Genomic DNA, 230,686 nt, shown 5'->3' on the forward strand with positions numbered 1-230,686 from the left:
TTTGCTATTTGGCGTTTCTGGCTCGGTGATATGCTTGGAAAATCATCATTGTAACGGCTCGCCCCGTTCACAGGCTTACCCGCAACATGTGCCAACTTCTCGGAATGAACTGCGCCGCGCCGACGGACGTCACGTTCTCGTTCACCGGCTTTGCGGCGCGCGGCGGCGTCACCGATCACCACGCCGACGGCTGGGGCATCGCCTTCTTCGAAGACAAAGCATGTCGCCTGTTCATCGACCATCAATCGTCGGCCACCTCGCCGATCGCCGAAATGGTCAAGCGCTATCCGATCAAGTCGAAGAACACCATCGCGCATATTCGCAAGGCGACGCAAGGGCACATCCTGCTCGAAAACTGCCACCCGTTCATGCGCGAACTGTGGGGGCGCCACTGGATCTTCGCGCACAACGGCGATCTGAAAGACTATTCGCCGGTACTTACGGGCGTCTATCAGCCAGTCGGCACGACCGACAGCGAGCTCGCTTTTTGCGCGTTGCTCGAAGGTTTGCGCAAGGCGTTTCCCGGCGCGCAACAACCGCCGCTCAATGAACTCTTCGCCGCGCTCGAAACACTCACGCGCGAGATTACGCAGTTCGGCGTGTTCAATTTTCTGATGTCGAATGGCCAGGCGCTGTTCGCGCATTGCTCCACGCATCTGCACTACATCGTGCGGCGCTGGCCTTTTTCCACCGCGCATCTCGTCGATGCCGACGTCTCGATCGACTTCGCCAAGTACACCACACCGGAAGACCGTGTCGCGGTGATCGCGACGCAGCCGTTGACCGACAACGAAGTGTGGACCGCGTTCGAACCCGGCGACCTGATGATGTTCCAGCACGGCGACGTAATTGGCCGCGTCAATGTGCCTGTGCCGGCTTCGGTGCTGGAAAAGCTGCGCAATCCGGCTCTGGATGCGTCCGCTTCGGCGAGCACGATCGCGGCCTCGGTGTCCAACACGCCCGCCGCGGCGGCGTTGGAAGTGGATCTCGAAGCGGCAGATGATGCGGCGGCGTTCGAGTCGTGAAAAACGCCGGATAGCACCACACCAGCAATAAAAAAAGCCGCTCTTTCGAGCGGCTTTTCGTTGCAGCACTGGCGGGCAGATCGCGTGCGAAACGCCGCCGCACTCGCAACCTCAGTGCAGAATCTTCGCGAGAAAATCTTTCGCGCGATCGGACTTCGGATTGGCGAAGAAGTCGTCCTTGCGGTCGTCTTCCACGATCAAGCCCTTGTCCATGAAAATCACGCGATGCGCGACCTTCTTCGCAAAGCCCATTTCGTGCGTCACACACATCATGGTCATGCCTTCCTGCGCGAGTTCGACCATCACGTCGAGCACTTCGTTGATCATTTCCGGGTCGAGCGCCGACGTGGGTTCGTCGAACAGCATTGCGATCGGGTCCATCGACAACGCGCGCGCAATCGCCACGCGCTGCTGCTGACCGCCCGACAACTGCCCCGGGAATTTGTCCGCATGTGCGCGCAGACCGACGCGATCGAGCAGCTTCAGCCCCTTCGCCGACGCCTCGTCCTTCGAGCGGCCGAGCACCTTGATTTGCGCGAGCGTGAGGTTTTGCACGATCGACAGATGCGGGAACAGCTCGAAGTGCTGGAACACCATGCCGACCTTCGAACGCAGCTTCGACAGGTTGGTTTTCTTGTCAGTCAGCGATTGGCCGTTGATGACGATCTCGCCCTTCTGAAACGGCTCGAGACCATTGACGGTCTTGATCAGCGTCGACTTGCCCGAACCCGACGGTCCGCACACCACGACCACTTCACCCTTTTTGACTTCCGTCGTGCAGTCCGTCAGCACTTGAAACTGGCCGTACCACTTCGAAACATTCTTGATAGAGATCATCTTGCGACCTTTTTCTGAAGACCTTTGACGAGGGTCGACGCGATCACGCAGATCACGAAATAACACGCGCCCGCGAACAGTACCATTTCGACATTCGTGCCGTCACGATCGCCAATATTCGTGGCGGTGCGGAAGAAGTCGGCGAGGCTGATCACGTAGACGAGCGACGTATCCTGAAACAGCACGATGCCCTGCGTGAGCAGCAGCGGCACCATTGCGCGGAATGCCTGCGGCAGCACCACGAGACGCATGGACTGCGCGTAGTTCATGCCGAGCGCGAACGACGCGTTGACCTGCCCGCGCGGCACGGACTGAATACCGGCGCGGATGATCTCGGAATAGTACGCCGCCTCGAACAGCGAGAAAGCGACCATCGCGGACGCGAGGCGAATGTCGATATCCGGCGACAGGCCGAGCACGTTCTGCAGCACCTGCGGCACGATCAGGAAGAACCACAGCAGGACCATCACCAGCGGGATCGAGCGGAAAATCGTCACGTAGCCCTTCGCGAACCACTCGAAAGGCTTGAACGACGAAAGCCGCAACATGGCGAGAACCGTGCCCCAGACAATGCCGATCACGATCGCGATCAGCGTGATCTTGAACGTGACTATCGCGCCGGTCCACAACGTAGGCAGTGCGCCCGGAATACCGCTCCAGTCGAAATGGTGCATCACTTGCCTCCGATATAGCCAGGCAACCGGGTCTTGGCTTCGACCCAGCGCATCAGTTGCATCACGACCAGATTGATCAGCACGTAGGCCAGCGTGACCGCGATAAACGACTCATACGTCTGCGACGTGTAGTCGACGAGTTGGCGTGCCTGAGCGGACAGATCCAGCAAACCGATGGTCGACGCCACCGCCGAGTTCTTGAAGATATTCAGGAACTCCGACGTAAGCGGCGGCACGATGATCCGATACGCGACAGGCAGCAGCACATAGCGATACGTCTGCCATTGCGTGAAGCCCATTGCGAGACCCGCGGCGCGCTGGCCGCGCGGCAATGCGTTGATGCCCGAGCGTACCTGCTCGCACACGCGCGCGGCGGTAAAGAGCCCGAGACAGATGATCGACGACGAAAAGAACTGCGCGCTAGGCGGCAGTTGCTTGAACCAGGTGCCCATCGAGACCGGCAGCAACTCCGGTATCACCAGATACCAGATGAAGAATTGCACGATCAGCGGAATGTTGCGAAAAATCGCGACGTAGAGCGTGCCGATGCCCGACGCCCATTTGTTCGGCACCGTGCGCAGCACGCCGAACAACGAACCGACGATCAACGCGATCACCCATGCCGACAGCGACACGGTAATCGTCACCCAAAAGCCCGACAGCAGCCAGCCCAGATAGGTGGTCGGCTCGCCGGTGGAGACCGGACTCAGCAGAATGCCCCAGTTCCAGTGATATGACATGACCAAGACTCCAGCAAAAAGAAACGGAAGAAGCGCGTGGCCCCTTCCGTTTCGTTCAGCGTTTCAAAAAAACAGCTAAGGTTTAGTCGATCGCCTTGTCATTCGGGCTCTTGAAGAGCGCCTTGATGTCGTCGCTTTCCGGGAAGTTCAGGTTCAGGCCCTTCGGCGGAATCGGCGTTTCGAACCACTTCTTGTAGATCTGATCGGCTTCGCCCGAAGTTTCGACCTTCGCGATTGCGTCGTCGACAACCTTCTTGAACTCCGGATCGTTCTTGCGCAGCATGCAGCCGTAAGCTTCATGCGACTGCGGCGCGCCGACGATCACGAAATCGGTGGGCGTGTTCGACTTCGCGCGCTCGCCGGCGAGCAGCGCGTCGTCCATCATGAATGCAGCGGCGCGGCCGGTGGACAGCGTCAGGAACGACTCCCCGTGGTCCTTCGCGCTGATGATGTTCATGCCCATGCTCTTGTCCTGGTTCATCTTGCGAAGCAGGCGCTCGGAGGTGGTGCCGGCGGTCGTGACGACCGTCTTGCCCTTCAGGTCGGCCCAGTCTTTAATGCCCGAATCTTTCTTGGTCATCAGACGCGTGCCGATCACAAAGATCGTGTTCGAGAACGCCACCTGTTGCTGGCGCTCTGCATTATTCGTGGTGGAGCCGCATTCCATGTCGACGGTGCCGTTCTGCACCAGCGGAATACGGTTTTGCGACGTGACCGGCGTCAGTTTCACCTTCAGGTTCGGCATGTTCAGCTTCTGCTTGACTGCCTCAACCACCTTCAGCGCGAATTCCTGCGAATAGCCGATGACGTTCTGCTTGTCGTCGTAGTACGAAAACGGAATCGACGATTCGCGATGACCCAGCGAAATGACGCCCGTGTCCTTGATTTTCTTCAGCGTACCGGCGTCTTGCGCGTGCGCGCCAACCGTAAACAGTCCGAGAGTCGCGAGCAGCAGCGCAGCTTTTTTAACCTTCATGTTTGATCTCCTTGGCAAGAACCGGCGCCAGTTTAGCAAAGTAATTATTCTGAAAGTATGGCTATAAACCATTGTTGTTGCGCGCACGCCGCTATTGCCTCGCGGCCGCCTCGCGCAGTCGGCCGAGGTTCCGGCATATGCAAAGGCGGGCGGCATCGTAACGATGCCGCCCGCCGGGTAAAACACGCGCTCTTTTGGAGCGCGTTCAAGCATGCGCATTCACGTGAAATGCGCGACGGATCGGTAAGGTAGCAGACCCGCCGTTTCCTGCAGTGACAAGCAGCGATCAGGGATACAGGCCGCGCATTTCGCGCGCTTGCAAAATCCGCTTACACGCGACGATAAACGCCGCCGTTCTCACCGACACGTTCTGCTCGCTCGACACCTGCCACACCGCGGCGAATGCTTCGCGCATTACGCGTTCGAGCCGCTGGTTGATCTCGTCCTCGGTCCAGAAGAAGCTCGAAAAGTCCTGCACCCACTCGAAGTAAGACACCGTAACGCCACCCGCGTTGGCCACCACGTCCGGAATGACGAGGATGCCGCGATCGTGCAGGATGTCGTCGGCCGCCGTAGTGGTCGGGCCGTTTGCGCCTTCCACGACGATCTTCGTCTTGATCTTGCCGGCGTTCTTTTCGGTAATCTGGTTTTCCAGCGCGGCCGGAATCAGGATGTCGGATTCGACGGTCCAGAATTCTTCGTTCGTCACCGGATCTGCCTCAGGGAAACCACCGACGCCGCCCGTCTTCGCCACGTGATCGAGCAACGCAACCGCGTCGATACCGCTCGACTTGTAGAGCGATCCAGTGTGATCCTGCACCGCGACCACCTTCGCACCTGCTTCCTGGAACAGACGCGCGGCGATCCCGCCGACGTTACCGAAACCTTGCACGGCAATGCGCGCGCCTTCGATGTCGAAGCCGATGCGCCGCGCCGCCTCGCAACCGACCACGAACACGCCGCGGCCCGTCGCTTCGCGGCGGCCGAGCGAGCCGCCGAGCGTAATGGGCTTGCCGGTCACGACGCCCGTTGCCGTTTTGCCCTGGTTCATCGAATACGTGTCCATCATCCACGCCATGATCTGCTCGTTCGTGTTCACGTCCGGCGCGGGAATGTCGGTATTCGGTCCGATGATGATGCCGATTTCGCTGGTATAGCGACGCGTCATGCGCTCGAGTTCGCCACGCGACAAGGTGCGCGGGTCGACACGGATGCCGCCCTTGGCGCCGCCGTAAGGAACGTTCACCGCAGCATTCTTCACCGACATCCACGCGGACAGCGCCATCACTTCCGACAGCGTCACGTCCTGGTGATAACGCACACCGCCCTTGCCCGGACCGCGCGACACGTTGTGCTGCACGCGGTAGCCCTCGAAGTGCGCGACGGTGCCGTTATCGAGTTCGATAGGCACGTCGACGATCAGGATGCGCTTCGGGCGCTTCAGGGTTTCGAGCCAGCGGGACAACGAGCCGAGGTACGGCGCGACGCGGTCGACCTGGCGCAGGTAGTTGCCCCACGGGCCGAGGTCTTCGCTATTCAGGTAGGAGGGGACGGACTGCAACGTTGAGGCGGATTGTGCGACTTGTTGCTGGGAAGACATGAACGCTCCGGCGTTGTTCGAATAGCAGCATTGTCGAAAAACGCCGTTTTGAAATCCAATGCCGTTTCCTTATCCGATTATGTTTTTTTTGCATAACCTGTGGAAAGCAGCAATTTTGCGTCGTTGGCGCGCAGGTTCTTTCAGACGCTGCCCTGCGCCAGCTCTTCCGACACCACGTCCCACAACTGCCGCACGAGGATTTGCCGGGCGTCGTCGCTCTTCGCAGCCAGCTTGTCGCGATACAGGCGAATTTCCATAGTCAGTGTGAGTTGCCCCTCGGGCGTGCCGCGCGTACCGCGGTCGAGCCGGATCAGCTTGCCGTCCGCGACCGCGTCTTCCACCGCGCTGTGCGGCAGGAAGGCGATGCCGTGGCCGGCCAGCGCCATCGCCTTGAGGCCTTCCGCCATGTCGGTTTCGTAGAGCCGGTCGAGATAGAGGCGCTCGTGCGCGTTCGCGAGAATCACCTCGGTCATGCGTCCGAGATACGCATTCGGCGTGTACGACAGGTATGGCGTGGGCGCTTCGGCTGTGCCCGGCAACGTATGACGCGGCCGGCCTGCGCGCCCCGGCGCGGAGAATGGGCTGATCGGCTCGTTGCCGAGCGTCAGCATGTCGTAGCGACCGGGATCGAGCGCGACCGGATGACTGGGATGGTGATAACCCATCATCAGATCGCAGCCGCCCTCAACCAGCGACAGCGCCGCGTCGTGGACGTTGAGCGCGCGCAGCCGCGTATGGATCGGGCCCATCTGCGCCTCGATGCGTTGAAGCCAGCGCGGAAAGTACGTGAGCGACAGCGTGTGCGGCACGGCGAACTCGATGGTTGCTTGCGGCGTCGCCGTGTGGCCGCGCAGGAGCGCCCGGGCTTCGTGGAACTGCGAGAGCATCGCGAGCGCCTGCTCGTTGAAGACCTGGCCCGCCGCCGTGAGCCGCGTCGGATAAACCGAGCGGTCGATCAACTCGGTGCCGAGCCACGCCTCGAGCGCCTGAATGCGCCTCGAGAACGCCGGCTGCGTGACATGACGCAACTCAGCCGAGCGGCTGAAACTGCGCGTTTCCGCGAGCGAAACGAAGTCTTCGAGCCATTTCAGTTCCATGCGAAGCCTGCTGCGGGCGAGAAAGAAGAAGTCAGCATTCTAGTGGGTGTCGCGTCGCGCACCGGCGTTCGGCCGCGACGGCTTTGTCGCAGCTTCGTCAAAAAATCGGATTCCGCCGATAGGCCCGCGAGCCGCGCATCGCTATCTTGCGTCGGCGCGAGACGCGGGCGGTCAACCCTCCTTCCGCTTCGCCGTCACCGCGGCCACGACCGGCACGCATCGATCAACGCTCTGCTAACCTTGCCGCGCAACGCGGCCCGCCCATGCCGCCACTCGTTTCGATCATTACGCCGACTGCCAATCGCGAACACCTGCTGCCGGCCATCACGCGCTGCGTGTTGCGCCAGCGAGTCGATTGGGAATGGCTGATTCTCGATGACAGTGCCGAGCCGAGCGCCTACCTGCTGGCGTTGGCGTCGCAAGACGCACGCATCCGCTATTTTCATTCGCCGGCGCGGATGTCGATCGGCGCAAAGCGTAATTTTTTGATCGGCGAGGCGCGCGGTACGGTGATCGCCCATTTCGACGATGACGACCACTATGCGCCGCATTACCTCGCCCACATGGTCACGACGATGCGTGAGAACCACGCCGATCTGATCAAGCTGTCGGGCTTTTTCATGTACGCCCCGCACACGCAATTCTTCGGCTACATGGACCTCAACGCGAAAGTCGGCCTGCACTACGAACTGAGCGGCCAGTCGGTCAGCCATGTGGAGTTCCACGAAAAGATGCAGATAGGCGCGGACTTCGTGCTGTTCTATGGTTTCTCTTACGTGTATGAAAGAGCGCTGGCCGCCGTGTCCGCCTTCGGCGATATCGATCTGTGCGACGACGAGAGTTTTATCCGGCCCGTGGTCGAGGCCGGCCGCAAAGTCATTGCCGCGGACGATCCGCAGGCGAGTTGTTTGCATATCGTGCATCCGGGCTCGACGTCGCGCTGTTTCTCTCGCCACTCGATGCCTTCGTTCATCCTGCCTACGCTATTTCCTTGCTACGAAGGCTCGCCGGCTTGAGCGTCGCCGTCGCGGCGGGATGAATACGGAAGCCGGCGCAATCCGGCGGCCTGCGTATTCCGGGCGCATGCCGCTCTGGTGGTAAAATTCGCGGTTCCCTCCGTTCCGATCCGCTCACCGCGAGTTCAGTGAGCGCTCAACGCCTAGAGCCAGCCGCCATCATGTCCGACACCCGCCCCGACACCCTGTTCGCGCTGAATGCGCTCTCTCCGCTCGACGGTCGCTATGCGTCGAAAACCGAAGCCCTGCGCGACTGGCTCTCGGAAGCCGCGTTCATGCGCAACCGCGTGACGGTTGAAATCCATTGGCTGATCGCCCTCTCGCGCGCGGGTTTCGCCGAAGTGCCGCGCTTTTCCGAGGCCTCGGAGCAATTCCTGTTGCAACTGGCCGAGCGCTTCACCGCGCACGACGCCGCGCGCATCAAGGAAATCGAGCGCGTGACGAATCACGACGTGAAAGCGGTCGAGTACTGGTTGAAGGAATCGGTCAAGGGTCAGGAAGAACTGGAGCGCGCGAGCGAGTTCATCCACTTCGCGTGCACGTCGGAAGACATCAACAACACGTCGCACGGCCTGATGCTCGCGGGCGCCCGCGAACACGTCATCTTGCCGGCGCTGCGCACGGTGCATCAGAAGCTCGTTGCACTCGCACACGCGCACGCGGAGCAGCCCATGCTGTCGCGCACGCACGGCCAGCCGGCCAGCCCGACCACGCTTGGCAAGGAGATGGCGAACGTAGCCGCGCGCCTCGAACGCGCGATCGACCGTATCGCGAAGGTCGAGCTACTCGGCAAGATGAACGGTGCGGTCGGCAACTTCAACGCGCATTTGTCGGCGTATCCGGAGTTCGACTGGGAAGCGTTCTCGCGTGAAGTGGTTGAACAGCGCCTGAAACTCGCATTCAATCCGTACACGATCCAGATCGAGCCGCACGACTACATGGCCGAGTTGTTCGACGCGGTCGCGCGCGCAAATACGATCCTGATGGATCTCGACCGCGACGTGTGGGGCTACATTTCGGTCGGCTACTTCAAGCAACGCACGAAAGCCGGCGAGATCGGTTCGTCAACGATGCCCCACAAGGTCAATCCGATCGACTTCGAAAATTCCGAAGGCAATCTGGGTCTCGCGAACGCGACGCTGCGACATCTCGCCGACAAACTGCCGGTTTCGCGCTGGCAGCGCGACCTGACCGACTCCACGGTGCTGCGCAATATGGGTGTCGCGTTCGGTTATTCGCTGCTCGCGTACGACTCGCTGATCCGCGGTCTGGACAAGCTCGAAGTGAACGCCCAGCGTCTGAACGAAGACCTCGACAATTGCTGGGAAGTGCTGGCCGAGCCGGTACAAACCGTGATGCGCCGCTACGGCATTGAGAATCCGTATGAGCAGTTGAAGGAATTGACGCGCGGTAAGGGCATCACGCGTGAGGCGTTGCAAACGTTCGTGGGCGGCCTGGCTATTCCGCAAGACGCGAAAGACCGCCTGCTCGCCATGACGCCGGGTTCGTACATCGGCAAGGCGGTCGAACTGGCGAAGCGCATCGGCTAACAGCCTTCGTCGTTCTCCAAGGCAAAAGAAAAGCCGCTCCTAGGAGCGGCTTTTTTGCATCTGAACGGCAAACTCCGCGTCGGAGCTTACCGTTTTTCGACCTGCTTCAACACCTCGTCGACGATCTGCTCCGGCGACAGTTCGATGCTCACCGTCACCGCCTCGTCTGCGCCCGGTTCTTCGAGCGTGTCGAGCTGGCTCTGCAGCAGCGACGGATCGAAGAAGTGACCGGTACGCGTGGTCAGACGTTCTTCCAACACCTCGCGCGAGCCCTTCAGATAGACGAAGCACACGTCCTTGTCGCCGTCGCGCAGAATGTCGCGATACGAGCGTTTCAGCGACGAACACGTGAACACTGCCGTCTCGCCCGCCTTCTGCTTTTCTTCGATCGCGGCGCGGATAGTTTTGAGCCACGGCCACCGGTCTTCGTCGGTGAGCGGAATGCCGTGGTGCATCTTCTCCTTGTTGGCGGCGCTATGAAACGCGTCGCCGTCGGTGAACGCGCAGTGCAGGCGCTCCGCCAGCATCTCGCCAATTCTCGTCTTGCCGGCGCCCGACACGCCCATTGCGATCAGAATCATCAAAAACTCCTTACAGGACCGCCGCTAGCGCGAAGGTCAAGCCCAAACCCATCAGCGAAATGATGGTCTCGAGGAGCGACCATGTCTTGAAGGTCTGCCCCACCGTCATACCGAAGTATTCCTTGATCAGCCAGAAACCGCCGTCGTTCACGTGCGAGAAAATCAGCGAGCCCGAGCCCGTTGCCAGCACGAGCAATTCCGGCTTCACTTGCACGCCGCTTGCCGCGGCGATAGGCGCGACGATGCCGCAGGCAGTGGTCATTGCGACCGTCGCGGAACCCGTGGCAAGACGGATCAGCGCCGCGACCAGCCAGCCGAACAGCAACGGCGACAAGTGCGCTGCGGTGGCCGCGGCAACGATTTCCTTCGAAATGCCGCTATCCATCAGCACGCGCCCAAAACCGCCGCCCGCGCCGACGATCAGCGTGATGCCCGCGATCGGCGCGAGACATTCGCCGCAGAATTTCTGAATCTGGTCGCGATTGAAGCCACGGCTCGCACCGAAGGTCCAGAAGCTGACCAGCACCGCGATCAGCAGAGCGACGTCCGAGTTGCCGACGAAATGCAGCAGATCGTTCGGCAAGGTCTTCGGCGTGAACACCAGGTCGGCCCAACTACCCACCAGCATCAGAATCACCGGCAGCAGAACCGTGAAGAGCGTGATGCCGAAGCTCGGCAGTTCGCGCTTCGGCGCTGTGCTCGTTGCACCGTTTGCTGCACCGTTCTGCGCGACGTCGTCGTGACCGAGGAATTGCGCGGCCAGTGCGTTTTCTTGCGGCAGCTTGACGTAGCGGCTGATCAGCAGCGCAAACAGCGGACCGGCGACGATAGCCGTCGGCACGCCGATAATCAGGCCATAGGCGATCGTCTTGCCGATATCGGCGTGATACTGCTGCACCGCGAGCATTGCGGCCGGATGCGGCGGAATCAGCCCGTGCACGACGGACAGACCTGCGACCATCGGCAGGCCGACCAGCAGCAGCGATTTATTGGTGCGCTTCGCGACGTTGAAGGCAATCGGAATCAGCAGCACGAAGCCGACTTCGAAGAACACCGGCAGACCGACGATGATCGCGACGACCATCATCGCCCAGTGAATATTCTTCTCGCCGAACCAGTTGATGAGCGTCGTGGCGATGCGTTCGGCGCCGCCGGATTCGGCCATCATCTTGCCGAGCATCGTGCCGAGCCCCACCACCACCGCGATGTGACCAAGCGTGTTGCCGTTGCCCGTTTCGAACGATTTGACGATGGTCGCCATCGGCATGCCGGACGCGAGCCCGAGCAGCAGCGACACGATGATCAGAACGAGGAACGGATAGACCTTGTAGCGCGTGATCAACAAGATCAGCAAGGCGATGGCGATTACCCCGAATACCAGCAGCGTGCTGCCGTGAACAGCTTCCATGAAGCTCCTCCTTTTGCGTTATTGATTGTGGGTGCGGAAGACAGCAGCCACTCGTCTCATGGCGACCGGCGCGCATCAGTAGTGTGCGAACCGCGCGGACGCTGAATTTTACTGTTTGTTGTCTTGAAATGCCCGCGAAACTAGCGAGCATATTTGCAACGAAGCCTCGCCGCGACAGCCGGACAGGCTGTATCGACGAGGCTTTTAACTTCTGGCTCGCTGACCGGGCCAAATGCGGCGGATCGGAACTAGTGAGCGGGCGCGGCCAATTGGCTCGCGGCGCGAGCGAGACGCGTGACTTCGTCCCAGTTCTGCGCGGCCAATGCGGATTTCGGCGTGAGCCATGATCCGCCGACGCACACCACGTTCGGCAGCGACAGGAAGTGCGTGGCGGTTTCCGCGGTGATGCCGCCCGTCGGGCAGAATTTCAGCGTCGGGAATGGGCCATGAAAAGCTTGCAGCATGGGGACACCGCCCGCTTGCTGAGCCGGGAAAAATTTCACGATCTCATAACCGAGTTCCAGCGCGGTGATGATGTCGCTCGGCGTCATAACGCCTGGCAGAAGCGGCAGTCCGGCGTCCTGCGCAGCCTTGTGCATGTCCTTCGTGAGGCCCGGCGATACGCCGAACTGCGCGCCCGCTTTCTTCGCCTGAGCGCAGTGCTCGGGACGGGTGATCGTGCCGACGCCGACCACGATGTCATCGGCAAGGTGGCTCGCACGCTCGATCGCTTCCAATCCGGCAGCCGTGCGCAGCGTAATTTCCAGCACCTTAACGCCGCCCGCATGCAACGCGCGCGACACGTGTTCGCCCTGCTCGGCGGAGTCGAACGCAAGCACCGGAATCACCGGACCGAGGCGCACGATTTCGCTTACTGTTTTCGACGTCATTGTCAAACTCCTTGTTTCTGCCAGCTGCCGGTTGGCGTGCTTGGCTGGCTGGATTGGCTGGCTCAGGTGAGTGGCTTGATTGCCAGCTTAGTCGGTTTAGCCAGTCGGGTTGTTCAATCGGCTTAGCCAGTCGTGTTGGTCAGTCGTGTTCGTCAGTTGCCTGGTTAGTCGCGTTAGTCGATTACCCTACTCGGTCCGGTTCGTGCCTGTCTTGCCCATTGGCTCGGCCAGTCGACCCACCCGGCTGAGGCCGCTTACCCCGCCTGCGTGGTGCTCGCAACAGTTACCCCCGGCTCACCGACGTGCCTGGCGGCAGGCGCCGTGTGCTCGCCGTGCGACGCCGCACGCTCGCCAACCATCGGCCCGAACACCGACGCGCCCTGCTCCGCCGGCGCTGCCGCTGCGCGAAATACACCGAACAGCTCGCGGCCAAAACCGACTTCGTTCTCCGCCTGATGCAGCGGCACGGCGTTCGGACGCGCAGCCCACTCGGCCGCGTCGATCTCGATGTCGAGCACACCGGCTTCCGCGTCGATGACCAGCATGTCGCCGGTGCGGACCTTGCCGATCGGGCCTTGCAACAGCGCTTCCGGCGAGAGATGAATCACCGCGGGCACCTTACCCGACGCTCCCGACATGCGCCCGTCCGTGACTAGTGCGACATGGAAACCTTGATCCTGCAACACACCGAGCAGCGGCGTCAAACGATGCAGTTCCGGCATGCCGTTTGCCCGCGCGCCCTGAAAACGCACCACGGCAATGAAATCGCGCTTCAGCTCGCCGTTATCGAACGCTTCCTGCACGGCTTCCTGCGAGTCGAACACGATGGCCGGCGCCTTCACCTTGCGATGCTGCTGCGCGACCGCCGAGATCTTGATCACGCCGCGTCCGAGCTTGCCCTGCATCAGACGCAGGCCGCCATCCGCCTGGAAAGGCTCTTTGATGCCGCGCAACACCGAGGTGTCTTCGCTTGCTTGTACGCCGGGCACCCACTGCAGCTTGCCGTCGAGGAGCTTCGGTTCTTCGGTGTAGTGATTAAGGCCCTTACCGGCCACCGTGTTGACGTCTTCATGCAGCAATCCGCCTTCGAGCAGATTGCGCACGAGGAACGCGACGCCGCCGGCGGCGTGGAAATGATTCACGTCGGCCTTGCCGTTCGGATAGATCTTCGCGAGCAGCGGCACCGCTTGCGATAGCGTGTCGAAGTCGTCCCAGTCGATCACGATGCCCGCCGCGCGCGCGATGGCGACGAGGTGCAGCGTGTGATTGGTCGAGCCGCCCGTCGCGAGCAATGCGACGATACCGTTGACGATCGCCTTTTCGTCGATCACGTGACCAATCGGCATGTAGTTACCGCGCTCGACTGTCAGATCGAGCACGCGGCGCGCGGCCTGCGCGGTCAACGCGTCGCGCAACGGCGTATGCGGATGCACGAAAGCCGAGCCCGGCAAATGCAGGCCCATGATTTCCATCAGCATCTGGTTGCTGTTCGCGGTGCCGTAGAACGTGCACGTGCCGTGGCCGTGATAGGCGGCGGCTTCCGCTTCGAGCAGCGCGTCGCGGCCGCACTGGCCGGTTGCGAACCGCTGGCGCGTCTTGGCTTTGTCGTCGTTCGAAAGACCGCTCGTCATTGGGCCGGCCGGCACGAAGATGGTCGGCAGATGGCCGAACTGCAGCGCGCCGATCAACAGGCCCGGCACGATCTTGTCGCAGATGCCAAGGCACAGCGCGGCGTCGAACATGTTGTGCGTGAGCGCGACCGCCGTGCTCATCGCGATGACTTCGCGCGAGAACAGCGACAGTTCCATGCCCGCGTTGCCCTGCGTGACGCCGTCGCACATGGCCGGCACGCCGCCCGCGAATTGCGCGACGCCGCCGTTTTCGCGAGCGGCCTGCTTGATGATGTCCGGGTAGTTTTTGTACGGCGCGTGAGCCGACAGCATCTCGTTATACGAAGACACAATGCCGATGTTCGGCTCGCGAATCTGCTTGATGACGAGCTTGTCGTTGCCTTCGAGGCCCGCGAAACCGTGAGCCAGATTGGCGCAGGAAAGCGCGCCGCGCGCCGGGAACTTGCCCTGCGCCTCATGAATGCGCGCGAGATACGCCTCGCGAGTCGGCTTGCTGCGTTCGATCACGCGCTGCGTGACCTTTAACAATTGCGAATGCGGGGAAACCATCGGAGCTCCTTCGTCGCTGGCGGCAGGCGCGCGGACATGATTCAGGGTAGGTATCGCGGGGAGTCGAATCAACCAACGACGGCAATGTTAGTAGAAAAACTACACGATCGCAATCTGAATCCCTGTTGCAATGCGGCATCGCCAATGTCGCGCAATGCCTTGCTGGCGGCTTATCCGCGAAGATCCAGCCAAGACCTAGGGATAATACCTACGGCGCACATGTAGTTTTTGTACATACTCACCAATCAGCTATAGTCCACGCATTCTTCAGCATAGTGCGAGTTTTCCGATGATGCTGTCCCAGGTTGAAGAGATGCGCGAGCAGCTGCGCCCGTCCGAGCGCAAGCTGGCCGATTACGTGATCGAGGCCCCGCGCGAGGTGCTCGATCTTTCGATGACCGAAGTCGCCGCGCGTGCGGGCGTCAGCCAGCCGACCATCGCGCGTTTTTGTCATGCGCTCGGCTTTTCGGGATTCCGTGAGTTCAAGATCCGGCTGGCGCAGGGCATTGCGACTGAAGTGCCTGCCGTTTATCGGGACGTGCGTGCGGACGAACCCGCGCCGGGCGTCGCCGCCAAGGTGTTCGACCGGACAATCGGCGCGCTGATCCAGGTGCGCAACAATCTGTCGTCGGATAGCGTGGCGGCGGCGATCGACGTACTCGCGCAAGCCAAGCGGATCGAGTTCTACGGCGCCGGCGGCTCGGGTATCACGGCGCTCGACATGCAGCACAAGTTCTTCCGGCTAGGCATGCCGAGCGTTGCGTATTCCGACCCGCATACGTTCCTGATGTCGGCAGCGATGCTCGGCGAAGGCGACGTCGTGGTCGCGATATCGAACACGGGGCGCACGCGCGATATCGTCGATGCTGCGAGGTCGGCCGTAGCAGGCGGCGCGAAAGTGATCGCGGTGACCCATGGCAATTCACCGCTCGCGCGAATCGCGTCGGTAGGACTTTTCGCCAACATCGACGAAGACACGGATATCTTTTCGCCAATGACCTCGCGCACTTCGCACCTTGCGATCGGCGACATTCTCGCTGTGGGGGTGGCGCTCAAACGCGGGCCGGCGCTTGCGGAGAAGCTGGCCGATGCGAAGGAACTGATTGCGCGCAGAAGGATTGGGACAGACGGATGAAGAGTTGCGCAGGGGAACAATCTGTTTTGGCTGTTTGCGGATATCCCTGAATGCAAAACGGGCTCCCGAAGGAGCCCGTTTTGCTTCGTGTCGCTCGAAGGACACCAAGGTAATCACAACTCTGCGCCGTCGGAGTTCAGCGCCATCAGCAAGCGGCCGCGAATGCGCGCGACCACCTCCGACCAGTCGCCGCCGGGAAGCCTGCGGAACAGGCGCATCGTCGGATACCACGGACTGTCATTGCGCGTGTAGTGCCAGCGCCAGTCGCCGAAGAACGGTAGCATCAACCACACCTGCTTGCCCATTGCAGCCGCCACATGCGCGACCGACGTATCCACGGTCAGCACGACGTCGAGCGCGGCGATCGCGTTGGCGGTCTCGTCCATGGTGCGCAGCGAAGCGCCGACATCGTGGAAGTTCGGCAGGCGCTTCGCGTACTCCGCAGCTTCATCAGCGCCCGCGCCCTTCTGCAGACTGAAGAATTCCGCGTCATCCACCTTGAAAAGATCGTCCAGCACAGAAAGCGACGGCAACGACCGCTGCTTGTCGTTCTCATGGGTCGGCGCCCCTTTGAACACCACGCCCACTTTCAGCTTGCCCTCACTTTCGGTCAACGCCGCGAACTCAGTTGCGCCCGGCGCGTGCAGATATGGCACCGACTTTGGCAACGCTTCGAGGTCCAACGCGACGTGAGCCGGAATCGCATGCGGAAACACCCAGTAGTCGTGCGGCGGCAACTCCGCGGCTTGCGCGACGCTAAACACCGTGTCGGCCTCTCCCGAGCGCTCGAACAACGTGACGAGCGGCGCCTGACATACCACCGACACACGCGCGGCGCCACATCGCTCACGCAGAGTGCGCGCGAATCGCAAGAAGAAGATTTCGTCGCCGAGACCGAACTCGCTCCATATGACGATCGACTTCCCGTCGAGCCGCTCGCCTGACCAGGCAGGAATCGTCGACGGCGGTTGCACTGTCGTGCGGCGCTGCCATCCAAACTTGCTCATCCACGATTCGCGTGTGCGGAAGCCTTCCTGTATCTTGCCTCGCGCGATGGTGTGCAGCGCGTGATAGAGCCGCGGCAGATGCTGGTCCGGCAGACATTCGATGCATTGAGCCCACAATCCGTCGATATCTTCGATGAGATCCCAGCGCAACCAGGCGAGCATCGCACCGTGGTAGACCTCGAAGCGGTAGGGATACGTTTTCACGGCGAGTCGCCAGGCGCGCAGGCTTTCCTGCGCATCACGTGCCTTTGACGCAACGCTCATCATTTCGCGGGCGCTCGGTACTGCGCGCTTGCGCAGCACGATTTCGATCGCACATTCGGCGAGGCCACGCGCTGTCTGATCGACATTCGCACGCCGCTCGTCATAATTGTCACGTACTAAACTTACGCGCTCGCACGACGCAACCGGCGCGAATGCCCGCACCAGATCCAGTACATTCACCGATCCGGGCAGCGTTTTCTCCGGCTTGCAGATCGTGAAGCTGACCTTGTGCTCGCGATTGAACGGGCTCGGCCACTTGCCCTTCTCGTACAGATCTTCGTCGGGAACGGTCAGGACCGCATAGCCGCCGGGCTTCAGCAGTTCGAGCCATCTCGCGAGGCCCTGAAACGGATTGGCCAGGTGTTCGAGGCAATGGCTCGAATGCACGAAGTCGAACGATGCATCCGGCGCGCCTGCCATGCGAAGCGCGTCGCCTTGCGGCTTGTCCCATGACACGATCTCCGTTACGCGTGGAAATGCGTGTGCATGCGCGTTCAGCGGATCGTCGCCGGCGCCGATATCGATGCCTTTGCCCGCGAAGTAGTGCTGCTGGAACGACGGGTCGCGTGCGCGACGCATCGCCGATTTACTGGTTTCGTTCATGTTCGTCTCACTGCGCTTCGTGCAGCTCGTCGAGCCACAACGCTTGCATACGCTCGCCGAGGATTTCCGGGCGGCCGTGGAAAATCAGCTTTTCGATGGCCTTGGGACCCGCCACCGCCGCGCCCAACTCGCGGCGCTCCTGCGCGTTTTCGATCAGGCGCAGCGCAGAGGCTTTGTATTCGTCGTTGGTCTTTGTGATCGTCCACTCGGGGAAACCGAGGCGGCGGAACATGCCCTCATCGATATGTTCATGCACTTCACGGCCTGTCTTGCAGACTCCCACGAGTCCCGCCCACACCGTGTCGACGATTCCGTTCGTGTTGCCGAACGGGAACGGGTTCAGGAACATGTCGCAACCGGCGATCACCTTCATATAACCGGCGTAGCCCTGATGCTTGTGAACGACGGCGTTGTTCCCAAGCAATCGACGGATCAGGTTGCGCACTTGCGGAAACACGAGACCCGTTGCCTGACCCACCAGGAAGTGGAACTCGACCGGCACGCTTGCTTCGCGGGCGATCGCTGCACACGTGTGCAGGAAACCAGGGTTGAGCTTGATCGTCGTGCCGGCCACTGCAATTTTCACGACATTTGACGGCTCCTTCTCGGCCGGCGGTTCCAATTCCAGCATGGCGGCCGGCGCGCGATACGGCATGCCGTCCGAGGGCAGCTTCAACAGCTTTTCGCTGAAGCAGGCTTCGTCGCCCACATAGTCTTCTTCCACCACGACGTAATCCATCGCGTGGCCGTGGGTCGTGGCCGGATGACCCAAAGCCATCAATTGCAAAGGCGCGACGCGCAGGCACGCGAGAACCATCGTGATCGGGAACATGCCGACGCTCGGCATGTACATCTGCTGCGCGTTGCGCGCTTCGCTCGTGTCACGCACCTGACGCGCGGCTTCCCACACGTTCGCGCCCTGCAGGGGAATGAACTCGTGAAACACCGCCTTGCCGGCGTCGTCGACACGGCCGTCGTAGCCCATGCCGACCAGGTGGAACTTGTCGCGCATCGCGACCAGCGTCTGCGAGTGCGTGCGGTAGATGGAGTGGTTCTTCGAGAACCATTCGAGCACGACCAGCAGCACCGGCTTCTCACCTTCGACACGAGCCGCCGGGCGCGTGACGTCTGTAATTCCAAGCGACCCGAGCTTGCGGCGAATCAGTGCGTTGATCGGCTTCTTGATGTCGTGCTTCGCGGCTATGTCCGCGTAGCTGCAATGCATGTAGACGTCGTGAAGAACGCCCATCGGCAGGGAATCGATGCTGTCGATCTGTTCGAGTCGCTCAGGCAACCAGCGCAGCAGCAACTCGCGCTTTTGATGCGCAGACGGGGTGCCGAGAAAGCGCGAGGACATGATGGTCATTGCAAGCGATGCCGCCATCGTTTTGTCGAGCTTCCACAGCGCGTCCCAGTCGAGACGGACTTCCGATTCCGGCAGATAGAACAGCTGGAACTTGCGGACATCGCTGTTGCGCAGCTCGATGGCGTTGCGCGCGTGCTCGTCGACGCCAAGCGAACGAAGAATATGATCGGCGTTGCGGAAGGGGCTGGCGGCAAACATCGCTGCAAGCCAACGCTGGAACAACACCGTGCGAACGATACCCGTGTCGGAGAAAGTGAACTTCGGATCGGTCACAAGACTCGTGATCGCGGAAGTGAGGCGCGCGAGCAGGTGATCGTCCATGATGTCCTGCGCTTCGTTCGACTGCGCCCATACGTCGACGTCCATCAGCACGCCGTAGTGCTGGTCGATCTTGCTGAGAAGTTGCAGCAGTTCACGGCTCGCCTTTTCGTGTTCGCGGCGATAGCAAAGATATTCGAATTTGTTGATGCTGAATTTCATGACACTCTCCGGGGAGTAATAACGTATTGCTTGCGATGAGGTGATCGGTGCGACAGGCGCCATCGACCGTTAGTGTTTCCAGGTAACAGACAGCCAGTACTGCAGAGGCTTCTTGCCGGGCTCGACCCAGGAAGCCGATGAAAAACCATAGGGTTTGGATACGGAAGCCGAGACGGTTGCGCCAATCGGTGTCAACCAGTCGACGCTCGCGCCGTAGCCGGCCAGGGTGCGGGTGTTGGTGACACCCGGCACGCCGACATAGCTCTTTTCCCAGTTAGCCCAAGGCGAGTGATTCACGCGACCGACAGCGAAGTCGGAAAAGATGCCGAACTGAAGCTGATGCCCCGTGGCCACCGGGAAGCGCTGATACAGACCCGCGTTGATGACCACGCCGTCATCGAACGAAACTTCGTCTGTCCGATAAGCGCGGACTGCATCTGGACCGCCGGCCGTGAGCTTTTCGCTCGAGTCCAGGTTGCGGCTCGCGAACTGCGAATTGACCCGACCCGTCAGAAAAAGATTGCCGCTGCGCGTCAGTGCGTAGGTGCCGAAACCGGAACCGGTGAGCTTCGCGTAGTTGCCTGCGCGTTGCGGACCGGCGTCGAGCGCGGGCTCGTCGTTGCGCTGATGACCGAGCGTCAAGGCTGCCTGTCCGCTCAGAATGTTCGTGCGCAGTTGTTGCGGACGATCGCCGTTGTCGGCTTGCACCGAGAGACGTACAGAATCGAGCGTGCTGTGCGAGGCGAACCCGTAGTCCTTGTAGGTGGTCTCGGCCAGGCTGTGCAGAACGGACGCAGCGCCCCAGACGTTCGCGTCGAGACCACGCATGAACGGATACAGCACGCCCGCCTGAGCAGTGGTGGCGACGCCTGCGACCGGCGTTCCCGCGTTGATCGAGTACTGCTGGCGCGTGATGCCGCCCGTCAGACGAAGACCGTCGTCGAAGATCGGCACGCTGCCAGTCAGCGAGCCTGTCCACATCTTCTTGTCGGTGGCCATCAGCGTGAAGGCGTAGCTCTCGCCAGCGCCGAAATAGTTGTTGCCCGATGCGGTGACGCCAAAGCGATAGCTGCCGGTGGACTCGATACCCTGGTTGTCCATGATGAGGTCGGCCTGCATCGGCTTACCTTTTTGCGCGATGCTGAAGACGACGTCTATGTCGCCTACGCCCGAGCCCGGAGCAATCTGCGGAGCTTTTTCGATCGCGACGCCTGGCACGTCCTGCAACAGTTGTGTGGAGCGTTCAAGGTGCGGCGTGCTCAGCACGCAGATGCCGTTGACCGAATCGCCGTTGCACAATGCGCGTGAAATGAGTCGCTGCAAACGCACATCGTCGACGCGGGATTTGTTTTGAACCACGATTTTCCGGATTCGTCCGGGATACACGGTGAACGTCGGCTGGGCGCCTCGTTGGGCGGCGCGCCAGTCGTCGTCGGTCATCAACACCTGCGCGACGGGAAAGCCGCCTTGGCGCAGCGCATCCGTAAGACGGTCCGACCAGAGATTCACATCGCCCAGGTTCGCGGGAGTAGAGCCGAGCATTGCCGCCTTTTCGCGCAACACCTTTGTCATTGCTGCCTCCTCGCGGCTGCCCGCGGGAATCACCTTGAAAGCGACCGCTGCCTGAACGGCTGGCAGACTTGCACTGACAGTGGAAACAGGCTCTGCATGAACGACGCCTGCCGTCAACAACGGCAGAACCCACATTGCCCGTGTGATCTGCCGATTTACTTTGCTTTTGCGCGACAACATCGAATTAACCTTGCACTCAGATTAAATACCATGGCGTCACAATTTGCGGATTTTCAGCCGAAACAGCGTCGCCCCATGAATAAGAGATTAAGAGTCGAGCACTTCGAAGCGAATAGGACTATTCCAAAAAAACTCTGAGCATCGCAAAAATGTTTTTCGGATTTGGGCGAGGGTGTTGCATAGACTCTTTGTTGGATATGGAAAATTCTGAAGAACCAACAACAACGTAAATAGGAATATTCTTAATTACCGGCTTCGCCAATGACATTTTTATAGGCCACCGGGTCGATATTCGGCCAACCGCGTTAGTTATTAGTGAACGCCGATTTCTGGAAAGTGAAATAGAAAAGGGCGGTGCGCATGGCACCGCCCTTTGATTTAGCAAGTAGACACTTTATGGTTAATCGTCCCGTAAGGGACGACCGGCAATCGGTGTTCTCTTCGCACCTCACGCCCGTCATGCAGCAGGCGCAAGGTGCGGTTCAAAGCGTCAGGCTGCGCTTTTGACCGTGGCGCGTGCCGGGCTGCCCGTGGGCGCGAGGCCCATCTTCAGCCAGCCGTGCGACTTGACCACGTAGGCCTTGCCGTCCTTCACGCCGCTTTCTGTGTAGAAGTACTCATGCGTCTGCATGTTCACGGACAGGTCCGCCTTCGTCTTCTGCTGCGGATCTTCGTATGTGAAGTGCTTCACGCCTTCTGCGCCGTCGCGATACGCCAGACGACGGTCGAGTTCGCCAGCGTGCGTGAACAGCTGCACATCGGCGGAGTTCGTCGTCATGTCGACAGTGACGTGCTCCAGTTCGGCATCCGCCCAGAACACCGGGTCGCCGGATTCGAGCGTCAACGCCTGCTCTGTTTCCAGGTACCAGTGCGCAGACAGCATGTCGCTCATGAAGTAGGCCGCTGCGCCGCCAATTCCGATTGCACCGATTGCACCTGCAGCGATACCACCACTTCCGCCGCTCGATCCGCTGACTGACGGCGTACCACCGTTGTCAACAGGAGGCGTGTTGCCGCCGTTGCCGCTACCGCCGTTGCTGCTACCGCCGTTGCTGCCGCCGTTGTCACCGCCGTTATCACCGCCGTTGCTGCCGCCGTTGTCACCCGGCGTCAACACCGTGCCGTTGTCGATGATCACGATCGTGCCGTTGTCGGTCACGTTCACATCGCCGTCGATGATGGTGCCGTTGCCGTTCGTCGAGTTGCCGGAGATCTCGCCGGAGCCGTTGCCCGAGATATTGATCGAACCGTTCGGATCCACGATCACGCCCGTGCCATCAGTCGAGTTGCCGCTGATGTTGATCGTGCCGTTGTCCGTCGTGTTCACCGAACCGTTGATGTCCGTACCCGTACCGTTGGTCGAATCACCCGAGATGTTCGTCGCGCCGTTACCCGAGGTGTTGATCGAACCGTTCGGATCGACGATCACGCCCGTGCCATCAGTCGAGTTGCCGCTGATGTTGATCGTGCCGTTATCCGTCGTGTTCACCGAACCGTTGATGTCCGTACCCGTACCGTTGGTCGAATCACCCGAGATGTTCGTCGAGCCGTTGCCCGAGGTGTTGATCGAACCGTTCGGATCCACGACTACACCCGTGCCATCAGTCGAGTTGCCGCTGATGTTGATCGTGCCGTTATCCGTCGTGTTCACCGAACCGTTGATGTCCGTGCCCGTACCGTTGGTCGAATCACCCGAGATGTTCGTCGAGCCGTTGCCCGAGGTGTTGATCGAACCGTTCGGATCCACGACTACACCCGTGCCATCAGTCGAGTTGCCGCTGATGTTGATCGTGCCGTTATCCGTCGTGTTGATCGAACCGTTGATGTCCGTGCCCGTACCGTTGGTCGAATCACCCGAGATGTTCGTCGAGCCGTTACCCGAGGTGTTGATCGAGCCGTTCGGATCGACAATCACGCCCGTGCCATCAGTCGAGTTGCCGCTGATGTTGATCGTGCCGTTGTCCGTCGTGTTGATCGAACCGTTGATGTCCGTGCCCGTACCGTTGGTCGAATCACCCGAGATGTTCGTCGAGCCGTTACCCGAGGTGTTGATCGAACCGTTCGGATCGACGATCACACCCGTGCCGTTCGATGCATCACCGCTGATGTTGATCGTGCCGTTGTCCGTCGTGTTCACCGAACCGTTGATGTCCACGCCCGCATCCGTGCCGTTGCCCGAGATGCTGGTCGCGCCATTGCCCGAGGTGTTGATCGAACCGTTCGGATCCACGACTACACCCGTGCCATCAGTCGAGTTGCCGCTGATGTTGATCGTGCCGTTGTCCGTCGTGTTGATCGAACCATTGATGTCCGTGCCCGTACCGTTGGTCGAATCACCCGAGATGTTCGTCGAGCCGTTGCCCGAGGTGTTGATCGAACCGTTCGGATCCACGACTACACCCGTGCCATCAGTCGAGTTGCCGCTGATGTTGATCGTGCCGTTATCCGTCGTGTTGATCGAACCGTTGATGTCCGTGCCCGTACCGTTGGTCGAATCACCCGAGATGTTCGTCGAGCCGTTACCCGAGGTGTTGATCGAGCCGTTCGGATCGACAATCACGCCCGTGCCATCAGTCGAGTTGCCGCTGATGTTGATCGTGCCGTTGTCCGTCGTGTTGATCGAACCGTTGATGTCCGTGCCCGTACCGTTGGTCGAATCACCCGAGATGTTCGTCGAGCCGTTACCCGAGGTGTTGATCGAACCGTTCGGATCGACGATCACACCCGTGCCGTTCGATGCATCACCGCTGATGTTGATCGTGCCGTTGTCCGTCGTGTTCACCGAACCGTTGATGTCCACGCCCGCATCCGTGCCGTTGCCCGAGATGCTGGTCGCGCCATTGCCCGAGGTGTTGATCGAACCGTTCGGATCGACGATCACGCCCGTGCCATCAGTCGAGTTGCCGCTGATGTTGATCGTGCCGTTATCCGTCGTGTTGATCGAACCGTTGATGTCCGTGCCCGTACCGTTGGTCGAATCACCCGAGATGTTCGTCGAGCCGTTACCCGAGGTGTTGATCGAACCGTTCGGATCGACGATCACGCCCGTGCCATCAGTCGAGTTGCCGCTGATGTTGATCGTGCCGTTGTCCGTCGTGTTGATCGAACCGTTGATGTCCGTGCCCGTACCGTTGGTCGAATCACCCGAGATGTTCGTCGAGCCGTTACCCGAGGTGTTGATCGAACCGTTCGGATCGACGATCACGCCCGTGCCATCAGTCGAGTTGCCGCTGATGTTGATCGTGCCGTTATCCGTCGTGTTGATCGAACCGTTGATGTCCGTGCCCGTACCGTTGGTCGAATCACCCGAGATGTTCGTCGAGCCGTTGCCCGAGGTGTTGATCGAACCGTTCGGATCGACGATCACGCCCGTGCCATCAGTCGAGTTGCCGCTGATGTTGATCGTGCCGTTATCCGTCGTGTTCACCGAACCGTTGATGTCCGTGCCCGTACCGTTGGTCGAATCACCCGAGATGTTCGTCGAGCCGTTGCCCGAGGTGTTGATCGAACCGTTCGGATCGACGATCACGCCCGTGCCATCAGTCGAGTTGCCGCTGATGTTGATCGTGCCGTTATCCGTCGTGTTCACCGAACCGTTGATGTCCGTGCCCGTACCGTTGGTCGAATCACCCGAGATGTTCGTCGAGCCGTTACCCGAGGTGTTGATCGAACCGTTCGGATCCACGACTACACCCGTGCCATCAGTCGAGTTGCCGCTGATGTTGATCGTGCCGTTATCCGTCGTGTTCACCGAACCGTTGATGTCCGTGCCCGTACCGCTGGTCGAATCACCCGAGATGTTCGTCGAGCCGTTGCCCGAGGTGTTGATTGAACCGTTCGGATCGACGATCACGCCCGTGCCATCAGTCGAGTTGCCGCTGATGTTGATCGTGCCGTTGTCCGTCGTGTTGATCGAACCGTTGATGTCCGTGCCCGTACCGTTGGTCGAATCACCCGAGATGTTCGTCGAGCCGTTACCCGAGGTGTTGATTGAACCGTTCGGATCCACGACTACACCCGTGCCATCAGTCGAGTTGCCGCTGATGTTGATCGTGCCGTTGTCCGTCGTGTTGATCGAACCGTTGATGTCGACGCCCGCATCCGTGCCGTTGCCGGAGATGCTGGTCGCGCCATTGCCCGAGGTGTTGATGGAACCATTCGGATCGACGATCACACCCGTGCCGTTCGATGCATCACCGCTGATGTTGATCGTGCCGTTGTCCGTCGTGTTGATCGAACCGTTGATGTCCGTGCCCGTACCGTTGGTCGAATCACCCGAGATGTTCGTCGAGCCGTTACCCGAGGTGTTGATCGAACCATTCGGATCGACGATCACACCCGTGCCGTTCGATGCATCACCGCTGATGTTGATCGTGCCGTTGTCCGTCGTGTTCACCGAACCGTTGATGTCCACGCCCGCATCCGTGCCGTTGCCCGAGATGCTGGTCGCGCCATTGCCCGAGGTGTTGATCGAACCGTTCGGATCGACGATCACGCCCGTGCCGTTCGTCGCATCACCGCTGATGTTGATCGTGCCGTTGTCCGTCGTGTTCACCGAACCGTTGATGTCCGTGCCCGTACCGTTGGTCGAATCACCCGAGATGTTCGTCGAGCCGTTACCCGAGGTGTTGATCGAACCGTTCGGATCGACGATCACGCCCGTGCCATCAGTCGAGTTGCCGCTGATGTTGATCGTGCCGTTATCCGTCGTGTTGATCGAACCGTTGATGTCCGTGCCCGTACCGTTGGTCGAATCACCCGAGATGTTCGTCGAGCCGTTACCCGAGGTGTTGATCGAACCGTTCGGATCGACGATCACGCCCGTGCCATCAGTCGAGTTGCCGCTGATGGTGGTCGAACCGTTACCCGAGGTGTCAACCGAACCGTTGATGTCGACGCCCGCATCCGTGCCGTTGCCGGAGATGTTGATCGTGCCGTTGTCGGTCGTGTTGATCGAGCCGTTCGGATCGACGATCACACCCGTGCCGTTCGATGCATCACCGCTGATGTTGGTCGAACCGTTACCCGACGTATCAACCGAACCGTTGATGTCCACGCCAGCATCCGTGCCGTTGCCGGAGATGTTGGTCGAGCCGTTGCCCGACGTGTCGATCGAACCGTTCGGATCAACGATCACGCCCGTACCGTTCGACGCGTTGCCGCTGATGTTCGTCGTGCCGTTGTCCGTCGTGTTCACCGAACCGTTGATGACCACACCTGCGTCCGCGCCGTTGCCCGAGATATCGGCCGCGCCGTTACCCGAGATGTTGATCGAGCCATTCGGATCGACCACCACGCCCGAACCATTCGTCGAGTCACCCGACACATTCAGCGTGCCGTTGTCCGTCACGTTCAGGCTGCCGTCGATGACCGCACCGCTGCCGTTCGTCGAGTTGCCGCTGATGTCAGCCGCGCCGTTGCCGGAGATGTTGATCGAGCCATTCGGATCGACCACCACGCCCGAACCATTCGTCGAGTCACCCGACACATTCAGCGTGCCGTTGTCAGTCACGTTCACGCTGCCGTCGATGACCGCGCCGTTGCCGTTCGTCGAATTGCCGCTAATGTCAGCCGCGCCGTTGCCCGAGATGTTGATCGAACCATTCGGATCGATCACCACGCCCGAACCATTCGTCGAGTCACCCGACACATTCAGCGTGCCGTTGTCCGTCACGTTCAGGCTGCCGTCGATGACCGCACCGCTGCCGTTCGTCGAGTTGCCGCTGATGTCAGCCGCGCCGTTGCCGGAGATGTTGATCGAGCCATTCGGATCGACCACCACGCCCGAACCATTCGTCGAGTCACCCGACACATTCAGCGTGCCGTTGTCAGTCACGTTCACGCTGCCGTCGATGACCGCGCCGTTGCCGTTCGTCGAATTGCCGCTAATGTCAGCTGCGCCGTTGCCCGAGATGTTGATCGAACCATTCGGATCGACAATAACGCCCGAACCGTTGGTCGAGCCACCCGACACGTTGAGCGTGCCGTTTTCCGTCACGTTCACGTTGCCGTCGATGACCGCACCGTTGCCGTTCGTCGAATTGCCCGAGATGTCAGCTGCGCCGTTGCCCGAGATGTTGATCGAACCATTCGGATCGACAATAAAGCCCGAACCGTTGGTCGAGCCACCCGACACATTCAGCGTGCCGTTGTCCGTCACGCTCACATTGCCGCCGATGACCGCACCGTTGCCGTTCGTCGAGTTGCCGCTGATGTCAGCCGCGCCGTTACCAGTGATGTTGATCGAGCCATTCGGATTGACGATCACACCCGAACCGTTCGCCGACTGCCCCGAGATGTTGACAGTGCCGTTCTCCGCGACGTTCACGCTACCGTTGATAACGGTAGCATCGCCGCTGTTCGAGTTACCGGAGATGATCGCCGCGCCGTTGCCCGACACGTTCAGACTGGACAAATCCGAGACCCCGGCGCCCGTGTTGGAGTCGCCGCTGATCGTCAGCGTGCCACCGCCCGAGACTGCGTTGGGCGCAGTAATGTTCACTCCGGGGCCGCTGTCCGAGGTGCCCATGACGTTGACCGCTGAATTGCCCGAGACGTTCGCGCCGTAGCGTTCCCATACGCCGTCCTGCGTCCCGGTTCCGACCACGTTGATCGTGCCGTTGTCCGTCGTCGTGGTGTTCGGCATGATCACGCCGTGGCCCGCAGTGCCCGTACCGGTCATATTGATGGTGCCATTGCCCGATGCCGTTGCCGCCCCCTGGTACCAGAGACCAGACGTTCCCTCCCCGTTCATATTGATGTGGGCGGTGTCCGTGGCCGTCGACTGCCAGTAACCTTGCGCTCCCCAGCTCTTATTGGATCTGGTGTTGAGGTTGATCGTCGAATTTTGCGACGCGAGAAGCGCACCGTCCCAGTCGACGAAACCAGCGCCAGTGTTCGAAGACGCCTGGATGTTGATGGTGGCGTTGTCCGAAGACTTGACCTTGGCACCGAAGTTATAGCCGCTTAAGATTGCGGTGGAATCGACGCCAACCCCAGGCCCTGTTTGGGAAGTACCGGAGATGTTGAGCGTCGACGACTTGTCGGCGACCGCACTGCCAGACACGTACACGCCGAGGCCCGTGTTGCTCACGCCGGTGATTTCCAGCGTACCGTTATCCGTAACGGATACATTGGAGTTTGTGGAAACTCCGGGCGCCCCAATCGAGACGCCGTAACCACCAGTCGAGGAGCCCGTAATGCTCATCAAACCGCTGCCCGTCTTCGTGAGGGTCGCACCAGGCTTCATGCTTACGCCCGTGCCCGTGTTAGACGTGCCGGTCACTGTCAGCTTGTCGCTGCCAGTCGCGGTGAAGCTTTTCGCGAACGTCACGCCGTCACCGGTGTTTGCGGAGCCAGTGATTGAACCGCCGCCGACATTAGTCACATTGCCGGCCAGATAGACCGCGGCCGCACCCGCAAGACCATTGCCGTTCACCGCGTTGCCGGAGATCGAGAGCGTGCCGCCGCCCAGATCTGTATTCGCGCCCTGCACCGTAACCGAACCATTGTGATTGCCGCTCCTGTCGGCGGCCAGGTTCAGGTTCAACTTGTTGCTGGTGGTCGTAACGTTGCCGTTAAGCTGGATGCTGCCGTTGGCCAGCAGCGTGAGGTTGGCGTCCCCACCCGCGCTCTTGACAATATCCGCACCCGACTGCTGCACGATTTTGCCCACCGCCGTGCCCGCGCTCGCCGTCGTGATGGTCACATCCGTGCCTGCGTTCAGCGCGTTGCTGATCGTCGTGTTCTTCACCGTCGCGGTGCTGTTCGAGCCGCCGCTGAAGCCGCTCGTCACGCTGCCGCTGTAGTTGCTGTCCGCGCCCGTGCTGATGGTCACGTCGGTCGGATCGATCAGCCATTCACCCGCCTTGCCTTCCGGCGCCGCTGCGCTCACCTGACCCTGCACGTCGAGGCTATGACCCTACGTTTCGACGAAGCCGCCGTTACCATGCGCCGAACCGGCGTTGACCGTTGCACCTGCATCGACCTGCGTGAAGTTCGCGAACTGCACGCCGTCCTGCAGCATGCCTTGCGCTTGTGTACCGTCCAGCTTGTGCAAGCTGTCGCCGCCGATGATGACCTTGCCGCCCTGCGTCGCGCCGCTTGCATCGATCGATGCATTGCCGAACACGCCCACGCGGTCGCCCGACAGCACCACCGTGCCGCCCGCGCCCGTTGCGTTCGATGCATCGATCTTGCCCGTCACCGCCACGTCGCCCGTATCGCCTGCATCGGCCACGACCGTGCCCGCGCGCACCACGCCCGAGAGGTTCACCACGGTGTTCAGCAGCGTGTTGCTGCCGCGCGCCGTCAGCAGCACCGAGCCGTTTTCTGCCTTGATGTTGCCGCTGTTTTCCACCAACGCATTCGCCGACGCGTTTGTCAGCGTCAGCTGGATGCCCTGGCCGTTCGGCAGCGCGACCATCGCGCTGTCGCCCGCCGCGAGCGCCACCTGGCCGCCCTGCGCCGTCGTGATCGTGCCGCTGTTGCGCACCTGGTCGCCCATCATGACCACGTAGCCCTGCGCGTTGATCGCGCCGTCGTTGACGACGCTTGCGTTCGTGCCCGTCGATTTCAGCGACAGCGGACCGCCCGCCATGAATGCGTTCGAATCGACCGACTTCGTGGTCGCGAGCAGCGAGCCGACGTTCACCACCGAGCCCTTGCTGAACAGCACGCCGTTCGCGTTCTGAATCAGCACCTGACCATTGGCGAGCAGCGAGCCCTGAATGTTCGACGGCACGCCGCCAACCACGCGGTTCAGCGCCTGCGCCTGTGCGTTCGGCTGATTGAACTGGACCGTGTTGCCCGAGCCGACGTTGAACGAGTTCCAGTCGATCACGGCACGTTGCGTGCCCTGATTGATGGTCATCGTGTTCGGGTTGGTTTGCGAGATGCTTGCCTGACCGGCCATCACCTGGCCGTTGGTCGGCAGCGACTGCGCGCGGCCCACCGACGGCTGCAATGCAACGAGCGCCACTGCCACGGCGGTCATCGCGGAAACGACGCCCAGTTCGCGGCCCGAAGGACCTACGCCGGCGCTCTCGCCAGCCTGCTTTCCTTGACTCGCCACATTCTCCGCAACAGCGACGAGCATGCCGAGACGTTTGCTAAATACCCGGCGAAACCGATTCCTGTTCATGAAAGACTCATAATTAAGTTGGATACACGACAACCGCCCACTGCGGCTCGCACATTGAGCGAAGCGGGGCTACGGCCGTCGTGCTTTGCTAATGTTCGAGATTGAGAATATGAGATGCGTCCAACGGACAGAATCAGACAAGGACTAAAAACGCCTTAGGAATAAGGCGCTTCTGCGGACGAACTCGGAGGCGATACGGCGCGCCGAAGGCTGGCAAATGGGCTCGCCGTATGAGTTGCCCCACAGTCGAAGAAAAGGAAAACGCCGTGACGTGCTTGCGCGATGCGTGCAGCGCAGTAAAGAAGGTGCTGAGCGAGTCCGCCGATGTCAGCGGCGAGAACTGCCGCGCACGGACAAGCGCGGCCAATTTGCCGCATGAAAATTCAGAATAGTCTTAGTCGACAAAGCACCGGCGCGCGTCGCCTCGAATCGGCGTGACACGGAAGCGACTGGAAATTTGAGAGCTCTGCAAAGTCAGCGAATGCACTGGAAGCGTTCAAGCTCCGTGGCACTCACACTTGCATCTGCGCGGCGGGGAATGCCGCGTCTTTGAAAGTGAAGCAACTACGTGGTCGTCACACGAAACGCGGCGCCGCGTCACGTTGCAAAGCGCCCGAATGATTAGTCATCCGAACGCTTCACGTGTATCAAAACATCAAAACGGCTTGATCACCACCAACGCCACGGCAGCCAGCATCCCGAGCACGGGAAGTTCGTTGAACATCCGATACCACTTGTGCGTGCGGCGGTTTTCTCCGCGCTCGAACGTTCGCAGCAGCACGCCACAGTAAGCGTGATAAATTACCAGCAGCACGACGACGCCGACCTTCGCGTGAATCCACCCCTGCCCTTGCCCGATTCCCACGACGAGCCAAAGCCACAGCCCGCAAATCAGCGCCGGCACCGCGATGAACGACATGAAGCGGAACAGCTTGCGCGCCATGAGCAGGAGACGCTTGACTGCGGCCGGCTCGGTTTCCATCGCCAGGTTGACGAAGATGCGCGGCAAATAGAACAGGCCGGCAAACCAGGAAGCGACCAGAACGATATGAAACGTCTTGATCCAGAGCATCGGAAAGTCCTTGCGGTGCGGGTTGATTGTTATAAAGCGCGTCTTGTAAAACGCGTATTGTGACGAGCGGCGGCAATCATGGCGATCATGCACCGCGACGCAAAGTGACCGGTCGCCGCAGCAACAAAAGACGCGAAGAAACAGGAAGGCCAACACAGGCAGTCGTACGCGGCCGCGTTGCACGGCCACGTATTCCATCGGATTCGCGCTTATTGGCGCCCTTCGCCATGGCCGAGCACGACGTATTTCAGCGACGTCAACCCTTCCAGTCCAACCGGGCCGCGCGCATGAAGCTTGTCGTTGGATATGCCGATTTCTGCGCCGAGACCGAACTCGAAGCCATCGGCGAAACGGGTTGACGCATTCACCATCACGCTTGCCGAATCCACCTCGCGCAAAAAGCGCATGGCGCGGTCATGATCTTCCGTGACGATCGCGTCAGTATGTTGCGAGCTGTACGTGTTGATGTGCTCGATCGCCGCGTCGAGATCGTCGACCACCTTGATCGCGAGCACCGGCGCGAGGTATTCGGTGCGCCAGTCTTCTTCCGTTGCATCGACGAGCGGTCCCACACCCGCGTCGGCCAGCACCGCACGCGCCGCCGCGTCCACGCGCAATTCGACTTCCTTTTCGCGATACAGCTTGCCAAGCGGCGGCAACACTTCCGCTGCAATGCCGCGCGCGACCAGCAGCGTCTCCATCGTGTTGCATGTGCCGTAGCGGTGCGTTTTGGCGTTATCGCACACGGTCAGCGCCTTCGTCAGATCCGCGCGATCGTCCACGTACACGTGGCAGATGCCGTCGAGGTGCTTGATCATCGGCACGCGCGCTTCGTTCATCAGCCGCTCGATCAAGCTCTTGCCGCCGCGCGGCACGATAACGTCGACATATTCGGTCATGGTGATCAGTTTGCCGACAGCTGCGCGGTCCGAGGTCGCGACAACCTGCACGGCGTCCTGCGGCAAACCGGCGGCTTCGAGGCCTTCACCGATCAGCTTCGCGAGCGCCGTGTTGCATTCCAGCGCTTCGGAACCGCCGCGCAGGATCGTGGCGTTGCCCGACTTCAGGCAGAGCGCGGCGGCGTCGATCGTCACGTTGGGACGCGATTCGTAGATGATGCCGATCACGCCAAGCGGCACGCGCATCTGCCCGACCTGAATGCCGCTTGGCCGGTACTTCAGGTTGCTGATCTCGCCGATCGGGTCGGCAAGCGCCGCGACCTGGCGCAAGCCTTCGACCATCGTTTTGAGCGCTTTATCCGACAAGGTCAGCCGGTCGATGAAAGCCGCGTCGTGACCTTTCTCGCGAGCGCGCGCGAGGTCGCGCGCATTGGCTTCCTTGAGCAACGCGGCGTCGCGCTCGATGCCTTCGGCCACCGCCGCGAGCGCGGCGTTCTTCGCGGCCGTCGATGCCCGCGCCATCGCGCGTGAGGCCTGGCGGGCACGGCGGCCGAGGTCGGTCATGTACTTGTCGATATCCATGGTGATTCTCGTGATGCCGCGCACGTCGGCGTGCGGCGGACAGGCTGATTAGCGAAAGATTCAAAGATTGTAAGTCGGGCCCCGGCGCTCTGCTTGCCACCGCGGAGAGCGCTATATATCGCGCCGATCCGGCCGATGCTTGACCCGCTCAGCCAGGCAGGCTTTCAGGCGAACTCGCGATCAGCGCGGCTTGCTGATTCACCTGAGCGCTGGCGCCTATGGTTCCGCGTTGGCCCCATGCCTACCAGACCGTCAGCCAGGCTGGCTTACCGGATCACGCTGGCCTTCGCGCCCCGGCAGCCGCTCCGGCCCGAGGTCGTGGCGCAGGAGCCGCCGGCGTTTTCGGTGAAGCCACCGACATCGCCAGTTCGAACAGCCCATCCCACGGGTCAGGCGGCGGATCGTTGCGGTGATTGCCCGGCGTGCCGCCCGACAGCCCCTTTACCTGTCTGTCGAGCCGCGCCGCGAGCGCCAGGGACTTCTCCAGCGCCGCCTCGGTGACACGCGACAACGCCGGCCCGATCAACCGCTCGCGTGGCCCCCACACACGGTTCTCGCGCACGAGCACGGCGAGCGGCTTGCCGGCCGCGACGCCGCGCTTGATACGCAACAGCGTACGCAATTCTTCGACGACCGCCCACAACACGAGCACCGTGGCCTCGCCTTCGCCGCGCAACCCGTCGAGCATGCGCGACAGACGGCCTACATCGCCCGCGAGCATCGCCTCGTTCAGCTTGAACACGTCGTAACGCGCGACGTTGAGCACCGCGTCGTGAATCTGCTCGAAGCTCAACGAGCCGGCCGGATACAGCAAGCCCAGCTTCTGGATTTCCTGATGCGCCGCGAGCAGGTTGCCCTCGACACGCTCGGCAATGAATGCGAGCGCGCGCCGCCCTTCTTCTCCGGCCGCAACCCGTTGACCTTGCGCCGCGAGCCGCTGGCCCACCCAGTTCGGCAACTGCGCGCGCTCGACCGGATCGATTTTCAGCGCGACGCCCGCGTCGGCGAGCGCTGTGAACCACGCGGATTTTTGCGTGGCCGCGTCGAGCCGCGGCAGCGTGATCATGGTGAGCACGTCGCCGCTGACGGAAGCGGCAAGCGTCTTGAGCGCGTCCGCGCCTTCCTTGCCTGGCTTGCCCGACGGAATGCGCAATTCGACCAGTTGACGGTCGCCGAACAGCGACATCGACTGACTCGCGCCCAGCAGCGAACTCCAGTCGAAACCGCGCTCAACGGTGAACACCGAGCGATCCGTGAAGCCCGCCGCGCGGGCCGCCCCGCGAATCCGGTCGCACGCTTCCTGCGCGAGCAGGTGCTCGTCGCCGTACACGACGTACAGTCCGGCGAGTCCCTTGGCGAGATGCGCTTCGAGCGCGTCAAGTCGCAGTTGCATGGCTATGTCTACCTCAAATCCCGTCGAAGCCGACGCTCACAGCGGGGGCGGCGGCAAAGGCGCGCGCGGCGCGACGGCCGGCACTTGCTCGCCCGGCGCGGGATGCAGCGAACGCACGCTCGAAAGACGGCGCGTGAGCTGGTCGATTGCGTCGTTTTCCATATCGGCGAAGAGGATGTCCGACTCGGCGGCTTTCGCTTGCGAGTACTTGTCGCTATAGGTCATCGCGCGGTTCAGCGCGATCACGCTCGGCGGAATCAGTACCGTGCCGTCCTTGCCGATCAGCGAGTAGTTCATGGAGAGATTCAATTGATACTCTTCGACGACGCCCAGTGAGTTCAGCGTCAGCGTGCTGTAGCCGCGGCCTTCGGTAATCTGCAAGGTAGCGTCCGCGCTGGTCACCGAGTTCACCACCACCGTGTCGCTGCCACCTTGCACCATGCGTGCGAGCCGCGCGTTCGCCGATTGCGATCCGCCGGCGACGAACAGGCGCTTGAATGCATAGTCCTGCTGGCCGCGCAACTGGAAGCCGCACGCGGACAACATCAATACGCTGCAAGCGAGCGTCAAAAAAAACGATCTGCGAGTCACATTGGCTCCTGGTTCGCAGTGGGTTCCCGGCGAGAGGCACGCGCCGCCGCACGCGACGGCGCCATGCCCGTTGACAGATGCTGCTGGATCGTCAAACGACCACGTTCACGAGGCGGCCCGGCACCACGACAATCTTCCTGGGCGCCTTGCCTTCGCTGAACTTCGCGACCATTTCGTGCGCGGCCGCCAACTGCTCGATCGATTCGCGCGACGCGTCTTTCGCCACCGTCAGCGCGCCGCGCACCTTGCCATTTACCTGCAGCACGAGCTCGATCTCCGATTGCTCGAGCGCCTTCTCGTCGACCTTCGGCCACGGCGCGTCGAGCAGCGAACCGAACTCGTCGGCGTAACCGAGTTCCTGCCACAACTGGAACGTGAGGTGCGGCACGACCGGGTACAGTACGCGCAGCATCACGCCATAAGTTTCGCGCAGCACGGCCGGCTGCGCGCCCTTTGCGCTGTCGAGCGCGTTGAGCATTTTCATCGCGGCCGACACGACCGTGTTGTACTGCAAACGCTGGTAGTCGAAGTCGGCCTGCTTGAGCACGCTGTAGATTTCGCGGCGCAGCAGTTTGTCGGCGTCGGCGAGTTGCGCGGCGTCGAACTGGCCGCCCGCGCGCAGCGCGGCTTCGTTCGCGTGACCGAAGCTCCACACGCGACGCAGGAAGCGGCTCGCGCCTTCCACGCCCGAGCCCGACCACTCCAGTTGCTGCTCGGGCGGAGCGGCGAACATGACGAACAGACGCGCGGTGTCCGCGCCGTGCTGGTCGATCAGCGATTGCGGATCGACGCCGTTGTTCTTCGACTTGGACATCTTCTCGACGCCGCCCAGCACGACCGGCTGGCCGTCCGAGTTCAGCACGGCACCGACCGGACGGCCCTTGTCGTCGAACGAAACCGTGACGTCGGCCGGGTTGTACCAGGTCTTCTTGCCCGTAGCGTCTTCGCGATAGTAGGTTTCATTGAGCACCATGCCCTGCGTGAGCAGGTTTTTCGCCGGCTCACCGAACTTGACGAGACCGAGGTCGCGCATCACTTTCGCCCAGAAGCGCGAGTACAACAGGTGCAGAATCGCGTGCTCGATGCCGCCGATGTACTGGTCCATCGGCGCCCAGTAGTCGGTGCGCTCGTCGACCATGGTCTTTGCGCCCGGGGATGCGTAGCGGTAGAAGTACCACGACGAATCGACGAACGTGTCCATCGTGTCCGTCTCGCGTTTGGCCGCGCTGCCACAGGTCGGGCAGGTACAGTTCACGAACGCTTCGGACTTCGCGAGCGGGTTGCCCGTGCCGTCCGGCACGAGGTCCTCGGGCAGCACGACAGGCAGGTCTTTTTCCGGCACCGGCACGTCCCCGCACTTCGGGCAGTGGATGATCGGAATCGGCGTCCCCCAGTAACGCTGGCGCGACACGCCCCAGTCACGCAGACGCCACGTGATCTGCTTGTCGCCCAAGCCCAGCGCCTTCAGGTCGGCGGCGATCGCGTCAACTGCCTGTTCGTAGTTCAGGCCGTCGTACTTGCCGCTGTTGACGAGCGTGCCGCTCTTCTCGCCGTACCAATCTGCCCAGGCCTGCGTGGAAAATTCCTTGCCTTCGACCGCCACGACCTGCTTGATCGGCAGACCGTATTTCTTTGCGAACGCGAAATCGCGCTCGTCGTGCGCCGGCACACCCATCACCGCGCCTTCGCCATAAGTCATCAGCACGTAGTTGCCGATCCACACTTCGACCTGTTCCTGCGTGAGCGGATGCTTGACGAAAAAGCCGGTGGCCATGCCCTTCTTTTCCATCGTCGCGACGTCGGCTTCGGCCACACCGCCGCGCTTGCATTCGTCGATGAAAGCCTGCAGTTCCGGCTTGTCTCGCGCGAGACGCGTGGCGAGCGGATGCTCGGCCGCGACCGCGCAGAAGGTCACGCCCATGATCGTGTCGGCGCGCGTGGTGAACACACGCAACAGCTTCTGTTCGCCGTCGATTTCATACGGGAAACCGAAGTTCACACCGAAGCTCTTGCCGATCCAGTTCTGCTGCATGATCTTCACGCGCTCGGGCCAGCCGAGGCCTTCCAGATCGTTCAGCAACTCGTCTGCGTACTGCGTGATGCGCATGTAGTACATCGGGATTTCGCGCTTTTCGACGAGCGCGCCCGAGCGCCAGCCGCGCCCGTCGATCACCTGCTCGTTCGCGAGCACCGTTTGATCGACCGGGTCCCAGTTGACGGTGCCGGTTTTCTTGTACGCGATGCCCTTTTCCAGCATCTTCAGGAAGAGCCACTGGTTCCACTTGTAGTAGTCCGGGCTGCAGGTGGCGACTTCGCGCGACCAGTCGATTGCGAGGCCCATCGACTGCATCTGCTTCTTCATGTAAGCGATGTTGTCGTAGGTCCACTTTGCCGGCGGCACGTTGTTGGCCATCGCGGCGTTTTCCGCCGGCATGCCGAACGCGTCCCAACCCATCGGCATCAGCGCGTTGTAGCCGTTCATCCGCAGATAGCGGTACATCACGTCGTTGATCGTGTAGTTGCGCACGTGCCCCATGTGCAGCTTGCCCGACGGATACGGCAGCATCGAGACGCAGTAGAACTTGGGCTTGTCGGTGGTTTCCGATGTCTTGTACGCGTCGATGGCGCGCCATTGCCCTTGCGCGGCGGATTCGACGTCGGAGGGAACGTATTTTTCGTGCATGGTGTGATGGGATCGCTGGGTTCGGTGCTTCCGCACCGGCCGCTTGGTGCTTTTGCTGGATGAAATGGCGTCGTTTCCCTTACTGCGGGGAAAGGGCTGATTATACCGTTCGCGGACGGCTGCGCCGCGTGGCGAGCGCCTGCTCGCCTACTGCTGCGCGCCCGGTGGCGGCGGCTCGGTCACAAAGCCGATTCGCTCGAGACCGGCCTGCTGCGCGGCGCCCATGACCTGCGCGATCACCTCGTAGCGCGTATTGCGCTCGGCGTGCAGAAGGATTTCCGGCTGGTCGGCCTGCTTGCCGGCTTGCGCAAAGCGCCCGCGCATCTGCTCCAGCGTGATGACGCTGCCGTCCCAGTAGAGCTTGCCTGCGGCATCGATTGAAAGAGAAATGGTTTGCGGCGTTTCGCGCGCCGGCGCAGACGCGACCTTCGGCAGGTCGAGACGAATCGCGTGCGTGAATAAAGGCGCGGTAATGATAAAAATCACCAGCAGCACGAGCATCACGTCGATCAGCGGCGTCATGTTGATATCGGCCATCGGCGCGGCCGTCTGCTTTTTTTCGAGTCCGCCGAATGCCATGTCGCCTCCTTACGTCGTGACGCGCGCTTAGTGCCCCTAGTGCGCTTATTGCCCGTAGTGCCCTTGTTGCCCTTAGTGAGTCGTGGCCTGCGGACCGCGCACCGACGCTTGCGGCTGGCCCACGGGCGCGCACACGTATGCATGCAGGTCGTGCGCGAAACCGTCGAGTTCCTCCGACAGCTGCCGCACGAGGCGCCCCAGCACGTTGTAGGCGAGCACTGCGGGAATCGCGACCACGAGACCGAAGGCCGTCATGATGAGCGCCTCGCCGACCGGGCCTGCGACGTTCTCGATTTGCGCCTGACCGCTCGCCGCAATGCTGCCGAGCGCGTGATAAATGCCCCAAACGGTGCCGAGCAGGCCAACGAAAGGCGCCGTGCTGCCCACCGAAGCCAGCAGCACCTGGCCGAATTCGAGCCGCCGCTGCGACGCATTGAGGGCCTGACGCAGCGCCCGGACCACACGCTCGCCGCGCTCGACGCGCGCAAGCAGTGCGCCGGGAATGTCGACTTCGGCTGCATGGAGCGCCGCTTCTGCCAGCGGCGCGAAAACGCGCTCGCGGTCGGCGCGCTTCAATGCGGCGACGCCTTCGGCCAGTGTCGGCGCCTGCCAGAAGCGCGCGACAGCGCGAGTCGCCTGACGTTTGGCCCGCACCAGCACCCAGGTCTTGACGATCAGAAAGCACCAGCTCGCAATCGACATCGCCAGCAGCACATAGGCGACGCCATGCGTGATCGCGTCGCTCGTTTGCAGGTAATGGATGATGCCGCTGCCGCCTGCCATCTGATTTCGCCGGGGAAAAGTGAGTTCGCGCGGGTAACTAAGCCTTGCGCGTCGCGTTTAGCGCAGGCCGAGCACGTCTTGCATGTCGAAGAAGCCGGTCTGATGGCCTTCGAGGAAACGCACGGCACGCAGCGCGCCCTGTGCGTACGACAGGCGGCTCGCCGATTTGTGCGTGATTTCGATGCGCTCGCCGATGCCCGCGAACAGCACTGTATGGTCGCCGACGATATCGCCGCCGCGAATCGCCGAAAAGCCGATCGTGGACGGATCGCGTTCGCCGGTCACGCCTTCGCGGCTGTAGACCGCGCAGTCGTCGAGATTGCGCCCCAGAGCATTGGCGATCACTTCGCCCATCGTAAGCGCGGTGCCCGACGGCGCATCGACCTTGTGACGGTGATGCGCCTCGATGATCTCGATGTCGTAGCCGGTCGCGAAATGCTTCGCGGCGTACTCGAGCAGCTTGAGCGTGACGTTCACGCCCACGCTCATATTCGACGCGAACATGATCGCGATGTTGTCGGCCGCGGCGCGCAGTTGCGCCTTCTGCTCGTTGTCGAAGCCGGTCGTCCCGATCACCATTTTCACGTTGTGACGCTGCGCGGCTTCCAGGTGCACCAGTGTGCCTTCAGGGCGCGTGAAGTCGATCAGGTAGTCCGATTCGGCGAACACACGTTCGATGTCGTCGGTCAGCATCACGCCGGTCTGTTTGCCGAGAAAGGCGCCGGCGTCCTGACCGAGTTGCGGCGAACCCGCACGGTCGAGCGCGCCCGACAGCGTGGCGTCGGAATCGTTAAGAACGGTTTCGATGAGCATGCGGCCCATACGGCCCGATGCGCCAGCAATCGCAATTTTCATGGCTACGAGGATTCGAAAGACACAGCCCTGCAGAGGCGGGCAAAAGCGGCGGCGGGCAGCACGCCCTCGCACCGCGCGCGACTGGAACAGCAGAGAATCGGACGGCACCGCGCGAAGCCCGAAGCGACTTTGCAGTGGCACTTCACGGCGGGCGATTCCGCAGCGGCCGTCTTAAAACAAGGACAGCGTTATTACTGGCTCGTTCCCGAAGTGGACGACGCGCCAAGCGGCGCGTTCGGCGTCGGGCCGCCGCTTTGCGAGCCCGTCGGCCCGACCGGATTGTCTTGCGACGACGGCGATTGCGGCGGCGGCGGACGGTGGAACTGGAACTGCGGCTGACCACCGGACGTCGGGCCTTGCGGCGGTATGCCGCCGGCGTTCGCGGTCGGAGCCGTTGAGCGCACCGACGACGGCGTATTGCGCGACGGCGCTTGCACCGCATTCGTCGCACGATTCGCGGCTTGGGCGGCTTCAGCGTTCGCGTCGGTGGACGGCGCGGCCGCTGCGGCTGCGCCTTCGACGGACGGCGAACGCGCGGTGTCGACCGTGACCGGCGCCGTGGCTACCGGCGCGCTTGCCGCGCCCGTGCTGCTCGCTACGTTCGCCGCGGCGGCCTTCTTACCGCGCTTGTCACCGTCGATCTCGGCGAGCAATTCGAGGTTGGACGGCAGGTCTTCACCGCCGCTCCAGCTGGCGACGCGATCGCCCGCGAAGTTGACCACGAAGTCGCGCTGCTGCACGACGTTAGTCGAGCCGCGCTTGAAATAGAACACGTAGTCCCAGCGATCTGCGTGGAACATGTCGGCGAGGAGCGGCGTGCCCAGCAACTGACGCACCTGTGCGCGCGACAGACCGACCTGCATTTGCGCGGCGGCTTCTTTCGAAACAAAGTTGCCTTGCACAACGGTAATCCGGTACGGCGTGATGCTTTGAGCAACTCGCTGCGTGAGGCTGTCGTACGTGGAACATCCTGCAAGAATCGCGACAGCCGCAACAGCGGTCAAGGTACCCCGCATGCGGCTCCCCCGGTAGATCAGTTGAGATTTTGAAATCATTTCACTCACCGTGCGGGCCCGCTGACGAGCCGCGCGAGTTTCATTCCATTGAAGATGACCAGAACGGCAAAAACACATTACTATGAGAGCCCAGCATTGTACTCTAGGGATCCCTTGTCATGACCAATCCAACCGATCTCAAGAACATCGGGCTCAAGGCGACCCTTCCGCGCCTCAAAATCCTCGAGATTTTTCAGCACAGCCCGGTGCGTCACCTGACGGCCGAAGATGTGTACCGTAACCTCCTGCACGAGGAACTCGATATCGGTCTTGCCACCGTCTATCGTGTCCTGACGCAATTCGAGCAGGCCGGCCTGCTGTCGCGCAGCAATTTCGAATCGGGCAAGGCGGTATTCGAACTGAACGAAGGCTCGCATCACGACCACCTGGTATGCCTCGATTGCGGGCTCGTCGAAGAATTCTTCGACTCGGAAATCGAGAGTCGTCAGCAGTCCATCGCGAAGGAACGCGGCTTCAAGCTGCAGGAACACGCACTGGCGCTGTACGGTGCCTGCACCAAGGAAAACTGCCCGCATCGCAAGCATTGACGCGGTGCCGGCCGTGTCGGGGGGCGCGGTCGAACGGTTAGCAATGAGCAGAAAAAATGGCCCGGCCCGATTAAATCGGCCGGGCCGTTTTTTCGTCGGGCGCATTTGGGGGAAACGCCCTCATGCAACGCGTGCTGCCTTCACGGCGCGAGTTCCTGCTGTCCGCGTACGCCGAGCATCGCGAGACTTTGCTGCGGCTGACAGAGGCGGCAGAACCTCTATCTGAGACGCCGCGGCGCGTCGGCGTCTATTTCGCCGCTCCGCAGGCGTAAAAAAGCCGCTCCGAGGAGCGGCTTGCTTGCCGAACCGCACCGAACCAAACCGAACCGCCGGCGTTGCAACGACGGCGGCGGCGGCCGGAAAAGCGTGTAGCGGCTTACTTCGCGTTGGCGAGCGCCACGGCCGTGTCCAGCATGCGGTTCGAGAAGCCCCACTCGTTGTCATACCAGCTCGACACCTTCACGAGGCGGCCCGACACCTTCGTCAGCGTTGCGTCGAACGTCGACGATGCCGGGTTGTGGTTGAAGTCGATCGAGACGAGCGGCGCGTCGTTGTAGCCGAGGATGCCCTTCAGCGCGCCTTGCGACGCTTCCTTCATGATCGCGTTGACTTCCTCGACCGTCGTGTCGCGTGCGGCGATGAACGACAGATCGACCACCGACACGTTGATGGTCGGGACGCGAATCGCATAGCCGTCCAGCTTGCCGTTCAGTTCCGGCAGCACCAGGCCGACAGCCGACGCAGCGCCCGTCTTGGTCGGGATCTGGCTGTGCGTGGCCGAGCGCGCGCGGCGCAGGTCTTCGTGATACACGTCCGTCAGAACCTGGTCGTTCGTGTACGCGTGAATCGTCGTCATCAGGCCGTTCACGAGGCCGATCTTGTCGTTCAGCGGCTTGACGAGCGGCGCGAGGCAGTTCGTCGTGCACGATGCGTTCGAGATCACCGTGTCCGATGCCTTCAGCACGTTGTGGTTCACGCCGTAGACGATCGTTGCGTCGACGTCCTTACCGCCCGGCGCCGAAATGATGACCTTCTTCGCGCCGCCCTTGATGTGCGCGCTTGCCTTTTCCTTGGTCGTGAAAAAGCCCGTGCATTCCATCACGACGTCGACGTTCAGCTCGCCCCACGGCAGTTCAGCCGGGTTGCGGTTGGCCAGCACGCGGATCTTGTCGCCGTTGACAACCAGGTAGTCGCCGTCCACCGACACTTCGCCCGGGAACTTGCCGTGCGCGGTGTCGTATTGCGTGAGGTGAGCATTGGTCTTCGCATCGCCGAGATCGTTGATGGCGACGATTTCGATATCGTGCTTCTTGCCGTTTTCATAGAAGGCGCGCAGCGTGTTGCGGCCGATCCGGCCGTAGCCGTTGATTGCAACGCGAATCGTCATGATCTATCTCCTGATGACTAAAAAAATACGTCGATGTTCGTCTGACCGGCTGCGTTGCCGCGCGTTCATGCTCGTGCGTCACACGTGCGGCAACGCTTTGCTTCAGATCAGCCGAGTGCGGCTTTTGCCGTCTCTACCACGTGCTCGACGGTGAAGCCGAAATGCTTGAACAGCACGCCAGCCGGGGCCGATTCGCCGAACGTGTCGATGCCGACCACGCCGCCTTCCAGACCTACGTACTTGCGCCAGAAATCCGTCACACCCGCTTCGATCGCGACACGGCGCACGCCTTGCGGCAGCACGCGTTCACGGTACTCGGCATCCTGCTTGTCGAACACCGTGGTGGACGGCATGGAGACGACGCGCGCCGCGATGCCCTCACGCGCCAGCGGCTCGACCGCCTTCAGCGCCAGTTCGACTTCCGAACCGGTGGCCATGAGGATGATTTTGCGCGCAACGATCTCATCGTTCCAGTCGCGCAGCACGTAACCGCCCTTCTCGATGTTGGCGATCTGCGCGTCCGTGCGCTCCGAGAACTGCAGGTTCTGACGGCTGAAAATCAGGCACGACGGGCCATGATGTTCGACCGCGTGAGTCCACGCCACCGCCGTTTCGACGGTATCCGCGGGACGCCACACTTGCAGATGCGGAATCAGCCGCAAGCTTGCTACGTGTTCGACCGACTGGTGAGTCGGGCCGTCTTCGCCGAGACCGATCGAGTCGTGCGTGAACACGAAAATGGACGGCGCCTTCATCAGCGCGGCAACGCGCAGCGCGTTGCGACTGTAGTCGGAGAACGTCAGGAACGTGCCGCCGAAAGCCTTGAAGCCGCCGTGCAGCGCAACGCCGTTGATCGCGGCGCTCATGCCGAATTCGCGCACGCCGTAGTTCACGTAGTTGCCCGCCGCGCGGCCTTCGCCGTTCACGCGGACCGGCTTCGCGGCCTTCCAGTTGGTCAGGTTCGAACCGGTCAGGTCGGCCGAGCCGCCGAGCAGTTCCGGCAGCACTGCCGACAATGCCTCGATGGCCTGCTGCGATGCCTTGCGCGTCGCAACCGTTTCGGCACGCTCGTTCGCGCCGGCGATGATCGCCTTCGCCTTTTCCTTCCAGTCGGCCGGCAGTTGCTTGCCCGAACGACGCTTGAATTCAGCCGCTTCTTGCGGATATTTCGCCGCGTAAGCCGCAAACGCCTTGTCCCAGTCGGATTCGGAACGCGCGCCCGCTTCCTTCGCGTCCCACGCTGCGTACACTTCCTGCGGAATCACAAACGGCTCCCACTTCCAGCCGATGGCCTCACGCGTGGCCGCAATTTCCTTGTCGCCGAGCGGGGCGCCGTGCGAGTCGTGGCTGCCCGCCTTGGTCGGCGCGCCTTCACCAATCACGGTCTTGCAGCAGATCAGCGTGGGCTTGTCCGATTGCCTGGCCTTTTTGATCGCGGCGTCGACTGCGTCGACATCGTGGCCGACCACGTTCGGAATCACGTTCCAGCCGTACGCTTCAAAGCGCTTCGGCGTGTCGTCGTGGAACCAGTGCACCACTTCGCCGTCGATGGAGATGCCGTTGTCGTCGTAGAACGCGATCAGCTTGTTCAGCTTCAGCACGCCCGCGAGCGAGCAGGCTTCATGCGAAATGCCTTCCATCAGGCAGCCGTCGCCGACGAATACATACGTGTGGTGGTCGACGATCTTCGCGTCGGGCTTATTGAATTCGGTGGCGAGCAGCGACTCCGCGAGCGCCATGCCGACCGCGTTCGCCAGACCCTGGCCAAGCGGGCCGGTGGTCGTTTCGACGCCCGGCGTAATGCCGTATTCCGGGTGGCCCGGCGTCCTGGAATGCATCTGGCGGAAGTTCTTCAGTTCGCTGATCGGCAGGTCGTAGCCGGTCAGGTGCAGCAGCGAGTACAGCAGCATCGAACCGTGACCGTTCGACAGAACGAAACGGTCGCGGTCCGCCCATTGCGGGTTCTTCGGATTGTGGCGCAGATGGCGCGACCACAAGGCCACGCCGATTTCGGCCATGCCCATTGGCATGCCGGGGTGCCCGGAATTCGCTTGTTGAACGGCGTCCATGGACAGCGCGCGAATTGCGTTGGCCATCAAGGAAGTGGGTGCGGGAGACGGGGTCGTCATGTCGAGTCCGGAGACAGAGTCAAAAAGCGGTGCGCGCTTGAGGCCCGGAAGCTCGGCGGCCAGTCCGCTTCGGCGCACGGTGCGGCGCCGGAAGACGCGAAACGGGCAGAGCAAACGGACAAGGCTGAAAGCGTGCCATTCTAACAGAACGTTGCCTCGCTCCCTGTGCGCAAAGCCGCACGGCGGCCGCGGCCCGGTGCCCCCAGAGAGCCGCGGATTCGTCCCGCACAGCCGGGGCCGCGCGAGATCGTGCCGCGCGCCGCCCTTTACAATCTGGCAGCGGAAACCAACCCATTCACACTGGGCAAACCATCTTGAGCGCTACTTTGCTGTTCCACCCGAGTCCCGACGCTGTCTACGGATTTCCGAACGCGTCGCTGATCGCACGCGTCGATTCGCCGTATCAGCGCATCGAAGTGTGGGACACACGCCAGCTCGGCCGGATCTTCACGCTGGACGGCCGTCCGATGACGTCCACCGGCGACGAGTTCATCTATCACGAGTGCATGGTGCATCCGGCGGCGCTGGCGCATCCGGCACCGAAAGCGGCTCTGGTGCTAGGTGGAGGCGACGGCGGCGCCGCCCGGCAACTGCTCGCGCATCCGGGCATCGAAAGGATCGTGGTCGCCGAGCTCGACGAACAGGTGATTCGCCTGACACGCGAGCACATGCCCGAAGTACACGGCGGCGCATTCGACGATCCGCGCGTCGAACTCGTGATCGGCGATGCCGCGCATTACGTGGCCGCGGCCGCCCAGGCACGGTCCGCGCAGTTCGATCTGATCGTATTCGATTTGACGCCCCCCGACTCGCCGGCGGCCGGCCTGTACACGACCACCTTCTACCGTCAGCTCAAGCGGGTGATGAGCGCGAACGCCGTGTTGTCCGTCCATCTTGGGTCGCCCTACTTCCACGCCGAGAGCATTGCCGGCCTGCTTGGCGATCTGCGCGGCGTGTTCGCGGTCGTGCGCACCATGAACACGTTCGTCCCGCTATACGGCTCGTTGTGGATGATGGCGACCGCCAGCGACACGCTCGATCCTGCCGCCCTAACGGCTGATATTGTGGCGGAGCGCCTCCTCGCGCGTCGGATCGACGCACGAAAGCACTACAGCCCTGCCGTGCATGCCGGACTCTTGACGGCATCACCGTCGGTGCAAGATAAACTAGGTCAATTCTTAAAGCCGTCAAGCTGACGCACGGGCAAAATGCACGCCTTCGCCGGAGCGCGCTATCTCCTCGCCGATACGCAACCCGTTGCGGGCGCCCGGCATGCGCCCAATAACCCTAGATCTGGAGAACCCCATGACCGCCTCCCGCCCAGCCGGTGTGCCCTGGTTGACCCCGTATCTGACGGTACGGGACGCGCGAGCCGCTACAGCCTTCTACACCGCTGCGTTCGGTTTCGAATTGCGGGACAGCGTGCAGGACGACGGCGTCGTCATGCATGTCGAGATGACCTATCAAGGTCAGTTGATCGTGATGTTCGCGCCCGAAGGCGCGTTCGGCTCCGCCGCGAAAACACCCCGAAGCGCGGGCGCGATCGCGCCGCAATCGTTTTACGTCTACGTCGACGATGTCGACACGGTTTACGCCCGGGCGCTTGCCGCCGGCGCCAAATCGTTGAGCGAGCCGCAGGACCAGTTCTGGGGCGACCGCTTCGCCCAGGTCGAGGATCTGGACGGCTACCGTTGGGCGCTCGCACGTCACCTTTCGTGAACTAATGAGTATTTTTCTGATGCCTCGCTTCTTCGTCGGTACGCCTCTTTCGCCCGACGACATCATGCAACTTCCCGATGACGTCGTACGGCACGTCCTCGTGCTGCGCTTGCAGACCGGTGACTCCATTGTGCTTTTCAACGGCGAGGGCGGTGAATACAGCGCCGAACTCGTCGCGATCGAACGCCGCACGGTCACCGTGAAGGTCGGCGAATTCCGCGACATCGAAGTCGAGCCGCCGTATCGGCTCACTCTCGCGCAGGGCATCGCAAGCGGCGACAAGATGGACTGGCTGATCGAAAAAGCCGTCGAACTCGGCGCGTCGAGCTTCGTGCCATTGACCACCACGCGCAGCGTCGTGCGTCTGAACGGTGATCGCGCGCTTCGGCGGCATGCGCACTGGGAGGGCATCGTGCGGGCGTCGTGTGAGCAGTGCGGACGCAATCGTCTGCCGACAGTCACGCCGGTACGTGAAATCGCCACCTGGCTCGCCGCAATGCCGCGCATTCCCGCCGAAGACGAACTGCGCATCCTGTTGTCACCACGCGCGAGCATCCATTTTTCGGCGCTGCCGGCGACACCGCCGAAGGGCCCCGTCACCGTGCTGGTCGGCCCCGAAGGCGGCTTTTCCGCCGCGGAAGAAGCCGCCGCGACGGACCACGGATTTCAGGCGGTCGGGCTCGGACCGCGCGTGCTGCGCACGGAAACCGCCGGCATGGCTGTTCTGTCCGCACTCGCGGCTGGGTGGGGCGGCTGGTAAGGGACTGATTGGGCGTGTGCCTGCCGCGGCAGCGGTGGCGGTGGCGGTGGCGGTGGCGGTGGCGGTGGCACGAGCGCTAGGAACGGCACTGGCAGCACTGGCAGCAGGCCCAATCCAGATCCGCCAAAACAAAGGCCCGCCAGTTGGCGGGCCTTTTCGATTCCGACTTTAGCCGAGCCAGGAAGCCCTGCTCAAAGCATTCAGGCGAACGAATAAAAGACGCGGAACGCAACCTTGCGCTCGGCCCAGAATTCGGCCGCTTCGCGGAACACGTCGAGCAGCGTCTCTCGCCCTTCCTTGTCGAATTTCTGCGCGACGGGCAATTGCTCGAGCACGATCACGAAGCCAGGCTGGGCGCCGGCCTTGTGGACCAGGTCGGTCAGGCAATCGTAGAGCGCGTCATAATTCTTGCCGAAATGCTTCGGAAACAGGAACGATGTTGCGATGGTTTCCAGAACCTCCTGCTTGGACTGCGCATTCGCGCAGTACGCGTAGAGAAAGTGCTGTCCGAGTCGATTCGCCTCGTCGGCGAGATCCTGAACGCGGAACGCGCGGATCGACTGTACGATGTTCGGTCGTACGGTCTTGAAAAGACTCATGGGCTCCTCGTTCGATGAAACCACACTGTCAGCTTCGCTCCGGTTCTCACGGCCCTGCTCGCCGGCGCGCATCTTCATGACGCGCTGGAACAGATTGCCGTCGCCGGCCGCGAAAAGATCCGTCGCGACTCCGGTGTCGTGCGCGTAGACGTTGTCGCTCATGCCGTTCATCCCGATGTCATTCAACAATACGATTAAAACTGGTGCAGTGGTCGTCCGAGTAGTAACAATTGTCGGTTCGCTTCAGCGGACCTCCGCAGACGATGCGACGCGCCCCGCGATTACGTGAACGAGGCGTGGGAACGGTGTATTCGTGGTAAAAGCCGCGCCGGTTGGGCAGCAGCAACCGTTCGCGGTTGCCGAACACGACGCCGTCCTTTTCATACGGGTAAGGCCCGCCCGCGGCAATCAAGTTCAATGTATTGACCGCCTCACGGGGCAACTGCGCCGCCGCAATGGTGCCTTGGCCCTGTGCATTCGTGCCGGTGGGTGCCGTGTAATTGCGCGCGAAGGCGTGAGGCACGGGGCCGCAGAAAACGCACAGCGCAACAGCACCGGTCAGCACGCCCTTGATGCGCTGCCATCTGCGTGCCATTTACCAAGTTTCCCGGCTGTTAGATCACGAGTTTAACGACCATGAAAGTCGTAAGGGTATCGCTAATGGTCCCCGGAATCAACGTTCGCCGGAGCCGCAAAACGGCCCGATTCGGCGCGAAAGCCCCACCAGCAGCGCTTTGACGACTTTTGACACAAAATTTATCCAGGGCACGCTAACATTAGCTCAACCAAGCAAAAGACGCAGTGACGCCGGTTTTTCCGCGCGGAATGCCGGGCGCTGAGTTCTTGCAACGGAAGTCTGTTGTTTGCCGTTTTGGGGCGGCTATCCCCAGTTCGCCCTAAGGCGTGCCCGTTGCGGGCACGCCTCTTTTTTCGTTGGACGAGGCCGGCAGGAGCCGCCGGCACGTTTTTCCGCGAACTGCGCCGGCGGGAGCCGGCGCCGGTCAGCGCGGATGAGCGGTCAGCGGGCCGCGATCACATCCGCTACCAGCAGCGCTGTCATGTTGACGATGCGTCGAACCGTCGCGGAAGCCGTCAGTACGTGCACGGGCTGCGCCGCGCCCAGCAGCATCGGGCCGATGGCGATGTTGTTGCCCGCCGCCGTCTTCAGCAGGTTGTACGAGATGTTGGCAGCGTCGATGTTCGGCAGCACCAGCAGGTTTGCATCGCCTTCCAGCGTCGAGTCGGGCAGCACTTCGCGGCGCAGATTGGCGTCGAGCGCGACGTCGCCGTGCATCTCGCCGTCAACCTGCAACTCCGGCGCGCGTTCGCGCAGGATGGCAAGCGTATCGCGCATTTTCTGCGCGGTCGGCGCATTGCTCGAACCGAAGTTCGAGTGCGACACCAGCGCGACCTTCGGCTCGATACCGAAACGGCGCACTTCCTCGGCGGCCATGATCGTGATCTCGGCCAGCTGCTCCGGCGTCGGGTCCACGTTCACGTGCGTATCGACCAGGAAAATCTGGCGATTCGGCAGTACCAGCGCGTTCATCGCGGCATAGACGGCGCAACCTTCGCGCTTGCCGATGACCTGATCGATGAAGTGCAGGTGACGGTGCGTCGTGCTGATCGTGCCGCAGATCATGCCGTCCGCCTCGCCCTTCTTGACCAGCATCGCGCCGATCAGCGTGGTGCGGCGGCGCATTTCGAGCTTGGCCATCTGCTGCGTGATGCCCTTGCGGGACATCATCTTGTAATATTCCTGCCAGAAGTCGCGATAGCGCTCGTCGTGGTCCGTATTGACGACCGTGTAGTCCTGACCCGCGACGAGACGCAGACCGTAGCGCGCAATGCGCTGCTCGATCACCGCCGGACGGCCAATCAGGATCGGCTTGGCCAGCTTTTCGTCGACGATGATCTGCATGGCGCGCAACACGCGCTCTTCTTCGCCTTCCGCGAACACAATGCGCTTTTTCTCCGGCTCGACGCCGCGCGCCAGCTGGAAGATGGGCTTCATCGTCGTGCCGCTGTGATACACGAACTGCTGCAGATGCTGTTCGTACGCGTCCATGTCCTCGATCGGACGCTCGGCGACGCCCGAATCCATCGCGGCCTTCGCCACTGCGGGCGCGACCTTGACGATCAGACGCGGGTCGAACGGTTTGGGAATCAGATATTCCGGACCGAACGAGAGGTCCTGAATGCCGTAAGCCGTCGCGACGATATCGCTCTGCTCCTGGCGCGCCAGTTCAGCAAGCGCATTGACCGCCGCTATTTCCATTTCCCGTGTGACCGTGGTCGCCCCGGCGTCCAGCGCGCCGCGGAACAGGAACGGGAACACCAGCACGTTGTTCACCTGGTTCGGGTAGTCGGTGCGGCCCGTGCACAGCACGGCGTCCGGACGCACTTCCAGCGCCAGTTCCGGCAGGATTTCCGGCGTCGGGTTAGCGAGCGCCAGAATCAGCGGCCGTTCCGCCATCTGCTTGACCATCTCCTGCTTGAGCACACCGCCCGCCGACAGACCCAGGAAAACGTCCGCGCCGCCAATCGCCTCCGCGAGCGTGCGGGCCTCGGTTTCACGCGCGAAGCGTTCCTTGTCCGGGTCCATCAGTTCGACGCGGCCCTTGTAGACCACGCCGGCCAGATCGGTGACGGTGATGTTTTCGAGCGGCAGCCCGATATCGACGAGCAGATCCAGACAGGCCAGCGCCGCCGCGCCCGCGCCGGAGGAAACCAGCTTGACGTCCTTGATGTCCTTGCCGACAACCTTCAAACCGTTCGTGATCGCCGCCGCGACGACGATCGCCGTGCCGTGCTGGTCGTCATGGAAGACCGGAATCTTCATGCGCTTGCGACATTCGCGCTCGACGATGAAGCAGTCCGGCGCCTTGATGTCTTCGAGATTGATGCCGCCGAAAGTCGGCTCGAGCGCCGCGATCACGTCGACGAGCTTGTGCGGGTCCGACTCGTTCAACTCGATATCGAACACGTCGATGCCGGCGAACTTCTTGAACAGCACCGCCTTGCCTTCCATGACCGGCTTGGATGCGAGCGGGCCGATATTGCCGAGGCCGAGCACCGCCGTGCCGTTCGTCACGACGCCGACCAGGTTGCTGCGCGCCGTGAAGCGCGCGGCATTCAGCGGGTTCTCGACGATCTCTTCACACGCGAACGCGACACCCGGCGAGTACGCCAGCGCGAGGTCGCGCTGGTTGATCATCTGCTTGGTGGGGGCGATCGCGATCTTCCCGGGGGTCGGGAATTCGTGGTAATCGAGAGCGGCTTCGCGGAGTTTGCTATTGACGGGAGTCGACATAAGGCGGGCTTGGAAGTGCGGATTAGAATAGATGTTCGACGGCATTGTAGCCCCAATTGCCGGCCCGATTCCTTCAATACGGGTACAACTGCCGAGACTGAAACGTAGCGAAAGGCGGTCGTCCCTTCACTTTTCCTCACAATGCTCTCTGAGTTTTCGCTGATCGAACGTTTCTTTGCGCGCCGCGCGGCGGGCCAGGCGTCGGCGGCCCCGAGCGGTTCGCTCGGCATCGGCGACGACTGCGCGCTGCTCGCGCCGCGCGCGGGCGAAATGCTGGCGATTTCCACAGACATGCTGGTGGAAGGCCGCCACTTCTTCGCGGATGTCGATCCCGAGGCGCTCGGTCACAAGGCCCTCGCCGTCAATCTGTCGGATCTCGCCGCGATGGGCGCGCAACCGCAGGCGTTCACGCTCGCGTTCTCCTTGCCCAAGGCCGATGAAACGTGGCTCACCGCATTTAGCGAAGGGCTTTTCGCGCTCGCCGAACGGCATGGCTGCGCGCTGATCGGCGGCGATACGACCGGCGGTCCGCTGAACCTGTGCATCACCGTGTTCGGCAGCGTGCCGCCGCAAGCCGCGCTGCGCCGCGACGCCGCACGCGCGGGGGACGACATCTGGGTGTCGGGCACGCTCGGCGACGCGCGCGCAAGCCTCGGCATCCAGCGCGGCGAGTGGACTGCTGATGCCGGCGACGCCACGGAGTTTCGCCGCGCGCTCGAACGCCCGGAGCCGCGCGTCGCGCTCGGATTGGCGCTGCGCGGCGTCGCCCATGCGGCGCTGGATATATCGGATGGGCTCGCCGGCGACCTGAAGCACATTCTCGATCGCTCGAATATGCGGGCCACCGTCGACGCCGACGCGGTGCCGCGTTCGGCCGCACTGCGCAATCTGCCGCTCGATACGCAGCGGCGCTGCACGCTCGCGGGCGGCGACGACTACGAGTTGTGCTTCACCGCGCCGCCGGCCGCGCGCGACGCCGTTCAAGCCGCCGGCCACGAGGCGGGCGTGCCCGTCACGCGCATCGGTACAATAAGCGCTCTCCAAACGGCGGCCGACCGCCCGGCGATCGACTGGCGCGATGCCGCCGGCGCGCCGCTCACTCTGACGTTGCAAGGCTTCGACCACTTTCATGCAGACTGATCGCCCGCTCAGGCCCGCCGACAATCTCGTCGGCAGCCAGCCGCCCAAGCCGCAGCGCCCTCAGCCGCGCCGCGCGACCGCGCGCTTCATGCTGTCGCACCCGCTGCACATTCTGTCGCTCGGTTTCGGCAGCGGCTTGTCGCCGATCGCGCCCGGCACGATCGGCACGCTGTTCGCGTGGGCCTCATTCGCCGTTTTCAGCCGCTATCTGACCGTGATCGAGTGGGGTGTGCTGATCGGCGTCGGCTTTGTGGGCGGCATCGCGATTTGCGGCTTTACCGCGAAGAAGCTCGGCACCGACGATCCATCGCCCGTCGTGTGGGACGAAATCGTCGCCTTCTGGCTCGTGCTGCTGATGGTCACGCCGGTCACGCTCACGGGCCAGTTCTGGGCGTTCATCGTGTTCCGCTTTTTCGACATGGTGAAGCCGCCGCCCATCAGCTATTTCGATCGCCGGCTGAAAGGCGGTTTTGGCATCATGTTCGACGACCTCGTTGCCGCGTTTTTCACCTTGCTCGTGATTGCGCTCTGGCGCATGTCCGTTTAACCGCCGCGCCCCGTTCCGGATTGACGCCATGCCTACCGATTCCGTCGTTCACCAGCTCGCGATCCGCGTGAGCAACCGCCTGCGCGACGAGCGCCTGATGCTCGTCACCGCCGAATCGTGCACGGGCGGCATGGTCGCGACCGCGATCACCGACATCTCCGGCAGCAGCGGCTGGTTCGAGCGGGGCTTCGTCACCTATTCGAACCAGGCGAAGAGCGAAATGATCGGCGTGCCCGCGGACATGATCGAAAAGCACGGCGCGGTCAGCGAGCAGGTGGCACGCGCTATGGCGGAAGGCGCGCTGCGCAACAGCCGCGCGCAAGTTTCGCTGTCGATCACGGGCGTCGCGGGCCCTGGCGGCGGCACGGAGACCAAACCGGTCGGCATGGTGTCGTTCGGCTGGAGCAACCGGCTGCATACATCGGTTGAAACGAAGATTTTCAAGGGCGACCGCGAACAGATCCGCGTGCAGGCCGCAGCGCACGCGCTGCGCGGCGTGCTCGCGCTGCTCGACGAGCGCGAACACTGACTTTCGTTGGAGGCGGGAACCCGATGCCTGATTCGCACGCAGCCAAAGACGAGTTGATCCGCCGCTTCGACTTGAAGCCGCATCCGGAAGGTGGATTTTTTAGCGAGACTTACCGGTCGGCGGAGCGCGTGAGCCGCGCGGGCGGCTCAGCCGAAACGCGTTCGGCATCCACGGCGATCTACTACCTGTTGTGCGACGGCGCGCATTCGGCGTGGCACCGCATCAAGTCCGACGAGCTCTGGCATTTCTATGCAGGCGAACCGCTGAATGTTCATGTACTAGAGGAGTCCGGCGCGCTTGTTACGCATCGGCTCGGCAACGCGTTGACTCATTCCGGTACGGTGTTCCAGGCCGTGGTGCCGGCCGGTTCGTGGTTCGCCGCCGAATGTGCGGATCCGGCGACGTTCGCGCTCGCGGGCTGCACGGTCGCGCCCGGTTTCGAGTTCAGTGAATTCGAGCTTGCGGATGTGGACGCGCTGAAAGCGCAATACCCGCGACATGCCGCGCACATCGAGCGGCTCGGGCCAGCCACCGACTGAGCCGGCCCCTCCACCAACTCAATACGCGATTCAACGGAATGCGTTGATCCGGTCGCGCGTTTCCATTGCGGCCTTCGCTGCAGCCTGAGCGAAATCCTCGCCCTTGCCTGCATAGATGATCGCGCGCGACGAGTTGATAAGCATGCCCGTGCCGTTCGCGGTGCGGCCTGCGCTGACGGTCGCCTGCACGTCGCCGCCCTGCGCGCCGATGCCCGGAATCAGCAGCGGCATATCGCCGACAATCCCGCGCACCACTTCGATTTCCTTCGGGAAAGTCGCGCCGACCACCAGAGCCAACTGGCCGCTCGCATTCCACTTTTCCGCCGCCAGTTGCGCGACGACCTGATACAGCGGACGGCCTCCCGTTTCCAGGAATTGCAGGTCGGAGCCGCCCGCATTCGATGTGCGGCACAGAACGATCACGCCTTTGCCTTCGTGCTGCAAATACGGCTCGATCGAATCGAAGCCCATGTACGGATTCACGGTCACGGCGTCCGCCTGGTAGCGCTCGAACGCCTCGCGCGCGTATTGCTCCGCAGTGCTGCCGATGTCGCCGCGCTTTGCGTCGAGAATGACCGGCAAGCCAGGATGATGTGCATGAATGTGCGCGATCAGCTGCTCGAGCTGGTCTTCCGCGCGATGCGCCGCGAAGTAGGCGATTTGCGGCTTGAACGACGACGCGTACGGTGCAGTCGCGTCGACGATCTCGCGGCAGAAGTCGAAGATCGCGTCGGCGCGGCCGGCGAGCGCGCCCGGAAACTTGCTGGGCTCCGGATCGAGGCCGACGCACAGCAGCGAGTTGGTGCGCTGCCAGGCGTCGTTGAGTGTCTGGATGAAGTTGGACATGGTGGGTCTCGCGGCGAGCCGGTAATCGGAAGAGGCGCGTATTTTACCTGTCCGGCGTGAACGGACGGCGCGGGTCGCTCTGGATCAGCCGGACCAGCGCAAGTCCTTCGACGCGCCGCGAGTCACCGTGGGTGACCCTGCCCCCCAAGCCACTGAGGACCGCGCACTATTGCCGACGCCGCGATCCTCGCGCGCCCGGCATCGAACGCAAACCGGTACGTTCAACGGTGAAGCGGAACGTCCGCACGAGTTGCTCTCCACGCCCAAGCAGCGTCATGCCGTTTTCGCATGCGCCGCCGGCGAGATTCATCGCGTTGATCGGATGATCGACGGGCTCGAAGCAAAAGAAATCCTTGCCAGGAGGCGTGTATAGCACGTAGTAGTCGGTGTCGGCGGCGATGTTCAGCGACAGCCGGCGCTTGGGCCACACCACGGCCGCCTGCCCGCTCCAGCCAGTGAATGCATGATTGACGATCGTTTCCGGCAACGGATATGCGACGCCGAACTGCCACGCGGGCGGCGCCTGCACGTGACGGACAGGCAGCCAGTCATCGCCGGCGAGCCATAGACCGCCTGCCGCAGCCGACAGCTCCGTGTCGGCGTCGCGTACGAAAAACGGATGCACGCCGAGTCCAAAAGGCAAAGCCTCGCGGCCCGCGTTCTCGATTTCGAGCGTGATGACGAGCGACGGGCCGTCCAGCTTGTAGGTCTGCGCCGCGCGAAACGCGTAGGGCTTGCCGTCACGGCGATCGAGCGTCAGCCGCACATTCTCCCGGTCTGAATCGACGACGTGCCACGCCGACTGCCAGCCGTCGCCGTGAATCGGAAACGGCTCGTCGGCGCGATTGCATGCCACGTCGACGCGCCGCCCAGCGAAATTGAAATGCCCGCCGCCGATACGGTTCGAATACGGCAGCAGCGGATAACAGGCGAGTTCGTTCGGTTGCGTGTCGGCGGCGACATGGCGGCAGCGACGGAAAATCGGCGTGAGCGCGCCGTCGTCGCGCCAGTCGAAGCGCGTGATTCCGCCACCCAGCGTGGGCGCGACGTCGAGACGCAAATGCGCATTGGCGAGCGTGATGCACGCGACGTCGCCGGCCGAGGTCTCGCCGACTGCTACCGCCGAGGTGCTAGGCCCCGGCAACACCGGATTGGCCGCCGCCGCGAGTCGCGAGCGCCGGCTCTGAGCGCCTCGGGAAGTTTGGGACGAGGCGGAAACAGGATTCGCAACAGTCATATCTGCTCCTTCGAGAGGCTGGGACGTTGCCGTCGTGGCTGACGGGTGTTGTCGGGCGATTTTCTTGAACAGGTCGCCTCTGGTCCGAACTGCTTGCTGCCGATTTGTGCGGATTGCTGGGGTGCTGCCGGGGTGTTGCTGGGGTGTTGCTGGTTTCTGTCAAGCGCGGCTCGTCACCCGCCGCCCCGCTCTTCCTTCCGGTTACTGCATCGACCGCGAAGCAGCGTCATTCTGCGCTACGCTGGCGCGCCCTGGAATACCGGCTCAGGCAAACCGCGCCGCGCAGGCGTCGCGATGAACACGCCGCCCGCCCGCGAATCGCCGGCAAGCGCCGCTGCGTCGAGACCGACGCGCGCACTCGTGATGTACAGCGTGCCCAGTTGCGCGCCGCCGAGCGCGACGCAACTTGGCTGCGCCGTGGGCACTTCCACGCGCTCCGTTTCGACACCGTCGGCGCCATAACGCACGACGCGTCTGCCACCCCATTGCGCGTTCCACAAGCCGCCGTCGTCATCGACGGTCGAGCCGTCAGGCTCGCCGGTAGCGTCGGTAAGGCGCACGAACAGCCGGTCGTTGGCAATGCCGCCGTCCGCACGATAGTCGCACGCGCGAATCTCCCGTGTGGGCGAGTCGCAGTAATACATCGTCGCGCCGTCGGGACTGAACGCGATGCTGTTGGAAATGGCCGGCGCGGGCAGCGGCAGGCGCTCCAGCGACAGATCATGATTGAGCCGGTAGAACCCGCCGATCGCCTGCAACGGCGAGCCTTCGTCTTTCGTGCCGAACACGAAACGCCCCTGACGGTCGCAGCGGCCGTCGTTCACGCGAGTATTCATACCCGCTTCCACATCGACGATGCGCCGCGTCTCTCCCGTCGCAATGTCGAAGAAGGCCAGGTGGGAGGCAAGGCCAAGCAACAGGTAATGCGGATCGGCACACAGCGCGAACGTTGCTAGACGCTCGGGCATCGGCCAGAAAGTGCTGCGGCCGTCGCTCGGGTCGTAGCGCCACAAACGCGCGCCTTCGATATCCGTCCAGTAGAAGCGGCCGGTTCTCGCGCACCATGTCGCGCCTTCGCCCAACGTGCACTTGGTGTCGAGCAGCAGCGCCGCGGTTTTCACAGGCTGCGCACCGGCGTGTGGGCGCGCGCTCGCCGTCATGCCCAGCCTCCGTCCACGACGATGTCCTGCGCGGTGATCATTCTGCTGTCGTCGGCGGCGAGGAAAAGCGCCATGCGCGCGAGGTCGGCCGGCATGAGTTCCGCGTCGATGCACTGCCCTTCCTTGATCGCACGGCGGCCCGCGTCGTCGAGCCACAGACGCTTCTGCTTTTCCGTCATCACCCAGCCCGGCACCAGCGTGTTCACGCGAATGTTGAAGTGCCCCAGGTCGCGTGCGAGACCGCGCGTCAAACCCTGCACCGCCGATTTCGACATCACGTACACCGGATAACCGCCGTTTTTCAACATCCAGCTAATCGAGCCGAGATTGATGATCGAGCCGCTATTCGCGGCTTTCATGTCTTCCATCACCGCCTGTGCGGCAAAGAACTGATGACGGATGTTCACCGCGATGCCCGCGTCGAAAGACTCGCGCGTGACTTCGCCGATCGTGTGACGCTTGTCGTTCGCTGCATTGTTCACGAGCGCCTGGATTGGCCCGAGCGCGCCTTTCACATCGGCGATCGCTTTTTGCAGCGCGTCGACGTCGGTCAGATCGCAGGGCAGGAACAGCGGCTTGTGCTTCGAGTCGCCGAGTTCGTCCGCGAGCGCTTCGCCCGCGGTTGCGTCGATATCGAAGAACGCAACGCGCGCGCCCTGCGCCGCGAAATGCTCGACAAACGATGCGCCGATACCGGTCGCGCCTCCCGTAATCAGCACCGTGCGGTCGACAAGACTCGGGTAGCGCGCGAATGCGTTGTTCGCGAGGCGCTCGTTTGCATTGGCCGGAGAGGACATCGTTCGATTCCTTTTAGAGCGAGATGATTAAGCCGGGATTAGTCGCGCGAACCGCGGTTCTTCAACTGGTCGAGCAGCACGGCCGCGAGCAGGATCGCGCCACGCACGAGGTACTGATAGAACGCGTCGATGTTCATCAGGTTCATCACGTTCTCGACGGTGCCCATGATCAGCACGCCAATCACGACGCCGGAGATCGTCGCACGGCCGCCGAGAAGCGACACGCCGCCGAGCACGCACGCCGAGATCACGTTCAGTTCGAAGCCTTGCGCGGCATTCGGCTGCCCCGACGTAATCCGCGACGCCAGGATCACACCTGCGAGCGCGGTGACGGCGCCCTGAATCAGGAAGATGTACACGCGCGTGCGTTCGACGTTGATACCCGCGAGACGCGACGCTTCCGGATTGCCGCCGATGGCGAGCGTATTGCGGCCGTACACGGTCTGATTGAGCATCACGCCGAACACGATGAAGCACAGCAGCGTAACCCAGATCGGCAGCGACACGCCGAAGAAGCTCAAGCCGCCGAGCGCAATGAACGTATCCGACGACACACCCACCGCCTGACCGTGCGACACGATAAAGCCGAGGCCGCGCACGATTTCCATCGTTGCGAGCGTGGTGATCAGTGCGTTGATGCGCAAATACGCGATCACCGCGCCGTTGACGAAGCCGATCACCGCACCTGCCGCCACTGCGGCAACGATCGCGATAAACGTATTGTCGGTCGCGTTGAGCACCATCGCGCACAACACGCCGGCAAACGCGACGGTCGATCCAATCGACAAGTCGAAATCGCGCGACGCGAGACAGAACATCATCGTGCACGCGACCATGCCGATCTGCGAAATGGACAGCGCGAGGCCGAGCATGTTCTCGATCGAGAAGAAGTGGTCGACGGTCAGCGACATCGTCACGAACATCACCACGAAGATCAGGATCAGGCTGTACTCGGTGATCTGCTGCCACCACTTCGCCTTGTCGCTCGTCTGCGGAATCAGCGCTTCGGCAGCGCTCTTGGCGGCCTGTTGCGCGAGGTTTTCTCTAGCTTGCATGATGAAGACTCCTCCCGTTCCCCACGGGTTGCCGGACTTTCGTCCAATGATGTTCAGGCCGCCTGTTGAGCGGCAGTTCCGGTTGCGGGCAGTGCGGTCGAGCTTTGCGGCAACGCGAGGCTCAACACCGCTTGTTCCGTTGCATCCTTGCGCGACAGTTCGCCGGCAATGCGGCCCTGGCGCATCACGACGATGCGGTCGGACACACCCAGCACTTCGGGCAGTTCCGACGAGATCATCACGATTGCGCAGCCGCGTTCGGCAAGCTGGTAAATCACGTTATAGATTTCGTGCTTCGCGCCCACGTCGATGCCGCGAGTCGGTTCGTCGAGAATCACGACTTTCAGATCGGGTTCGGCGAGCCAGCGCGACAGAATCGCCTTCTGCTGATTGCCGCCCGACAGAAAGCGGATCTTCTGGCGGCGGCTCGGCGTCTTGATCTTCAGCAGCTTGATGAAGCGGTCCGCGGTTTCCGCTTCCTTCTTGCGATCGAGGAAAATGCCCGCACGCAGATAGTGACGGCGGCAACTGATGTTGATGTTCTCCGACACCGTCGCCATCGCGACAATGCCTTCTTCCTTGCGGTCTTCCGGGCATAGCACGATGCCGTGGCGAATCGCTTCGCCGGCGCTTTTCACTCTGATCGCCTTGCCGTCGAGCACCAGTTCGCCGCCCTTCTTATGCTCCGTGCCGTACACCAGATGCATCAGTTCGCTGCGGCCCGCGCCCACGAGGCCGAAGAAGCCGACAATTTCGCCGCGCCGCACTTCGAAGCTGGCCGGCTGCGAGAGCGCATGGCCTTCGATCGCCTTCGCCGCGAAGCGCACTTCGCCGAGGGGCCGCTCCGAATAGTTGTAGATGTCTGAGATCTCACGCCCGACCATTTCGCTGACGATGGTGTCGCGCGACACGCCTTCGAGCGTCGGATGCGAAGCGATCTTGCGACCGTCACGGAAAATCGTGCACGCGTCGCAGAGTTCGTAAATTTCGTCCATCCGATGCGAGATGTAGATCATCGCGCGGTTGTCGGCGCGCAGATCGCGTACCAGCTTGAACAGGACTTCCGTTTCGCGATGCGACAGCGAACTGGTCGGTTCATCGAGCGCGATCACACGGGCGTTGCGCAGCAATGCCTTGCAGATTTCCACCATCTGCCGTTGCGCGATGGAGAGCTTGCGCAGCTTCGCGTTCGGATCGAGCGCGACGCCCATTGCTTCGAGACGCTCGCGCACGAAGCGCTTTGCATCGCCTTTGTTGACCCAACCGAACGAATTCGGCAACTGGCCGAGCAGCAGATTCTCCGCGACGGTCAGATCGGGCACGTATTGCAGTTCCTGGTGAATCACCGCGATACCTGCCGCAATCGACGAAGCCGCGCTCGTGAAGCGCACTTCTTTTCCGTCGATCATCACGCGGCCCGAGTCGGGCTGATATTCACCGCCGAGTATCTTCAGCAGGGTCGATTTCCCTGCGCCGTTTTCGCCCATCAGGCCGTGCACCTGGCCGACGTTGACGTCGAAGGACACACCGTCGAGCGCGCGCACGCCTGGAAAGACTTTGCCGATATTGTCAAAACGTAGCGTCGCTGACACTTCGCCTCCTCGCTGTTTCATCTCGACCGCGCCTCGCCTGGCGTCGTAGTTCGACACCGGAAATGCATGGCCTATGTGCTACTGCTCATGTTCTATTTCGGTTGCCGGCGCGCCGTTTGCGACGCGCCGGCAATTCCTTCATTGCACCGCGCGTTACTTCGAAGCAAGCCCCATCTTCTCGCGCACTTCGCCGACGTTCTCACGCGTGGCCAGCATGCCGGTCGTCAACGTGAGCGGGGGCGGCGCCTTGCCTTGCGTGATCCAGTCGTACATCAGCGTCGCGGTTTCCTCGCCGTGACGCTTCGGGCTGATGATGACCGTGCCGAAGAAGCCCGTCGGGTTCGGCTTCTTGAACTCGTTCAACGCCGAATCCGAACCGCCGATGCCGATGCCGATCATGTTGTCGGCCTTGAAGCCGCGGCCTTCCGCTGCGCGCACTGCGCCAAGCACGCCTTCGTCGTTCAGCGCGTACGCGACCCAGTGCTTGAACTGCGGGTTCTTCGTCAGCGCGATGTTGGCGGCGTTGAACGCGTTTTCCGTGTCGGTCTTCGCTTGCGGCGCGGCAATCACGTTCGCTTTCGGGAAGCCGGCGGCGATCAGCGCGTCGGTTGCGCCGCTCGTGCGGTCATGCGCGGTCGGCAGTTGTTCGTAGGTCACGTCGATCGCGCCCACGTCCTTCATGTCCCAGCCGCGCTTCTTGATTTCGGCGGCCAGACCGTCGCCGACCTGTTTGCCGATGTTGTACGCCGAGATGCCCATGTGCGGCACCGACCCGATCGGCTTGCCCGCGCCGTCGACCAGACGGTCGTCCACCGTCATCATCTTCAGGCCGTCGGCTTTCGCCTTGGCGACGATGCCCGGTCCGAGCTTGACGTCAGGCGTGCAGATCACGAAGCCTTGCGCCTTTTGCGCCGACAGGTTGTCGATCGCGCTCATCACTTTTTCGCCCGACGGCGCGCCGATCTTCACCAGCGTGAAGCCCTTTTCCTTGGCGGCAATTTCGGCGAACTTCCACTCGTCCTGGAACCACGGTTCCTCCGGCTGCTTGACGAGGAAACCGATCTTGACCGGATCGGCGGCTTGCGCGACCGGTGCGTTGAAGACCACACCCGCCGCCGCTGCTGCCAGCGTGAGGAAAATTCTACGTTTCATGTTGCGTGTCTCCTGACTAATTGATAACGAGAAGGTATCGGCCGCGTCTTCTTGTACCGGTTGTGACACACGCGGCCAGCGCGTCGTCCGGTGAAACGGTGCTACGTTTTTCTGGTTCGCTTTGTACCGCACTTCTTTTCTGCTTTTCTGGCCGGTTGCTGCCCCGGTCGCCGGCTCAGTCGTGATAGAGCACGGAGCGGCCGCCGTCGACGGTGATACACGTGGCGTTGATAAACGGCGCTTCATCCGATGCGAGAAACACCGCCGTCATCGCCACTTCTTCCGGGCGGCCGATGCGTTTCATCGGCTGCAAATCGATCGTCGCCTGCCGTGCGGCGGCGGGGTCCGGCTGTTCGTTCCACCAGTCATGCGTCAACTGAGTTTCGATGTAGCCCGGCGCGATTGCGTTGACGCGCACGTTGCGCGGCGCGTACTCGATGCCGAGCGCGCGGGTGAGGCCAATCACGCCGTGCTTCGCGACCGGGTACGGAAAGCAGCCCGGAATGATCTTGAACGCATGCGTCGATGCGATGTTCAGGATGCTGCCCGCGCCGCGTTCGACCATCCCCGGCAGCACCGCGCGGCAGCCGTTCCAGACGCCGTCGAGATCAACCGCGAAGCAGCGGCGCCAGTCGTCGTCGGTCATGGTCAGCGGGTCGCAAAACACGTTGATGCCCGCGTTGTTCACCAGCACGTCGAGCGATCCGAGCGCTTTTTCCGCTTCGCTCACCGCGTGCTGGACCGAAGCCGATTGTGTGACGTCGGTATGCACCGCCAACACGCGCGCACCGGTCTCCGAGCTGATCTGCTGCGCCGTCTGCCGCGCCGTATCGATGTCGAGTTCGGCGAGCGCAACCGCTGCGCCTTCGCGCGCAAACGCAAGGGCGATCGCCGCGCCGATGCCGCGCCCCCCGCCGGTGACTAATGCGACTTTGCCAGCCAACCGTGTCATTTCTTTACACCCGCGCGCGCAACCCGCAATCCGTTGATAAAGGCCTTCGCGTGCGAAGCGGTCACCGCCGCGCTCTGGCCCGGCTTATAAAGCGCGGAGCCGAGACCGAAGCCGTTCGCGCCGGCGCTCAGAAACGGTCCCATATTGTCAGGTGCGATGCCGCCGACCGGCACGAGCGGCACCTGCGCCGCGATCACCGCGCGCCAAGCCTTCACCACCTGGCAGCCGAGTTGTTCGGCCGGGAACATCTTCAAAACGTCGGCGCCGTTTTTCAGCGCGATGAACGCTTCGGTCGGCGTCGCGACGCCGGGCGCGCAGGCCATGCCTTGCGCTTTGGCGGCGACGACCACGTCCGGATCGCTGTGCGGCATCACGATCAGTTCACCGCCGGCCGACTTCACGTCCTTGACGAAATTCGGATGCAACACCGTGCCCGCACCGACGATCGCATCGGCGGGCAGCGCCTTGCGGATTGCCGCAATGCTGTCGAACGGCTGCGGCGAATTCAGCGGCACTTCGACAATGCGAAAGCCGGCTTCGTACAGCGCCTGGCCGTGCTCGGCCGCATCGGCGGGCGTCACGCCGCGCATGATCGCGATCAGCGGACATGCCTCGAACGCCGCGATCAAACCCGCGTGCGGCATGTACGGAGCGGGCAGATTGATGTGAGGTTGCATGTCGGTTCCTTGTTTCGTGGATGGCGGCACGCGCGGCTAACCGGCCTGCGCCGCGTGGGCGGCCGGGTTGACGAGCCCTGCCTGCGAAGCGACGCGCCACAAGCCGCGCTCGGTCGCATGCTTGACGAGCTCGGCCTGCGTGCAGCCGAACTGTGCGAGCGCGACCCGATAGCGCTCGCACAACGCTTCGTTGCCGATCAGGCGCAGGCTCTGTCCCGCGAGCGAGCTTTGCTGCTGCTTCAGCACGGTTTCGAGGCCTGCCAGTTCATGTCCGATCAGCAGACCCGATAGATAGTCCGGCTGCTGCTCGCGCGAAAGCTGTCCCGTGAGACCGAGCGTGCGCGAACTGAAGACCGTCGCGAGCACACCTGCCTGTCCCTTGTCGCGCGCGATGTTCACGCCGCGCAGAAACGCCTCGGAATCCGGACGGTCGGGCGTGACCATCGTGCGGCCGAGAATCGTGTGTTCGCGCAATGCGCCGAATACTTCGCCGGTCATGAACGTATGAAAACGTTCGATACGTCCGGCCTGCACCACCGCCCACTTCGCGTGCGTGCCGGGAAGGCCGATCAGCGCGCGCTTGCTGCTGTCCGCGTCGCTGGAATCCTCGCTTAGTGCGCCGAAGATCTGCGTTTCTTCGCCGCGCATCACGTTGGGCAGCTCACCGCGTTGCAGCACGCCGGGGATGATATGCAGCGTCGCGCCGCAAGCCGCCGTCACGCGGACGATGCCCGCTGCGAGCGCATCCGCATTCGCGGGCGCATCGACATAGGGCGCTTCTAGCCAGCCTTGCGCGCTGCCCACCATACCCGCAGCGATGACGGGTGTGCCGGGCGCGGCGTCGAGCCACGCGCCGCAGGCGTCCTCGAACGCGGCGTCGAAGCCGCCCTGCTCGGCGCTGCGCGGCAGGTTCATGATGCCGGCCGTCGATGCCCGCGTCGCCAGCACCTTGCCGGACGCGTCGTACAGATACGCGCGCAGCGACGTGGTGCCCCAGTCGAGCGCGATCAGCACCGCCTGGCTGTTGGCCTCGGCGTTCGCTTGCGCACTGGCTTTGGCGGCGCCGACCGCGACTTTCGCGTCCGACGGTGTGGGAGAACCCGCGTGTTTCATCGCTTGATCCTGCGGGTTGTGGGTTGCGGGGCACGCCAGCCGAGTTCTTCGGAAATCGCGCGCGCTTCGCGCTGCACGACCGGGATCAGTTCGTCCATGCGTTCGAGCGACATATACGGAATCGTGCTCGCCACCGACAGCGCCGCGACAATCGCGCCCGACGCATCGCGCACCGGGGCCGCGACGCAGCGAATCGACGCTTCGTTTTCCTCGAGGTCGAACGTGTAACCGCCGGCGGCGTAGTTCGTCATGCGCTGCATGAAGGTCTGCGCGTCCGGACGGTTGTCCGGCTTGAAGCTGACGCTGGCGAGCGCGCGCCGCGATGCGTCGAAAAGCGACTGCCAGAGCTCCGGCGTGAGGTCGAGCATCATGGCCTTGCCGATACCGGTCGACGCAAGCGGCATCCGGTGACCGACGCGTGAGCGCATTTCGAGTCCGCGCGTGCCGGGAATCTTGTCGATGTAGAGGACGTCGTCGCCATCGCGCACGCCGAGGTGAATCGTGTCGAGCGTCTGTTCCGCGAGCGATTCGAGATGCGGACGAGCGACCGCGGTGAGCGGCATCTGTTCGAGCGCGATGGTGCCCAGTTCGATCAGCTTGGGGCCGAGCAGATAACCGCCTTGCACCTGGCGCAGGTAGCGCGCCTGCACGAGGCTGCTCACCAGCCGATGCGTGGTGCTGCGCGTCGTGCCGAGCGCGGCGCCGAAGGTGCGCAGATCGCGCACGCCGGCGGCGGCCGCTTCGAGAATCGCGAGACCGCGCAGAAGTGTCTGCGTGCCGGCTTGTTGCGGCGTGATGTCGAGCAGCGTGCTGGGCAACGCGATTCCATTGACCACGGCAGGCTGAGGCGTGGCGCGCGGCGCTTTGGCGGCGGGCGCTGTGCGCGGCGTGGCGCTAGACGCATCATGGTCGGCACGTGGCGCCAGTTCGGCTTCGGCTGCGCTTTCGGGGTGATTCGGCATCGCTTTGTTCATGGCGATTCGCTTTTCGGTGGTTTCTGCGCTTACAGCGCGGGGCCGGAGAGCGGGCCTTGGAGGTACGCGGCGTCGGGGGCGCGGGGGTGCTGCCTGAGGGCTGTCGTAGGCATGGTCTGGCTTGTCTCCGGTTCTTTTCGCTGTCGCAGTTTTTTTGGGGTTCTGCTGTTGGAGTGGATTGTAGGGGGGTTTTTGAGAAAGCTCCAATATGTGATTTGTGTGGTCAGATAATGGGATTTGGGTTGCCGTGGGCTTTGGTTTGGGCTTTGGTTTGGGCTTTGGTTTGGGCTTTGGTTTGGGCATGGGGACCTTTGGCCTTTCCTTGATTTCACGGTGGTCTATTGGCGTTGCCCCTGTGCGGGGCGGCACTCACTTTCTTTGCGGCCGCAAAGAAAGTAAGCAAAGAAAGCGGCTCACACCGCTAGCGCATAAGTCGGTCCCCTGGCTTGGAAGGGGCAGTGGTGCATCTGGAATCTGTGCTCCCGCACACTCCGCGCCGGTGACAAGGCAGTCATACCTGCCGCCTCGCACTTCGTGCTCGCCGGAAAGGTCTGCTTCCAACGCGGCTCGCGATTCGCGCGGCGGGGGCCGTCGGCTTCGCCTCGGCGATGCTGCTTTGTGTTTGTCGTGATAGTTGGCGCTGGAATTTGGGCGCAGCTCCGCCTCGCTTAGATCGCGCTTTGCACTGAGACGGCGAATGGCGGGGGACCCACGGTACCGCGATAACGCCGCGCACCTACGAAGCACGTCAGCACCACCGGAAGACGAAGCCATTCGTCTGTGGCTCATATGATGCAAGGCAAAAGTTCGAGACATGCCGCGCCCTCGCCGAGCGCAGGCAGCGTCATACGGAAACATAAGACAGACCGATAGATCAGGAACGCGGAAAGGAAGAGCGAACGGCGAGCGGTTTAAAGAACGACCGCCACGGCGCGCGAAGCGTCGCCGGAAGAATGACTGCCTTGTCACGAACGTGGAGTGTGCGGGAGCGCAGATTCCAGATGCACCACTGCCCCTTCCAAGCCAGGGGACCCACTTATGAGCTAGCGGTGTGAAGCCGCTTTCTTTGCTTACTTTCTTTGCGGCATGCAAAGAAAGTAAGTGCCGCCCCGCACAGGGGCAACGCTTATAGACCACCGCGAATTCAAGGAAAGGCCAAGGGGGTCAAAAAACCAAAGACAAACAAACCGAAGACAAACCAACCTACTCGGGCAATTCAGCCGCCCCCATCCTCCGGGCAATCACCCGCGACCTCTGCGCGAGATACGCCGACCCACGATGCTCGTCGTAATACTTCGGCTGCTGCAGCATGACCGCGAGCCGCGCCGATTGCGCAGCGGTCAGCCCGCTCGCCGGCGTCTTGTAGTAGTAACGCGCCGCCGCCTCGGCGCCATAAACGCCATTGGCCCACTCAACTGAGTTCAGATAGATCTCGAAGATGCGCTCCTTGTCCATCAAGGTCTCCAGCATCCACGTGATGATCAGCTCCTGCCCCTTGCGGATATAACTCTTTTCACGCGACAGGAAGAGATTGCGCGCAAGTTGCTGCGTGATCGTCGAGCCCCCGCGAACGATTTTGCCCTTCGCCTTGTTGCGCTCCCACGCCTGCAGGATCGCGTCGGTTTCGTAGCCGTTGTTGTTGACGAAGTTCGCATCTTCCGACGCAATGATCGCCCGCTTCAGGTTGCGCGAAATCTGGTCGTACGGCACCCACGTGTGCTGCATCGAAAGGCCGGGTTTCTCCTTCGACAAGCGCCACGCGTCGGATCGCATGTAAGCCGTCGAGCGCGGATTGACATAGTTCCACACTGCAATCTGCGCAAAGTAAAAGACCTGCGTCGTGAGCCACGCAAAGACGAGCACGGCGACAAGATAAACGATCCATCGCGCCGGACCTGGCCGGCTCGTGCGTCGCGTGGCTGTCATCGTGGTGTCGGTCCTCGGGTTCGCGGGGCGTCTGATGAACGCCGGTTCAAGCGTGCGACGGCGCCGTCAGCAACGCGCGCAATTCGGCCAGCACAGGCGCGCCGTCGGGCCGCACTCCGCGCCACACGTAAAAGGATTCAGCCGCCTGCTCGACCAGCATGCCGAGGCCGTCGGCGCCGCGTGCTCCGAGCTTCTGCGCGTGCTCCATGAACACCGTCGGATGCGCGCCGTACATCATGTCGTAAGCAAGCGTGCCGCTGCCGAACGCGCCGTCGTCGCACTCCGGCAATGACGCCTCCAGACTGCCTGCGGTTGCATTCACGATCACGTCGTATGCGCCCTGCTCTATCGCTCGCGCGTTGCCGCCGCTCAGACGGCATGCAACGCCGCTCGCGGCTTGCGCAAACTGATCGACCAGCGCCTCGGCCTTCGCGGCCGTCCGGTTGACGATGGTGAGCGTATGCGGCGCGCGCTCCAGCATGGGCAGCACCACGCCGCGCGCGGCGCCGCCCGCGCCGAGCAACAGAATTCGCGCCCCGTTCAACGACACGCCGAGATTCACCTCGATGTCGCGCACGAGCCCGAAGCCGTCGGTATTGTCGCCATAGACGCCATTGGGATCGACGCGCAAGGTATTCACCGCGCCAGCAGCAGCCGCGCGCGGCGACAGGCTGTCGGCGAATGCGTGCGCGTCGAGCTTGAACGGCACGGTCACGTTCAGCCCGCGCCCGCCCGCTTCGACAAAGGCGCGCACGTGCGGCACGAAAGCGTCCACCGGCGCGAGCAACGCGCCGTACTCGACCGGCTCGCCCGTTTGCGCAGCAAAGCGGCTGTGAATAAACGGCGATTTGCTATGGCCGACCGGATTTCCGATCACCGCATAACGGTCTTTCATTTCCGCTCCGCTCATCGCCCCGGTTCCGTGATGCGCTGCTCAGCGGCGGCATCGCTTGCGCCATTGTCGTTATCCGCGCTGTCCGTCGAGGTTGCGCCGCCTGCCGCGCCGTCGACATCGGCTTCCGCTTGCGCCTCGGCTTCGCTTTCGGCGCTTTCATCGGACGCTTCGACGATTTCCTCTTCGCCCTCTTCCGCTTCGTCTGCCTCATCGGCCTCGTCAGCTTCGGCGCCGCTCGTGACGGTCGGCGCGTCGAGCACATGCAGAAGACGCACGGACGCCTCGACGGTCAGTTCGTCGATCGACATCACCTCCATCTGAAGACGCGTGCCGCGCGCATGCACGCCGAGCCCCGGCACGTGCAGCAACAACGGAATCTCTTCCAGCCGCACGAGATCGCCCTTCACGACGGACGCCACCACCTGCTTGCGGTTCTCCTGCTTCAGCCAGCGCAGACACCAGAAATATTCCATGCGACGCTGATGATCGGCGTACGCGCTGTACGTGTCGTCGAAACCTTGCACGACGGCGAATAGATCGGCATCTTTAGGCTTGAACGGGGCGGCCAGTTTCGCTGTCACGCCGTGCTGTACGCAGGCCAGCAACTGCCACTGATTCACCAGGTCGACGTAACGGCGCAGCGGCGATGTGCTCCACGCATATTGCGTGACACCGAGCCCTTCGTGCGGCGCGGCGTTCGTCTGCATGCGCGTGCGCTTCGGGCCGGTGGGTGCGCCGAACGCCCGCTGCGTGCGATAGATGCCCGGCACGCCGTGGTCGTGCAGAAACGCGCCCCATGACGAATTGGCCAGGATCGCCAGTTCGGCGACGATCGTGTCGAGAGGCGAACCGCGCCGGCGCGGCGTGATCGTGATGTGCTCGCCCTCGACGTAAAAGTTGAAGTCGGTATTGCGTTGCACCTCGCGGCGCAGACCGTAACCCGCGCGCGCAGCCTGACGCTTTTCGAACAGCGCCTGCGCGAACGGCCACAAAACGGCGATATCTTCCTTGTGCGGATAGTCGCCCGTCCCCGCGGCGAGCGCCTCTTCGGTGACCAGTTCGTCGAGTGTGTTGTGCCGCAGATTGTTCTTCACGAACACGCGCTCCGCGCGCGTTTCGCTCGCGACGATCTCCTGCGTCTCTCGATTGACGATCACATACAGTGAAAGCGCCGGACGCAAGCCGCCTTCGGCGAGCGTGAACGCGTCGACGACGCTATCGGGCAGCATCGTGATCTTGTCGCCCGGCATGTAGACGGTCGACAAACGCGTGCGCGCGATGGCGTCAACCTCGTCGCCACGTTGAATGCCGAGCGCCGGCGCCGCGATGTGCACGCCGATCCGCACGCGGCCGTCCGCAAGATATTCGACGGAAAACGCGTCGTCGATCTCAGTGGTCGTAATGTCGTCGATGGAGAACGCTTGCACGTTGGCTTCGGGCAGATCCTCGGGCACGCTGCCGGGCGTGACAGGCGGAAAGCCGGTGCCGTGCGGGAAAAATTCCGAGAGGAACCTGGCCTCGTGCAAAGCGCGCGCCGACGGAATGGCGCCGCATTCGAGCATGAGACGCGCTTGCGAAATGCCTCGCGCAGCCGCGGCGGCTTCGAGCGCCTTGTATTCGATCGTGTTCTTGTCGGGCTTGGTGAGCAGCGCGAGTGCCGTCTTGCCGGTGAACGCTTCAGGCAAGCGGCCGGCCTTCAGTTCCTCTTCGTAGCCTTGCTGCACGAGCGCCTGCTGACGCTTGCGCTCCAGGCCCGCGAGCGCCATTTTCAGCTGCTCCTGCGGCGCGCGTTGATACATGCCGCGGCCCTTACGGCGGAAATACACCGGCGCACCATGCATGCGCAGCACCAGCGCCGCGCGCTCGACCGGGCCGAAGCGCTCGCCGAAATATTCCGCGCCGAGGGTGGCGAACGGAAACTCGTCGTCGGGCGCGCATTCCCACAGGAAGTCCAGGTCGATCTCCTGCGCAACGGCGTCGGCCTGCTGCATCAGTTCGGCCGCGCCCGGCTTTTCGAATTCGATCAGCACGTCCTTCGCGCGCACCTTCGCGCGCCGGCCGCCCGGCAACTCGACCTGAAACGCATCGCCCTGGCGCGACAGCACGCTGCCTGCCTTGAAACTGCCCGATTCCTCGAAGAAAACGTTCACTCAATACTCTCGTCTGACTTGCATCCGCCGGCGTGCACGGCACGGCAACGTGTTCGTGATAATGGATCCGCTGCGCGCGAGACGCGCGCTAGCGGCATGAATCAGATAGTCGGCTGCGCTCTTGCTGCCCAGGCGGTGCCATTTCGTGGCCGGCTTTCAGGTCCGGTCCGGTCCTTCCCGGTTCTTCCCGGTCCAAGGCGGGTTGGAAGCCCGCTTCTCCCGGTTTCCCGGCGCGCTTTCCAAGCCCGCTCACAAGCCGCCCTCAGGGCCCAGTTTCAAGCCCCGCCTCCCACGCCCGACCGCCCGTCAAGCAGCCTCGCGTGGCGCCGGGGGCTCGACGTCTTCTGCATCGCAAAACGCCAGTACATCGTCGACATAGTCGGCGAACTCGCTGATCGCGTGGTCGCTTCCTTCGATCAGCGTAGTGCGCGCGCCGGGATAGTGCGCGAGCATTTCACGGTAGTCGAGCACTTCGTCGCCCGTCGCCGCCAGCAAATAATAACGTTCGGGGCGCGTGGTGGACGTCACACTTAGCGCGCGCAGTTCGTCAAGATGATGCGGTTCGACGACGATGCTGCCGCCGCCGTGCCACAACGGCTGCTCGCCGAGATATGCGCTCAGGTCGCGCTGCGGCACGACCGCCGGATTTAACAGCACAGCCGGCCAGCCGTGCTTTTCCGCCAGATAAGTGGCGAAGTAGCCGCCAAGCGAACTGCCTATCACCGTCACGCGCTTCGTGCCGGCCGCGGCCACGAGCGCCTCGGCGAGCGCGACCGTCTCGAACGGCGAGACGGGCAGCATCGGGCAGCACCATTCGTCGCTGCGGCCGAGCTCCACGAGCCGCGTCGCGAGCACGCGCGCCTTGAACGAATTTGGCGAAGAACGAAAACCGTGCAGATAAAGAATCACGAAGCGCCTCTCGCGGACAGGGCGTCGAGCAACTTCTGATGCACGCCGCCGAAGCCGCCGTTGCTCATCACCAGGATCTGATCGCCCGGGCGCGCCGCGTGAACTACGGCTTTGACGAGCGCGTCGAGATTGTCGAAGGCTTGCGCCTTGCCGCCGAGCGGCGCCAGCGCTTCGCCAAGGTTCCAGCCTAGCGCGTCACGGCCGCTCGGTGCGCCGTAGCCGAACACGAGATCGGCGTCTGCGAGGCTTGCCGGAAGTTGCGCCTTCATCACGCCGAGCTTCATCGTGTTCGAGCGCGGCTCCAGCACGGCGAGAATCCGGGTATTGTCGCGGCCGACACGCGCCCGCAGGCCCGCCACCGTGGTGTCGATCGCGGTCGGGTGATGAGCGAAGTCGTCGTACACCGTCACGCCGTCTACGCTGCCGCGCACTTCCATGCGCCGCTTCACGTTGCGAAAGCTCGACAGCGACTTTGCGGCCTGCGCCGGCGGCACGCCGACATGGCGCGCAGCGGCAATCGCGGCGAGCGCGTTCATGCGGTTGTGCTCACCCTGCACCTGCCACTCGACCACGCCGACGCGCTCGGCGTTGTGATACACCGCAAAGCGTTCGTCGACGGGCACGCCGTCTTCGGCGGGCAGGGTTTCCCAGCCACCTTGCACACCAAAGCGCTCGACTTCGCTCCAGCAGCCGCGCGTCAGCACGCGTTCGAGCGGGTCTTCGCGGCCGTTCGTCACGACACGGCCAATGCGCGGCACCGTGCGGATCAGATGATGGAACTGCGTCTCGATAGCCGCCAGATCGGGGAAGATGTCCGCGTGATCGAATTCAAGGTTGTTCAGAACCGCGGTCTTGGGCCGGTAATGAACGAACTTGGAACGCTTGTCGAAGAAGGCCGTGTCGTACTCGTCCGCTTCGATCACGAAGAAGCTGGAATCGGTGAGCCGCGCGGACACGCCGAAATTCAGCGGCACACCGCCGATCAGAAAACCCGGATTGAGACCCGCATCTTCGAGCAGCCATGTAAGCATGGAACTGGTGGTCGTCTTGCCGTGCGTGCCGGCCACTGCGAGCACCCATTTGCCGTTCAGCACGTGTTCGCCGAGCCACTGCGGGCCGGACACATACGGCAGGCCACGGTCGAGAATCGCTTCCATCAGCGGGTTACCGCGCGAAACCACGTTGCCGATCACGAACAGATCCGCGTTCAGACCATTCAACTGGTCCGCGTCGTAGCCCTCGATCAGCCCGATGCCCTGCGCCTCGAGCTGCGTGCTCATTGGCGGATAGACGCCGGCGTCGCAGCCCGTCACCGTGTGGCCCGCGCCGCGCGCGAGGACCGCGAGACCGCCCATGAACGTGCCGCAGATACCGAGGATGTGGATATGCATAAGCCTGTCGTGCCGCGCGGGCGTTTTTTCCTGGAAAGACCCTTACCTGGCGCTTCGTGCCAGGCCCCCGAAGGGGCAAGAAAACTTGTGGGGCGGCCCGGCGTTTTCCTGAGAGGGATGAAAGAGCGGCGAACGGCCAAAAGAGCCGTCCGCAAAGGACGCCATTGTAACCGACGCCTCCCGAACGCCTAAGCGCACTCGCCCGCTTCCTCTGCGGCCGGCAGCCGGCCCGAGCCGCCGGAAAGGGCTGTCATGAATCTCTAGTATGATTGACGGATGGTTCGAAAATCACATTTTGATCCGCAGCGCGTGCGCGAGGAAATCGCCATTGCGGCTGCGCGCCTGATCGCCGAAGACGGTCTCGACTATGCGACGGCCAAGCGCAAAGCGGCCCGGCAAGTCATTGGGGAAAGCCGGGTTGCCGGCGAATGGCTGCCTGATAACGATCAGATCGAAGAAGAAATCCGCGAGTATCAGTCGCTCTTCCAGGGCGACAGCCAGCCGGCGCTTTTGCGGCGCCTGCGCGGCATCGCCGTCGAATGGATGGAACGGCTCGCACCTTTTAACCCGTATCTGACGGGCGCAGTGCTCGGCGGCACGGCCGGCGAGCATTCGGATATTCATCTTCAGGTGTTCTGCGACAACCCGAAGGAAGTCGCCATCGACTTCCTCAACGCGAACATCCAATACGACGTCTCGGAAACGCGCCACTTCGCGGGCCGCGGTTACGTGGAGACGCTGAGCTTCCTGTGGCGGCCGGCGAGCGAAGGGCGCGACTCGGACCCGGTGGGCGTTCACGTCGCACTGTACGAGGCGGACGACCTGCGCGGCGCGGTCAAAGCCGACGCCCGGGGGCGCACGGCGCGCGCGAACCTCCAGACCGTCCAGTCGCTGCTCGCCGCAAGCGGCGTAGCGCCCTCAACCAACTAGACACGCATGATGAACACCAGAAGGATTCTGCTGGGGGCGCTCGTCGCCGGCGTCGCGGCCGGAAGCGGCGTGCTCGCCAACCACTGGCTGAATGGCGACGACGGTTTGACTGCGACCGCCCACGCCGCCGGTTCGGCATCGAAGGAAAGCGCTGTTGCCCAACTTTGGGCGGCGCCGGTCACTACCGCAGATGGCAAGCCGGGCTCCCTATCTGTGCTGAAAGGACGCCCAATTGTCGTCAATTTTTGGGCTTCATGGTGCGGGCCGTGTGTCGAGGAAATGCCGGCGCTGTCGCAGCTGCAACGCGACTACGCGAAGAAAGGCATCCAGTTCGTAGGACTTGGCGTCGATTCGGAGAAAAACGTGCAGGCCTTCCTGCAAAAAGTGAAGGTCGCCTACCCCATCTACGTGACGGGCTTCGGCGGCGCTGACCTCGCGCGCTCATTTGGGAATACGGCGGGCGGCCTGCCGTTCACCGTGGTGATTGACGCCAAAGGCAATATCCGCTCGACAAAATTAGGACAGATCGATCCCATCGCCCTGAAACAAACCCTCGACGCGCTGTAAATTTCGCAATCTTTTGACGGTGGTTTTGCGACGAAAGGCGCAAAATTGGACGCAAATCGGACGCAATTGCGAGAAATTGAGCGACCGGCGCCTAGCCACAAAGCGCTCTCGAACGCCTCGTCCGTGCAGGAAACTAGACAAGTTTCTCTAATCAGCGCTAAAGTGCGCCCAATTCCACGGAAAAAGAAGCGACCATGACGCGACTGCTGGTACTGCACGGCCCCAACCTCAACCTTCTCGGCACGCGGGAACCCGAGGTTTATGGCCGAGTGACCCTGCCGCAGATTGACCAGGCGCTAGCCGACCGCGCCGCCGACGCCGGCGTAGAACTCGCGTCGTTCCAGAGCAACCATGAAGGCGCTCTGGTTGATCGCATCCAATCCGCCCGGACAGAAAAAACCGATTTCATCCTGATCAATCCGGCCGCGTACACGCACACGAGTGTCGCTATCCGGGACGCTCTCGCGGGCGTCGGCATTCCGTTCGTCGAGATTCATCTCTCGAACGTGCATCGTCGTGAACCGTTCCGGCATCACTCGTATTTTTCCGACCAGGCTGAGGGCGTGATCTGCGGCCTCGGCTGGAAGGGTTATCTGTACGCGCTCGAATTCGCGCTCGACCGGCTGGCCGCCGGTTCGTCGCGAGGCTGAAATTCCAAACACGTCTAATTTGCGCCGGCCGCGCGCGCGCCGGCACTCCACGCATTGAAAAGGGGCTTCCTGATGGATCTACGCAAACTGAAAACTCTGATCGACCTCGTGTCGGAGTCCGGCATCTCGGAACTCGAAGTGACCGAGGGCGAGGGCAAGGTTCGCATCGTCAAGAATGCGCCGCCGGTTTACGTGCAACCCTCCGCTTCGTACGCGCCGCAGTACTCGCAGCCGGCCCCGATGGCAGGCGGCGAAGTGCCCGCCGTGACGGCAGCAGGTGCGCCGGCCACGCCGCCAGCCGCCGCGCCGCAAGGCCATGTCGTGACCTCGCCGATGGTCGGCACGTTCTACCGCGCGCCTTCGCCGGGCGCCGATCCGTTCGTTCAGGTCGGTGACACGGTCAAGGAAGGGCAGACGATCTGCATCATCGAAGCGATGAAGCTGCTCAACGAAATCGAGTCGGACAAGTCCGGCGTCGTGAAAGAAATTCTCGTCGAAAACGGCCAGGCGGTCGAATACGGCCAACCGCTGTTCGTGGTCGGCTAACGCGGCGCGCATTGCGCCTCGCTGTGCGCATGCCGCCCGCGCGCCCGTCGCACACGGCGCGCGCCCGATCCTCTGAGGCAGCCGGTGTTCTCAGCAACCCGGCGCCCATTGATGAGTCGAAAAACCCGCTATGTTTGAAAAAATCCTCATTGCCAATCGTGGCGAGATCGCGCTTCGCATCCAGCGCGCCTGCCGCGAACTGGGCGTCAAGACGGTCGTCGTCTATTCCGAAGCCGACAAGGAAGCCAAGTACGTCAAGCTTGCCGACGAAGCCGTCTGCATCGGCCCGGCGCCTTCCAATCTGAGCTACCTGAATATGCCGGCGCTGATCAGCGCCGCGGAAGTGACGGACGCCGAGGCGATCCACCCCGGTTACGGCTTCCTCTCGGAAAACGCCGACTTCGCCGAACGTGTCGAGCAATCCGGCTTCACCTTCATCGGTCCGCGTCCGGAAACCATCCGGATGATGGGCGACAAGGTGACTGCCAAGCAGACCATGATCAAGACCGGCGTGCCTTGCGTGCCGGGTTCTGAAGGCGCATTGCCGGAAGATCCGAAAGAGATCGTGAAAATTGCGCGGCAAGTCGGCTATCCGGTCATCATCAAGGCCGCCGGCGGCGGCGGTGGCCGCGGCATGCGCGTCGTCCACACCGAAGCGGCGCTCGTCAACGCGGTCAACATGACGCGCGAAGAAGCCGGCCGTGCGTTCGGCAACCCGCAGGTCTACATGGAGAAATTCCTGGAGAACCCGCGGCACATCGAAATTCAGGTGCTGTCCGATTCGTTCAAGAACGCGGTCTGGCTCGGCGAGCGCGATTGCTCGATGCAGCGCCGTCACCAGAAAGTGATCGAGGAAGCGCCGGCGCCCGGCATTGCGCGCCGTCTGATCGACCGCATTGGCGACCGTTGCGCGGATGCGTGCAAGAAGATGGGCTATCTTGGCGCCGGTACGTTCGAGTTCCTGTACGAAAACGGTGAGTTCTACTTCATTGAAATGAACACGCGCGTGCAGGTCGAGCACCCGGTGACCGAACTGATCACGGGCGTCGACATCGTGCAGGAACAGATCCGCATTGCGGCCGGCGAAAAGCTCGCGTTCCGTCAGCGCGACATCGTGTTCAAGGGCCATGCGATCGAATGCCGGATCAATGCTGAAGATCCGTTCAAGTTCATTCCGTCGCCGGGACGCCTCACGTCGTGGCACATGCCGGGCGGTCCTGGCATCCGCGTCGATTCGCATGCCTACAATGGCTATTTCGTGCCGCCGAACTATGATTCGATGATCGGTAAGCTGATCGCTTACGGCGCTACGCGCGAGCAGGCAATCAAGCGGATGCGCATCGCTCTGTCGGAAATGGTCGTTGAAGGAATCCAGACGAACATCCCGTTGCATCGCGAGCTGATGCTGGACGCAAAGTTCGTCGAAGGCGGCACGAGCATTCACTACCTCGAAAACCGGTTGGCCGCGAAACTGCAGGCCGCGCCGGAAGAAGCGTAAGTCATGAGTTACCGGGAACTGGTCGCCGAATTGGCACGCGAGCACGCGGAGGAGTTTTCCGACGCGCTGCTCGAGTTGGGCGCGCTGTCCGTATCGGTCGAAGATGCGGACGCCGATACGCCCGACGAGCAGCCGCTTTTCGGCGAGCCCGGTCTCACGCCCGACCGCACGGCTTGGCAGCGTTCACGCGTGATCGCGCTGCTCGCAGCGGAACACGAACCGGCGGTGCTGCTCGCCGCCGCGGCGAACGAGGTCGGCCTCGCTGTGACGCCGTCGTTCACCGTGCGTGAAGTCGAAGAACAGGACTGGGTGCGGCTCACGCAATCGCAGTTCGATCCGATTCCGATCGGCGAGCGCATCTGGGTCGTGCCTTCGTGGCACGACGCGCCAGACCCCAATGCGCTGGTGCTCGAACTGGATCCGGGCCTCGCCTTCGGCACCGGCAGCCATCCCACCACGCGTCTGTGCATGGAGTGGCTCGAGCAATCGGTGAGGCCTGGGCAATCCGTGCTCGACTACGGTTGCGGCTCCGGCATTCTCGCGATTCTCGCAAAAAAATGCGGCGCCGATCCTGTGTACGGCATCGACATCGATCCGCAAGCGGTCGAGTCGGCGCGTCACAATAGCGAGCGCAACCGCGCCGAAGTCACCTACGGTCTACCCAACGAATGCCCCACCGGCGAATTCGAGCTCGTCGTTGCCAATATCCTGTCCAATCCACTCAAGCTGATGGCCTCGATGCTCTCGTCGAAGGTCAAGCCGGGCGGCCGCATCGCACTGTCGGGCATTCTGGCGCGCCAGGCTGACGAAGTCGCGCAGGTGTACGCGCGATGGATCGACATCGGCGTATGGCGCGAACACGAAGGCTGGGTATGTCTAACGGGAACACGCCGCGAAAGCCATTAGAATAAGGCGTATTGTCCAACCAACGGCCACTCGGCTAACCGGCTCAATATGCTTCTGGCGACGCGCTGTCCCTTCTGTGAAACCGTCTTCCGCCTGCAACCGACGCAGTTGGCGCTGCGCCGCGGCCTCGTGCGTTGCGGGCAATGCCACGAAGTGTTCGACGCATCCAGCAGCCTCTTCGACATAAGCGAGGGCGGCGACTTCTCCACCGCCAGACAGGTCTCCGCAGCCGCGGCTATAGAGGCACTGTCCGGCGTGCGCCCGAGCGGCGCAGACTTCAGCCCCGCCGCGTGGGATCCCTGGGCGCCGCGGCCCACGCCGCTCTTCGAGGAACGCTTCCGCCACAACGCACAGAGCGTCTCGGCTCAGCCCGGCTACACCGGCGCAAGCACCTCTAGCGCACCCGGCCATGCCGCGACGGAGCCCACGTCGCCTCCCGGCGCACCCAGCGCACCCAGCGCGGCGACTCCGGCCGACCACGAGCCGCTGCTCGCGGACGCGCCGCTCGAACCCTTCGCCTATGAAGCCGAGCCGCCCGCCGAAGAAGCGCCGCACGTGTGGCACAAGACAGAACGCCCCTCCGACTTTCCGATCGACGAACCGGTGCTCAACGAGTCGGCTTCGTTCCATGGATTCTCGGACAACGAACCGCATTTCGGAACGACCGGCGTAGGCGCGGCCGGCCTCGGCGCAACTCACCCGCATCCATATTCCGCCGATCCGGGCGATCCGGCCGATCCCGATCTGCGCGGGCCGACTCGCGCGGCTGCCACGCCGAGCGGTGAGCCGTTCTCGGTGCAGCCGCCGATCGGCGACGACATGGACCCGTTTCCGGTAGTGCGAGAACCGCGTGCCGCCGAACCGCGGCGCCTTGCATGGATCGTCGGCGGATCGGTGGCGGCGGTCTTGCTCGTCATCGCATTGCTTGCGCAACTCGCGTGGTGGCAGCGCGAAACCGTACTCGTCTATCTGCCGGGCACCCAGACGCTGTACGCGAAGGTGTGCGCGCACCTCGGCTGTCAGCTCACGGCGCCGCACGATATCGACGGCTTGCAGGTGGAGCCGTCTGATTTGCGGCAAATCGACGGGCCGCACAAGCTCGAACTGCGAATGCCGCTGCGCAACCGCTTCAACGTCGCGCTAGCCTATCCGGCGATCGAACTCACACTTCTGGACGATCAGAACAACGTGGCGTTGCGCCGCGTGCTGTTTCCGCAAGACTACGTTGCTCCAGGTACGCCGATCGCAGCGGGTCTGCCGCCGCACATGACGCAAACCATGATCGTGCACCTCGATACCGGCAACGCGGTCGCCTCCAATTTCCGCGTACAGATCTTCTATCCGTAACGCATCCCTGCGCGCCTCGCGTCGAGCGGGCGCGTTCACCGTCATCACAGACGAACTTTCGGAGCACAACAACATGAGTCAAGTCACGCTGGGTGGTAACCCGATCGATGTAGCCGGCACCTTCCCGTCGGTGGGCCAGAGCGCTCCCGCTTTCTCGCTGGTCGGCAAGGATCTGAAGCCGCTGTCGCTCGCCGATTTCGCCGGCAAGCGCAAGGTGTTGAACATTGTCCCGAGCCTCGACACGCCGACGTGCGCCACCTCGACCCGCAAGTTCAACGAAGCCGCTGCGAAGCTGAGCAACACGGCTGTGATCGTCGTGTCGGGCGACCTGCCGTTCGCCGCGTCGCGCTTTTGCACGACGGAAGGCATCGAGAACGTCGTGACGGCCTCGACCTTCCGCGGCCATGAATTTGCGCAGGCGTACGGCGTCGACGTGACGAGCGGTCCGCTCGCGGGTCTCACGGCGCGCGCGGTTGTCGTGATCGACGAGAACGACAAGGTGGTTCATGCGGAACTGGTCGACGAAATCAAGAACGAACCGAACTACGACGCAGCACTTGCCGCGCTGAAGTAAAACCTCAGCGCACGAAGACTCCGGCGCCGCGCTTCACGCGCGGCGCTGTCACATCGTCACTACCTATTTCTTCATTCTTTTTTACAGGACGCTCGCCTTGGCTACGCTGATTTGCGGCTCGCTCGCCTACGACAACATCATGACCTTCGAAGGCCGCTTCCGGGAGCACATCCTGCCGGAGCAGGTCCACATCCTGAACGTGAGTTTTCTCGTGCCGACGATGCGCCGCGAGTTCGGCGGCTGCGCGGGCAACATCGCGTATTCGCTGAACCTGCTTGGCGGCGACGCGCGCATCATGGGCACGCTCGGCGCGGTCGACGCTCAGCTGTACATGGACCGGTTCGCTCAACTCGGGCTGTCGACGGAAAATGTGCTGGTCGTGCCGGGCACCTATTCGGCGCAGGCCATGATCACCACCGATCTGGAGAACAATCAGATCACCGCGTTCCATCCGGGCGCGATGATGCAGTCGCACCTGAACCGCGCGGACGAAGCGAGAGGCATCACACTCGGCATCGTCGCGCCCGACGGCTACGACGGCATGGTCCAGCATTCGGAACACCTGGCAGCGGCGGGCGTGCCGTTCATCTTCGATCCAGGTCAAGGTTTGCCGCTCTTCGAGGGTGCTGCACTGCGGCGCATGATTGAACTTGCGACTTACGTAGCTGTCAACGATTACGAAGCCAAACTCGTGAGCAACAAGACAGGCTGGTCGCTCGAAGAGATCGCCGGCAAGGTGGAAGCGCTCATCGTCACGCTCGGCGAACACGGTGCGCAGATTCATCACGCGGGCGGGGTCGAAGAGATTCCGGCCGTCAAGGCACAGCAGGTGCTCGACCCGACAGGATGCGGCGACGCGTTTCGCGGCGGCTTGCTGTACGGCATCGAGAACAAGCTCGGCTGGGCGACCACCGGCCGTCTCGCGAGCCTGATGGGCGCGCTGAAGATCGAGCATCAGGGTCCGCAAAACTATGCGCCCACCCGGGCGCAGATCAACGAACGGTTCAAGCAGGCGTTCGGGTACGACCTGCCGTAATACCGAAGCTATTGGAGTTAGGGAATGAGAATAACGAGTCGCCTGATAGTGGCCACCTTGATCGCCGGTTCGCTGGGCATGTCGGGGTGCGCATACAACAGCAGCTCTGCCGACGTTTACACGGCGTCGCAGGCACAGCGCGAAGAAACGGTCCGCATGGGCACGGTCGACAGTGTGCGCGCAGTCAAGATCAGTTCGAACAACGGTCAGCCGAGCGGCATTGGCGCAATCGGCGGCGGCGCTCTCGGTGCAGTGGCGGGCAGCAGGATCGGCGGCGGCACCGGCTCGATCATCACCGGAATTATTGGCGGTCTGGCGGGTGCGGTGGCCGGCAACACGGTCGAGAACAGCGTGGCCGTGCGCGACGGTCTGGAGGTTACCGTGCGGCTCGACAACGGCGACATCCGCGCAATTACGCAAAGCTCAACCGGCGAGATCTTCCGCGCCGGCGACCGTGTTCGGCTTCTTTCCAGCGGCGGCGTTACGCGCGTCACGCACTAAGGTTCCCCTCTCGAACGGCCAGGCATGACGCGGCCGCGTCGACCTCACACGCATGCCCTCCCCTGTGCATGCGTTTTTTTTCGCCTGCGCGCAGCTCGTGCGTGCGTGACTGCATCCGCGCGTCGACGCTCACGTTTTGCGCGGACGAAAAAAATCCCGTCGCCGAAAACCGGCAACGGGACCCTGACCGAGTAGCGCTCGCGAAGCTACGTTAAGCGCCACTCGATCATTGGACGCATCGAGCGATGCGTCGAAGCACTTCTGCTGCTTACTGACCTGCTTACGGACGGCTGCCCGTCGGGAACGGCCATGCCGCTGCCGGGTTCAGCGCGGTCTTCACCGTCGCCGCCGGTGCGCTCGAAACAGAAGTCGCAGCGGGTGCAGGCGCAGCCTTCTTGGCGACAGCCTTCTTCGCAGGCGCAGCCTTCTTCGCAGGAGCAGCGGCCTTCTTCGCAGGAGCAGCCTTCTTGGCAGGCGCAGCCTTTTTAGCAGCAGCCTTTTTCGCAGGCGCAGCCTTCTTGGCCGCAGCCTTTTTAGCAGGCGCGGCTTTCTTCGCAGCAGCCTTCTTCGCAGGCGCGGCCTTCTTGGCTGCGGCCTTCTTAGCCGGTGCAGCCTTCTTCGCAGCAGCCTTCTTGGCCGGTGCTGCCTTCTTCGCTGCGGCCTTCTTCGCCGGCGCTGCCTTCTTCGCTGCTACCTTCTTGGCCGGTGCGGCTTTCTTGGCTGCAACCTTCTTAGCCGGTGCAGCTTTCTTCGCTGCTACCTTCTTAGCCGGTGCTGCTTTCTTTGCCGCGACCTTCTTGGCCGGCGCTGCCTTCTTCGCTGCTACTTTCTTTGCCGGTGCTGCCTTCTTCGCCGGAGCTGCCTTCTTTGCTGCGACCTTCTTTGCTGCAGGCTTCTTAGCGGCGGCTTTCTTTGCAGTTGCCATCATTTTCTCCTTCAGGTTTTCAGATGAGAGTCAGTTCAAACTACACCCTTCGTCAAAACCCGCTTCCCGCGGACGCTTCTCAGGGCGCGCGCTACGAAGCGGGCTATTCATCGGCGTACGCAGATGCCGCGCGCTTACGCTAATGAATGCGGTAAGGCGCGCCGTGCCCGAAGGCACCGCGCGCCAAATGTCATCGGTGTTGGGTTTCAACACCGGCAATTGCTTGATCGAGCCACCGGCGATAACGCCGGCGACTTTTTCCGGGGGGAAGTTTGCCCATCCCACTGAAGGGTTCGCAAAGTGCCTGTCATGTTTGTGGGCCGCGAAGGCACGCGGCGCACCGGGCACGCTTTGCATCAGGCGGTTCAGCTCCTAAACATAATTGCCGCGGCCGAGGCTCACGGCATCCCCATCGATGAATGCATCTACGGCACGACCCGGATCACTCCCAGGTCAGCGCGCCGCCAGTCTGATATTCGATCACACGCGTCTCGAAGAAGTTGCGCTCCTTCTTCAGGTCGATCATCTCGCTCATCCACGGGAACGGGTTTTCCTCGTTCGGGTACAGCGGATCGAGACCGATCTGCTGGCAACGGCGGTTGCAGATGAAGCGCAGATAGCTCTTGAACATCGACGCATTGAGGCCGAGCACCCCGCGCGGCATCGTGTCTTCTGCGTAACGATATTCAAGTTCGACCGCTTGCTGGAAGATCTCGCGGATTTCCGCGCGGAACTCAGCCGTCCAGAGTTGCGGGTTTTCAAGTTTGATCTGGTTGATGAGGTCGATGCCGAAGTTGCAGTGCATCGACTCGTCGCGCAGGATGTACTGGTACTGTTCCGCGGCGCCGGTCATCTTGTTCTGACGGCCGAGCGCCAGGATTTGCGTGAAGCCGACGTAGAAGAACAAGCCTTCCATCACGCAGGCGAACACGATCAGGGAGCGCAGCAGCGTCTGGTCAGTCTCGAGCGTGCCGGTCTGGAAACCCGGATCGGTCAGCACGTTGATGTACGGAATGAGGAATTCGTCTTTCGCGCGGATCGAGGAGACCTCGTGATACGCGTTGAAGATTTCGCCCTCGTCGAGGCCCAGCGATTCGACGATGTACTGGTAGGCGTGTGTGTGGATCGCTTCTTCGAACGCCTGGCGCAGCAGGAACTGGCGGCATTCGGGAGCCGTGATGTGGCGGTAGGTGCCCAGCACGATGTTGTTGGCGGCGAGGGAGTCGGCCGTGACGAAGAACCCCAGGTTGCGCTTGACGATGCGGCGCTCGTCTTCGGTCAGCCCGTTCGGGTCTTTCCAAAGGGCGATGTCGCGCGACATGTTCACTTCTTGCGGCATCCAGTGGTTGGCGCAACCAGCCAGATACTTTTCCCAAGCCCACTTGTACTTGAACGGCACCAACTGATTCACGTCAGTCTGGCCGTTGATGATGCGCTTGTCGGCGACATTCACTCGCGCTTCCGAAACGGCAGCGGTTCCAGCAGCATGAGCAACGGTAGCAGCGGGAGCGACAGCGATGTCGTTCGCGAAGATGTCTTGAGCCGAGGGAGCATGAGGAGCGGAACGCGTTCCGACTTGCGAACCGACAGCCGGTCCCGCAGCGTTGCGCAACACGTTCTGTTGCGTAGCGCTCGAGGGAGTTACGGCAGTGATCTCGTCATCCCAGTTGAGCATAAATGTCACCATCAATTTAGAACGGTTTGTACCATCTTTTCACGAGCGATAAAAGAGTCCGCTCGCGAAAAATCCTGTTTTCGATTCGCGTTGCTACGTTCATACAACACTTTGTTCAACAGACTGTGTACGTTGCCTCGTATGAAGCGAGTTGAATGTGTGTCGTCGAGGTGCTTCGCGAGCTCGAAGAGCAACGTGTTGAAGCGTCGTTTCGCTGCTCTATCTATCTGTATTGCGGAGTGCGTTTGCTGTGTCTTGCACTTCTCTGCGCGTTGCCGGTTCGTCCGCGCTAGCGAGATGAAGTTCAATGCAATGTCGAGCGATGCATGTGGCCGACTGCGTTGTTCGCTCCATCGGTCGAAGCGTTGATGAAGCGCCGGGTCTTGCACTCGGGGGTTGTCTCGCGCGCTTCGTGAAGTGCCGACTCGTTGCTTCGTTGCTTGGTTGCTTCGTTGATTCGTTGATTCGTTGCGTCGTTGCTTCGTGGCTTCGTCGGGCTTGTCGCTTCGGTGCTTCGCTTCGTTGCTGTCGATGAGCGGTGCGGCCTTGCTTACTTCGTCTATCCTGCTTGCCGCGCCGCTCGTCGGTTTATATGCTTCATCTCTATCAGGTTCGTTGATCGCTGCATGAGGGTCTTTACCTGGAACCCGTCAGCAAGCAACGAACCCGCTTGCTGCTCGACGCTTACTGGCAAGCCTCGCATTCGTCGAAGCCAGGGTCGCCCGGACGCATCATGCATACGGGACCGTCCGCTTCGGGCGCGGCTTCCACTGCGACCGCCGGCGCTGCCGCTGCTGCCTGAAGGCCGCCTGCATTGCCGAGTGCACCGCCGCTCGCGCCGAAGCCGCCCGCCGCGCCGCCGCCGACACCACCCGTGCCTTCACCGCCGCCCGAGCTCACTGCATTGAGCGCGCCGTGAGCGACCGTCGACTTCTCGACGTGCGTTGCCGCCATCGTGCGGAGGTAGTACGTGGTCTTCAGACCGCGCACCCATGCGAGCTTGTAGATCTCGTCGAGCTTCTTACCTGATGCGCCGCCCATGTAGATGTTCAGCGACTGCGCCTGGTCGATCCACTTCTGACGGCGCGACGCCGCTTCGACGAGCCACTTCGGATCGACTTCGAACGCGGTCGCGTAGATCGCGCGCAGGTCTGCCGGAATACGGTCGATGCGCGAGAGCGTGCCGTCGAAGTACTTCAGGTCGGCGACCATCACCTCGTCCCACAGGCCGCGCGCCTTCAGGTCGCGCACCAGGTAGTCGTTGACCACCGTGAACTCGCCCGACAGGTTCGACTTCACATACAGGTTCTGGAACGTCGGCTCGATGCAAGCCGACACGCCGATGATGTTCGAGATCGTCGCCGTCGGCGCGATCGCGATGCAGTTCGAGTTGCGCATGCCGTAAGTGGCGATGCGCTCACGCAGTTCCGTCCAGTCCATCGACTCGCTCGAATCGACTTCGACATAGCCGCCGCGCGCGTCGGCCAGCAGCTTGACAGAGTCTTGCGGAAGGATGCCGCGATCCCACAGCGAGCCGCGGTAGCTGGAGTAACGGCCGCGTTCTTGCGCCAGTTCGGTCGACGCGTAGTAAGCGTAATAGCAAACCGCTTCCATCGACGTGTCGGCGAACTTGACCGCTTCTTCCGACGCGTACGGCGTGCGCAGCAGATGCAGGCAGTCCTGGAAGCCCATGATGCCCATGCCGACCGGACGGTGCTTCAGGTTCGAGTTGCGCGCCTTGGCGACTGCGTAATAGTTGATGTCGATCACGTTGTCGAGCATGCGCATTGCGACGCTGACCGTGCGCTTGAGCTTGTCGTGGTCGAGCACGAGCGTGCCGTCGGCCTGTTCCTTCAGATGCGCGACAAGGTTCACGGAGCCCAGGTTGCAGACCGCGATCTCGGAGTCGCTCGTGTTCAGCGTGATTTCCGTGCACAGGTTCGACGAGTGGACGACGCCGACGTGCTGTTGCGGCGAACGCACATTGCACGGATCCTTGAACGTGATCCACGGGTGGCCGGTTTCGAACAGCATGCCGAGCATCTTGCGCCACAGTTGCGCCGCGGGCACCTTCTTGAACAGCTTGATCTCGCCGCGCGCGACCTTGTCTTCGTAAGCCGTGTAAGCCGCTTCGAACTCGGCGCCGAACTTGTCGTGCAGGTCCGGGCAGGTCGACGGCGAGAACAGCGTCCAGTCGCCGCCTTCCATCACGCGCTTCATGAACAGGTCGGGAATCCAGTTCGCCGTGTTCATGTCGTGCGTGCGACGACGGTCGTCGCCGGTGTTCTTGCGCAGCTCGAGGAATTCTTCAATGTCGAGGTGCCACGTTTCCAGGTACGCGCACACTGCGCCCTTGCGCTTGCCGCCCTGGTTCACGGCGACCGCCGTGTCGTTGACGACCTTCAGGAACGGCACCACGCCTTGCGACTTGCCATTGGTGCCCTTGATGTGCGAGCCGAGCGCACGCACACGCGTCCAGTCGTTGCCGAGACCGCCGGCAAACTTCGAGAGCAGCGCGTTTTCCTTCAGTGCTTCGTAGATGCCGTCCAGGTCGTCGTCGACCGTGGTGAGATAGCACGACGACAGTTGCGAGCGGCGCGTGCCCGAGTTGAACAGCGTGGGCGTGGACGACATGAAGTCGAAGCTCGACAGCACGTTGTAAAACTCGATCGCGCGCGCTTCGCGGTCGATCTCGTTCAGCGACAGGCCCATTGCGACACGCATAAAGAATGCCTGGGGCATTTCGATACGCACGCCGTCGTGGTGCAGGAAGTAACGGTCATACAGCGTCTGCAGACCGAGGTAGCCGAATTGCAGGTCGCGGTTGTTGTCGAGCGCGGCACCCAGGCGCTTCAGGTCGAACTGCAGCAGCTTGTCGTCGAGCAGTTCGGCTTGCACGCCGCGCTTGATGAACTGCGGAAAGTACTCGGCATAACGCTCGCCCATTTCGGCTTGCGTGACTTCTTCTTCGAGAATCTCGCGGCGGATGGTGTGCAGCAGGATGCGAGCGGTGACCTGACTGTAGGCCGGGTCTTTTTCGATCATCGTACGGGCAGCCAGAATCGCCGAGTCGTAGACCTGGCTCATCGGCACGCCGTCGTACAGATTCTTCACCGTTTCCGCGACGATCGGCTCCGCGCTCACCGCGTCACCCAGGTTCGCGCAAGCGGACTCGATAATGCCGCGCAGTGCAGCGAGGTCGAGCGGACGCGTGACGCCGTTGTCCGTGACCGTGAGGCCCGGCGTGCCGGCGGCAGCGTGATCGTCATGAGCGCGCGCCTGCGTGCGCTTCTCGCGATACAGCACGTAGGCACGTGCGACGTTGTGCTCGCCGCCGCGCATCAGCGCGAGTTCGACCTGATCCTGAATGTCTTCGATATGGAACGTGCCGCCGTTCGGACGGCTGCGCAGCAGCGCGCGCACCACGTTCTGCGTCAGTTGCTCGACCAGTTCACGCACACGCGCCGACGCCGCGCCTTGACCACCGTTGACGGCGAGGAATGCCTTCGTCACGGCGATGGCGATCTTCGACGGCTCGAACGACACCACGCTGCCATTACGACGGATCACCTTGTAGTCGGCGTACGTCGCTTGCGGCGCGAGCGCTTGAGTGCCTTGTGCCTGGCCGAAGGCCTGGCCAGTCGGTGATCCCTCATACCGGGTCGTCACGTTGTCGGTGGTTTGCATGTGCAAAGCTCCTGGTCCTGGAAATGTTGCGGCGAGTGCCGCGGATTAAAACGAACGCTGCGCCGCCGCGTGCGCAAGCGAGGAGGTGCAGGAAAAAGACCGGCCTGGGCGGCTGGCGGGATGCGACTGCGATGAAGCCTGATTCGAATTGAAAACGGTCTTCGTCGTATATGTCGCGATCACTCTCAGCCCCTTTCCTGATGCTTATGGTTGCCGCCGGCTGGTCAGGTCCGGCTGCGCTGCAGGAATTATTTTTCGCTGCCTGGAATGCTTGCGGCGCCGTGCTCGGAGAGCGGGGCGCCGCGACTTGTGCACTCAGTTATACACTCGGTTATTCACACAGTTATACACAGGACACACAATATCTAGTGCGTAACTGAATTTGTGGCACCAAGTATAGTGGAGATTCGAGACAGGTCAAACGCTTTTATTTGCTCTTGAAGGCTTGACTTTTGGACCGCGCGGCGCGAAGCACTCCGCCCGCAGAAGCAGGCAGAGCCTCGCTCAGCGGCGCTCGCGCGACGTCGCGCAAAGTGCCGTTACGGCGTTCTGGAAAACTTGAGATAGGGGAAATACCGATCCGCCAGCAACGTGTCGCGTTGCAGACGCGGCCACTCGAAATGTGGTCCTGGATCTGTCTTGCGGCCGGGCGCTATGTCGGCGTGTCCGGCAAGCGCTTCGATCGGATAGCGAGCCGTCAGCGCGCTTACGAGCGAGCCGAGCGTGCGGTATTGCGCCGCCTCGAAAGCAGTGGTGTCACTGCCTTCCAGTTCGATGCCGATCGAGAAGTCATTGCAGCGCTCACGGCCGAAAAAGTTCGATGGGCCCGCGTGCCATGCGCGCTCATTGCACGACACGAACTGCTCGAGCGCGCCGTCGCGATGAATCACGAAATGCGCGGACACGCGCACGCCGCGCAGATGCGCGTCGTAATAAGGATGAGCGTCGCAATCGAGCGTATTGAGAAACAGTTCGGCAATCGCCGTGCCGCCAAACTGGTTGGGCGGCAGGCTGATGTTGTGGACAACGATCAGAGTCGGCACCGCGCCTTGCGGCCGTGCTTCGAAATTCGGCGATGGCAGCTTGCGCGCTTTTGCAACCCAACCGTCTGCGTCGACGGCGAACCCGACGCTCATCGAGCGTCGCGGCCCGTGGGTCGCGCGCCGTGTCGCTGCGCGTGCGCGGCGCTGCAGAACGGCTGCCCGGCGACGACCACCGAGTCGCTCTTCGGCGCATGCACGCCGCACTCGACGCAACGGATCATGGGCTCGGCGAGTTGAGGCGGCTCTGCAGGACGCGCGGCACCATTGCGATTGCCATTGCTGGCGGCGCCCGATGTGCCTCGCGCGCCGCCGGCGCCGGTACGTTGTGCCGTGTGCGCGTCATGACGGCGCAGCGCCTTCACGAGCCACTGGCCGACGAAGAACAACATGATGAGCAAAAAGATTTGTCGCATGGGGCACGCTCACACTACAGCACGGTGCAACAGCACCTCGAAAACAAAACGGCTGCCGACGTACGCCAGCAGCAACGCGACGAACGACGCCAGCACCCAACGCAATGCAGCACGGCCGCGCCAGCCGGACACCTTGCGCGCCGTCAGAAGCGCGCCGAACATTACCCACGACAGGATCGCGAACACGGTCTTGTGATCGAGCCGCAGCGCGCGGTCGACCAGTTGCTCGCTGAACAGAATGCCCGACACGAGCGTCAGCGTGAGCAGCACGAAACCGGCGCCGATCAGGCGGAACAGCAGCTTCTCGAGTGTGAGCAACGGCGGCAGCGTGTCGAGCCAGCTGGACAGCCAGCCGTTGCCCGCCGCAGCCACATTCCGCTGCGCGATTCCGCCGCGCATTGCATGAAGACGCCGCTCGACGAGCAGCATCAGAATGGCGTGCAGCGCGGCGATCGCGAACAGACCATAGGCGATGTTGGCGATCAGGAAGTGCAGTTTGAACATGGGTGCGGCCGAATACGGCAGCACACGCACGCCGTTGAACGCGAGCGGCAATAACGAGGCGATGCAGGCGAGCGGCAGCACCAGCAGACGCAGTCCGTCGAGCGGAAAGAAAAAGCTTTCTATCCAGTAGATGCCGGCGCCGAGCCAGAACATTGCGGACAGCGCAAACGCGAAGCCGAACACCATCGCGTTCTGCGGGAAGATCGTGGTATGCAGCAGCACGCCGTGCGCGAGCAGCGCGACGAACAGCAACGCGCGGCCCGACGAACTCATGCCCGAAGCTGCCGACCCGGCGAATCCGGACTGTGTCTGTGTGTTCGCGCCAGTGGTTGCGGCGGCCGGCATCGGCGGAACGCTTTCCAGCATGGGGCGCGACCCGGCGTGCCGATGCGAGCGCCAGCCGGCCACGGCGAGTCCGCCGTACAGGAGCGCAGTGAGGGCATACAGTACAATATCCATATTCGAAGTTTACACTAGGCCCCTGCTCCGCGACGTCTTCCACTTCGCGCCCGGCCGGGGCCGCACTGTTCATCGCTCCCCATGCTCGACAATCTGACTCAACGGATGGCGCGCGTCGTCAAGACGCTGCGCGGCGAAGCCCGGCTCACCGAGGCGAACACCCAGGAAATGCTGCGCGAGGTTCGTCTGGCGCTGCTCGAGGCGGACGTGGCGCTGCCCGTCGTGCGCGAGTTCATCGCGAAGGTGAAAGAGAAGGCGCTCGGCGAGGAAGTCATCAGCAGCCTGTCGCCGGGTCAGGCGCTCGTCGGCGTGGTGCAGCGCGAGCTGACCGCGGTGATTGGCGGCGACTACGAAGGCAAGGCCGCCGAGCTGAATCTCGCTGTCACGCCGCCGGCCGTCATTCTGATGGCGGGTCTGCAAGGCGCGGGTAAAACGACCACGGTCGGCAAGCTCGCCAAGCTGCTGCGCGAGAAGTACAAGAAAAAGGTTCTGACTGTTTCGTGCGACGTCTATCGCCCCGCTGCTATCGCGCAGTTGAAGACCGTCACCGAGCAGGTCGGCGCGGACTTCTTCCCGTCGGAACCCGATCAGAAGCCGGTCGACATCGCGCGCGCCGCGGTCGACTGGGCCAAGCGTCACTATCACGACGTGCTGCTGGTCGACACGGCCGGCCGTCTGGGTATCGACGAAGCGATGATGCGGGAAATCACCGCGCTGCACACCACCTTGAAGCCGGCGGAAACGCTCTTCGTCGTCGACGCAATGCTCGGCCAGGACGCGGTCAACACCGCGAAAGCATTTAGCGACGCGCTGCCGCTCACCGGCGTGGTGCTCACCAAGCTGGACGGCGACTCGCGCGGCGGCGCGGCGCTCTCGGTGCGTCACGTCACGGGCAAGCCGATCAAGTTCGTCGGTGTCGCGGAAAAGCTCGACGGCCTCGAAGTCTTCTACCCGGATCGTATGGCGAACCGGATTCTCGGCATGGGCGACATTCTCGCTCTCGTCGAGGAAGCGCAACGCGGCGTGGATGTCCAGGCCGCGCAGAAGCTCGCCGATAAGGTCAAGAAAGGCGGTGACTTCGACCTCAACGATTTCCGCGCGCAACTTACGCAAATGAAGGGCATGGGCGGTCTCTCGTCGCTGATGGACAAGCTGCCCGCGCAATTCCAGCAGGCTGCTGCCGGCGCCGACATGAGCCAGGCCGAAAAGCAGATGCGCCGCATGGAAGGCATCATCAATTCCATGACGCCGCTCGAGCGCGCCAAGCCGGATCTCATCAAGGCCACGCGCAAGCGCCGCATCGCCGCGGGAGCGGGCGTGCAGGTGCAGGAAGTCAACCGCATGCTGAACCAGTACGATCAGATGCGCACCATGATGAAGAAGTTGAAGGGCGGCAATCTGCAAAAGATGATGCGCGGCATGAAGGGCATGATGCCCGGCATGCGCTAAGCTTTAGCAAGACGGCGGCGCGCGGGTTGCTGACCCGACCGGCGGCCACCGTCACCATGGGAACTTCCTTCGGGGCGTTCTCACTCACACTATGTATACAGTTACCGCCCGTCAGACGTCATGAACCGCGAAGAAGCTCTCCACATTTTTAGCCACTCCGAAGAAATCGTTTCGGCCGACGAGGTCAACGCGTCGATCAGCGGCATGGCTACCGCCATCCGCAACGAAATGAGCGAGGACTTTCCGCTCGTGCTGTCGGTGATGGGCGGCGCCGCGGTCTTCACAGGCATGCTGTTGCCGCACCTCGATTTCCCGCTCGAGTTCGACTACATCCACCTCACGCGCTATCGCAACACCACCAAGGGCGGCAACGAGATGCAATGGCGCGTGGCGCCGGCTGAGTCGGTGAAGGATCGCGTGGTGCTGGTGCTCGACGACATTCTCGACGAAGGCGAGACGATGGCCGCGATCCGCAACCGCATTCTCGCGATGGGCGCAAAGCGCTTCCTGAGCGCCGTGCTGTGCGAAAAGATCATCCCGAAAGCCAAGCCGCTGCGCCCCGATTACTGCGGCTTCGAAGTGCCGGACCGCTATGTTTTCGGCTGCGGCATGGACGCCAAAGGCTACTGGCGCAACCTGCCGACTATTCGCGCATTGACTGAAGGCGCTTGACTTGCATGATCGGTCGCCGCGTTGTCTTGCGCGGCGCGAAAATGACGAGATGAAAAAAGCGGCCCGCTGGGCCGCTTTTTGTTGCGTCAAACATTGCTTGCGGGTTTCACTCAGCTGAGTTCGGCTCGGAGATCTGCCCGGCGTCGCTGATTGCCGCTCCGATCGACAGCGCGCGTCACTCAGAGTTGATGCACAAACGCGCGGATACCGCCAAGCATCATCTCCACTGAGATCGCCACCAGCACGAGTCCCATTAGCCGCTCGAATGCCATCATGGTTCGCTCGCCGAGCCACGCCTGGATCCGCTCGGCCAGCATCAGCACGACTGCGCAGACGATCATGGTGACGGTCAGCGCGCCGATCCACTCGAACATCTTGCCAGGCGCCTGCGACGTCAGCAGCATCACGGTTGCCAGCGCCGACGGCCCTGCCAGCGCCGGGATGGCAAGCGGCACGATCAACGGCTCGCCGCCGCGCACGTCGCCGCCGAAAGGGCCGTCCGGATGCGGGAACACCATGCGCAGCGCAATCAGAAACAACACAATGCCGCCGCCGATGCGCAACGACTGGTCGGTGAGGCTCATCATGCGCAAAAATGCGTCGCCGACCACCATGAACACCAGCAGGATCGCAAACGCGATCGCGACCTCTCGCAGAATCACTGCGGTGCGCCGCTTCGGCGACACACCGCGCAGACAACTAATGAAGAGTGGAATGTTGCCGAGCGGGTCAGTGATCAGGATCAGCAGCACGGTCGCGGACAGGAAGGTGTACTCCACCGTCCGCCCCGCTTAGCGCGCCAGCGCCGCGCGAACCTTCGCGATCACCGTTTGCGCGGCTTCATCTACCGGCAGCAAGGTCGCCTCGGCGTCGCGGCGGCCCTGATATTCGAGCTTGCCTTCCTTCAGGCCACGGTCGCCGATCACGAGACGATGCGGCACGCCGATCAGTTCCCAGTCGGCGAACATCACACCGGGGCGCTCGCCACGATCGTCGAGAATCACGTCGATGCCAGCTTCGACCAGCGCTGCGTACAGCTTGTCAGCCTGCTCGCGCACGGCTTCGCTGCGGTCATAGCCCATCGGGCACAGCACGACTTCGAACGGCGCGATCGATTCCGGCCAGATGATGCCCTTGTCGTCGAAATTCTGTTCGATCGCGGCGCCCAGGATACGCGTGACGCCGATGCCGTAGCAGCCCATTTCCATAGGCTGCGGCTTGCCGTTTTCGTCGAGGCAGGTTGCGTTCATCGCTTCGGAATATTTGGTGCCGAGCTGAAACACATGGCCGACTTCGATGCCGCGGCAAATCTCGATCACGCCGTTGCCGTCCGGCGACGGGTCGCCCTTCTTCACGTTGCGAATATCGGCAACAACCGGTTCCGGCAGATCGCGGCCCCAGTTCACGCCCGTGGTGTGGTAGTCCACCTCGTTCGATCCCACAACGAAGTCGCTCATGTTCGCGACGGTGCGGTCCGCGACGACTTTCACCGGCTTCTTCGTGTTGAGCGGACCGAGATAGCCCGGCGGCGTGCCGAAGGTTTCGATGATCTCCGCCTCGGTCGCCATGCGGAAATCGGCGAGGCCCGGCAGCTTGCTTGCCTTGATCTCGTTCAGGTCGTGATCGCCGCGCAGCATCAGCAGCCAGATGGTCGGTTCGGCGCCTTCGTTTTCGGTAGCGAGCACGATCGACTTGATGGTGCGCTCCAGCGGAATGTTCAGCAGTTCGGCGACGGCCTCGCACTTTGCCTTGCCCGGCGTCGGCGTCTTTTTCATCTGCTCGGCGGGAGCCGCGCGCTGTGCGTGGAGCGGCAAAGCTTCGGCCGCTTCGACGTTCGCGGCGAAGTCGGAGGTCGGGCAGTAGGCGATTGCGTCCTCACCCGTTTCGGCGATCACGTGGAATTCATGCGAGCCGCTGCCGCCGATCGAACCGTTGTCCGCCGCGACCGCGCGGAAATCGAGGCCGAGGCGCGTGAAGATGCGCACGTACGCGTCGTACATCTTGCGATACGACTCGCGCAGACCTGCCGCGTCCTTGTCGAACGAGTACGCGTCTTTCATGATGAACTCGCGGCCGCGCATCACGCCGAAACGCGGACGGATTTCGTCGCGGAACTTCGTCTGGATCTGATAGAAGTTGACCGGCAACTGACGGTAGCTCTTGATCTGCCCACGCGCGATGTCAGTCACCACTTCTTCGTGGGTCGGTCCGATCACGAAGTCGGATTGCTTGCGGTCTTTGAAGCGAAGAAGTTCAGGGCCGTATTTTTCCCAGCGGCCCGACTCCTGCCACAGCTCGGCCGGCTGCACGGCCGGCATCAGCAACTCGATCGCGCCTGCCCGGTTCATTTCGTCGCGCACGATCGCTTCTACCTTACGGATCGAGCGCAAGCCGATCGGCAGATAGTTATAGATGCCGCCGGCGACACGGCGGATCATGCCGGCACGCACCATGAGCTTGTGGCTGACGATCTCGGCGTCGGCCGGAGCTTCTTTCAGGGTGCCGATAAAGAAACGGGAAGCTTTCATTCAGATTTTCCAAAAGCGGCGGCTCCGGAGGGACCGCCCGAAAGGGTAAAAACGGGGAAATCGATACGGCTGCGTCGCCGGGCCCGCCCGGTTGCGCCATTCCGGCGCAAGGGCCGCCGCCGGGCGCCAAAGCCGCCGCGCAAAGTCTTTTGCACAAGGGATGAGGCACGGGAAGACGGACAGGCTACCGCAAAGCAGGCCTTTTGCGGCGAATCGTTCCAATCTGGTGCGAATCGGTGCGTCGGGTCCGTTATCTGTTTATAATCAAAGCAATTTTAAAGGATTCGAAGGTGGTTGTATGCTGGATCGTGAAGGCTTTCGCCCGAACGTCGGCATCATCCTCTTGAACGCGCACAACGAGGTGTTTTGGGGCAAACGGCTCCGTGAACATTCCTGGCAGTTTCCGCAGGGGGGCATCAAGTACGGAGAGACCCCCGTGCAAGCGATGTATCGGGAGTTACACGAAGAAACCGGTCTGCTTCCGGAGCACGTCAAGGTGATCGGTCGCACACGCGACTGGTTGCGTTACGAGGTGCCTGACAAGTTCATCAAGCGCGAGGTACGCGGTCATTACCGCGGCCAGAAACAAATCTGGTTCTTGCTCCGAATGGTGGGGCGCGACTGCGACATCTGCTTGCGCGCCACCGACCACCCGGAGTTCGACGCCTGGCGCTGGAACGAGTATTGGGTACCGCTCGACTGTGTGATCGAGTTCAAGCGGGATGTATATCAGTTGGCGCTGACGGAGCTATCCCGTTTCATGCGCCGCACTGCGCCGCGTGCGGAAAAACCTGGCGGGCACCATGGGCCGCGTTATCCCCGGATAGCGTCGTCAATGGAAAGTCCGCCGGATTCCACGGTAATGACGGTGACCACGGTAACGTCCGTCAGAATCGAAACTTCGGTTCACACGACAAGCGTGGCCGATTGCGGCGAAACTGCCGGCTCGGGGAACGAGGCCGGCACCGTATCGGAACTCGACGAAGACTCGGCTCGCGAGGCTGCGGGTTCGATGTTCCGTCATCAAGGCGTGCGCAACTGACCATTCTGCGCGGCCGTCTACGTCGTCTACGTCGTCTACGTCGCCTATGTCGCCTATGTCGCCTATGTCGCCTATGTCGCCTATGTCGCCTATGTCGCCTATGTCGCCTATGTCGCCTATGTCGCCTATGTCGCCTATGTCGCCTATGTCGCCTATGCGGGCGCGGCTTCTCAAGCCGCGCCCGCTTTTTCGAGGAAACCATATTGAAAGCACTTGCTCTCGTCGTGGCGTGCGTCGCCACCGGCGCCCTGCTGGCTGGTTGTTCGAGCGCCGGCAAATCCACCAACAAGGACGACAGCGCCTTTGCCTATCTGCTGGACCGGCCGACAAATTGGGTCGAAAACAAGGTCGAGACCTTGCCGCCGCTGCCGCAGGACTCGAACCTGCTGCCTTTCGAGGTGTCCGGCAATACGCCGCTGCATTTCGCGATCGACCAGAACTCGCTGACTGTCGGCTCAGACGGCGTCGTGCGCTATACCGTGGTCGTGACGAGCCCGAGTGGCGCCCGCAACGTGAACTACGAAGGCATCCGCTGCGACACCTATGAGTGGCGCCTGTATGCCGGTCTGAACGCGGATCACGACGGTTGGGACAAGACAGTCGCGAACGATTTCACGCGTATCGAGAATGGCGCGCTGAACGCGTATCACGCGGTGCTGTATCAGGATTATTTGTGCGCGAACAAGATCCCTACGGGGAGCGCAAAAACGATTGTGGATAACATCCGCTATAAGCGCACGGCGACTTCGTTGGTTCACTGACGCTTCGCCGACGCACCCAGAAAAAAAGCCGTTCCCGCATTCGCTGGAACGGCTTTTTTACATGTTGCGCGTGAGCCGGTCGGCCACTCAAACCAGCACCAGGTTGTCGCGATGAATCAGTTCGGGCTCCAGCATGTAGCCCAGCACCGATTCGATCTCGCCGCTCGGACGCCGCTGGATCAGCTTTGTCTCTGCACTGCTGTAGTTGGTGAGGCCGCGCGCCACTTCCCGGCCGGCAGCATTGAGGCACGCGATCACCTCGCCGCGAGCAAAGGCGCCCTGCACGCCGACAATACCGATGGGCAGCAAGCTCTTGCCGCCTGCCGTCAGCTTTTCCACGGCTCCGTCGTCGATCACGACATGGCCGCGCACCTGCAAGTGATCGGCCATCCATTGCTTGCGCGCCGCCATGCGCGCGGTGCGTGCGATCAACTGCGTGCCGACCGCCTCTCCAGAAGCGAGCCGCGACAGCACGTCCGCTTCGCGCCCGCTCGCGATCACCGTGTTCGCGCCGCTATGAGCGGCGCGCTTGGCAGCGAGAATCTTGGTGAGCATGCCGCCGCGGCCGAGGCTCGAACCGGCGCCGCCGGCCATGGCTTCGAGGTCTGGCGCGCCGGCGTCTGCCTGCTGAACGAGCGTGGCGTTCGGGTTCTTCCGGGGATCGGCGGTAAAAAGCCCTTGCTGATCAGTGAGTATGATGAGCGCGTCGCCCTCGATGAGATTCGCGACCAGTGCGCCCAGCGTGTCGTTATCGCCGAACTTGATTTCGTCGGTGACGACCGTGTCGTTCTCGTTGATGATTGGCACCACGCCGAGCCGCAGCAGCGTCAGCAACGTGGAACGCGCGTTCAGATAGCGCTCGCGGTCGGCCAGGTCTGCGTGAGTCAGCAGGATCTGCGCGGTCTGGATCGAATGCTCGGCAAAGCGGCTTTCGTAGACCTGCGCGAGGCCCATTTGTCCGACGGCCGCGGCCGCCTGCAATTCGTCGATTTCGCGCGGGCGCCTGGTCCAACCAAGCCGCTGCATTCCTTCGGCGATGGCGCCCGAGCTCACCAGCACCACTTCCTTGCCCTGCACGCGCAGTGCGGCAATCTGCGCAGCCCAGCGGCCGATCGCAGCATGATCGAGGCCGCGCCCGTCATTCGTGACGAGGCTCGAGCCGACTTTCACTACCAATCGCCGTGAATCTGCGATGACGGAACGCATTGTGCGCAGCCTCCCAAGATGACGCCTGACGCGCGCCGCCAACCCGCAAAGGCCCGGCGCCCGAGTTGTTTAGTCCTGCGGATCGACGCTGGATTCGCCAGCGGCGGCAGGTGCTTCCGGCTTGTCGCGAAAGCGGACGTCGGCGGCGAGGTCTTCGGCTTCGGCGGCGCGCTGCGCTTCCGAATGGGCCGCGATGTAGTCGAACACCGCATAGCAGAGATTCTCGCAACCTTGACCGGTCAGAGCCGAGATTTCGAAGACCGGTCCGTCCCAGCCAAAGCCCTCGACAAACGCCGAAACGCGCGCTTCACGTTCGTCCTCGGGGACCATGTCGAGCTTGTTGAGCACGAGCCAGCGCGGCTTCTGATACAACAGCTCGTCGTACTTGCGCAGTTCGTTCACGATCGCCTTGGCTTCCGCGACTGGATCGACCGCTTCGTCGAATGGCGCCAGGTCGACGATGTGCAGCAGCAAGCCCGTGCGCTGCAAGTGCCGCAGGAACTGGTGGCCGAGCCCCGCGCCTTCCGCGGCACCCTCGATCAGACCGGGGATGTCGGCGATCACGAAGCTGCGGCTCGGTCCGACACGGACCACGCCGAGATTCGGCGCAAGTGTGGTGAACGGATAGTCTGCGATTTTCGGCTTCGCGTTCGACACGGAAGAGATGAACGTGGACTTGCCCGCGTTCGGCATGCCGAGCAGCCCGACGTCGGCCAGTACCTTCAACTCGAGGCGCACCATGCGGCGCTCGCCCGGCTTGCCGTCGGTTTTCTGGCGAGGCGCGCGGTTGGTGCTGGATTTGAAGTGCAGATTGCCGAGACCGCCCGCACCGCCCTGCGCGATTTGCACGCTCTGGTTGTGCTCGGTCAGATCGGCGATCAGTTCGCCGGTTTCCATGTCGGTAATGGTCGTGCCAACCGGCATGCGCAGCGTGATGTCGTCGCCGCCCTTGCCGTAGCAGTCTGCGCCGCGGCCGTTTTCGCCGTTTCGCGCCATATGTTTTTTCGCGTAGCGGTAGTCGATCAGCGTGTTGATGTTGCGGTCTGCTACCGCAATCACGCTGCCGCCCCGGCCGCCGTCGCCGCCATCCGGGCCGCCGAACGGAACGAACTTCTCGCGGCGCATCGACGCGCTGCCATCCCCTCCGTCGCCGGCGATGACTTCAATCCTCGCTTCGTCAATGAACTTCATGCGTAACTCCGTCCCGTGGTGTACTGCCAGATGGTGCTGCTAAATACTACTGGATGCTGCTATTTTGCCGCGCCCGCCGCGCGATGATCAATCGACCAAACGGCATAGGCGCAGCGCCGCAATTACAGCGCCGACGGCACTTGCCGCAATAAAAAAAGCCCCGCTAACTTCGCGGGGCCTTTTCCGGTCCTGAAGCCCGTGCCTGAGTGAACTCAGACTGCTGCCGGGACGACGTTGACCATGTGCTTCTTCGCTGCGCCTTTCGTCGAGAAATTGACGTGGCCGTCCGTCAGCGCGAACAAGGTGTGATCCTTGCCGATACCAACGTTTTCGCCCGGGTGCATACGCGTGCCGCGTTGGCGAACGATGATGCCGCCAGCGTTGATAGCCTGACCGCCGTAAACCTTCACGCCGAGACGCTTCGATTCAGAGTCGCGGCCGTTGCGGGATGATCCGCCTGCCTTTTTGTGTGCCATTTGATTTGCTCCTTAACCGGTGCGCTTACGCGTTGATAGCGTCGATGCGCAGTTCGGTATAGTTCTGGCGGTGGCCGCCATGCTTCTGGTAGTGCTTCCGGCGACGCATCTTGAAGATAGTCACTTTAGCGTGACGACCTTGCGACACGACGGTAGCCTTGACGGAAGCCCCACTGACCAGCGGCGTACCGAACTTAATCGATTCGCCTTCGCCCACTGCGAGAACCTGGTCGAGCGTGATTTCAGCGTCAATGTCTGCCGGTATCTGTTCTACTTTAAGTTTTTCGCCGACGGCAACTTTATACTGCTTGCCACCGGTTTTTATGACCGCGTACATTGAGAACCTCACTCTGTGTTCATTTTTCCCACGCACCGCGCGCGGAAACCCGTGATTATACATAGAGTTAGCTGCTCGGTCAAAACTCATTGAGAGCGGCCTGGCGTTCCGTCCGGGTGACGCGCAGCCCAGCGCCTGGCGGCGTCCACGAGCGCGCCGCGCGGCGTTCCGCGACCCGGAACAACCGCGATTCGCCTTATAATTCGCGGCACTACCCAATTCAGCCATCATGTCGTCGACTGCCACCACCTCCTCCAACGCCGCCAGCCTGCTCGCTCCGATCGCCGAAGACATGCAGCAGGTGAATCGCGTCATCCGGCACCGTCTTGCGTCCGAGGTGATGCTGATCAACCAGATTTCCGAGTACATCATCAGTGCCGGCGGCAAACGCCTGCGGCCGGCGCTGCTGCTCCTGGTGGCCGGCGCGCTCGGGGAAACCACGGGGCACCGGCATGAACTGGCGGCGGTCGTCGAATTTATCCACACGGCAACGCTGCTGCACGACGACGTGGTCGACGAATCCGATTTGCGGCGCGGTCGCCAGACCGCCAACGCGCTGTTCGGCAATGCGGCGAGCGTGCTGGTCGGCGACTTTCTCTATTCGCGCTCGTTCCAGATGATGGTGGGCGTGGGCAAGATGCGCGTCATGGAAATCCTGTCGGAAGCCACCAACATCATCTCCGAAGGTGAAGTGCTGCAACTGCTGAACATGCACGACGCCGACGTAGACCAAGCCCGCTACATGCAGGTGATCCGCTACAAGACGGCCAAGCTCTTCGAGGCCGCGGCTCAGCTCGGCGCGGTGCTGGCCGGCGCGGATGCCAGAACCGAAGCAGCGGCGGCGGAATTCGGCCGGCGCATCGGTACGGCTTTCCAGATCATGGACGACTGGCTCGATTACACGGGCACGGCGGAGTCGATGGGAAAAAACGCCGGCGACGATTTGCGTGAGGGCAAGCCCACGCTGCCGCTGATCTACTTGATAGAGCGCGGTACGCCCGAGCAGTCGGCTCTCGCTCGCGAGGCCATCGAGCAAGGCGGCACCGACCGTTTCGACACAATCTTTGAGGCGATCACACGTTCCGGCGCGCTGGATCACACGCTCGAATGTGCGAAGCAGGAAGCTCAGGCCGCAGCAGCCGCAATTTGTTCGTTTCCCGATTCCATTTACAAAGAAAGCCTGCTAGAATTATGTTCTTACTCGACGGCGAGACAGTCTTAAATAAGACTCAAACGTCGGTTTCGTCTGAATCGAGTCCGCAGTACACATCGGGGTGTAGCTTAGCCTGGTAGAGCGCTACGTTCGGGACGTAGAGGCCGGAGGTTCGAATCCTCTCACCCCGACCAGATTTTCCTTGTTAGTTCAAGGCTCGAAAAACCGCCCAGCGTGCTCGGCGGTTTTTTGTTTTTGCGGGCCGGATTTTGTTTTGCGGCCGGATTTTGCCGCCGGGCTTGCGGCGCATGCACGCGGCTCGAGCTACAAGCCTCCTGATGGCAACATCCCTGCTGGCGGGTTGCGCCGCCCCCTCTGCTATATTCTCTCCATCCTTTTCCCCTCTTCTATCCTTCACGACGCGTGGAACAACTTCCCTTATGGGCGCAGATTGGCGCCGTCTTTCTGCTGCTAATCTGCTCGAGCTTCTTTTCCATTTCCGAAACGGCGATGATGGCACTCAACCGCCATCGCCTGAAGCACCTTGCCAGCAAGAACGCGCTCGGCGCGAAGACCACTCAGGGTCTGTTGGCGCACACCGATCAACTGCTGAGCGTCGTGCTGATCGGCAACAATCTGTTCAACACCATCATTCCGGTGCTGACCACTTCGATCGCGCTGCACACGTTCGGTCGCAACAACGTTGTGCTGTCCATCGCGACCGGCATCGTCGCGTTCCTGATCATCGTTTTTGCCGAGATCACGCCGAAGATCGTCGGTGCAACGTTCCCCGAGAAGATCGCGCTGCCAGCCAGCCTGCTGATCGCGCCGATGATGCGCGTCGCGAGGCCGCTCGTCTGGTTCGTCAATCTGTTCGCCACCGGCATCTTGCGGGTGCTGCATATCAACACACAAGGCGCGCGCGATCAGCGCCTCTCCACTGAAGAACTGCGCGCCATCGTGCTCGAGTCCGGCAGCTTCATGCCGACCAAGCACCGCAGCATTCTGCTGAACCTGTTCGACCTCGAAAACATTTCCGTCGACGACGTGATGATCCCGCGCCGCCGCATCGAGGCGCTTGACTTCGACGCTCCGTTCGAGCAGATCCTGCATCAGCTCGAAACCTGCTATCACAACAAGCTGATCGTCTATCAAGGCGATATCGACCGGGTGCTCGGCGTGCTGCACGTTCGCAAGACACTCGCCGCCCTGCACAACCAGGAACTGGAGCGCGAGACGCTGCGCGAACTGCTCGCCGAGCCGTACTTCGTGCCGACCGGCACGCCGGTGTTCCAGCAATTGCAGTACTTCCAGGAGAGCCGCCATCGCATCGCGCTCGTCGTCAACGAATACGGCGAGTTGCAAGGGCTCGTCACGCCGGAAGACATCATCGAGGAACTGATCGGCGAATTCACCACGTCGATCCCGCGCGGCGCCAATTCACGCGGCGGCTGGAACGAACTCGGCGAATGCATCGTGGCGGGCAGCATGCCGCTGCGTGAGCTGAACCGCTGGCTGCAACTCGCGCTGCCCACCGACGGCCCAAAAACGCTCAACGGGCTGATCCTCGAAATTCTCGAAGACATTCCCGATGGCGATGTCTGCGTGCAAATCGGCGACGTGAAGCTCGAAGTGATGCGCAGCGACGACCAGGCGATCCGCACCGTCAAGCTGTTCAAGCCGCCGGCGCGCGCGAAGGCTGGCAAGGCGCTGCTGGGTTAGGTTCATGCCGGTTGAGGCCGAGCGCCGCACGCCAGCATCGCATAAGCCCCCGCCGTGCGCCATTAGCCGAATGGCCGAGTGGCGGCACGAGCCGCCTTGCCCGAAGATGAAGCCGTCGTGTTCTACAGGCGGCTCATCGCCGGCTCTTCATGCAAGCTTCTTTTCAACCCGCGGCCTTGCTGCGGCCGCTACCGGCAGGCAGCGAAAGCGCCTCTCGCAATAAGCCAAACGGGCTCACCGGCGACACCGGCGGCGCTGCCGCAATGCCCCACGATTCCGACAACGCCCCCGCCGTGCGTCTTCTGACCGACACGCTGCGGGAAGCGACACGCCGCAACGCATCGGATCTGCACATCGAACCAGCGGAAAACGGCTGGCGGGTGCGCTTGCGCATCGACGGCGTGTTGCATGAAATGGCGACGCCGCCCGCCCATCTGCGGGACGCCTTTATCACGCGCGTGAAGGTTCTGGCGCGCATGGACATCGCCGAGCGGCGTGTCCCGCAGGACGGCCGGCTGCGGATCGCCACGTCGCCAGGACGGCTCGAGGACTACCGCGTCAACTCGCTGCCCACGCTGTTCGGGGAAAAGCTCGTGTTGCGCAGGCTCGACGCGCTGCCGACCGATCTTTCGCTCGCCTCGCTCGGGCTGGATGCTCGGCAACGCGATGCCGTCGATGCCGCAATTCGCGCGCCGCATGGTCTGGTGCTCGTCACGGGGCCAACAGGGAGCGGCAAGACGCTGTCGTTGTACTGCATCCTGAACCTGCTCAATAGCGAGGCGCGCAATCTGTGTTCCGTCGAAGATCCGGCGGAAATCCAGCTGGCCGGCATCAATCAGGTCAGCGTGCGTGAGAAGGCCGGGCTCACTTTCGCTGTCGCGTTGCGCGCCTTTCTGCGCCAGGATCCGGACGTCGTCATGGTCGGCGAAATACGCGACGAGGAAACCGCCGACGTCGCCGTCAAGGCCGCGCAAACCGGCCACCTGGTGCTGTCGACGTTGCACACGAACGACGCGCCAGCCGCTGTCGCGCGTCTCATCGACATCGGCGTGGCGCCGTACAACCTCGCGGCCGCCCTGCGCATGGTGACGGCGCAGCGACTGGTGCGCCGCCTGTGCACAGCCTGCCGGGCGCCCGCGCCGCACTCTGCCGCGGCGCTTCGTTCGGCGGGCTTCGCCGAACAACGGCTCAATGGCTGGCAGCCCTACGCTGCCAAGGGTTGTGTGGCTTGCCACGGCATCGGCTATCGGGGCCGCGTCGGCGTCCACCAGGTCATGCCGGTATCCGATGCCATGCGTGAGCTGATCGTCGGGCGAGCAGGAACGCACGAACTCGCCCGGCAGGCGCGCAGCGAACACGTCGGCACCCTGCGCGACGCCGCGTTGGCTCTCGTGCGCGACGGCACAACGAGCCTCGCCGAAGCACTCGCCGCCACCGAGGTCGCATGAGTACTCCCGCGGCACATCGCCCTGCGTCAACCGACACGCGCTTCAGGTGGCATGGTGTCGATGCCGACGGCAGCCATAGAACGGGCGCGCTCATTGCGCCGGATGCGAGCACCGCTCGCGCTCTGCTCAAACGCGACAACCTGTTCGTGGTCGACCTGAAAGCCCAAGGGCCGGCGCCGCGCCCAAAAGCAAATGCCGCCGACGTCACGCTGTTCACGCGCCAGCTCGCAAGCCTGCTGCGCGCCGGCTTGCCGCTCGCCCCCGCTCTGGACCTACTGGGCCAGGCGCAAAGCTCGCGTCGTCCGGGCATGCCGCGGATCGTCGGCGCATTGGCGCGCGACATCACGGCAGGCCTGCGATTATCGGCTGCCTTGCAGCGGCATCCGTTACAGTTCAACGCCCTGTATTGTCAACTCGTCGAAGTGGGCGAGGCCGCTGGCGCACTGTCCGCGGTTCTCGCGCGAATCGCGGACGACCGGGAGCGCGCCGCCGCGCAACGGGCGAAAGTGCGCGCGGCGTTGACTTATCCTGTCGTAATTCTGCTGCTGGCCCTGGCGATTACCGCCGCTTTGCTCGTCTGGGTGGTGCCGACTTTCAAACAGATCTTCGACGGTTTTGGCGCGCGTTTGCCCGCGCCAACGCAGTTTGTATTAGCGCTGTCGTCGGGCGCCGCGCAATGGAGTGTGCCCGCCATCGCGGTCATCGTCGCGGCGTATTTCGCGGCGACATTTCTGCTGCGACGTTCCGAAACGGCGCGCATCCGCTTCGCGCGTTTATCGCTGAAAATGCCGGTCGCCGGTTCACTGCTGGCCACGCTTTGCGCCGCACGCTGGAGCCGCGCGCTCGGCACGTTGCTGTCGGCCGGCACGCCGCTCGCCGACGCATTCGATTCGCTGACTCACGCCACGGGCAACGCCTTTTTCGACCGCGCAACTGTGGACATCGCGGCGCGGCTGCGGCGCGGTGAACGGCTTGCCGCAGCCATGCGCTCGGCAAGCTGCTTCCCGCAAGAGGTCGTGCAGCCGGTCGCCGTTGCCGAGGAGTCCGGAGCACTCGACACCATGCTTCTCGACGTGGCGTCGCTGGCCGATCGTCAGGTAGACGAAAAGATCGGCACGCTGTCTAGCCTGTGCGAACCGCTCGTCATTGTTGTGCTGGGGGCGCTGGTCGGCGGGCTTGTCATCGCGATGTATCTTCCCATTATTCAACTCGGCAACGTGGTGTAGCATCGCAGCCGAATCCACCGTTTCGTCCATGCAGGCAGCTCATTCACTCGTGCCAGAAACCTCCTCCAACCTGCTTTCGGGCTCGCTTTCGAACCTGTTGCCAGGTCATTTCGCAGCCGGTCTCGGTCAGGCATTCAGCAGCCTGCCGGCCGCCTTGCAGTTCGCTTTTGCGATCGTATTCGGGCTCGTGATCGGCAGCTTCCTGAACGTCGTCGTGCATAGGGTGCCGATCATGCTCGAACGCGCATGGCGCCTGGAAGTGAGCGAGGCCAGTAACGAACCTCTCGAACAGGACGGCCTGCCGGCGCGCTACAACCTGTGGGTGCCACGCAGCGCCTGTCCTCACTGCGGGCATGTTCTGCACGCCTGGGAGAACCTGCCGGTGCTCAGCTATGTGCTGCTGCGCGGTCGCTGTTCCGCATGCGGGGCTCGCGTCAGCCCGCGGTATCCGCTGCTCGAACTCGCCAGCGCGGCCCTCGCAGCCGGCGCTCTCGCGCTGTTCGGTCCGACGCTCGCCGCGCTTGCCGCGTTCGGACTGTGCGCCGCCCTGCTCGCGATGAGCGCCATCGACATCGACACGCATCTGCTGCCGGACTCGATGACGTTGCCCCTGCTTTGGGCAGGCATCATCGTCAACTTTTACGGCGTGTTCGCAAGTCTTCACGATGCCGTGCTTGGCGCTATCTTCGGCTATCTGGTGCTGTGGGCGGTGCATTGGCTGTTCCGGCTCGTGCGAGGTATCGACGGCATGGGTTACGGCGACTTCAAACTGCTCGCCGCGCTCGGCGCGTGGCTTGGCTGGGCGGCGCTCCCTCAGATCGTGCTGGTTGCCGCCGTGGCGGGCGCGGTCGTCGGTCTCGCGGCAACGTGGCGCGGCCGCATGCGGTTCGAAGAGCCGCTGCCGTTCGGGCCGTTTCTTGCAGCGGGCGGCGTTCTCACATTGTTTTTCGGCACACCGCTTTACCTGGCTCTCGGAGGCTGAAGCATGTTCGTTGTGGGACTCACAGGCGGCATTGGCAGCGGCAAATCGACTGTTGCCGATCTGTTCGCGGCGCATGGCGTGCCGCTCGTCGACACGGATCTGATCGCGCATCGCATCACCGCGCCGCACGGCATCGCGATGCCGCAGATCGCCGCCGAGTTCGGCAGTGCGTTCGTCGCCGCGGACGGCTCACTCGACCGCGCACGCATGCGCGCGCTCGTCTTCAGCGACGACGCGGCGCGCAAGCGGCTCGAGAACATCACGCATCCGCTGATTCGCGCAGAAACGGAACGCGAGCAGCGCGAGGCCACAGGGCCTTATGTGATCGTTGTGGTCCCGTTGCTGGTCGAGTCGGGCAGCTGGAAAAACCGCGTGAATCGCGTACTCGTCGTGGATTGCAGCGTGAAGACGCAAATCTCGCGCGTCATGAACCGCAATGGCTTCAGCCGCGAACAGGTGCTCGCGATCATTGCGCGCCAGGCCACGCGCGAAGCGCGGCTCGCTGCCGCAGATGACGTGATCGTGAACGACGACGCGCCGCTTGCTGCGCTCGCCGCGCAGGTCGACGCGCAGCATCGGGCGTACCTGGCTCTTGCGCGTGTGAAGCCCGTGTGACCTATTGGCGTGAAACGTTGAACTTTGGCATTGGCTGTATGCCGAAGCAGCGGAAAATCGCGAGAAACGCGCCGAAAAATGTGCAGAAACCCGCGCGAAAAGCGCGCGATTGCTAGGGTAGTCCCGCGGCATTAGAATGTCCTGCATTCCCGTCACCGACCACGCCCGAGGCGAGCCCGCTTGATCCTTTACGAGTACCCCTTCAACGAGCGAATCCGGACGCTATTGCGCCTCGAAGATCTGTTCGAGCGCTTCACGTTCTTTCTGACGCAAGATGACGCCAGGGAACATCATGTCGCACTGACCACGCTGTTCGAAATCTCAGAGGTAGCGGGTCGCGCGGATCTCAAGTCCGATCTGATGAAGGAACTCGAACGGCAGCGGCAAACGCTCGCGCCGTTTCGCGGCAATCCGGGAATCGAGCAGAGCGCGCTCGAAGCGGTGCTCGGCGAAATCGAGCAGACGTTGGCGGGGCTTTCGCAGATGCAGGGCAAGACGGGCCAGCACCTCGCGGAGAACGAATGGCTCGCCAGCATCCGCAGCCGGGCGATCATCCCGGGCGGCACGTGCAAATTCGACCTGCCGTCGTATTACGCGTGGCAGCAACTGCATCCGGATCAGCGGCGTCAGGACATTGCCAAGTGGGTCACGCCACTGCTGCCTCTGCGCGACGCGGCCACGATCGTGCTAAGGCTCGCACGAGAGTCGGGTCAGGCGTCGAAGGTCATGGCCATGGCGGGCAGTTATCAGCAAATGCTGTCGGGCCGCTCGTATCAATTGATGCAAGTGCGCGTGGCTCCGGAATTGCGCGTGATTCCCGAGGCGAGCGCCAACAAATACATGCTCTGGGTGCGCTTTACAGTGCAGGACGGCGATCTGCGTCCACGTGCCGTCGATGTGGACGTGCCCTTCCAGCTCACGCTTTGCAGCCTGTAAGCAAGCGCCTCGCTTGCGCTGCACGGACTCGAATAAAGCGGTCGGCTCGCTCGCCGCGCCTTTAAAGCGGCGACAAATGCCCCTATATTCGATACTTGTTCCATTTGTACTGACCGCCTGACCGTATGCCAACCGTCGTCAAATGCCCCACTTGCGGAAAGGACGTCCGCTGGACAGCTGAAAACCGCTTCCGCCCGTTCTGCTCGGACCGCTGCAAACAGATCGATCTTGGCGCCTGGGCCGCTGAGAAATACAAAATCGGCGGGACCGATCAGGAAGCGCCGTCAGACGAGTCGCCCGGCGGCGACTACAACCCGCATTGAGCATGCGGGGACGTGGGCCGTGCGTTCCCACAAAGGCCGCACGCGCCCGTCGCTGCAAAACTGCTCATCGATCAAGCAACGCCAGCATTGCGTGCTTCTACCTGTCAGCGTTTCTCTGCCGCGAGCCATTCCAGCACGGGAATAGTCGCCGGCAGAAGCGGCGCAACGTCGGCCGGCAGCGCTTGCCACACGAACGCCTGGCCTTCGCGGCCGTGCGGCTCGCCCTTCCACTGCGTCACCTTGCAGAAAAAGAGCCGCACATAAGCATGCGGATAATCGTGTTCGAGCGTATGCCAAAGGTGGCACGCTTCAACTTCGATGCCCAGCTCTTCGTGTAGCTCGCGAGCAAGCGCCGCCTCGACCGATTCGCCCCTTTCCAGCTTGCCGCCCGGAAACTCCCAGTAGCCCTCGTACGGCTTGCCCGCCGGACGCTGCGCGAGCAGATAGCGCCCGTCCGGTTGAACGAGCACGCCGACCGCGACTTCCGTCACCGGACGACCGGCCGAGTTCGTTTGCGCGTCGCTCATGCCTCGGATTTCCGGCCGGACCAGTCGCGCGCAAACTGCCACGCGACACGCCCCGAGCGCGAACCACGCTCGAGCGCCCACACCAATGCGTCGCCGCGTGCGGCTTCGACTTCAGCGTCGTTGCAGCCGAAATGCCGCAGCCAGTGGCCGATGATCGACAGGTAGTCGTCCTGCTTGAACGGATAAAAGCTGACCCACAGCCCGAAACGCTCTGACAGCGAGATCTTTTCTTCGACAAGCTCGCCGGGATGAATCTCACCATCTGACGTGTGCTTGTAGGTCTCGTTGTCGCTCATGTACTCCGGTAGCAAATGGCGGCGGTTCGACGTCGCGTAAATGAGCACGTTGTCAGATTGCGCGGCAATCGAGCCGTCGAGCGCAACTTTTAGCGCCTTGTAGCCCGACTCGCCGTCTTCGAACGAGAGGTCGTCGCAAAACACCACGAAGCGCTCCGGCCGCTTCGCGATCAGATCGACGATGTCGCCGAGATCGTGCAGGTCGTCTTTGTCCACTTCGATCAGGCGCAAGCCGTCTTTCGCATACGCGTTCAGGCACGCCTTGATCAGCGACGACTTGCCGGTACCGCGCGCGCCCGTCAACAACACGTTATTGGCCGGCAGCTTGTGGACAAATTGACGCGTGTTCTGCTCGATCAGCGCTTTCTGACGATCGATGTTTTGCAGATCGCCGAGCGTGATGTCGGAGATGGCCGGCACTGGCTGAAGGTAGCCGCGCCCCTGGCGTTTGCGCCAGCGGAAAGCGACCGCCGCCGCCCAGTCGATATCAGGCGCGGCGGGCGGAAGCATCGCTTCCAGGCGCACGAGCACGGCTTCGGCCCGTGTCAGAAACTGTTCGAGTTTGTCCATAACAATGAGTGAGCAGCCAGAGGCCGCATGATGAACCTGATTAGGAGCGGTAGTCGGCGTTGATGCTCACGTAGTCGTGCGACAGATCGCAAGTCCAGATCGTGGCTTGCGCATTGCCGCGGCCGAGCACGACGCGAATGCCGATCTCGCTCTTTTTCATGACGCGCTGGCCGTCTTCTTCACGGTAGGCCGGATTGCGGCCGCCGGCAGTCGCGACCAGCACGTCGTCCAGATACAGATCGATCTTGCCGACGTCGAGATCGTCGATGCCGGCATAGCCGATAGCCGCGAGAATGCGGCCGAGGTTCGGGTCCGATGCATAAAAGGCCGTCTTCACGAGCGGCGAATGGCCGATCGCATACGCGATCTGCCGGCATTCACCGGCGCTCAAACCGCCTTCTACCTGCACCGTCATGAATTTGGTCGCGCCTTCGCCGTCGCGCACGATCAGCTGCGCGAGCGTCTGCGCGACTTCGGTCACCGCGTCGCGCAACGCTGCGTAAGCGGGCGAGTCGGTGGACGTGATCGCAGGCAGGCTCGATTTGCCCGACGCGATCAGGATGAACGAATCGTTCGTCGACGTATCGCCGTCGATCGTGATGCAGTTGAACGAACGGTCTGCAACGTGTTTGACCAGCGCGTCGAGCACCGGCTGAGCGAGCGCCGCGTCGAACGCGAGGAAACCGAGCATGGTCGCCATGTTCGGCTTGATCATGCCGGCGCCCTTGCTGATGCCGGTCAGCGTGACCGTGTGGCCCTCGATCGTGACCTGGCGCGAGGTCGCCTTCGGCAGCGTGTCGGTGGTCATGATCGCCTGCGCGGCGTCGTACCAGTTGGCTTCCTTGCGGTTCGCGAGCGCGGCCGGCAAACCCGCCTTAAGACGATCGACCGGCAACGGTTCCAGAATCACGCCCGTCGAAAACGGCAGCACCTGCTCCGGCGCAATGTCGGCCAGGCGCGCGAGTTCCGCGCAGGTTTCACGCGCTGCCACGAGGCCCGGTTCGCCGGTGCCCGCGTTCGCGTTTCCGGTGTTGATCACGAGCGCACGAATCGGCTTGCCGCCGGCGCGCACTCGCTCCAGATTCTCGCGACACACCGTGACCGGTGCCGCGCAAAAGCGGTTCTGCGTGAAGACGCCGCCTACCGTTGCGCCTTCATCGACGGAAATGACGAGCACGTCCTTGCGGTTCGGCTTGCGAATGTTCGCTTCCGCCCAACCGAGCGTGACGCCGGCGACGGGATGCAGTTGAGCGGGATCGATCGAGGGGAAATTGACAGCCATGGTCGCGACCTGTCGAAGAAAATGCCGGCGAGCGCCGGCATTGAGGGAAACGGAACTGGTAGCTCGGCCAGATGCCGGACCACCGCGAAATCAGCAACACAACACGGTGCAAGAAAGACGGCGCCAAGCGACGCGGCGCGCTCGTAAGCGCGCCGCCCAAGGCATTATGCGATCTTGCCGTGACACTGCTTGTACTTCTTGCCGCTGCCGCACGGGCACGGATCATTGCGGCCGACCTTAGGCACGTTGTCCGCGCCGACATGCGACGCTGTTTGCGGCGAGGAGCCGTGGCTCATCGCGTCGCCGATCATCGCAGCGGTTGCGGCCTCCGCTGCGGCAGGCGCCGCGGCCGAGGCTTCGGCGAATTCGGCGTGACGGAACTCGACGTTCTCGAGGTGGCCGCCCTGCTCTTCCATCTGTTCGGCCGCCTGCTCCAACTGCTCGGGCGACTGGATCTGCACGTTCATCACCACGCGCGTGACTTCGAGCTTCACCGCGTCGAGCATGGCGGCGAACAGTTCGAACGCCTCGCGCTTGTATTCCTGCTTGGGGTTCTTCTGCGCATAGCCACGCAGATGGATGCCCTGACGCAAGTGATCCAGCGCGGCGAGATGTTCGCGCCAGCTGCGGTCCAGCGTTTGCAGCATGATGGAACGTTCGAATGCGCTAAACGACTCGCGGCCGACCAGTTCGACCTTGGCCTCGTACGCTTCGTCTGCGGCGGCTTGCACTGCTTCCAGAATCTCGTCGGACGTGATCGAGTTCGACTCGTTGATCATTTCCTGGATCGCGAGGTCGAGCTGCCATTCGTTGCGCAGCACTTCTTCGAGTTCCGGCACGTCCCACTGTTCTTCAATGCTGCCCGCCGGCACGAACTGATGAACGATCTCGGCGATCACGCCATGACGCATCGCACCGATCGTTTCGGTAATGTCGTTCGCTTCGAGCAGTTCGTTGCGCTGCTGGTAGATCACCTTGCGCTGATCGTTCGAGACGTCGTCGTATTCGAGCAGTTGCTTGCGAATGTCGAAGTTGCGCGCCTCGACCTTGCGCTGCGCCGATTCGATGGAACGCGAGACGATGCCCGCTTCGATCGCCTCGCCTTCCGGCATCTTCAGGCGGTCCATGATCGCGCGCACGCGGTCGCCCGCGAAAATGCGCAGCAGCGGATCTTCCAGCGACAGATAAAAGCGCGACGAACCAGGATCGCCCTGACGGCCCGCACGGCCGCGCAACTGGTTGTCGATTCGCCGCGATTCGTGGCGCTCCGTGCCGATGATGTGCAGACCGCCCGCGGCCTTCACCTGATCGTGCAATGCCTGCCATTCGTCATGCAGCTTCTGGATGCGGCGCTGCTTTTCGTCGTCGGGAATCGTCTCGTCGAGTTCAATGAAGGACGCCTGTTTTTCCGCATTGCCGCCGAGCACGATGTCAGTGCCGCGACCGGCCATGTTCGTGGCGATCGTAATGCGCTTCGGACGACCAGCTTCCGCGACGATCTCCGCTTCACGCGCATGCTGCTTTGCGTTCAGCACTTCGTGCGGCAAACCGGCCTGCTTCAGCAGATGCGAGAGCAGTTCCGAATTTTCAATCGACGTGGTGCCGACCAGCACCGGCTGACTGCGTTCGTAACAATCGCGGATGTCGCGGATCACCGCGTCGTAGCGTTCCTTAGCGGTCTTGTAGATCTGATCCTGCTTGTCGATCCGCTTGGGCGGACGGTTGGTCGGGATCACGACCGTTTCGAGACCGTAGATCTCGTTGAATTCGTACGCTTCGGTGTCGGCCGTGCCGGTCATGCCGGACAGCTTCGCGTACATGCGGAAGTAGTTCTGGAACGTGATCGAAGCGAGCGTCTGGTTCTCGCTCTGAATCTTCACATGCTCTTTCGCCTCGACAGCCTGGTGCAAGCCGTCGGACCAGCGGCGGCCGGCCATCAGACGGCCGGTGAATTCGTCGACAATGATCACCTCGCCGTTCTGCACCACGTAGTGCTGGTCTTTGTAGAACAGCGTGTGTGCGCGCAATGCGGCGTACACGTGGTGCATCAGCGTGATGTTCTGCGGCGCGTACAGGCTTTCGCCCTCGCCGATCAGGCCCCACTCGGCGAGCAGGCGTTCGGCTTTCTCGTGACCCGATTCGGTCAGGAACACCTGACGGCCTTTTTCGTCGAGCGTGTAGTCGCCCGGCTTTTCCACGCCGGTGCCGTCGGCCTTCTCTTCGCCGATCTGACGCTCGAGCAGCGGCGGCAGCGCGTTCATGCGCACATAAAGTTCGGTGTGATCTTCCGCCTGACCGGAGATGATCAGCGGGGTACGCGCTTCGTCGATCAGGATCGAGTCCACCTCGTCGACCACGGCGAAGTTCAGCGCGCGCTGCACGCGCGCTTCGGGCTCGTACACCATGTTGTCGCGCAGGTAGTCGAAGCCGAACTCGTTGTTCGTACCGTACGTGATGTCGGCGGCGTACGCCTGCTGCTTCATCTCGTGGTCCATCTGCGACAGATTGATGCCGACGGACATACCGAGGAAGTTGTAGAGGCGCGCCATCCACTCGGCGTCGCGCTGGGCGAGGTAGTCGTTCACCGTGACGACGTGAACGCCGCGGCCGGACAGCGCGTTCAGATACACCGGCAGCGTGGCGACGAGCGTCTTGCCTTCGCCGGTGCGCATTTCGCCGATCTTGCCGTAGTGCAGGACCATGCCGCCGATCAGCTGCACGTCGAAGTGGCGCATTTTCAGCACCCGCTTGCTCGCCTCGCGGCAGACCGCAAACGCTTCCGGCAGCAGTTTATCCAGCGACTCGCCGCTCGCGACGCGTTGGCGGAACTCGTCCGTTTTCGCGCGCAGTTGATCGTCCGTCAATTGCTCGATCTGCGGCTCGAGCGCATTGATCGCCGCGACGGTCTTTTGATATTGCTTGACTAGCCGCTGGTTGCGGCTGCCAAAAATCTTCTGTAGAAAACCGGTGGTCATCGGATCGGTGTCTGCGTCGCGGCTTCGGCTGGGTCGCGGCGTGCGGTTCAAGCACGCGCTCTCCGGGGTCGGAATGGCCTCGGCGGCTTAGTCCAAGAGTGAATTGTCGGGTAGCCCGACCTTCTTACGAAGATCGGGCCCCCCGAGAACCGTACGTGCGAGTTTCCCCGCATACGGCTCAAATCTACAAACAAAGTTCTGTCTACGACAGAACCGGCTTAGTTACTACAAGTTTACCAACGTGTACCTGCTGGTGACAGTGCGGGTGAAGCAAGACCCGGTTGGACAACTTGTCTGACCCGCCATGCATCCGATATTCCAGATGATGGTCGTGCCAGCCTGTTTCGTCCGTCAAGGCACAGCCGCAGTGCGCACACAACCCGCTCTGCGACATGTACAGCTTTGCCCACTGTTTCCGGTAGCGCATCGAATCCCACAGACGCGTCTGCCGCAGTTGCTCGCCATATTGCTCCCACTTCGGATCAAAGGGATTAAATTCTCCTTGGATCTTCTTGTGTCTCCTGATCGCCGTACCGCTGAGTTGGTACAACTCCATCAGGCCCCAACTGCCATCGTCTCGAACCGTCCGGACCGCAAACACCCACTTGCGAGCGTCGATTGAGTGGAAGTACTTCCGTCGCACCCAACTGCTGCTCTTTTGCGGATGTCGCCGCTTGGACCACCACCAGAGCCTCCGGAACACCAGATGCTCCATGCGGGTGTACGCCTCTTTGGCCGTAACCGGATGGTGATACTGCGCCCATCCGCGCAACATTGGATTTAGCAGTCGGATCATCTCCTCCTGCTTCACCGTCTTGTTGCTGCTGATCGTTTCCGCCACCTTGCTGTAGAACGCTTTCGCGTTCTTCTTGCTCGGTTTGATGAGCATGTTTCCCGAGTACTTCCGGAAATTCCACCCAAGGAAATCGAAGCCGTCGTCAATGTGAGTGATCCGCGTCTTCTCCTCCGATAACTGCAGTCCCCGAACCGCAAGGAATGCTTCTACCCAAGGTCGGACCTCGCACTCCAGCAACTCACGCGAGTCGCCGGTGATTACAAAGTCGTCCGCGTACCGCACCACATTCACTTTGAGTCTTCGAGCTTTCATGATCCCTAGTTTTGCACCGAGGTGCACTTCCAGTTCTCGTTCCAGCCCATTCAGCGTTACGTTCGCCAACGTCGGGGAGATGATGCCTCCCTGCGGCGTACCGGCCTCAGTCGCCTGTAGCTGCCCCTTATAAATCAGGCCAGCCTTCAACCATTTCCGGAGGACTACGCTGTCCATCAGGACATTGTTTTCCAACCAGTCATGACTGATGTGGTCAAAGCATCCCTTGATATCCGCTTCGAGGACCCATTTGGCAGAAGCCTCTTGGGACATACAAACGCGGATTTGGGCCATCGCATCAGCTGTCGAACGATTTAGCCTGAACCCGTAGGAATTCAGGTCACTCGTCGACTCCGATACTGGCTCCAAGGCCAGCAGATGCAGAGCTTGCATCGCCCTGTCCCGCATGGTCGGAATGCCCAGAGGGCGTTCCTTCCCATTGGCCTTGGGGATAAAGACTCTCCGTAATGGCAGAGGCTTGTATCCGCGCCGCTTCAACCTGCCGATGGCTTCCCACCGGCTGTCAGGCGAATCCCATAGCTCGCGATCGACTCCAGCCGTTCGCGCACCCTGGTTTTGCGTAACACGTCGTACCGCATACAGCTTCGCAGACAACGTGCGGGTCAGCATCCGTTGCAGGGCTTTCACCCTTCGCCAATCGCCTTCCCGCGTCGCCTTCGCAATTCGAATCTGCATCCCTCTCACGTTCCGCTCAACCCGTCGCCAATCTATGGCATACCAGTTGTCCGGCGCGTGGGAAAGCGCAGATCCGGTCTTTCGACCAGATACTTTCATGCTGCTCTCCTACCTGGAAAAGTCCCCAGACAGAAGGCGCATCTCCCCCAGCGGGGTAGATACACCCCGCTGGGGAACAACAAAACTCAGTGCAGGCGCATGCACCTGCATCTGACCAAGTTACAGAGGGTAGTCAGCCGTCTTGCGACGGTAGACCAGACGGAAGTCGGCCCGCTTTCGCGTGGGGTAATGTTCCAACCCCTATCCGAACCATTACAGCCCGGCTTTCGCTTTTTCCGTCCTCCCATACCTGCACAATCAACAGCGTCCCTTGCGGTTCGCCTGCCAGCCTTACTGCGCTGGCAACCATACAGGCTTACCACGTTCCCGGCATGTCACACGACTGACTTAGGTTCTGCCTATTCCCCGGCGGTATCACGAACGACGTAACCCGAGATTCGAGCGGGCTATCCAACCGCATACCTTTGGTCAGTGCCTATCAGCAGCTTTGGCACACAATGCTAACGAGGTTTATCAGCAGTTCACTTCCGTTAACCCTATCAGCCAGCCTAGCGCCTCACCCCCTTGCTGCTAGGAGTATCCAGACCGCCTCCTCGCGGAACCAATCTGCCCGAAACGTCCGGGGGCTACATTGTCAGAAGAGCTTCACACCCCACCGTTGCCAGTGACGCATGTCTTCCTAGGCTACTGCTGGTCGTACAGCAGGTTCACTACCCTCGTCTTCCAACAAACGAGGTCGAACAATGACACACCGAGCTTTCGCTCGTATCGTTTAGCGAAACCCTTGCCTGACGGCTCGGGAATTGCAAACATCACCCCGCCCTGTCGGCGGAGGTGAAGCCGCTGACCGGGCGGGACCTGACGGTAATCAGGCCCATGCAACAAGGTTCCCGGCTGATTGCTCCGGTTTCCAATTTCACTACAAGGATGCTTCCCCATAGGGTTGCATCTGCTTCCTAAAGTGCGGCCCACAAGGGGGCCGCCTGCGGAGGGCATGGTGAGTTGCCTCAATAACCCTCTAGTCGATGCTCCGTAACGTGGAGCAGTCGGACACGAGCGTGCGTGTCGCACCGAATCGGGCATTTTAGCACGCGCCCCCGCCCACGCTGATGTCTCCAGCGCGACGCCGGCAAGGCAGCGAAGCCCGCCGCGCCGAGCTTCGACGGCGTACATACGGGCGGGTCTGCGTGCATCCCGCGCGGTACAATCGGGGCGTGTTCGCGCATTGGGTGCGAACGCGCCGCCACTGTCAAACATGAGCCGTTTCCCCTCGTTTTCAAGGCCGCCGCCAAAGCAGTTCAACGTGCGCCGACCCCAGCCGGTAGCCGAAGTGCTCAATCGCACCGACGCGTTTGCCGCTCTGCGGGCGGGCGTCGAGCAGATTGCCGCCTTGGAGAAAGACCTGCGGGAGCTGCTGCCCGATTATCTGGCCACGAGCGTGGAACCGAGCTTTATCAAGGAAGGCGTGCTGGCGCTTTTCGCCGCCCACAACGCGCTGGCCGCGCGGCTGCGGCATCTCGAGCCCCGGCTGCTGTCTGACCTGCAGCAGCGCGGCTGGCCCGTCAATGCGTTGCGCATCCGGGTGCGGCCGCAAGCCGCGAAGGAGCCGCCGCCGGTCAAGCAGGCGCGCATGACGCCTGCCGGTGCCGACGCGCTACACGCGCTGAGCGAATCACTCGCGCCCTCGCCGTTGCAGGAAGCGTTGGCGAAAATGGCGGCGCGGCATCGGAGAAATCGCTGAACAAAAGAAAAAGCGGCTCGTTTGAGCCGCTTTTTTTCGCGCGTTCGCTTCGGAAATTTCACCGAAGACGTGATGTTAATTCTTTACGCAAAAGCCGTCTGCGTCTCATAAGCAAAGCCGCGCGGCGCCTTGCGCGTGTCGTCGAACGTGACGATCTCGTACGAATCTTCATGCGCGAGCAACTCGCGCAGAAGTGCGTTGTTCAGGCCGTGGCCCGACTTGTAAGCGTTGTACGAAGCCAGCAACGGATGGCCGACCACATACAGGTCGCCAATCGCGTCGAGCATCTTGTGTTTGACGAACTCGTCGTCGTAACGCAGACCGTCGTTGTTCAGAATGCGGTACTCGTCGAGCACGATTGCGTTGTCCATGCTGCCGCCGCGTGCGAGTCCCAACTCACGCATCATTTCCACTTCATGCGCGAAACCAAACGTGCGCGCGCGAGCGATTTCGCGCACGTACGACGTATTGGCGAAATCGACTTCGAGCGCCTGGCCGGTTTTATCGACAGCCGGGTGACGGAAATCAATCGTGAATTTGAGCTTGAAACCGAAATACGGATCCAGCCGAGCGAATTTATCGCCGTCGCGAATCTCGACCGGTTTGGTGACCTTGATGAATTTCTTCGCGGCGTTCTGCTCTTCGATTCCCGCCGATTGAATCAGAAACACGAACGAGCCGGCGCTACCGTCCATGATCGGAATCTCTTCAGCGGTAACGTCGACATAGAGGTTGTCGATGCCGAGACCGGCGCAAGCGGACATCAAATGCTCGATGGTCGAGACGCGCGCGCCGTCCTTCTGCAACACGGAAGCGAGACGTGTATCGCCAATCGCCATTGCCGACGCGGGAATGTCGACCGGCGTGGGCAAATCCACGCGCGAAAACACAATGCCCGTGTCCGGCGCTGCCGGGCGAAGCGTCAGGTCGACTTTACGGCCGGAGTGCAAACCGATGCCGACCGTCTTGACGATTGATTTGATGGTGCGCTGCTTCAACATGGTGATCTTTTATTCGATTGAAAATCCCAATCGGGACTTTTTGTTCCATAGCACGAATTATACTCCATAACCCTAAGGAGCGTCTTCGCACGGAACGTATCAATCTGTTTCGCTGCGTTACCCGAATTATCCATTGGGCGCCCGTGAGGGAAAGCGTGACGGGCCGACGTCCGGAACGGAGGCGTTTCCGGTTGTCGGCCCGCGTAACGGCCTGTCACAAAGCGTCGCGTACACTGTTGCCGCGGTACAACGCGGTTCGCCGCGTGCCGCGCCAACGGTGATGACGCCGCCATAACTAGCTCAACGTAACGAGGATACTCCTTGCATCGCTCACTTCGAATTTGCCGGCAGCCTCGACGTTCAACGTCTTGACCACGCCGTCGTCGACAACCATCGCGTAGCGCTGGGAACGGATCCCCATGCCGCGCGCCGACAAATCCTGCTCGAGACCGAGCGCTCGTGTGAAAGCCGCACTGCCATCCGCCATCATGCGCACCTTGCCCGAGGCGTGCAGATCGCGTCCCCACGCGCCCATCACGAACGCGTCGTTCACGGACACACACCAGATTTCGTCGACGCCCTGCGCGCGCAACTGCTCGGCGTGTTCGACATAACCCGGTACATGTTTGGCAGAACAGGTCGGCGTGAACGCGCCAGGCAATCCGAAGATCACCACGCGCTTGCCCGCCGTCTGCTCGCGCACGTCGAAGCTATTAGGCCCGATCGTGCAGCCCGCGCGCTCGTCTTCGACATACTCGAAGAGCGTTGCGTCGGGCAGCTTGTCACCAGCTTGAATCATGCTCAGTCCTTTGCATCGATGCGAAGCGTCTCCCGCACGTCATCGTGTCGCAGTGAATCGGCGACAGTTTCCCAAACCGCTTCGTTTTCCGAAGAGGGCACTTGTCCTTGCCGCGAATCCGACGATACGCGGCTTGTTTGCCGTTCACCCGCCACGCTCGTGCATTCGTCCGCCAACGCCTATCAAAAGGCGAGGCAGCGAAAGCCTGCCCGTGCGCTCAGTCCGCCTGCTTACGCAGGAACGCCGGAATGTCGTACGTGTCGACGCCCTTTTCCTGCAGCGCCTGCACGTGCGAAGCCGCGGTGTCGCGCGACGTGCGCCACACAGCCGGCGTGTCCAGCGCGCCGTAGTCGGCGGTGCTCGCGTGCGACGGCGTTGCGTAGGCAGCGTGTTGCGTGCTGATCGGCTGATTGTCGGTGCCGGTGCGCAGCAGCGTCATGGGTGCCGATTGCTGCTTCTTCGCCGCACGGCCGAGACCCGTTGCCACGACCGTCACGCGGAGCGCGTCGCCCATTGCATCGTCGTACACTGCGCCGAAGATCACGGTAGCGTCTTCTGCAGCATAGCTCTTGATGGTGTTCATCACTTCGCGCGTTTCCGACAGACGCAGCGAACGGCTCGACGTGATGTTCACCAGCACGCCGCGCGCGCCCGACAGATCCACGCCTTCCAGCAGCGGGCTCGCAACGGCCTGCTCGGCTGCGAGACGCGCGCGATCGACGCCGGCAACCGTCGCCGTGCCCATCATTGCCTTGCCCTGCTCGCCCATCACCGTCTTCACGTCTTCGAAGTCGACGTTCACCAGACCGTCGACGTTGATGATTTCCGCGATGCCGGCAACTGCGTTGTTCAGAACGTCGTCTGCGCACTGGAAGCACTTGTCCATCTCGGCGTCATCGCCCATCACCTCGAACAGCTTGTCGTTCAGGACGACGATCAGCGAGTCGACGTGATCCTCTAGTTGCTGCGAACCGGCTTCTGCCACACGCATGCGCTTGCCGCCTTCGAATTCGAACGGCTTGCTGACCACGCCAACAGTCAAGATCCCCATTTCCTTCGCGATCTGCGCGACCACGGGTGCTGCGCCCGTGCCCGTGCCGCCGCCCATGCCGGCCGTGATGAAGACCATGTGCGCGCCGCGCAATGCGTCGGCGATGCGCTCACGTGCTTCCTGCGCTGCGGCGTGGCCCATTTCCGGCTTCGCGCCGGCGCCCAAACCCGTGTTGCCCAACTGGATCACCGCGGTGGCGCGCGAACGCGACAAAGCCTGTGCGTCCGTGTTCATCACGATGAAGTCGACGCCTTGCACGCCCTTGTTGATCATGTGCTGAACGGCATTGCCGCCAGCGCCACCTACTCCGACCACCTTGATGATGGTGCCGTTCGTTTCGGTTTCCAGCATCTGGAATTCCATGTTGCCTCCGTCAAGATAAAAAATTCAGCCACTCGGCCGTTATTCGGCAAGAGATCGGGCAACCTCCTGTCGCGCGCCGGCCGCCGGCACCAGCGCGTATTTCTCAAGCTGTCGAAAACCCGTTGAAACTTGCTCGGTAAAACAGATTCGTTAAAAGTTGCCGAGGAACCAGTCCTTCATGCGCGTGAACACCTGTCCCATGGAACCGGACTGCACCGCGACCTTGCGGCCGCGCATGCGTTGCGAACGTCCTTCGACGAGCAGGCCCATCGCCGTCGAATAGCGCGGATTGCGCACCACGTCGGCGAGACCGCCCGCGTATTCCGGCACGCCGATACGCACCGGCTTCAGGAAGATGTCCTCGCCCAGTTCGACCATGCCGAGCATCATCGACGCGCCGCCGGTCAGCACCACGCCGGAGCTCAGCAGTTCCTCGTAACCCGACTCGCGCACCACCTGCTGCACGAGCGAAAACAGTTCTTCGACACGCGGCTCGACGACCGCCGCCAGCGCCTGGCGGGACAGCGTGCGCGGGCCGCGCTCGCCGAGACCCGGCACTTCGATCATTTCGTCCGGATCGGCCAGCGCCTGTTTGGCGATGCCGTAGTCCACCTTGATGTCTTCCGCGTCGGGCGTCGGCGTGCGCAAGGCCATGGCGATGTCGCTCGTGATCTGGTCGCCCGCGATTGGAATCACCGCCGTATGACGGATCGCGCCTTCGCTGAAAATCGCAATGTCCGTCGTGCCGCCGCCGATGTCGACCAGCACCACGCCCAGTTCCTTTTCGTCTTCCGTCAGCACCGCGAGCGACGACGCGAGCGGCTGCAGAATCAGATCGTTCACTTCGAGCCCGCAGCGGCGCACGCACTTCACGATGTTCTGCGCCGCGCTCACCGCGCCGGTGACGATATGCACCTTCACTTCGAGGCGAATGCCGCTCATGCCGATCGGCTCGCGCACATCTTCCTGACCGTCGATGATGAATTCCTGCGTGAGGATATGCAGCACCTGCTGATCGGTCGGAATGTTGATCGCCTTCGCCGTTTCGATCACGCGCGCCACATCGGCCTGCGTGACTTCCTTCTCCTTGATCGCCACCATGCCGCTCGAATTGAAGCTGCGGATATGGCTGCCGGCAATTCCGGTGAAGACGTTCGTGATCTTGCAGTCGGCCATCAGCTCGGCTTCTTCAAGCGCGCGCTGAATGGACTGCACGGTGGCTTCGATATTCACCACCACGCCTTTTTTGAGCCCCTTCGATTCGCTCTGGCCGAGGCCGATCACCTCGTAGTGACCTTCGCCCTTTAGCTCGGCGACGATGGCCACCACCTTCGACGTCCCGATGTCGAGGGCGACCAGCAGATCTTTATAGTCTTTACTCATAGCGTGCTCATTGCGTGTGATGTCCGTTTACTTCTTGCCCTTGTCGGGTTCGCTGATAAAGCGCATGCCAGCGGCACGAATCGCGAAACCGTTCGGATAGCGCAAGTCCGCATACTCGATATCCTTTCCCCAACGTTGCGTCACCGCGTTCCAGGCCGCGGTTAGGCGCTTGCTCCGATCGAGCAGCGTGTCCTGATTGCGCTCGCGCCCCAACTCCACCTGCATGCCGTTCGATAGCTTGACTGCCCACGCGTAACGCGGCGACAGCGTCACTTCTTCGGGCGTGGCGCCAAGCGGCGCAAACCACTTCTGAAAGTCGTGATAACGCGCGACCACTTCTTTCGCCGTACCGTCCGGGCCGTCGAACGCAGGCAGGTCCTGCTCCAGCTCGCCCTGGTTCGCGGTGAACAGATCGCCGTCGACGCTCACCAGTTGATCGCTGCCCCACGTGCCAAGCGGTTTGTACTCTTCGAGCGTGACAGCGAGCGCATTCGGCCAGACTCGCCGCACGCTCGCGTGACGCACCCACGGCATCTGCTCGAACGCCTGGCGCGCGACGTCGAGATCGACCGTGAAGAAGTTGCCCTTCAGCCGCCCAACCACACCTGCGCGCACCGTCGGCGAATTGATGTGCTCGGTATCGCCGTCGATCTGTATTTCGCGCAGCGCAAAATTCGGGCGCTGGATCAGCCAGTAACCGCCCGCCGCCAGCAGCACGAGCACCAGCAACGCATGCAATGCGTTGGCGGCGAAATTGAGCTGGCGAACGTTGTTCCACATGGTGTTGCTTTCGGGTTGCCCCGGTTAGTGCTTCGGTTAGTGCTGCGCGTTAATCCTTGAGCGTCAGCGCCAATACGCCGACAACCAGTTCCTGATAGCTGATGCCCACCGCGCGCGCCGCTTTCGGCGGCAGCGAGTGGTCGGTCATGCCCGGCGCCGTGTTCACTTCCAGGAAATACGGATTGCCGTCGGCGTCCAGCATGAAGTCGGCGCGGCCCCAATCGGTGCAGCCGAGAACGTCGAACGCACGGCGCGCCAGCACTTTCAAACGCGCTTCTTCGTCGGGCGTCAGACCGCACGGAATCAGATACTGCGTGTCGTTCGCGATGTACTTCGCGTGATAGTCGTAGAACTCACCGGCCGGCACGATGCGGATCACCGGCAAATCCAGGTCGCCCGCGATGCACGCGGTGTATTCGCCGCCGCCTTCGATGCTCTTCTCGACCACCACAATCCTGTCGTACTTCACCGCTTCGACGAGCGCCGCCGGCAGTGCGTCGGCGCTCTTCACCTTGATGACCGCGACGCTCGACCCTTCGCTTGCCGGCTTCACGAAAAGCGGCAAACCGAGCTTCGCGACGATATCTTTTGCGCGCGCTTCGTAGTCGTCGCCGCGCAGCACGGCTTCGAACGGCGGCGTCGGAATACCGAGTTGCTGCCACACGAGCTTGGTGCGGAATTTATCGAGCCCGAGCGCCGAACCCAGCACGCCGCTGCCCGTGTACTTGATGCCGTAAAAATCGAGCGCGCCCTGAATCTGGCCGTTTTCGCCATAACCGCCGTGCAGCGCATTGAACGCGCGCACGAAACCTTCTTCCTTCAACGCGGCAAGCGGACGCTCGGCCGGATCGAACGCATGGGCGTCGACGCCGGCGTCGCGCAGACCTTGCAGCACGAGGCGCCCGGAATTGAGCGACACCTCGCGCTCAGCGGAATTTCCACCGAGCAGCACGGCCACTTTGCCGAATCGTTTAGCGAGTTGATCTGACTGGATACTGCTCATCTCACACCTTCGTTTCGAGAGCGAGGCGACCCGGCACACTGCCGATCGAACCCGCGCCCATCGTGATCACTACATCGCCGTCGCGCACCAGTGCTGCGAGCGCGTCCGGCACTTCGTCCACCGTATCGACGAACACGGGCTCCACCTTGCCCGCCACGCGCAACGCGCGAGCGAGCGCACGGCCATCCGCCGCGACGATAGGCGCTTCGCCCGCCGAATAGACTTCGGTCAGCACGAGCGCGTCCACCGTCGACAGCACCTTTACGAAATCCTCGAAACAGTCGCGAGTGCGCGTGAAGCGGTGCGGCTGGAACGCGAGCACCAGACGCCGCCCGGGGAACGCACCGCGCGCCGCCGCGACCGTTGCCGCCATTTCGACCGGATGATGACCGTAGTCGTCGACCAGCGTGTAAGCGCCCGACGCGTTGCCTTCCCCGACGACGGGGACTTCGCCGTAGCGCTGAAAACGCCGGCCCACGCCGTTGAAATCCGCCAGCGCCCGCTGAATGTCGGCATCTTTCACTTCGAGCTCAGTCGCAATGGCGATGGCGGCCAACGCGTTCTGCACGTTGTGCTCGCCCGGCAGGTTCAACACGATGTCCATCGGCGGCGCGTCTTCGCGCATCGCCGTGAAATGCATCTTGCCGTCGCGCGCTTGCACGTTGACCGCGCGCACCTGCGCATCGGGCGCGAAGCCGTAGCGGATGATCGGCTTCGACACGAACGGCAGAATCTCCTTCACGTTCGGATCGTCGACGCACAGCACCGCGATGCCGTAAAACGGCAAACGGTGCGTGAATTCGATGAACGCCTGCTTGAGCCGCGCGAAGTCGTGCCCGTAGGTGTCCATGTGATCGGCGTCGATGTTCGTAATGACTTCGATCACTGGAAACAGATTCAGGAACGACGCGTCCGACTCGTCCGCTTCGGCGACGATGAAGTCGCCCGTGCCGAGCCGCGCATTCGCGCCCGCGCTGATCAGCCTGCCGCCAATCACGAAGGTCGGATCGAGCCCGCCCGCGGCGAGCACGCTTGCCACCAGCGACGTGGTCGTGGTCTTGCCGTGCGTGCCGGCAATCGCAATACCCTGTTTCAGGCGCATCAGTTCTGCGAGCATCACCGCGCGCGGCACGATCGGAATACGGCGATGACGCGCCGCCAGCACTTCGGGGTTGTCGCTGCGTACCGCGGTCGAGACGACCACAGCGTTAGCACCTTCTATGTTCTCCGCAGCATGACCGATCGCAATGCGCGCGCCGAGCGCGGCGAGCCGATCGGTAACGGCATTGCTCGACAGATCCGAGCCGCTTACCTGATAGCCGAGGTTGACCAGCACCTCCGCGATGCCGCTCATGCCGACACCGCCGATGCCGACAAAGTGAATATGTTTGACGATGTGTTTCATTGCTTTCCTTCTGGGCTCGCGCCCGAAATCGAACCCGCCACAGTCGCGCAAATCTGCGCGACCTGTTCCGTGGCGTCGGGTTTCGCGAGCGAGCGCGAACGCTCCGCCATCACCGCGAGACTTTCCCGCGTCTGGCTGCGCAACCAGTCGGCGAGTTTTTCCGCCGACAGATCGCGTTGCTGCACGACCAGCGCCGCGCCGTTATCGGCGAGAAACGCTGCATTAGTGGTTTGATGATCGTCCACCGCATACGGGAACGGCACGAACAACGCGGCCACGCCTACTGCTGAAATCTCGGACACCGTCATTGCGCCCGAGCGGCAAATCACGAGATCGGCTTTCGCATAGGCGCTCGTCATGTCGTCGATGAACGGCACGAGTTGCACGTCCGCGCCCGTTTGCAAGCCGGCTGCCGCGTAGTTCTCGCGCAGCGCGTCGATATGCTTGGCGCCAGCCTGATGCACGATGCGCGGCCGTTCGTTCGCACCAAGCAGCGCGACCGCGCGCGGCACAACTTCGTTGAGCGCCGCTGCGCCAAGACTGCCACCGACCACCAGCACATTCAGCGGACCGTTGCGTTCTGCATAGCGTGCTTTGGGCGCAATCGCGCGCGCAAGTTCCGCACGAATCGGATTACCGGTCCATTCGCCATGCGGCAACGCATTCGGAAACGCAACCAGCACGCGCCTGGCGAGCTTCGCGAGGACCTTGTTCGCGAGGCCCGCGATCGAATTCTGTTCATGCAGCACGAGAGGGCGGCCGCTCAATGCAGTCATCAATCCCGCCGGAAACGTGATGTAACCGCCCATGCCGAGCACGACATCCGGCTTCACACGACGCAGCACGCCGAGGCTCTGCGTGCATGCGCGCAGCAGGTTCAGCGGCAACATCAGCTTGGTCTTCACGCCCTTGCCGCGCAGTCCGCCAAAGCGCACGTATTCCATCGGAATGCCGTGCTTCGGCACGAGCGTGGCTTCCATGCCGGCAGGGTTGCCAAGCCATACGACCTTCCAGCCCCACGCCTGCATCAGATGCGCGACCGCGAGCCCGGGGAACACGTGTCCCCCGGTGCCGCCGGCCATCACCATCAGCGTGCGTTGCTGCGTGAGGGTCATACCTTCCCCCCACGCATCAACACACGGTTTTCATAGTCGACCCGCATCAACACCGCGACGGCGACGCAGTTCAGCAAGATGCCGGAACCGCCATAGCTGACGAGCGGCAACGTCAGGCCTTTGGTCGGCAGCAAGCCGAGGTTCACGCCCATGTTGATAAACGTCTGCGCGCCGAACCAGATGCCGACGCCCTTCGCGACCAGACCCGCGAACGTGCGGTCGAGCGCGAGCGCCTGACGGCCGATCTCGAACGCGCGGCGCACGATCCAATAGAACATCAGGATCACGACGAGCACGCCGATAAAGCCGAGTTCCTCGCCGATCACCGCGAGGATGAAGTCGGTATGCGCTTCCGGCAGATAGTTGAGCTTTTCGACGCTGCCGCCGAGACCTACGCCGAACCATTCACCGCGGCCGAACGCGATCAGCGAGTGCGTCAATTGATAAGCTTTGCCCTGCGCGTAACGGTCGTCCCACGGATCGAGGTACGCAAAGATCCGCTCGCGCCGCCAAGGCGATGCCCACACCAGCAAACTGAACGTGCCGACCGCCGTTGCGACAAGCCCACCGAACAGCTTGCCGTTCACGCCGCCGAGAAACAGCAGGCCCATCGCAATCGCCGCGATCACCATGAACGCGCCCATGTCCGGCTCGAGCAGCAGCAACGCGCCGACGAAACCAACCGCCATCGCCATCGGCAGAAAGCCTTTGGCGAAGCTGTGCATGTATTCCTGCTTGCGTACGGTGTAGTTCGCCGCGTAGATCGTCACCGCGAGCTTCATGATTTCGGACGGCTGCATGTTCGTGATGCCGAGCGGAATCCAGCGGCGCGCGCCGTTCACGCCCTTGCCGACGTGCGGAATCAGCACGATCACCAGAGCGACGAGCGAAATCAGGAAGAGCTTGGGCGCGTATTTGTCCCACGTCGAAATCGGAACGCGGAACGCCACGACGCCGACGACCGCACCCATGACCACGAAAATGATCTGACGCACGAGGAACGCATAGTCGCGGTACGACGCGTACTTGGGCGAGTCGGGCATCGCGATCGACGCCGAATAGACCATTACCACGCCAAGCCCGAGCAGCGCGACGACCACCCACAGCAGCGAATGATCGTAGTCGAGCATGCGCGAGCGCAACGGCCGCACGCCGTTGACGGCGCTCGCGAGACCGCTGCCGCCCGTGCGGCCGGCAACGCGCGTGGCGCCCGCCGAGTCGCCAGTGGCCGAGGCGCGTGAACCGAATCGTTCCGACCAGCTCATATCATCGTCCCCCGTTCGGCCGCGATCTCTTCTACCGTGCTGCGAAACACCGCCGCACGATGCGCATAGCCCTTGAACATGTCGAAGCTCGCGCAAGCCGGTGACAACAGGATGGCATCGCCCGGTTGCGCAAGCGCGGTCGCCGCACGCGTCGCTTCTTCGAGCGTGGCGTGGTCGGTCATCGAGATGCCGGTTTCCTCGAGCGCCGCGCGAATCCGCGGCGCGTCACGGCCAATCAGCATCACCGCGCGGCACCAGCGCATGACCGGCGCGGCAAGCGGCTCGAAGTCCTGGCCCTTGCCGTCGCCGCCAGCAATCAGCACGACGCGCTGCGCAAGACCGTCGAGTGCGGCAACCGTCGCGCCGACGTTTGTGCCCTTGCTGTCGTCGACGTAATCAATGCCGTCGATCGACGCAATCAGCTCCACGCGATGCGGCTCGCCGTGATACTCGCGCAAGCCATGCAAAAGCCGCGCGCCGGGCAGGCCGATTGCGCGTGCGAGCGCATAGGCGGCAAGCGCGTTGGCCGCGTTGTGCAGGCCGCGAATGCGCAAGGCGTCCGCTGGCATCAGGCGCTTCAGCGCGATGTTCGGCGGCGTGACCGCTTCGTTCTTGCGACGACGCTTCGGCGCGGGTTCGTCGCTCACGTCGAGATCGTGTGCTTCGACGAGCCAGATCATGCCGTTATCGCGCAGCAGACCGTAGTCGCCGTCGCTCTTGGGTTCGGTTACGCCGAAGGTCACGACTGCCGCGTCGCTAGCCTCTGAAGGCGCGAGCGCCATCACGCGCGCGTCATCGCGATTAAGCACGCGCACCGTTTGTGTACCGAAGATCCGGCCCTTCGCGGCGGCGTATGCGTCGAGGCCGCCATGCCAGTCGAGATGATCCTGCGTGATGTTGAGAATCGCCGCGGCGTCCGGCTCGAACGTATGCGCGGTTTCGAGCTGGAAGCTCGACAGTTCGAGCACCCACACGTCGGGCAGCGCTGTGTTGTCGATCGCTTCGCTCAGTTTGTCGAGCAACGCGGGGCTGATGTTGCCCGCCACCGCGACCTTCTTGCCCGCACGTTCGCAAAGCAGGCCCGTGAGGCTGGTAGTCGTCGTCTTGCCGTTGGTGCCGGTGATCGCAATGACTTTCGGCGCGTAGCCGCTCTCGCCGAGCGTTTTCAGCGCTTGCGAGAACAGTTCGAGTTCGCCCCACACGGGGATGCCCTGCTCGCGGGCCGCGGTGATCAGCGGCAGCAGGTCGGCGGCGAGCGGTGACAAACCCGGGCTGATCGCAACGATTTCGACGCCTTCGAGCAACACGGTAGAAAACGGGCCGCCGACAAACGCAGCGTCGACGCCATGCGCTTCCAGTGCGGACAGATTCGGCGGTACTTCGCGCGTATCGGCCACACGCAGCCGACAGCCGTGCCGCGCGCACCAGCGCGCCATCGCGAGACCGGATTCACCCAGTCCCAGCACGAGCACCATCGGCTTTTGCCGATCCCGAAACTTCTCGCCGAACATCGCCTGCTTCCCCTAATACCTGCTTAACGCAACTTGAGCGTGGACAATCCGAACAGACATAACATCAACGTGATGATCCAGAAGCGCACGACCACTTGCGTCTCCTTCCAACCCGACAATTCGAAGTGGTGATGCAGCGGCGCCATCTTGAAGAGACGCCGCCCTTCGCCGAAACGGCGCTTGGTGAATTTGAACCACGCAACCTGCAACATCACGGAGAGCGTTTCCGCGACGAAAATGCCGCCCATGATGAACAGCACGATTTCCTGACGCACGATGACCGCGACGGTGCCGAGCGCGCCGCCGAGCGCGAGCGCGCCGACATCGCCCATGAACATTTGCGCCGGATGTGTGTTGAACCAGAGGAACGCGAGCCCCGCGCCGCCCATTGCCGAACAGAAAATCAGCAATTCGCCCGCGCCGGCGATATGCGGGAACAACAGGTATTTCGAGTAGACCGAGCTGCCCATCACGTAGGCGAACACGCCGAGCGACGCGCCGACCAGCACGACCGGCATGATCACGAGGCCGTCGAGCCCATCAGTGAGATTGACCGCATTGCTCGCGCCGACGATCACCAGATACGTCAGCACGATGAAGCCCCACACGCCGAGCGGATAGCTGATCGACTTGACGAACGGCAGCATCAGGTCGGCACGCGCGGGCAAGCCCATCGACAGGCCGCTGCGCACCCACGCCATGAACAGGTCGAACACACGCACATTGCTCGCCTCCGACACACTGAAGGCGAGGTAGACCGCGGCGAACAGACCGATCACCGACTGCCAGAAATACTTCTCGCGCGACGACATGCCGCGCGGGTCCTTGTAGACGACCTTGCGGTAGTCGTCGACCCAACCGATCACGCCGAAGCCGAACGTCACCAGAATCACGATCCAGATGAAGCGATTGGTCAAATCCGCCCACAACAGCGTGGCCACGGCGATGCCGAGCAGAATCAGCACACCGCCCATGGTCGGCGTGCCGGATTTCACAAGGTGCGTTTGCGGACCGTCTTTACGAACAGCCTGACCGACCTTCATGGCGGTCAGCTTGCGAATCACCGCCGGGCCGCAGACGAGCCCGATCAGCAGCGCGGTGATGGTCGCCATCACCGCGCGGAAAGTGAGATAACTGAACACGCGCAAGAAGCTTGCGTCATTCTGCAGCCATTGCGCCAGCGCCAGTAGCATGCTTCGGTCCTTCTATTTCAGTGTGCGGCGGGCGTACTGCCCGCTGCGTTGGGTTGTGGACTCGTAACGGCGTCCACCACGCGCTCCATCTGCATGAAGCGCGAGCCTTTCACGAGAAGCGTTGCAGCGGCGCCGAAGCCGGCCTGCTGCAATTGCGCGACCAGCGTGCCGACATCGGCAACGTGATGCGCGCTGGCGCCATACGCGGTGCACGCGTCGCGCGAGGCGTCGCCCATTGCGTACAGCGCGTCGATACCGCGTTCCTTCGCGTATGCGCCGATCTCGCGGTGAAACTCGGGACCGTTGTCGCCGACCTCGCCCATGTCGCCCATGACCAGCACGCGCGGCGAAGCGTGCGACGCGAGCACGTCGATCGCGGCGCGCATGGAGTCGGGATTCGCGTTGTACGTGTCGTCGATTACCGTTGCGCCGGCAAGCGTGCCGAGCGCGGCATGCTTGACCTGCAAGCGGCCTTTCACCGCGCCGAACGATTCGAGGCCGCGCTTGATCGCATCGAGCGACACGCCCGCGGCGAGGGCGGCCGATGTCGCGGCCAATGCGTTGTGCGCGTTGTGATTGCCGAGCACTTGCAGCGTGATTTCGACATGGCCTTGCGGTGTGTCGATGCTGAGCAGCTTGCCGTCGAACTTGCCGGTGACGGCGGCTTCGGTCGTGCGTTCCTCGCTGTTCAGCGCGAAGTCGACGATTCGATTGCCGGTGGCGGCCACGCGCCAGATACTTGCGTAAGCGTCGTCCGCGGGGAAGACGGCGACGCCGTCCGGGTTCAGCGCATGGATCACGCTCGCATGTTCGAGCGCCACCGCTTCGACGGTCGCCATGAACTCCTGGTGCTCGCGCTGCGCGTTGTTCACGACCGCAACCGTCGGCTCGGCGATCTTCCCGAGCAGCGACGTTTCGCCAGGATGATTCATGCCGAGTTCGACCACGGCCAACCGATGCGCGGCATTCAGACGAAACAGCGTGAGCGGCAAACCGATATCGTTGTTGAAATTGCCGGCAGTCGCGAGCCGCGCATCGGCCCCAACGGCGGCGGCGAAAATCGACGCGATCATTTCCTTGACCGTGGTCTTGCCATTGCTGCCGGTCACGGCAACGAGCGGCATGCTGAACTTGCGACGCCAGCCGCGAGCCAGTGCGCCCAACCCCACGCGCGTATCGGTCACGCGCAGCGCCGGCACGTTCCAGTCTTGCGGCGTACGCGAAACGAGCGCCGCGCTCACGTTGCGCGCTGCAACGTCGCCGAGAAAGTCGTGCGCGTCAAAACGCTCGCCCTTGATCGCGACGAACAGATCGCCTGGACCCGCACTGCGGCTATCGGTCGACACGCGTTCAAACGTGACGCTGTCGTCGCCGACTACGGTGGCGCCGGGAATCAGCGCGGCGGCTTCACGCAGCGAGAACATCTCATTTCCTTGCCCGCTCATTCGCCACCTCCGCGTGCCTGCGTCGCCCGCGCGGCGAGCGCGAGACGAGCGTGATCCTGATCGGAGAAAGCGCGCTTCTTGCCCATGATTTCCTGTGTCGCTTCGTGCCCCTTTCCGGCCAGGACGATGACGTCTTCACGCGCGGCGCTGCGGATCGCCTGAAGGATCGCGCTCGCGCGGTCTTCGATGCGGCGCGCTTTCGACGCGTCTTTCATTCCCGCTGCGATCTGCTCGATGATCGATTGCGGATCTTCGCTGCGCGGGTTGTCGCTCGTGACCACGACGCCGTCCGCGATCTTCTCGGCGATTGCGCCCATCAGCGGACGCTTGGTCGCGTCGCGGTCGCCGCCGCAGCCGAACATGCAAATCAGTTCGCCGCCGCGTGCGGTCGCCATCGGCCGCAGCGCTTCCAGCGTTTTTTCAAGCGCGTCCGGCGTGTGCGCGTAGTCGATCACGACGAGCGGTTCGTCGTTCTGCAAACGGCCGCCGAGGCGTTCCATGCGGCCATTCACCGATTCGAGCTTCGCGAGTTGGGCGAGCGCCGCGTCGAACGTCACGTCGGCGGCAAGCAATGCGCCGAGCACGCCGAGCAGATTGCTCACGTTGAACGCGCCGAGCGTTTGTACTTCGACGTCGGCCTTGCCCCACTCGGACGTGCACAGATGGAACGCGGTGCCGGTTGCGGTGGCGCGCACGTTCGACGCGAGCAACCACGCGTCGGCTTGCGGCGCGCTTTGCAGTGCAGTTTGCGACGCGTCGTGCGGCGCGGAGTCGAGGCCATAAGCGATGGTGCGCGCGTGACCTCGAGTGCTGGCAAGCAGACGGCGGCCGGCCGCGTCGTCGCGATTGATCACCGCCGCGCGCAATTCAGGCCATGCGAAAAGACGCGCTTTCGCCGCTTCATACGCTTCGAACGTGCGGTGATAGTCCAGATGGTCTTGCGTGAGATTCGTGAACACGGCAATGTCGAACGCCGTGCCGTTCACGCGCCCCTGGTGCAGCGCATGCGACGACACTTCCATTGCCACTGCGCGTGCGCCGGCGTCGCGCAATTGCGCAAGACTGCGCTGCAATTGCGGCGCGTCGGGTGTCGTGAAGCCGGTGTGCACGAGTTGCCCCGGCAACCCGGTGCCAAGCGTGCCGATGATCGCGCAACGTGTGCCGAGCGCGGTGAGCGCCGCCGAAATCCACTGACTGCACGAAGTCTTGCCGTTCGTGCCCGTTACGCCGACCGTCAGCATGTTGTCGCTCGGATCGTTGTACCAGGCACTCGCGATTGAACCTGCGAGGTCGTTCAACGCCGGCACGGCAAGCGTTGTAGATGCATCGATCGCGCCGTTGAACCCTTCGGCCTGAACGAGCACGGCGGCAGCACCGCGTTCAATTGCACTGTCGATGAACGGACGGTTGTCCGCGCCATCCACTGCGTACGCAAAGAACGCGTCGCCGGCTGCGAGCGAACGCGTGTCGGCATGCAGATGCGCGCCTGGCTGCACGCGTGCGCGCAGCCAGTTCAACGCTTCGGCGATCTCCCGATGCGCCGGATGATTGTTGCGCAGCGCGCTCATCGAACGACTCCCGGATGGCTCTTCGCGTTCGCGGAAATCGTCATCTTCTTTGCGCCGGCGCTGGTCGCGATCTTTTTCGCAGCGGACGGCGCGGGCGTTGCAGAAGGCGCGGCAGATGCGGAATCGTCGGACACCACCATCTGCTTGACGGGCATTTGCGGCGGCACGTTCAGCGAGCGCAACGTATCGCCGACGATGCCCGAGAACACCGGCCCGGACACCTGACCACCGAAGTGGCTGCCCGCAGTCGGCTCGTCGACCGACACCGCGACGACGATGCGCGGGTTCGGCATAGGTGCCATGCCAACGAACGACGCGCGATACTTCGAGTGGTCGTAACCATGCGGGCCGTGTTTATACGCCGTACCGCTCTTGCCGCCGACGCGGTAACCAGGCACAGCCGCATCCGGCGACGTGCCGCCCGGCGAGACGACCGTTTCGAGCATCGCGCGCACTTCGCGGGCGGTGGTCGGCGAGAAGATTTGCGGACCCGTTGCCGGCTGATCGCCAGGCGTGCGGAAAATCGACACCGGCATGATCTGACCGTCGTGCGCGATTGCCGAATACGCGCGACCCAACTGGAACAGCGACACCGACAGGCCATAGCCGTACGACATGGTCGCCTGCTCGATGCGGCGCCAGCTTTTCCACGGACGCAGACGTCCCGCCGCCGCGCCGGGGAACCCGACCTTCGGCGCCTGGCCGAGACCGATGCTCGTGTACATATTCCACATCTCTTCGGGCTTGAGCTGCATCGCGATCTTCGTCGCGCCGATGTTGCTCGACTTCTGGATCACGCCGCCGACGGTCAGGACACCGAACGCGCTGTCGTCGGTAATCGGCGCACCGTCAAGCACGAAGCGGCCGCCGCCTGTATCAACCAGTGTAGTCGGCGTGACGCGGTGCAGATCGAGCGCGAGCGACACCGTAAACGGCTTCATGATCGAGCCGGGTTCGAACGTGTCGGTCAGGATGCGGTTGCGCAACTGGTCGCCGGTCATGTGCGAACGGTCGTTCGGGTTGTATGTGGGGTAATTGACGAGCGCGAGCACTTCGCCGGTCCGCACGTCGATCACCATGGCCGCGCCGGCCTTCGCCTTGAACTTCTCGACCGCCGCTTTCAGGTTCGTGTACGCGATGTACTGGATCTTGCTGTCGATCGACAGATCCACGTCCTGGCCGTTGTGCGGCACGACCTGCTCGTCCACGTCCTCGATGATGTGGCCCATGCGGTCCTTGATCACGCGGCGGCTGCCCGACATGCCCGCGAGCAGCTTCTGATCGCCGAGCTCGACGCCTTCCTGGCCTTCGTCCTCGACGTTGGTGAAGCCGATCAGGTGAGCGGTGATCTCGCCTTCCGGATAGAAACGCTTGTACTCGTCGCGCGCGTAAATGCCGGGGATGTCGAGCGCCTTCACCTTCTCGGCGATGTCGACCGGCACCTGACGTTTGACGTACACGAAGTTCTTGTCTTCCGAGAGCTTCCTGCGCAATTCCTTGTCGGTCATGCCGAGCAGTTTGCCGAGCGCGCCCAGCTTCTCGGCGCCGAGATCGTCCGGTACCGATTCCGGGATCGCCCAGATGGCGCGCACCGGCAGGCTCGTGGCCAGCACGAGACCGTTGCGGTCGAGGATCTTGCCGCGCGTGGCGGGAAGTTCGAGCCGACGCTGATAACGGATTTCGCCCTGCTTCTGATAGAACGCGTTGCCCGGGCCCTGAATCCAGAAGGCGCGCGCGGTCAGTGCGACGAACGCCATGAAAAGCAGGAACACGACAAGCTTCGAGCGCCACATAGGCAAGCGCACGGACAGGATCGGGTTCGCCGAGAAGGCGACGCTCTTGCGAGCCGACGATTTTTTCATCGCACGCCTCCGCTGCGGCTCGTTGCCGGCGCGGACGCCGGACCGGAAGTCGGAATCGGCGCGTCTTCAGCCTTCGCCGCGCCTGGATCGAGCGTCAGATATTGCGTGCGGCCGGTCGTGACCGATTGCATTTTTAGCGACGTGGTGGCGATCTGCTCGATGCGCGAGGTTTTCGACAGCGCGCTCTGCTGATATTGAAGCTGCGAATAGTCCTGCTGCAGTTGGCGCTCCTGCGATTGCGCGCGCTGCAACTGGATGAAGATCTGGCGCTGCTGATTGGTTGCGTTGACGACAGACAGGGCACAGCCCATCACGATCATCAGCAGGAAGATGTTGAGACGATTCATGGTGCGATTCGCTCCGCCACGCGCATCACGGCAGAACGGGCGCGCGGGTTCCCGGCGACTTCAGCGTCGCTAGCAAACACACGGCCGATGATTTTGAGCGGGGGACTCGGCAGGTCGACGGCACGAATCGGCAGGCGACGATCGACCGTAGGCGTACTTGCGTGCGCCTGCATGAATCGCTTGACGATCCGGTCCTCGAGCGAATGAAAGCTGATGACCACCAGCCGTCCCCCTTGCTCCAGCAGCGCTAACGCTGCTTCTAAAACGACTTGCAGCTCCGCAAGCTCTTGATTGATGTGAATCCGTATAGCCTGAAAGGTGCGGGTTGCCGGATCCTTGCCCTTCTCACGGGTTTTGACGACGTTAGCCACGATTTGGGCAAGCTCGCCCGTGCTGACGAGAGGCCCAAGACGGTCGGACTCTGCCCGGCGAGCAACAAGCGCCTTTGCAATCTGAAAAGCAAACCGTTCTTCCCCATAATCTCGTATCACCTCCGTCAGTTCCTGCACCGTGGCCCGCGCCAGCCATTCAGCGGCAGACTCGCCGCGCGTCGGGTCCATCCGCATGTCGAGCGGGCCGTCGGCGCGGAAACTGAAACCCCGCTCCGGGTCGTCGACTTGCGGCGACGACACGCCCAGATCCAGCAAAACACCCGACACCCGTTCAATCCCGCGCTCCGCAATCGCGGCGCGCAGTGAAGCAAAACTCTCGTGCACGATGCCAAAGCGCGGATCAGCGATTTGCTGCGCCGTGGCGATCGCGAGCGGGTCTTTGTCGAAAGCGATCAGTTGCCCCGACTCACTCAGCTTCTCCAACACCAGCCGGCTATGACCGCCGCGCCCAAATGTGCCGTCCACATAAACGCCATCCGCGCGGGTGACCAGCGCGTTGACCGCTTCCTCCAGCAGCACCGTGCGATGCTGCAATTCGTTTCTCATCGCAGGTGCCATATATGTAAGCCGCGATCAGAACGTGAAATTCTTTAAGGCTTCGGGCATGCCCTCGGCGATCGCCGCCTGTTCCTTCGCGGCGTAAATCTGTGCGTCCCACAATTCGAAGTGGCGGCCCATGCCGAGCAGCGTCACTTCTTTTTCCAGCGTGCCGGCCGCGCGCAATTCCGGCGACACGAGCACGCGGCCCGCGCCGTCCATGTCCACGTCCATTGCATTGCCGAGAAAAATGCGCTTCCACCAGGCCGCGTTCATGGGCAGCTTGTCCACTTTGTCGCGGAAGATTTCCCATTCCGGACGCGGAAAGAGCAACAGGCAGCCGTCCGGGTGCTTGGTGATCGTCACCCGGCCCTCTGCCTGTGTTTGCAGCGCATCTCGATAGCGGGACGGAATTGACATCCGTCCTTTCGCATCGAGAGTCAGCGCCGACGCCCCTTGGAACACTTGGCTCTCCCTCTTGACCGGCGCTGTGGCGCCGGCTGCCCGATTCGTAAAAATCTACCCGAAACCGCGTGTCAGATCACACAAAAATACACTTTCTCACACTGTCTCCCACTTTAGAGGAACGCTAAACGGGGGTCAAGGGAGAGAGACGGTTTTTCGGCGAAATTTGTTTGTTAGAACAAGGACTTAGCGCGACTCGTTCATGTCAGACATAAAACGGAAAACCGTTATAAATGAATGAGCTACTGCGGCTTGTGAAGGTGATACGTGAAAAGTGCGAGCGAAAGGCTCGGATCTTAAGCGATCACGGCAGGCGGCTGGAAGGCGTTCGGCGGGGAGTCGGGGCTGAACGGGGACAACACCTTGGGCGTCGTCCCACTTACGGCAGTTCGAAGCAATTGCAGCAGACAAACCGACGTCTGCGGTCTCTTATATGTAGTAGGCGGTACGAGTCATCACTTTCGACATCGCGCGCATCAACGCGCGCGCCGGGAATGGCAGTTCGATGCCGCCAGCGTCCATCGCGGCCTTGCCGTGCTCGGCTTCGTCGACCCGCATCTGGTCGACAATGGCGCGCGACTCGCGGTCGGCGGCAGGCAAATGGTCCATGTGGCTATCCAGATGCTGTTCGACCTGGCGCTCCGTCTCCGCCATGAAGCCGAGACTCACGCGGTCACCCAGGCGTCCGGCTGCAAGGCCGATAGCGAGCGCGCCCGCATACCAAAGCGGGTTCAGCAGACTCGGGCGCGAGTCCAGAGCCTCGAGACGCTTGGCCGTCCATGCGAGATGATCTTCTTCTTCGACGGCGGCCCGATCGAACACGGTCCGCAACGATGGCGACCGCGTCGCGAGTTTTTGCGCCTGGTAGAGCGCCTGTGCGCAGACTTCGCCTACGTGATTCACGCGCATAAGACCTGCGGAGTGAGCGCGCTCGGCCGGCGACAGTTCGGGCACCTCAGCGTAGGCAGCCGATTCTTGCGGGACCGGCAAAGGACGGCTCATGCGCGAGACGCCAGTCATTGAGCGTAAACCCCGATCAAATTCAGTAATCAACTCGTCCAGAAACATTCGGCACTCCCTGATTCGACAACTGGCCCCCCGCTTTACGCTGCCCGTGCAGCAAGGCTTTGCGGAGGAAAACGCAGCCTCCGGTGAGCTTCGGTTCAGCCTTCGGAGACATCAAGATTTCGATTTTAGATCATGTTGCGTAAACGAAACAGGAGCCTTCCAGACGCCCTCCTTTTTCTTTGTGCCATGTAGCCGTTTTGTTACATTACGTGCAACTTCTCGCGAAGTTGGACAAGCAAGGCCTCAACGCTACATAAATATTCGCCTTGTACAAAAGATTCGTAATCCTTGGAGATCATTCGATGAAAAAGTCGCTTCTCGCTCTCGCAGCACTGGGCGCATTCGCAGGCGTCGCACATGCTCAGAGCAGCGTGACCCTGTACGGTATCATTGACGAAGGCTTCAATATCAACACCAATGCAGGTGGCAAGCACCTGTACAACCTGTCCAGCGGGGTTATGCAAGGCTCGCGTTTCGGCCTGCGTGGCCCGGAAGATCTGGGCGGCGGTCTGAAGGCGATCTTCGTGTTGGAAAACGGCTTTGACGTGAACAACGGCAGGCTGGGTCAAGGCGGCCTGATGTTCGGTCGTCAAGCTTACGTCGGTCTGTCGAGCCAGTTCGGCACGGTCACGCTGGGTCGTCAGTACGACTCCGTCGTCGACTACGTTGGTCCGCTGGAAGCGGGCGACCAGTGGGGCGGCTACATCGCTGCTCACCCGGGTGACATCGACAACTTCAACAACGCATACCGTACGAACAACACGGTCAAGTACACGAGCGCGGATTACGGCGGCCTGAAGTTCGGCGGCACGTACAGCTTCGGCGGCATTGCTGGCAACGTCACGTCGAACCAGATCTGGTCGTTGGGCGCTGGCTACAACAACGGTCCGCTGGTTCTCGGCGTCGGTTACCTGAACGCACGTACGCCGGCAGCTTCGGGCGGCCTGTTCAACAACGGCGGCACGACGACGACTGCGGCAGCGTTCGCAGCGACCGCGTCGCCGGTCTACGCTGGCTACACGTCGGCTAACACGTACCAGGTTATCGGTGCAGGCGGCGCATACACGTTCGGCGCAGCAACGCTCGGCTTGACGTACTCGAACATCCGCTTTGCGAACCTGGGTGCTTCGTTTGCCTCGCCGTTCAAGGGTCAGTCGGTTACGTTCAACAACGCGGAAATCAACTTCAAGTACCAGTTGACCCCGGCGTTGCTGATCGGCGCGGCATACGACTACACGCGCGGCGCGGACATCGCAGGCGCATCGCGCGCTCAATACCACCAAGGCTCGCTGGGCGTGGACTACTTCCTGTCCAAGCGTACCGACGTCTACGTGATCGGCGTGTATCAGCACGCTTTGGGCGACACGCTGACGGCTACCGGCGGTGTGACTCGCGCAAATGCTGCCATCAACGGCCTGTCGGGCTCGCAGAACCAGAACCAACTCGCGGCTCGCGTCGGCATCCGCCACAAGTTCTAATAAGACGTAAATACGCAGTTTTCCTCAAAGGCGCCTTCGGGCGCCTTTTTTTATGTGTCCGGCGGGTCACGAGGCTCGGCGGCTTTGCGCTTGTGACGGTGCAAATAAAAGGCCCGGCAGACTTTTCGTCGGCCGGGCCTTTTATTTTTGCTAGCCAGAACCCGCTACGAGCCTCGGACGTGCGCGCATTCGACGCGCCTTCCGTTCATGCACGCCCGTCGCGTAGCTCACGACGCAAGATCTTGCCCACATTGCTCTTGGGTAGCTCGGTGCGGAATTCGACGATTTTCGGCCGCTTGTAGCCGGTTAGCTGCTGTTTGCAGTAGGCGAAAATATCCGCGTCGGTGAGCGCGTCATCTTTCCTGACGACAAACAACTTAACCGCCTCACCTGAATGCTGGTCGGGCACGCCGACCGCAGCCACCTCGAATACGCCGGGGAGCCTCGCCACTACGTCCTCGATCTCGTTCGGATAAACATTGAAGCCGGAAACCAGAATCATGTCCTTCTTGCGGTCGACGATCTTCACAAAGCCCTGCTCGTTCATGAAGCCAACATCGCCCGATTTGAAGAAGCCGTCCGACGTCATGACCTTGGCCGTTTCGTCCGGCCGGTTCCAATAGCCGGCCATGACCTGCGGGCCGCGAATGCAAATCTCGCCGGGCTGCCCGAGCGGGACCTCGTTGCCCTCGTCGTCCCGAATCGACACTTCGGTCGACGGCAACGGCAAACCGATAGTGCCGCTATATTCCGTGACCGTAACCGGGTTGCAAGTAACGCACGGCGACGTCTCGGACAAGCCATAGCCTTCGATGATTGGCGTATGCGTGTTCTCGAACCACCGTTTGGCGACAGCTTCCTGAACCGCCATTCCGCCACCGTTGGCCGCGATCAGTTTGGAAAAGTCGAGTTTGTGGAAGTCGGGGCTGTTCAGCAGCGCGTTGTACAGTGTGTTGACCGCGGGAATCGTCGTGATCGCATAGCCTTGCAGAGCTTTGATCATCCCGGGGATATCACGTGGGTTCGGGATCAGAACGCCCAAGCCACCCGTGCGAATTGTCAGCAGCCCACACACTGTCAGCGCGAAGACGTGATAAAGCGGCAGCGCGACAACGGTGATGAACTGCTCGATGTCCGTGCGATTCACGCGAACCGGATCGAGCCAGATTTCCGATTGCAGCACGTTGGCAATCAGATTGCGGTGCAGCAGGGTCGCGCCCTTGGCCACGCCCGTGGTGCCGCCGGTGTACTGCAGGAACGCGACGTCGTCAGGGCCTTGCTCAACCGGTTTGAAAGTCTGGCGTTCGCCGTCCGCGATTGCGGCGTTGAATTTGACGTGGCCGGGCAAACTCCAGGCCGGTACCATCTTCTTCACCTGGCGCACGACGAAGTTCGCAACCGCGCCTTTGACGCCCATCAAATCACCCATTGCCGCGACCACGATATGCTTCACTGCGGTATTGCGCACAACTGCCTGCAACGTCACGGCGAAGTTCTCGAGCAGGATGATTGCTTCCGCTCCGCTGTCCCTCAACTGATGCTCGAGCTCACGCGGCGTGTAGAGCGGGTTGACGTTCACGACCACGTAACCCGCGCGCAAGATCGCTGCGATCGCCACCGGATACTGCAGCACGTTGGGCATCATGATCGCGACGCGAGCGCCGCGCGCAAGACCCTTCGACTGAAACCATGCGGCCAGCTTGCGCGAAAGCGCGTCCAGTTCGCCGTAGCTGATCTCTTTTCCCATGCAGACAAACGCGGGCTTGTCGCGGTGCTCGCGGAACGCCTCTTCGAGTAGTTCGGCAACAGACGAATATCGGGTTGGATCGATCTCTGCGGGAACGCCGGGCGGGTAAGATTTCAGCCAGATTTTATCCATGCAGCGTCTCCTTCTTTATTTTCGAATGGTCGTGCTAAAAACGCATCGTAGCATGGGCACCCCTGCGGTATTGGCGAATGACGGCGTGGTTAGACTGCTGCCTCGAACCTTCTGAGGCCTTCGTGACGAGGCTTGGCGGGGTGCGGATAACTTCCTCAGACGCGCTCGACCTGGACGAGGCAGTCGTAGAAAGTTGCGGACCCACCAAGATCGGTCAGCGCCTGGCTCGTGACCTGGTTTGCGTTGCGGCCGTCGGGCGCCAGTTTCTTCCACCAGATCGACAGGCCGACCACGAGGCCTTGACGCGCCCGGTCGGTGACGCGGGCGCGCGCCTGCATCGAGCCGCGGTCGTTGAAAATGCGCACCTGGTCACCGTCGACGATATTCCGCGATCCGGCGTCTGAAGGATGGATGTCGAGGTGCGGCTCGCCTTCGGTAGACCGTAGGCTTTCAACGTTGACGAACGTGCTATTCAGGAAGTTGCGCGCGGGTGGCGAGATCATCGCAAGCGGGTAGCGAGCGGCGAGTTCGGGCGCGGACTCCGTCGATTCATAGGGCGGCAGGTAATCCGGAAGCGGATCCAGCCCCTGCTGCGCGAGCCGTTCGCTGTAGAACTCGCACTTGCCCGAGGGCGTGCGAAAGCCGCCCTCAGCAAAGGGCGCATCGGGAAGGTTCAGCTTTGCCCAGCCGACCCGTTTGAGCGATTCCCAATCGACGCCTTCCAGCGTCTTGTCTTGCCAACGCAAGGCGCTGCGCGCAACGGTTTCGTCGCTTTCGAACAGCGACGGCTCGTCAAGCCGCATGTGACGTGCGAGGCCGCGAAAGATTTCAGTGTTGGGACGCGCGTCGCCCACCGGAGGAATTGCCGGCAAGTTCACCATGACGTGCGTGTGGCCATACGACTTGTGCACGTCGAGATGCTCCAGTTGCGTTGTGGCCGGCAGGAGCAAATCCGCATAGTCCGCGGTGTCGGTCTGAAAGTGCTCGAGCACGATCGTGAACAGGTCTTCGCGCGCGAACCCTGCTGCGACGCGCTCCGAATCAGGCGCGACGGCAACGGGATTCGAGTTATAGACGACGATCGCCTCGACCTTTGGTCCGAATGCGGCGTCGCCCGGATGCAGCAATGCGTCGCCGATTGCGTTCATATTGATTACGCGGCTCGGCTTGGTCGGCCAGCCGGGCATCAGGTCGGGACGCTGCAGTGCATGCGAATCGACCGGCGCCCACCCGGACGACGACAACAAGGCGCCGCCTGCCCGCTCGCGCCATGCGCCCGTCAGCGACGGCAGGCACGCGATGGCGCGCACGGCATTACCGCCGCCGCGCACTCGCTGCAGACCATAGTTCAGGCGGATCGCTGCCTTCTTCGTACTGCCGTAAAGTCGCGCCAAGTCGACGATAACCTGCTCGTCGATGCCACAAATCTGGGCGACGCGCGACGGCGGATAACTGAGCGCCCGCGCTTTCAGCTCGGCAAAGCCGAGTGTGTGCGCCGCAATGTAAGCGTGATCGAGCAGATCTTCGGAGATCAGCACGTTCATCATGCCGAGCGCGAGCGCGCCGTCGGTACCGGGCCTCAGGGCAATATGTTGATGGCACTTCTCGGCAGTCAGCGACCGATACGGGTCGATCGCGATGAGCCGCGCGCCTTGGCGCTTGGCCTGCTGCGCACGTGTCCAGAAGTGCAGGTTCGACGCAATCGGATTCGAGCCCCAGATCAGGATGACTTCGCTTTCCTCGAAGAACTCCGTGAGCATGCCGATGCCCGCCCCATACGTATATTTCAGGCCTGCGGCACCGGCCGCTGCGCAGATCGTCCGATCCAGTTGCGATGCGCCGAGCTTGTGAAAGAAACGTTGAGCGATGCTGTCGCCTTGGACCAAGCCCATCGTGCCGGCGTAGCTGTATGGCAGGATGGCCTCCGGCGCACGCCGCGCTATTTCCGACAGGTGCTTCGCGCCCAGCTCAAACGCCTCGTTCCAGCTGATCGGTTGGAAACGCCCTTCGCCCTTGCGGCCAACGCGCTTCATTGGCGTTGTCAGACGGTGTGGATGGTGAACTCGCTCTGCATACCGACTGACTTTGGTACACAGCGTGCCTTGTGTTGGCGGATGGTCCGGGTCGCCGACCACTTTGACCGCGCGGCCGGCCTCGACTGTTACACGCATCGCGCAGGTGTCGGGGCAGTCGTGTGGACAGACTGCGCGAGCGAATTCAGTCGGAGCGTTCATTGAGTAACCATTCAGGGGACGGAAAACACAGCGTAACGCCGGATTTTATTACGTCCGTCGGCGCTTGCCTGCATGCTGCCGCCAAAAAGCCTTCGGCGTAGAATCGTTAGCACTGCGTCCGGGCGCAACTCGCCCGAGCGATTCCTTGCAAGTCAAAAGCGAAAGCGCATCGGCACTCTATTATGAAACTGATCCCCGAAATTCAAGCTGCTCACGGAGAAATTCAGAATCTTCGACGTACGATCCACGCTCATCCCGGACTGCGTTACGAAGAAACTGCGACAGCTGATCTCGTCGCCAAAACGCTTGATTCCTGGGGCATAGAAACTCACCGTGGATTGGGCCAGACAGGCGTAGTTGGCGTTCTCAGACGCGGAAACAGTACGCGCTCTGTCGGTCTGCGCGCCGACATGGACGCGCTACCGATCCAGGAACTGAATAGCTTCGAACATAGATCGAAAAACGACGGGAAAATGCACGCATGCGGCCACGACGGCCATACAGCGATGCTTCTCGGCGCGGCGCGACATCTTGCGAAGCACGGCGATTTCGACGGCACCATCGTCTTTATCTTCCAGCCAGCCGAAGAAGGCGGCGCCGGTGCCCAAGCGATGATCGACGACGGGTTATTCGAGAAATTTCCGGTTGATGCGGTGTTCGGCATTCACAACTGGCCGGGTATGCCTGCCGGCAAGTTTGGCGTGACTGAGGGCCCTATTATGGCCTCCAGCAACGAGTTTCGTATTGAGATCAAAGGCGTCGGCTCGCATGCAGCGTTACCGCACAATGGCCGTGACCCGGTCTTTACCGCCGTGCAGATCGCTAACGGATTGCAGAGCATCGTCACGCGAAACAAGAAGCCGCTCGATACAGCCGTACTCTCAATCACACAAATTCACGCCGGCGATGCGGTCAACGTCGTTCCTAACGATGCGTGGCTCGCGGGCACAGTGCGCACCTTTACGACGGAAACGCTCGACCTGATCGAAGCGCGTATGCGCAAAATCGCTGAAAGCACGGCAGAAGCTTACGATTGCTCGGTCGAGGTGCACTTTCACCGGAACTACCCACCCACGATCAACAGCTGTGAAGAAGCCTGGTTCGCGGCGGCGGTTATGAAGGAGATCGTCGGGGCAGAGAACGTCGATGACTCTGTAGAAGCCACGATGGGTGCCGAGGACTTTTCCTTCATGTTGCTGGCGAAGCCAGGGTGTTACGCGTTTCTCGGCAACGGCGACGGCGGCCACCGAGATGCGGGCCACGGTGCGGGCCCGTGCATGCTGCATAACGCAAGTTACGACTTCAACGATGAATTGCTCCCCATCGGTTCAACGTACTGGGTGCGACTTGCGCAGCGCTTTCTGTCGGGGAAAAGTACGACAGAGAAATGAAGTTCAACTGACACCCTGCGCTCACATGGCAGTTCCATCCGCTGATGGACGACCAGGAACTGGACTCGCGGCAGTCTACCGGCGCGGTGTATCGGGAAGGTGCTGCGCGGATGAGCCGCGATGGCGCTGGTCTCGGGCGAGCTTATCTGGAGCTGACGGGGTACGTGAATGCGCTGCGGACCGGCAGGTAGTGACGGGCGATTCGGCCTGGGCCTGGACCCGGGCGGGACCCGGGCTGAACCCAGGCTGTTCCTGTCGCCGGTGTGCCGGGGTTTTGTCGGCGCGTAAACGCAGAAACCCCACCCTGTGTCGGGGTGGGGTTTCTGATGCTGCTGGGGAGCCTGACGATTACCTACTTTCACACGGGCAATCCGCACTATCATCGGCGTGGAGTCGTTTCACGGTCCTGTTCGGGATGGGAAGGGGTGGTACCGACTCGCTATGGTCATCAGGCATGACGGGTTGCCGTACTGCCGGTGGGGCAGTACAGCCAATCGGGGAAGAAGTAGTGTCTGATGAGTCAACCTCAGGTGAGGCGGGTTGTGTTGTTTCAGGCACAACACTGAATCCCAACCGTGTGTGCTGCGACCTCCTGGGGAGGTTCAGCGCATCCCCTTCGGGATCGGACCCGCGTAAGCGCTCAAGGCGCTAACGTGGGTCGAGACACACCTGTTATAGGATCAAGCCTTACGGGCAATTAGTATCAGTTAGCTGAGCACATTACTGCGCTTACACACCTGACCTATCAACGTCCTGGTCTTGAACGACCCTTCAAGGGGCTCGAAGCCCCGGGGATATCTCATCTTAAGGCGAGTTTCCCGCTTAGATGCTTTCAGCGGTTATCTCTTCCGAACATAGCTACCCGGCGATGCCACTGGCGTGACAACCGGTACACCAGAGGTTCGTCCACTCCGGTCCTCTCGTACTAGGAGCAGCCCCCTTCAAATATCCAGCGCCCACGGCAGATAGGGACCAAACTGTCTCACGACGTTTTAAACCCAGCTCACGTACCTCTTTAAATGGCGAACAGCCATACCCTTGGGACCGGCTACAGCCCCAGGATGAGATGAGCCGACATCGAGGTGCCAAACACCGCCGTCGATATGAACTCTTGGGCGGTATCAGCCTGTTATCCCCAGAGTACCTTTTATCCGTTGAGCGATGGCCCTTCCATACAGAACCACCGGATCACTATGACCTGCTTTCGCACCTGCTCGACTTGTCGGTCTCGCAGTTAAGCACGCTTATGCCATTGCACTATCAGCACGATTTCCGACCGTACCTAGCGTACCTTCGTACTCCTCCGTTACACTTTGGGAGGAGACCGCCCCAGTCAAACTGCCTACCATGCACTGTCCCCGATCCGGATTACGGACCAAGGTTAGAACCTCAAACAGATCAGGGTGGTATTTCAAGGATGGCTCCACGCAAACTGGCGTTCACGCTTCACAGCCTCCCACCTATCCTACACAGACCGGTTCAAAGTCCAATGCAAAGCTACAGTAAAGGTTCATGGGGTCTTTCCGTCTAGCCGCGGGGAGATTGCATCATCACAAACACTTCAACTTCGCTGAGTCTCGGGAGGAGACAGTGTGGCCATCGTTACGCCATTCGTGCAGGTCGGAACTTACCCGACAAGGAATTTCGCTACCTTAGGACCGTTATAGTTACGGCCGCCGTTTACCGGGACTTCAATCAGGAGCTTGCACCCCATCATTTAATCTTCCGGCACCGGGCAGGCGTCACACCCTATACGTCCACTTTCGTGTTTGCAGAGTGCTGTGTTTTTATTAAACAGTCGCAGCCACCAGTTTATTGCAACCCCTTCACCCTTCGCCCGCAGGGGCGTCAAGCTACAGGGGCGTACCTTATCCCGAAGTTACGGTACCAATTTGCCGAGTTCCTTCTCCCGAGTTCTCTCAAGCGCCTTAGAATACTCATCTCGCCCACCTGTGTCGGTTTGCGGTACGGTCCTGTTAAACTGAAGCTTAGAGGCTTTTCTTGGAACCACTTCCGATTGCTTCTTCACCGAAGTGAATGGCCTCGCACCCTTGAATTCCGCGCCCGGATTTGCCTGAGCGCCTTCTCCAATGCAAGGACCGGGACTTCCAACACCCGGACAACCTTCCGCGATCCGTCCCCCCATCGCATTTAACAATGGTGCAGGAATATTAACCTGCTTCCCATCAGCTACGCATTTCTGCCTCGCCTTAGGGGCCGACTCACCCTACGCCGATGAACGTTGCGTAGGAAACCTTGGGCTTACGGCGAGGGGGCCTTTCACCCCCTTTATCGCTACTCATGTCAGCATTCGCACTTCCGATACCTCCAGCACACTTTCCAGTGCACCTTCGCAGGCTTACGGAACGCTCTCCTACCATGCACATAAATGTGCATCCGCAGCTTCGGTATATGGCTTAGCCCCGTTACATCTTCCGCGCAGGACGACTCGATCAGTGAGCTATTACGCTTTCTTTAAAGGATGGCTGCTTCTAAGCCAACCTCCTGACTGTTTTAGCCTTCCCACTTCGTTTCCCACTTAGCCATATTTGGGGACCTTAGCTGGCGGTCTGGGTTGTTTCCCTCTTGACACCGGACGTTAGCACCCGATGTCTGTCTCCCGTGATTGCACTCTTCGGTATTCGGAGTTTGCTATGGCGTAGTAATCCGCAATGGACCCCACAACCATGACAGTGCTCTACCCCCGAAGGTGATACACGAGGCACTACCTAAATAGTTTTCGGAGAGAACCAGCTATTTCCAGGTTTGTTTAGCCTTTCACCCCTATCCACAGCTCATCCCCTAACTTTTCAACGTTAGTGGGTTCGGACCTCCAGTACGTGTTACCGCACCTTCATCCTGGCCATGGATAGATCACCTGGTTTCGGGTCTACACCCAGCGACTGAACGCCCTGTTCGGACTCGCTTTCGCTACGCCTGCCCTAATCGGTTAAGCTTGCCACTGAATGTAAGTCGCTGACCCATTATACAAAAGGTACGCCGTCACCCCCTTGCGAAGGCTCCGACTGTTTGTATGCATGCGGTTTCAGGATCTGTTTCACTCCCCTCCCGGGGTTCTTTTCGCCTTTCCCTCACGGTACTGGTTCACTATCGGTCGATCACGAGTATTTAGCCTTGGAGGATGGTCCCCCCATCTTCAGACAGGATTTCACGTGTCCCGCCCTACTTGTCGTACACCTAGTTCTTTCCAGCTGTTTTCGTCTACAGGGCTATCACCTGCTATGGCGGCACTTTCCAGAGCCTTCGACTAACAGCAAGAATAAAGAGTACAGGCTGGTCCCATTTCGCTCGCCACTACTCTGGGAATCTCGGTTGATTTCTTTTCCTGCGGTTACTTAGATGTTTCAGTTCACCGCGTTCGCTTCACGTAGCCTATGTATTCAGCTACGGATACCTCAAAAGAGGTGGGTTTCCCCATTCGGACATCTTCGGATCAAAGCTCGTTTGCCAGCTCCCCGAAGCTTTTCGCAGGCTACCGCGTCCTTCATCGCCTGTGATCGCCAAGGCATCCACCACATGCACTTGTTCGCTTGACCCTATAACGGGTGTGTCTCTCCCGATGCGAGTTGGCGCTTTAGCGCCTACTCCCATCCGATCCCCGCAGGGGATGGAACCTTCACTGGGAAGGCCGGGCAGCTTGCACAACCGTTACAGGTTGAGTATTCGTGTTGCGCCGTATTCCAAAGCAATCTTTCGATCACTTAAAAAATACATTGATACAATCACAACCCTGATTCACCTACTCATGTACCCATCTCCAGGTACACTTTCGTGAATCTCTTTACTACTTCTTCCTGATTGTTAAAGAACGTTCAGCCGATCGCACGGTTGCTATAACCATGCATCTTTCTGACTGGCTCAATCGCCAATGCACAACGCTCTGGGTCTTTCACACAGAACGCTACGCATTGAGGATTGGTGGAGGATGACGGGATCGAACCGACGACCCCCTGCTTGCAAAGCAGGTGCTCTCCCAGCTGAGCTAATCCCCCAGTCATACAGATATCCCAGAGGTTTTTAGACGGTCAGCTCACCAGACAAGACAGTGGTGGGTCTGGATGGATTCGAACCATCGACCCCCGCCTTATCAAGACGGTGCTCTAACCGACTGAGCTACAGACCCCTGAGTCTGTCTGCGTTTCTTCACTACTACAGCCGATAAGCGTGAGCGCTCAACACCTTGACGCGTCTAGCTCGAGAAAGGAGGTGATCCAGCCGCACCTTCCGATACGGCTACCTTGTTACGACTTCACCCCAGTCATGAATCCCACCGTGGTAAGCGCCCTCCTTCGCAGGTTAGGCTACCTACTTCTGGTGAAACCCACTCCCATGGTGTGACGGGCGGTGTGTACAAGACCCGGGAACGTATTCACCGCGGCATGCTGATCCGCGATTACTAGCGATTCCAGCTTCACGCACTCGAGTTGCAGAGTGCGATCCGGACTACGATCGGTTTTCTGGGATTGGCTCCCCCTCGCGGGTTGGCGACCCTCTGTTCCGACCATTGTATGACGTGTGAAGCCCTACCCATAAGGGCCATGAGGACTTGACGTCATCCCCACCTTCCTCCGGTTTGTCACCGGCAGTCTCCCTGGAGTGCTCTTGCGTAGCAACTAGGGACAAGGGTTGCGCTCGTTGCGGGACTTAACCCAACATCTCACGACACGAGCTGACGACAGCCATGCAGCACCTGTGTTATGGCTCCCTTTCGGGCACTCCCACCTCTCAGCAGGATTCCATACATGTCAAGGGTAGGTAAGGTTTTTCGCGTTGCATCGAATTAATCCACATCATCCACCGCTTGTGCGGGTCCCCGTCAATTCCTTTGAGTTTTAATCTTGCGACCGTACTCCCCAGGCGGTCAACTTCACGCGTTAGCTACGTTACCAAGTCAATGAAGACCCGACAACTAGTTGACATCGTTTAGGGCGTGGACTACCAGGGTATCTAATCCTGTTTGCTCCCCACGCTTTCGTGCATGAGCGTCAGTATTGGCCCAGGGGGCTGCCTTCGCCATCGGTATTCCTCCACATCTCTACGCATTTCACTGCTACACGTGGAATTCTACCCCCCTCTGCCATACTCTAGCCCGCCAGTCACAAATGCAGTTCCCAGGTTAAGCCCGGGGATTTCACATCTGTCTTAGCGAACCGCCTGCGCACGCTTTACGCCCAGTAATTCCGATTAACGCTTGCACCCTACGTATTACCGCGGCTGCTGGCACGTAGTTAGCCGGTGCTTATTCTTCCGGTACCGTCATCCTCCCAGGGTATTAACCCAGAAGTTTTCTTTCCGGACAAAAGTGCTTTACAACCCGAAGGCCTTCTTCACACACGCGGCATTGCTGGATCAGGCTTGCGCCCATTGTCCAAAATTCCCCACTGCTGCCTCCCGTAGGAGTCTGGGCCGTGTCTCAGTCCCAGTGTGGCTGGTCGTCCTCTCAGACCAGCTACAGATCGTCGCCTTGGTAGGCCTTTACCCCACCAACTAGCTAATCTGCCATCGGCCGCCCCTGTAGCGCGAGGTCCCGAAGGATCCCCCGCTTTCCTCCGCAGAGCGTATGCGGTATTAATCCGGCTTTCGCCGGGCTATCCCCCACTACAGGACACGTTCCGATGTATTACTCACCCGTTCGCCACTCGCCACCAGGATTGCTCCCGTGCTGCCGTTCGACTTGCATGTGTAAGGCATGCCGCCAGCGTTCAATCTGAGCCAGGATCAAACTCTTCAGTTCAAACCTGTTACTGTTTTCGGGCTCTTTCGAACCCGGTCGCTCACTCAACGTACTGACGAAGTGTTCAACCATCTTTCAACGGCCAAACCTTCCTTTCATTACTGTGTGAGACTTGATACTTTCGCTTTAACGCCCCACCCCACGCAATACTCCGCAAAGGCAGGACTCGCGTCGCGCATCAAGCGCCCACACTTATCGGCTGTTAGTTTTTAAAGATCGGTACGCTTCACGCTGCGCTGCCCTTACCACCACCACCCGGCACCGCTTCGTTCTGCGTCGCTGCATCAGCAGCAGAGAAACGAGATTATGAAGAACTCCGGCTGCGCCGTCAACAGGTTTTTGTTACTGACTGAACCTGCTGCGACCGCTGGAAGCCTTGCCACTGCTGGCTCTCCCGCTTCCCGTGCCCCGGCGTCCGGAGCACGAAAGAGCGAGATTCTAGCGAGCCGACCCGGGCCTTGCAAGCGTTATTTTGACAAGCATATTAACGGTGCTTAAAAGCCGGTTTGCGCTTTTCCACGAACGCCGCCATTCCCTCCTTTTGATCTTCCGTGGCAAAGAGCGAATGGAAGAGGCGACGCTCGAAATGCACGCCTTCTGCAAGCGTCGTTTCGTATGCCCGATTGACCGACTCCTTCACCATCATGACTGCCGGCAGCGGAAACTCCGCGATCGTCGCGGCGGCGGCGATCGATTCGTCTATCAGAGACGCAGCGGGAATAACGCGCGACACCAATCCGGCGCGCTCTGCTTCAGCGGCGTCCATGAAACGCGCCGTCAGGCAGAGGTCCATTGCCTTGGCCTTGGAGACTGCGCGCGGCAGGCGCTGCGTGCCACCGGCACCCGGCATGATGCCGAGCTTGATTTCCGGCTGGCCGAACTTCGCCGTGTCTGCGGCGAAGATCATGTCGCACATCATCGCCAGTTCGCAGCCGCCGCCAAGTGCAAACCCCGCCACCGCTGCAATGATCGGCTTACGAATGGAGCGAACCGTCTCCCAGTTGCGCGTGATGTAGTCGCCTTTGTACACGTCCATATAGGTGTAGGTCGACATCATCCCAATGTCGGCGCCCGCCGCGAACGCCTTTTCGCTGCCCGTCAACACGATCGCGCCGATCGCGTCGTCCGCGTCGAATTCGCGCAGCGCCGCGCCAAGTTCGTCCATCAAAGCATCGTTCAAAGCGTTCAATGCCTTCGGACGATTCAACGTGACGAGGCCAACCCGCCCCCGTGTTTCGACCAGAATGTTCTCGTAAGCCATGCCGCCTCCTAGTGGTTAATCGGACGCGAAAACGCTTCGCGCCGCCATCCTAATAATGCTAACATTCACCAACCAACCGGTCGGTCAATTATTCGACAGGCTTTTCCCCAACGTACAGCCAAGCCCTCTGCCATGACACATCCGTTATTCACCAAGCACGAAGACACGCTGCAAAAGGCGCTCGCCGCGGTCGAGACGCGCGGTTACTGGAGCCCTTTCGTTGAAATGCCCAGTCCGAAAGTGTACGGGGAAACAGCCAACGCGGCCGGTGAAGCGGCGTTCAAAGCGCATCTGAACGCCACCTTCGAGTTAGACCAGCCGTCCACCGGAGAAACCGTTGGCACCGAAGTATCACCGTTCGGATTTCCGCTCGGCATTCGATACCCTAAATCGGATCCCGACGCACTGCTGGCGGCCGCTGCGGATGCGCAACGCGACTGGCGCGCCGCAGGCCCCCAAGCCTGGATCGGCGTATCGCTCGAAATTCTCGCGCGGTTGAATCGAGCCAGTTTCGAGATCGGCTATAGCGTGATGCACACAACCGGCCAGGCCTTCATGATGGCCTTTCAGGCCGGGGGCCCGCACGCGCAGGACCGGGCGCTCGAAGCCGTCGTGTACGCGTGGGACCAATTGCGCCGCATCCCCGCCGACGCCCACTGGGAAAAACCGCAAGGCAAGAACCCGCCGCTCGCCATGCACAAGCGCTACACGATCGTACCGCGAGGCACCGCCCTCGTCCTCGGCTGTTGCACCTTCCCGACGTGGAACGGCTATCCGGGCCTGTTCGCCGACCTCGCAACTGGCAACGCCGTGATCGTCAAACCACATCCCGGCGCGATTCTGCCGCTCGCCGTGACCGTGCGAATTGCGCGGGACGTTCTACGCGAAGCCGGTTTCGATCCAAACGTCGTCACGCTACTAGCCACTGAACCGAATGACGGCGCGATCGTCCAGAGCCTCGCCGTGCGCCCGGAGATCAAACTGATCGATTTCACCGGCAGCACGCAAAACGGCACGTGGCTCGAACGCAATGCGCATCAGGCGCAGGTCTACACCGAGAAAGCCGGCGTGAATCAGATCGTGATCGATTCGGTCGACGACATCAAAGCCGTCGCTCGCAACATCGCCTTCTCACTCGCGCTCTACTCAGGCCAGATGTGTACCGCGCCGCAGAACATCTACGTGCCGCGCGGCGGCATCCGGACTGCGGACGGCACGCTCACGTTCGACGAAGTCGCGCAGGCCATTGCCGGCGCCGTGCAGAAACTCGTTGCCGACCCGGCCCGTGCCGTGGAACTGCTGGGCGCCATTCAGAACGAAGGCGTCGCCCAGCGCATTGACGAAGCCGCCAGGCTCGGCCGCGTACTGGCCGAAAGCCAGGCGCTCGAGCACCCGGCTTTCGCCGGTGCCCGCGTGCGCACTCCGCTCGTGCTGCAGCTCGACGCCGCAACCGACGGTGAGCAGTTCACCAAGGAATGGTTCGGCCCGATATCGTTCGTTATCGCCACCGACTCGACCGCTCACTCTCTCGATCTCGCCGGCACCATCGCAGCCGAGCACGGCGCACTCACCCTGTCCGTTTACAGCACCGACGAAGCCGTGCTCGATCAGGCGCACGAGGCGTCGATCCGCGGCGGCGTCGCGCTATCAATCAATTTGACGGGCGGTGTGTTCGTCAACCAGTCAGCAGCCTTCTCTGACTTTCATGGGACCGGTGCAAATCCGGCTGCGAACGCGGCGCTCGCCGATGCGGCCTTCGTCGCCAATCGCTTCCGTGTAATTCAGAGCCGCCTTCATGTTGAACCGAAAGCCGAGCCGGCGGTAGCTGGCTGAACGTCATAAGACAGAAGCACGGCTCTCGTCCTATGCCGTTTGGCCGAATGGACCACGCCGTGCGCGCCAACTAACATGAGACATCGGATCGGCCCGCCCGCCGGTCCTCCCAGCAGGAACCATATGAACGACGCCTTTATCTGCGACGCGATTCGCACTCCCATCGGCCGCTATGGCGGCGCCCTGAAAGACGTCCGGGCCGACGACCTCGGCGCCGTGCCGATCAAGGCATTGATCGAGCGTAATCCCGGCGTGGACTGGCATACCGTGGACGACGTGATCTACGGCTGCGCCAATCAGGCCGGCGAAGACAATCGCAATGTCGCTCGCATGTCGGCGCTGCTCGCGGGGCTGCCTGCAGACGCGCCCGGCGCGACGATCAACCGGCTGTGCGGCTCTGGTATGGACGCCGTCGGAACAGCCGCGCGCGCCATCAAGGCAGGTGAAGCGCGACTGATGGTCGCCGGCGGTGTCGAAAGCATGACTCGCGCGCCGTTCGTCATGGGCAAGGCGGCGAGCGCTTTCGCGCGGCAAGCGGAAATCTACGATACGACGATTGGCTGGCGTTTCGTCAATCCGCTAATGAAACGCCAGTACGGCGTCGATTCAATGCCTGAGACCGCCGAGAACGTGGCTGCGCAGTTTGGGATCAGCCGGGCCGATCAGGACGCGTTCGCGTTGGCCAGCCAGCAAAAGGCGGCCCGCGCGCAACACGACGGTACGCTGGCGCAGGAGATCGTCGGCGTTGAAATCGCGCAGAAAAAGGGCGATGCGATTCGTGTGACGCTCGACGAACATCCGCGTGAAACTTCGCTCGAAAGCCTCGCCAGGCTCAAGGGCGTCGTCCGTCCGGACGGCAGTGTGACCGCAGGCAATGCGTCGGGAGTGAATGACGGCGCTTGCGCACTCCTCATCGCGAATCAACAAGCTGCCGACCAATATGGCCTGCGCCGCCGCGCACGTGTGGTGGGCATGGCAACGGCGGGCGTGGAACCGCGCATCATGGGCATTGGGCCGGCACCGGCCACGCAAAAGCTGCTCAAGCAACTCGGTATGACGCTCGATCAATTGGACGTGATCGAGCTGAACGAGGCGTTCGCGTCGCAAGGCCTCGCGGTTCTGCGCACGCTCGGTCTGCGCGACGACGACCCGCGCGTCAATCCCAACGGCGGAGCAATTGCGCTCGGCCATCCGCTCGGCGCATCGGGCGCACGCCTTGTCACGACCGCGCTGTACCAGCTGGAACGCAGCAACGGCCGATTTGCGCTTTGCACGATGTGCATCGGCGTCGGCCAAGGCATCGCGATCGTAATCGAACGGCTCTAACCTCTGACATAAGCGCTGCAGTACGGCAAAAAGAGACTTTGAGGAGACACCCAATGTCATATGAAGCGATCGGCCTCGACATCGACGCATCGAGCCGCGTAGCAACCATCACGTTGAACCGCCCGGACAAGCTGAACAGCTTCACGCGCGCGATGCATCAGGAGTTGAACGCGGCGCTCAGCGAGGCTGAAACGTCCGGTGCCCGCGCTCTTGTTCTGACCGGCTCGGGGCGCGGATTCTGCGCAGGACAAGACCTCGCCGACCTGGACTTTGCGCCCGGCGCGATGACCGATCTGGGCGAATTGATCGACTTGCATTTCAACCCGTTGATCCGCCGTCTGCAAGCATTGCCGTTGCCCGTAATAGCGGCAGTCAACGGGACGGCCGCGGGCGCCGGCGCAAACCTCGCGCTCGCTTGTGACATCGTGCTCGCGGCCCGTTCGGCCAGCTTTATCCAGGCTTTCGTGAAGATCGGCCTCGTGCCGGATTCGGGCGGCACGTGGTTCTTGCCGCAGCGGGTCGGCATGGCACGCGCATTAGGACTCGCCATTACCGGCGACAAACTCAGCGCGGAAAAAGCCGAAAGCTGGGGACTCATCTGGCAAGTGGTCGACGATCAGGAACTCGCGGGAACCGCCGCCAAACTGGCGGCGCAACTCGCGAAGCAACCCACGCGCGCCATCGCCGCAATCAAGCAGGCCATGCGCGCGGGCGCAACCCAAACGCTCGATCGGCAACTCGATCTCGAACGCGATCTGCAACGTGAACTAGGATCCTCGCACGACTACGCAGAGGGCGTACAAGCCTTCGTCGAAAAACGCGCACCGCGTTTCGAGGGCCGCTGATATGTCGACGCAACCTTTGTATCCCGCCGAAATGACGCCCGACGAACTCGCCCGTGCAACCGCCGCCGCGATGTACGAAAACGATGCGTGCAGCCGCGCGCTCGGTCTCGAAATCATGGAAGTGCGCGCCGGCTACTCGCGTTTGCGCATGGCCGTACGCGACGACTTCCTGAATGGTCATCAAATCTGCCATGGCGGCCTGATATTTACCCTCGCTGATTCGACCTTTGCGTTTGCCTGCAACTCGTACAACCTGAACACCGTCGCGTCCGGCTGCTCAATCGAGTTTCTGCGCCCCGTGCATGGTGGCGACGTGCTCACCGCAGAGGCGGTCGAGCAGACATTGAACGGGCGCACGGGAATTTACGATATTCGCGTAACCAATCGCGCGGGCGATACAGTCGCGATGTTTCGCGGCAAATCGGCGCAAATCAAAGGTAGTGTGATCCCGCCGATAGCGTCCGGCACGGCGGCGACGTCACGGGAGTAAGGCGCTGGAGCGTCGACACGACAGACAAAGAGACGCACGCCTGGCGCTCCCCGCGAGACTGGCGAGTCCGCGGCACCTTTGAGCGGCGACACCGGTAACCGAGCCGCCGCAGAGGGGCAGCCGGCGAACGCCGCGCCGCCGCACCGAGCTTCGCGCGTGAGCACAACGCATATCAGACCCAAGCATTGAAGCAGCAAGGAGACATTCGATGACCACCGCCCTTCCGCTCGATCCGATCGAGACCGCCAGCCGCGACGAGCTATGCGCGCTTCAACTTGAACGGCTCAAATGGTCGCTGAACCACGCGTACGAAAACTCGCCGGTCTATCGTCACAAGTTCGACGAAGCCGGCATTCACCCGAGCGAACTGACCACGCTTGCGGACCTCGCCCGCTTCCCGTTCACGACGAAAAAAGATTTGCGTGACAGCTATCCGTTCGGAATGTTCGCCGTGCCGCAAGACCGAATCTCGCGCATTCATGCTTCGTCGGGCACGACCGGCAAGCCCACCGTGGTGGGCTACACCGCTCGCGACATCGACACATGGGCAAATCTGGTCGCGCGTTCAATTCGCGCCGCCGGCGCCAAACCCGGCGACAAGGTTCATGTGAGCTACGGTTACGGTCTGTTCACGGGCGGCCTCGGCGCCCACTACGGCGCGGAGCGCGCGGGCCTTACCGTCATCCCGTTCGGCGGCGGGCAGACGGAAAAACAGGTGCAACTGATCCAGGACTTCCGGCCCGACATCATCATGGTGACGCCGAGCTACATGCTCTCGATCGCCGACGAACTCGAACGCCAGGGCGTCGACCCGGCCAATTGTTCGCTGCGCATCGGCATCTTCGGCGCGGAGCCATGGACGAACGACATGCGTCACGCAATCGAAAAACGCATGGGCATCGACGCTGTCGACATCTACGGCTTGTCGGAAGTGATGGGCCCCGGCGTGGCGTCGGAATGCGTCGAGACGAAAGACGGCCCGACCATCTGGGAAGATCATTTCTACCCGGAAATCATCGATCCCGAAACCGGCGAGGTGCTTCCGGACGGCGAACTGGGCGAACTGGTGTTCACGTCGCTGACGAAGGAAGCGTTGCCGATCATCCGTTACCGGACGCGCGACCTCACGCGTCTCTTGCCGGGCAGCGCGCGCACCATGCGTCGCATGGAAAAGATCACCGGCCGCTCAGACGACATGATGATCGTGCGCGGGGTCAACGTGTTTCCCACGCAGATCGAGGAACTGCTGCTGAAGCAACACGCCCTCGCGCCTCACTATCAGATCGTACTAACCCGGGAAGGCCCGCTCGACGTTTTGACACTGAACGTGGAGCCTTGCCCGGAAACGGCGCCGGATACGTCCGTGCTGAACACGGCTAAGCAGGCGCTGGCCTATGACATCAAAGCGCTGATCGGCGTCAGCGCCGTGGTGAATGTGCTTGCGGTGAACGGGATTGAACGGTCGGTGGGCAAGGCGCGCCGAGTAGTCGACAAGCGCAAGTCGGGGCTTTGAGCCGAGGCCGGGGGACACTGCGAAGCTACGCGGCGGTAAAAGCGGCGGTCAGCCGGGCCGCCGCACGACCGCCACCTCCGCCACGCCCCGCGCCCCGTCGCCCAGGTCAAGAATTCGGCAGCAACAACCACATCCGGCCGCCCTGCTTCATCTTGCCAGCGAGATCGCCGGCGTCGTCGCCGAGACCCCAGAAGTAGTCTGCGCGCACTCCGCCCTTGATCGCGGAGCCGGTGTCCTGCGCAAACACGAGACGGTTCATCGGCGAGTTCGTCAGCGGGCGCGTGGTCTGCAAAAACACCGGTGTACCGAGAGGAATCGAAGTCGGATCGACGGCAATCGAGCGCTCCGGCGTCAGCGGCACACCCAACGCGCCGATAGGACCATCGGCGCCGCCTTTCGGCACGTTCTCTCCTGACGGCATCTCGCGGAAAAACACGAAGCGCGGGTTCGTATCGAGCAGCGCATCCACGCGATTCGGGTTCGCGCGCGCCCATGCCTTGATGCCTTGCATGGTGGCCTGCGCGGGTGTGAGTTCGCCGCGATCCAGCAGCCACCGTCCGATGGATTTATACGGCTGGTTGTTGGTGCCGCCAAAGCCGAGGCGCATCACACTGCCGTCTTCCATCACGATGCGCCCGGAGCCCTGCACTTGCAGGAAGAACGCTTCGATCGGGTCGTCCACCCACACGAGTTCGTTGCCGTTGAGCACGCCCATGCGTTCGAGTTGCGCCCGCGGCGGCATCGCCGCGCCAGGGCGATAGCTGGAAGGCCAGCGATACAGCGCCGTTTGATACACGCCGTGGCGCGTGCGCGAGCCGCGCAGCAACGGCTCGTAGTAACCGGTAACGAGTCCGTCGAGTGTGCCGTCGTTATTCGCTAGCTGAAAAGGCGTGAAATACGCTTCAAAGAATGCGCGGGCGCTCGTGGCGTCGAGATCGTCGAGTTGCGCCGCCGCCGCGCATGCCCGCGCCCAGTTCGTTTGACGCGCAAGCCTCACGCAGTTCTGCCGCAAAGCGGCTGTTGCGCCGATCAGCGAATCGTCCTGCCAGCCGGGGACCTGCTGCCAGGCCACCGCCGTGAGCCGGGTCGCGGCGATCTGGCCAGGGATGATCGCCGCGCCCGTGGGCGGCGAAACCACAGGCCGAACCGCGCCGCCGCCACCGCAAGCGGCCAGTATCGCCGCAACTGAAAGCGCGCTGAGCCAGGCTCCGGTCCCGCGGACAAAACGCCTACAATGTTCGTTCTTGATGGAAACCGCCATGTCTGATCTGTTCGACGAATACCCAATGCTCATCTTCGCGCTGGAATCGCTTCTCGCGCTGTTCCTGCTCGTGTTCATCGTCGTGTGGACGTCGTCTGGTAAAAAGAAAGCGGCGCGCGCCGGCAGCAAGGAAACACCGAAGCCGCCACAACCGCACTGAAGCGGCGCCGATTCACGCATTCCACGGCGCGCATAGAACCGTTAAAACCGCGGACCGCGCTCACGGTTCAATGCAATGTGCGCGGCATGCGCAGAATGAACTCCGGCACGGGCGCGTCAAAACGCTCACCGTCCTCGGCCACGCAGAAATATTCCCCGCGCATCGTGCCGACCGGCGTGGCAATGACCGCCCAACTCGTATATTCGAACTGCTCGCCGGGTTTGAGCAACGGCTGGTGCCCAACCACGCCCAGACCCTTCACTTCCTGCACGGTCTTGTCGCTATCCGTGATCACCCAATGCCGCGCGATCAATTGCGCGGGCACCTGACCGGTGTTGCGGATGGTCAGCGTATAGGCGAACGCATACTGGCGACGCTCCGGGTCCGACTCTTCGGGCAGGAATTGCACCTGCGACGCCACGCTGAATTCGTACTGGCTCATCCTGATTCCAATCTGGTGACACGGGGCGACAAAATCGCTGGAAAGCCCGAGAGCCAATGGCTTAAGCGGCCATTGGCGACGCAGCGCCATGGTTTGGCATTCTGCGTCATGCGCGACACGCCCGCAACCGGACATATCCTTTGGCCAAGGACGCTTAAGGCCTTTTGTCATCCTCGCGGCTCAAACCCGAGGCTGCGCTGCGCATCGTTCAGGCACCCGCCGCCGCTTCGCGCGTGCGCAGCACAAAACGGTAAAATGACGATTTCCCGCTTGCATCCGCCCGCCGCCATGACGCAATTCCGAATCGCCCCCAGCATTCTGTCCGCCGACTTCGCCCGCCTCGGCGAAGAAGTGCGCAACGTCGTCGCCGCCGGCGCCGACTGGATTCATTTCGACGTGATGGACAACCACTACGTGCCGAACCTGACCATCGGACCGCTCGTGTGCGAGGCCATCCGTCCGCATGTGGACGTGCCCATCGACGTGCATCTGATGGTACGCCCCGTCGACCGCATCGTGCCGGACTTCGCGAAGGCGGGCGCGAATCTGATCAGCTTCCACCCGGAAGGCTCGGACCACATCGACCGCACGCTGTCGCTGATTCGCGATCACGGCTGCAAGGCAGGCCTCGTGTTCAACCCCGCCACTTCGCTGAATTATCTCGATCACGTGATGGACAAGCTCGACCTCGTGCTGATCATGTCGGTGAACCCGGGATTCGGCGGCCAGTCGTTCATTCCCGAAGCGCTGAACAAGCTGCGCGAAGCGCGCAAGCGTATCAACGCCTACAAGGAGCGCACCGGCCGCGAGATTCATCTCGAAGTAGATGGCGGCGTGAAAGTGGACAACATCGCCGAAATTGCGGCCGCAGGCGCGGATACCTTCGTGGCTGGTTCGGCGATCTTCGGCCAGCCGGATCACAAGGTCGTAATCGACAAGATGCGCGCCGCGCTCGCCAACATTCAGCACTGACACCCGCGCCACATGACTGCTCCGTTCCCCGCCCCGACTTTCAACGGCCCGCGCCTGCAAGCCGCGATCATCGACCTGGACGGCACGATGATCGACACCGCCGACGACTTCACCGCCGGCCTGAACGGCATGCTCGCGCAACTCGACGCAGTCGAAACCTCGCGTGAAGAAGTGGTGGGCTACGTCGGCAAAGGCTCCGAGCATCTGATCCGCAGCGTGCTGGCGCCGCGCTTCGAAGCGGAGCACGCGCAAGACCGTTTCGACGAAGCGCTCGCCATTTATCAGGCCGAGTACGCGAAGATCAACGGCCTGCACACACGCGTTTATCCAGATGTGGAAGCCGGCCTCGTCGCGATGCGCGACGCGGGTCTGAAGCTCGCGTGCGTGACCAACAAGCCGCATCGCTTCGCGCTCGAACTGCTGCAGCAATATGGGCTCGCACAGTATTTCAGCGTTGTACTCGGCGGCGACAGTCTGCCCAAGAAGAAGCCGGACCCACTGCCCATGCTCACGGCCGCGGCGCAACTTGGGGTGGAGCCGCGCGCCACGGTTGCCATCGGCGATTCGGAAAACGACGCGCTGGCGGGCCGCGCGGCAGGCATGGCGACGCTCACCGTGCCCTATGGCTACAACCATGGGCAAGCTATACAAACAATAAAATCCGATGGTATAGTTGCCTCGCTGCTGGACGCCGCCAAGGCGATCGCAGCGCACCAATCCACGACTTGAAAAGTCCTTCATCCTCATGTTTCTGAATAAAAAACGGAGTCTGATTAGCATCGACCGGGGAGCCTGGCCCTGGCGTCGCTGGTCGCGCTAACCTCGCCTGAGGTACGCTGAAGCTCGTCTTCGGCAACCGTTTTTTACTTCACTGCGCTCACGCGTTTTTCCATCGTTTAGTTTCCCTGCATCGGCTGGTTCCGCCTGCGTGTACCCATAAGGTACGTCTGTGGCTGGAACGCCGTGCTCGCGGCGATGGGAAAATCGCGCCGGTCGGTTCATCATCGAAAAAACGCACGAACGCCTGACCGGCCGCGCAATGCCCCGCTTTGTCCGACGCACGCTGCCGCCGGACCTACGTACAGGATCGGAACATGACCGAACTCGAATTTCAGTCCCTCGCCAACGAGGGCTTCAACCGTATTCCGCTGATCGCCGAAGCGCTCGCCGACCTCGAAACGCCGCTCTCGCTTTATCTGAAGCTCGCGCAGCCCGAGCGCAACGGCGCGAACTCGTTCCTGCTGGAGTCGGTAGTGGGTGGCGAGCGCTTTGGCCGCTATTCGTTTATCGGTCTGCCGGCGCGCACGCTGCTGCGCACCCGTAACGGCGTGTCGGAAGTGGTGCGCGACGGCAAGGTTGTCGAAACGCACGAGGGCGATCCGCTAGAGTTCATCCAGCAATTCCAGGGCCGTTTCAGGGTCGCGCAGCGGCCCGGCTTGCCCCGTTTCGCCGGCGGCCTCGCCGGTTATTTCGGCTACGACGCGGTGCGCTACATCGAGAAAAAGCTCGCGCATACCGCGCCGAAAGACGATTTGAATCTGCCGGACATCCAGTTGCTGCTGACCGAAGAAGTCGCGGTGATCGATAACCTCGCGGGCAAGCTGTACCTCGTGATCTACGCCGACCCGACGCAGCCCGAGGCGTACACGAAGGCGAAGCAGCGTCTGCGCGAACTGCGTCAGCGTTTGCGCGCAACGGTCGAGCCGCCGGTCACCTCGGCGAGTGTGCGCACCGAGACGTACCGCGAGTTTGCGAAAGACGACTACCTGGCCGCCGTGCGCAAGGCGAAGGAATACATCGCCGCCGGCGAACTGATGCAGGTGCAGGTCGGCCAACGTCTGACCAAGCCGTATCGCGACAACCCGCTGTCGCTGTATCGCGCGCTGCGTTCGCTAAATCCGTCGCCGTACATGTACTACTACAATTTCGGCGACTTCCATGTGGTGGGTGCGTCGCCGGAAATTCTCGTGCGCCAGGAAAAGCGCGGCGAAGATCGTATCGTCACGATTCGTCCGCTCGCCGGCACGCGTCCGCGCGGCAACACGCCCGAACGCGACGCCGAGCTCGCCACCGAACTGCTGAACGATCCGAAGGAAATCGCCGAGCACGTCATGCTGATCGACCTCGCGCGCAACGACGTAGGCCGCATCGCGCAGATCGGCTCGGTGGTCGTAACCGACAAGATGGTGATCGAAAAGTACTCGCACGTGCAGCACATCGTGAGTTCGGTTGAAGGCAAGCTGAAGCCCGGCACGACCAATTTCGACGTGCTCCGCGCCACCTTCCCGGCCGGCACGCTGTCGGGTGCGCCGAAAGTCCGCGCAATGGAATTGATCGACGAGCTCGAACCCGTGAAGCGCGGCCTCTACGGCGGCGCAGTCGGCTATCTGTCGTTCACCGGCGAAATGGATCTGGCGATCACGATTCGCACCGGCGTGATCGCGAACGGCAATCTGTATGTGCAGGCGGCAGCGGGTGTCGTCGCGGATTCGGTGCCGGAATCCGAATGGCAAGAGACCGAGAACAAGGCGCGCGCCGTGTTGCGCGCGGCCGAGCAGGTTCAAGACGGCCTCGATAGCGACTTCTGACCGGAGACACACCATGCTGCTCATGATCGACAACTACGATTCGTTCACTTACAACCTGGTGCAGTACTTCGGCGAACTCGGCGAAGACGTGCGCACCTATCGGAACGACGAAATCACGCTCGACGAAATCGCGAAGCTCAACCCCGAGCGCATTTGCCTGTCGCCCGGCCCGAGCAATCCGCAACACGCCGGCATTACGCTCGACGTGCTGCGCGAGTTCTCCGGCAAGACGCCGATTCTCGGTGTGTGCCTCGGCCATCAGGCGATCGGCGAAGCGTTCGGCGGCCGCGTCGTGCGCGCGCAAACCATCATGCACGGCAAGGTCAGCACGATCGAGACCGATTGCAAAGGCGTGTTCGCGGATCTGCCGAAGCATTTCGTCGTGACGCGCTACCACTCGCTTGCGATAGAACGTGAATCGCTGCCCGACTGTCTCGAGGTGTCGGCATGGACCGAAGACGGCGAAATCATGGGCGTGCGTCATAAGGAACTGGCCGTCGAAGGCGTGCAGTTCCATCCGGAATCGATTCTTTCCGAACACGGCCACGCGCTCCTCGAAAACTTCGTGAAGCAGTCGAAAGCGAAGCCGGCAAAACGCACCGCCTGATGAAGCGAGACGACATCATGACAATCACGCCGCAAGAAGCGCTGCAACGGACCATCGAGCACCGCGAGATTTTCCACGACGAAATGCTGCATCTGATGCGGCTCATCATGCGCGGCGAACTTTCGCCGGTCATGGCGGCCGCGATCATTACAGGCTTGCGCGTCAAAAAAGAGACCATCGGCGAAATCACCGCCGCCGCCACGGTGATGCGTGAATTTGCCCGGCACGTGGAGGTGCAGGACAACTCGAACTTCGTCGATATCGTCGGCACCGGCGGCGACGGTTCGCATACCTTTAACATCTCCACGGCGACAATGTTCGTGTCTGCCGCAGCCGGCGCGAAAGTCGCGAAGCACGGCAATCGCGGCGTATCGAGCAAGTCGGGCAGCGCGGACGTGCTCGAAGCGCTCGGCGTGAATATCGACCTGCAGCCGGAACAAGTCGCGGCCTCGATTGCCGAAACCAGCATGGGTTTCATGTTCGCGCCGAACCATCATCCGGCGATGAAAAACATAGCGCCGGTGCGCCGTGAACTCGGCGTGCGGACCATCTTCAACATTCTGGGTCCGCTCACGAATCCGGCCGGCGCGCCGAATCAGCTGATGGGCGTGTTCCATGCGGACCTGGTCGGCATTCAGGTCCGCGTGATGCAGCGTCTGGGCGCAAAGCATGTGCTCGTGGTGTACGGTATGGACGGCATGGACGAAGTGTCGCTCGGGGCGGCCACGCAAGTCGGCGAGTTGCGTGACGGCGAAGTGCGCGAGTACGAGATTCATCCCGAAGACTTCGGCATGCAGATGGTGTCGAATCGAACGCTGAAAGTGGCGGACGCCACGGAATCGAAAGCAATGCTGCTCGAAGCGCTCGACAACAAACCGGGCGTCGCGCGCGAGATCGTCACGTTGAACGCGGGCACGGCGCTGTATTCGGCGAACGTGGCGTCGTCGATTGCTAACGGCATCGAGCTTGCACGCGAAGCCATCGCCAGCGGCAAGGCTCGCGCAAAAGTCGACGAACTGATCCGCTTCACGCAGCAATTCAAGCACTAATCAGGTAGCAACCAACGTAGCGAGATTCTTATGAGCGACATCCTCGACCGTATCATCGCGGTCAAACGCGAAGAAGTCCGCGCCGCCGAACAAAGCGCGCCGCTCGAAGAGCTGCGCCTCGAAGCGTCCTCGCGCGATATTCGCGATTTCGTCGGCGCTTTGCGTGCAAAGCATGAGGCCGGACTTGCGGCGGTGATTGCAGAGGTGAAGAAAGCGAGTCCGTCCAAAGGCGTTCTGCGCGAGAATTTCGTCCCCGCGCAAATCGCGCGTTCGTATGAAACGCACGGCGCGGCCTGTCTGTCCGTATTGACCGACGTGCAGTTCTTTCAGGGTAGCGTCGCGTATCTGGAACAGGCGCGCGCCGCGTGCCAGTTGCCGGTGCTGCGCAAAGACTTCATCGTCGATCCGTATCAGATCGTCGAAGCACGCGCGATGGGCGCCGACGCGATTCTGTTGATCGCCGCCGCGCTTGAAACGTCGCAGATGCAGGACCTCGAAGCGCTCGCGCATTCGCTCGGCCTCGCGGTGCTCCTCGAAGTGCATGACAGCGACGAGCTGATGCAGGCGCTCACGCTGAAAACGCCGCTGATCGGCGTCAACAATCGCAATCTGCGCACTTTCGAGACCTCGATCGAAACCACCATCGGCATGCTCGAAGCGATTCCCGACGACCGGATCGTGGTAACGGAATCGGGCATTCTGTCGCGCGCCGATGTCGAAAGGCTGCGCGCGATGGACGTGAACACGTTCCTCGTCGGCGAGGCATTCATGCGCGCGGACGAACCGGGCGTGGAGCTTGCTCGCATGTTCTTTACAGGCGCGGCGTGAAGGCGCCGCAGCGCATCTAGCGCACACACAGCGGAGCACAACATGGCCATGGAACGCGAGATCAAGTTGCTGCTGCCGGCCGCGCAAGTGAAAGCGGCCGGGCAGTGGTTCGTCGCGCGCACCGGCAACGAGGGCCGCGCGATCAAGCTGTCGAATATCTACTTCGACACACCGCAACTCACATTGGCAGCTTCAAAAAGTGCGCTCCGCCTGCGCCATACACCCGACGGCTGGCTGCAAACGTTCAAGACGGTAGGCAGTGCGGCAAACGGTTTGCACAGCCGTCACGAATGGGAAATGCCCGTCGCGGGCGAGGCGCTCGAAATTGACGCGTTGCTGCGCGAATGCGACGAGCCGACCGCCGCGCAAGCATTACGCGAAGCAGCGCCGCAACTAATCGAACTGTTTCGCACGGACTTCACGCGCACGCTGTGGCAAGTGAGCGTCGACGGCTCGGAAGTCGAAGCCGCAATCGACCAGGGCAACGTGCTGGCGGAAGTGAACGGCGAGTTGCGCCGCGCGCCTGTTTCGGAAATCGAACTCGAACTGAAGTCCGGCGACGAAGCCGCGCTGCACGCGCTCTCGAACGAACTCGGCAAGCAGATCGCCGGCCTCGCGCCCGAGAACATCAGCAAGGCACAGCGCGGGTATCAATTGCGGGCGGGCTGAGCGTGGGTCGCGTCATCGCCGCGCGTTCTCACGGCATACGGTGCGCGCCGCCGCGGCTTGAGTCATACCGCGTTTGCTGCGACACTTCTGCGCCATGACTACTGCATCCCGCCCTCGCTCAGCGCCATCGCAGGCATCGTTATTCGGCGACGCCGTGGCCCCGGCCGGTTCTATCTCTGCCGAGACGCAGCCGCAATCCCAGCAAGCACCCGGCACGCCGCTCACGCTCGAAGCGCAGTTCGCCGCGCTGCCGGCCGAATGGCGAGCGCATCTGAATCCCTTCGTTGAAAGCGACGCGTACGCGCCGCTCTGCCGTTTTGTCGACGGTGAGCGTGCGGCCGGCAAAACCGTTTATCCCGCCGACGTGTTCCGCGCGCTGCGGCTTACGAGCCCCGATGAAGTGAAGGTCGTGATTCTCGGCCAGGACCCGTATCACGGCGAAGACCGCGGCACGCCGCAAGCTCACGGGCTCGCATTTTCGGTCGCCCCGAATGTGCGCACGCCGCCGTCGCTGCGCAACATCTTCAAGGAAATCGCGGCAAGTCTCGGCCACGAGCCGCCCCGTCATGGCTGCCTCGACACGTGGGCGAAGCAAGGCGTGCTGCTGCTGAACACGGTGCTGACCGTGGAGCGCGACTCAGCCGCCAGCCACGCGAAGCGCGGCTGGGAAAAATGCACAGACGCGCTGATTCACGAACTCGCGATGCGTCACGACGGTCTGGTGTTCATGCTGTGGGGCGCACATGCGCAGGCGAAGCGCGCGCTACTGGGCGGCAAGTCACATTACGTGCTGGAGGCGCCTCATCCTTCGCCGTTGTCGGCGCATCGCGGCTTTCTCGGCTGCGGACATTTCGCGAAGGCTAACGAGTATCTCGTCGAGCATGGCCGCAAACCGATCGACTGGCGCCTGCCCGACGAAGCGCAAATGCTGGCTTAACGGCATGTCTGTCTGCAAACCGGAGCAGAAACAGCGGGCAACAGCGGCAAAAAACAAAAACGCCACGGAATCTAACTCCGTGGCGTTTCAGTTTTCAACGCTTGCGATGCTTGTCCGCTCGACGGTTACCGCAGCCAGCCTTTGGCGCGGCAATCGGAGCGAATACGCGCCACGGGAAGCGGCGCGATCAGCTTAACGTGCGAACCTGAGCTGCGAGCCCAAGCAGCAAACGTCAACCGCGGATCTCAAGCAGCCGCGATCGCTTCGCGCGCCGCAGCCAGCGCCGCGCCCGCTGCGTCCGGGCCCATATTCAAACCTTCGGCGTAGATAAAGTTGACATCCGTCATGCCGAGGAAACCAAGGAAGCTCTTCAGATACGGCGTCTGGCTGTCGTTCGGCGTGCCCGCATACTTGCCGCCGCGAGCGGATACGACGTAGACCTTCTTGCCCGTCACGAGGCCTTCGGGACCGTTAGCGGTGTAGCTGAACGTGATGCCGGCGCGGGCGATGAAGTCAAAGTAAGTCTTCAGTTGCGACGAGATGCCGAAGTTGTACATCGGCGCGCCGATCACGACGATGTCAGCGGCTTGCAGTTCCGCGATCAGCGCTTCGCTGCGCGCGGCGATCGCGGCTTGCTCGGCGGTACGCTGGTCAGCCGGCGTGAAGAACGCGCCCAGGATGGCGTCGTCCAGGTGCGGCAGCGGTTCGGCTTGCAGGTTACGGACGACGACTTGCGCGCCCGGATTCGACTGTTGCAGCTTTTCGGTCAGCTCGTTGAGGAGCAGCGTCGAGTTCGCGCCTTGCGAGCGGGCTGCCGAGTTGATTTGCAGGATCGTGGTCATGGTTGACTCCAGTGGGGGGCGCGCTGTGTTGCGCGAGTGGAGCCATTGTGTTTTTTTACCGATCCGGGAAAAAGCCATCCGGCAGCGACGGATTGTTGCAATGGTAGAACAATCAGCCGCCCGGCGACGTCAATGACGTCGGTGCAGATTACGATCAGCTTGTCAGCCAGCGCTCGCGCGCCTTGCGTGGGGCGGATCGCTGGTCGCTGACGGTGAGCTTGTAGCGCGACACTTCGGGCCCCTCCAGCTTGAGCTGCGCAGTGCGCAGCTCGTCGCGGCGGAATGCGTGAACTTCCACTTTGGCTCCCGCCTGATAACGCCCTAGTAATGTGTCGAGATTCGAGCCCGTCACGCGCAGGCCGTCGAGCGCGATCAGCACGTCGCCGGCCGAAAGCCCCGCTTTCTGCGCGGCGCTACCTTCATGCACAGCCGCCAGCGTGCACTCGGCGCCGCCGCGCACCCGCGCGCCGAGCGACGGTTTGCCGCTCTTGTCGGCTTCCGTCGCGAGCGTGACGCCGAACGGTTCCAGCAGTGTTTCGAGCGGCAAGTCTCGCGTGCCATGCACCGCTTGCGCAAACAGCTCGCCCAGATGCACGCCGGTCGCTTCGGCAAACAGCGCTTCGACCTCGCTTTCGTCGACGCCCACCGGCTTGCCGCGGTAAAAATCGCGGCCGAAGCGCTGCCACAGCAGACGCATCACGTCGTCGAGCGACTTCCTATTGTTCGTCTGCGCGCGGATCGCCAGATCGAACGCGAGCGCAACGAGCGAGCCCTTCGTGTAATAGCTGACGATTGCATTCGGCGCGTTCTCGTCCTGCCGGTAGTATTTGATCCACGCGTCGAACGAGCTTTCCGCGACGCTCTGCTTCAGACGCCCGCTGCCGCGCTGCACGCCGCCGATCACCTTGCCGAGCATGCCCAGATAATCGTCGACTGAAATCAGGCCGCTGCGCACGAGAATCAGGTCGTCGTAGTAAGAGGTGAAGCCTTCGAACAGCCATAGCAGCGACGTGTAGGTCTCGACGGAAAGGTCATACGGCGCAAAGACGGCGGGCTTGATCCGCTTCACGTTCCACGTGTGAAAGTATTCGTGGCTGCACAGGCCGAGGTACGTCCGATAGCCTTCCGTGAGCGCGTCGCGGCCTTGTACGGGCAGATCGCCGCGATTGCAGATCAGCGCCGTCGACGCGCGGTGTTCGAGCCCGCCATAACCGTCGGTGACGGCTTGCGTCATGAACACGTAGCGATCCACAGGCGCTTTCTTCGACTTCGGCTCGAAGAGCGCGATTTGCGCTTCGCAAATGCGCTTCAGGTCGGCGCTCAGCCGCGCCATGTCCAGCCCGATCACGCGCCCCGCGATCACGACGTCGTGCGGCACACCGTGCGCGTTGAACGTCGCCAATTCGAATTTGCCGAGCGTGACCGGATGATCGATCAGTTCATCGTAGTTCTGCGCGCGATATTCCCCGAAGCCGTAACGCTTCGTGCCGCGCGCTTCCGGCAGCGCCGTCGCGACGCGCCAGTTGCGATACGCCGCGCCCTCCGGTTTCTGGATATCGACCACGCACTGCGCTTCCTCGTGACCGAGCGGTGACAGAAACACGCTGGTGCCGTTGAAAAAACCCGTGGTGTCGTCCAGATGCGCCGCGCGCACCGACAGATCCCAGGCATAGACCTCGTAGCGCAGCGTCAGCGCGCCTTTCACCGGCGCGGCCTGCCACGTGTGCTTGTCGGTTTTCTCGACACGCACCTTACGGCCCGCATCGTTGAAGGCGCGCAGCGTGACGATGTTGCGCCCGAACTCACGCACCATGTAGCTGCCCGGAATCCATACCGGCAGCATGAAACGCTGGCCGGCCGGATCGGGATCGGCGACGGTTACGGTGACTTCGAACAGGTGGGCGGCGGGTTGCTTGGGAACGATGGTGTAGCGGATCGGCTTCATCGGCGGCGATTGGATGGTTTTGGCGGAATGTTGAGGGCTTGATGCGAAAGGAGGCGCCATGTGCGCCTCCTTCTGTTGGTATGTGCCGCGTGTGTCAGTGCACCGCTGCCATTTCCTTGTCGAGCCGGTCGGCCGGCACCGCGCCCGGCAGGCGGCGGCCGTCGGCGAGGAATACGGTAGGCGTGCCTTCCACGTTCATCGCATGCCCGAGCGCGAGATTTTTGTCGATCGCGGCAGTGTCGCAAGTCCCGGCGGCCGTGGGCGCCTGATGGTCTTGCATCCACGACTCCCACGCCTTCGCGCGATCGGTCGAGCACCAGATCGACTTCGACTTGGCGGTCGAATCCGGCGACAGAACCGGGTACAGGAACGTGTAAACCGTCACGTTGTCGATCGACTTCAGCGTGGTTTCGAGCTGCTTGCAGTACGGGCAGTTCGGGTCGGAGAACACCGCGATCTTGCGCGAGCCGTTGCCCTTCACCACCTTCACCGCGTTGGCGAACGGCAGACTCGCGAAGTCGATGCGGTTGGTTTCCGACAGGCGCGCTTCGGTCAGATTCTTGCGCGTCTTCGTGTCGACCATGTCGCCGAGCAGCACGTAGTCGCCGCTGGCGTCGCTGTAGACAATCTGGCTGCCTAGGTTCACTTCATACAGGCCGGCAATCGGCGACTTCGTCACGCTCTTGATCGTCACGTCCGCGAGTCGCGTTTGCAGCGTGGCCTTGAGTTTGTCGGTGGCCTGGTCGGCTTGCGCGGAGCAGCCGATGGTGACGGCGGCAATCGCGAGCATGGCGGCCGCCATGCGGAAGGTTTTTTTCATGCTGAATTCCTGGTTCAATCGCGCGTTGCGCGCGTTGGGCGTTCATGCCGTTGCCCTTCCTTTGCCTGGGGAGGCAGCGGCATCTGTGCGTTCATGATACCTGTCTCACCGACGCGGCATGCCGCGCCGGGTTGAAGCGGGATTGCAGTCCGCCTTTCAGCCGAGCGCGGCCGACACGAGCCAGCGCTTGATGAACGGCTGTGCGCCGACGAAAGCCATGCCGCTATTGCGCACGATCCTGGCCAACGGACCGGGTACGGAAAACAGTTTTTGCAGGCCGTCGGTGGCGATCATCAGTGCACGAATGTCTTCGCGGCGCGCGCGTTCGTAGCGCCGCAGCAGCACCATGTCGCCGAGATCGCGGAACGACTCCTTGGCCGCGACCGTATCGGCAAGCGCGGCGACGTCGCGCAAACCGAGGTTCATGCCCTGCCCCGCGAGCGGGTGGATCAGATGCGCGGCGTCGCCGACCAGCGCGACGCGCGGCGCCACCAGACGGTCCACGGTTTGCAGCGCGAGCGGAAAGCCTTGTGCCGGCGTCACGCAGTCGAGGCCGCCAAGCTGGCGGCCCGTGACGCGCTCCACTCCTGCTGCGAGCTGGGCCGGATCGAGCGCGATCAGTCGCTCGGCGTGCTCCGTGCGCGCCGACCACACGAGCGACACATGACCGTCAGGCATAGGCAGCAGCGCGATGATCTCGCCGTCCTTGAACCATTGATAAGCAGTCTCGCCGTGCGGTTTCTCGGCCTTGAAGTTCGCGACGACGCCGGTCTGCCGGTAGTCGCGCCGGTTCATCTTCGAGCCGATCTGAGCGCGCACCCACGAATGCGCGCCGTCCGCGCCGACCAGCAGATCCGCCGCGAGCACGCTGCCGTTCGCGAGACCGACGCTCGCGCTGTCGGCGGTGAAATCGAGCGCCTGGGCGCGGCTGTCGATCCACGTGAGGTTCGGCTGGAAGCGCAGCGCCGCATCGAGCGCGCGCTCGATCACCGACGACTCGACGATCCACGCCAGTTGCGGCACCGAAGCCTGAAACGCGGAGAAATGCAGCTCGGCGTGGGCGTCGCCAAAGACGCGCATGTCGTAGACGGGACCGAGCCGCGCCAGGTCGAGTGCCTGCCAGACGCGCAAGCGCTCGAGCAACGCCTGCGAACTCGACGACAACGCATACACCCGCGAGTCGAACGAAGCGCCGGCGGGCAGCGGCGCGCAGGGCTGCGCGAGCAGCGCAATGCGCAGTCCGCCTTGCGTGAGCGCAAGCGCCGCGGTCTTGCCGACCAGCCCACCGCCGATCACGGCGGCATCGAAAGTCTGATGGTGTGCGTTCATCCGCGCATTATAGCTGCGGGGTTGCGGGGGACGGACCGGGCGCGCAGCTTTCTGAAGCCACGTCAAGAAGCCGATTGGAACGGGTTACAATTACGTTTTCCGTGACCAAACTCGCCCAGAATCGTCGAGGCAACGCCCGCTCTGGTGTCGCGTCCCGCTCCGCTGCGTTTCCCTTTGCCGCCAAACGCGAAGGCTTCCCGAATCCTGCACACAGCGTCGAGCGCATCACGCAATTTACTGAATCACTGAAGGATTTCCATGAGCCTCAAATGCGGCATCGTCGGCTTGCCTAACGTCGGCAAGTCCACTCTGTTCAACGCGCTGACCAAGGCGGGCATCGCTGCCGAGAACTATCCGTTCTGCACGATCGAGCCGAACGTCGGCATCGTCGAAGTGCCGGACGCGCGCCTGAAGGCGCTCGCCGAAATCGTCAAGCCCGAGCGCATTCTGCCTGCGGTCGTCGAATTCGTGGACATCGCCGGTCTGGTGGCGGGCGCGAGCAAGGGCGAAGGCCTCGGCAACCAGTTTCTCGCGAACATCCGCGAAACCGATGCGATCACGCACGTTGTCCGCTGCTTCGAAGACGAGAACGTGATTCACGTCGCCAACAAGATCGATCCGCTGTCGGATATCGAAGTCATCAACACCGAACTGGCGCTCGCCGACCTCGCAACGGTCGAAAAGGCGCTCGCGCGTTATTCGAAGGCCGCCAAGTCGGGCAACGACAAGGAAGCCATCAAGAACGCCGCCGTGCTGGAAAAGGTGCGTGCTCAACTGGATCAGGCCAAACCGGTCCGCGCGCTCGATCTGTCGGACGAAGAAAAGGCAACGCTCAAGCCGTTCTGCCTGATCACGGCGAAGCCCACCATGTACGTCGCGAATGTGAAGGAAGACGGCTTCACGAATAATCCGCATCTGGACGCGGTTGCGAAGTTCGCGGCGTCGGAAAACGCGCCGGTGGTCGCCGTCTGCGCGGCAATCGAAGCGGAAATCGCCGACCTCGAAGAAGCGGACATGGAAGTGTTCCTCGCCGACATGGGCATGGAAGAGCCGGGCCTGAATCGCGTGATTCGCGCCGGCTTCAAGCTGCTCGGCTTGCAAACCTACTTCACGGCTGGCGTGAAGGAAGTGCGCGCATGGACCATTCATGTCGGCGACACGGCGCCGCAAGCTGCGGGCGCGATCCACACGGACTTCGAGCGCGGCTTCATTCGCGCGCAGACCATTTCTTTCAACGACTACATCGCCTATAAGGGCGAACAAGGCGCGAAAGAAGCCGGCAAAATGCGCGCCGAAGGCAAGGAATATGTCGTGCACGACGGTGACGTGATGAATTTCCTGTTCAACGTGTAAAGTCCGGCGCTCGCCCGCGAGCGTCTGCCAGCCGATAGCTGGCCCTGCCGCCGCGCGTGGCTCCCGCCTGACATGCATGTCACAAAGCCCGCTTCGCGCGGGCTTTGTGCTTTTTGCGGGCCGCGGAAGTGTCTGGCAACGCTCTGCAGTCCGTCCAGAGCGCGCCTGCATTCGCTTGCGGGTCCAGCTGTCGCCTCGGGCTCACCTCAAGCCGTCGAGTGTCGGATTCATCCGCAAGTGTTTCAATTTCATGACATGCGATGTTAAATTGCGGCATCCGGCGCCACAGTGAAAGCGACGCCGGACTGTCATCGAACACAAATAGAATCGCGCGATTCGCAATTGCGCCCCTTCCGTACCATCTTTCACGGGATCGGAGTAAGCGTTGAAGCGCCAACTCCCATCGACCGCTTTGCATGGGATGGGAGTAGGCGCTAAAGCGCCAACTCCCATCGACCGCTTTGCATGGGATGGGAGTAGGCGCTAAAGCGCCAACTCCCATCGACACAGGAGACTAATCGATGAGTTTGAAGCCGCTGTTCCGTTCGCTTTCCGTTGCCGCCGTGCTGAGCGCCGGCATCATGGGCACCAGCCAGACGGCCCAAGCCGCCACGGAAATCCAGTTCTGGCACGCAATGGAAGCCGCACTGGGCGAACGTCTGAACGACATCGCCAACGCATTCAATGCGTCGCAATCGGATTACAAGATCGTGCCGGTGTTCAAGGGCACCTACGACCAGACGCTTGCCGCCGGCATCGCCGCATACCGCAGCGGCAACGCGCCGGCCGTGCTGCAAGTCTACGAAGTCGGCACCGCGACCATGATGCAGGCGAAGAAGGCTGTCATTCCCGTATCGGAAGTGTTCAAGCAAGCCGGCGTGCCGCTAGACGGAAAAGCGTTCGTGCCGACCATCGCCAGCTATTACAGCGACGCCAAAAGCGGCCAGTTGCTCTCGATGCCGTTCAACAGCTCGACGCCGGTTCTCTACTACAACAAGGATGCGTTCAAGAAAGCCGGCCTCGATCCGAACCAGCCGCCGAAGACATGGGCCGAATTGCAGGTCGACGCGCAGAAGCTCAAAGCCTCTGGCATGGCGTGCGGCTATTCGTCGGGGTGGCAAAGCTGGATCCAGTTGGAGAATTACAGCGCGTGGCATGGCGCGCCGTTTGCGTCGAAGAACAATGGTTTTGACGGCGCCGACGCGCAACTCGAATTCAACAAGCCGTTGCAGGTCGAGCACATCCAGTTCCTGCAGAACATGCAAAAGGAAGGCACGTTCACCTACGTTGGCCGCAAGGACGAACCGGTCTCGAAGTTCTACAGCGGCGATTGCGGGATCATCACCAACTCGTCGGGCTCGCTTGCCACGATCAAGAAGTACGCGAAGTTCAACTTCGGCACCGGCATGATGCCTTACGACGCGAACGTGAAGGGCGCGCCGCAGAACGCGATTATCGGCGGTGCGAGCTTGTGGGTGTTGGCGGGCAAAGACCCGGCTGTCTACAAGGGTGTGGCGAAATTCCTGTCGTATCTGTCGTCGCCGCCGGTCGCCGCAAAGTGGCATCAGGACACGGGCTATCTGCCGGTCACGACCGCCGCTTATCAGTTGACGCAGCAACAAGGCTTCTACGAGAAGAACCCAGGCAGCGACACCGCCATCAAGCAGATGCTCAACAAGCCGCCGCTGCCGTACACGAAGGGCTTGCGTCTGGGCAACATGCCGCAGATCCGCACGATCATCGACGAAGAACTCGAACAGGTGTGGGCTGAGAAGAAAACGCCGCAACAGGCGCTCGACTCAGCGGTTTCGCGTGGCGACGAGTTGCTGCGGCGCTTCGAAAAAGCCGGCAGTTAAGCGCAGTAGCGGCCAGCGCAGCCCATGCGGCCCATGCGGCAATAAGGGCGAACAACCGCGACCCGGCGCAAAAAAAGCATAAAGCCAGTCGGCAGGGTTTCGGCGCAGTCGCGTCGAAACCCGCTTGCAGCACACCTTGGGAATCTTCGATGGAAAAGCGCTCCCGCTTCGGCACCAGTCTGCTGCCCTACCTGCTCGTCGCGCCGCAACTGGCGATCACGGCGCTGTTCTTCCTGTGGCCCGCAGGCGAAGCGCTGTGGCAATCCACGCAAAGCCAGGACGCGTTCGGCACGTCGAGCGAATTTGTCGGGCTCGCCAACTTCCGGCAACTTTTCGCCGATCCGCTCTACCTGTCATCGTTCAACACGACGCTGATTTTCTGTGCGCTCGTCACCGTGTCCGGCCTCGTCATCTCACTGCTGCTGGCCGTCTGCGCCGACCGCGTCACGCGCGGCGCGAAGGCTTATCAGACGCTGCTGATCTGGCCGTATGCGGTCGCGCCGGCAATCGCAGCCGTGTTGTGGTCGTTTCTGTTCAACCCAAGTATCGGCCTCGTCACATTTGCACTCGCAAAGTACGGCATCGTCTGGAATCACGCGCTCAATGCGGGACAGGCGATGTCTCTCGTCGTGCTCGCATCGGTCTGGAAGCAGGTCAGCTATAACTTCCTCTTCTTCTATGCAGGCTTGCAGGCGATTCCGCGCTCGTTGATCGAAGCCGCGGCCATCGACGGCGCCGGTCCCGTGCGGCGCTTCTTCGGCATCGCGCTGCCGCTGTTGTCGCCGACCAGCTTCTTCCTGCTGGTCATCAACATCACCTACGCATTCTTCGACACGTTCCCGGTGATCGACGCCGCGACCGGCGGCGGTCCCGCTCAATCGACCCGCACGCTCATCTACAAGATTTTCGCGGAAGGCTTCCAGGGACTCGACATCGGCAGTTCCGGCGCGCAGTCGGTGATCCTGATGGTGATCGTCGTCGCGTTGACGGTCGTGCAATTCCGCTTTATCGAACGCAGGGTTCAATACTCATGATTGAAAACCGCCGCGGTTTCGACCTCTTCTGCCACGCGGTGCTGATACTCGGCGTCGCGTTGGTGGTGTTTCCGGTGTACGTCGCGTTCTGCGCGGCGACCATGAGCGAACACGAAGTGTTCACCGTGCCGCTCTCGCTCGTGCCCAGTTCGCATCTCTTCGGAAACGTCGCGACGGTCTGGGCGCACGGCAGCGGGAACGCGGCGGCGCCGTTCGGCCGCATGCTGTTCAACAGCCTCGTCATGGCGCTTGCCATTGCTATCGGCAAGATCGCCGTGTCGATGATCTCCGCTTTCGCGATCGTGTTTTTCCGCTTTCCGTTTCGCAATCTGTCGTTCTGGCTGATCTTCATCACGTTGATGCTGCCGGTCGAAGTACGCATTTTTCCGACCGTGCAAGTCGTCTCGTCGATGCACCTCAGCAATACGTATAGCGGTTTGACGTTGCCGCTGATCGCCTCGGCCACTGCCACGTTTTTATTCCGCCAGTTCTTCATGACCTTGCCCGATGAGTTGATGGAAGCCGCGCGCATCGACGGCGCGGGCGCCATGCGCTTCTTCTGGGACGTCGTGCTGCCGCTGTCCAAGACCAACATGGCGGCGCTTTTCGTGATCACGTTTATTTATGGCTGGAATCAATATTTGTGGCCGATTCTGATTACGAGCCAGCAGTCGCTGACGACCGCCGTGGTCGGCATCAAGAGCATGATCGCGTCCGGCGACACCGCAACGGAATGGCATCTGGTGATGACGGCGACGCTGCTCGCCATGCTGCCGCCGCTCGCGGTCGTGCTGACCATGCAACGCTGGTTCGTGCGCGGACTCGTGGATGCGGAAAAATGACCGCGCGCGCCGGGCGCATCAACGCATCAACGCATCAACGCACTTGCGCCGAACAGGCAACAGATAAACGACACGCAAACGAAGGGCTAAAACCGCATGGCTGCACTGACACTGCAAGGCGTTAAAAAAACCTACGACGGCAAACAGTTCGTGTTGCACGGCATCGACGTCGACGTGAACGACGGCGAGTTCGTCGTGATGGTCGGGCCATCGGGTTGCGGCAAATCCACATTGCTGCGGATGGTTGCGGGGCTCGAGCGCATTTCCGAAGGAAGCATCTCGATCGCCGGCAAAGTCGTCAACGAGCTGGAGCCGAAAGACCGCAACATCGCGATGGTGTTTCAGAACTACGCGCTCTATCCGCACATGAGCGTGGCGGAGAACATGGGCTACGCGTTGAAGATCGCGGGCGTCGACCGGGCGCAGATCGCGCAGCGCGTGAACGCCGCCGCGCAGATTCTCGAACTCGAACCGCTGCTGCAACGCAAGCCGCGCGAGCTGTCGGGCGGACAGCGTCAGCGTGTGGCTATGGGCCGCGCGATCGTGCGCGAACCCGCCGTGTTTCTGTTCGACGAACCGCTATCCAATCTCGATGCGCGTCTGCGCGTGCAAATGCGGCTCGAAATCCAGCGTCTGCACGCGCGGCTCGCGACCACAAGCCTGTACGTGACGCACGATCAGATCGAAGCAATGACGCTGGCGCAACGTGTGATCGTGATGAACAAGGGTCACGCGGAGCAGATCGGCGCCCCAACCGAAGTCTACGAGCGGCCCGCAACGGTGTTCGTCGCCGGCTTCATCGGTTCGCCCGGCATGAATCTGCTGGAAGGCCGCGTGTCCGACGACGGTTCCACTTTCGACGTGGCGGGCAACGGTCCGCAACTGCCGCTCGCCGGCGCCGCGTCGATTGGCCGCGAAGTCGCCAACGGACGCGAGTGGACGCTCGGCATTCGACCCGAGCACATGAGCCCGGGTCAGGCCGATGCGCCGCATGCAACGCTCACCGTCGATTCATGCGAGTTGCTCGGCGCGGACAATCTCGCGCACGGACGCTGGGGCAAGCACGACGTGACGGTGCGATTGCCGCACGCGCACCGGCCGGCCGCCGGCGAAGCGCTGCAGGTCGCGCTGCCCGCCCCGCATCTGCATTTCTTCGATCCGGCCAGCGGGCGGCGGGTCAACTGACACGCGCGGCCACAACAACAATCCATAAAAATCATGCAACGCATTGGCTTGAAAACCGCTCGCGGCAGCGTCGCTGTTCTGGCCGCGCTGTTGGTCGGCATGCCGCCGGCTTTTGCTTATGTGGCGCCGGGTACGACGCCCAACGAAGCCGATCTCAGCAATCACAACACCTACACCAATCGCGACGGCAACACGGTCCATGCGCCTGCGCGGTCGCTGTCGGGCAAGGCGCCTGAAGGCGCGACGGCGCGCTGCCGCGACGGCAGCTACAGTTTCAGCCGGCATCACAGCGGCACGTGCTCTAGACACGGCGGCGTAGCCAGCTGGCTGTGAATCGCGCGGAGCCCCGCAGGAATTCGCCACCGCGCGAGCCCCGCTGCCGCCGCGCGCTCATGCCGAAGTACAATGCCATCTGCACACGGCCCGCGCGCGGCGTCGGTGAGCAGGACACCGCGCTGGACACCGCGCTCGACACCGCGCCGGCCGGCGGCGGGCACTCCGCCCGGTCATGACATCGCCGTAACACCGCCGTGGCACCGGTTACCTATCCACCCACGACTGCCCGCCCCCTCGCGGCCGGCGTCGCCAACGTCTCGCAAGCAAATGGCCCAATACGTCTTCACCATGAATCGGGTCGGCAAGATCGTGCCGCCCAAGCGTCAAATCCTGAAAGACATCTCGCTGTCCTTTTTTCCCGGCGCGAAGATCGGCCTGCTCGGCCTGAACGGCTCGGGCAAGTCGACGCTGATCCGCATCATGGCCGGTGTGGACAAGGACATCGAAGGCGAAGCCACGCCAATGCCGAACCTGAACATCGGCTATCTGCCGCAGGAACCTCAGCTCGACCCGAACAAGACGGTGCGCGAAACCGTTGAGGAAGGTCTGGGCGACGTGTTCAACGCGCAGAAGAAACTCGACGAAATCTACGCGGCCTACGCGGAGCCCGACGCCGACTTCGACGCGCTCGCCGCCGAGCAGGCAAAGTACGAAGCGATTCTCGCGACAACCGACGGCGGCAGCGCCGAACAGCAGATCGAAATCGCCGCCGACGCGCTGCGCCTGCCGGCGTGGGACGCGAAGATCGAACATCTGTCGGGCGGTGAAAAGCGCCGCGTCGCACTGTGCAAGCTGCTGCTCGAAAAGCCGGACATGCTGCTGCTGGACGAGCCGACCAACCACCTCGACGCCGAATCGGTCGACTGGCTCGAACAGTTCCTCACGCGCTTTCCCGGCACCGTCGTCGCGGTCACACACGATCGCTACTTCCTGGACAACGCGGCCGAGTGGATTCTCGAACTCGACCGCGGCCACGGCATTCCGTGGAAGGGCAACTACAGCAGCTGGCTCGATCAGAAAGAAGAACGCCTGAAGCAGGAAGAGTCGTCGGAATCGGCGCGTCAGAAAGCGATCAAGAAGGAACTGGAGTGGGTGCGCCAGAATCCGAAGGGCCGTCAGGCGAAGTCGAAGGCGCGTATCGCTCGCTTCGAGGAACTGAACAGCCAGGACTACCAGAAGCGTAACGAAACGCAGGAGATCTTCATTCCGGTCGGCGACCGCCTCGGCAATGAAGTGATCGAATTCAAGAACGTCACCAAGTCGTATGGCGACCGTTTGCTGCTCGATAACGTCAGCTTCAAGATTCCGGCGGGCGCGATCGTGGGCATCATCGGTCCGAACGGCGCGGGTAAGTCCACGCTGTTCCGCATGCTGACCGGCCGCGAAGAACCCGATTCGGGCGAGATCGTGAAGGGCCCGACCGTGAATCTCGCTTACGTCGATCAAAGCCGCGACGCGCTGGACCCTTCGAAGACAGTGTTCGAAGAAATCTCCGGCGGTGCGGATGTGCTGACGGTCGGCAAGTATGAAACGCCGTCGCGTGCGTACATCGGCCGCTTCAACTTCAAGGGCGGGGATCAGCAAAAGATCGTCGGCAATCTGTCGGGCGGCGAGCGCGGCCGTTTGCATCTCGCGAAGACGCTGATCGCGGGCGGTAACGTGCTTCTGCTTGACGAACCGTCGAACGACCTCGACGTGGAAACGCTGCGCGCGCTCGAAGACGCATTGCTGGAATTCGCCGGCTCAGTGATGGTGATCTCGCACGATCGCTGGTTCCTCGACCGCATCGCCACGCACATTCTCGCGTTCGAAGGCGATTCGCAAGTCACGTTCTTCGACGGCAATTACCAGGAATACGAAGCGGACAAGCGTGCGCGCCTTGGCGAAGAAGCCGCGCGTCCGAAGCGTCTGCGTTACAAGCCGATTACGCGCTAGGACTCGCCGCGTAAAAAGTAGCTGCGGCCTGCTCGTCGGGAGACGGGTGGGTTGCTTCAGGCGGCCCGCGTCGGCAGTACTCCGATTCGCTTGGCAGCAATTTCGACCCTATAGCGGCCACAAACGCGACACGTCGGCGGCCTGGCGACGGGGCACAGCCATTGCTTCCCGTGGCGTGCTAAGTGTCGTTTCGCGCAACGCGTCACGACGCGCGCATCCGTCACAGCCACGCCGCGCACACGGCGACGAGGAGGCAAGCATGGCAATGTCGAAGGGCCAACGCTGGATCGTTGCCGTGGGCAGCGTGCTCGTCGTGCTCGTCGTCATTGCGCTCGGCGCGCTGCAATACGCGCAGCGTGAAGTGAAAGAGCGCGTGATGGCGGCGCTCGGTCCACTGGGCAGCGCGCAAAGCATCGACGTCGGCCTGACCTCGGTCCATCTCACCAACGTACTGTTGAAGGCGCCGCCGGGCTGGCCGGCCGGCGATCCATTGAGAGCCGACGAAATCATTCTCACGCCGGACATCCGCGACCTGCTTGCGCGGCGCATGCATGTTCGCAGTGTCGTCGTGCGCGGTTTCGATGTGGCGGTGCTGCGCACTCAAACCGGCACGATCCGTCTGCTGCCGAATTTGCGACAGTCGGTCAACAGCGCCAACGACGAGGCGAGCGGTGCCGCCGCGCACTCCACGCCGCGCGAAAAACAGGTCGATCACATCAGCCTGGAGCAGGGCCGCTTCCATTTCTACGACATGACCGTCGGTCCGCCCGCCTACAAGGTGACGGTGAGCAACGCAAATGCGACGGTCGACAACGTTCATCTGCCGGCCCTCACCGAGCCGACCAACGTCAGTGTCCGCGGCTCGATCAAAGGGCCGTCGCACACGGGCACGGTCACATTCGGCGGATGGATCAAGATCGCCAGCAAGGACTCGCAAACGACAAGCACACTGCGCGGCGTCGACGTCGTGATGCTCGATCCTTATCTCGTGAAGAAAGCCGGGGCAGAGGCGCGGGTGACGGGCGGCACAGTGGACCTGAGCATCGAGTCGTCGGTGCGCAACTATCAGTTGCATGCGCCGGGCACGATCACGGTACACCAGCTGCAACTCGCGGACACCGGCAGTCCGCTCGACACGTTCATGTCGATTCCGACGAAAGCCGCCGTCGCCGCACTCAAGGCCCGCAACGGCGACATCACGCTGCACTTCGTGCTGGACGGTAACTTACGCGATCCGAAATTCTCAGTGCAGGAAGGCTTGACGACTCGCATCGCCGCAGGCTTCGCGAAAGCGCTGGGCGTCAGTGTGGAAGGCGTGGCGAAAGGCGCGGGAGAAACCGTGAAGGGATTGGGTAATGCTTTGAAGAATTTGCTCGGGCAGTAGACTTCGCGCAACAAGAAGCGCGTTACTGGTGAGGGCCGAAGCTGAGACTGAGGCCGACGCCCGCGCGACTCGCGGCGGCAAAAAACCGCTAACGCAAATCGCGTACTGCCTTGCGCCAGCGGCACCTGCCTCGTCAGACCGGCAAACCCAGTTCGCGCAGTTTCGCTTCTGTTTGTGGGGCGTTAGTGTGATGCACGCCATGCCAGCCGAGTGCGGTGGCGGCTGCGGCGTTCTTCGGGTTGTCGTCGATAAACACTAATTCGCCCGGCTCGACGCCGGGCAGTTGCGCGTCAATCCGCTCGCGCATTGCCGTAAAAATCGCCGGATCGGGTTTCACCAGCCCCACGCGACCGGAGACGACAATGTCTCGAAAGCGCCGCAGCACCGGGTAGTGCTCCCACGCATACGGAAAGGTCTCAGCCGACCAGTTCGTCAGACCGAAAAGCGGGACCTCCGCGGCTTCGAGCTTTTCCATGATCGCCACGCCGTCTTCCAGCACGCCGGCCACCATCTCGTGCCAGCGCTCATAGAACGCGCGGATCAGCGCTTCATGATCGGGAAACCGGGCGACGAGTTCTTCCGTCGCCTCGACGATCGGCTGGCCGCCGTCCTGACGAATCACCCAATCCATCGAGCAGACGTGTGTCAGGAACCAGCGTCGCTCGGCTTCGTCCGGAATCAGTTGCCGGTAAAGATATTCGGGACTCCAGTCGATCAGCACGCCGCCGAAATCGAACACGACTGCCTTGATGGCCATGCGCTCTCCGTAGCTATGCGGTTGCGGTTGCGGTTGCGGCGCTCACACCGGCTGCGTGCGCAGCTCGAGCCATGCCTTCGCGTCACCGGAAACATGCGGCGACAGACGCGCGCGCACCGTCTCGTGATAGTCGTTCAGCCACGCGCGCTCGTCGTCGCGCAGCAGCGACAGGTCGAGACAACGCGTGTCGATCGGGCAAAGCGTCAGCGTCTCGAACTTGAGGAAGTCGCCGAATTCCGTCTGGCCGGCGGGCACGTTCAGCACCAGGTTCTCGATGCGCACACCCCACTTGCCCGGCCGATAGATGCCCGGTTCGACCGAAGTGATCATGCCTTCTTCCATCGCCGTCCACGATTCGGCAGGCGCGTAGTGCGAGATCACTTGCGGGCCTTCGTGCACGTTCAGGAAATAGCCGACGCCATGACCGGTGCCGTGACCGTAATCGGCGCCTGCTTCCCAGATCGGCGCGCGAGCGATCGCGTCGAGCATCGGCGAACGGATGCCGCGCGGAAACCTGGCGCGCGACAACGCCATGGTGCCTTTGAGCACGATCGTGAAATCGCGCCGCTGTTCGTCGCTGACGGTGCCGATCGGCACGACGCGCGTGATGTCGGTCGTGCCGCTCAGATACTGCGCGCCGGAGTCGATCAGCAACAGGCCGTTGCCTTCGATCACCGCATGTGATTCGTTGGTGGCGCGATAGTGCGGCATCGCACCGTTCGCGTTGAAGCCGGCAATGGTCGCAAAGCTAAGCGACACGAAACCGGGACGACGCGCGCGCGCCGCGGTCAGACGTTCGTCGATAGTGAGCTCGGTGATCGTCTCACGGCCCAGTGCGCCTTCGAACCACGCGAAGAATTCCGCGAGCGCGGCGCCGTCCAGCTCCATGGTCTCGCGTACGTGCCTGGCCTCTGCCTCGGTCTTGCGCGACTTGAAGAACGTGGACGGGTTGACTGCCTCGACTACTTTTACCGTCGACGGCACCGATTGCAGCGAGCCATATGTAATACGGCGCGGGTCGATTAGCAGCGTGCTGCCGCCGGGCAGCGCAGCGAGAGCCTCGGCGGCTTTCGCATACGGCTCGACGCTGACGCCGTCGCGTGCAAGTGCCTCGGCGAGCGCCTGCGGCACCTTGCCGTCGGCAATGAAAAGCGACGCTCGGTTTTCGCCAATCAGCGCGTGCGCCACGAAGACCGGGTTATAGCTGACGTCGGCGCCCCGCAGATTCAGCAGCCACGCGAGGTCGTCGAGCGTGGAAATGAAGTGCCATTGCGCGCCCATCCCCGCCATCGCCCGGCGGACCTGCGCAAGCTTTTCCGAACGCGCGACGCTTGCATGCGGCGCCGCGTGCTCGAACACGGCTGCAGCCGGCAGCGACGGACGCTGCGGCCAGATCGCGTCGAACAGATCGACGTCGGTGCGCAGCTTCACGCCGCGCGCCGTGAGCGCCTGGGTCAGGGCCCGCGCCGCCGCCACGCCTAGCACGGCGCCGTCCACACCGACCGCGCCGCCGGGCGCAACGTTCTGCGCGAGCCATTCGAAATGCGGCGCGGTTTGCTGACCGCCCGTCATTTTCATGAGCTGAACGCCGGTGCCGGCCAGTTGCGCGTTGGCCTGCTCCCAATAGCGGCTGTCCGTCCAGACGCCGGCGAAGTCTGCAGTGACGACGAGCGTGCCCGCCGAGCCGGTGAACCCGGAAAGCCATTCCCGCCCCTGCCAACGCCCAGGCAGATATTCGGACAAATGCGGATCCGCCGACGGCACCAGGTAAGCAGCGACGCCTTCGCGCGCCATCGCGCTGCGCAAGGTGGCGAGCCGTTCGGGGATGGGAGAGGTATGGGGAAGTCGGGCATTCATGGAAGTCACCTGCAAATATTCATCGACGGGAAAGCAATCCGACCGTCACGGCGACGGCGATCATGGCGACGGCCGTGCAAACAGGCCATTCGAGCGTCTCACCATCATGGAAAAGGCCAATCACATTGCCGGCCATGCGCGCGACGCTCGCGCCCACTATCCCGGCAAGTACCGCCACCCACAAGCGGGCGCGGCTCGAGCGGTTCAAGCGGCGCAGCGGATGCAACCACCACCCCGCGAAACCGATTGCTGCTCCCAGCACTACGATTCCGGGCCAGCCCATTAGCGGCCGGTCTCGCGCAGTTTCGGATTTGTCTCATGGGCGCGAGGCTCGACGACAGCTAGCATTTTTGTCTCTTTCTTGAAAAAATCAGCACGGCGCTTTCCGCACAGCGGTTGAGTTTAGGGGTCGGGGTGACGTTAGGCAAGCTGTAGGCCTTACGGAAAAGCCTGGTTCCTGGCCGTCGTCGAGCTCAACGCGCCCATGCGAATTGCCCTTATCGAGCCGGACACGAGTCATGCCAAACTGGTCACACGGCTTGTTTTCGCCGGCGGCCACGTCTGTCAGCACTTCACTACCAGCGCCCCCTTCCTCGAACAGGCCGCAGATCAGTTCTTCGATCTGCTGATCACCGAAAACTGGGCCGGCGATCATTCCGCCGAAGACGTAATCGCGCACGCCCGCGCGATCCTGCCGAGCCTGCCGGTTATCGTGTTGATGACGGAGCCGCGCGAAAGCCAGATCGTCGCCGTGCTCCACGCGGGCGCCGACGACTGCGTGACCAAACCGGTCCGTGGGCCCGAGACGCTCGCGCGAGTAGACGCGCTGCTGCGGCGCGCGGGACTGCGCCGGCCGCCCAATCGCCGGCACGACGTGATTCGCGGCTATGAGTTCGATACCGCGAACTTCGTCGTGACGTTCCGTCACCGCACGGTCACGCTGACGCCGAAGGAATTCCGCTTCGCGCTGCTGCTGTTCTCCAACCTGTCGCGGCCCGTGTCGCGCGCGCACATCCTCGAAACCGTGTGGGCGCGCCGCCGCGACGTAAAGTCGCGCACCGTAGACACGCATGCGTCGCGCGTGCGGTCGAAGCTGGAACTGCGCCCGGAACTCGGCTATTCGCTGACGCCGCTCTACGGCTACGGTTATCAACTGGACGCATTCCCGCCGGAAGCGGTTGTCGCGTCCGGCTGACCGCGCGTCACAATGTAAGAATCGTGAAAACGCTATAATATCGAGCTAAACCATAGCTCCCCAGAATGCAGCTCCTAACGATCGGAATCAATCACCACACTGCGCCTGTCGCCTTGCGCGAACGCGTGGCGTTTCCGCTCGAACAGATCAAGCCTGCATTGGACACTTTCAAAAGCGTCTGGCACGGAGCCACAGCCCGCACTGCGCCTGAAGCGGCAATTCTGTCCACCTGCAATCGCACCGAACTCTATTGCGCGACCGACGATCAGGCCGTGCGCGAAGCCGCGATCCAGTGGCTGTCCCGTTACCACAACCTGCCCATCGAGGAACTTGCGCCGCACGTCTACGCGCTGCCGCAATCCGAAGCCGTGCGCCACGCGTTTCGGGTCGCTTCGGGCCTGGATTCAATGGTGCTGGGTGAGACGCAAATCGTCGGACAAATGAAGGACGCCGTTCGCACGGCATCTGAAGCCGGAGCGCTCGGCACCTATCTGAACCAGTTGTTTCAGCGCACGTTCGCCGTGGCGAAGGAAGTGCGCAGCACGACCGAAATCGGCGCGCAGTCCGTTTCCATGGCCGCGGCCGCGGTCCGGCTGGCGCAGCGCATCTTCGACAAGGTGTCGAACCAGCGCGTGCTGTTTATCGGCGCCGGCGAAATGATCGAGTTGTGTGCCACGCACTTTGCCGCGCAGCAACCGCGCGAACTCGTGGTCGCCAACCGCACGGCTGAGCGCGGCACGCGGCTCGCCGAGCGCTTCAACGGCCGCGCCATTCCGTTGTCCGACCTGCCGACTCGCATGCACGAGTTCGACATCATCGTGTCGTGCACGGCTTCCACGTTGCCGATCATCGGTCTCGGCGCAGTCGAGCGCGCGGTGAAAGCTCGCCGCCATCGGCCCATTTTCATGGTCGATCTGGCGGTTCCGCGCGACATCGAACCGGAAGTCGGCAAGCTGGAAGACGTGTTCCTGTATACCGTCGACGACCTCGGTGCAATTGTCCGCGAAGGCAATGCGTCGCGGCAGGCCGCGGTTGCGCAGGCCGAAGCGATCATCGAAACGCGCGTGCAGAATTTCATGCAGTGGCTCGAGGCGCGCAGCATCGTGCCGGTGATCCGTCATATGCATACGCAAGCCGACGTGCTGCGCCGCGCCGAAGTCGAACGCGCGCAGAAAATGCTCGCGCGTGGTGACGATCCCGCCGCGGTGCTGGAGGCGCTGTCGCAAGCGCTCACCAACAAGCTGATCCACGGTCCGACCCACGCGCTGAACCGCGCGAGCGGCGAAAACCGCGACACGCTCATCGAATTGATGAGCGGATTCTACAAACACTCCGGTTCCACCGAGCGTTAGCGGCGCGCACGCCGCCTGTCCGCGCCGCTCGCAAGTGGCCCGCGACGTGCTTCTGCCCCGGGCATCCGCCCACTTCCTAGTTGTCGTCCCTGCCGGAGCCCGCTCCGATACCCGCCTGATGAAAACGAGCATGCAACGCAAGCTCGACCAGCTGACTACCCGGCTGGCCGAACTTAACGACCTGTTGAGCCGAGAGGACATCACAGCGAACCTCGACCAGTATCGCAAGCTCACGCGCGAACACGCCGAGCTCGGGCCTGTCGTCGAGCAATACGCGCTCTGGCGCCAGGCCATGCACGACGCTGCCACCGCGCAGGAACTGCTGTCGGATGCTTCCATGCGCGAGTTCGCGGAAGAGGAAATTCGCGCGGCCCGCGAGCGGATGGAACAACTCGGCGGCGAATTGCAGAAAATGCTGCTGCCGAAAGACCCGAACGACGACCGCAACATCTTCCTCGAAATTCGCGCGGGGACGGGCGGCGACGAGTCCGCGCTTTTCGCCGGCGATCTTTTGCGTATGTATCTGCGTTATGCCGAGCGTAATCGCTGGCAGGTCGAGATGATGTCGGCAAGCGAATCGGACTTGGGCGGTTATAAAGAAGTGATCGTGCGAATCGCTGGCGAAGCCGCCTATTCGAAGCTCAAGTTCGAGTCCGGCGGCCACCGCGTGCAGCGCGTGCCGGCAACGGAAACGCAGGGCCGCATTCACACGTCCGCGTGTACGGTGGCCGTGATGCCCGAGGCGGACGAAATCGGCGAGGTCGAAATCAATCCGGCGGATCTGCGCATCGACACGTTCCGCGCGTCCGGCGCCGGCGGTCAGCACATCAACAAGACGGATTCGGCCGTGCGCGTTACGCATTTGCCGACGGGAATCGTCGTCGAATGTCAGGACGACCGTTCACAGCACAAGAACAAAGACCGCGCACTGAAAGTGCTGGCGGCCCGCATCAAGGACAAGCAGTCGCACGAGCAGCAGGCAAAAGAAGCCGCCACGCGGAAGAGTCTGATCGGCTCCGGCGATCGCTCCGAGCGGATTCGCACCTACAACTTCCCGCAAGGACGTCTGACAGACCACCGGATCAATCTGACGCTGTATCGCCTCGACGCGATCATGGACGGTGACCTCGACGAACTGATCGGTGCACTCGTCAGCGAGCATCAGGCCGAGCTGCTCGCCTCGCTCGGCGACGCGGACTAAGCACCCATGACGTCGAAAGCGCCAGCCGATCGCGACAGTGCGGCCACGCCCGCCGCGCTGTTGCGCGCCTCGCCGCTTCCGCCGCTGGAAGCGAGGGTTCTGCTCACGCATGTGCTCGGCTGGCGGCAAACGCAATTGATCACGCGCGCCGACGAAGCGCTTGATAGCGCATCTGTTCAGTGCTATCTCGCATTGCAAGCGCGTCGCGTAGCGGGCGAGCCGGTGGCGCAGCTAGTCGGCATCCGCGAATTTTTCGGGCTTGAATTAGAGGTCACGCCGCATGTGCTGATTCCCCGTCCCGAAACCGAATTGCTGGTCGAAACGGCACTCATCGCGATGGAAAACCTCGCACGCCCGCGCGTGCTCGATCTCGGCACCGGCACGGGCGCGATTGCGGTGGCGATCGCGTCGATGCGTCCCGACGCACAAGTCAGCGCGCTCGACCGTTCGGCGGAGGCACTCGCCGTCGCCGCGCGCAACGCCGCTCGCCTGCTCGATCGGAAACGGCCAGGCGGCGCCGTGACGTTCGCACAAAGCGACTGGTACGACTCGCTCGACGCGTCACTTCGGTTTGACGTGATAGTCAGCAATCCGCCGTATATCGCGAGCGGCGACCCGCATCTGTCGCAGGGCGATCTGCGCTATGAACCGCGCGGCGCGCTCACCGACGAAGCCGACGGCCTCGGCGCGATCCGTGCGATCGTCGCTGGCGCGCCTCGTCGTCTCGCCGCGAACGGCGTACTGTGGATGGAGCACGGCTACGATCAGGCTGAAGCTGTGCGCGCGCTTCTGGTCGCGCAAGGTTTCACGCAGGTCCAATCGGAGCGCGATCTTGCAGGCATCGAGCGGATCAGCGGCGGGCGGCTCGCTGACTGACCAAGCCTGGCCTCACCCGCCAGAGCCGTTGCAATAGCCGCGACGAGCGAATGGACAAACTGGCCGTCGGCTGGCGCAAGCGAAATCCGCTATCATTTCAGCCTATTCCCTACACATACCGGAACCGCAAGGTCAGTCATGGATACGCAACAACGCATCAAGCAAATCGTCGACGAAAACAACGTCGTGCTCTTCATGAAGGGCAGCGCCCAGTTCCCGATGTGCGGCTTTTCGGGCCGCGCGATCCAGATTCTGAAGGCATGCAACGTCAACGAATTCAAGACGGTCAACGTGCTCGAAGACGATGAAGTCCGTCAGGGCATCAAGCAATTCTCGAACTGGCCGACCATTCCGCAGCTTTACGTGAAGGGCGAATTCGTCGGCGGCTCGGACATCATGATGGAAATGTACGAATCGGGCGAATTGCAGCAACTGTTTGCCGCAGCCTGAACGTCTACGTCGAAGCTGCTCTGAGAAGGCGCCGCGAGCCATGGAAACACGCGCTGCGGCGCCCCGCCGGCTGATTGTCGCGATCACCGGCGCGACGGGCGCGATTTACGGCGTCCGCCTGCTGCAGACGCTTCGCAAGCTGGGCGGTGTTGAAAGCCATCTGCTGATTTCCAGCGCCGGGTGGCTCAACATTCAGCACGAACTCAAGCTGGGCAAGCAAGACGTCCATCCGCTCGCCGATGTAGTCCACTCGGTGCGCGACGTCGGCGCGAGCATCGCGTCCGGCTCTTTCGCGACGGACGGCATGGTCGTCGCGCCGTGCTCGATGAAAACGCTCGCGAGCGTCGCGCACGGCCTCTCCGACGATCTGATCACCCGTGCCGCCGACGTCACCCTCAAGGAGCGCCGCCGGCTCGTGCTGCTCGTGCGCGAAACGCCGTTCAATCTCGCGCATTTGCGCAATATGACGGCGGTCACCGAAATGGGCGGCGTGATTTTTCCGCCCTTGCCTGCTTTTTACAACCAGCCCGTCACCATCGACGAGATGGTCGATCACACGATCGCCCGCGTGCTCGATCTGTTCGCGCTCGGGCCCGCCTTGTCGCCTGCGTGGGCGGGACTGCGCGGCGCTGACGAGTAAATCCCCGGCGAGCTTCGCGTACGGACAGGCGGCAGGCAGGTTTTCACGGTTCTCAAGACGCGCTTGCCGGAATGACAGCCCGCAGCGCTCGCTGTCGATGATTGCCAATGGCTGGAAGACAATCAAATCCCGTTTGAGCCGTTTATCAAACCGCGGTGCGGCTCTATATTGACAGTAACCGAACTTCCGGGCGCGCCTCGCGGCGCGCCGCTGCCATGAACCGCTTACCGTCGCTTTTCCTTTCCCACGGCGCGCCGACGTTGCGGATCGACCCCTCGCTGCCGTCCGCTGAATTTGGCGTGCTGAGCTCGCAATTGGCGCGTCCTGAGGCCGTGTTGATGTTGTCAGCCCACTGGGGCACGACGCAGCCGGTTGCGAGCACATCGACAGAACCGGAAACCATCCACGACTTTTACGGGTTTCCGCGCCAGCTGTACGAAATTCAGTACCCGGCGCCGGGCGCGCCCGATCTGGCGCGACGTGCGGCCGTTTTGCTCGGCGATAACGGCATTCACGCCGACGCGCAGCCACACGGGCTCGACCACGGCGCATGGGTGCCGATGCTGCTGATGTTCCCCGACGCCGATGTGCCCGTCGCACAGCTGTCAATCCAGCCGCAACTCGACGCCGAACATCATTTTCGCGTCGGCCGCGCGTTGCGATCGCTGAGGGACCAAGGCGTGATGGTGATCGGCTCCGGGCAGATCACGCACAATCTGCGCGCCGCTGATTTCTCCGCGCGCCCCGAAGATGCCGACCCGCGCGTCGCCGAGTTCACCGACTGGTTTGAAGCGAAGCTCGCTGCGCATGACATCGACGCGTTGCTCGACTACCGCCGTCAGGCGCCGCACGCCGTGCTGATGCATCCGACCGACGAGCACCTCCTGCCGGTATTCGCCGCGCTCGGTGCGGCCGACGACGATTATTCGCTGACGGTTCAATCGCTCGGCACGTACCAGCGTTCGCTTGCGATGACGAATTACGTGTTTGGGACGGCCTGAGCGGCGACACGGTCGCCCGCGTCGCAAGACAAGACCGCTGCAAAACGAAAAACCCGCCTGAGCAGAACTCGGGCGGGTTTTTTTGTCACGCCGGACCTTGCACGGTCCGGGCAGCGTCTTAATGCGCGCCTATTCCCTCGAGAACTTCGTCGTGCGTCTGACGCTCTTCCAGGTACTCCGAGCGGTAGCCGCTGTTCACGCCCCAGTAATAGAACACGAGCGAGAACGCAATCACGACCAGCATATCCCAGCCGTACGGCAGGATGCCGTGGCCGCCGAACTCCTTGCTGCCGATCAGCGACAGAATCGCCATCACCGGCAGATACGCGACCAGCCACCATGCCGCCTTCAGATCGCGGCCCCAGCCGGCGAAGCCAGACTTTGCCTGGAAGTAGAAGTACACGGGCAGCGCGACGACCATCAACAGGATGATCTCGCCGGTCAGCGGCCATTTGGCCCAGTACAGAATCAGCGACGCGCACACGAACGCGAACGGTGCGATCACCTGCATGCCCGGAATATGCAACGGGCGCTCGAGGTCGGTCGCCGCGCGGCGCAGCGCCATCAGGCTGATCGGGCCGGTCAGGTACGAAATCACGGTCGCAACGGAAATCACCGCCGCGAGCGAACTCCAGCCGCGGAAGAAAAACAGGAAGATGAACGAGACCAGCAGGTTGAACCACATAGCCGGCCGCGGCACGCCGTAGAACGGATGCACGTTGCCGAAAATCTTCGGCATGGTGTTGTTGCGCTCCATCGCGTAGATCATGCGCGTGGTGGTCGCCATGTAGGTCGTGCCGGTGCCGCTCGGGCTGACGAACGCGTCGACGTACAGCAGAATGGCCAGCCAGTTCAGATTCAGCGCGATCGCCAGTTCCGCGAACGGCGAAGCGAAGTCGAAATGGCTCCAGCCCTTCATTACGTCGCCAGGGCTCACCGCGCCGATATACGCGATCTGCAGCAGCACATAGATCACCAGCGCGAGCAGAATCGAGCCGATCACCGCGAACGGCACGCTCTTCGCCGGATTGCGCGCTTCACCGGCGAGGTTGATCGGGCTCTGGAAACCGTTGAACGCGAACACGATGCCGCTCGTTGCGACCGCGGTCAGCACAGACGACCAGCCGTACGGCGCGAACGTGCTTGCTTCACCAAAGTTTTCCTTATGAAAGCCGGTCAGCATCAGGCCGAGAATCGTCGCGCCGGGAATCAGGAACTTGAAGATCGTGATCGCCGAGTTGGCACGCGCGAAGAGTTTCACGCCCCAGTAGTTCAGCAGGAAGTAGATGATCACGAGGGCCGCCGAGAGCAGCAGCCCGTTCGTAGTTAATGAGCCGTCGACGAATAGCGCGTGCGCCCAGTCGTACGGCCACGTGCTCATGTATTGAATGGATGCCTCGGCTTCAATCGGAATCACCGAAACGATCGCGATCCAGTTGGCCCACGCGCTAATGAAACCGACCAGCGCGCCGTGCGAATACCGCGCGTAACGCACCATGCCGCCGGACTCCGGGAACATGGCGCCGAGTTCGGCGTAGGTCAGTGCGATAGCGAGAATCACGACAGCGCCGATAATCCATGCGCAGATCGACGCCGGGCCCGCGATTTTCGCGGCCTTCCAGGCGCCGAACAGCCAGCCGGAGCCGATGATCGAACCCAGGCCGGTCAGCATGAGTGCGAACGGCCCGATGTTCCGTTGTATAGAACTTTTCACGTCTTCTCCTGTTTCAGAACCATGTCGGCACCCCATGACCGGCGCTCGTGGCGCTGAAAACGGGTGACACGCATGTATGCGCGACGGTTGTCCAACGGGTGCAACCGGCGCGGGCGCGTAGTTTAACGGTTGCACCCGGCGCCTGCAGTGAATCTAAGGGTTCTCCCTAGCAAAAAAGACACCCGTCCAGCAAGCTTTGTAAGCAACTTTTCATCGCGCTATCCCGAATTTTTGTAAAGTTGTCGGCGGAGTGTTGACCTTCTCTCGAAATCGCCGTATAACGTTCGGGCAGGATTTCAAGCGGCGAGTGAATTGGTCTTTCGTAGTTCGCCCATCAACGGTACTCCGGTTGGTCCCATTACCCCCTTCCTTGATTTTCATGCACCCATTGGGCTTCGGCCTTATTTACCATCTTTAGGAACAAGTAATATGGAAACCGGTACCGTCAAGTGGTTCAATGACGCAAAGGGCTTCGGCTTTATCACGCCTGACGGCGGCGGCGAAGATCTGTTCGCGCATTTCTCGGAAATCCGCACGGAAGGCTTCAAGACGCTGCAAGAGAACCAAAAGGTTACGTTTGAAGTGAAGACGGGCCCGAAGGGCAAGCAAGCTGCTAACATCAAGCCGGTGTAAGCGCTACGCTGCTTCCTTCTGGACGCGAAAAACCCCGCCTTGGCGGGGTTTTTTTATATCGGTCGGCTTTGCAAACGGTGATTATCTTCGCAGTATGCGAGCAGTGATTCGCGGTTATGCGAACACGCGTTGCGCGTGAATACCAAGTCCAGTTGCGACACTCGCAAGACGATCGCCGAATACTGCTTCTGCATCCGGAAATGCCTGCGCCAATGCGCCGGATAGAAACGCGAGCCCGGTCGAGCCGCCCGTGAAGTAAATCGCGCTCACGTCGCGAATGGAAACACCGGCGGCCTGCACCGTATCGCGCGCGGCCGCTACGATGCGGCGCGTTTCGTCCTGACCCGCTTCGATAAGCTGCGCCTCGTCGAATGCGAGACGCAGATCGTCTTCCACTTCGTCCAGGTCGATCACGGTTTCGCCGCCCGCCGCGACGCCGATCTTCGCTTCTTCCGCATGGGCCGCGAGCGCGTGCCCAAGGCGCCGCTCCACCACGCGCATCAGACGGTCATGGTGCTTGACCTCGGTGAACAGGTGCCGCATGAGCCCCAGTTCGCTGACGCGCTTCGGCGCATAAACGGTGTTGATCAGATGCCAGGTCGCGAGATCGAAATAGACGCGGTTCGGAATCTCGCGGCCTTCCGGATCGAGCGTCTGGTAGCCGAGTTCGCGCAGAATCGTCGTCAATTCGACGCGGCGGTCGAAGTCCGTGCCCGCGACGTGCACGCCGTGGTGAGCGAGCACATCGTCCTTGCGCTCCACACGCTTCATTCGGTCGGGGCCGACGCGCACAAGCGAAAAGTCCGATGTACCGCCGCCGATGTCGGCCACCAGCACCAGCCCTTCTCGCGTGAGACGCGATTCGTAGTCGAATGCGGCGGCGATCGGCTCAAACTGGAAGTGAATGTCCCGCAAACCGACCGCGCGCGCCGCCGTTTCTAGCTGCTTCTGCGCCATCTGATCCGCGCGCGGATCGTCGTCGACGAAGAAAACCGGGCGGCCCAGCACCGCGCGGTCAATCGGCGCCCCGGCGCTTTTTTCCGCAGAGCGCTTCAGATGGTCGAGGAAAATCGCGATCACATCTGTGTACTTGATGGCGGAGCCGTCGCCGAGATCCGTCGAGTTGTCGGCAAGCGGCGAGCCCAGGATGCTTTTCATGGAGCGCATCAGCCGGCCGTCGAAACCGTCGATGTACGCCGCAAGCGCCGCACGCCCGAATTCGCGGGTGTCTTCGTCGGTATTGAAGAAAACCGACGTGGGCAGCGTCGTATAGGCGCCTTCGACCGGCGCGAGCCTGAGCGCCGTGCCGTCGGGAACGGCTACGGCCGAGTTGGAAGTACCGAAGTCAATCGCGCAATAGTTCATGGCAGGAATCGCCGCTAACGGCTGGCGCGGACAGGAAGGGGGAGCGGCTTTGTATCACGAAAGCCGGATCAGCATCAACTTGCCAATAGAACCGCAAGCCCCAGTTGGCGGAATACGAATTGCTGACTCCTGCTGTCTGGGTGCCGAACTCAGGTGTCGAAGTCAGGCGCCGAACTCAGATGCCAAACTCGGATGCCACACTAAGCTGCTAGCTCACCCCTCAACTTACCGGCAAGTGTAGCCACTAAATATCGCCACTATGGAGACCCTAAGCAATGAGCGCGCCGCCTCTCGCTGATGTCGAGCGCAAATCTGCAGGGACCATCGAAACGGATCTGCCGTCGCGGCTCGACCGGCTGCCTTGGGGGCGCTTTCATACGCTGATCGTCCTCGCGCTAGGCGTGACATGGCTGCTCGACGGACTCGAAGTGACGCTTGCCGGGGCGGTCGCGAGCGCGCTCAAGGCGAGCCCGGCGCTGCGTTTCACCAACGCGGACGTGGGTCTCGCCGGCAGCGCTTACATCGCCGGCGCCGTACTCGGTGCGCTCGGGTTCGGCTGGCTCACGGACCGGCTGGGCCGTCGCAAGCTGTTTTTCATCACGCTCGCGTTGTATCTTGCCGCGACCGCCGCGACTGCGGTTTCGTGGAATCTCGCCAGCTTCCTGCTGTTCCGTTTTTTGACGGGCGCGGGCATTGGCGGCGAATACACCGCGATCAATTCGACGATTCAGGAATTCACGCCGCCTCGCGTGCGCGGCTGGGTCGATCTGGCGATCAACGGCACCTTCTGGATCGGCGCGGGGCTCGGCGCGGCGGGCTCGCTTATTCTGCTCGATCCTCATGTAGTGCCGGGCGACTGGGGCTGGCGTGCGTGCTTTTTCATCGGCGCGGCGCTCGCGCTGATCGTGCTGCCAATGCGTATATGGGTCCCCGAAAGCCCACGCTGGCTGCTCACACACGGCAACGTGCGGGACGCGCACGCGATCGTCGACGGAATCGAAACGCGCTTTCGCAGCGAGGGCCACACGCTCTCCACGCATGGCCTCGCGCGTCTGCGTCTGCGCGCGCGCGGACACACGCCGCTGCGCGAGGTGTTTCACACGTTGTTCAATGTGCACCGGCGGCGAGCGCTGGTCGGCCTGTCGCTGATGACCGCGCAGGCGTTCTTCTACAATGCAATCTTTTTCACCTATGCGCTGGTGCTGACGGACTTTTACGGCGTGCCGGGCGACCACATAGGCTGGTACTTGCTGCCGTTCGCGCTCGGCAATTTTCTCGGACCGTTGCTTCTTGGCCGGCTGTTCGACGTAATCGGCCGGCGCAAGATGATCGCGTCGACCTACGCTATCTCGGCGATTCTGCTGACAGTCAGCGGCTACCTGTTCGAGCAGCACATGCTAACGGTCGTCACGCAGACGATCGCGTGGATGGTGATTTTCTTTTTCGCGTCCGCCGCGGCAAGTTCGGCCTATCTGACGGTCAGCGAATCGTTTCCGCTGGAAATCCGCGCGCTCGCAATCGCCGTGTTCTATGCGTTCGGCACGGCGCTCGGCGGCATTGCCGGGCCGGCGTTCTTCGGACGGCTGATCGACACGCATCAACGCAGCGAAGTGTTCTCGGGCTACCTGGTCGGGTCGGCGCTGATGCTCGCGGCGGCCGTAATCGCGGCGGTGTGGGGCGTGGACGCGGAGCGCAAATCTCTCGAACACGTGGCGGCGCCGCTTTCGAGCGTAACCGACGACGCGCCGTAGACACGCTCACGACAAAACGCGCGGTCTGCGCCGCGCGTTCCTGTAAAACAATTGAAGCTCGGAGCCCCGCTCAGAACGCCTTCTTCCAGCCGCCGCCGTAGGCGATTTCCGCAATCGGCAGACGCTGCCGCACCGACTTTTCGCGTTCGCGCAAAACCGGATCGAGCTTCTCGACATCGCCGAAATGGCCCAGCGAAATGAAGGCGATCGGTTCGACGTCGTTCGGCAGGTCCAAAGCCTTGCGGAACGCGTTCGGGTCGAAGCCGCTCATCTGATGCGCGGCAAGGCCGAGCGCGTGCGCCTGCAATACGAGCGCCATGGCGGCCGCGCCTGCGTCGTATTGAGCACAGCGGTTCACCTCGCCCTTGCTGGTGCGTGTAAGCGTAGTAACGGCGATCAACACGGGTGCGGGCGCGTTCCACGCCTGGTTGAACGGCACGAGGGTGGCGAACGCCTGCTTGAACGCGACTTCATCGACGCTGCGGTCGAACACAAGAAAGCGCCACGGTTGAGCGTTATACGACGAAGGCGCCCAGCGTGCCGCTTCCAGCACAGCGTGCAGGTTCTCGCGGCTCACCGGCTCGCTCGAATAGGCGCGCGGGCTCCAGCGGCCGGCAATCAGCTCGTGAATGGCAACTGCGGAAGGGGCGGGTTTGTGGGTCATGCGCTTCTCTCGGTAGAAATTCATGATCGCGGGCGGCTGCCCGAGGGTCACATAGCATAACCGGGGTTCGGCGCGCGCGCTGCATGAAGCGAGCGGATAGATTTTCCGTAGCGTGGAAAGACGCGGGCGCGCCGCCGCGCGGCCCAGCGTCGTTCCGTGTGGCGCTCTAGACCGCCTGCGGCTGCGGCGCCCTGGCGGGCCGATTGATCCGCAACACGATGAAGGCGGCCACGAGGCACAGACCGCCGGAAATCATCGACGCCACGGTGTAGGTGCCGAGGCTCGCGCGCAGCATGCCCGCGCCGAGTGCCGCGAACGCAGCGCCGAGTTGATGCCCGGCGACCACCCAGCCAAACACCACGGGAGCCGCCTCCTTGCCGTAGACGTCCGTCGCGAGACGCACGGTCGGCGGGACGGTCGCAATCCAGTCGAGTCCGTAGAACACGGCAAAGAGCGGCAAACCGAAAAAGTCGATGCCGAAGGCATGCGGCAGATACATCAGCGACAAGCCGCGCAGCCCGTAGTACCAGAACAGCAGCACGCGGCTGTTGAAGCGGTCGGACAGCCAGCCGGAGAGCGTCGTGCCGAACAGATCGAAGATACCCATCGCGGCGAGCAGCGACGCGCCCTGCACTTCCGACATGCCGTAATCGCCGCACATCGCGATCAGGTGGGTGCCGACATAGCCGTTCGTGCTCGCCCCGCAAATGAAAAAGCTGAAGAAGAGCAGCCAGAAATCGCGTGTTTTGCTCGCCATGGCTAGCGTGCCGAAGGCGATCGCCAGCGGATTCTGTTTTGTCGCCGTCGCGGTCACCGGCGCGTCGTGCGGTTCGCCGTAAGGGCGCAACGCTACATCCGACGGCCGCTCGGGCAGCAGGAACGCAACCAGCGGCAGCACGATCCCCGCAGCCGCTGCGACGACCCAGACCACCTGGCGCCAGCCGTAGTGCTCGACGATGGCCGCAAGCATCGGCAGGAACACGAGTTGGCCAGTCGCGGAACTTGCGGTCAGAATCCCCATGACGAGCCCGCGATGCGTGGTGAACCAGCGCGTCACGACGGTCGCCGACAGCGACAGCGCCGCCACGCCCGTCGAACCGCCAACCATCACGCCCCAGATCAGGATCATCTGCCAAGGGTGCGTCATCAGCGACGACAAGGCGACGCCCGCCGCCATGGTGCCGAGCGCGATGAGCAGCGTGGGGCGCACGCCGAAACGCTGCATCGCCGCCGCCGCAAACGGCCCCATCAGTCCGTATAGGGCGATGTTTACGGAGATTGCCAGCGAAATGGTGCCGCGGCTCCAGCCGAATTGATGCTCGAGCGGCACCATCATCACGCTCGGCGTAGCGCGCGTGCCCGCCGCCGCCAAAAGCACCAGAAACACCACGGCCACGGTCAACCAGCCGTAGTGGAAACGCCTGCCTATCAGTCTCGCTGCCCAGTTCATCGGCTCTCCTATCGGCGTGGTTCAACTCGCCGCGCCGTTCGCATTATTACGGTTTCAGTAAAGGATTTGTGACAGATCAGTCACAATTGGTGTTGCGATATTAGTTACCGGTCGGTAACATGTCAAGGCGTCAATTGAATTCGGGGGCACCATGTCTGAAAGCGAAACCTCCAAGCGAGGCTCTGCGGCGGGGAGTTCGACGTCGGCTAATTCCCCTGCTTCGTCCCCCTCGCGGCGGGCGCGCGGTGGCCACACAAGCGGGCCGGAGGCACAGCAGCATCTGCTGCGCGCGGCGGATGAACTGTTCTACCGTGAGGGCGTGCGGGCGGTCGGCGTGGATGCGGTCGTCGAGCGCGCCGGCGTCAACAAGATGAGCCTGTACCGCCAGTTCTCGTCGAAAGACGATCTGGTCATGGCTTATCTGGAGCGCAAAGATGCTCAGTTCTTCGGCTACGTCGAGAAGAGCTTCGCGAGACACTCCGGAGAGCCGGCAAAGCAGCTTCAGCAATATTTCGACGATCTCGCCGCGCGGGCGTCGTTGGAAGGCTATCGCGGCTGTCCGTTTGTGAACGTCGCGGTGGAGTTCCCCGATACTGCGCATCCTGCTCGGCTATTCGTGTTCCGAAACAAGGAGCGGTTGCTGGCGCGCCTGACGGAGTTGGCGAGCGCCGCGGGCGCCGACGATCCCGAGATGCTCGCCGGCGCGCTGGCTTTGCTGATCGAGGGCGTGTATGCGGCCAGCCAGACCTATCGCGCGGGATCGAGCCCCGTGCTCGCCGCGCCGAAAGCCGCCGCGCAGCTGATCGCCGCGGCGTGTGGGGGAAACGGGGGCGTTAGCCGATAGCGGGTTGGGTTTGGCTTGGGTTTTGGCTTCTTTTGCGGCTTCGTTCTGCCGTTTCGTTCTGCCGTTTCTTTTTGCGGCTTTGCTTGAGGCACTTGCGCACTGTCTGCCGCACGCGCCGTTAAAATGGCTCTTTGCCCATTTCGCAGCCTGCCATGCCGTTGCCCTCCGAATCGCACGACGCTGTCGTTGCCGACACCCGTCACTGGCTGACGGAAGCCGTGATCGGGCTCAATCTGTGTCCCTTCGCCAAGGCCGTCCATGTAAAGGGACAAATCCGCTACACGGTCAGCAATGCGACGGATCTGGAAGGCGTACTAGCCGATCTTGAAACCGAGCTCAACCACCTCGCCACCGCAGATCCCGCCGCCGTGGACACCACGCTATTAATCCTGCCTCAGGCGCTAGAAGATTTTCTGCAGTATAACGACGCACTGTTCTTCGCAGAAAGAATGCTCAAGCAGCTTCGCCTGACGGGCATGATCCAGATTGCCAGCTTCCATCCTTTTTATCAGTTTGAAGGCACTGATCCGGACGATATCGAGAATTACACCAATCGCGCGCCTTATCCGATTTTTCATTTACTCAGAGAAGACAGTATTGAACGCGCGGTTCAGGCATTTCCCGATGCCGAAGCAATTTACGAACGAAATCAGGAAACGCTTCGGCGGATAGGACTCGTCGGCTGGAATCAATTAATGAAAACCTGATTCACGCGGAAACGAAAAATCTCTCCTTCAGTTCCTCGATACCGAGCGTTTGCATGACCTCGTTGAGCCGCTCGGCCGGGCGCCGCCGCGGCAAGTCCTTGAATTGCGCGATGATCAGCTCGTTTTTCATCGAATGTTCCCAGCCCACGAGTTCGGTTACGCTGACCTGATAACCGTGCGCCTCCAACTGGAGGCAGCGCAGCACATTGGTAATCTGGCTGCCGAATTCCCGGGTATGCAATGGATGCCGCCAGATTTCCGTCAACGCACTGGCGAGCGATTTGCTTTTGTTTTGACGTAAAACGCCCGCCACCTCCGCCTGACAGCACGGCACGACCACGATGTACTTTGCGCTCTTTTCGAGAGCGAAGCGAATCGCGTCGTCCGTTGCCGTATTGCAGGCGTGCAGCGCGGTAACGATATCGATCCGGGCCGGCAAGCGCTCGGACGTAATAGATTCCGCTACCGACAAATTCACGAACGACATGCCCTTGAAGCCGAGGCGTGCCGCCAGTTCCTCCGACCTCGTGACGAGCTCCTCGCGCGTTTCGATGCCGTAAATGTGCGACGCCCCACCTGCGGCATCCTGAAACTCCTTGAAGAACAGGTCATACAGGATAAAACCTAGATATGACTTGCCCGCGCCGTGATCGACGAGGGTGACCGCCCCCTGCTGGTCCTTCAGGTCCTTGAGGAGCGGCTCGATGAACTGGAACAGATGGTAGACCTGCTTGAGCTTGCGGCGGCTGTCCTGGTTCATCTTGCCGTCGCGCGTCAGGATGTGAAGCTCCTTGAGCAATTCGATGGACTGGTTCGGGCGAATTTCGTGGGTTTTGCTGGACATCGTGGGGGACCGTCGTCGATTGCAACGCGAACGTGCGTCAGGTGACGGAAAAAGGAAGAAGTTGCTGCCAGTTTACCCAAACCGCGGCCCGCTCACCGAAGAGCCGCGAAAAATTGCAGGAAGTGCCGCAATCCTGGAACAATTCCTGCTCGCTAAGGCACGACGCGGGACGTTTTCTCGTGCGGCGCAGAACCGTTTAGCGTCGAACGAGTCCCAAAAGCGGAAGCCGTGGTACCTATAACAATAAGCTGTCGGTCGTGGTAACGGACACACGACCCGGATGCAAGTGGGGAAGGCGGCTCAGTGATACGAGCCGAACGTTACGTCACCGGCAGCGCGCCGCGATTTCAATTGAACGTGCGCCCGGATAATAGAAGAGGCAGCAATGGATACGGTACCCAACGGAAATGTCGAACAGAAGTTCCAGGAGATGATGGCGAAGCTCACCGCCATGCCCGCCTGGTCCGAAAAGCAGCAACTCGAACTGGAGATGGCCCGCGACATCTCCACCGAAATGCTTCGCCTCGCGGAAGTGATGCGGGACGGGAGTGTCGACATGGAAACGTGTTTGACGCTGCTCAAGTACGCGAAAGTGCTCGACTTCGTGATGACCACGCTGGCTTCACGACGCGATATCAAACCGCAAACGCTGCGGGTCATCTTCAAGCTTGCGGGTCTCAAGGTGGACGAGGCTTATCCGAGCTGAGGTGCGGCGAGGAATCGCGCACATATCGAACCACGCCGCGACTCGCGCGAGCGGCCACCCGCCGCTCGCTTCCTCCGCGAGTCACCGCGGCGGCTCCTTTTCCAAAACGCTCGAATCAGGCGCGCGGCGCTTCCACCGGCGGCGTGCCTTCATGAAAGAGCGTCCTCAATTGCTGGCGCAGTTCAGGCGAATCGTCGTGTTTGTGCACGCTGACGGCATGTTGCACGGCTGCGTTGAGCAGCTCGTCTTCGTTATCGGCCGAGATCGCAACCGTGCAATTCGTTTCGCTCGGGAACTCGCGGCAGTCGATGTATTTGCGGGTCATGGCAATCTCCTTGATCGATATGTGTGAACATCCACGCTGGCACAAGGCGCACACCGAAGCGCACCGATCCCGATGCCACGGCATGCGGCGTCTGGACAGCGCGGTCGCTCGTATTGACGCGGGAATGACGCGAATGCGCCCAATGGAAGGTGTTCAAAAATTATAGTTGGCGATGCTGACTAACGAAGCGATGGAGCGGACAAGCTTGGCAGCTAGCGCGCCTGAATGTAGCGTTCTGACGCCCGGTTAGCGGCGGGCGCGTTTGCTCCGTGCTGGATGCGGTGTGAGAATAGCGGGCTTCGTGGGGTGTGAGGGCTTGGGCAGTTTTTCATGTTGGGCGCTCTTTTCGTGTTGGGCGTTTGGGCGTTTGGGCGTTTGGGCGTTTGGGCACTTGGGCACTTGGGCACTTGGGCACTTGGGCACTTGGGCACTTGGGCACTTGGGCACTTGGGCGTTTGGGTGCATCCGCCGCGTTCTGTCGCACCGGGCACCTTCCTGCGCGCTCCTGCGCCTTCAGCGTGTTCGGCGCTCTGTTGCACCTCCGCGTTCCAGCGTCCTCACAGCGCCGCTGTAGCCGTTTTTCACACCCTTCGCGCCGTCCACGCATCAGTGCTGGCGGCGCGCCGCCTCTTTAGCTCATCTGCAGGCCCGCATGTCATCTTCGTTCGATTCCGCCCGCGTCGCCGTCATCGGCGGCGGACCCGCTGGCCTGATGGCCGCCGAGGTGCTTTCCCTGCAAGGCGTACAGGTCGACGTCCACGACGCGATGCCTTCGGTTGGCCGCAAATTCCTGATGGCCGGCAAAGGCGGCATGAACATCACGCATTCGGAGTCGCTCGAGCCGTTTCTCGATCGCTACGGCGCGCGCCGCGAATGGATTGCACCGCTGCTGGAGACGTTCGGACCGGACGCGTTGCGCGCCTGGTTGCGAGAGCTTGGGGTCGAGACGTTCGTCGGCAGCTCGGGACGCGTTTTTCCCACCGACATGAAAGCAGCGCCGATGCTCCGGGCCTGGCTGCATCGACTGAGGGAAACGGGTGTGCGCTTCCACATGCGGCACAAATGGATGGGCTGGCAGATTGGAGAGGCGACCGCCGCTGACGCGCCCGCGCCGGCCCGCCAGCCGCATACCCTTTTGTTCGCCACGCCGGACGGCGAGCAGGCCGTAACCTACGACGCCGTCGTGTTGGCACTCGGTGGCGCAAGTTGGCCTCGCCTTGGATCGGACGCGGCCTGGGTGCCGTTGATCACGGCCCGCGACGTGCCCGTCCGCCCACTGCGACCCGCGAACTGCGGCTTCGACGTGGACTGGAGTCCTTACCTGCGCGAGCGTTTCGCCGGTCAGCCGGTGAAGTCCATCGCCATTGCACTCACCGATGTAGACCAAAAAGTCCACAATCGACAAGGTGAAATACTTTTGACGGAAACGGGCCTCGAAGGGAGTCTGATCTATGCACTTTCGGCCGCGATTCGCGAGCGAATCCTGGCTGACGGCGAACTCACGATCACGCTGGATCTGGCGCCCGGCTTGCCTTTGGAGCGAGTGATACCGGAAGTCACGAGGCCGCGCGGCTCGCGATCGATATCGAGCCATCTGCAGGGAAGAGTTGGGATTACCGGTGTAAAACTGGCGTTACTGCACGAGATGCTGCCGAAGGACGTTTTCGCCGATGCCACGCGTCTCGCGCACGCCATGAAGGCGCTCCCGGTGAAACTCTTGCGCGCCCGGCCGATTGCAGAAGCGATCAGCAGCGCGGGCGGCATTCCGTTCGAGGCGCTGGACGAGCATTTGATGATCGAGCACTTGCCCGGTGTTTTTTGCGCGGGCGAAATGCTCGATTGGGAAGCGCCGACAGGCGGTTATCTGCTGACTGCGTGCTTTGCGAGCGGTCTTGTCGCCGGGCGCGGCGCCGCAGCGTTTGTGGGGCCGCGCGGCGCGTTCGCGTAAAGCGGGCCCCGCGCCAAGGTTCACACCGGCTTCAAGCGCGCGCCTTCAGCCGCCAGAGCGACGTAGCTTCCGCCACTCGCGCTGCGTGCAACGGATCCGTCTCGTCGGTGGATTTGGGATGCCTCGGACGAATATCCTCGCGCCCGATCACAGTCAACCCGGCCTCGTCGATCGCTGCAAGCAGCCAGTCGCGCGAGCGCAAACCCAGATGCTCCGCGAAGTCCGACAGAATGAGCCAGCCTTCGCCGCCCGGCGACAAATGCGCCGTCAGTCCGTTGAGAAAGCCGAGCAGCATTCGGCTTTCCGGATCGTAGACCGCATATTCGATCGGCGATGCGGGCCGCGCCGGCAACCACGGCGGATTGCAAACCACCAGCGGCGCGCGTCCTTCAGGGAACAGGTCCGCTTGCACGACCTCGACCTGTTGTTCGTACCCGAGACGCGCAATGTTCTCCCGCGCGCAAGCAAGCGCTCGCGGGTCCTGATCCGTGGCGACAATCTTCTTCACACCGCGCTTTGCCAGCAACGCCGACAGCACGCCCGTACCGGTGCCGATATCGAACGCCTTATTCAACGAAGGCAGCGCGGTGCGCGCGACGAGATCGACGTATTCACCGCGCACCGGCGAAAACACGCCGTAATAGGGATGAATGCGATCGCCGAGCGCGGGAATCTCGACGCCCTTTTTGCGCCACTCATGCGCGCCGATCAGTCCGAGCAGTTCGCGCAGCGACACGACCGACGCCTCATTGGTCGGCGGTCCATAGGTTTCGATGCACGCCTGTTGCACATCGGGCGCGCGGCGCAGCGGAATCACGTACGCGGCGTCGAGCGGAATCAGGATCATGCCGAGCGTGCGCGCACGTTGTGACTGCGTCTGCCGGTGCAGGTTGAACGCCTCGAGCGGCGTTGCGCCCTGCTTGCGCGGCTTGCGTTCCAGACGTCGCGTCACCGCCTGCAACAGTTGCCGGGCGTTCTGGAAGTCGCCGTTCCACAGAAGCGCGGTGCCTTCGCACGCAAGCCGGTAGGCGGAGTCGGCGGTCGTCCGGTCATCCGCGACGATCACGCGTTTGGGCGGCGGCACCGCCGCTTCGGAGCGCCAACGCGCGGTGCGGGGGCCGTCGGCTTCGGGCCAGGTGATGCTTGCAGGGCTGGTCATGATGAGGTGGGTCGTATTGCGGGAGCGACGCGGTAAGACGTGGCTTGGTGTGGCGGCGCTATGCGCCGGTGTGCGCGCGGCGGCGTGCATGAGCGGACAGCAGTGCCGGCCGACGCCCGAATAGTACCTTCTGCCGCCTTGCCGCGCGCCATCGTATTCGCCGCGCCGTTCACAATGAGAAGTAGACATTTTAGTCCACGAGGGACAAGGTGAAAGAGATAAGGTGAATTTGAGCCTCGAAGGCGCTCACCGAACGGCGCGAAGCGGTGTGGGACGGCTAGTGCGGCCGACACCCTCGCAATATCCGCCCAAATATCCGCCCAATAAAAAACGGGGTTCCTGACTGAACAGAAACCCCGCTTCGTACTACTGGTGCCGGCTGCAGGACTCGAACCCGCCACCTCATGATTACAAGTCAAGCGCTCTACCTGATGAGCTAAGCCGGCATGAGGCCGTGATTCTACTTCATTTTACGATCTTGAGGCGAGCCCTACCGCCACCTTTTGAACCGTCGTCGTCGGGCTGGTCGCCCTCCGGCGCGTGGTCCGCTTTGGCGGCGCTATCGGCTGCGGACGGATTTTCGACCGCGCGCGGCGCGCTGGGCGCAACCGGCGTGGCGGCCGGCTCGACTGTTTCGGCGTCGGCGCCCGAATCCTGCGCTTCACCGCCCGTCGACTCAACCGGAAATGCCATGCCCTGCCCGTTTTCGCGCGCATAGATCGCTAGGATGTTGGCGACCGGCACCTCGATCTTGTGCGACTTTCCGGAGAAACGCGCGCTGAATTCGACCCACTCGTTGCCCATCTGCAACTGGCTCGTGGCCTCGAAGCTGATGTTCAACACAATCTCGTTGTCGCGCACGAATTGCCGCGGCACGCGCGTCTGATTGTCGACGCGCACTGCGATGTGCGGCGTATAGCCGTTATCCGTGCACCATTCGTACAGCGCCCGCAGCAGATACGGCTTGGTGGAAATCTCTTGCATCAGCAGTCCTCTTACCGGGCGCGGAGCCGCGCGCGTCGAGCCGCGCGGAGCCCGCAACCCACAGCCAAACTCAACGACGCATCACCTTTTCCGAAGGCGTCAGCGCCTCGATATAAGCCGGACGGCTGAAAATGCGCTCGGCGTACTTCATCAGCGGTGCCGCGTTCTTCGACAGTTCGATGCCGTAGTGATCCAAGCGCCACAGGAGCGGCGCGATCGCGACGTCGAGCATCGAGAACTCTTCGCCGAGCATGTACTTGTTCTTCAGGAAGATCGGCGCGAGTTGCGTCAGGCGGTCGCGGATCGCGAGGCGAGCTTTCTCGTGGTTCTTCTCCGCGGCCTTGCCCTTTTCGTTCTCGAGCGTGCCGACGTGGACGAACAGTTCCTTCTCGAAGTTCAGCAGGAACAGACGCGCGCGCGCGCGCTGAACCGGATCGGCCGGCATCAGTTGCGGATGCGGAAAGCGCTCGTCGATGTACTCGTTGATGATGTTCGATTCGTACAGAATCAGGTCCCGTTCGACGAGAATCGGCACCTGACCATACGGATTCATCACGGCGATGTCTTCCGGCTTGTTAAACAGGTCGACGTCGCGGATCTCGAAGTCCATGCCCTTTTCGAACAACACCAGCCGGCAACGCTGGGAGAACGGGCAAGTTGTGCCGGAATACAGAACCATCATGATTTACGTTTCCTCAAAAAGCTGAAGGGCCAGCGCGCGGAAAAACCGTTCAACAGGTTTTTCCTGGCGCCGGCCCCACGCCGTGTAGCGGCGTGATTATTTGATATGTTTCCAGTACGCGGCGTTCAGTCGCCAGGCGAAAAAGCTCAGAATACCGAGGAACATCAGCACCCACACGCCAAGCTGTTTGCGGGTTTTCTGAGTCGGCTCGGACATCCAGGACAGATACGACACAAGGTCGGCCACAGCAGAATCATAATCTACCGGCGACATCGTCCCCGGAGTGACCTGCTGGAAACCCACAAATTTGTGCACCGTTTCGCCCGTTTTTTCGTCGACTTCGTCACCGAACTTCGCCGTACGTTGCCCCTGAAGCTGCCACAACACGTGAGGCATGCTCACGTTTTCATACACCAGATTATTCCAGCCGGTCGGCCGCGTATTGTCGCGATAAAAGCTGCGCAGATACGTGTAAAGCCAGTCCTTGCCGCGCGCCCGAGCTTCCACCGACAAGTCCGGCGGACTTGCGCCGAACCACGCCTTCGCGTCGTCCGGGCGCATTGCCACGGTCATCGTGTTGCCGACCTTGTCGGTGGTGAACAGCAGGTTCGACTGAATTTCGGTCGGCGCGATGCCGAGATCGGTCAGCCGGTTGTAGCGCACCAGATTCGCGCTGTGGCAATTCAGGCAGTAGTTTACAAACAATTGCGCGCCGTGCTGCAAAGAAGCGAAATTGTCCGCGTTATCCGGCGCGCGGTCGAGATGTACATTCTCGTCCGCATAGGCCGGGCCGCTCAGCACCGCGAGCAGTGTCGCGCCGATCAGCGCGCACGTCGAAAGCAGTTTCTTCATCTTCGTGTTCTCCTCGCTCGCCATTAGTGGGACTTGAACCGCACCCGCTCGGGCGGCTGCTTGAACGTGCCAAGCCTCGTCCAGAACGGCATGCCGAGGAAAAACGCGAAGTAGATCAGCGCGCACACCTGCGCAATCAACGTGGCGGCCGCCGACGGCGGTTTAGTGCCGAGGAAGCCCAACGTCAGGAAAGCGAGCACGAAGATCCCGTAAAACACCTTGTGGAAGAACGGCCGGTAGCGGATCGACTTGACCGGCGAGCGGTCCAGCCACGGCAGGAAAAAGAGCGAAATCACCGCGCCGCCCATCACCACCACGCCCCAGAACTTCGATTCGGTGAAGGCCATTGCCAGAATCACGAGCACCGCGAGCACCGGCAAACCCAGTTTCCACTTGCCGCGCGCGCGCACCAGCGCGAGCAGGCCGAGCAGCGCGATCACGACCATCAGCACGATCTTGAACGGATCGGTGGTGGCGCGCAGCATCGCGTAAAAGGCTGTGAAGTACCACACCGGCGCGATTTCCTGCGGTGTTTGCAGAGGATTCGCCGGGACGAAGTTGTTCGCCTCGAGGAAGTACCCGCCCATTTCCGGCGCGAAGAAAATAATCGCTGCGAAAATCATCAGGAACACCGACACGCCGAAGAAATCGTGCACCGAGTAGTACGGGTGAAACGGGATGCCGTCGAGCGGAATGCCGTCCGGATCTTTCTTCGCCTTGATCTCGATGCCGTCCGGGTTGTTGGAACCGACCTCATGCAGCGCGACCAGGTGAGCGACGACGAGCCCAAGCAGCACGAGCGGAATCGCGATCACGTGGAACGCGAAGAAGCGGTTCAGCGTGACGTCCGACACCACGTAGTCGCCCCGAATCCACAACGACAGGTCGGGCCCGATGAACGGAATCGCCGAGAACAGGTTCACGATAACCTGCGCGCCCCAGAACGACATCTGGCCCCACGGGAGCAGGTAGCCGAAGAACGCTTCGGCCATCAGGCACAGGAAAATCGCGCAGCCAAAAATCCATACGAGTTCGCGCGGCTTGCGGTATGAGCCGTACATGAGGCCGCGGAACATATGCAGATACACGACGACGAAGAACATCGACGCGCCCGTGGAGTGCATATAGCGGATGAGCCACCCCCACGGCACTTCGCGCATGATGTACTCGACCGACGCAAACGCGAGCGTCGCGTCGGGCTTGTAGTTCATCGTGAGGAAGATGCCGGTGACGATCTGATTGACCAGCACCAGCAGCGCGAGCGAACCGAAGAAGTACCAGAAGTTGAAGTTCTTCGGTGCGTAGTATTCGGAGACGTGCTTTTTCCAGGTGGACGTTAAGGGGAAGCGCCGGTCGATCCAACCGACCAGCCCGGTCGTTTGTACTTCATGTTCGATCGCCATTACGCTTCTCCTTTCTCGTCCTTGCCGATCACGAGCCCGTTGGCTCCCGTGAACATGTAAGGCGGGATGTCGAGGTTCTGCGGCGCAGGTTTGTTCTTGAAGACGCGGCCGGCCATGTCATAGGTCGAACCGTGGCACGGGCACAGAAAGCCGCCTGGCCAGTCGTCTGGAAGATTGGGCTGCGCGCCCTCCATGAAGCGCGGCGTCGGCGTGCAGCCCAGATGGGTGCACACGGCAACGGCGACAAATATGTTCTTGCGGTCGGTGCGTGCGCGGAATTCGTTGTTGCAGTACTCCGGCAACGGCATCGAAAAGACGTTCTTGCTGTGGGGATCGGCTACTTCGTTATCGGCTTTCTGGACGTCGGCGAGCATCTTGTCGGTGCGGTTGATGATCCAGACCGGCTTGCCGCGCCATGCAACGGTCATCATGTCGCCGGGCTTCAGATTGCTGATGTCCACTTCGACCGGGGCACCTGCTGCCTTGGCCTTTTCGGATGGTGCAAACGAACTAACAAAGGGTACGACAGTGGCAACGCCTCCTATGCCACCTGCTACGGTCGTCGCTATCAGCCAGGTACGGCGGCTGCCGTCGACGCGTTCATCTTCCTTGTCTCGCATCACACGCCCCACTTCTGAGTTGGATTTTTCCTTCACGTCGCTTCTACCGCCGCTAGTTTGCTCGAATGGAGTCGCCATTTACAAGGGCCGATTGCCAAAAACCGTGCGAAGCCTTTGATAGCTCAGGGTTTCTCCGTACGGATCGCAAACTTTTTCCCACATCCTTATAAGTGTCCCCTCCGTTATTCGTGCCTTTTGCTCACTTTTGCTCAGCTAATGCGTATTTTGATAATTCAACAAATCAAACCGGATTAGGGATATCGATAAAGAGGTGCTCGATATCGAACTGCTCGGACAGGTGCTTGCCCACCGCCTGCACGCCTAGGCGCTCCGTTGCATGATGCCCCGCCGCCAGAAACGCGACGCCGCTTTCCGCCGACGTGTGCATGACCGACTCCGACACCTCGCCGGTCAAATAAACGTCGGCGCCGGCGTTGATCGCCGCGTCGAACATGCCTTGCGCAGCGCCCGTGCACCATGCGACGCGGCGCAGGCTGCGATCCGGGTCGCCGAACACGAGCGGCGTGCGGCCGAGCGTCTGCTCGATCTCGGCGGTGAAGTGCGCGAGCGTGATCGGCATCGCAAAAGTGGCGAGCCAGCCGAGGTCGTTCTCGCCGAAGCGAGCGTCGCTGATCCAGCCCATCTTCGCGCCGATCTGCGCGTTGTTGCCAAATTCGGGATGGTCGTCGAGCGGCAAGTGGTAAGCGAACATGTTCAGGTCGTTCGCGAGCAGCAGCTTCAGGCGCGCATATTTGCGGCCGGTGATCTGCGGCGCCTCGTTGCGCCAGAAGTAGCCGTGATGGACCAGCACGGCGTCCGCGCCCCAGTCCAGCGCGGCTTCCAGAAACGCCACCGACGCGGTCACGCCCGTTGCGAGCTTGTTGATCTTGCGACGCCCTTCGACTTGCAGACCATTGGGGCAATAGTCCTTGAAGCGCGCGGTTTCAAGGAGATTGTTCAAGTACAATTCAAGTTCGATCCGATCCATATAAACCTCTAGTCTTCAGATGCTTAGACGCTTTTGGCTGTTCTTTGCCCAAGCGGTGACTGTGCTGTTGGCGCTGATGTTCATCATCGCGACCCTCAAACCGCAGTGGCTCCAGCGTCAAGGGCAATTCGGCAAGCAACTTGCCGAACCGATCGTCGCCTTGCGGGAGGTGGCGCCTGGCATCGGTAGTGGGCCCGCAACGGCGTCTTATGCAGACGCCGCTCAAAAGGCCATGCCTGCGGTCGTCAATGTGTTTTCCAGCAAAGATGGCTCACTGCCGCCAGATCCGCGCGCGAAAGACCCGCTGTTCCGCTACTTCTTCGGCGACAAGAACAATCGCAAGCAGCGCGAGCAACCGGCCGCGAACCTCGGCTCCGGCGTGATAGTGAGTTCGGAAGGTTACATTCTAACGAACCAGCACGTGGTCGACGGCGCCGATCAGATCGAAATCGCGTTGGCCGACGGCCGCACCACGAACGCCAAGGTGATCGGTATCGATCCGGAAACGGATCTGGCCGTGCTGAAGGTCAATATGACCAACCTGCCCACCATCACCTTGGGCCGCATGGAACAGACCCGCGTGGGCGACGTCGTGCTCGCGATCGGCAATCCGTTCGGCGTCGGGCAGACGGTCACTATGGGCATTGTCAGCGCGCTCGGTCGCAACCATCTCGGCATCAATACGTTCGAAAACTTCATTCAGACCGACGCGGCGATCAATCCCGGCAATTCGGGCGGCGCACTGGTCGACGTGAACGGCAATCTGCTCGGCATCAACACCGCCATTTATTCACGCTCTGGCGGTTCGCTCGGCATTGGCTTCGCGATTCCGGTGTCGACGGCGCGCAGTGTGCTGGAGAGCATCATCACCACGGGTTCGGTCACGCGCGGCTGGATCGGCGTCGAGCCGCAAGATGTGACACCGGAGATTGCCGAGTCGTTCGGGCTCGAGCAGAAGTCGGGGGCGATCGTTGCGGGCGTGCTGAAGAACGGTCCGGCCGACCGCGCCGGTATCAAGCCGGGCGACATTCTAATGAGCGTGAACGGCCAGGAAATCACCGACACTACCCGCCTGCTGAATGTGATCGCGCAGATCAAGCCGGGCACGGCCGCGAAAGTGCATCTGGTGCGCAAGAACCGCGAGCTCGATCTCGACGTGACCATCGGCAAGCGCCCGCCCCCGCCGAAACAACCGGTCGAGGACAGCGATCAACAGGACGACGACGGCGGTTAACGGTCTGGCCGGTGGTAAGTCCATGCTGGCTTGAGGCAGAACGCAGAAGGCAAAAAGGGCAGTCCATGACGGACTGCCCTTTTGTTTGGCCGCGCGGCGTAATCACTGACGTGGGATTGCCGCGGAATCACCGCCCCCTTGCCACCGAGCTGAAGAGCCACGCAAACACCGCAGCCCGCTCACATCAAGCCGGCGGAGTCGCGTCTTCGACAACTGCCGGCTGTTTGCCGACGATCAACCGCGCGGCGATGATCCCCGCCTCGTACAGCACGATCAGCGGAATGGCGAGAATAAGCTGCGAGAACACGTCTGGCGGCGTGACCACCGCCGAAATCACGAACGCGCCGACGATCACATACGGCCGGATCTCCTTGAGCTTCTTCAGCGTCACTACGTTCATGCGCACCAGCAGCACGACGACGATGGGTACTTCGAACGTCACGCCGAACGCAATGAACATGGTGAGCACAAAGCTCAGGTAATTGTCGATATCGGTCGTCATCTCCGCGCCCAACGGCGCGTTGTAATGCGCCATTACGCGAAAGATAGTCGGGAACACCACGAAGTACGCGAACGCCATGCCGCACAGAAACAGCGTATAGCTGCTGCCGACCAACGGCCCGACCAGTTTCTTTTCATGCTGATAAAGACCCGGCGCGACGAACGCCCAGATCTGATAAAGCACGATGGGCAGCGCGATCACGAAAGCCACCAGCATGGTCACTTTCATCGGCACGAAAAAGGAGCCGGTAACGTCGGTGACGATCATCTTGCCGTCTTTCGGCAGGTTCTGCATCAGCGGGCGCGCCAGCAGCCGGAAGATGTCCGGCGCCCAATACACTAACCCAACGAACACCACGATGACGGCAAGGCCCGCGCGGATGATGCGGTCGCGCAATTCAACGAGGTGAGAAATGAAGGTCTCTTCAGCGCCTTCGTCCTGACTTTTCTGGGGGTCGCTCACACCGGCCCTCGGTTAGAGATTGTCGTTCTGGTCATCAGAAAAACCGCGTCGGACGACGCATGCTGGCAGGCGTATGCCGCGCGACGCGCGCCGCGCCCGACTGCACGCGCGTGCGGCGCGTGGTTGCGCGCTTGTACCAGGCTGGCATTGCGGTTTGCTTGACGCGCCAGTTCTTGCGCTTGGGCGCCCCGGCTGGCGTGCTGCCTTGCCACGAAGTATTGACGGCGTCTTCGACCGCACCGCCGGCAATGCTAGGCGACACCGACGTGCCGCTGTTCCACGCGTCGTTCAGTTCGGCCTCATGCTTGCGCAGGTTCTCCTGAACGGAGGTCTGGACATTGGTGGCCGCCGTTTCGAACTCGGTTTTCATGCGACGCAATTCGTCGAGTTCGATTTCGCGCGTGACTTCAGACTTGACGTCGTTGATATACCGCTGAGCGCGGCCAAACAGCGCGCCGGCCGTGCGGGCGACGCGCGGCAAACGCTCAGGGCCGAGCACGACTAGCGCGACGACGCCAATCAGCGCCATCTTGGTTAGACCGAGGTCCAGCATGGAGGGAAATGTCCGTCAGTAACGCGGTTGGCCCGCGGCTTAGCGGTAATCGCCCGAACGCGGGGCCTTTTCCTTTGCTTCCACATCGACGGCGCCGTTGCGCGGCAGTTCGCGCTGCTGCGCGTCGGCCGGCGTTTCACCTTCCTTCATGCCTTCCTTGAAGCCCTTTACAGCGCCACCCAGGTCGCCGCCGATATTGCGCAGTTTCTTCGTGCCGAACACGAGCGCCACGATCAGCAACACGATCAACCAATGCCAAATACTCAACGAACCCATGACTACTCTCCTTAACCCCGACGCCGCACGTGATGCGGCAAAAATCGTCTGCCTTGCGGCGTGAATCGAAGCGCATGCGCTTCTTCTACGTTACAGCGGCACTGCCGCCCTCGCCGCCGACTCCACGACACAGGCCATATTGTGGCCATGCAATCGCGTCGCCGAAATTACAACGCAGCAAAAACAACGCCGACCCCATTGGCCGCTCGCCCGATCTGCGCAGTCAGCCCATGCGCTGCCACGGACGCGGCCCCGCCAGAATGTGCGCGTGCAGGTGATAAACCTCTTGCCCACCGCCCGGCCCCGTATTGATGACCGTGCGGAAGCCCGTTTCGCCACCTGTGTACGCCACGCCCAACTGGTCGGCAAGACGCGCCGTCAAAACGAGCATTCTACCAAGCAGCGGCGCATCGCTCTCTGTGCAGTCAGTAAGAGTGGCAATGTGCTTGCGCGGGATGACCAGCACATGGGTCTCGGCCGCCGGACGAATGTCGCGGAAGGCGACGAACTCGTCGTCTTCGTGCACTTTGGTCGACGGAATCTCGCCGGCGGCGATCTTGCAAAAGAGGCAGTTCGGATCGTGACTCATCGTATTCCTGACGCGGTAAGGCTAGAGCGTAAAGCGTGACTGGACGCGGCGCGGCGCGGTTCCGCCGCTGTCCTTAACATCGGACGAATTCAGAACCACGAACGCGGATTCGCGAGCGGCTTGTTATCGTACAGATACAGCCACCCTTTGATAATACGGTACAACATCCAGATGCTCACGGCCCACAGCACCGGAATACCGATCACCACGAACAGCAGCAGCCCGCCTATCGCGTAACCCAGCAGGCCGATCCAGAACGTGCGGATCTGCCACTCGAAGTGCGCTTCATAAGGCGTGCCTGCCGCGTCGCTCCGCTTCACGTAATTGATGATGATCGCGACGATGATCGTCAGCCCGCCCGTCAGCCAGTGGACCGCATACAGCGCGTACAGCACATGCGTCAGGGTGCGCAGGCTGCGTTCCCGCTCCGGCTCGATTGCGTGGCGATACGCGGGCCGCGGATAACTCTCGTGCGACTGTTCCATGCTTGCGTCCTCCAGAGGATGCGTTTGCGATGCGTTCAGTGCAATGTGGGCTCCGGCGCTCGTCACTTCAAGGCAGTGCGGGCAAACACCGACGAAAAAACGCGCGTCAGTCACCGTTCTGCTCGCGTTCGCGGCTCTTGCGCAGCGCCTTTTCTTCGATGCCGGACATACCTTCGCGACGCTCGAGTTCGGCGAGCACGTCGGCTGGGCTCAGATCGTAGTGCGAGAGCATCACGAGGCAGTGAAACCACAAGTCCGCGACCTCGCCAACGAGCGCCTTCGTCTCGCCGCCGTGGCGCGTGTCCTTGGCGGCCAGCACGACTTCGGTGGCCTCTTCGCCGATCTTCTTGAGCACCGCGTCGTCGCCTTTGTGGAACAGGCGCGAGACGTACGACACGTCGGGGTCGCCGCCCTTGCGGCTGTCGATGATCGCCGCAAGGCGCATCAGCGTGTCGGTGGTGGACGGCGTGGCTTGCGTGGTCTGCGTCATTTGTAGATGTGTTCGGGGTCTTTCAGCACGGGATCGACGGCGACCCAGTCGCCATCTTCCGCTGTGCCTTCGAATTTCTGGAAAAAGCACGAGTGGCGGCCGGTGTGGCACGCAATGCCGGACACCTGCTCCACCTTTAGCAGCACGACGTCTTCGTCGCAATCGAGCCGCACTTCATGCACATGCTGCACATGGCCGGATTCTTCCCCTTTGAACCACAGGCGCTGGCGCGAGCGCGAGAAGTACACCGCGCGGCCCAGTTCGATGGTCTTCGCCAGTGCCTCGCGGTTCATCCACGCGAACATCAGCACGTCGTTCGTCGACGCTTCCTGCGCGATAACCGGCACGAGGCCGTTCGCGTCCCATTTGACCTTGTCGAGCCAATTGACTGCCGTTGGATTCACCACGTCACAACCTCACTGAAATGCCTTGCTCGGCCATGAAGCGCTTGGCCTCGCCCACCGTGTGCTCGCCATAGTGGAAGATGCTCGCGGCAAGCACGGCGTCTGCGTGGCCGCTCCTGATGCCGTCGGCGAGATGCTGCAGGTTGCCGACGCCGCCCGAGGCGATCACCGGAATCGGCACCGCGTCGGACACCGCGCGCGTGAGCGCGAGGTCGAAGCCGCTCTTTGTGCCGTCGCGGTCCATGCTGGTCAGCAGGATTTCGCCCGCGCCGAGTTCGGCCATCTTGCGCGCCCATTCGACCGCTTCGAGGCCGGTGGCCTTGCGTCCGCCGTGCGTGAAGACTTCCCAGCGCGGCGTCTCGCCGTCCGCGGAAACGCGCTTGGCGTCGATCGCGACGACAATGCACTGCGAGCCGTACTTGTCGGTGGCGTCTTTCACGAGCTGCGGATTCGCGACCGCCGACGAGTTCATGCTGATCTTGTCCGCGCCCGCGTTCAGCAGACGCCGCACGTCTTCGACGGCGCGCACGCCGCCGCCGACCGTCAGCGGAATAAAGACCTGCGAGGCAACCGCTTCGATGATCGGCAGGATCAGATCACGCTGATCCGAGGTAGCGGTGATATCGAGGAAAGTGAGTTCGTCCGCGCCCTGATCGTCGTACCGACGCGCGATTTCGACCGGGTCGCCCGCGTCGCGCAATTCGACGAAGTTGACGCCCTTGACCACGCGGCCAGCGGTGACGTCGAGACAGGGGATGATGCGTTTAGCTAGAGCCATGATCTTGCAATTCTGCCAATACCGCTGATGAGGCCGCTCATTTCGACGTGAAGCGAGCGGCATGGTCCGACGCGGGAGGCCGCGCCACGCCGGAAGTGTTTGCGCAACCGAAACGGGAACCGCTACGGGAGCGCGCCGCCGGCACACGCCGCATGTGCGCTCGAGTGCCAGAAGCGATCAGAGCGCGATCGCATCAAGCCCACCAGTCGCACCGCGACGAAACTGGCGCCGGGGTTTAAGCGTCGTCCGATTCGCGCAGCCGGTCCGCCAGTGTTTGCGCAGCCGCAAAGTCGAGGTCGCCCGAGTAAATTGCCCGGCCGCAGATCACGCCTTCGATGCCTTCGTCCTCGACTTCGCACAGCGATTCGATGTCGGTCAGGTTGGACAGCCCGCCGCTCGCGATCACCGGAATCTTCACCGCGCGCGCAAGACGCACGGTGGCCTCGATGTTGATGCCTTGCAGCATGCCGTCGCGGCCAATGTCCGTGTAAATGATCGACTCACAGCCGTAATCTTCGAACTTGCGCGCGAGATCGGCGACTTCGTGGCCCGTGAGCTTGCTCCAGCCGTCGGTCGCGACCTTGCCGTCTTTGGCATCCAGACCGACGATGATATGGCCGCCGAACGCCGTGCACGCGTCCTGCAAGAAGCCTGGATTCTTCACCGCCGCCGTGCCGATGATCACGTACTCCAGACCGTCGTCCAGATAGCGCTCGATCGTGTTCAGGTCGCGGATGCCGCCGCCGAGCTGCACGGGAATCTCGCCGCCCACTTCCTCGATGATCGCGCGAATCGCCTCTTCGTTCCTCGGCTTGCCGGCGAACGCGCCATTCAGGTCGACGAGGTGCAGACGGCGCGCGCCGCGCTCGACCCAATGTCGGGCCATAGCCGCCGGTTCCTCGGAGAATATCGTCGCCTGGTCCATATCGCCCTGTTTGAGGCGTACACACTGACCGTCTTTCAGGTCGATGGCGGGGATCAGCAGCATAGCAATCGGGTGTTGTGTGGGAAGGGGTTGAAGGTCGGCGGCAGCGGCTGGCAGGTCAGCCCGCGAGAACGCCGTCTCGCTAGTTTAGTACAACTCTTTCGGCGGCCTTGCGTACCGGCAGGACCGCGCGAAATCGCGGTGCAAAAGCTGTGGCGCGCGGCAAACGTCCCGCTCGTGGCGGAACGACGCACGGCAACGGAACAGAAAAAGGCGCTCACGGGTTCCAGTGCACGAAGTTGCGATACACGCGCAGCCCTGCGTCGGCGCTCTTTTCCGGGTGGAATTGGGTCGCGAAGATGTTATCCCGCGCCACCGCCGAGGTAAAGGGCACACCGTACACGGTTTCGCCGGACGTATGCGCGGCATTCTCCGGCACCACGTAGTAGCTGTGCACGAAGTAGAAGAACGCGTTGTCCGCCACGCCGTCCCACAGCGGATGCGGCTGCGCCTGACGCACGCGGTTCCAGCCCATTTGCGGCACCTTGAAGCGCGAGCCGTCGTCCTGCACCCGGCCTTCCAGATCGAAACGCAGCACCTTGCCCGGCAACAGTCCGAGTCCCGGCGTATTGCCCTCCGCGCTCCAGTCGAACAGCATCTGTTCGCCGACGCAGACGCCCATCAGCGGCTTCACGCGCGACGCTTCGACGACTGCTTCCTGCAAGCCGGACTCCGCGAGACTGCGCATGCAATCGGGCATCGCACCCTGGCCCGGCAACACCACGCGGTCGGCCGCGCGAATCGCTTCGGGCTGGTCGACGATCGCCACGTCCGCTTCCGGCGCGGCTTTGCGCAATGCCTGCGCCACCGAGCGCAGGTTGCCCATTCCGTAATCCACAATCGCTATCGAAGTTTTCATTTCAAGTTAGGCAGCAAAGCCTTCAATCCATCGACGATGAATTCCACCGCCAGCGCCGATAACATCAAACCCATGAGCCGCGTGCCGATGTTGATACCCGTGCGACCAACCCAGCGGGCAATCGGTTCGGCAAGACGCAGCGAAAAAAAGCAGATCGCCGCCAGCACCGCGCCGATCACGATCAGGCTGATCCGGTCGTACCAGTGCGGCGAGCCGGCTGCATAAATGATCGTGGTGCTGATCGCGCCCGGGCCGGTCAACAGCGGAATCGCCAGCGGCACGACCGCGATGTTGTCCTTCTGCTCCGCCTCGTGGCGTTCTTCGGGCGTCGAACGGCTATTGCCGATCTGCGCGTTCAGCATGTTGATCGCCATCAGCAGCATGATGATCCCGCCGCCCACTTCGAGCGAACCGACCGAAATGCCGAAGAAGCTGATGATCTGCTGCCCGAGCATCGTGGTTATCGCAATCACGCAGAACACCGAAATCGCCGCGATCCGAATGGTCCTGCGCCGCTCGACGTCGCTCTGATTCGCCGTCAGGCTCATGAAAAATGGAATCGCGCCGATCGGATTGATCAGCGCAAGCAGCGAGATAAACGACTTCAGAATATCCATTGAACACCGGGCGCGCGCACTGCGCGATCCCGATCCTGGTAAATGCGTCGCTTAAAGGCTGCCCTTGGTCGACGGAATCTGTCCCGCCGCGCGTTCGTCCTGCTCCACAGCCATGCGCAGCGCACGGCCGAAAGCCTTGAACACCGTTTCCATTTGATGGTGAGCGTTCAGGCCGCGCAGGTTGTCGATATGCAGCGTGACGCCCGCGTGGTTGACGAAGCCGCGGAAAAATTCGATCGACAGATCGACGTCGAACGTGCCGATGCGCGCGCGCGTGAACGGCACGTGAAATTCGAGTCCCGGACGGCCGGAAAAGTCGATTACGACACGCGAAAGCGCTTCGTCGAGCGGCACGTACGAGTGGCCATAGCGGCGAATGCCCTTGCGGTCGCCGATTGCTTTTGCCACAGCCTGACCGAGCGTGATGCCGGTGTCTTCGACAGTATGGTGGTCGTCGATATGCAGGTCGCCATGCGCTTCGATGTCGAGATCGAACAGGCCATGCCGCGCGATCTGGTCGAGCATGTGGTCCAGAAACGGCACGCCGGTGGCCAGCTTTTGCTGACCGGTGCCGTCCAGATTGATCTTGACACGGATCTGCGTTTCGCTGGTATTGCGAACGACTTCCGCAAGGCGCATGGTAATTCCTCGAATCTAGCTGTGAAGCGATAGTAGTGTGGGATGGGAGCGGCGAGCCGCTGCTTGTCGCAGTTCGCTCAGTGCAGCACGACTCAGTGCAGCACGAGTTTCAGTGCGGCGAGCAATTGGGCGTTTTCTTCGGGAGAACCGACTGTCAAACGCACGCAATTGGCGAGCAGTGCATGCATTTTACTCACGTTTTTGATCAAAACCCGCGCGGCGAGCAGGGTTTCGAACAGAACCGAAGCGTCGGGCACGCGCACCAGCAGAAAGTTGCCGGCGCTCGGGAACACTTCGGCACCCGGCAATTCGGCCACAGCCTGCGCGAGTTTCGTGCGCTCGTCACGCAATTGCGCGGCTTGCGAGTCCAGCACGTCGACGTGATCCAGCAGGAAGTCCGCCGCCGCCTGGGTCAATACGTTGGTGTTGTAGGGCGGGCGCACCTTGTCCAGTTCGGTCAGCCAGGCGGGCTTACCCACCAGATAACCGAGACGGATGCCGGCCAGACCGAGCTTCGACACCGTGCGCATCACGACGACGTTGTCGAACGCGTCGGCGCGCGGCAGCCAGCTTCGCTGCGCGAACGGCTGATACGCTTCGTCGATCACCACGAGACTTTTCGTCGCCGCGGCGATAATGCGCTCCATGTCGGCGTCGTCGAATAACGTGCCCGTGGGGTTGTTCGGGTATGCGAGATAGACGACCGCCGGCTCGTGTTCGGCGATTGCCGTGAGCATGGCTTGCGTGTCGAGCGTGAAATCGGCCTTCAGCGGCACACCGACGAACTCGAGGTTCGCCAGCTTCGCCGACATCTGATACATGACGAAGCCCGGCACCGGCGCCAGCACCTTGGCGCCCGGCTTCGCGCACGCGATCGACACCATACTGATGATCTCGTCGGAGCCATTGCCGAGCAGCACGTCGCAGCCGGCCGGCACGCCCATTACGCGTTTGATTTTCTCTATCAGCGCTTCTGGGCGCGGCGCCGGATAACGGTTCAGCGCGACACCCGCCAGATGCTCGCCCAGATGCGCGGCCAGCACCGGCGGCAGCCGAAACGGGTTTTCCATTGCGTCGAGCTTGATGTAGCCGGTCGCGTCCGGAACGGGATAGCTCGTCATCGCGAGCACGTCGCGGCGGATGATGTCTTGAGGTGTCGTCATAGGTCAGTTGGCCGGCCGCGCGCGCCGCATGCATCGGGCGCATGGAACGCATCGGACGCGCCTTGTTTCGCAGCGGCTCGCCGCGTCGGGTTGGTCTGCGTTGTCGTTATTGGATACGAATTCGTCAAACGGGAGTTGCCCGGTAAGCGGCGGACCGTGTGGCATCAATACATCGGCTTGATGCCGGTCCCTTCTTGCGGCGGTTCGCGGCGCCGGGCACATGAGCTGCCTGGGCCGCCCGGCTGGTCAGCTGGTTGGCCGCGTAGCCGCCTTGCCGCTCCAGCCGCGCTCAGCCGCTATGCCGCATCCGGTACTCGGCGCTGCGCGCGTGCGCCTGCAAGCCCTCGCCGTAAGCGAGCTCGGCGGCGATCTCGCCGAGCGTCTGCGCGCCTTCCGCGCTCACTTCGATCACGCTCGAGCGCTTGAAGAAATCGTAGACGCCCAACGGCGACGAGAACCGTGCGGTGCGAGACGTGGGCAGAACGTGGTTCGGCCCCGCGCAGTAGTCGCCGAGACTCTCGCTCGTATAGCGGCCGAGGAAAATTGCGCCCGCATGGCGAATCAACTGCCCCCACTGATGCGGCTCCAGCGCCGAGATTTCGAGGTGTTCCGGCGCGATGTCGTTGGCGATCGCGCAGGCTTCCGCCATATCGCGCACCTTGATGAGCGCGCCGCGCCCTTCCAGCGACGCCTGGATGACGTCCCGGCGCGGCATGGTGGGCAAGAGTTCGTTGATCGCGTCGTTCACGCGGCCGATGAACGCGTCGTCCGGGCACAGCAGGATGGACTGCGCGAGCTCGTCGTGCTCGGCTTGCGAGAACAGGTCCATCGCGACCCAACGCGGGTCGGTCGTACCGTCGCACAGCACGAGGATTTCCGACGGCCCCGCGATCATGTCGATGCCGACGGTGCCGAACACGCGTCGCTTGGCCGACGCCACATACGCATTGCCGGGACCGCAAATCTTGTCGACTGCGGGCACGGTTTGCGTGCCGTACGCAAGCGCGCCGACGGCCTGCGCGCCGCCAATCGTGAACACTCGATCCACGCCGCCGAGCAAGGCCGCCGCCAGCACGAGCGGGTTCTTCACGCCGTCCGGCGTGGGCACCACCATGACGATTTCGCGCACGCCGGCCACGCGCGCCGGAATCGCATTCATCAGCACCGACGACGGATACGCTGCCTTGCCGCCCGGCACGTAGATACCCGCGCGATCGAGCGGCGTGACCTTCTGGCCGAGCACGGTGCCGTCGGCTTCCGTGTATTGCCAGCTATGGCTGCCGCACTCGATCTTCTGCTTCTCGTGGTAACCGCGCACGCGCGCCGCCGCGGCTTCGAGCGCCGCGCGGCGCTTCGGCTCGAGACCTTCGAGCGCCGCATCGAGCTCAGACATCGGCAGCTCTAACGCGGCAACGCTGTTCGCGCTCAGACGGTCGAAGCGGTTCGTGTATTCGAGCACCGCCGCGTCGCCGCGCGCCTTGACGTCGCTGAGAATCTGCGCGACCGAGCGCTCGATTGCTTCGTCTTCGCTCGCCTCGAACGCGAGCACCGCATGCAGCGACTTCTGGAAGTCGCGAGCGGTGGAATCGAGTTTGCGAATCTTGATAGACATACGGGTATCCGTTTCGGTAAGGCGCGCTTTAGAGCCTGGTCACACTGGCTCGATCCAACTGTCAGGCCGCGGCAAGGCCGGCTTTCGTCGCGCGTTCGAACGCGTCGAGAATCGGCCGCAATGCGGCGCGCTTGAGCTTTAGCGCCGCCTGGTTCACAACGAGGCGCGACGAAATCTGCATGATCTCCTCCACCTCCACGAGATTGTTAGCGCGCAACGTGTTGCCCGAACTGACCAGATCGACGATCGCGTCCGCGAGACCGACGAGCGGCGCCAGTTCCATGGAACCGTACAACTTGATCAGGTCGACGTGAACACCCTTGGCGGCAAAATGCTCACGTGCGGTCTCGACGTACTTGGTTGCCACGCGCAAGCGGGCGCCCTGGCGCACCGCGTTCGCATAATCGAAACCCGCCGCGACCGCGACCGACATGCGGCAGCGCGCGATATCCAGATCCACCGGCTGATACAGCCCGCTGCCGCCGTGTTCGAGCAACACGTCTTTGCCCGCCACGCCGAAGTCGGCCGCGCCGTATTCCACATAGGTCGGCACGTCCGTCGCGCGCACGATGATCACGCGCAGATTGGCGTCGGTGGTCGGCAAAATCAGCTTGCGCGAAGTCTCCGGGTCTTCGGCTACTTCGATGCCGGCTGCGGCCAGTAGCGGCAGCGTTTCCTCAAAGATACGCCCCTTCGACAAAGCAAGCGTAAGCGGCGCGCTGGCCGCCGGCGAGCTCGACGTTTGCGGCATCGAACTCATGCCTGGCTCCCGGCGATGCGGCGCACCTTTGCGCCGATCGCGTTGAGCTTGGCTTCCATGCGGTCATAGCCGCGGTCCAGGTGATAAATGCGGTCGATCAGCGTCTCGCCTTCCGCGCGCAAAGCAGCGATGACGAGACTGGCCGACGCGCGCAGGTCGGTTGCCATCACCTTGGCGCCGGAGAGCTTGTCGACGCCGGTCACGAGCGCGGTCTTGCCGTCCGTGGTGATGTTAGCGCCGAGGCGGTTCAATTCCTGCACGTGCATGAAGCGATTTTCGAAGATCGTTTCGACAACCTGCGCCTTGCCGTCCGCCACCGTATTCAGCGCCATGAACTGCGCCTGCATGTCGGTCGGAAACGCCGGGTACTCGGACGTGCGAAACGACACCGCATTCGGACGCTTGTCCATGCGCACGCGCATCCAGTCGTCGCCTTCTTCGATTGTCACGCCCGCTTCGCGCAATTTGTCGGTCACCGCTTCCAGAATCTGCGGACGCACGTGGCGCAAAGTGACGTCGCCGCCCGCCGCGGCCACCGCGCACAGGAACGTGCCGGCTTCGATCCGGTCCGGAATCACGGCGTGCTTCGCGCCATGCAGCTTGTCCACGCCCTGAATGACGAGGCGGTCAGTGCCGATGCCCTCGATCTTCGCGCCCATCTGCACGAGCAGATGCGCAAGGTCGCCGACTTCGGGTTCGCGCGCCGCGTTTTCGATGATCGTCTCGCCTTCCGCGAGCACCGCTGCCATCAGCAGGTTTTCGGTTCCGGTCACCGTGATCATGTCGGTGATGATGCGTACGCCCTTCAGACGCTCGGCGCGCGCTTCGATGAAGCCGTGCTCGATGGTGATCTCCGCGCCCATCGCCTGCAGGCCCTTGATGTGCTGATCCACCGGGCGCGCGCCGATCGCGCAACCGCCGGGCAGCGACACGCGCGCGTGGCCGAAACGCGCGACCAGCGGGCCGAGCACGAGGATCGACGCGCGCATGGTCTTCACCATCTCATACGGCGCGACGAGGTTGTCGACCTTCGATGCGTCGAGCGACACGCGTCCATTGCCGCTTTCGATGCGCACGCCCATCTGGCCGAGCAGCTTGAGCATCGTGCGCACGTCCTGCAAATCGGGCACGTTATCCAGTTCCACCGGCTCCGCGCTCAGCAGACTCGCGCACAGGATCGGCAACGCCGCGTTCTTCGCGCCCGAGACAACGACCTCACCCGACAGCGGGTAGCCACCTTCAATGACGAGTTTGTCCATGCCTGTCTGTTCCTGATCGACCCGGACTTCAGCCGGGACTGCTTTGATTGTGTTCGACGCGCCGCTGCCGGCGTCGCGCCCTTCCTGAGTAATTCGCACTAAATTTCCAGATTACGCGTTCTGCCATTCGGCGGGCGTCAGCGTTTTCATGCTGAGCGCGTGGATTTCTTCGCGCATGCGGTCGCCGAGCGCCGCGTACACGAGTTGATGACGCTGGATCAGCCGCTTGCCTTCGAAGCTCGGGGAAACGATGGTCGCAAAGAAATGCTGACCGTCGCCCTCGACTTCGAGATGCTGGCAAGCGAGTCCAGCGGCGATGTATTGCTTGACCTGTTCGGGAGTCGGCAACATGAGAAAAGCTCCTGTCAGTGCCGCAGTTTGTAGCCGGACGCGAGCATGCGCATCGCCACCACGGCCAGCACCACGAAGAAACCGGCGACGATCGCGAGGCTCACGAGCGGATTGATATCCGACATCCCGAAGAAACCGTAGCGAAAGCCGTCGATCATGTAGAAAAAAGGATTGAGCCGCGACACTTCGCGCCATACCGGCGGCAGCGTATGTGTGGAGTAGAACACGCCCGAGAGAAACGTGAGCGGCATGATCAGAAAGTTCTGGAACGCGGCGAGCTGGTCGAACTTCTCGGCCCAGATGCCCGCGATCAGACCGAGCGTGCCGAGAATCGCGGCGCCGAAAATGGCGAACAGAATGATGTAGAGCGGCGCCGTGAAGCTGATCGGCACGAACCAGATCGTCACGATGAACACGCCGAAGCCGACCGCGAGTCCACGCGCGACCGCCGCGAGAACATAGGCACCGAACATCTCGTGATGCGACAGCGGCGGCAACAGCACGAACACCAGATTACCGGTGATTTTCGACTGGATCAGCGACGACGAACTGTTCGCAAACGCGTTCTGCAGCACGCTCATCATCACGAGTCCGGGAATCAGGAAGCTCGTGTATTCGACGCCCGGATAAACCTGTACATGGTCGCGCAAAGCGTGGCCGAAAATCGTCAGATACAGCAGCGCGGTGATGACGGGCGCCAACACCGTCTGGAACGACACCTTCCAGAAGCGCAGGATTTCCTTGTAGAACAGCGTGCCGAAACCGCTATAGCCGCTCATGCGAGCCCCTCGATCACTTCGGGACCGTTCATCACCTGAACGAAAACGTCTTCGAGGTCGGCTTTGCGGACCTCGATTTCTTCGAATGTGCACCCCGCCGCACGGCATTGCGCGAGAATTTTCTCGACCTCGTCATAGCTCGTGAGACGCAGCAAGTGCTGACGGCCATTGCCGTTGCCCGCGCCGCCCTCGGCTTCGAGCGGCCGCAGTTCGGCCGGCAACACGCCTTGCGCGAAGCGCACGAACAACTGCATGCCGGCGAAGCGTTGCAGCAGGATGCTCGTGCGATCGAGCGCCACCACTTCGCCGCGACGCAGCATCGCGATGCGGTCGCACAGCGATTCGGCCTCTTCGAGATAGTGCGTGGTCAGCACGATGGTGTGACCTTCGCGATTCAGGCGCGAGATGAATTTCCACAGCGTCTGGCGCAATTCGACGTCGACGCCGGCGGTCGGTTCGTCGAGCACGATTACCGGCGGGCGGTGCACCAGTGCCTGCGCAACCAGCACGCGGCGCTTCATGCCGCCCGACAGTGCGCGCATGTTGGCGTCGGCCTTGTCGGTGAGATCGAGATTGGCCATGATTTCGTCGATCCACGCGTCGTTGTTGCGCAGCCCGTAATAGCCGGACTGGATACGCAACGTTTCGCGCACGGTGAAGAACGGATCGAACACAAGTTCCTGCGGCACCACGCCGAGCGCTCGGCGAGCCGCGCGGAAGTCGCCGACGACGTCGTGGCCGCGCACCGCGATGTTGCCCTCGTCCGCGCGCGCGAGGCCCGCGAGAATGCTGATGAGCGTTGTCTTGCCCGCGCCGTTCGGACCCAGGAGCCCGAAGAACTCGCCTTCTTCCACTGAGAGGCTGACGCCCTTGAGCGCCTGCAAGTCTTTGTAGCGCTTTTTGACGTTACGAATTTCTATGGCTGACATGACAGTGCGCCGCGTGCGGCGCGGCGCTTAAAGGAGCCCTGGGCGGGCGCACGAATGCGGGAAATAAACGGAATTGGGGCCGGTTAGGCGGTCCGAACCGCGCCCCAAAAAACGCTTGATTATAGGGCAAAAGCAGAGGCCCTATCTCAGTAGCGGGGAGTGCCGAGCGGCGCGATGAACGCGTCAGGCGAGCGTCAATGTCGCGCCGACAACAGCGTATCGACGCCGTAGGCTTGCGCAAGACTGGCAAGGCCAGCCGGCAGATTGAGGATCTGGAAGGCGGCGCCGCGAGCCTGAGCGGCTCGCTGCCATGCGAGGAGCACGGCGAGCGCCGACGAATCGAACTGCGTAAGCGGCGCGCAATCGACGGCGCCCGCGCCAGCGGCGATCCGCTCGAGACCCGCCGCAAGCGCGGCATTCGCGCTCGCATGGGTCAGCGTCGCGCCGCTCGCGAAGCGATTGACGACGGGGCTCAGCACTTCGCTCACGACTGCTTGCCCGCAGCGAGCTGCTGGTTGCGCTGCGTGAGGAACTGGATCAGCCCGTCCACGCCCTTCTGCTGGATCTGCTCGTTGAACTGCTGCTGATACGCCTGGATCAGCCACGCGCCGAGCACGTTGATGTCATAAACACGCCAGCCTTGCGGCGTCTTGTAGAGACGATAGTCGAGCTGGATCGGCGAGCCGTTGTTCATCACGACGGAGCGAACCACCGTGTCGGTGTCGTCAGGGTTCATGCGGAACGGCTTGTACTGGATCTGCTGGTCGCGCACCTGAGCAAGCGCGCCCGAATACGTGCGGATCAGCAGCATCTTGAACTGCTCGACGACCTGGTTCTGCTGCTCAGGCGTCGCCGTGCGCCAGTTGCGGCCCATCGCCAGCTGCGTGGTGCGGCGGAAATCCGTGTACGGCAGGATCTTCTGGTTGACGAGCTGAGTGATGTGCGAGATGTCGCCCTGCTGGATCGACTTGTCGGCCCGCACCGCGTCGATCACCTGCTGGGTGACCGTTTTGATCAGCACGTCCGGCGCGCTACTGTCGACGGTTTGCGCCGATGCACCAACACTTGTGAACGAGAACAGCGCAGCAAACAACGGAATCAGGAAAAATTTTTTCATATCGAGCCTTGCGTAAAAAATAGTGCAACCGTTTGAACCGACATTAACACGCGAGTTCAGCGGCAATCCATGCGCAAACTGCGAGAGTCGTATCGATCTGTTACGGCCACGCTGTCAGCGCAATTTGAATGACGGAATGTTGAACCGCGTGGGCGGCACAAGCTGGCCCGCCGGGATCTGCGTAGTTTCCGGGCCGCCGTTCAGATCGAGCGGCGGCGTTTCCGAACTGCCCGAAGCGGACTCGGGCGCGGCGGCGTTGTTAGCCGTTCCGGTTCCCGAAGCGGCTTGCGGCGGCGTCGCGGCGCTCGCACCCGACGCGGCCGACGCCTTTGCGGCAGCACCGCTCGTTCCAGCAGCGCCCGCCGCTCCCGTCACCGCGCCTGCCGGCGCACCGGCGGCCGTGCCGTCGACGTCTTCGTATTTCGGCAGCGGCGCTTCGTCGCCATAGTTCGGCAACGCCTGCGACTGCTTGCCGTCCGACAGCAGATACTGACGCCGCTGCAAATATGCGTTACGCACGAACGAATATTTGTCGAGCGCGGCGCCTTCCAGCACGTCGCTCGCGTTAAGCAGATTCGCGCGCGTATTGACGATGTTCAGGCCATACAGCGCCCAGCTCAAACCCGCCGGATCGATATAACTGAGCGGGTTCACATAGTAATTGCCGATGGAACCCACCGCGTCGCGCACCGTGCTCGGCCCGAACAGCGGCAGCACCAGGTACGGACCTGCCGGCACGCCATAGTGGCCGAGAGTCAGGCCGAGGTCGTTGTCGTGCTTGGGCAGCTTGGCGAGCGTCGCCACGTCGAACAGACCGCCGACACCGAAGACCGTGTTGATCACGATCCGCATGATGTCCTGCACGCCGTCGGTGATCTTCAGCTGCAGCAGGTTGTTGGCCGCGATGTAGACGTCGCCGATGTTCGAGAAGAAGTTCGTCACGCTGTCGCGAATCGGCTGCGGCGTGATGAACACGTAACCCTTGGCGACCGGCTTCAGCGCGTACTGGTCGAGCTTGTCGTTGACCGTGAAGATCGTGCGATTCAAGCCTTCGAGCGGATCGCCCTTGGTCGGCGTCTGCACCGTGGTACAACCGGCGAGCAGCGCGGCGGCGACGGCCAGTTTGGCCACCCGGAAGGCGCTTGCGCTCCCAGCGTGTGAGGTCTGCATTATTGTTCTCCTTATTGACCGGCCGAGCCGGAAGCGGGTAAAGCCGCCGCTGGCGCCGGAGCAGGTGCCGCGGATCCCGCGCCCGGCTTGGACGCCCCCGAATCAGCCGCTTTGCTATAGAGGAACTGCCCGATCAGGTTTTCCAGCACGATTGCCGATTGCGTCATCGAGATCGTGTCGCCAGCTTTAAGCATCTCGGAGTCGCCGCCCGGCTCCAGCCCAATGTATTGCTCGCCGAGAAGGCCCGAGGTCAGGATCTTTGCGGACGTGTCTTTTGGAAACTGGTATTGCTTGTCGAGGTCGATGGTAACGACCGCCTGATAGGCGTTGCTGTCGAAACCAATCGAGCCGACGCGGCCAACCGTCACGCCCGCGCTCTTCACGGGCGCGCGCGCCTTCAATCCGCCGATATTGTCGAATTTGAGCTTGACCGGGTAGGTTGCCTGGAACGACAGCGAGCTCATGTTGCCGGCCTTGAGCGCGAGAAACAGCAACGCCACAAAACCCAGCACCACGAACAGGCCGACCCAGAAGTCGAGAGCAGTCTTTTTCATCGTCATCCCAAAGTGAATCTGCCGCGCCGCCGTTACTCCGCCGCGCGCGCCACTGACGCGCCGCAGCGGAAAACATGCAGCGCAGTCTTAGCTGAACATCAGCGCGGTCAGCAGAAAATCGAGGCCAAGCACCGCAAGCGACGCGTACACCACGGTCTTCGTCGTGGCGCGCGACACGCCTTCCGGCGTCGGCTTGGCTTCATAGCCCTGAAAGAGCGCCACGAACGTGACCGCGAGACCGAACACCACGCTCTTGACGACACCCGCGCCCACGTCGCGCCAGACGTCCACGCCGCCTTGCATTTGCGACCAGAACGCGCCGGCGTCCACACCGATCAGCAGCACGCCGACCACGTAGCCGCCCGCAATGCCTACCGCGCTGAAAATCGCGGCGAGAATCGGCATGGCGATAATGCCGGCCCACAGTCGGGGCGCGACCACGACCTTGACCGGGTCGACCGCCATCATTTCCATCGCGGTCAATTGCTCGCCGGCCTTCATCAGGCCGATTTCTGCGGTGAGCGAGGTGCCCGCGCGACCGGCGAACAGCAGCGCCGTGACTACAGGCCCGAGTTCGCGCACGAGCGAAAGCGCGACCAGCAGCCCAAGCGCCTGCTCGGAGCCGTAGCGATTCAACGTGTAGTAACCCTGCAGACCGAGCACGAAGCCGACGAACAAGCCCGACACCGCGATGATCACCAGCGAATAATTACCTACGAAGTGGATCTGCTTCGTGACAAGACGCGGGCGGCGCAGCAACGGGAAAAACTCGAGCACCAGGCGCA

204 protein-coding genes, 4 tRNA genes, 3 rRNA genes and 1 pseudogene (1 of these 212 cut by a window edge) are annotated in these 230,686 nt (G+C 62.2%); 76 read left to right on the forward strand and 136 right to left on the reverse strand.

Annotation, left to right across the window (positions count from 1 at the left end):
• The first annotated feature begins 86 nt into the window (after positions 1-86).
• Positions 87-1,025, forward strand: a complete 939-nt coding sequence (locus tag RW095_RS32435) for a class II glutamine amidotransferase (protein ID WP_128587645.1) — start codon at positions 87-89, stop codon at positions 1,023-1,025.
• Between the two features lie 111 nt (positions 1,026-1,136).
• On the opposite strand, the gene RW095_RS32440 is transcribed toward RW095_RS32435, so the two are convergent.
• From RW095_RS32440 to RW095_RS32465, 6 genes are all read right to left on the reverse strand, one after another.
• The gene (locus RW095_RS32440; RefSeq protein ID WP_128587647.1) at positions 1,137-1,862 is read right to left on the reverse strand and encodes an amino acid ABC transporter ATP-binding protein; all 726 of its coding nucleotides are present in this window, start codon (positions 1,860-1,862) and stop codon (positions 1,137-1,139) included.
• Positions 1,859-2,536 (reverse strand): glutamate/aspartate ABC transporter permease GltK, encoded by a 678-nt coding sequence (gene gltK, locus RW095_RS32445; protein ID WP_317020023.1) that lies wholly within the window; start codon positions 2,534-2,536, stop codon positions 1,859-1,861. Before gltK ends, RW095_RS32440 begins: the two co-directional genes overlap by 4 nt.
• Complete coding sequence (locus tag RW095_RS32450; protein ID WP_128587650.1) at positions 2,536-3,276, reverse strand: amino acid ABC transporter permease; 741 nt, start codon at positions 3,274-3,276, stop codon at positions 2,536-2,538. Before RW095_RS32450 ends, gltK begins: the two co-directional genes overlap by 1 nt.
• 82 nt (positions 3,277-3,358) lie before the next feature.
• The gene (locus RW095_RS32455; protein WP_128587652.1) at positions 3,359-4,252 is read right to left on the reverse strand and encodes a glutamate/aspartate ABC transporter substrate-binding protein; all 894 of its coding nucleotides are present in this window, start codon (positions 4,250-4,252) and stop codon (positions 3,359-3,361) included.
• A 286-nt stretch (positions 4,253-4,538) separates the two neighbouring features.
• Positions 4,539-5,852, reverse strand: a complete 1,314-nt coding sequence (locus RW095_RS32460; protein ID WP_317020024.1) for a Glu/Leu/Phe/Val family dehydrogenase — start codon at positions 5,850-5,852, stop codon at positions 4,539-4,541.
• A gap of 140 nt (positions 5,853-5,992) precedes the next feature.
• Positions 5,993-6,949: a LysR family transcriptional regulator gene (locus RW095_RS32465; RefSeq protein WP_317020025.1), complete on the reverse strand. Its 957-nt coding sequence runs from the start codon at positions 6,947-6,949 to the stop codon at positions 5,993-5,995.
• Positions 6,950-7,212: 263 nt separating this feature from the next.
• Here RW095_RS32465 and RW095_RS32470 point away from each other — a divergent pair, with 263 nt between their 5' ends.
• The gene (locus RW095_RS32470) at positions 7,213-7,965 is read left to right on the forward strand and encodes a glycosyltransferase family 2 protein (RefSeq protein ID WP_317020026.1); all 753 of its coding nucleotides are present in this window, start codon (positions 7,213-7,215) and stop codon (positions 7,963-7,965) included.
• A gap of 161 nt (positions 7,966-8,126) precedes the next feature.
• Positions 8,127-9,515 carry an adenylosuccinate lyase gene (purB, locus tag RW095_RS32475; RefSeq protein WP_317020027.1) on the forward strand — a complete coding sequence of 463 codons (1,389 nt, stop codon included), beginning with the start codon at positions 8,127-8,129 and terminating at the stop codon, positions 9,513-9,515.
• An 86-nt stretch (positions 9,516-9,601) separates the two neighbouring features.
• Here purB and RW095_RS32480 read toward each other — a convergent pair whose 3' ends face one another.
• The 4 genes from RW095_RS32480 to edd form a co-directional block, all read right to left on the reverse strand.
• A complete protein-coding gene (locus RW095_RS32480; RefSeq protein WP_317020028.1) occupies positions 9,602-10,096 on the reverse strand; it encodes a gluconokinase in 495 nt (164 codons plus the stop codon).
• Between the two features lie 10 nt (positions 10,097-10,106).
• Entirely contained in the window at positions 10,107-11,504 is a 1,398-nt protein-coding gene (locus RW095_RS32485; protein ID WP_317020029.1) for a GntP family permease, read from the reverse strand.
• A 248-nt stretch (positions 11,505-11,752) separates the two neighbouring features.
• Positions 11,753-12,394 (reverse strand): bifunctional 4-hydroxy-2-oxoglutarate aldolase/2-dehydro-3-deoxy-phosphogluconate aldolase, encoded by a 642-nt coding sequence (gene eda, locus RW095_RS32490; RefSeq protein WP_317020030.1) that lies wholly within the window; start codon positions 12,392-12,394, stop codon positions 11,753-11,755.
• 254 nt (positions 12,395-12,648) lie between these two features.
• A complete protein-coding gene (gene edd / locus RW095_RS32495; RefSeq protein ID WP_317020031.1) occupies positions 12,649-14,574 on the reverse strand; it encodes a phosphogluconate dehydratase in 1,926 nt (641 codons plus the stop codon).
• A gap of 289 nt (positions 14,575-14,863) precedes the next feature.
• Between edd and RW095_RS32500 the strand changes: the two genes are divergently transcribed.
• A complete protein-coding gene (locus RW095_RS32500; RefSeq protein WP_317020032.1) occupies positions 14,864-15,709 on the forward strand; it encodes a MurR/RpiR family transcriptional regulator in 846 nt (281 codons plus the stop codon).
• A 113-nt stretch (positions 15,710-15,822) separates the two neighbouring features.
• Here RW095_RS32500 and RW095_RS32505 read toward each other — a convergent pair whose 3' ends face one another.
• The 14 genes from RW095_RS32505 to RW095_RS32570 form a co-directional block, all read right to left on the reverse strand.
• Positions 15,823-17,583: a methyltransferase domain-containing protein gene (locus RW095_RS32505; RefSeq protein WP_317020033.1), complete on the reverse strand. Its 1,761-nt coding sequence runs from the start codon at positions 17,581-17,583 to the stop codon at positions 15,823-15,825.
• A gap of 7 nt (positions 17,584-17,590) precedes the next feature.
• Positions 17,591-19,429: a peptide transporter gene (locus RW095_RS32510; protein ID WP_317020034.1), complete on the reverse strand. Its 1,839-nt coding sequence runs from the start codon at positions 19,427-19,429 to the stop codon at positions 17,591-17,593.
• Between the two features lie 69 nt (positions 19,430-19,498).
• Positions 19,499-21,001, reverse strand: coding sequence for a ShlB/FhaC/HecB family hemolysin secretion/activation protein (locus RW095_RS32515; RefSeq protein WP_317020035.1), 1,503 nt, complete (start codon positions 20,999-21,001; stop codon positions 19,499-19,501).
• A gap of 670 nt (positions 21,002-21,671) precedes the next feature.
• Positions 21,672-29,075 carry a hypothetical protein gene (locus RW095_RS32520; protein ID WP_317020036.1) on the reverse strand — a complete coding sequence of 2,468 codons (7,404 nt, stop codon included), beginning with the start codon at positions 29,073-29,075 and terminating at the stop codon, positions 21,672-21,674.
• A gap of 27 nt (positions 29,076-29,102) precedes the next feature.
• Positions 29,103-30,323, reverse strand: a complete 1,221-nt coding sequence (locus RW095_RS32525) for a two-partner secretion domain-containing protein (protein WP_317020037.1) — start codon at positions 30,321-30,323, stop codon at positions 29,103-29,105.
• A 655-nt stretch (positions 30,324-30,978) separates the two neighbouring features.
• Entirely contained in the window at positions 30,979-31,395 is a 417-nt protein-coding gene (locus RW095_RS32530; protein ID WP_128586328.1) for a CopD family protein, read from the reverse strand.
• 209 nt (positions 31,396-31,604) lie between these two features.
• On the reverse strand, positions 31,605-32,876 hold the full coding sequence (locus tag RW095_RS32535; RefSeq protein ID WP_317020038.1) for a glutamate-5-semialdehyde dehydrogenase: 1,272 nt from the start codon (positions 32,874-32,876) through the stop codon (positions 31,605-31,607).
• 274 nt (positions 32,877-33,150) lie between these two features.
• Entirely contained in the window at positions 33,151-34,269 is a 1,119-nt protein-coding gene (gene holA, locus RW095_RS32540) for a DNA polymerase III subunit delta (RefSeq protein ID WP_317020039.1), read from the reverse strand.
• A 36-nt stretch (positions 34,270-34,305) separates the two neighbouring features.
• Positions 34,306-34,860, reverse strand: a complete 555-nt coding sequence (locus tag RW095_RS32545) for an LPS-assembly lipoprotein LptE (RefSeq protein WP_317020040.1) — start codon at positions 34,858-34,860, stop codon at positions 34,306-34,308.
• A 91-nt stretch (positions 34,861-34,951) separates the two neighbouring features.
• Positions 34,952-37,543 (reverse strand): leucine--tRNA ligase, encoded by a 2,592-nt coding sequence (gene leuS, locus RW095_RS32550; RefSeq protein ID WP_317020041.1) that lies wholly within the window; start codon positions 37,541-37,543, stop codon positions 34,952-34,954.
• A gap of 147 nt (positions 37,544-37,690) precedes the next feature.
• Entirely contained in the window at positions 37,691-38,122 is a 432-nt protein-coding gene (locus RW095_RS32555; protein ID WP_317020042.1) for an ExbD/TolR family protein, read from the reverse strand.
• Positions 38,123-38,194: 72 nt separating this feature from the next.
• On the reverse strand, positions 38,195-38,905 hold the full coding sequence (locus RW095_RS32560) for a MotA/TolQ/ExbB proton channel family protein (RefSeq protein WP_317020043.1): 711 nt from the start codon (positions 38,903-38,905) through the stop codon (positions 38,195-38,197).
• A gap of 57 nt (positions 38,906-38,962) precedes the next feature.
• Entirely contained in the window at positions 38,963-39,760 is a 798-nt protein-coding gene (gene dapB, locus RW095_RS32565; protein WP_128590331.1) for a 4-hydroxy-tetrahydrodipicolinate reductase, read from the reverse strand.
• Positions 39,761-39,951: 191 nt separating this feature from the next.
• Entirely contained in the window at positions 39,952-40,776 is an 825-nt protein-coding gene (locus RW095_RS32570) for an outer membrane protein assembly factor BamE (RefSeq protein ID WP_317020044.1), read from the reverse strand.
• Positions 40,777-40,934: 158 nt separating this feature from the next.
• On the opposite strand from RW095_RS32570, the gene fur reads away from it, so the two are divergent.
• Together fur and RW095_RS32580 are read left to right on the forward strand one after the other, a co-directional pair.
• Positions 40,935-41,363 (forward strand): ferric iron uptake transcriptional regulator, encoded by a 429-nt coding sequence (gene fur / locus RW095_RS32575; RefSeq protein ID WP_012434340.1) that lies wholly within the window; start codon positions 40,935-40,937, stop codon positions 41,361-41,363.
• A 122-nt stretch (positions 41,364-41,485) separates the two neighbouring features.
• Positions 41,486-41,635 (forward strand): hypothetical protein, encoded by a 150-nt coding sequence (locus RW095_RS32580; RefSeq protein WP_317020045.1) that lies wholly within the window; start codon positions 41,486-41,488, stop codon positions 41,633-41,635.
• Positions 41,636-41,739: 104 nt separating this feature from the next.
• On the opposite strand, the gene gap is transcribed toward RW095_RS32580, so the two are convergent.
• Together gap and tkt are read right to left on the reverse strand one after the other, a co-directional pair.
• Positions 41,740-42,750 carry a type I glyceraldehyde-3-phosphate dehydrogenase gene (gene gap, locus RW095_RS32585; RefSeq protein ID WP_006051892.1) on the reverse strand — a complete coding sequence of 337 codons (1,011 nt, stop codon included), beginning with the start codon at positions 42,748-42,750 and terminating at the stop codon, positions 41,740-41,742.
• 107 nt (positions 42,751-42,857) lie between these two features.
• Entirely contained in the window at positions 42,858-44,879 is a 2,022-nt protein-coding gene (gene tkt, locus RW095_RS32590) for a transketolase (protein ID WP_317020046.1), read from the reverse strand.
• Between the two features lie 314 nt (positions 44,880-45,193).
• On the opposite strand from tkt, the gene speE reads away from it, so the two are divergent.
• The 3 genes from speE to RW095_RS32605 all read left to right on the forward strand — a co-directional run bounded on the left by speE (position 45,194) and on the right by RW095_RS32605 (position 47,358).
• The gene (speE, locus tag RW095_RS32595; RefSeq protein WP_317020047.1) at positions 45,194-46,075 is read left to right on the forward strand and encodes a polyamine aminopropyltransferase; all 882 of its coding nucleotides are present in this window, start codon (positions 45,194-45,196) and stop codon (positions 46,073-46,075) included.
• A 109-nt stretch (positions 46,076-46,184) separates the two neighbouring features.
• Complete coding sequence (locus tag RW095_RS32600; protein WP_128589223.1) at positions 46,185-46,598, forward strand: VOC family protein; 414 nt, start codon at positions 46,185-46,187, stop codon at positions 46,596-46,598.
• Between the two features lie 19 nt (positions 46,599-46,617).
• A complete protein-coding gene (locus tag RW095_RS32605) occupies positions 46,618-47,358 on the forward strand; it encodes a 16S rRNA (uracil(1498)-N(3))-methyltransferase (RefSeq protein ID WP_317020048.1) in 741 nt (246 codons plus the stop codon).
• A gap of 200 nt (positions 47,359-47,558) precedes the next feature.
• Here the strand turns inward: RW095_RS32605 and RW095_RS32610 are convergent, their stop codons facing one another.
• The 3 genes from RW095_RS32610 to RW095_RS32620 all read right to left on the reverse strand — a co-directional run bounded on the left by RW095_RS32610 (position 47,559) and on the right by RW095_RS32620 (position 51,315).
• Positions 47,559-48,128, reverse strand: coding sequence for a barstar family protein (locus tag RW095_RS32610; RefSeq protein ID WP_020071292.1), 570 nt, complete (start codon positions 48,126-48,128; stop codon positions 47,559-47,561).
• A 7-nt stretch (positions 48,129-48,135) separates the two neighbouring features.
• Positions 48,136-48,552 (reverse strand): ribonuclease, encoded by a 417-nt coding sequence (locus RW095_RS32615; protein ID WP_317020049.1) that lies wholly within the window; start codon positions 48,550-48,552, stop codon positions 48,136-48,138.
• 423 nt (positions 48,553-48,975) lie between these two features.
• Positions 48,976-51,315, reverse strand: coding sequence for an NADP-dependent malic enzyme (locus RW095_RS32620; RefSeq protein ID WP_317020050.1), 2,340 nt, complete (start codon positions 51,313-51,315; stop codon positions 48,976-48,978).
• Between the two features lie 96 nt (positions 51,316-51,411).
• On the opposite strand from RW095_RS32620, the gene thiL reads away from it, so the two are divergent.
• Genes thiL through RW095_RS32640 form a run of 4 tightly spaced genes read left to right on the forward strand, consistent with a single transcriptional unit; the run spans position 51,412 to position 54,025 of the window.
• A complete protein-coding gene (thiL, locus tag RW095_RS32625) occupies positions 51,412-52,410 on the forward strand; it encodes a thiamine-phosphate kinase (protein WP_317020051.1) in 999 nt (332 codons plus the stop codon).
• Positions 52,400-52,957, forward strand: coding sequence for a phosphatidylglycerophosphatase A family protein (locus RW095_RS32630; protein ID WP_317020052.1), 558 nt, complete (start codon positions 52,400-52,402; stop codon positions 52,955-52,957). Before thiL ends, RW095_RS32630 begins: the two co-directional genes overlap by 11 nt.
• Before the next feature lie 28 nt (positions 52,958-52,985).
• A complete protein-coding gene (locus tag RW095_RS32635) occupies positions 52,986-53,486 on the forward strand; it encodes a CinA family protein (RefSeq protein WP_128588202.1) in 501 nt (166 codons plus the stop codon).
• Between the two features lie 23 nt (positions 53,487-53,509).
• The gene (locus RW095_RS32640; protein WP_317020053.1) at positions 53,510-54,025 is read left to right on the forward strand and encodes a cupin domain-containing protein; all 516 of its coding nucleotides are present in this window, start codon (positions 53,510-53,512) and stop codon (positions 54,023-54,025) included.
• Between the two features lie 30 nt (positions 54,026-54,055).
• On the opposite strand, the gene pyrF is transcribed toward RW095_RS32640, so the two are convergent.
• The 16 genes from pyrF to mpl form a co-directional block, all read right to left on the reverse strand.
• Positions 54,056-54,871 carry an orotidine-5'-phosphate decarboxylase gene (pyrF, locus tag RW095_RS32645; protein WP_087752238.1) on the reverse strand — a complete coding sequence of 272 codons (816 nt, stop codon included), beginning with the start codon at positions 54,869-54,871 and terminating at the stop codon, positions 54,056-54,058.
• 166 nt (positions 54,872-55,037) lie between these two features.
• Positions 55,038-56,108: an aldose 1-epimerase gene (locus RW095_RS32650; protein ID WP_317020054.1), complete on the reverse strand. Its 1,071-nt coding sequence runs from the start codon at positions 56,106-56,108 to the stop codon at positions 55,038-55,040.
• Positions 56,109-56,344: 236 nt separating this feature from the next.
• Positions 56,345-57,268: an SMP-30/gluconolactonase/LRE family protein gene (locus RW095_RS32655; protein ID WP_317020055.1), complete on the reverse strand. Its 924-nt coding sequence runs from the start codon at positions 57,266-57,268 to the stop codon at positions 56,345-56,347.
• On the reverse strand, positions 57,265-58,065 hold the full coding sequence (locus tag RW095_RS32660) for an SDR family NAD(P)-dependent oxidoreductase (RefSeq protein WP_317020056.1): 801 nt from the start codon (positions 58,063-58,065) through the stop codon (positions 57,265-57,267). Before RW095_RS32660 ends, RW095_RS32655 begins: the two co-directional genes overlap by 4 nt.
• A 38-nt stretch (positions 58,066-58,103) precedes the next feature.
• Complete coding sequence (araH, locus tag RW095_RS32665; RefSeq protein ID WP_006051875.1) at positions 58,104-59,120, reverse strand: L-arabinose ABC transporter permease AraH; 1,017 nt, start codon at positions 59,118-59,120, stop codon at positions 58,104-58,106.
• 53 nt (positions 59,121-59,173) lie between these two features.
• On the reverse strand, positions 59,174-60,712 hold the full coding sequence (gene araG, locus RW095_RS32670; protein WP_317020057.1) for an L-arabinose ABC transporter ATP-binding protein AraG: 1,539 nt from the start codon (positions 60,710-60,712) through the stop codon (positions 59,174-59,176).
• Between the two features lie 153 nt (positions 60,713-60,865).
• A complete protein-coding gene (locus RW095_RS32675) occupies positions 60,866-61,864 on the reverse strand; it encodes an arabinose ABC transporter substrate-binding protein (RefSeq protein ID WP_317020058.1) in 999 nt (332 codons plus the stop codon).
• A 175-nt stretch (positions 61,865-62,039) separates the two neighbouring features.
• Positions 62,040-62,816: an SDR family oxidoreductase gene (locus tag RW095_RS32680; protein WP_317020059.1), complete on the reverse strand. Its 777-nt coding sequence runs from the start codon at positions 62,814-62,816 to the stop codon at positions 62,040-62,042.
• The gene (locus RW095_RS32685; RefSeq protein WP_317020060.1) at positions 62,813-63,493 is read right to left on the reverse strand and encodes a 2-dehydro-3-deoxy-6-phosphogalactonate aldolase; all 681 of its coding nucleotides are present in this window, start codon (positions 63,491-63,493) and stop codon (positions 62,813-62,815) included. The genes RW095_RS32680 and RW095_RS32685 overlap by 4 nt, the downstream gene beginning before the upstream one ends.
• 36 nt (positions 63,494-63,529) lie before the next feature.
• The gene (locus RW095_RS32690) at positions 63,530-64,606 is read right to left on the reverse strand and encodes a 2-dehydro-3-deoxygalactonokinase (protein WP_317020061.1); all 1,077 of its coding nucleotides are present in this window, start codon (positions 64,604-64,606) and stop codon (positions 63,530-63,532) included.
• Complete coding sequence (locus RW095_RS32695) at positions 64,603-65,580, reverse strand: IclR family transcriptional regulator (RefSeq protein ID WP_317020062.1); 978 nt, start codon at positions 65,578-65,580, stop codon at positions 64,603-64,605. The genes RW095_RS32690 and RW095_RS32695 overlap by 4 nt, the downstream gene beginning before the upstream one ends.
• A gap of 1,203 nt (positions 65,581-66,783) precedes the next feature.
• On the reverse strand, positions 66,784-67,506 hold the full coding sequence (gene mtgA / locus RW095_RS32700) for a monofunctional biosynthetic peptidoglycan transglycosylase (RefSeq protein WP_317020063.1): 723 nt from the start codon (positions 67,504-67,506) through the stop codon (positions 66,784-66,786).
• Positions 67,507-67,552: 46 nt separating this feature from the next.
• Positions 67,553-68,416, reverse strand: coding sequence for a shikimate dehydrogenase (gene aroE / locus RW095_RS32705; protein ID WP_317020064.1), 864 nt, complete (start codon positions 68,414-68,416; stop codon positions 67,553-67,555).
• Entirely contained in the window at positions 68,413-70,551 is a 2,139-nt protein-coding gene (locus tag RW095_RS32710; RefSeq protein ID WP_317020065.1) for a ribonuclease catalytic domain-containing protein, read from the reverse strand. The genes aroE and RW095_RS32710 overlap by 4 nt, the downstream gene beginning before the upstream one ends.
• Positions 70,552-70,857: 306 nt before the next feature.
• Entirely contained in the window at positions 70,858-71,460 is a 603-nt protein-coding gene (locus RW095_RS32715; RefSeq protein WP_317020066.1) for a YqiA/YcfP family alpha/beta fold hydrolase, read from the reverse strand.
• A complete protein-coding gene (mpl, locus tag RW095_RS32720; protein WP_317020067.1) occupies positions 71,457-72,851 on the reverse strand; it encodes a UDP-N-acetylmuramate:L-alanyl-gamma-D-glutamyl-meso-diaminopimelate ligase in 1,395 nt (464 codons plus the stop codon). The genes RW095_RS32715 and mpl overlap by 4 nt, the downstream gene beginning before the upstream one ends.
• Positions 72,852-73,127: 276 nt before the next feature.
• Between mpl and RW095_RS32725 the strand changes: the two genes are divergently transcribed.
• From RW095_RS32725 to RW095_RS32770, 10 genes are all read left to right on the forward strand, one after another.
• Positions 73,128-73,781: a UDP-N-acetylmuramate--alanine ligase gene (locus RW095_RS32725; RefSeq protein WP_317020068.1), complete on the forward strand. Its 654-nt coding sequence runs from the start codon at positions 73,128-73,130 to the stop codon at positions 73,779-73,781.
• Positions 73,782-73,790: 9 nt separating this feature from the next.
• A complete protein-coding gene (locus RW095_RS32730) occupies positions 73,791-74,348 on the forward strand; it encodes a TlpA family protein disulfide reductase (protein ID WP_128592565.1) in 558 nt (185 codons plus the stop codon).
• Between the two features lie 194 nt (positions 74,349-74,542).
• Positions 74,543-74,998: a type II 3-dehydroquinate dehydratase gene (gene aroQ, locus RW095_RS32735; protein WP_006051861.1), complete on the forward strand. Its 456-nt coding sequence runs from the start codon at positions 74,543-74,545 to the stop codon at positions 74,996-74,998.
• A gap of 72 nt (positions 74,999-75,070) precedes the next feature.
• A complete protein-coding gene (gene accB / locus RW095_RS32740) occupies positions 75,071-75,544 on the forward strand; it encodes an acetyl-CoA carboxylase biotin carboxyl carrier protein (RefSeq protein ID WP_317020069.1) in 474 nt (157 codons plus the stop codon).
• Positions 75,545-75,674: 130 nt separating this feature from the next.
• A complete protein-coding gene (accC, locus tag RW095_RS32745; protein ID WP_020071265.1) occupies positions 75,675-77,042 on the forward strand; it encodes an acetyl-CoA carboxylase biotin carboxylase subunit in 1,368 nt (455 codons plus the stop codon).
• Between the two features lie 3 nt (positions 77,043-77,045).
• Positions 77,046-77,948: a 50S ribosomal protein L11 methyltransferase gene (gene prmA, locus RW095_RS32750; RefSeq protein ID WP_317020070.1), complete on the forward strand. Its 903-nt coding sequence runs from the start codon at positions 77,046-77,048 to the stop codon at positions 77,946-77,948.
• 48 nt (positions 77,949-77,996) lie between these two features.
• Positions 77,997-79,295 carry a DUF3426 domain-containing protein gene (locus RW095_RS32755; protein WP_317020071.1) on the forward strand — a complete coding sequence of 433 codons (1,299 nt, stop codon included), beginning with the start codon at positions 77,997-77,999 and terminating at the stop codon, positions 79,293-79,295.
• 73 nt (positions 79,296-79,368) lie between these two features.
• Positions 79,369-79,869: a thiol peroxidase gene (tpx, locus tag RW095_RS32760; protein ID WP_317020072.1), complete on the forward strand. Its 501-nt coding sequence runs from the start codon at positions 79,369-79,371 to the stop codon at positions 79,867-79,869.
• Between the two features lie 97 nt (positions 79,870-79,966).
• Positions 79,967-80,905, forward strand: coding sequence for a carbohydrate kinase family protein (locus RW095_RS32765; RefSeq protein ID WP_317020073.1), 939 nt, complete (start codon positions 79,967-79,969; stop codon positions 80,903-80,905).
• A gap of 24 nt (positions 80,906-80,929) precedes the next feature.
• The gene (locus tag RW095_RS32770) at positions 80,930-81,406 is read left to right on the forward strand and encodes an outer membrane lipoprotein (protein WP_317020074.1); all 477 of its coding nucleotides are present in this window, start codon (positions 80,930-80,932) and stop codon (positions 81,404-81,406) included.
• A gap of 280 nt (positions 81,407-81,686) precedes the next feature.
• Here the strand turns inward: RW095_RS32770 and RW095_RS32775 are convergent, their stop codons facing one another.
• The 7 genes from RW095_RS32775 to RW095_RS32805 form a co-directional block, all read right to left on the reverse strand.
• The gene (locus RW095_RS32775) at positions 81,687-82,331 is read right to left on the reverse strand and encodes a histone H1-like DNA-binding protein (RefSeq protein ID WP_020071259.1); all 645 of its coding nucleotides are present in this window, start codon (positions 82,329-82,331) and stop codon (positions 81,687-81,689) included.
• A gap of 30 nt (positions 82,332-82,361) precedes the next feature.
• The gene (locus tag RW095_RS32780; protein ID WP_020071258.1) at positions 82,362-82,688 is read right to left on the reverse strand and encodes a hypothetical protein; all 327 of its coding nucleotides are present in this window, start codon (positions 82,686-82,688) and stop codon (positions 82,362-82,364) included.
• 85 nt (positions 82,689-82,773) lie between these two features.
• Positions 82,774-84,006: a ribonucleotide-diphosphate reductase subunit beta gene (locus tag RW095_RS32785; protein ID WP_128589270.1), complete on the reverse strand. Its 1,233-nt coding sequence runs from the start codon at positions 84,004-84,006 to the stop codon at positions 82,774-82,776.
• 684 nt (positions 84,007-84,690) lie between these two features.
• A complete protein-coding gene (locus tag RW095_RS32790; RefSeq protein WP_317020075.1) occupies positions 84,691-87,693 on the reverse strand; it encodes a ribonucleoside-diphosphate reductase subunit alpha in 3,003 nt (1,000 codons plus the stop codon).
• Positions 87,694-88,232: 539 nt separating this feature from the next.
• Positions 88,233-88,829: a 1,6-anhydro-N-acetylmuramyl-L-alanine amidase AmpD gene (gene ampD, locus RW095_RS32795; RefSeq protein ID WP_317020076.1), complete on the reverse strand. Its 597-nt coding sequence runs from the start codon at positions 88,827-88,829 to the stop codon at positions 88,233-88,235.
• Entirely contained in the window at positions 88,826-89,149 is a 324-nt protein-coding gene (locus RW095_RS32800; protein WP_317020077.1) for a PP0621 family protein, read from the reverse strand. Before RW095_RS32800 ends, ampD begins: the two co-directional genes overlap by 4 nt.
• Before the next feature lie 9 nt (positions 89,150-89,158).
• Positions 89,159-90,112, reverse strand: a complete 954-nt coding sequence (locus tag RW095_RS32805; protein WP_317020078.1) for a cytochrome C assembly family protein — start codon at positions 90,110-90,112, stop codon at positions 89,159-89,161.
• Positions 90,113-90,193: 81 nt separating this feature from the next.
• On the opposite strand from RW095_RS32805, the gene ffh reads away from it, so the two are divergent.
• Together ffh and RW095_RS32815 are read left to right on the forward strand one after the other, a co-directional pair.
• The gene (ffh, locus tag RW095_RS32810; protein WP_317020079.1) at positions 90,194-91,561 is read left to right on the forward strand and encodes a signal recognition particle protein; all 1,368 of its coding nucleotides are present in this window, start codon (positions 90,194-90,196) and stop codon (positions 91,559-91,561) included.
• Positions 91,562-91,681: 120 nt separating this feature from the next.
• Entirely contained in the window at positions 91,682-92,233 is a 552-nt protein-coding gene (locus tag RW095_RS32815; RefSeq protein ID WP_317020080.1) for a hypoxanthine-guanine phosphoribosyltransferase, read from the forward strand.
• A 179-nt stretch (positions 92,234-92,412) separates the two neighbouring features.
• On the opposite strand, the gene RW095_RS32820 is transcribed toward RW095_RS32815, so the two are convergent.
• Positions 92,413-93,012 carry a MarC family protein gene (locus RW095_RS32820; protein ID WP_020071248.1) on the reverse strand — a complete coding sequence of 200 codons (600 nt, stop codon included), beginning with the start codon at positions 93,010-93,012 and terminating at the stop codon, positions 92,413-92,415.
• Positions 93,013-93,024: 12 nt separating this feature from the next.
• Positions 93,025-94,761, reverse strand: a complete 1,737-nt coding sequence (locus RW095_RS32825) for a proline--tRNA ligase (protein WP_317020081.1) — start codon at positions 94,759-94,761, stop codon at positions 93,025-93,027.
• Positions 94,762-95,059: 298 nt separating this feature from the next.
• Between RW095_RS32825 and RW095_RS32830 the strand changes: the two genes are divergently transcribed.
• The gene (locus RW095_RS32830) at positions 95,060-95,803 is read left to right on the forward strand and encodes an RNA pyrophosphohydrolase (RefSeq protein ID WP_317022759.1); all 744 of its coding nucleotides are present in this window, start codon (positions 95,060-95,062) and stop codon (positions 95,801-95,803) included.
• A gap of 203 nt (positions 95,804-96,006) precedes the next feature.
• Complete coding sequence (locus tag RW095_RS32835; RefSeq protein ID WP_317020082.1) at positions 96,007-96,564, forward strand: CNP1-like family protein; 558 nt, start codon at positions 96,007-96,009, stop codon at positions 96,562-96,564.
• Positions 96,565-96,651: 87 nt separating this feature from the next.
• On the opposite strand, the gene proB is transcribed toward RW095_RS32835, so the two are convergent.
• From proB to rplU, 4 genes are all read right to left on the reverse strand, one after another.
• Complete coding sequence (proB, locus tag RW095_RS32840) at positions 96,652-97,770, reverse strand: glutamate 5-kinase (protein WP_317020083.1); 1,119 nt, start codon at positions 97,768-97,770, stop codon at positions 96,652-96,654.
• 69 nt (positions 97,771-97,839) lie between these two features.
• A complete protein-coding gene (cgtA, locus tag RW095_RS32845) occupies positions 97,840-98,961 on the reverse strand; it encodes an Obg family GTPase CgtA (RefSeq protein ID WP_317020084.1) in 1,122 nt (373 codons plus the stop codon).
• A 212-nt stretch (positions 98,962-99,173) separates the two neighbouring features.
• The gene (rpmA, locus tag RW095_RS32850; protein WP_007180330.1) at positions 99,174-99,437 is read right to left on the reverse strand and encodes a 50S ribosomal protein L27; all 264 of its coding nucleotides are present in this window, start codon (positions 99,435-99,437) and stop codon (positions 99,174-99,176) included.
• 25 nt (positions 99,438-99,462) lie between these two features.
• Positions 99,463-99,774 carry a 50S ribosomal protein L21 gene (gene rplU, locus RW095_RS32855; RefSeq protein ID WP_007180329.1) on the reverse strand — a complete coding sequence of 104 codons (312 nt, stop codon included), beginning with the start codon at positions 99,772-99,774 and terminating at the stop codon, positions 99,463-99,465.
• Between the two features lie 229 nt (positions 99,775-100,003).
• Here rplU and RW095_RS32860 point away from each other — a divergent pair, with 229 nt between their 5' ends.
• The 9 genes from RW095_RS32860 (at position 100,004) to yacG (ending at position 108,179) form a co-directional block, all read left to right on the forward strand.
• A complete protein-coding gene (locus tag RW095_RS32860) occupies positions 100,004-100,996 on the forward strand; it encodes a polyprenyl synthetase family protein (protein ID WP_020071241.1) in 993 nt (330 codons plus the stop codon).
• A 48-nt stretch (positions 100,997-101,044) separates the two neighbouring features.
• A tRNA-Pro gene (locus tag RW095_RS32865) sits at positions 101,045-101,121 on the forward strand.
• Between the two features lie 229 nt (positions 101,122-101,350).
• A complete protein-coding gene (locus tag RW095_RS32870; RefSeq protein WP_317020086.1) occupies positions 101,351-102,649 on the forward strand; it encodes an HlyC/CorC family transporter in 1,299 nt (432 codons plus the stop codon).
• A 149-nt stretch (positions 102,650-102,798) separates the two neighbouring features.
• Positions 102,799-104,097, forward strand: a complete 1,299-nt coding sequence (locus RW095_RS32875; RefSeq protein ID WP_317020087.1) for a GspE/PulE family protein — start codon at positions 102,799-102,801, stop codon at positions 104,095-104,097.
• The gene (locus RW095_RS32880; protein ID WP_317020088.1) at positions 104,094-105,323 is read left to right on the forward strand and encodes a type II secretion system F family protein; all 1,230 of its coding nucleotides are present in this window, start codon (positions 104,094-104,096) and stop codon (positions 105,321-105,323) included. The genes RW095_RS32875 and RW095_RS32880 overlap by 4 nt, the downstream gene beginning before the upstream one ends.
• A 28-nt stretch (positions 105,324-105,351) precedes the next feature.
• Positions 105,352-106,305: a prepilin peptidase gene (locus RW095_RS32885; protein ID WP_317020089.1), complete on the forward strand. Its 954-nt coding sequence runs from the start codon at positions 105,352-105,354 to the stop codon at positions 106,303-106,305.
• A 3-nt stretch (positions 106,306-106,308) separates the two neighbouring features.
• On the forward strand, positions 106,309-106,920 hold the full coding sequence (gene coaE / locus RW095_RS32890) for a dephospho-CoA kinase (protein ID WP_317020090.1): 612 nt from the start codon (positions 106,309-106,311) through the stop codon (positions 106,918-106,920).
• A gap of 180 nt (positions 106,921-107,100) precedes the next feature.
• Positions 107,101-107,856, forward strand: a complete 756-nt coding sequence (zapD, locus tag RW095_RS32895) for a cell division protein ZapD (protein ID WP_128587558.1) — start codon at positions 107,101-107,103, stop codon at positions 107,854-107,856.
• Between the two features lie 125 nt (positions 107,857-107,981).
• Entirely contained in the window at positions 107,982-108,179 is a 198-nt protein-coding gene (gene yacG / locus RW095_RS32900; protein WP_317020091.1) for a DNA gyrase inhibitor YacG, read from the forward strand.
• 104 nt (positions 108,180-108,283) lie between these two features.
• Here the strand turns inward: yacG and RW095_RS32905 are convergent, their stop codons facing one another.
• The 5 genes from RW095_RS32905 to ltrA all read right to left on the reverse strand — a co-directional run bounded on the left by RW095_RS32905 (position 108,284) and on the right by ltrA (position 115,732).
• Complete coding sequence (locus RW095_RS32905; protein ID WP_317020092.1) at positions 108,284-108,706, reverse strand: NUDIX domain-containing protein; 423 nt, start codon at positions 108,704-108,706, stop codon at positions 108,284-108,286.
• Positions 108,703-109,572 (reverse strand): ATP-binding protein, encoded by an 870-nt coding sequence (locus RW095_RS32910; protein WP_317020093.1) that lies wholly within the window; start codon positions 109,570-109,572, stop codon positions 108,703-108,705. The genes RW095_RS32905 and RW095_RS32910 overlap by 4 nt, the downstream gene beginning before the upstream one ends.
• Positions 109,573-109,612: 40 nt before the next feature.
• Positions 109,613-110,854 (reverse strand): bifunctional glutamate N-acetyltransferase/amino-acid acetyltransferase ArgJ, encoded by a 1,242-nt coding sequence (gene argJ / locus RW095_RS32915; RefSeq protein ID WP_317020094.1) that lies wholly within the window; start codon positions 110,852-110,854, stop codon positions 109,613-109,615.
• A gap of 164 nt (positions 110,855-111,018) precedes the next feature.
• Complete coding sequence (gene secA, locus RW095_RS32920) at positions 111,019-113,829, reverse strand: preprotein translocase subunit SecA (protein ID WP_317022767.1); 2,811 nt, start codon at positions 113,827-113,829, stop codon at positions 111,019-111,021.
• A 202-nt stretch (positions 113,830-114,031) separates the two neighbouring features.
• Positions 114,032-115,732 (reverse strand): group II intron reverse transcriptase/maturase, encoded by a 1,701-nt coding sequence (gene ltrA, locus RW095_RS32925; protein ID WP_317020095.1) that lies wholly within the window; start codon positions 115,730-115,732, stop codon positions 114,032-114,034.
• Between the two features lie 1,216 nt (positions 115,733-116,948).
• Between ltrA and RW095_RS32930 the strand changes: the two genes are divergently transcribed.
• Entirely contained in the window at positions 116,949-117,434 is a 486-nt protein-coding gene (locus RW095_RS32930) for a DciA family protein (RefSeq protein ID WP_317020096.1), read from the forward strand.
• 83 nt (positions 117,435-117,517) lie between these two features.
• Here the strand turns inward: RW095_RS32930 and lpxC are convergent, their stop codons facing one another.
• From lpxC to coq7, 18 genes are all read right to left on the reverse strand, one after another.
• Positions 117,518-118,435 carry a UDP-3-O-acyl-N-acetylglucosamine deacetylase gene (gene lpxC / locus RW095_RS32935; RefSeq protein ID WP_020071227.1) on the reverse strand — a complete coding sequence of 306 codons (918 nt, stop codon included), beginning with the start codon at positions 118,433-118,435 and terminating at the stop codon, positions 117,518-117,520.
• 295 nt (positions 118,436-118,730) lie between these two features.
• Positions 118,731-119,234: a peroxiredoxin gene (locus tag RW095_RS32940; RefSeq protein WP_317020097.1), complete on the reverse strand. Its 504-nt coding sequence runs from the start codon at positions 119,232-119,234 to the stop codon at positions 118,731-118,733.
• A 217-nt stretch (positions 119,235-119,451) separates the two neighbouring features.
• Positions 119,452-120,648, reverse strand: a complete 1,197-nt coding sequence (gene ftsZ, locus RW095_RS32945; RefSeq protein ID WP_020071225.1) for a cell division protein FtsZ — start codon at positions 120,646-120,648, stop codon at positions 119,452-119,454.
• 150 nt (positions 120,649-120,798) lie between these two features.
• Positions 120,799-122,031, reverse strand: a complete 1,233-nt coding sequence (gene ftsA / locus RW095_RS32950; protein ID WP_012434417.1) for a cell division protein FtsA — start codon at positions 122,029-122,031, stop codon at positions 120,799-120,801.
• Between the two features lie 27 nt (positions 122,032-122,058).
• Positions 122,059-122,811: a cell division protein FtsQ/DivIB gene (locus tag RW095_RS32955; protein ID WP_317020098.1), complete on the reverse strand. Its 753-nt coding sequence runs from the start codon at positions 122,809-122,811 to the stop codon at positions 122,059-122,061.
• Positions 122,812-122,860: 49 nt separating this feature from the next.
• Positions 122,861-123,814: a D-alanine--D-alanine ligase gene (locus RW095_RS32960; protein WP_317020099.1), complete on the reverse strand. Its 954-nt coding sequence runs from the start codon at positions 123,812-123,814 to the stop codon at positions 122,861-122,863.
• A 1-nt stretch (position 123,815) separates the two neighbouring features.
• Entirely contained in the window at positions 123,816-125,219 is a 1,404-nt protein-coding gene (gene murC / locus RW095_RS32965) for a UDP-N-acetylmuramate--L-alanine ligase (RefSeq protein WP_317020100.1), read from the reverse strand.
• On the reverse strand, positions 125,216-126,334 hold the full coding sequence (gene murG, locus RW095_RS32970) for an undecaprenyldiphospho-muramoylpentapeptide beta-N-acetylglucosaminyltransferase (RefSeq protein ID WP_317020101.1): 1,119 nt from the start codon (positions 126,332-126,334) through the stop codon (positions 125,216-125,218). The genes murC and murG overlap by 4 nt, the downstream gene beginning before the upstream one ends.
• Complete coding sequence (ftsW, locus tag RW095_RS32975; RefSeq protein ID WP_317020102.1) at positions 126,331-127,599, reverse strand: putative lipid II flippase FtsW; 1,269 nt, start codon at positions 127,597-127,599, stop codon at positions 126,331-126,333. The genes murG and ftsW overlap by 4 nt, the downstream gene beginning before the upstream one ends.
• On the reverse strand, positions 127,596-129,110 hold the full coding sequence (gene murD / locus RW095_RS32980) for a UDP-N-acetylmuramoyl-L-alanine--D-glutamate ligase (RefSeq protein ID WP_317020103.1): 1,515 nt from the start codon (positions 129,108-129,110) through the stop codon (positions 127,596-127,598). The genes ftsW and murD overlap by 4 nt, the downstream gene beginning before the upstream one ends.
• 23 nt (positions 129,111-129,133) lie before the next feature.
• Positions 129,134-130,303, reverse strand: coding sequence for a phospho-N-acetylmuramoyl-pentapeptide-transferase (gene mraY, locus RW095_RS32985; RefSeq protein WP_020071217.1), 1,170 nt, complete (start codon positions 130,301-130,303; stop codon positions 129,134-129,136).
• Positions 130,304-130,320: 17 nt separating this feature from the next.
• Positions 130,321-131,748 (reverse strand): UDP-N-acetylmuramoyl-tripeptide--D-alanyl-D-alanine ligase, encoded by a 1,428-nt coding sequence (locus RW095_RS32990; protein WP_317020104.1) that lies wholly within the window; start codon positions 131,746-131,748, stop codon positions 130,321-130,323.
• Positions 131,745-133,316 carry a UDP-N-acetylmuramoyl-L-alanyl-D-glutamate--2,6-diaminopimelate ligase gene (locus RW095_RS32995; protein WP_317020105.1) on the reverse strand — a complete coding sequence of 524 codons (1,572 nt, stop codon included), beginning with the start codon at positions 133,314-133,316 and terminating at the stop codon, positions 131,745-131,747. The genes RW095_RS32990 and RW095_RS32995 overlap by 4 nt, the downstream gene beginning before the upstream one ends.
• Positions 133,313-135,178 carry a peptidoglycan D,D-transpeptidase FtsI family protein gene (locus RW095_RS33000; RefSeq protein WP_128586232.1) on the reverse strand — a complete coding sequence of 622 codons (1,866 nt, stop codon included), beginning with the start codon at positions 135,176-135,178 and terminating at the stop codon, positions 133,313-133,315. Before RW095_RS33000 ends, RW095_RS32995 begins: the two co-directional genes overlap by 4 nt.
• Positions 135,175-135,525, reverse strand: a complete 351-nt coding sequence (ftsL, locus tag RW095_RS33005) for a cell division protein FtsL (RefSeq protein ID WP_128586231.1) — start codon at positions 135,523-135,525, stop codon at positions 135,175-135,177. The genes RW095_RS33000 and ftsL overlap by 4 nt, the downstream gene beginning before the upstream one ends.
• On the reverse strand, positions 135,522-136,475 hold the full coding sequence (gene rsmH / locus RW095_RS33010) for a 16S rRNA (cytosine(1402)-N(4))-methyltransferase RsmH (protein ID WP_317020106.1): 954 nt from the start codon (positions 136,473-136,475) through the stop codon (positions 135,522-135,524). The genes ftsL and rsmH overlap by 4 nt, the downstream gene beginning before the upstream one ends.
• Before the next feature lie 15 nt (positions 136,476-136,490).
• Positions 136,491-136,919: a division/cell wall cluster transcriptional repressor MraZ gene (gene mraZ / locus RW095_RS33015; RefSeq protein WP_027802334.1), complete on the reverse strand. Its 429-nt coding sequence runs from the start codon at positions 136,917-136,919 to the stop codon at positions 136,491-136,493.
• Positions 136,920-137,348: 429 nt separating this feature from the next.
• Entirely contained in the window at positions 137,349-137,987 is a 639-nt protein-coding gene (coq7, locus tag RW095_RS33020; protein WP_317020107.1) for a 2-polyprenyl-3-methyl-6-methoxy-1,4-benzoquinone monooxygenase, read from the reverse strand.
• Positions 137,988-138,289: 302 nt separating this feature from the next.
• Between coq7 and RW095_RS33025 the strand changes: the two genes are divergently transcribed.
• Positions 138,290-139,465: a porin gene (locus tag RW095_RS33025; RefSeq protein ID WP_317020108.1), complete on the forward strand. Its 1,176-nt coding sequence runs from the start codon at positions 138,290-138,292 to the stop codon at positions 139,463-139,465.
• Positions 139,466-139,670: 205 nt separating this feature from the next.
• Here the strand turns inward: RW095_RS33025 and RW095_RS33030 are convergent, their stop codons facing one another.
• Both RW095_RS33030 and RW095_RS33035 read right to left on the reverse strand, forming a co-directional pair.
• Positions 139,671-141,344: a long-chain fatty acid--CoA ligase gene (locus tag RW095_RS33030; protein WP_317020109.1), complete on the reverse strand. Its 1,674-nt coding sequence runs from the start codon at positions 141,342-141,344 to the stop codon at positions 139,671-139,673.
• A gap of 155 nt (positions 141,345-141,499) precedes the next feature.
• Positions 141,500-143,578: a molybdopterin-containing oxidoreductase family protein gene (locus RW095_RS33035; RefSeq protein ID WP_317020110.1), complete on the reverse strand. Its 2,079-nt coding sequence runs from the start codon at positions 143,576-143,578 to the stop codon at positions 141,500-141,502.
• A 182-nt stretch (positions 143,579-143,760) separates the two neighbouring features.
• Here RW095_RS33035 and RW095_RS33040 point away from each other — a divergent pair, with 182 nt between their 5' ends.
• Together RW095_RS33040 and RW095_RS33045 are read left to right on the forward strand one after the other, a co-directional pair.
• The gene (locus RW095_RS33040; protein WP_317020111.1) at positions 143,761-144,969 is read left to right on the forward strand and encodes a M20 aminoacylase family protein; all 1,209 of its coding nucleotides are present in this window, start codon (positions 143,761-143,763) and stop codon (positions 144,967-144,969) included.
• Positions 144,970-144,989: 20 nt separating this feature from the next.
• Positions 144,990-145,160 (forward strand): annotated as a pseudogene (locus RW095_RS33045) (lipocalin family protein); the annotation flags it as partial.
• A 148-nt stretch (positions 145,161-145,308) separates the two neighbouring features.
• On the opposite strand, the gene rrf reads toward RW095_RS33045, so the two are convergent.
• From rrf to RW095_RS33075, 6 genes are all read right to left on the reverse strand, one after another.
• Positions 145,309-145,422: ribosomal RNA gene (rrf, locus tag RW095_RS33050) — 5S ribosomal RNA — on the reverse strand.
• 223 nt (positions 145,423-145,645) lie between these two features.
• Positions 145,646-148,526: ribosomal RNA gene (locus RW095_RS33055) — 23S ribosomal RNA — on the reverse strand.
• A 380-nt stretch (positions 148,527-148,906) separates the two neighbouring features.
• Positions 148,907-148,982: transfer RNA gene (locus RW095_RS33060), tRNA-Ala, on the reverse strand.
• Between the two features lie 54 nt (positions 148,983-149,036).
• Positions 149,037-149,113, reverse strand: a tRNA-Ile gene (locus tag RW095_RS33065).
• 76 nt (positions 149,114-149,189) lie between these two features.
• Positions 149,190-150,724 (reverse strand): 16S ribosomal RNA (locus RW095_RS33070).
• Together the 16S, 23S and 5S rRNA genes with 2 tRNA genes alongside form the textbook arrangement of a ribosomal RNA operon.
• A gap of 484 nt (positions 150,725-151,208) precedes the next feature.
• Positions 151,209-151,985 carry an enoyl-CoA hydratase gene (locus RW095_RS33075; protein ID WP_128585933.1) on the reverse strand — a complete coding sequence of 259 codons (777 nt, stop codon included), beginning with the start codon at positions 151,983-151,985 and terminating at the stop codon, positions 151,209-151,211.
• Between the two features lie 132 nt (positions 151,986-152,117).
• On the opposite strand from RW095_RS33075, the gene paaN reads away from it, so the two are divergent.
• The 5 genes from paaN (at position 152,118) to paaK (ending at position 157,992) form a co-directional block, all read left to right on the forward strand.
• Entirely contained in the window at positions 152,118-153,818 is a 1,701-nt protein-coding gene (gene paaN / locus RW095_RS33080) for a phenylacetic acid degradation protein PaaN (RefSeq protein ID WP_317020112.1), read from the forward strand.
• 123 nt (positions 153,819-153,941) lie between these two features.
• The gene (gene pcaF, locus RW095_RS33085; protein WP_317020113.1) at positions 153,942-155,144 is read left to right on the forward strand and encodes a 3-oxoadipyl-CoA thiolase; all 1,203 of its coding nucleotides are present in this window, start codon (positions 153,942-153,944) and stop codon (positions 155,142-155,144) included.
• Between the two features lie 53 nt (positions 155,145-155,197).
• Positions 155,198-155,989: a 2-(1,2-epoxy-1,2-dihydrophenyl)acetyl-CoA isomerase PaaG gene (gene paaG, locus RW095_RS33090; RefSeq protein WP_317020114.1), complete on the forward strand. Its 792-nt coding sequence runs from the start codon at positions 155,198-155,200 to the stop codon at positions 155,987-155,989.
• A gap of 1 nt (position 155,990) precedes the next feature.
• Positions 155,991-156,479: a hydroxyphenylacetyl-CoA thioesterase PaaI gene (gene paaI / locus RW095_RS33095; protein ID WP_317020115.1), complete on the forward strand. Its 489-nt coding sequence runs from the start codon at positions 155,991-155,993 to the stop codon at positions 156,477-156,479.
• Positions 156,480-156,687: 208 nt separating this feature from the next.
• Positions 156,688-157,992, forward strand: coding sequence for a phenylacetate--CoA ligase PaaK (gene paaK, locus RW095_RS33100; protein ID WP_317020116.1), 1,305 nt, complete (start codon positions 156,688-156,690; stop codon positions 157,990-157,992).
• A 106-nt stretch (positions 157,993-158,098) separates the two neighbouring features.
• Here the strand turns inward: paaK and mltA are convergent, their stop codons facing one another.
• Complete coding sequence (gene mltA / locus RW095_RS33105) at positions 158,099-159,331, reverse strand: murein transglycosylase A (RefSeq protein ID WP_317020117.1); 1,233 nt, start codon at positions 159,329-159,331, stop codon at positions 158,099-158,101.
• Here mltA and RW095_RS33110 point away from each other — a divergent pair.
• The gene (locus RW095_RS33110) at positions 159,252-159,413 is read left to right on the forward strand and encodes a hypothetical protein (protein ID WP_317022860.1); all 162 of its coding nucleotides are present in this window, start codon (positions 159,252-159,254) and stop codon (positions 159,411-159,413) included. The two genes, mltA and RW095_RS33110, sit on opposite strands and share 80 nt — an antisense overlap.
• Positions 159,414-159,480: 67 nt before the next feature.
• Here the strand turns inward: RW095_RS33110 and apaG are convergent, their stop codons facing one another.
• The gene (gene apaG, locus RW095_RS33115) at positions 159,481-159,855 is read right to left on the reverse strand and encodes a Co2+/Mg2+ efflux protein ApaG (protein WP_128585926.1); all 375 of its coding nucleotides are present in this window, start codon (positions 159,853-159,855) and stop codon (positions 159,481-159,483) included.
• A 288-nt stretch (positions 159,856-160,143) separates the two neighbouring features.
• On the opposite strand from apaG, the gene rpe reads away from it, so the two are divergent.
• The 8 genes from rpe (at position 160,144) to RW095_RS33155 (ending at position 167,505) form a co-directional block, all read left to right on the forward strand.
• Entirely contained in the window at positions 160,144-160,827 is a 684-nt protein-coding gene (gene rpe / locus RW095_RS33120) for a ribulose-phosphate 3-epimerase (RefSeq protein ID WP_027779421.1), read from the forward strand.
• 12 nt (positions 160,828-160,839) lie between these two features.
• Complete coding sequence (locus RW095_RS33125) at positions 160,840-161,556, forward strand: phosphoglycolate phosphatase (protein WP_317020118.1); 717 nt, start codon at positions 160,840-160,842, stop codon at positions 161,554-161,556.
• 365 nt (positions 161,557-161,921) lie between these two features.
• The gene (gene trpE, locus RW095_RS33130; protein WP_317020119.1) at positions 161,922-163,415 is read left to right on the forward strand and encodes an anthranilate synthase component I; all 1,494 of its coding nucleotides are present in this window, start codon (positions 161,922-161,924) and stop codon (positions 163,413-163,415) included.
• A 13-nt stretch (positions 163,416-163,428) separates the two neighbouring features.
• A complete protein-coding gene (locus RW095_RS33135; protein ID WP_317020120.1) occupies positions 163,429-164,022 on the forward strand; it encodes an aminodeoxychorismate/anthranilate synthase component II in 594 nt (197 codons plus the stop codon).
• A 17-nt stretch (positions 164,023-164,039) separates the two neighbouring features.
• Positions 164,040-165,071 carry an anthranilate phosphoribosyltransferase gene (gene trpD / locus RW095_RS33140; RefSeq protein ID WP_317022769.1) on the forward strand — a complete coding sequence of 344 codons (1,032 nt, stop codon included), beginning with the start codon at positions 164,040-164,042 and terminating at the stop codon, positions 165,069-165,071.
• 30 nt (positions 165,072-165,101) lie between these two features.
• Positions 165,102-165,899 (forward strand): indole-3-glycerol phosphate synthase TrpC, encoded by a 798-nt coding sequence (gene trpC, locus RW095_RS33145; protein WP_317020121.1) that lies wholly within the window; start codon positions 165,102-165,104, stop codon positions 165,897-165,899.
• A gap of 42 nt (positions 165,900-165,941) precedes the next feature.
• Positions 165,942-166,568: a CYTH domain-containing protein gene (locus RW095_RS33150; protein ID WP_317020122.1), complete on the forward strand. Its 627-nt coding sequence runs from the start codon at positions 165,942-165,944 to the stop codon at positions 166,566-166,568.
• Between the two features lie 94 nt (positions 166,569-166,662).
• Entirely contained in the window at positions 166,663-167,505 is an 843-nt protein-coding gene (locus RW095_RS33155; protein WP_317020123.1) for a uracil-DNA glycosylase, read from the forward strand.
• A 245-nt stretch (positions 167,506-167,750) separates the two neighbouring features.
• Here RW095_RS33155 and RW095_RS33160 read toward each other — a convergent pair whose 3' ends face one another.
• The 4 genes from RW095_RS33160 to RW095_RS33175 all read right to left on the reverse strand — a co-directional run bounded on the left by RW095_RS33160 (position 167,751) and on the right by RW095_RS33175 (position 172,441).
• Positions 167,751-168,347 (reverse strand): FMN-dependent NADH-azoreductase, encoded by a 597-nt coding sequence (locus tag RW095_RS33160; protein ID WP_317020124.1) that lies wholly within the window; start codon positions 168,345-168,347, stop codon positions 167,751-167,753.
• Between the two features lie 154 nt (positions 168,348-168,501).
• Positions 168,502-170,292 (reverse strand): M61 family metallopeptidase, encoded by a 1,791-nt coding sequence (locus tag RW095_RS33165; protein WP_317022771.1) that lies wholly within the window; start codon positions 170,290-170,292, stop codon positions 168,502-168,504.
• A 94-nt stretch (positions 170,293-170,386) separates the two neighbouring features.
• Positions 170,387-171,112: a DsbC family protein gene (locus tag RW095_RS33170; protein WP_128585917.1), complete on the reverse strand. Its 726-nt coding sequence runs from the start codon at positions 171,110-171,112 to the stop codon at positions 170,387-170,389.
• A gap of 156 nt (positions 171,113-171,268) precedes the next feature.
• Positions 171,269-172,441 carry a UbiH/UbiF family hydroxylase gene (locus RW095_RS33175; protein WP_317020126.1) on the reverse strand — a complete coding sequence of 391 codons (1,173 nt, stop codon included), beginning with the start codon at positions 172,439-172,441 and terminating at the stop codon, positions 171,269-171,271.
• Between the two features lie 258 nt (positions 172,442-172,699).
• On the opposite strand from RW095_RS33175, the gene ychF reads away from it, so the two are divergent.
• The 8 genes from ychF to RW095_RS33215 all read left to right on the forward strand — a co-directional run bounded on the left by ychF (position 172,700) and on the right by RW095_RS33215 (position 182,366).
• Positions 172,700-173,794: a redox-regulated ATPase YchF gene (gene ychF, locus RW095_RS33180; protein WP_128595887.1), complete on the forward strand. Its 1,095-nt coding sequence runs from the start codon at positions 172,700-172,702 to the stop codon at positions 173,792-173,794.
• A gap of 521 nt (positions 173,795-174,315) precedes the next feature.
• The gene (ugpB, locus tag RW095_RS33185; RefSeq protein WP_128588298.1) at positions 174,316-175,650 is read left to right on the forward strand and encodes a sn-glycerol-3-phosphate ABC transporter substrate-binding protein UgpB; all 1,335 of its coding nucleotides are present in this window, start codon (positions 174,316-174,318) and stop codon (positions 175,648-175,650) included.
• 149 nt (positions 175,651-175,799) lie between these two features.
• Complete coding sequence (gene ugpA, locus RW095_RS33190; protein ID WP_317020127.1) at positions 175,800-176,684, forward strand: sn-glycerol-3-phosphate ABC transporter permease UgpA; 885 nt, start codon at positions 175,800-175,802, stop codon at positions 176,682-176,684.
• The gene (gene ugpE, locus RW095_RS33195) at positions 176,681-177,526 is read left to right on the forward strand and encodes a sn-glycerol-3-phosphate ABC transporter permease UgpE (protein WP_317020128.1); all 846 of its coding nucleotides are present in this window, start codon (positions 176,681-176,683) and stop codon (positions 177,524-177,526) included. Before ugpA ends, ugpE begins: the two co-directional genes overlap by 4 nt.
• 96 nt (positions 177,527-177,622) lie before the next feature.
• Complete coding sequence (locus RW095_RS33200; protein ID WP_317020129.1) at positions 177,623-178,711, forward strand: sn-glycerol-3-phosphate import ATP-binding protein UgpC; 1,089 nt, start codon at positions 177,623-177,625, stop codon at positions 178,709-178,711.
• A gap of 33 nt (positions 178,712-178,744) precedes the next feature.
• Positions 178,745-179,044: a DUF3761 domain-containing protein gene (locus RW095_RS33205; RefSeq protein ID WP_317020130.1), complete on the forward strand. Its 300-nt coding sequence runs from the start codon at positions 178,745-178,747 to the stop codon at positions 179,042-179,044.
• A 270-nt stretch (positions 179,045-179,314) separates the two neighbouring features.
• On the forward strand, positions 179,315-180,982 hold the full coding sequence (ettA, locus tag RW095_RS33210) for an energy-dependent translational throttle protein EttA (protein ID WP_128588293.1): 1,668 nt from the start codon (positions 179,315-179,317) through the stop codon (positions 180,980-180,982).
• 259 nt (positions 180,983-181,241) lie between these two features.
• The gene (locus RW095_RS33215) at positions 181,242-182,366 is read left to right on the forward strand and encodes a DUF748 domain-containing protein (protein WP_317020131.1); all 1,125 of its coding nucleotides are present in this window, start codon (positions 181,242-181,244) and stop codon (positions 182,364-182,366) included.
• A 133-nt stretch (positions 182,367-182,499) separates the two neighbouring features.
• Here RW095_RS33215 and RW095_RS33220 read toward each other — a convergent pair whose 3' ends face one another.
• The 3 genes from RW095_RS33220 to RW095_RS33230 are packed head-to-tail and all read right to left on the reverse strand — an operon-like array spanning position 182,500 to position 185,263.
• Entirely contained in the window at positions 182,500-183,123 is a 624-nt protein-coding gene (locus RW095_RS33220) for an HAD family hydrolase (RefSeq protein ID WP_317020132.1), read from the reverse strand.
• A gap of 42 nt (positions 183,124-183,165) precedes the next feature.
• Positions 183,166-184,980 (reverse strand): aminopeptidase P family protein, encoded by a 1,815-nt coding sequence (locus RW095_RS33225; protein ID WP_317020133.1) that lies wholly within the window; start codon positions 184,978-184,980, stop codon positions 183,166-183,168.
• 19 nt (positions 184,981-184,999) lie between these two features.
• Positions 185,000-185,263 (reverse strand): hypothetical protein, encoded by a 264-nt coding sequence (locus tag RW095_RS33230; protein WP_128587795.1) that lies wholly within the window; start codon positions 185,261-185,263, stop codon positions 185,000-185,002.
• Positions 185,264-185,464: 201 nt separating this feature from the next.
• Here RW095_RS33230 and RW095_RS33235 point away from each other — a divergent pair, with 201 nt between their 5' ends.
• From RW095_RS33235 to RW095_RS33265, 7 genes are all read left to right on the forward strand, one after another.
• Positions 185,465-186,175: a response regulator transcription factor gene (locus RW095_RS33235; RefSeq protein WP_317020134.1), complete on the forward strand. Its 711-nt coding sequence runs from the start codon at positions 185,465-185,467 to the stop codon at positions 186,173-186,175.
• Positions 186,176-186,240: 65 nt separating this feature from the next.
• Complete coding sequence (hemA, locus tag RW095_RS33240) at positions 186,241-187,527, forward strand: glutamyl-tRNA reductase (protein WP_317020135.1); 1,287 nt, start codon at positions 186,241-186,243, stop codon at positions 187,525-187,527.
• Positions 187,528-187,645: 118 nt separating this feature from the next.
• Entirely contained in the window at positions 187,646-188,728 is a 1,083-nt protein-coding gene (gene prfA / locus RW095_RS33245; protein ID WP_128587803.1) for a peptide chain release factor 1, read from the forward strand.
• Between the two features lie 6 nt (positions 188,729-188,734).
• Positions 188,735-189,604: a peptide chain release factor N(5)-glutamine methyltransferase gene (gene prmC, locus RW095_RS33250; RefSeq protein WP_317020136.1), complete on the forward strand. Its 870-nt coding sequence runs from the start codon at positions 188,735-188,737 to the stop codon at positions 189,602-189,604.
• A gap of 138 nt (positions 189,605-189,742) precedes the next feature.
• Complete coding sequence (gene grxD, locus RW095_RS33255) at positions 189,743-190,054, forward strand: Grx4 family monothiol glutaredoxin (protein WP_006052757.1); 312 nt, start codon at positions 189,743-189,745, stop codon at positions 190,052-190,054.
• 40 nt (positions 190,055-190,094) lie between these two features.
• Positions 190,095-190,694, forward strand: a complete 600-nt coding sequence (locus RW095_RS33260) for a UbiX family flavin prenyltransferase (protein WP_317020137.1) — start codon at positions 190,095-190,097, stop codon at positions 190,692-190,694.
• 215 nt (positions 190,695-190,909) lie between these two features.
• Positions 190,910-191,695, forward strand: a complete 786-nt coding sequence (locus tag RW095_RS33265; RefSeq protein ID WP_317020138.1) for a DODA-type extradiol aromatic ring-opening family dioxygenase — start codon at positions 190,910-190,912, stop codon at positions 191,693-191,695.
• 118 nt (positions 191,696-191,813) lie between these two features.
• Here RW095_RS33265 and RW095_RS33270 read toward each other — a convergent pair whose 3' ends face one another.
• The gene (locus tag RW095_RS33270; protein WP_317020139.1) at positions 191,814-193,409 is read right to left on the reverse strand and encodes an APC family permease; all 1,596 of its coding nucleotides are present in this window, start codon (positions 193,407-193,409) and stop codon (positions 191,814-191,816) included.
• A gap of 429 nt (positions 193,410-193,838) precedes the next feature.
• On the opposite strand from RW095_RS33270, the gene RW095_RS33275 reads away from it, so the two are divergent.
• Complete coding sequence (locus tag RW095_RS33275) at positions 193,839-194,042, forward strand: cold-shock protein (RefSeq protein WP_007180251.1); 204 nt, start codon at positions 193,839-193,841, stop codon at positions 194,040-194,042.
• A gap of 114 nt (positions 194,043-194,156) precedes the next feature.
• Here RW095_RS33275 and RW095_RS33280 read toward each other — a convergent pair whose 3' ends face one another.
• Complete coding sequence (locus RW095_RS33280; protein ID WP_317020140.1) at positions 194,157-195,407, reverse strand: Hsp70 family protein; 1,251 nt, start codon at positions 195,405-195,407, stop codon at positions 194,157-194,159.
• Between the two features lie 275 nt (positions 195,408-195,682).
• Here RW095_RS33280 and RW095_RS33285 point away from each other — a divergent pair, with 275 nt between their 5' ends.
• On the forward strand, positions 195,683-197,158 hold the full coding sequence (locus RW095_RS33285; RefSeq protein ID WP_317020141.1) for an MFS transporter: 1,476 nt from the start codon (positions 195,683-195,685) through the stop codon (positions 197,156-197,158).
• 70 nt (positions 197,159-197,228) lie between these two features.
• On the opposite strand, the gene RW095_RS33290 is transcribed toward RW095_RS33285, so the two are convergent.
• A complete protein-coding gene (locus tag RW095_RS33290; protein ID WP_317020142.1) occupies positions 197,229-197,822 on the reverse strand; it encodes a nitroreductase family protein in 594 nt (197 codons plus the stop codon).
• Between the two features lie 166 nt (positions 197,823-197,988).
• A complete protein-coding gene (locus RW095_RS33295; protein WP_317020143.1) occupies positions 197,989-199,272 on the reverse strand; it encodes an MFS transporter in 1,284 nt (427 codons plus the stop codon).
• A 151-nt stretch (positions 199,273-199,423) separates the two neighbouring features.
• Between RW095_RS33295 and RW095_RS33300 the strand changes: the two genes are divergently transcribed.
• Together RW095_RS33300 and RW095_RS33305 are read left to right on the forward strand one after the other, a co-directional pair.
• Positions 199,424-200,116 carry a TetR/AcrR family transcriptional regulator gene (locus RW095_RS33300; protein ID WP_317020144.1) on the forward strand — a complete coding sequence of 231 codons (693 nt, stop codon included), beginning with the start codon at positions 199,424-199,426 and terminating at the stop codon, positions 200,114-200,116.
• A gap of 152 nt (positions 200,117-200,268) precedes the next feature.
• Entirely contained in the window at positions 200,269-200,823 is a 555-nt protein-coding gene (locus tag RW095_RS33305) for a DUF1415 domain-containing protein (protein WP_317020145.1), read from the forward strand.
• Position 200,824: 1 nt separating this feature from the next.
• Here the strand turns inward: RW095_RS33305 and RW095_RS33310 are convergent, their stop codons facing one another.
• Complete coding sequence (locus RW095_RS33310) at positions 200,825-201,667, reverse strand: class I SAM-dependent methyltransferase (protein ID WP_317020146.1); 843 nt, start codon at positions 201,665-201,667, stop codon at positions 200,825-200,827.
• Between the two features lie 385 nt (positions 201,668-202,052).
• On the opposite strand from RW095_RS33310, the gene RW095_RS33315 reads away from it, so the two are divergent.
• Positions 202,053-202,373, forward strand: a complete 321-nt coding sequence (locus RW095_RS33315; RefSeq protein ID WP_013589753.1) for a type II toxin-antitoxin system HicA family toxin — start codon at positions 202,053-202,055, stop codon at positions 202,371-202,373.
• A gap of 115 nt (positions 202,374-202,488) precedes the next feature.
• Here RW095_RS33315 and RW095_RS33320 read toward each other — a convergent pair whose 3' ends face one another.
• A complete protein-coding gene (locus tag RW095_RS33320) occupies positions 202,489-202,698 on the reverse strand; it encodes a DUF1059 domain-containing protein (RefSeq protein WP_128591236.1) in 210 nt (69 codons plus the stop codon).
• Positions 202,699-203,350: 652 nt separating this feature from the next.
• Here RW095_RS33320 and RW095_RS33325 point away from each other — a divergent pair.
• A complete protein-coding gene (locus RW095_RS33325) occupies positions 203,351-204,646 on the forward strand; it encodes a TIGR03862 family flavoprotein (protein ID WP_317020147.1) in 1,296 nt (431 codons plus the stop codon).
• 31 nt (positions 204,647-204,677) lie between these two features.
• On the opposite strand, the gene RW095_RS33330 is transcribed toward RW095_RS33325, so the two are convergent.
• The 8 genes from RW095_RS33330 to RW095_RS33365 all read right to left on the reverse strand — a co-directional run bounded on the left by RW095_RS33330 (position 204,678) and on the right by RW095_RS33365 (position 211,334).
• The gene (locus tag RW095_RS33330; RefSeq protein ID WP_317020148.1) at positions 204,678-205,805 is read right to left on the reverse strand and encodes a class I SAM-dependent methyltransferase; all 1,128 of its coding nucleotides are present in this window, start codon (positions 205,803-205,805) and stop codon (positions 204,678-204,680) included.
• A gap of 370 nt (positions 205,806-206,175) precedes the next feature.
• A tRNA-Thr gene (locus RW095_RS33335) sits at positions 206,176-206,251 on the reverse strand.
• A gap of 19 nt (positions 206,252-206,270) precedes the next feature.
• Positions 206,271-206,789 carry a ClpXP protease specificity-enhancing factor gene (locus tag RW095_RS33340; RefSeq protein WP_317020149.1) on the reverse strand — a complete coding sequence of 173 codons (519 nt, stop codon included), beginning with the start codon at positions 206,787-206,789 and terminating at the stop codon, positions 206,271-206,273.
• Between the two features lie 70 nt (positions 206,790-206,859).
• A complete protein-coding gene (locus RW095_RS33345) occupies positions 206,860-207,471 on the reverse strand; it encodes a glutathione S-transferase N-terminal domain-containing protein (RefSeq protein ID WP_006052302.1) in 612 nt (203 codons plus the stop codon).
• Between the two features lie 96 nt (positions 207,472-207,567).
• Positions 207,568-208,323: a cytochrome c1 gene (locus RW095_RS33350; RefSeq protein WP_317020150.1), complete on the reverse strand. Its 756-nt coding sequence runs from the start codon at positions 208,321-208,323 to the stop codon at positions 207,568-207,570.
• A 23-nt stretch (positions 208,324-208,346) separates the two neighbouring features.
• A complete protein-coding gene (locus RW095_RS33355) occupies positions 208,347-209,726 on the reverse strand; it encodes a cytochrome b (protein ID WP_317020151.1) in 1,380 nt (459 codons plus the stop codon).
• A complete protein-coding gene (petA, locus tag RW095_RS33360; protein ID WP_020070659.1) occupies positions 209,726-210,346 on the reverse strand; it encodes a ubiquinol-cytochrome c reductase iron-sulfur subunit in 621 nt (206 codons plus the stop codon). Before petA ends, RW095_RS33355 begins: the two co-directional genes overlap by 1 nt.
• 241 nt (positions 210,347-210,587) lie before the next feature.
• Positions 210,588-211,334 (reverse strand): Nif3-like dinuclear metal center hexameric protein, encoded by a 747-nt coding sequence (locus tag RW095_RS33365; protein ID WP_128590040.1) that lies wholly within the window; start codon positions 211,332-211,334, stop codon positions 210,588-210,590.
• Between the two features lie 19 nt (positions 211,335-211,353).
• Between RW095_RS33365 and RW095_RS33370 the strand changes: the two genes are divergently transcribed.
• Positions 211,354-212,568, forward strand: coding sequence for a Do family serine endopeptidase (locus RW095_RS33370; protein WP_128590043.1), 1,215 nt, complete (start codon positions 211,354-211,356; stop codon positions 212,566-212,568).
• 184 nt (positions 212,569-212,752) lie between these two features.
• Here the strand turns inward: RW095_RS33370 and tatC are convergent, their stop codons facing one another.
• The 24 genes from tatC to mlaE form a co-directional block, all read right to left on the reverse strand.
• Positions 212,753-213,532 carry a twin-arginine translocase subunit TatC gene (gene tatC, locus RW095_RS33375; protein WP_027779461.1) on the reverse strand — a complete coding sequence of 260 codons (780 nt, stop codon included), beginning with the start codon at positions 213,530-213,532 and terminating at the stop codon, positions 212,753-212,755.
• A gap of 34 nt (positions 213,533-213,566) precedes the next feature.
• Positions 213,567-214,085, reverse strand: a complete 519-nt coding sequence (gene tatB, locus RW095_RS33380) for a Sec-independent protein translocase protein TatB (RefSeq protein ID WP_317020152.1) — start codon at positions 214,083-214,085, stop codon at positions 213,567-213,569.
• 39 nt (positions 214,086-214,124) lie between these two features.
• Positions 214,125-214,361 (reverse strand): Sec-independent protein translocase subunit TatA, encoded by a 237-nt coding sequence (gene tatA, locus RW095_RS33385; RefSeq protein WP_128588598.1) that lies wholly within the window; start codon positions 214,359-214,361, stop codon positions 214,125-214,127.
• 223 nt (positions 214,362-214,584) lie between these two features.
• Positions 214,585-214,950 (reverse strand): histidine triad nucleotide-binding protein, encoded by a 366-nt coding sequence (locus tag RW095_RS33390; protein ID WP_317020153.1) that lies wholly within the window; start codon positions 214,948-214,950, stop codon positions 214,585-214,587.
• 89 nt (positions 214,951-215,039) lie between these two features.
• Complete coding sequence (locus RW095_RS33395; RefSeq protein ID WP_128595906.1) at positions 215,040-215,435, reverse strand: DUF4870 family protein; 396 nt, start codon at positions 215,433-215,435, stop codon at positions 215,040-215,042.
• Positions 215,436-215,541: 106 nt separating this feature from the next.
• The gene (locus RW095_RS33400; protein ID WP_317020154.1) at positions 215,542-215,925 is read right to left on the reverse strand and encodes a phosphoribosyl-ATP diphosphatase; all 384 of its coding nucleotides are present in this window, start codon (positions 215,923-215,925) and stop codon (positions 215,542-215,544) included.
• Entirely contained in the window at positions 215,922-216,332 is a 411-nt protein-coding gene (gene hisI / locus RW095_RS33405; protein ID WP_193414856.1) for a phosphoribosyl-AMP cyclohydrolase, read from the reverse strand. Before hisI ends, RW095_RS33400 begins: the two co-directional genes overlap by 4 nt.
• A 1-nt stretch (position 216,333) precedes the next feature.
• Positions 216,334-217,107 (reverse strand): imidazole glycerol phosphate synthase subunit HisF, encoded by a 774-nt coding sequence (gene hisF / locus RW095_RS33410; protein ID WP_317020155.1) that lies wholly within the window; start codon positions 217,105-217,107, stop codon positions 216,334-216,336.
• Positions 217,108-217,342: 235 nt separating this feature from the next.
• Complete coding sequence (gene hisA, locus RW095_RS33415) at positions 217,343-218,095, reverse strand: 1-(5-phosphoribosyl)-5-[(5-phosphoribosylamino)methylideneamino]imidazole-4-carboxamide isomerase (protein WP_020070648.1); 753 nt, start codon at positions 218,093-218,095, stop codon at positions 217,343-217,345.
• A gap of 214 nt (positions 218,096-218,309) precedes the next feature.
• Positions 218,310-218,951, reverse strand: coding sequence for an imidazole glycerol phosphate synthase subunit HisH (hisH, locus tag RW095_RS33420; protein ID WP_317020156.1), 642 nt, complete (start codon positions 218,949-218,951; stop codon positions 218,310-218,312).
• Positions 218,948-219,568: a MarC family protein gene (locus tag RW095_RS33425; protein ID WP_020070646.1), complete on the reverse strand. Its 621-nt coding sequence runs from the start codon at positions 219,566-219,568 to the stop codon at positions 218,948-218,950. Before RW095_RS33425 ends, hisH begins: the two co-directional genes overlap by 4 nt.
• 51 nt (positions 219,569-219,619) lie before the next feature.
• Complete coding sequence (gene hisB / locus RW095_RS33430) at positions 219,620-220,207, reverse strand: imidazoleglycerol-phosphate dehydratase HisB (protein ID WP_317020157.1); 588 nt, start codon at positions 220,205-220,207, stop codon at positions 219,620-219,622.
• A gap of 92 nt (positions 220,208-220,299) precedes the next feature.
• The gene (hisC, locus tag RW095_RS33435) at positions 220,300-221,370 is read right to left on the reverse strand and encodes a histidinol-phosphate transaminase (protein WP_317020158.1); all 1,071 of its coding nucleotides are present in this window, start codon (positions 221,368-221,370) and stop codon (positions 220,300-220,302) included.
• 289 nt (positions 221,371-221,659) lie between these two features.
• On the reverse strand, positions 221,660-222,982 hold the full coding sequence (gene hisD, locus RW095_RS33440) for a histidinol dehydrogenase (protein ID WP_317020159.1): 1,323 nt from the start codon (positions 222,980-222,982) through the stop codon (positions 221,660-221,662).
• A gap of 61 nt (positions 222,983-223,043) precedes the next feature.
• Positions 223,044-223,742 carry an ATP phosphoribosyltransferase gene (gene hisG / locus RW095_RS33445; RefSeq protein ID WP_317020160.1) on the reverse strand — a complete coding sequence of 233 codons (699 nt, stop codon included), beginning with the start codon at positions 223,740-223,742 and terminating at the stop codon, positions 223,044-223,046.
• Positions 223,739-225,001: a UDP-N-acetylglucosamine 1-carboxyvinyltransferase gene (gene murA / locus RW095_RS33450; protein WP_317022773.1), complete on the reverse strand. Its 1,263-nt coding sequence runs from the start codon at positions 224,999-225,001 to the stop codon at positions 223,739-223,741. Before murA ends, hisG begins: the two co-directional genes overlap by 4 nt.
• 111 nt (positions 225,002-225,112) lie before the next feature.
• Entirely contained in the window at positions 225,113-225,352 is a 240-nt protein-coding gene (locus RW095_RS33455; RefSeq protein WP_006052280.1) for a BolA family protein, read from the reverse strand.
• 14 nt (positions 225,353-225,366) lie between these two features.
• A complete protein-coding gene (locus RW095_RS33460) occupies positions 225,367-226,131 on the reverse strand; it encodes an ABC transporter permease (protein WP_317020161.1) in 765 nt (254 codons plus the stop codon).
• A complete protein-coding gene (locus RW095_RS33465) occupies positions 226,128-227,060 on the reverse strand; it encodes an ABC transporter ATP-binding protein (RefSeq protein WP_317020162.1) in 933 nt (310 codons plus the stop codon). The genes RW095_RS33460 and RW095_RS33465 overlap by 4 nt, the downstream gene beginning before the upstream one ends.
• Before the next feature lie 194 nt (positions 227,061-227,254).
• Positions 227,255-227,548 carry an STAS domain-containing protein gene (locus RW095_RS33470; protein ID WP_317020163.1) on the reverse strand — a complete coding sequence of 98 codons (294 nt, stop codon included), beginning with the start codon at positions 227,546-227,548 and terminating at the stop codon, positions 227,255-227,257.
• Positions 227,545-228,177 carry an MlaC/ttg2D family ABC transporter substrate-binding protein gene (locus tag RW095_RS33475; RefSeq protein ID WP_317020164.1) on the reverse strand — a complete coding sequence of 211 codons (633 nt, stop codon included), beginning with the start codon at positions 228,175-228,177 and terminating at the stop codon, positions 227,545-227,547. Before RW095_RS33475 ends, RW095_RS33470 begins: the two co-directional genes overlap by 4 nt.
• Before the next feature lie 114 nt (positions 228,178-228,291).
• Positions 228,292-229,347 (reverse strand): MlaA family lipoprotein, encoded by a 1,056-nt coding sequence (locus RW095_RS33480; protein WP_317020165.1) that lies wholly within the window; start codon positions 229,345-229,347, stop codon positions 228,292-228,294.
• 11 nt (positions 229,348-229,358) lie between these two features.
• Positions 229,359-229,901, reverse strand: a complete 543-nt coding sequence (gene mlaD / locus RW095_RS33485) for an outer membrane lipid asymmetry maintenance protein MlaD (protein ID WP_317020166.1) — start codon at positions 229,899-229,901, stop codon at positions 229,359-229,361.
• 87 nt (positions 229,902-229,988) lie between these two features.
• Positions 229,989-230,686: the 3' portion of a lipid asymmetry maintenance ABC transporter permease subunit MlaE gene (gene mlaE, locus RW095_RS33490; RefSeq protein ID WP_128595913.1), read on the reverse strand. It continues 70 nt past the right edge of the window; the window shows 698 of its 768 coding nt (coding positions 71-768); the start codon falls outside the window, past its right edge — the gene reads right to left on this strand; it ends in the stop codon at positions 229,989-229,991.

The organism is Paraburkholderia kirstenboschensis, assembly GCF_032806925.1.
GTDB lineage: Bacteria > Pseudomonadota > Gammaproteobacteria > Burkholderiales > Burkholderiaceae > Paraburkholderia > Paraburkholderia kirstenboschensis.

Bases quoted from the DNA above. Each gene is read 5' to 3' on its own strand.
- RW095_RS32875 (WP_317020087.1), top strand. From the start codon at position 102,799: ATGCAAGCTTCTTTTCAACCCGCGGCCTTGCTGCGGCCGCTACCGGCA.
- proB (WP_317020083.1), bottom strand. From the start codon at position 97,770: ATGCGTTCCGTCATCGCAGATTCACGGCGATTGGTAGTGAAAGTCGGC.
- mltA (WP_317020117.1), bottom strand. From the start codon at position 159,331: ATGAACACGAGCAGGAACAGCGCGAGAAGCGATTCCAGCGCGAAGATG.
- RW095_RS32480 (WP_317020028.1), bottom strand. From the start codon at position 10,096: ATGATTCTGATCGCAATGGGCGTGTCGGGCGCCGGCAAGACGAGAATT.
- RW095_RS33295 (WP_317020143.1), bottom strand. From the start codon at position 199,272: ATGAACTGGGCAGCGAGACTGATAGGCAGGCGTTTCCACTACGGCTGG.
- RW095_RS33460 (WP_317020161.1), bottom strand. From the start codon at position 226,131: ATGAGCGGCTATAGCGGTTTCGGCACGCTGTTCTACAAGGAAATCCTG.
- cgtA (WP_317020084.1), bottom strand. From the start codon at position 98,961: ATGAAGTTCATTGACGAAGCGAGGATTGAAGTCATCGCCGGCGACGGA.
- holA (WP_317020039.1), bottom strand. From the start codon at position 34,269: ATGCAACTGCGACTTGACGCGCTCGAAGCGCATCTCGCCAAGGGACTC.
- ftsL (WP_128586231.1), bottom strand. From the start codon at position 135,525: ATGAATCGTCTCAACATCTTCCTGCTGATGATCGTGATGGGCTGTGCC.
- RW095_RS32460 (WP_317020024.1), bottom strand. From the start codon at position 5,852: ATGTCTTCCCAGCAACAAGTCGCACAATCCGCCTCAACGTTGCAGTCC.
- RW095_RS33325 (WP_317020147.1), top strand. From the start codon at position 203,351: ATGTCATCTTCGTTCGATTCCGCCCGCGTCGCCGTCATCGGCGGCGGA.
- RW095_RS33320 (WP_128591236.1), bottom strand. From the start codon at position 202,698: ATGACCCGCAAATACATCGACTGCCGCGAGTTCCCGAGCGAAACGAAT.
- thiL (WP_317020051.1), top strand. From the start codon at position 51,412: ATGCTCTCTGAGTTTTCGCTGATCGAACGTTTCTTTGCGCGCCGCGCG.
- RW095_RS32825 (WP_317020081.1), bottom strand. From the start codon at position 94,761: ATGAAAGCTTCCCGTTTCTTTATCGGCACCCTGAAAGAAGCTCCGGCC.
- RW095_RS33110 (WP_317022860.1), top strand. From the start codon at position 159,252: ATGTCTGATCTGTTCGACGAATACCCAATGCTCATCTTCGCGCTGGAA.
- ugpA (WP_317020127.1), top strand. From the start codon at position 175,800: ATGGAAAAGCGCTCCCGCTTCGGCACCAGTCTGCTGCCCTACCTGCTC.
- rpmA (WP_007180330.1), bottom strand. From the start codon at position 99,437: ATGGCACACAAAAAGGCAGGCGGATCATCCCGCAACGGCCGCGACTCT.
- hisG (WP_317020160.1), bottom strand. From the start codon at position 223,742: ATGAGTTCGATGCCGCAAACGTCGAGCTCGCCGGCGGCCAGCGCGCCG.
- purB (WP_317020027.1), top strand. From the start codon at position 8,127: ATGTCCGACACCCGCCCCGACACCCTGTTCGCGCTGAATGCGCTCTCT.
- RW095_RS33285 (WP_317020141.1), top strand. From the start codon at position 195,683: ATGAGCGCGCCGCCTCTCGCTGATGTCGAGCGCAAATCTGCAGGGACC.
- RW095_RS33480 (WP_317020165.1), bottom strand. From the start codon at position 229,347: ATGCAGACCTCACACGCTGGGAGCGCAAGCGCCTTCCGGGTGGCCAAA.
- RW095_RS33000 (WP_128586232.1), bottom strand. From the start codon at position 135,178: ATGAAAAAATCGTCGGCTCGCAAGAGCGTCGCCTTCTCGGCGAACCCG.
- ftsZ (WP_020071225.1), bottom strand. From the start codon at position 120,648: ATGGAATTCCAGATGCTGGAAACCGAAACGAACGGCACCATCATCAAG.
- RW095_RS32465 (WP_317020025.1), bottom strand. From the start codon at position 6,949: ATGGAACTGAAATGGCTCGAAGACTTCGTTTCGCTCGCGGAAACGCGC.
- RW095_RS32510 (WP_317020034.1), bottom strand. From the start codon at position 19,429: ATGAAATTCAGCATCAACAAATTCGAATATCTTTGCTATCGCCGCGAA.
- RW095_RS32955 (WP_317020098.1), bottom strand. From the start codon at position 122,811: ATGTGGAACAACGTTCGCCAGCTCAATTTCGCCGCCAACGCATTGCAT.
- RW095_RS33135 (WP_317020120.1), top strand. From the start codon at position 163,429: ATGCTGCTCATGATCGACAACTACGATTCGTTCACTTACAACCTGGTG.
- RW095_RS33040 (WP_317020111.1), top strand. From the start codon at position 143,761: ATGAAACTGATCCCCGAAATTCAAGCTGCTCACGGAGAAATTCAGAAT.
- RW095_RS32470 (WP_317020026.1), top strand. From the start codon at position 7,213: ATGCCGCCACTCGTTTCGATCATTACGCCGACTGCCAATCGCGAACAC.
- murA (WP_317022773.1), bottom strand. From the start codon at position 225,001: ATGGACAAACTCGTCATTGAAGGTGGCTACCCGCTGTCGGGTGAGGTC.
- RW095_RS33125 (WP_317020118.1), top strand. From the start codon at position 160,840: ATGACTGCTCCGTTCCCCGCCCCGACTTTCAACGGCCCGCGCCTGCAA.
- dapB (WP_128590331.1), bottom strand. From the start codon at position 39,760: ATGAAAATTGCGATTGCTGGCGCATCGGGCCGTATGGGCCGCATGCTC.
- prfA (WP_128587803.1), top strand. From the start codon at position 187,646: ATGAAAACGAGCATGCAACGCAAGCTCGACCAGCTGACTACCCGGCTG.
- murD (WP_317020103.1), bottom strand. From the start codon at position 129,110: ATGTTCGGCGAGAAGTTTCGGGATCGGCAAAAGCCGATGGTGCTCGTG.
- RW095_RS32500 (WP_317020032.1), top strand. From the start codon at position 14,864: ATGATGCTGTCCCAGGTTGAAGAGATGCGCGAGCAGCTGCGCCCGTCC.
- RW095_RS32515 (WP_317020035.1), bottom strand. From the start codon at position 21,001: ATGACAAAGGTGTTGCGCGAAAAGGCGGCAATGCTCGGCTCTACTCCC.
- ffh (WP_317020079.1), top strand. From the start codon at position 90,194: ATGCTCGACAATCTGACTCAACGGATGGCGCGCGTCGTCAAGACGCTG.
- hisB (WP_317020157.1), bottom strand. From the start codon at position 220,207: ATGCGCCTTGCGGAAGTCGTTCGCAATACCAGCGAAACGCAGATCCGT.
- RW095_RS33315 (WP_013589753.1), top strand. From the start codon at position 202,053: ATGGATACGGTACCCAACGGAAATGTCGAACAGAAGTTCCAGGAGATG.
- hisA (WP_020070648.1), bottom strand. From the start codon at position 218,095: ATGCTGCTGATCCCCGCCATCGACCTGAAAGACGGTCAGTGTGTACGC.
- RW095_RS33425 (WP_020070646.1), bottom strand. From the start codon at position 219,568: ATGGATATTCTGAAGTCGTTTATCTCGCTGCTTGCGCTGATCAATCCG.
- RW095_RS32730 (WP_128592565.1), top strand. From the start codon at position 73,791: ATGAACACCAGAAGGATTCTGCTGGGGGCGCTCGTCGCCGGCGTCGCG.
- RW095_RS32780 (WP_020071258.1), bottom strand. From the start codon at position 82,688: ATGCAAAGCGTGCCCGGTGCGCCGCGTGCCTTCGCGGCCCACAAACAT.
- RW095_RS33030 (WP_317020109.1), bottom strand. From the start codon at position 141,344: ATGGATAAAATCTGGCTGAAATCTTACCCGCCCGGCGTTCCCGCAGAG.
- edd (WP_317020031.1), bottom strand. From the start codon at position 14,574: ATGGTTTCCCCGCATTCGCAATTGTTAAAGGTCACGCAGCGCGTGATC.
- RW095_RS33355 (WP_317020151.1), bottom strand. From the start codon at position 209,726: ATGGCGATCGAACATGAAGTACAAACGACCGGGCTGGTCGGTTGGATC.
- RW095_RS32620 (WP_317020050.1), bottom strand. From the start codon at position 51,315: ATGCCGTCGAACATCTATTCTAATCCGCACTTCCAAGCCCGCCTTATG.
- ftsW (WP_317020102.1), bottom strand. From the start codon at position 127,599: ATGAGCTGGTCGGAACGATTCGGTTCACGCGCCTCGGCCACTGGCGAC.
- RW095_RS33175 (WP_317020126.1), bottom strand. From the start codon at position 172,441: ATGAACGCACACCATCAGACTTTCGATGCCGCCGTGATCGGCGGTGGG.
- RW095_RS32725 (WP_317020068.1), top strand. From the start codon at position 73,128: ATGGTTCGAAAATCACATTTTGATCCGCAGCGCGTGCGCGAGGAAATC.
- RW095_RS33455 (WP_006052280.1), bottom strand. From the start codon at position 225,352: ATGTTGCCGACTCCCGAACAGGTCAAGCAATACATCGCCGCTGGACTC.
- apaG (WP_128585926.1), bottom strand. From the start codon at position 159,855: ATGAGCCAGTACGAATTCAGCGTGGCGTCGCAGGTGCAATTCCTGCCC.
- RW095_RS33205 (WP_317020130.1), top strand. From the start codon at position 178,745: ATGCAACGCATTGGCTTGAAAACCGCTCGCGGCAGCGTCGCTGTTCTG.
- RW095_RS32525 (WP_317020037.1), bottom strand. From the start codon at position 30,323: ATGAACAGGAATCGGTTTCGCCGGGTATTTAGCAAACGTCTCGGCATG.
- aroQ (WP_006051861.1), top strand. From the start codon at position 74,543: ATGACGCGACTGCTGGTACTGCACGGCCCCAACCTCAACCTTCTCGGC.
- RW095_RS32775 (WP_020071259.1), bottom strand. From the start codon at position 82,331: ATGGCAACTGCAAAGAAAGCCGCCGCTAAGAAGCCTGCAGCAAAGAAG.
- RW095_RS33395 (WP_128595906.1), bottom strand. From the start codon at position 215,435: ATGGAACAGTCGCACGAGAGTTATCCGCGGCCCGCGTATCGCCACGCA.
- RW095_RS32805 (WP_317020078.1), bottom strand. From the start codon at position 90,112: ATGGATATTGTACTGTATGCCCTCACTGCGCTCCTGTACGGCGGACTC.
- RW095_RS33350 (WP_317020150.1), bottom strand. From the start codon at position 208,323: ATGAAGAAACTGCTTTCGACGTGCGCGCTGATCGGCGCGACACTGCTC.
- RW095_RS33035 (WP_317020110.1), bottom strand. From the start codon at position 143,578: ATGAACGCTCCGACTGAATTCGCTCGCGCAGTCTGTCCACACGACTGC.
- RW095_RS32800 (WP_317020077.1), bottom strand. From the start codon at position 89,149: ATGCGACAAATCTTTTTGCTCATCATGTTGTTCTTCGTCGGCCAGTGG.
- RW095_RS33305 (WP_317020145.1), top strand. From the start codon at position 200,269: ATGCCGTTGCCCTCCGAATCGCACGACGCTGTCGTTGCCGACACCCGT.
- hisC (WP_317020158.1), bottom strand. From the start codon at position 221,370: ATGACGACACCTCAAGACATCATCCGCCGCGACGTGCTCGCGATGACG.
- leuS (WP_317020041.1), bottom strand. From the start codon at position 37,543: ATGCACGAAAAATACGTTCCCTCCGACGTCGAATCCGCCGCGCAAGGG.
- murG (WP_317020101.1), bottom strand. From the start codon at position 126,334: ATGACCCTCACGCAGCAACGCACGCTGATGGTGATGGCCGGCGGCACC.
- RW095_RS32830 (WP_317022759.1), top strand. From the start codon at position 95,060: ATGCTGGATCGTGAAGGCTTTCGCCCGAACGTCGGCATCATCCTCTTG.
- RW095_RS33230 (WP_128587795.1), bottom strand. From the start codon at position 185,263: ATGGGCTGGCCCGGAATCGTAGTGCTGGGAGCAGCAATCGGTTTCGCG.
- mtgA (WP_317020063.1), bottom strand. From the start codon at position 67,506: ATGACAGCCACGCGACGCACGAGCCGGCCAGGTCCGGCGCGATGGATC.
- RW095_RS32910 (WP_317020093.1), bottom strand. From the start codon at position 109,572: ATGGACAAACTCGAACAGTTTCTGACACGGGCCGAAGCCGTGCTCGTG.
- paaG (WP_317020114.1), top strand. From the start codon at position 155,198: ATGTCATATGAAGCGATCGGCCTCGACATCGACGCATCGAGCCGCGTA.
- RW095_RS33390 (WP_317020153.1), bottom strand. From the start codon at position 214,950: ATGAGTCACGATCCGAACTGCCTCTTTTGCAAGATCGCCGCCGGCGAG.
- mraY (WP_020071217.1), bottom strand. From the start codon at position 130,303: ATGCTACTGGCGCTGGCGCAATGGCTGCAGAATGACGCAAGCTTCTTG.
- RW095_RS32675 (WP_317020058.1), bottom strand. From the start codon at position 61,864: ATGAAACGTAGAATTTTCCTCACGCTGGCAGCAGCGGCGGCGGGTGTG.
- RW095_RS32990 (WP_317020104.1), bottom strand. From the start codon at position 131,748: ATGAGCGGGCAAGGAAATGAGATGTTCTCGCTGCGTGAAGCCGCCGCG.
- ugpE (WP_317020128.1), top strand. From the start codon at position 176,681: ATGATTGAAAACCGCCGCGGTTTCGACCTCTTCTGCCACGCGGTGCTG.
- RW095_RS32860 (WP_020071241.1), top strand. From the start codon at position 100,004: ATGTCGTCGACTGCCACCACCTCCTCCAACGCCGCCAGCCTGCTCGCT.
- tatA (WP_128588598.1), bottom strand. From the start codon at position 214,361: ATGGGTTCGTTGAGTATTTGGCATTGGTTGATCGTGTTGCTGATCGTG.
- ychF (WP_128595887.1), top strand. From the start codon at position 172,700: ATGAGCCTCAAATGCGGCATCGTCGGCTTGCCTAACGTCGGCAAGTCC.
- RW095_RS33330 (WP_317020148.1), bottom strand. From the start codon at position 205,805: ATGACCAGCCCTGCAAGCATCACCTGGCCCGAAGCCGACGGCCCCCGC.
- RW095_RS32695 (WP_317020062.1), bottom strand. From the start codon at position 65,580: ATGAACAAAGCGATGCCGAATCACCCCGAAAGCGCAGCCGAAGCCGAA.
- rsmH (WP_317020106.1), bottom strand. From the start codon at position 136,475: ATGGCACCTGCGATGAGAAACGAATTGCAGCATCGCACGGTGCTGCTG.
- pyrF (WP_087752238.1), bottom strand. From the start codon at position 54,871: ATGTCCAACTTCATCCAGACACTCAACGACGCCTGGCAGCGCACCAAC.
- RW095_RS32555 (WP_317020042.1), bottom strand. From the start codon at position 38,122: ATGGCATTCGGCGGACTCGAAAAAAAGCAGACGGCCGCGCCGATGGCC.
- RW095_RS32690 (WP_317020061.1), bottom strand. From the start codon at position 64,606: ATGAAACACGCGGGTTCTCCCACACCGTCGGACGCGAAAGTCGCGGTC.
- trpD (WP_317022769.1), top strand. From the start codon at position 164,040: ATGACAATCACGCCGCAAGAAGCGCTGCAACGGACCATCGAGCACCGC.
- RW095_RS33150 (WP_317020122.1), top strand. From the start codon at position 165,942: ATGGCCATGGAACGCGAGATCAAGTTGCTGCTGCCGGCCGCGCAAGTG.
- coaE (WP_317020090.1), top strand. From the start codon at position 106,309: ATGTTCGTTGTGGGACTCACAGGCGGCATTGGCAGCGGCAAATCGACT.
- RW095_RS32450 (WP_128587650.1), bottom strand. From the start codon at position 3,276: ATGTCATATCACTGGAACTGGGGCATTCTGCTGAGTCCGGTCTCCACC.
- araH (WP_006051875.1), bottom strand. From the start codon at position 59,120: ATGCAAGCTAGAGAAAACCTCGCGCAACAGGCCGCCAAGAGCGCTGCC.
- ftsA (WP_012434417.1), bottom strand. From the start codon at position 122,031: ATGAGTAAAGACTATAAAGATCTGCTGGTCGCCCTCGACATCGGGACG.
- RW095_RS32505 (WP_317020033.1), bottom strand. From the start codon at position 17,583: ATGAACGAAACCAGTAAATCGGCGATGCGTCGCGCACGCGACCCGTCG.
- RW095_RS32600 (WP_128589223.1), top strand. From the start codon at position 46,185: ATGACCGCCTCCCGCCCAGCCGGTGTGCCCTGGTTGACCCCGTATCTG.
- RW095_RS32650 (WP_317020054.1), bottom strand. From the start codon at position 56,108: ATGACTGTTGCGAATCCTGTTTCCGCCTCGTCCCAAACTTCCCGAGGC.
- RW095_RS33265 (WP_317020138.1), top strand. From the start codon at position 190,910: ATGAACCGCTTACCGTCGCTTTTCCTTTCCCACGGCGCGCCGACGTTG.
- RW095_RS33025 (WP_317020108.1), top strand. From the start codon at position 138,290: ATGAAAAAGTCGCTTCTCGCTCTCGCAGCACTGGGCGCATTCGCAGGC.
- prmA (WP_317020070.1), top strand. From the start codon at position 77,046: ATGAGTTACCGGGAACTGGTCGCCGAATTGGCACGCGAGCACGCGGAG.
- prmC (WP_317020136.1), top strand. From the start codon at position 188,735: ATGACGTCGAAAGCGCCAGCCGATCGCGACAGTGCGGCCACGCCCGCC.
- RW095_RS32605 (WP_317020048.1), top strand. From the start codon at position 46,618: ATGCCTCGCTTCTTCGTCGGTACGCCTCTTTCGCCCGACGACATCATG.
- RW095_RS33365 (WP_128590040.1), bottom strand. From the start codon at position 211,334: ATGGATCGGATCGAACTTGAATTGTACTTGAACAATCTCCTTGAAACC.
- RW095_RS33235 (WP_317020134.1), top strand. From the start codon at position 185,465: ATGCGAATTGCCCTTATCGAGCCGGACACGAGTCATGCCAAACTGGTC.
- RW095_RS33225 (WP_317020133.1), bottom strand. From the start codon at position 184,980: ATGAATGCCCGACTTCCCCATACCTCTCCCATCCCCGAACGGCTCGCC.
- RW095_RS32535 (WP_317020038.1), bottom strand. From the start codon at position 32,876: ATGGATATCGACAAGTACATGACCGACCTCGGCCGCCGTGCCCGCCAG.
- yacG (WP_317020091.1), top strand. From the start codon at position 107,982: ATGCCAACCGTCGTCAAATGCCCCACTTGCGGAAAGGACGTCCGCTGG.
- RW095_RS32630 (WP_317020052.1), top strand. From the start codon at position 52,400: ATGCAGACTGATCGCCCGCTCAGGCCCGCCGACAATCTCGTCGGCAGC.
- trpC (WP_317020121.1), top strand. From the start codon at position 165,102: ATGAGCGACATCCTCGACCGTATCATCGCGGTCAAACGCGAAGAAGTC.
- accC (WP_020071265.1), top strand. From the start codon at position 75,675: ATGTTTGAAAAAATCCTCATTGCCAATCGTGGCGAGATCGCGCTTCGC.
- eda (WP_317020030.1), bottom strand. From the start codon at position 12,394: ATGACGTCGAAAACAGTAAGCGAAATCGTGCGCCTCGGTCCGGTGATT.
- RW095_RS32485 (WP_317020029.1), bottom strand. From the start codon at position 11,504: ATGGAAGCTGTTCACGGCAGCACGCTGCTGGTATTCGGGGTAATCGCC.
- grxD (WP_006052757.1), top strand. From the start codon at position 189,743: ATGGATACGCAACAACGCATCAAGCAAATCGTCGACGAAAACAACGTC.
- RW095_RS32885 (WP_317020089.1), top strand. From the start codon at position 105,352: ATGCAGGCAGCTCATTCACTCGTGCCAGAAACCTCCTCCAACCTGCTT.
- RW095_RS33215 (WP_317020131.1), top strand. From the start codon at position 181,242: ATGGCAATGTCGAAGGGCCAACGCTGGATCGTTGCCGTGGGCAGCGTG.
- tatB (WP_317020152.1), bottom strand. From the start codon at position 214,085: ATGCTGGACCTCGGTCTAACCAAGATGGCGCTGATTGGCGTCGTCGCG.
- RW095_RS32640 (WP_317020053.1), top strand. From the start codon at position 53,510: ATGCCTGATTCGCACGCAGCCAAAGACGAGTTGATCCGCCGCTTCGAC.
- paaI (WP_317020115.1), top strand. From the start codon at position 155,991: ATGTCGACGCAACCTTTGTATCCCGCCGAAATGACGCCCGACGAACTC.
- ettA (WP_128588293.1), top strand. From the start codon at position 179,315: ATGGCCCAATACGTCTTCACCATGAATCGGGTCGGCAAGATCGTGCCG.
- RW095_RS32570 (WP_317020044.1), bottom strand. From the start codon at position 40,776: ATGCGGGGTACCTTGACCGCTGTTGCGGCTGTCGCGATTCTTGCAGGA.
- mlaD (WP_317020166.1), bottom strand. From the start codon at position 229,901: ATGAAAAAGACTGCTCTCGACTTCTGGGTCGGCCTGTTCGTGGTGCTG.
- tpx (WP_317020072.1), top strand. From the start codon at position 79,369: ATGAGTCAAGTCACGCTGGGTGGTAACCCGATCGATGTAGCCGGCACC.
- RW095_RS32785 (WP_128589270.1), bottom strand. From the start codon at position 84,006: ATGCTCAACTGGGATGACGAGATCACTGCCGTAACTCCCTCGAGCGCT.
- RW095_RS33275 (WP_007180251.1), top strand. From the start codon at position 193,839: ATGGAAACCGGTACCGTCAAGTGGTTCAATGACGCAAAGGGCTTCGGC.
- argJ (WP_317020094.1), bottom strand. From the start codon at position 110,854: ATGGCTGTCAATTTCCCCTCGATCGATCCCGCTCAACTGCATCCCGTC.
- hisD (WP_317020159.1), bottom strand. From the start codon at position 222,982: ATGTCTATCAAGATTCGCAAACTCGATTCCACCGCTCGCGACTTCCAG.
- trpE (WP_317020119.1), top strand. From the start codon at position 161,922: ATGACCGAACTCGAATTTCAGTCCCTCGCCAACGAGGGCTTCAACCGT.
- RW095_RS32660 (WP_317020056.1), bottom strand. From the start codon at position 58,065: ATGTCCTCTCCGGCCAATGCAAACGAGCGCCTCGCGAACAACGCATTC.
- RW095_RS33155 (WP_317020123.1), top strand. From the start codon at position 166,663: ATGACTACTGCATCCCGCCCTCGCTCAGCGCCATCGCAGGCATCGTTA.
- RW095_RS32815 (WP_317020080.1), top strand. From the start codon at position 91,682: ATGAACCGCGAAGAAGCTCTCCACATTTTTAGCCACTCCGAAGAAATC.
- hisH (WP_317020156.1), bottom strand. From the start codon at position 218,951: ATGAAAACTTCGATAGCGATTGTGGATTACGGAATGGGCAACCTGCGC.
- RW095_RS33165 (WP_317022771.1), bottom strand. From the start codon at position 170,292: ATGAAGCCGATCCGCTACACCATCGTTCCCAAGCAACCCGCCGCCCAC.
- RW095_RS32440 (WP_128587647.1), bottom strand. From the start codon at position 1,862: ATGATCTCTATCAAGAATGTTTCGAAGTGGTACGGCCAGTTTCAAGTG.
- accB (WP_317020069.1), top strand. From the start codon at position 75,071: ATGGATCTACGCAAACTGAAAACTCTGATCGACCTCGTGTCGGAGTCC.
- RW095_RS33400 (WP_317020154.1), bottom strand. From the start codon at position 215,925: ATGACGCAGACCACGCAAGCCACGCCGTCCACCACCGACACGCTGATG.
- RW095_RS33475 (WP_317020164.1), bottom strand. From the start codon at position 228,177: ATGAAAAAATTTTTCCTGATTCCGTTGTTTGCTGCGCTGTTCTCGTTC.
- paaK (WP_317020116.1), top strand. From the start codon at position 156,688: ATGACCACCGCCCTTCCGCTCGATCCGATCGAGACCGCCAGCCGCGAC.
- RW095_RS32635 (WP_128588202.1), top strand. From the start codon at position 52,986: ATGCCTACCGATTCCGTCGTTCACCAGCTCGCGATCCGCGTGAGCAAC.
- RW095_RS32880 (WP_317020088.1), top strand. From the start codon at position 104,094: ATGAGTACTCCCGCGGCACATCGCCCTGCGTCAACCGACACGCGCTTC.
- RW095_RS32790 (WP_317020075.1), bottom strand. From the start codon at position 87,693: ATGCAAACCACCGACAACGTGACGACCCGGTATGAGGGATCACCGACT.
- RW095_RS32940 (WP_317020097.1), bottom strand. From the start codon at position 119,234: ATGATTCAAGCTGGTGACAAGCTGCCCGACGCAACGCTCTTCGAGTAT.
- paaN (WP_317020112.1), top strand. From the start codon at position 152,118: ATGACACATCCGTTATTCACCAAGCACGAAGACACGCTGCAAAAGGCG.
- RW095_RS33170 (WP_128585917.1), bottom strand. From the start codon at position 171,112: ATGAAAAAAACCTTCCGCATGGCGGCCGCCATGCTCGCGATTGCCGCC.
- aroE (WP_317020064.1), bottom strand. From the start codon at position 68,416: ATGAGCGGAGCGGAAATGAAAGACCGTTATGCGGTGATCGGAAATCCG.
- RW095_RS32905 (WP_317020092.1), bottom strand. From the start codon at position 108,706: ATGAGCGACGCGCAAACGAACTCGGCCGGTCGTCCGGTGACGGAAGTC.
- RW095_RS32455 (WP_128587652.1), bottom strand. From the start codon at position 4,252: ATGAAGGTTAAAAAAGCTGCGCTGCTGCTCGCGACTCTCGGACTGTTT.
- RW095_RS32615 (WP_317020049.1), bottom strand. From the start codon at position 48,552: ATGGCACGCAGATGGCAGCGCATCAAGGGCGTGCTGACCGGTGCTGTT.
- tkt (WP_317020046.1), bottom strand. From the start codon at position 44,879: ATGACGACCCCGTCTCCCGCACCCACTTCCTTGATGGCCAACGCAATT.
- RW095_RS32680 (WP_317020059.1), bottom strand. From the start codon at position 62,816: ATGACACGGTTGGCTGGCAAAGTCGCATTAGTCACCGGCGGGGGGCGC.
- RW095_RS32685 (WP_317020060.1), bottom strand. From the start codon at position 63,493: ATGCAACCTCACATCAATCTGCCCGCTCCGTACATGCCGCACGCGGGT.
- lpxC (WP_020071227.1), bottom strand. From the start codon at position 118,435: ATGTTGAAGCAGCGCACCATCAAATCAATCGTCAAGACGGTCGGCATC.
- RW095_RS32560 (WP_317020043.1), bottom strand. From the start codon at position 38,905: ATGGCAGGCGGCAGCGGCATCATCCATTACCTGCAAACGAGCGACGCG.
- RW095_RS33160 (WP_317020124.1), bottom strand. From the start codon at position 168,347: ATGACCACGATCCTGCAAATCAACTCGGCAGCCCGCTCGCAAGGCGCG.
- RW095_RS32770 (WP_317020074.1), top strand. From the start codon at position 80,930: ATGAGAATAACGAGTCGCCTGATAGTGGCCACCTTGATCGCCGGTTCG.
- rpe (WP_027779421.1), top strand. From the start codon at position 160,144: ATGACGCAATTCCGAATCGCCCCCAGCATTCTGTCCGCCGACTTCGCC.
- ltrA (WP_317020095.1), bottom strand. From the start codon at position 115,732: ATGAAAGTATCTGGTCGAAAGACCGGATCTGCGCTTTCCCACGCGCCG.
- gap (WP_006051892.1), bottom strand. From the start codon at position 42,750: ATGACGATTCGCGTTGCAATCAACGGCTACGGCCGGATCGGCCGCAAC.
- pcaF (WP_317020113.1), top strand. From the start codon at position 153,942: ATGAACGACGCCTTTATCTGCGACGCGATTCGCACTCCCATCGGCCGC.
- ugpB (WP_128588298.1), top strand. From the start codon at position 174,316: ATGAGTTTGAAGCCGCTGTTCCGTTCGCTTTCCGTTGCCGCCGTGCTG.
- fur (WP_012434340.1), top strand. From the start codon at position 40,935: ATGACCAATCCAACCGATCTCAAGAACATCGGGCTCAAGGCGACCCTT.
- RW095_RS32435 (WP_128587645.1), top strand. From the start codon at position 87: ATGTGCCAACTTCTCGGAATGAACTGCGCCGCGCCGACGGACGTCACG.
- RW095_RS33280 (WP_317020140.1), bottom strand. From the start codon at position 195,407: ATGAACTATTGCGCGATTGACTTCGGTACTTCCAACTCGGCCGTAGCC.
- RW095_RS33290 (WP_317020142.1), bottom strand. From the start codon at position 197,822: ATGACCCACAAACCCGCCCCTTCCGCAGTTGCCATTCACGAGCTGATT.
- secA (WP_317022767.1), bottom strand. From the start codon at position 113,829: ATGACCACCGGTTTTCTACAGAAGATTTTTGGCAGCCGCAACCAGCGG.
- RW095_RS32610 (WP_020071292.1), bottom strand. From the start codon at position 48,128: ATGAACGGCATGAGCGACAACGTCTACGCGCACGACACCGGAGTCGCG.
- RW095_RS33300 (WP_317020144.1), top strand. From the start codon at position 199,424: ATGTCTGAAAGCGAAACCTCCAAGCGAGGCTCTGCGGCGGGGAGTTCG.
- RW095_RS32655 (WP_317020055.1), bottom strand. From the start codon at position 57,268: ATGACGGCGAGCGCGCGCCCACACGCCGGTGCGCAGCCTGTGAAAACC.
- coq7 (WP_317020107.1), bottom strand. From the start codon at position 137,987: ATGTTTCTGGACGAGTTGATTACTGAATTTGATCGGGGTTTACGCTCA.
- mpl (WP_317020067.1), bottom strand. From the start codon at position 72,851: ATGCATATCCACATCCTCGGTATCTGCGGCACGTTCATGGGCGGTCTC.
- RW095_RS32580 (WP_317020045.1), top strand. From the start codon at position 41,486: ATGCAACGCGTGCTGCCTTCACGGCGCGAGTTCCTGCTGTCCGCGTAC.
- RW095_RS33370 (WP_128590043.1), top strand. From the start codon at position 211,354: ATGCTTAGACGCTTTTGGCTGTTCTTTGCCCAAGCGGTGACTGTGCTG.
- RW095_RS32930 (WP_317020096.1), top strand. From the start codon at position 116,949: ATGAGCCGTTTCCCCTCGTTTTCAAGGCCGCCGCCAAAGCAGTTCAAC.
- RW095_RS33260 (WP_317020137.1), top strand. From the start codon at position 190,095: ATGGAAACACGCGCTGCGGCGCCCCGCCGGCTGATTGTCGCGATCACC.
- RW095_RS32960 (WP_317020099.1), bottom strand. From the start codon at position 123,814: ATGAGCAGTATCCAGTCAGATCAACTCGCTAAACGATTCGGCAAAGTG.
- RW095_RS32995 (WP_317020105.1), bottom strand. From the start codon at position 133,316: ATGAGCGCGCTGCGCAACAATCATCCGGCGCATCGGGAGATCGCCGAA.
- RW095_RS33200 (WP_317020129.1), top strand. From the start codon at position 177,623: ATGGCTGCACTGACACTGCAAGGCGTTAAAAAAACCTACGACGGCAAA.
- petA (WP_020070659.1), bottom strand. From the start codon at position 210,346: ATGCGAGACAAGGAAGATGAACGCGTCGACGGCAGCCGCCGTACCTGG.
- hemA (WP_317020135.1), top strand. From the start codon at position 186,241: ATGCAGCTCCTAACGATCGGAATCAATCACCACACTGCGCCTGTCGCC.
- RW095_RS32755 (WP_317020071.1), top strand. From the start codon at position 77,997: ATGCTTCTGGCGACGCGCTGTCCCTTCTGTGAAACCGTCTTCCGCCTG.
- rplU (WP_007180329.1), bottom strand. From the start codon at position 99,774: ATGTACGCGGTCATAAAAACCGGTGGCAAGCAGTATAAAGTTGCCGTC.
- RW095_RS33075 (WP_128585933.1), bottom strand. From the start codon at position 151,985: ATGGCTTACGAGAACATTCTGGTCGAAACACGGGGGCGGGTTGGCCTC.
- RW095_RS33310 (WP_317020146.1), bottom strand. From the start codon at position 201,667: ATGTCCAGCAAAACCCACGAAATTCGCCCGAACCAGTCCATCGAATTG.
- gltK (WP_317020023.1), bottom strand. From the start codon at position 2,536: ATGCACCATTTCGACTGGAGCGGTATTCCGGGCGCACTGCCTACGTTG.
- RW095_RS33220 (WP_317020132.1), bottom strand. From the start codon at position 183,123: ATGGCCATCAAGGCAGTCGTGTTCGATTTCGGCGGCGTGCTGATCGAC.
- murC (WP_317020100.1), bottom strand. From the start codon at position 125,219: ATGAAACACATCGTCAAACATATTCACTTTGTCGGCATCGGCGGTGTC.
- hisF (WP_317020155.1), bottom strand. From the start codon at position 217,107: ATGGCTCTAGCTAAACGCATCATCCCCTGTCTCGACGTCACCGCTGGC.
- RW095_RS33340 (WP_317020149.1), bottom strand. From the start codon at position 206,789: ATGCAAGAGATTTCCACCAAGCCGTATCTGCTGCGGGCGCTGTACGAA.
- RW095_RS32530 (WP_128586328.1), bottom strand. From the start codon at position 31,395: ATGCTCTGGATCAAGACGTTTCATATCGTTCTGGTCGCTTCCTGGTTT.
- RW095_RS33345 (WP_006052302.1), bottom strand. From the start codon at position 207,471: ATGATGGTTCTGTATTCCGGCACAACTTGCCCGTTCTCCCAGCGTTGC.
- RW095_RS33465 (WP_317020162.1), bottom strand. From the start codon at position 227,060: ATGTCAGCCATAGAAATTCGTAACGTCAAAAAGCGCTACAAAGACTTG.
- ampD (WP_317020076.1), bottom strand. From the start codon at position 88,829: ATGAGCGTCGGGTTCGCCGTCGACGCAGACGGTTGGGTTGCAAAAGCG.